The sequence below is a fragment of the Mesorhizobium sp. M8A.F.Ca.ET.181.01.1.1 genome, from assembly GCF_004792025.1.
Lineage (GTDB): Bacteria > Pseudomonadota > Alphaproteobacteria > Rhizobiales > Rhizobiaceae > Mesorhizobium.
In genome coordinates this window covers 389,084-616,506 of the sequence record NZ_SRTV01000003.1, presented here as the reverse complement: position 1 = coordinate 616,506, position 227,423 = coordinate 389,084, and the positions used below count along the sequence as shown (strand labels likewise).

Below are 227,423 nucleotides of genomic sequence, written 5' to 3'. Positions count from 1 at the left end.
TGGCCGAACAGCATCTGTTCGTTGATCAGCGACAACAAACGCATCACTTCCAGCGTGCGGGTTTCCGGCACCTTGATGTCGAAGGCGCAGGCCAGATGCAGCGCCTCGAAATCTTCCATCCACGAGAAGGAGACGTGATAGTCGGTCCAGCTGCCGGCAACCGAGATCGAGATTTCGTCGTCGCCGGCCCGTTCGAAGGACCAGTCATTGTTGTGGGCCACCTGCTCGATCACATCCACGGGATGGATTTCGCGGGAAAATTCGAGTTCGAGAAGGTCCATGGAATGCTTCCTGTGTTCAGGGGAGCGCCACACGCTCCGCGGGGCACACACGACGAACAATCTTGTCTAGAACTCGGACGGCCGGGACTTCTCAACGCAAAGACCCCAGACCGGACCCCACCGCCCGGCGGCATGACCCTGCTCCGAATCATGCAACAAATTCAGTCTATTGATCGGGAGTCGCGTGAACAGCCCAATTTTTCGCACTGCGTCATTCGCATGTGGAAAGGTGCCTGTCACAAAGAGTCACGCAATGCCGGTAAGCGATTCACGGCAAAGCGATTTTCAGGCTGGTGCTTTGTGGAAAAGTTTAACGAATTATTTTTTCGGCTTGGGCTTCGCCGGAGCCGCAGGTGTGGCCTGACCGGTCAGTTCGGCGATCCTGGCCTCGAGCGCCTCGATGCGCTCGGCAAGCCTGCCGTTCTCTTCTCTCGCCTTGGCGGCCATCTCGCGCGCGGCCTCGAACTCCTCGCGCTGCACGACATCCATGGAGTTGAGGATGCGCTCCGCCTGGCCCTTGAAGGCCGTTTCCACCTCGCGCCGCACACCTTGAGCGGCACCGGCGGCATCGGTCATCAGCTTGGCGAATTCATCGAGAATGCGGTTCGGTCCGGTCGACATGGCAAATCCTCGCTTGCTTGATTTGAGTTAGTGGTGCAGCGCGCCGAATGCAAGAACGTTGAGGCCGGTGCGGCATCACGTCGGCGCCAACCTCCCAAACGACTGGTAAGTCGCGCCAATAACTATTATTGTTTTGGAGGGAATATGCAGGAGCACCACCATGGCCATTAGCGCGGATTTGGGCACCCGGCTCGAAGACATCGTCAACCAGCTTGTCAACACAGGGCGCTACAACTCGAAGAGCGAAGTGCTGCGCGAAGGTGTTCGCCTCGTCGAAGAGCGCGAGAAACGCCTTGCGGCTCTCGATGCGGCTCTCGCCAAAGGCCTTTCAGACGCTGATGCTGGGCGCGTAAAGGCGGTTGACGAAGTGTTTGACCGCTTGGAGGCCAAGTACAAGGCAATGGCAGCCAAAAAGTGAAGCGGCTGGTCTTAACCGATCAGGCGGAGGCGGACCTTGAAGCCATTGGCGATTATATCGCGATGGACAACCCATTTCATGCCGTGACATTCGTGCAGGAATTGCGCCACGATTGTATGGAATTGCGCACCATGCCGGAGCGATATCCACTCTTTGAACACCATCGATCTTCCGGCATTCGGCGGCGTCCTCACGGCAACTATCTGATTTTCTATCGCGTTGGCGTAGAAACCGTTGAGATATTGCACATCCTGCACGGCTCAATGGACCTTAGAGCAATTCCGTTCCCGGATAACTGACGGATCGATACCCGAGCATGGACCGGCTTTCGAACGGCTCCTTCTGTACGGCATGGCGTCAATTCGCGTAGTGTGCTGTTTTTCTCACGACCTGCATCGAGCATGAGTCGCTTCCAATCAGGGTCACCCAATGGCAACGCCCCCGCGCCGACCGACAAATGCGATGGAAGCCGCCGAAGCTGTCTTCAAGCCGGTCAAGAAGCCGGCCGCGGCCCCGCCTCGCGAACCCTTCACCGCTCCCAATGTCCGCGAGCTTGTCTCGATCAGGATCGACCGGGCCGTGCTCGATCATTTCCAGGAAGATGGTCCCGGCTGGCAGGATAGGATCAACGACGCCTTGCGTGAACTGGTGTCCGCCAAGCCCAGGGGTTGAGCACGCCCACCCGGCGACGGAGCTGGGAGCGATCCTGTTCACGGACCATGGACGGCCGTGACCTTGCCTTGACCCTGCCAAAACCCTGCCGCATGGTCCGCGCCGATCGCAACCGAGAGCTCCCCGTTGAACGAATATTTCCTGCTGCCGCTGGCGTCGCTGCCTTTCCCGAACATCAACCCGATCCTCGTCCAGATCGGGCCGCTGGCGGTGCACTGGTACGGCATCGGTTACATCGTCGGCATCCTGTTTGCCTGGTGGTATGCCAAGCGGCTCGCGGCAAATCCGAAACTCTGGCCCGACGGCGTCCTGCCGATGAAGCCGGAGGATCTCGACGATTTCATCGTCTGGGCGGCCATCGGCGTGGTTCTGGGCGGCCGCACCGGCTATGTCCTGTTCTATGACCTGGCGCGCTATATCGCCCATCCGCTCGATATCTTCGCCGTCTGGCAAGGCGGCATGTCCTTCCATGGCGGCCTGCTCGGCGTCATCCTCGCCATGACGCTGTTTTCCATGAAGCGCGGCATCCGCACATGGTCGCTGTTCGATGTCGTGGCAGCCGGCGTGCCGGTCGGCCTCGGCCTCGTGCGTGTCGCCAACTTCATCAACTCCGAACTCTGGGGGCGGCCCACCGATGTGCCCTGGGCGATCGAATTCCCCAATGGCGGTCCGTTCACCCGCCATCCGAGCCAGCTCTACGAGGCCCTGCTCGAAGGTCTGGTGCTGTTTGTCGTGCTGCGCATCCTCACCCATTCGCGTCTCAAGCTGAAGACGCCGCGCTTTGTCGGCGGCGCCTTCATCTGCGGCTACGGCCTGTCGCGCATCTTTGTCGAGTTCTTCCGCGAACCCGACCAGCAGCTCGGCTATCTCCTCGCCACCAACTGGCTGACCATGGGCATGATCCTGTCGACGCCGATGGTGCTGGCCGGCATTTGGGCGATGGCGACAGCCAAGCCGGTGACCCAAGCACAACCGCAGGTGACATGACGCGACTGAAATCCCGCATCGTCGACCTGATCGAGGCGGTGGGCCCGATGCCCGTCAACCAATACATGGCGCTGTGCCTGTTCGATCCGCGCGACGGTTACTACACGACCCGCGAACCGTTCGGCGCGGCCGGCGACTTCATCACCGCGCCGGAGATCAGCCAGATGTTCGGCGAGCTCGTCGCCGTCTGGCTTTACCAGGCCTGGACAGCAATCGGCCGGCCGATGCCGGTCACCATCGCCGAGATCGGCCCCGGCCGCGGCACGCTGATGAAGGACATGCTGCGCACCTTGTCGCGGCTCGATCCGGCCTTGGCCGATGGCGCCGCGTTCGCCATGGTCGAGACCAGCCCGCGCCTGACGGAAGTCCAGAAACAGACGCTCGGCGAGACACCATTCGATGTTTCCTGGCACGAGATCATCGACACGCTGCCGCGGCAGCCGCTGCTGATCGTCGGCAACGAAGTGTTCGATGCCGTGCCCATCCGCCAGTTCCTCCGCGCCGGCGCCGAATGGCGCGAGCGCATGGTCGGCCTGGACGAGGCCGGCAATCTCTGCTTCTTCGCCGGCGCCGGCTCGGTCGACCCGACGCTGCTGCCCAGGGATGCGGGCGACGCGCCGCAAGGCGCGATCGTCGAAGTCGCGCCCGCCCGCACCGCACTGATGGCGGCCATCGCCGAGCGCATGGCCAGCGACGGCGGCGCCGGACTATTCCCCGACTACGGCCATCTGCGGCCTGGTATCGGCGACACGCTGCAGGCCTTGCGCCGGCACAATCATGAAGATGTGCTGGCCAATCCCGGCGAGGCCGACCTCACCTCGCATGTCGATTTCGCCGCTCTTGCGGCAGTCGTGCGCGCGCATGGTCTCGACGCCCATCTGTCGACGCAGGGCGATTTCCTGCTCGGGATGGGCATTCTGGAGCGCGCCGGCCAGCTGGGCGCCGATGCCGGCCAGGCGGCACGCGACAGGATATCCAATGCCGTCGAGCGCCTCGCCGGCCCGCAAGCGATGGGCGAGTTGTTCAAGGTGCTTGCCATCATGCCGCGTGGTATCTCCGTCAGGCCCTTCGCCACGGCGGATTGACTTTTTGCCGCTGCCCCTCCCAATCTCCCGTCCGGTAAGAGAGCGGCCGGACCGCCGGCTGCTTTTCCTTGACGAAACCGCCCACACGGACAACAACGCCCACATGCTCAATCAGACCAAACCGGATCCCGTTCGGTCGCCGCTGCTGGACAAGGCGCAGGCACAAGGCATCCGCCACGGCTATTTCACCCGCAATGGCGGCGTCTCCACCGGCATCTACCAGGGCCTCAACATCGGCACCGGGTCGGATGACGACCAGGCGCTGGTGGCCGAGAACCGGGCCCGTGTCGCCGCCTGGATGGGCGTGCCCGCAAGCCATCTCCTGACCGCCTGGCAGATCCATTCGCCCGACGTCGTCATCGCCAGGGAACCATTCGCGGGCGAGCGGCCCAAGGCCGATGCCATCGTCACCGACCGGCCCGGCATCGCCATCGGCGCCTCGACCGCCGATTGCGGCCCGGTTCTGTTCGCGGATGCCGGCGCGCGCATCATCGGCGCGGCGCATGCCGGCTGGAAAGGCGCTTTCACCGGCGTGCTCGAAAACACCATTGCCGCCATGGAGAGCCTCGGCGCCCGTCGCGAAAACATCATCGCCGTGCTCGGCCCTTCGATCGGCCCCGACAATTACGAAGTGGGGCCGGAATTCGTCGCCCGCTTCGTCGAGGCCGACAGCGAAAATGCCCGGTATTTCGTGCCTTCGGCACATGCCGGCCATTCGATGTTCGACCTCGCCAGTTACACGGTCGACCGGCTGGCCAGGGCCGGCGTGACGGCCGAGGGTCTCGGCCGCTGCACCTATGCCGAGGAAGATCTGTTTTACTCCTACCGGCGCACCACGCACCGCAAGGAGCCCGATTATGGCCGGCAGGTTTCGGCAATCGTTTTGGAGAAGATATAATGGCGCTGCATTTTGAACGATCGGAATTCGACGCGCGGCGCGACCGGCTGATGATCGAGATGGCCGAGAAGAAGCTCGACGCCATGCTGCTGTTCGCGCAGGAAAGCATGTACTGGCTGACGGGTTACGACACGTTCGGCTTCTGCTTCTTCCAGTGCCTGGTGGTGAAGGCCGACGGCTCCATGGTGCTTCTGACCCGCTCGGCGGACCTTCGCCAGGCGCGCAACACCTCGATCATCGACAACATCGTGCTGTGGACCGACCGCGACGGCGCCAATCCGGCGGTCGACCTGCGCAACCTGCTCAACGAACTCGACCTGCTCGGCGCCCGCATCGGCGTCGAATACGACACCCACGGCCTGACCGCCTATAATGGCCGCCGCCTGGACGAGCAGTTGCAGACCTTCGGCCAGATCGCCGATGCCTCGGGCATCGTCGGCCGGCTGCGCTTGTTCAAGAGCCCGGCCGAGGTCGCCAAGGCGGAAAAGGCCGCCAATCTCTCCGACGACGCGCTGGACGCGGCCCTGCCGCTGATCAAGCAGGGCGGCGACGAGGCCCTGATCCTGGCCGCCATGCAGGGCGCGGTCTTCGCCGGCGGCGGCGACTACCCGGCCAACGAGTTCATCATCGGCTCCGGCGTCGATGCGCTGCTGTGCCGTTACAAGGCCGGCCGCCGCAAGCTCACCAAGAACGACCAGCTGACGCTCGAATGGGCCGGCGTCTTCCATCACTACCATGCGCCGATGATGCGTACCGTGCTGACCGGCAAGGTGTCCAAGCGCCATCAGGAGCTGTTCGACGCCGCACGCGCCGCGCTTCTGGCCGTCGAAAAGGCGATGACACCCGCAAACACCTTCGGCGACGTGTTCGACGCCCACGCCCGCACCATGGAATCGCACGGCCTGACCAAGCATCGGCTGAACGCCTGCGGCTATTCGGTCGGCGCCCGCTTCACGCCGTCCTGGATGGACATGCCGATGTTCTATCAGGGCAATCCCGAGCCGATCGCGCCGAACATGACGCTGTTTGCCCACATGATCATCATGGATTCCGAGACCGAGACCGCGATGACGCTTGGCCGCACCTACCTGACCACCGAATCCCAGCCGAAGCCGCTGTCCCGCCATGATCTCGACTTGATCGTGCAGTGAATCCATAATGGGAGGCGTTCTTCGCCAAGGAGTTAGAAGGCAAATGAGACGATCGCACGTGACGACCGTGTCATTGCTTGTGGCATTGGCTTTGACTGCCTGCACCAACGCAAAGGACGTTCTCGAACCCTCCGCCATCACCCCGCCGGCAGCCTCGGCACAGCCAGCACCCGCCACGCAAGGCAGCGCCGCCGCGACCGTTCCCGCCCCCCCGCCATCGACGGCCGCGCAGGCCTCCACGACCGCGGGCGCACCCGCCGCCTCGCCCGTCACCTCCGCCCAGGCCGCCGCGATCCTGTCGAAGACCCGGCTGCAGATCGCGCCGATCGTCGGCGCTTCGGTGGACGCCGCCACGCCGCTGACGGCGGAACTGCAGACACGCGCCAAGCAGCGCGGCATCACTCTGGCCGGCAGCCAGGACCAGACCGCGACCCATGTGCTCAAGGGTTACTTCTCGACGATGACGGAGGGCAAGGACACCACCGTCATCTATGTCTGGGACGTCTACGACCCCTCCGGCAACCGGCTGCACCGCATCAACGGCCAGATGAAGGCGCCTTCGACCGGTTCCGGCGGCAGCGCGGCCGACAGCTGGAAGTCGGTCTCGCCAGCCACCATGCAGGCGATCGCCGACCAGACCATCGATCAGTTTACGGCCTTTCTCAGCGGCAAGGCGAGTTGAGGTGTTGCCAGCCGGTGATGCCGAACAGCTTTCTTAGGCTTAGCCGGCGGATTCGCGATCACGGCGCTTGCAATAGCCGCGCGGGCCGCTAAAAGCCCGGTTAAAAGGCGCAGGAGAGTCTGTTGGGGCTCTCCTTCCTCCACCAGGAACGGTGCATGAAACTCTTCGCAGGCAATTCCAACAGGGTGCTGGCCGAAGCGGTCGCTCGCTATCTCAACATCCCGCTGGGCAAGGCCAGTGTCAGGCGCTTCGCCGACCAGGAAATCTTCGTCGAAATCCAGGAGAATGTGCGCGGCGAGGATGTCTTCATCCTGCAGTCGACCTCGTTCCCGACCAACGATCACCTGATGGAACTGCTCATCATGATCGACGCCTTCATGCGCTCCTCGGCCAAGCGCATCACGGCGGTTATCCCCTATTTCGGCTATGCCAGGCAGGACCGCCGCGCTTCCGGGCGCACGCCGATCTCGGCCAAGCTGGTCGCCAACATGATCACACGCGCCGGTGTCGACCGGGTTTTGACGCTGGATCTCCATGCCGGCCAGATCCAGGGTTTCTTCGACATTCCGACCGACAATCTGTTCTCGGTGCCGGTCATGGCCCGCGACGTGAAGGCGAAATACAAGCAGCTCGGCAATGTCGTGGTGGTGTCGCCCGATATTGGCGGCGTGGTACGCGCCCGCGCGCTGGCCAAGCGCTTCGACGCACAGCTCGCCATCGTCGACAAGCGCCGCGAGCGTCCGGGCGAATCGGAAGTCATGAACATCATCGGCGCGGTCGCCGGCAAGGATTGCCTTTTGATCGACGATATCGTCGATTCCGGCGGCACGCTGTGCAATGCCGCCGATGCGCTGCTCGCCAACGGCGCCACCAGCGTCACCGCCTATATCACCCATGGCGTGCTGTCGGGCGGCGCGGTCGCGCGCATCAGCGGCTCGAAGCTGCAGGAACTGGTGATCACCGATTCCATCCAGCCGACGCAAGGCGTGCTCGACGCGCCCAACATCCGCGTCATCTCGATCGCCGACCTGATGGGCGAGGCGATCTCGCGCACGGCGACCGAGGAATCGGTGTCGAGCCTGTTCGACTGAAAGCCAGTTAGCCCTGCGGCCAGTTACCCCTGAGGCAAGGCCGATGGCGTCGGCGCCTCCAGCCGGGCCGGGGCTCGCCGCATGCCTTCGCCGGCATCGCGCGCGCCGCGCATATAGCCGCGCGGCGAGGAGCCGAGCATGCGCTTGAACATAGTGATGAAGGCCGGCACGCTGTCATAGCCGAGATCGAGCGCCACCCTAGTGATCGGCTCGCCATCGGCGAGCCTCGGCAAGGCCGCGAACAGGCAGGCCTGCTGGCGCCACGTCGACAGCGACAGGCCGGTCTGGCGCTGGAAGGCGCGCGTGAAGGAGCGCCGGCTCATGCCGACAGTATCGGCCCATTCGTCGATCGTCGCGTGCGGCGAGGGTGCGGCGACGAAACGCCTGCAGAGCGCCGCCAGCTTGGGATCGGACGGGAACGGCAGGCCGAGCGGCCGCTCCGGCAATTGCGGGATCTCGTGCAGGAGCAGGTTCATGATCAGGCCGCCGCGTCCCTCCAGTTCGCCGCCTTGCGGCAGCTTCTCGGATTCCACGATCAGGCTGTGCATCAGGTCGGTGATGCCGACGACGCGCATGCCCTCCGGCAGGCCCGGGATCGCCTGCGGCATGACATAGACCGAGCGCATCGACACATCGCCCAGCATCTCGACGGAATGTTCGATACCGGCCGGAATCCACATCGCATGGTCGGGCGGCACCATCCAGCGCCCATGCCGCGTCGTTACCAGCACGACGCCGACCAGCGCATGCAGCAACTGGCTGCGGCTGTGGTGGTGGTGCGGCACGTGGTAGCCGTCCGGATATTCCGTCGGCAACACCACCGCCGGCCCGACCGCCTGCTCGAGCCACTGCCAACGCAGCCCGTGCAATTGCCCGAGATCGGTGTGGCCGGCGCCGAAAATCTCCCTGGCTTTTGGCATTCGGTATGGCCCACTTGCGAAACTATTGGACCAAACCACGAAAGAAGTCGCTTGGCAACCGGACTATAAGGCTGCCTGCGGGAAGCGCCCGCCACGTCGCCTGCGGGAACAACCCGCCAAAAAGACTACGGAGCCTATCTTGACCGATACGACAGCCACCAGCGTCGCGCCGCCTGCGACCGCCAGTCACGCTTCAGCCCAGGCGACGGCCTTCACCGTCATCCTGGCGGTGAGCCTGTGCCACTGCATCAACGACATCATGCAGTCGCTGCTATCGGCCATTTATCCGCTTCTGAAAGACAATTACGGCCTCGACTTCTGGCAGATCGGCCTGTTGACCTTCACCTTCCAGGTGACGGCATCGCTACTGCAGCCGATCATCGGCGCGGTCACCGACAAGCGGCCGATGCCTTATTCGCTGCCCTGGGGCATGGCGTCCTCGCTGATCGGCCTGGTCGTGCTGGCCTATGCCGGGCACTACTACCTGCTGCTGATCGGCGCCTCGCTGATCGGCATCGGTTCGGCGATCTTCCATCCCGAATCCTCGCGCATCGCCCGCTTCGCTTCCGGCGGCCGGTTCGGCCTGGCGCAGTCGCTGTTCCAGGTCGGCGGCAATTTCGGCCAATCCATGGGCCCGTTGCTCGCCGCCTTCATCGTCGTGCCCTTCGGCCAGACCAGCATTGCCTGGTTCGCCGTCGGCTCGCTGATCGGCATCGTCATCCTGTGGCAGGTCGGCGGCTGGTACAGCCGCCTGCGCGCCGCGCAAGGCAATCGCAGGACGGCAAGCTTCGTCTCGCCCTTCCCGCGCCGCAAGGTGATGTGGGCCTTGGGGGTACTGACCTTGCTGGTGCTGACCAAGAACGCCTACATCGCCAGCCTCGCCAGCTACTACACCTTCTACTCCATCCATAAGTTCGGCGTTTCGGTGCAGATGTCGCAGGTCATGCTGTTCCTCTTCCTCGGCTCCTCGGCGCTGGGCATCCTGCTCGGCGGTCCGTTCGGCGACCGCTATGGACAAAAGGCGATGATCTGGTTCTCGATCGTCGGCGTGCTGCCCTTCACGCTGGCGCTCCCCTACGCCAACATGGAATGGACGATGGTGCTGACCGTGCTGATCGGCCTCATCCTGTCGTCGGCCTTCTCCAACATCGTCGTCTTCGCACAGGAACTGGTGCCGGGCCGCGTCGGCACGATCGCCGGCATCTTCTTCGGCTTCGCCTTCGGCGTCGGCGGCATCGCGGCCGCGGTGCTTGGCGTCGTCGCCGACATGAAGGGCATCGATTTCGTCTTCCAGATCTGCTCCTACCTGCCGTTCCTGGGGCTGCTGACGGTGTTCCTGCCCAACATGAAGCAAGCTCGCAAGGCGCAAGCGGCCGCTTAAATCATCCGGGCTGTGTCCAGGCAAAGGCACCCGCCATATCGCGGGTGCCTTTTTCGTTCAGGCGGGAAGGTTTCAGGCCTTGAAGAAGGCCAGCAGGTCGGCGTTGATGACTGCGGCGTGGGTCGTGGCCATGCCGTGCGGGAAACCCTTGTAGACCTTGAGCTCGCCCTTCTTGAGCAGCTTGATGGTCAACAGCGCCGAGTCGGCGATCGGAACGATCTGGTCGTCATCGCCATGCATGACCAGCACCGGCACGTCGATCTTCTTGAGGTCCTCGGTGAAGTCGGTCTCCGAGAAGGCCTTGATGCAATCATAGTGCGCCTTGGTGCCGCCCATCATGCCCTGGCGGTACCAGTTGTCGATGACACCTTGCGAAACCTCGGCGCCTGGACGGTTGAAACCGTAGAACGGCCCAGTGGGAACGTCCACGTAAAGCTGGGCGCGGTTGGCGGCGACGCCGGAGCGGAAGCCGTCGAACACCTCGATGGGAAGGCCGCCGGGATTGGCCGGCGTCTTGAGCATGATCGGCGGCACCGCGCCGAGCAACGCTGCCTTGGCGACGCGTCCGCCCGCTCCATACTGGGCGACATAGCGCGCCACTTCGCCGCCGCCGGTCGAATGGCCGACATGGATGGCATCCTTGAGGTCGAGATGCGCGGCAAGTTCAGCCACGTCGGCGGCGTAGGTGTCCATCTCGTTGCCGACATCTGTTTGGGTCGAGCGGCCGTGGCCGCGGCGGTCATGGGCGATGACGCGGTAGCCCTGTGCCAGGAAGAAGAGCATCTGGGCGTCCCAGTCGTCGCTGCTCAACGGCCAGCCGTGATGGAAGACGATAGGCTGACCGGTTCCCCAGTCCTTGTAATAGATCTGCGTGCCGTCCTTGGTGGTGATCGTGCCGCTGCCTGAGCCTGATTTGGTCTGCGAGGTCATCTCAATCTCCGTTAAATTTGGTGTCGCGATAAACAATATCGCGATATCAATATTGCTAACGCAGCTTGATCCCCGTGTCCACAAAAAATATATATCGCGATATCATTTCTCGTGGTACATACTTGAGGCGCTTAATCGGCAAAGGACTGCGTCGTGCCTCTCCCGTTGGACAATCAGCTCTGTTTCACGCTCTACGCCACCAGCATGGCGATCAACCGCACCTACAAGCCGATGCTGGACGAGATGGGCATCACCTATCCGCAATATCTCGTACTCAACGCGTTGGGCGAGGCCGACGGCATGTCGGTCGGCGCGATCGCGCACAGGCTCGCTCTGGAATCGAGCACCGTCACGCCGCTGGTCAAGCGTATGGAACAGGCTGGCGTGGTGACCCGCCAGCGCAATCAGGCCGACGAGCGCCAGGTACAGGTCGACCTGACATCCGCCGGCCGCAAGCTGCTCGTCCAGTGCAATTGCCTGAACGAGACCCTGATCGAGCGCTCGGGCATGACGCTGGCCGAACTCGACGCCCTGAACCGGCAGGTCCAGGCACTGCGCGATGCGTTGAGCGGCGACCGGTAGCGACGGCTCTTCGGCCGCCGCTTGCACCTGGGACCACCTTCCGCTATAGAGCCGCCACCCGCGTAGACACCCTTGGAGGCAACGCGGCGGAAGGCTGCCTTCCCCTTGTGATCCCGAACAAAGATCCGCTCGCTGCGGTTTCCGGCATTCGGACATCGAGGTCCGGCGGCTTTCGACGTTTACGGCCTGGCACATCGCCAACCGTAGGCGCTCCATAACACGCGAAAGGAAAAGCCATGAGCCACGATACTTACGAGCTCAAGGCCGAAGCGCGCGAACAGGTCGGTAAGGGGTCCGCCCGAGCAGTTCGCCGCAACGGTAAAGTGCCTGCAGTAATTTACGGTGACAAGCAGCCTCCCCTGGCGATCGCGCTCACCTACAAGGACATCTTCTACAAGATCCATGGCGGCGGGTTCCTGACCACGGTCGCCACGATCGATGTCGACGGCAAGAAGATCCAGGTCCTGCCGAAGGACTTCCAGCTCGACCCGGTCAAGGACTTCCCGATGCATGTGGATTTCCTGCGCATCGGCAAGGACACGGAAGTCAATGTCGACGTGCCTGTCCACTTCATCAATGAAGACAAGTCGCCCGGCATCAAGCGCGGCGGCGTGCTCAACATCGTGCGTCACGAGGTCGAGTTCCACTGCCCGGCCAATGCGATCCCGGAATTCATCACCGTCGATCTCACCGGCGCCGACATCGGCGATTCGATCCATATCTCGGCGGTCAAGCTGCCGGCTGGCGTCAAGCCGGTCATCTCCGATCGCGACTTCACCATCGCGACCATTGCCGGTTCGGCGGCGATGAAGCCGGAGACTGAAGAGACGGCTGAGGTTGCGGCCCCCGAAGCGGCTCCTGCCGCCGAAGAGAAGTAACTCTTTCACGCCCGGAGCGGACGATGCCAGGGAAGACGGCGCTTGTCTTTGCAGGCCTCGGCAATCCGGGCGCGAAATATGCTGAAAACCGGCACAATGTCGGCTTCATGGCGGCGGACGCTATCGCCCGCCGCCATTCCTTTTCGCCCTGGTCGAAGAAGTTCCAGGGCCTGATCGCCGAGGGCACGCTCGGCGGTGAAAAGATCATCCTGATCAAGCCGCAGACCTTCATGAACCTGTCCGGCCAGTCGGTCGGCGAAGCGCTGCGCTTCTACAAGCTCGACCTTTCCGCCCTCACCGTCTTCTATGACGAGATCGATCTTGCCGAAGGCAAGCTGCGCATCAAGACCGGCGGCGGTGCCGGCGGCCACAACGGCATCCGCTCGATCGATGGCCATGTCGGCAACGCCTATCGCCGCGTGCGCATCGGCGTCGGCCATCCCGGCGTCAAGGAAATGGTCCAGCATCATGTGCTCGGCGATTTCGCCAAGGCCGACCGCGACTGGCTCGACCCGTTGCTCGACGCGATCGCCGACAACGCTGCCATGATCGTCAAGGGCGACGAATCCGGCTTCATGAACAAGGCCGCCCTTGCCGTACAGGGCAAGGCGGGCGCCGAACCGGAAAAGCCGGCGCAAAAACAGGCTCCGAAACAGCAAAGCCATGTCCGCCAGGCCCGCCCCCAGCAGGCGCCCGCCAAGTTGCCCGAGACCGGCCCGATGGCGGCGATGCTGAAGAAACTGTTCGGCAACAAGGACTGAGCCGCGGGACCATCGGCGTTACAGGGCTTGACGTTCCCAACCCCTATCGCCCATAGCCCTCATCAAATTTCGCTTTTCCCGATAGGACCGGACAAAATGGGTTTCAAATGCGGCATCGTTGGCTTGCCCAATGTCGGCAAGTCGACGCTCTTCAACGCGCTGACGAGGACGGCCGCCGCGCAGGCCGCCAACTATCCGTTCTGCACCATCGAACCGAACACCGGCGAGGTGGCGGTGCCGGACCCGCGCCTGCAGAAGATCGCCGCGATCGGCAAGTCGAAGGAGATCATCCCGACCCGCATCTCCTTCGTCGATATTGCCGGCCTGGTGCGCGGCGCCTCTAAGGGCGAAGGGCTGGGGAACCAGTTCCTCGCCAACATCCGCGAGGTCGACGCCATCGTCCACGTGCTGCGCTGCTTCGAGGATGACGACATCACCCATGTCGAGGGCCGCATCGACCCCGTCGCCGACGCCGAGACGGTCGAGACCGAGCTGATGCTTGCCGACCTCGACAGCCTCGAGCGCCGCATCGTGCAATTCCGCAAGCGCGCCGGCAGCAAGGACAAGGAAGCCACCGCCGTGCTGCCGATGATGGAGGCAGCGCTCGAGTTGCTGCAGGCCGGCAAGCCGACCCGCATCCTGCTCAAGGGTATTTCGGCCGAAGATTTGCGCATCCTGCAGGGGCTGAACCTGCTCACCTCGCATCCCGTGCTCTATGTCTGCAACGTCGCCGAGGCCGATGCCGCGACCGGCAACGAGCACACAAAGGCTGTGGAGAAAATGGCCGCCGCGCAGGGCGCCGGCACCGTAGTGATCTCGGCGGCGATCGAGGCGGAAGTCGCCCAGCTTTCCGACGAGGAGGAAATGGAATTCCTATCCTCGCTCGGCCTCGACGAGCCCGGCCTGAACAAGGTGATCCGCGCCGGCTACGACCTGTTGCACCTCATCACCTATTTTACCGTTGGGCCGAAGGAGACGCGCGCCTGGACCGTGCACAAGGGCGACAAGGCCCCTCAGGCGGCTGGCGTCATCCACACCGATTTCGAGCGCGGCTTCATCCGCGCCCAGACCATCGCCTACAACGACTTTGTCACGCTGGGCGGGGAAGTGGCGGCCAAGGAAGCCGGCAAGGCGCGCGATGAAGGCAAGGAATATGTCGTCCAGGACGGCGACATCATGCTGTTCAAGTTCAACACGTGACCCTCCTGCCCAGTCGACAATGTCTGGGCGGAAGTAGAGCCGACGAAGCTTTCGTACCACCGGCTCCTCGACGAATTTTTCTGAGTGGCCGATGCCAGCCGGCCCTGCTCGGCTTGTCTTGATTTTGTCATGCCGCGGGTCTAAGCGGCAGCCACACGGTCGGCGTGCGACGAAAAACCGTGCAATCCGACACGATGCGTAACCTCAACGCGGCTCTGGCAGGGAGATTCGGCGATGATCAAGGCCTTCGTCGTCGACAATGATCGCCTGCGCCTCACCGACGACCTGCTGGTCAATGGCGACAAGGTCGTCTGGGCCGATCTCGTCAATCCGACCAAGGAGGAAGAGGCCACCATCGAAAGCTGGCTCGGCATCGCCATCCCGACCCGCGAGGAGATGGAGGAGATCGAGATTTCAAGCCGCCTCTATATCGAGGACGGCGCCTACTTCATGACCGCCACCTTGCCCGCGCAGACCGAGGTCGACGATCCCCTGATGTCGCCGGTCACCTTCGTGCTCGCCGGCGCCAGGCTGATCACCGTACGCTATCACGAACCGAAGGCGTTCAAGACCTTCCCGCTGCGCGCCGAGAAGGTGGCGACCGGCTGCAGCAGCGGCGACACCATCCTGATCGGCCTGCTGGAGGCGATCGTCGACCGCCTCGCCGACATCCTCGAGCGCGCCGGCCGCGATGTCGAAGTGATTTCGCGCGACATCTTCGAGGCGCGCTCGACCAAGGTGTCGAAGCGCAACCGCGACTTCCAGGAACTGCTGAAGGCCATCGGCCGCAAGGAGGACATCGCCTCCTCCATCCGCGACAGCCTGATCTCGCTGCAGCGGCTGGCGGGTTTCCTCGCCCATGTCGCGACTCTGACCAAGATGAGCAAGGACGTCCGCGCCCGCATCAAGACCCTGTCGCGCGACGTGCTGTCGCTTGCCGACCACGCCACCTTCCTGTCGCAGAAGATCTCCTTCCTGCTCGACGCCACGCTCGGCATGATCTCGATCGAGCAGAACGCCATCATCAAGATCTTCTCCGTCGCCGCCGTCATCTTCCTGCCGCCGACACTCGTCGCCTCGATCTACGGCATGAATTTCGATGTCATTCCCGAGCTGAAGTGGGAGTTCGGCTATCCCTTCGCCATTGCCATGATGGTGCTGTCGGCGATCCTGCCTTTCTGGTATTTCCGCCGCCGCGGCTGGCTCTGAACACCCGCTGCCTGGGCCTGGCTCACCAGAAAGGGCTTGACCAAACCGCCCGCGGCCTGCATCCGGGTTTTCCGATCCAAAGGGATCGCGCATTCTACAACCGGATTTGCTGACCATGACCGGAAAGACATGGGCGTATGAGGACTTCGTCGAGGGGGCCTCGTTCGACCTCGGCGCGAAAAAAGTAAGCGCGGCCGAGATCATCGAGTTCGCCAGCGAGTTCGACGCTCAGCCGATGCATCTCGACGAGGAGGCCGGCAAGGCCAGCATCCTCGGTGGCCTCTCGGCCTCGGGCTGGCACACCTGCGCCATGTTCATGCGCATGCTGTGCGATGCCTTCCTGCTGGATTCCACCTGCCAGGGCGCGCCCGGCGTCGATCAGGTCAAATGGAAGAAGCCGGTGCTCGCCGGCGATACGCTGCGGGGCAACCTGGTGGTTCTCGCCAGGCGCCTGTCGAAATCGAAGCCGCAACTCGGCTTCGTGACCATGCGCAGCGAACTGGTCAACCAGCGCGGCGAAAGTGTCTTCGAGCTCGAGAACTCCATCATGTTCCTGACGCGCGATGCCGCTGGGAGCCTGTCATGACATTGGACGAATTCTTCCGCATCGGCACCACGGTGACGCTGGGCTCGCACACATTCGAGCCCGAGGCGATCAAGGCGTTCGCCCGCAAATACGACCCTCAGATCTTCCATATCGACGAGGAGGCGGCGAGGAAGAGCGTGCTTGGCGGGCTCTGCGCCTCCGGCTGGCACACCGCGGCCACCTGGATGAAGCTTAATCTGGAAACCCGCCTGGACGCCGAAGGCTGGGACGGCCCGGTGCCCGAATTCGGCCCCTCGCCCGGATTCAAGAACCTGAAATGGCTAAAGCCCGTCCATGCCGGGCAAACCATCACCTTCGCACGCACGGCGCTTTCCCACCGCCCCATAGCGTCCCGTCCCGGCTGGCGGTTGCTGGCGCTGCTCTGCGAGGCCTCCGATTCGACCGGCGCCAAGGTGCTGGAATTCGAGAGCGCCGTGCTGGTGAAGGTGGAATGAGGTGTCTTTCCCTTCTCCCACAAGGGGAGAAGGGAAAAATGCTCAATGCCCCTCGAACCCGATCAGCGTCCTCACCGGCACGCCGAGCGCTTCGAGCTTGGCGCGTCCGCCCAGATCCGGCAGGTCGATGACGAAGCAGGCGGCGAGGATGTCGGCGCCGATCTGGCGCAGCAGCTTGACCGCCGCTTCCGCCGTGCCGCCGGTGGCGATCAGGTCGTCGACCAGGATGACCTTCTCGCCGGGCGCGACGCCGTCCTTGTGCATCTCCATCTCATCCAGCCCGTATTCCAGGCTGTAGGCGACGCGCACGGTCTCGTAAGGCAGCTTGCCCTTCTTGCGGATCGGCACGAAGCCGGCCGAGAGCTGGTGGGCGACGGCGCCGCCGAGGATGAAGCCGCGCGCCTCGATACCGGCGATCTTGTCGATCTTCTGCCCGGCATAGGGATGCACCAGCTCGTCGATGGCGCGGCGGAAGGCGCGTGCGTTGCCGAGCAGCGTGGTGATGTCGCGAAACAGGATGCCGGGCCTGGGATAGTCCGGGATGGTTCGGATCGACGCCAGCAGCGTGTCTTCGAGAGAGGATTTCATGAAGCGGCTCCGGGTGATCCAGCTGACAGAAGCGAAACGGCGCGGGGCCGATCGTAGCCCGGCGCGGCCGACAACGGCTAGCGCGATGTGACGGTCGACACAAGCACGTCCGGCAAAGGATATGGCGGCAAACGCGAGGCGATTTCCTTGCAGTGGGCGCAGGCCGCGGCCGACACGAAAAGGGGCGCCCGAAGGCGCCCCGCTCGGAAAGATGGCTACCGGCCAGTCCTACATGCCGAGGTCGGAACGAAGCTCCGCCCTGGCCACTTCGTACTCGGCCTTGAAATCCTCGCGGTTGAGCAGGACCGCGGCGATGACGCTGCCGGAAATCTTGCCCATCTCGACGTCGGACGGATAATGGATGCCGCCGACGATGCGGTTGTGGGCGAACTCGGCCGCGCGCGCCATGATCTGGGCCCGCTTTTCCGGAACCATGTCAGCCAGGATGATGCCCATCATCGTGCCGACGGTCGCATGGCCGGACGGCCAGGAACCGGAGCTCGAGAGCTTGACCACCGGCTTGACGAGATCGCTGAGCTGGTGCGGACGCGGACGCTTCCAGACGTCCTTGGCCGGATCGACGACGGCGCCTTCGGTCTCCACCACGCGATCGAAGAAGGCGCTGAATTTCGGCAGCTTGTCCTTGTTGAAATCCGGCCCCATGACATCGGCGAAACGCCAGACGTTTTCCTCGGCATCGGCGATGGCGCGGGCTTCCATTTCGGGTGTGCGCGTGACTTGCATGGTCAGCACCTCGCCAAGCTCGGCCTTGGTCTCGGCCGAATCATTGGCCGGAGGCGGCGGCAGGATCATCGTCAGGTCGACATCCTTGTTGGTAATGAAGGGTTTCGCGTCTTCGGCGCGGGCCGCGGAACCAACGACGAGCAGCAGCAGGCCTGCCGCAAGCGATGCGTATCTTTTCATGGGCGTGATCCTTTGATGAGAGCACCGCAGGATCGCGATGTGCGATGACGGCCATGTGACACCGCCGACGCGTGGCCTGAGCTATCCACCCCAAAAGCAGAAAAGGGCACCTCGCGGCGCCCCTTTTGAATTCCAGACTATGGCATCGCTTAGTGAGCGACGGCTTCCCATACCTTACGCTTGGTCAGGTAGACCAGGGCGCCAAACAGAAGCAGGAACACCAGCACGCGGAAGCCCATCTTCTTGCGGTCTTCCATGTGCGGCTCGGCCGCCCAGGTCAGGAAGGCAGCCACGTCGCGGGAATACTGGTCGATGGTCTGCGGCGAGCCGTCGTCATAGGTCACCTGGCCGTCGGAGAGCGGCTTGGGCATCTTCAGCGACACGCCGGACATGAAGTACGGATTGTAGTGGGTGCCTTCCGGGATGACCATGCCGGCGGGCGGCGTCTCGTCGTAGCCTGTCAGCAGCGAATGGATGTAGTCAGGACCACCCGCATCATACTGGGTGAAGATGTCGAAGACGAACTGCGGGAAGCCGCGCTCGACGCCGCGCGCCTTGGCCAGCAGCGACATGTCGGGCGGCGCCGCGCCGCCATTGGACGCAGCGGCGGCTTCCTCATTGGCGAAGGGCGCCGGGAAATGGTCGGACGGCTTGCCGGGACGGTCGAACATGTCACCGGCATCGTTGGGGCCGTCGTGGATGGTGTATTCTGCTGACAGCGTCTTGATCTGCGCGTCGCTATAGCCGAGGTCCGACAGCGTGCGGAACGCCACCAGGTTCATCGAATGACAGGCCGAGCAGACTTCCTTGTAGACCTTCAGGCCGCGCTGCAGCTGCGCCTTGTCATAGGTGCCGAACGGGCCGGTGAAGCTCCAGCTCATTTCCTTCGGCTCGTTGATCGGGAAATGCGTGGGTGCCGCCGCGTTGTGCGCTTCTTCGGCCGCGAACGCCCAAGTGCCTGCAACCCCAGTGCCGGCGGCCACAAGGCCGACCAGCGCCAGCGAGGTGAGAATCTTCTTCATGCCAAATCCCCTTAGATTCTCTACCGCTCAGCCCTTGGTCTCGGGTGCTGCCGTGGCGCCCGCCGGATGTCCGCCGCCACCCTTGTTCTTTTCGAGCACCGCCTCGGTGATCGAGTTCGGCAGCCTGCGCGGAGTCTCGATCAAGCCGAGCACGGGCAGCGCGACCAGGAAGAAGGCGAAGTAGAACAGCGTCGCCATCTGCGCCATGAACACATAGCTACCTTCCGCCGGCTGCGAGCCCAGCCAGCCCAGCAGGATGGCATCGGCCACGAACAGCCAGAAGAACAGCTTGTACCAGGGCCGGTAGACCGCCGAGCGCACCTTGGAAGTGTCGAGCCACGGCACCAGGAACAGCATGACGATGGCGCCGAACATACACAGCACGCCGCCGAGCTTGGAATTGATCGGGCCGATGTTGAAGGTGATGGCGCGCAGGATCGCGTAGAACGGCAGGAAGTACCATTCCGGAACGATATGGGCCGGCGTCTTCAGCGGGTTGGCGACCGTGTAGTTGTCCGGATGGCCGAGATAGTTCGGCAGGTAGAAGACGAAGTAGGCGAAGACGAACAGGAACACGATCATGCCGAACGCGTCCTTGATGGTCGCGTAGGGCGTGAAGGCGACGGTATCGGTCTTCGACTTGACCTCGATGCCAGTCGGGTTCGACTGGCCGACGACATGCAGCGCCCAGACGTGCAGCACGACGACGCCGGCAATCATGAACGGCAGCAGGTAATGCAGCGCGAAGAAGCGGTTGAGCGTCGGATTGTCGACGGCGAAGCCGCCGAGCAGCAGTTGCTGGATCCAGTCGCCGACCAGCGGGATGGCGCTGAAGAAGCCGGTGATGACGGTGGCGCCCCAGAAGCTCATCTGCCCCCATGGCAGCACATAGCCCATGAAGCCGGTCGCCATCATCAGGAGGTAGATGATGCAACCCAGGATCCACAGCAGTTCGCGCGGCGCCTTGTAGGAGCCGTAGTAGAGACCGCGGAAGATGTGCAGGTAGACGGCGATGAAGAAGAACGAGGCGCCGTTGGCGTGCATGTAACGCAGAAGCCATCCGGAATTCACGTCGCGCATGATCTTCTCGACCGAACCGAAGGCGAGATTGGTGTCGGCCGTATAGTGCATGGCCAGGACGATGCCGGTCAGGATCTGCGCCACCAGCATGATCGCCAGTATGCCGCCGAAGGTCCACATATAGTTCAGGTTGCGCGGCACCGGATAGGCGATGAAGCTGTCATAGACCATCCTGGGCAGCGGCATGCGGGCGTCGAACCAGCGTTCGATACCGGTCTTCGGCGTATAGGTCGAGTGTCCCTCGCTCATCGAAATATCCCCTGCCTCAACCGATAAGGAGTTTGGTATCGGAAATGAACTTGAATACCGGAATCGCCATGTTCTCAGGTGCCGGGCCTTTGCGGATGCGGCCGGCAGTGTCGTATTGCGAGCCATGGCACGGGCAGAACCAGCCGCCGAAATCGCCTTCCTGGCCGAGCGGAATGCAGCCCAGATGGGTGCAGACCTGAACCATAACCATCCAGGCTTCCTTGCCGGGCGTGGTGCGGTTGGCGTCGGTCGCCGGCGCATCGGACGGCAAATTGGCGTTGCGGGCGATCGGATCCTTGAGATCGGAGAGGCTGACGGCCTCGCCGTCCTTCATTTCCTTCTCGGTGCGGTTGCGTACCACGACCGGCTTGCCGCGCCACTTGACGATCAGCGAGCTGCCGGGCGTCAGCGAGGAGACATCGACCTCGACCGAAGCGAGCGCCAGCGTCGAGGCGTCGGGGCGCATCTGGTCGATGAACGGCCAGGCGACGGCACCGGCGCCGACCACAGCGGCCATGCCGGTGGCGACGTAGAGAAAATCTCGACGGTTGGGATCGTGGATGTCGGTTGCGCTCACGGGTGCCTGATCCTTTCGCCTCTTCCGCGCCGGTGGCTGAGCCTTGTTCCCCGCTCAATCACGCCAACCCGACAGCGCATGGCGAACAGGCTAGCGAATTCCTCCGGCATTTGGACTTCGGTTTATGCGTGAAGCCCGTTTTTGTCCAGACGGGTCAAGGCACAAGGGCAGATTGTCGCGGGGACAAAATCCGCTGTCGCGCGGCAAGGCGGCGAATGGCCGCAAAAGGCGGCTAAACAACCGGGAAACAACCGGAAATCCGGCATCGTTGTTTGCCTCGACATAGGCTGCCCGAGTGATCTATTTTCCCTACCATGGTGCATGTCATCGATCGCGAGGAATGGTCTGTTCGTTCCAACCACTGGAAGGGCGAACTGCAAGGCGGCGTCTACGGCTCCAACTCCTGCCTGATCTTCAATTACTTGCCCGATGTCGGGGGCGGCCCGCGGCTGCACGCTCATCCCTATGCGGAGATCTTTATCATTCGCGAGGGAACCGGCCTGTTCACGGTCGGCGACCAGGAGATCGAGGCCTCGGCGGGGCAGATCGTTATCGTGCCGCCGCACACGCCGCACAAATTCACCAATCTCGGTCCAGGTCCGCTGGAAACGACCGACATCCACGAAAACGGTAGCTTCATCACGGAATGGCTGGAGTAATTCCTGCATAGCCCTGGCGGCTTCCCGGTTGGCGCCTAGATCTACGGCATAGGCGCCAACCAGAGAGTCGCCAGAGCCAGGATATGCAAACCTCGACCATCGAAATCGAAGGGCTGAGCATTGCGACCCGCGAGGCAGGCCCCGCTGGTGCGCCGGCTTTCCTTCTGCTGCACGGATGGCCGCAAAGCTCCTACGCCTTCGAGCGGGTGATCGGCCGGTTGGCGGCCGACTACCGGGTCGTCGCCCCTGACCTGCCCTGCATCGGCGGCTCGCAAGGCGTAGCCGAGGCTGGTGACAAGAGAACCTTGGCGAGGCTGATGAGAGGCGTCGCAGAGACTTGCGGGCTGCGCCAGCTCGTGGCCGCCGGCCACGATGTCGGCGGCCAGATCGTATTTGCCTTGTTGAGCGACCATCCTGAGATTCTTTCCGGCGCGGCGATCATGGATGTCGTCATTCCGGGCGTCGCTCCGTGGGAGAAGGTCATTCGCAATCCGCAAATCTGGCATTTCGCCTTTCACGCTATTCCAGCCTTGCCGGAAACGCTGGTCAGCGGCCATCAGAGCGCTTATTTCGACTTCTTCTTCAATGTGCTTTCGAAGGATCGAGCCTCGATCCCTGACGACGCCAGGGAAATCTACGCCAAGGCCTATTCCCGGCCGGAAAGCCTCCAGGCGGGGTTCGACTGGTATCGTGCCTTTCCCGAGGATGCCAAGGCCAATGCCGCGCGGCCCGCGAAGCCGATTGCGGTTCCGGTGCTGTATCTGAGGGGTGCGGCCGAGTCCGGCGACATCGGCGACTATGTCGATGGCCTGCGCGCGGCCGGGCTCTCAAATGTCGAGGGCGACATCATAGCCGACAGCGGACACTTCGTTGCCGATGAAAATCCCGAAGCGCTTGCCGCCCGCCTGGCGCGCTTCCACAGGGAAATCAGCGCGGCAGGTTCCAACTCTACATGGCGCCAAGCCTGACCAGCACGGCTTTGGGGATGTTGTATTCGCGGATGACGGCGTCATGCTTGCGAAGGCCGCACAATTCGCGCTGGATGAAATAGCCGTGAACGGCCATGGCGGCCTCCTTGAGAAGCAAGGGACGCATGTCCTCGTCGGCATTGCTGGTCAGCCGGGCCAGCGTTTCCTCGACCTTTTGACCGGCGCGGCCAAGTGCGGCCGCCTTCTCGGCGAGGATCTCATGACCAAGCGCGTCGAAGGCCGCTTCGGCGGCCGACGCGCCGGCAAGATGAGATGGCGGACGCAAGGACATTTCAGTTCCCTTTCCCGAACACTATGCGGTGGGTGACGAATTCTTCGCCTTCCACGCGCTGAAAGCCAAGCCGTTCATAAAAACCGAAGGCTTCCGGCGGCGCGCGGGTGTTCAACACGGAGAAATATTGGCCGGCCCGATCGATCACGGTCTCGACCAGCATGCGGCCGAGGCCGTTGCGGCGGTGGCGTGCGCTGACGAACAGGTGCCGGACCCGGCCCTGGTCCCTGCCCTCGAAATAGGGATCGATGTTCAGCCCGCACACGCCGGCGAGTTCCCGGCCATGCCATATCCCAAACAGTCCCTCCCCTCGCTTCAGGAACTTGTTGCGGCCGCTTGCCCAGCCATCGCCCAGGCGCACCAGCATCCAGTAGCCTTCCAGCCGGCTCTCGTCCTTCAACGCGTCGAAGGCCGCCACGGTTGGTCGCAAACGCTTGAGCGCATAGTCGATCTCCGGGCCAACCTCTCGGCCGATCTCCGGACTGACCTCTGGCGATCCAGCCATGCGCCTACTCCGCCGGCCGCGTCTCTTCGAGCACGCTTTCCTCGTGATAGAGGAAGCCGCCGGACTGGCGCTTCCACAGCCGGGCATAGAGCCCGTCGCGCGCCACCAGTTCGTCATGCGTCCCTTGCTCGACGATGCGGCCGCCGTCGAGCACCACCAGGCGATCAAGTGCCGCGATCGTCGACAGCCGGTGCGCGATGGCGATCACGGTCTTGTTCTCCATCAGCCGCGTCAGATTCTCCTGGATCGCCGCCTCGATGTCGGAATCGAGCGCCGACGTCGCCTCGTCGAGGATCAGGATCGGCGCGTCCTTGAGGAAGACGCGGGCGATCGCCACGCGCTGGCGCTGGCCGCCCGACAGCTTGACGCCGCGTTCGCCGACAAAGGCTTCGTAGCCCTGGCGATCCCTGTTGTCGCGCAAGCTCAGGATGAATTCGTGGGCCTCGGCCTTCTTGGCCGCCGCGATCACCTCCGCGTCGGTCGCATCGGGCATGCCGAGCTTGATGTTGTCGCGCAGCGAGCGATGGAACAGGGCGGTGTCCTGGCTGACGACGCCGATATTGGCGCGCAGCGAATTCTGCGTCACACCGGAGACGTCCTGGCCGTCGATGGTGATCCGGCCGCTTTCGAGGTCGTAGAGGCGCAGGATCAGGTTGGCCAACGTCGTCTTGCCGGCGCCCGATGGCCCGACCAGCCCGACCTTCTCGCCCGGCTTGACGACAAGGTCGACGCCGTTGAGCACGCCAAACCCCTTGCCGTAATGGAACTCGACATTCTTCACGTCGATGCGTCCGCCCGTGACGACCAGCTCTTTCGCGTCCAGTGCGTCGGTCAGTCCCAGCGGCTGCGAGATCAGCGCCTTGGAGTTCTCCAGCACGCCGAGGTTTCGCAAGATACTGTTCATCTGCATCATCAGCCGGCCGAGCAGCATGTTGAGGCGCAGCACCAGCGACAGCGTGAAGGCGACGGCGCCGACGGTGATCGAGCCCTCGACCCAGAGATAGACGGCAAAGCAGCCGATCGCCGTGATCATGATGCCCGACAGCGTCGTCAGCGCCATGCGCACGCCGGTCAACCGGCGGGTGAAGGGGCGCAATGCGTCGAGATAGATGTCGAAGCCGTTCCTGATGTAGCGGTCGTCGCCGTCCGCCGCGAAAAGTTTCAGCGTCTGCACGTTGGAGTAGGAATCGACGATGCGGCCATTGATCATCGAGCCCGCCTCGGCCGTCGCTTCGGCGTGCTTGCGGATTGCCGGCAGATAGCGCCTGGCCAGAAAGCCGAAAGCGGTGATCCAGATCACCACCAATGCCGCCAGCCTGAGATCGAGTCCTGCGACCAGTGCCAGCGTCGTCACCGTATAGACGATCATGAACCAGACGACCTCGATGAAGCTTTCCATCAGGTCGCCGGTCGCCTGCCCCGCCTGCCAGACTTTCGTCGCGATCCGGCCGGCGAAGTCGTTCTGGAAGAAGGCGTAGGACTGGCGCGAGACGTGCCGGTGCGCCTGCCAGCGCACCAGATTGTAGAAGCCGGGCGTGATCGTCTGCTCGTCGACCAGCGCCGAGAGGGCCACGACCATTGTGCGGAGGACCAGCACCACTGCGACCATGAACATCAGTTCGGGGCCGGCGGCGGTCCATAATGCATGCCAGCTCCGCTCGCCGGGCAATTGATCGAGAATATCGACCAGCCGCCCGACGAAATAGAACAGCCCGGCCTCGACCAGCGGCGCGATGCCGCCGACGACCAGCATGGCGAAGAAGGCGAACTTCGCCTGGCCGACATAGTGCCAGAGGAAGCCGGCGACGCTGGCCGGTGGCCGAAGATGCGCCGGCTCCCTGAACGGATAGACCCAGGTCTCGAACCAGCGGTAGACGGCTGTCATCATGCGGCGGCCATCATTCTGCGGCTTGCCCCTTCGCGCCAATGTCGCTGGCGACACTGTCGTTGGCGGCGCCGACCGGACTGTCCTCGAGCAGGAATCCACCCGACTGGCGCTGCCAGAGCTGCGCGTAGAGCCCGCCGCCGGCGACCAGTTCCTCGTGCGAACCCTCCTCGATGACGCGGCCCTGGTCCATCACGACGAGCCTGTCCATCGCCGCGATGGTCGACAGCCGGTGCGCGATGGCGATGACGGTCTTGCCCTGCATGAGCTTGTAAAGATTCTCCTGGATGGCGGCTTCCGCCTCGGAATCGAGCGCCGACGTCGCTTCGTCAAGGATAAGAATAGGCGCGTCCTTCAACATAACGCGAGCAATGGCGATGCGTTGCCGCTGCCCACCGGACAGTTTGACGCCGCGGTCGCCGACATAGGCGTCGAAACCCTTGCGGCCGCTATGGTCCGAAAGCGCCGATATGAAATCCAGCGCCTCGGCCCGCCGTGCCGCCTCGACCAACATCTCATCGCTCGCATCGGGCCGGCCATAAAGGATGTTCTCGCGCACCGAACGATGCAGCAGCGAGGTGTCCTGTGTGACCATGCCGATCTGGGCGCGCAGTGAATCCTGCTTCACGCCGGCGATCTCCTGGCCGTCGATCAGGATCCGGCCGGATTCCAGGTCGTAGAAGCGCAAGAGGAGATTGACCAGCGTCGACTTGCCGGCGCCCGAGCGTCCGACAATGCCGACCTTCTCGCCCGGTTTCACCGCCAGCGACAGGTTTTCGATGACGCCCTTCTGCTTGCCGTAGTGGAAGCGGATGTCCTCGAAGCGGATATCGCCTTTGGAAACGTTGATCTCCCTGGCATCCGGCCTGTCCTCGACGAGGCGTGGCAGCGAGATCGAGGCAATGCCGTCCTGCACCGTGCCGATATTCTCGAACAGGCCCGACATTTCCCACATGATCCACTGCGACATGCCCCACATCCGGAGCACCAGGCCGATGACCACGGCGACCGCGCCGATCGTCACAGCTTGCCCCATCCACAGCCACAGCGAGATGGCGGTGACCGAGAACAGCAGAAGCGCGTTCAATATGTAGAGCGAGCCGAACAGCACCGTCACCAGCCGCATCGACCGGTAGACCGTGTCGAGGAAGCCCATCATGCCTTCCCTGGCGAAGGCGGCCTCGCGGCGCGAATGACTGAACAGCTTGACCGTCTGGATGTTGGTGTAGCTGTCGACGACGCGGCCGGTCATGGTCGAGCGCGCATTGGCCTGCTCCTCGCCGACCTTGCCCAGGCGCGGGATGAAAAAGCGCAGCAACAGGATGTAGCCGACCAGCCAGACCCCGAGCGGCGCGGCCAGCCGCCAGTCGGCCGAACCGACGATCAGCAGCATGCCGAGGAAATAGACGATGACATAGTTCAGGACGTCGATCACCTTGATGACGCATTCGCGCACGGCGAGCGCCGTCTGCATCAGCTTGGTGGCGATGCGGCCGGCGAATTCGTCCTGGTAGAAGCTCATCGATTGCTTGAGCAGGTAGCGATGCACCTGCCAGCGGATGCGCATGGGATAGTTGCCCATCAGTGTCTGCTGGTTGAGCAGAGAATGCAGCCAAACCGTGCCGGGCAGCGCGAACAGCACGATGAACGCCATGCCGGCGAGCTTCCAGCCCTCCGTCTGCAGGAAGGTCTCGCGGTTCTGCCCCGACAACCAGTCGACGATGCGGCCGAGGAAGCCGAACATCCACACTTCCGCGATGGCGATGGCCGCCACCAGCACCGCATCGACCAGGATGTAGGGCCACGCGCCGCGCGTATAATGCAGGCAGAAGGCAACCAGCGTCTTGGGCGGCTCGACCGGTTCCGCGGCCGGGAACGGATCGAGCCTTCTTTCAAACCAGCTAAACAACAACATTGGGGCATGCCTGTAAAAATCTGTTTTCCGCTCACGCGGCTTGGCGACGTACAAAGTCCTCGGACCGCATGGCGTCGAGGGCCGACGCTCCGGAATCATCCGGAGCGTCGGCCCTGCTTCGCGCAATATAGGGGCTCGCCGGCTTTTCGCCGACAGCCACCTTTGTCGATGCTGACGACACGGTGCCACCAGTGCGGTTTTTCGCGCCCGGCCGCATCAGCCGGATGATGCGGCGCACCAGCGACGGTCGGCTCGGGTCGGGAACCGCGTGCGAGAAATCGACATCCGGCAGCATGCCGCGATGCGGACGCCGGCGCACTTCGGCATGAACCGCCGACGAATAGGTTTCGCCGATCAGCAGCGCCCAGGTCGGCAGCCGGTGGATATGCAAGCTCCTCGAGCCCGGTATTCTGTATGGATCGAACATCGGTCCGTCCTCCGTGTTGAAATAGAGATAAAAAGGATGATCGACATCGTGCCGCGGGATCGGCGGCTGATCAGTCGGGACGCGTTGGGACGGGGCCATCGGCCCCTTCGGCAGCTTGAAAAACATCGCAGGATTCCTTCGAAGACCAGGGTATGGTTTCGGCGGAGATCGGTGCGGAAGTGCCTAAAAGATCAGGAGAAACGTCGTACCGAAACCGCCAGGGCGCAAGTAAGCCCACGGGTGGGGCGCTGGATGTGCATGGTCATCATGAATTACCCCTCCATCGGTTCGGGTTGACAATGCTGGTCGTATACCCGACTTCGAAAAAAATGGCCACCCGCAGGTCCAGGAATTTCCAAAACCAGGAAGCTGCTGTGGCCGATCTGCCACTTATTAGAAGGACGCGAAAGTGAACCGTGGTCTCCGCATCGCGCTCTACCAGCCTGACATAGCCGGCAATACCGGGACAATCCTGCGCTTCGCCGCTTGCCTCGGCCTTGGCGTCGACATCATCGAGCCGGCCGGCTTCCCGCTTTCCGACAGAGCGCTCAAGCGCGCCGGTATGGACTATCTCGAAATGGCCGCCCTGACCCGGCATGTCGACTGGAATGCCTTCGAGGAGTGGCGCAAGGCCCGCGCGGACCGGCTGGTGTTGCTGTCGACCAGGGCCACGGCCCCCTACACCGACTTCAGCTTCACCGACCGCGACATCCTCCTGTTTGGCCGCGAATCCGCGGGCGTGCCGGATCCAGTCCATCAGGCGGCGGATGTTCGGCTGACGATCCCGATGCAGCCCACCGCGCGCAGCCTCAACGTCGCCCTTTCCGTGGCCATGGTGGCGGGCGAAGCCATCCGGCAACTCGGCTAGGGGATCGCCGGCAGCGCGGTCCGCGGTGATTTTTGCCCAGGCGCACATCCGCCTTCTCCTTCGTTTGCACATCCAGGCTTTCTTGGCTACAAGCTCAACTTAACTTGAGGTCAAGGGGAAAGTGCGAAGATGGCGCCGGTAACGGAATTGACGGTCGGCCAGGTGGCCGCGCGCAGCGGCGTGGCGGTGTCGGCGCTGCATTTCTATGAAGCCCGCGGGCTGATTCGCAGCCACCGCACCTCCGGCAACCAGCGCCGCTACGGCCGCGATGTCCTGCGACGCGTGGCCATAATCCGGATTGCCCAGGAGGTCGGCATCACGCTCGCGGAGATCGGTGTCGCACTTGAATCATTACCTGAAGGCCGCACCCCGACGCGCGAGGATTGGAATCTGCTTTCAACGGCTTGGCGCGATAGCCTCGATCAGAAAATCAGCCAGCTGAAGAAGCTGCGTGATGGCCTGACCGACTGCATCGGCTGCGGCTGCATGTCGATCGACAAATGCCCGCTGAGGAACAAGGGGGATCGGCTTGCCGGGGAGGGAACTGGCGCGAGAAGGCTGTTGGTCGAGCGTTAATCCGCTGCCGGCAGGCGCCTGATCGTGAACTCGATCAGATCGCCCGGGCGCTCGAACCAGCTTTCGATCTCGGTCCAGTAGGCCTGCTTGGGAAAGCGCTCGAACCATTCCTTGGCCTTGAGCCGGGCATCGGAGCGCGGCAGGACGAACGTCTCGCGCAAAAAGCCGTCGCGTGGCATACGCGCGCGCTCGGCCCGGCTTTGGTCGAGCCTTTTCTTCAGGCCATCCAGCGGCGGTCTTGCCGGGGTGCGCACGAAGCAACTCCTTACACCCTAAATCAGACGGGACTTGACCCTGACCCTCAAGAGATTAGGGATCGCGCCGGCAAAAGACGAGTCATTTATCGGGAATCCCCACAACGGGTGGCCCACAACCGGAGACGGCACTTGGAACGACCCGAAATACCGGCAGGGCTGCCCGCCGACATCGAAGAGAAGAAGATGAAGGCCCGGCTTTGGTTCGAGGCGCTGCGCGAGCGCATCTGCGCCGCTTTCGAGCAGATCGAGCAGGACCTCGGGGGTCCGCTCGCCTCGTGGTCGGCCGGCCGCTTCGAAAAGACGCCGTGGGAACGCGATCAGGGCAAGGGCGGCGGCGGCACCATGTCGATGATGCATGGCCGCGTCTTCGAGAAGGTCGGCGTCCACACGTCGACCGTTTATGGCGAGTTCTCGCCCGAGTTCAGGAAGCAGATGCCCGGCGCCGAGGAAGACCCGCGCTTCTGGGCATCGGGCATCTCACTGATCGCGCACCCGTGGAACCCCAACGTTCCGGCCGTGCACATGAACACGCGTATGGTCGTCACATCCAGGCAATGGTTCGGCGGCGGCGCCGACCTGACGCCGGTGCTCGACCGCCGCCGCACCCAGGATGATCCCGACACGGCAGCCTTCCACCGCGCCATGCAGTTCGCTTGCGAGAAGAACGCCGACGTCGCCGACTATCCGAAATTCAAGGCCTGGTGCGACGAGTATTTCTTCCTGCCGCACCGCAACGAGCCGCGCGGCACCGGCGGCATCTTCTTCGACTGGCTGCATTCGGGCGAGGAGAAGGGCGGCTGGAACGCCGATTTCAACTTCGTCCAGGATGTCGGGCGTTCGTTCCTCGTCGTCTACGGCCACCTCGTGCGCGCCAACTTCAACGAGAACTGGACCGATGGCGACCGCGACGAACAGCTCATCCGCCGCGGCCGCTACGTCGAATTCAACCTGCTTCACGATCGCGGCACCATCTTCGGCCTGAAGACCGGCGGCAATGTCGCCTCGATCCTGTCCAGCCTGCCACCGGAGGTGCGCTGGCCATGACCTCGGCGGGCGGGGTGCACGATGCTTTGATGCAACCATGCCGCCCCTCCCGTGTTATAGCTTTCGCCCCGCTTACGTCTGACCATTCGACCGTAAGCCAAAAGTGGCGGAGCCTCGACCGGCTCCATGGAGCAAGAGGAGAAATCCCATGAAGCAATTTCACTGCGGGTCGCTCGTTCCCGGCTGCGAATGGCACACACGGGCCGACGAGGAGGCCGAGGTGATGCGCCGCGCCGTCGAGCATATGCGCGAGACGCATGGCGAGACGACCATCCGCGAGACGATGATCGAGGCGATCCGCTCGCGCATCGAGAAGGTCCGCGACGCCGCGTAGGTGCGGCGGGGGGGTTTCAGGTAATAACAAAAGAACCGCGGTGCGCTTGGGTAACGCGTGCCGCGTTGATTTATTTGCGAGACACTGCCTGCATCTCAAAAAAAAATATTTGCTCCAGCTAAAATAAACCGTGCGGTAACCGAACCCGTGCGATCGTCGGACTGATTTCCAGACTACAGGGGGCCGCCAGAGAAGCCCGTCGCCGTCAGGCACTGGTCCGGAATCGGTGGGCGAGGTGTTCGCGCATGCGCGAAAAGTCCGGCAATCGTGCCAGTTTGTGCGCAACGGCGCTCCTGCCGTGGGCGCTCCTTGGCGCGTCGCCGGCGATTGCCCAGGACATGACGACATCGCTCATCGACATCCATCAGGGCTCGCCGGTCAGCGACAAGGCGAGAGGCCTGGGTGACGGCGGGTATGAGTTGCAGACCGGAAGCCGGGTATCGTTCAACCAGTGGTACCAGACAAACTGGGTCGACACGCATGTGGACCTGATGACGCAGATCACGCAGGACACCGGTATCCTTTGGGGATTTGGCACTGGGGAACAAGGCGAGAAGTATCGCATCGCGCCCAGCCTCAAGCTCGGATTCCTCACACAGCTGCATCCGAGCGCGAACAGCATCCTGTCCCTGTCGTTCACCACGACCTTCGGCGGCAAGCTCAGCGAAAAGCCCTGCCAGGCCGATTATGGCGATCTGGGCACCTTCAGCGTCAATTGCCGGCTCGCCGCCGGGGAGATGGCACCCGAGGAAACCTTGAAATATCTGGCTAACGCTAAACCGGAGAGCCAGCATCTGTGGCTGAATTACCGTGTTACTTTCTGATCGCGAGGGGCCGGGCACGAGATGTCGCGTAGCCGCGGAAGATCCGCGATCCTCCGTCCTAGCTTCTGTTTGAACCGGGGTAAAAACATGTCAAATACGCATTGGAAATTCGCTATTGCCACGGCCCTCGCCCTCCTGCCGGCATCGATTGCCGTGGCTCAGGAAGCTGTCGGTCCAGATCCGCTGTCCGCGCTCTGCGGCGGCGGTCAATCCAACGCATCCATATGCCTGAGCGCAACCCTGCCGGCGGCCACGTCGCAGACCTTGCAAAACTGGATGAGCCCGGATGTCGGGGCCGCATGGCGTGCCGGTTACAAAGGCAAAGGCGTCACCATCACGATCGTCGACGACTTCTCCAGCACCTCGAAGTTCAGCGGCAATTTCGGCATCGGCACCCAGACCCAGCGCCATGGCGAATGGACCCGCGAAGAAGCCAGCATGATCGCGCCGCTGGCGACGATACGGTCGAAAGACTTCTCCACCAGTTCCTCGGTCGCGCTGGCGCCGGGCCTGAACGTGCTCAATCTGAGCTATGGCATGTACGCCAAGGCAGGCTACAGCCCAAGCCAGATCGGATGGAGCGCCGAGGAGGCCTCCATCATCTCCTATGCCACCAAGGGAACGGCCGTGGTTTCGAAGGCCGCGGGCAACGACGCGGTTGCCGTGGGCGGCGTCACCAGCGGCCAGCAGGATTATCTCGACCTCGCCTTGGTCGGAAAGGCATCCGCGATTTTCGTCGGCGCGCTCAACAGCAACGGCACGACGTCGAACAAGGCCACCATGGCCTGGTATTCCAACACCGCCGGCACCAACACGGCTGTGCAGAGCCATTTCCTGGTCGTGGGTGTCACCGGGGACAAGACCGGCCTTTACGGCACCTCTTTCGCCGCGCCGATCGTTGCCGGCTACGCCGCCATCGTGGGCAGCAAGTTCACCAAGGCAACGTCGACCCAGATCACCAACCAGTTGCTGAATACGGCCCGGACCGACACGTTGGCCAACTACAGCGCCTCCGTCTATGGCAAGGGCGAGGCAAGCCTTTCGCGTGCCCTGGCTCCGCTGTCGATCAAGTAGCAGGACGGAACAGCAGGGCAACACCGGCGGAGATCCGGCGTTTCCGACCTACGTGTCAAGCGCTTGCGCGGCGCGTTCGAGCAACGTGTCGCGATCAGGCGCAAATCCCGCCTCGACCCATTCGGCTTCGAGGTTCTTGAGGATTTCGCCAAGCTTCGGTCCCGGCTTTGCGCCGAGCGCCGTCAGATCGGCCCCTCTGAGCGGAAACTCGGGCCGTTCCCATTTGAGCGCAAAGCCAAGCAGGCGCGAAAAGCCGCCCGCTTGAAGCAATGCGTCATTGTCCTCGACGGCGCGCACCCGCGCCGCGGCAAGCGACAGACGCAGGCGGTCGACAAACCCTTGCCGGTTGCCGCGATAGAGCCGTTTCGCCAGTTCGCCTTCGGTCGTCTTCGGCTCGACGGCCGTGGTGAGGGCCCAATGGAGCATGCGGTCGGCTTCGGCGGTCGAGAACCTGAGCCTCTCGGCCAACGTCTTCATGCGCGCCGCATCCGGCGGCACGATTGCCTCCAGCCGCAGCATCGGATCCACCGCCCAGCCCAGGTCTTTCTCGGCCTTGGTCAACCCGTGGATCGCATCGATACCCCATTTCTCGCTTTCCGACAGCGCGGCGGTCAGGACACCAGCCTGGCGCATCCACAACAGGGCGCGTGAGGGATCGGGGGCCGACAAAAGCTTCTTCAGTTCGGACCAGACGCGTTCGGCCGAGAGTTGGCCAAGGCCGTCCTTCAGCCGGGCGCAGGCCTTCAACCCCTCGGCATCCGGCCGGCCGTCGCCATACCAGGCAAAGAAACGGAAGAAGCGCAGGATGCGCAGATAATCCTCGCGGATGCGCGCCTCCGGGTCGCCGATGAAGCGCAGCCGGCGCGCCTCGATGTCGGAAATGCCGCCGACAAGGTCGACAACACTGCCGTCGGCCTCGGCGTAGAGCGCGTTGATGGTGAAGTCGCGCCGCTCGGCGTCGAGCTTCCAGTCGCGTCCGAACGACACCTTGGCGCGGCGGCCATCGGTCTCGACGTCGGCGCGCAAGGTGGTGACCTCGTAGGGTTTGCCGCCCGCGACCACCGTGATCGTGCCATGTTCGATGCCGGTCGGCACCGCCTTGAAGCCTTCCGCTTCGGCACGGCGGATGGTCTCCTGCGGCAGGCAAGAGGTGGCGATGTCGACGTCGGCGACAGGCTGGCCCATCAGCGCGTTGCGCACGGCGCCGCCGGCGATACGCGCCTCTTCACCGCCTTCGGTGAGCGCGCCAAGCAGGCGCTGCAGATGCTTGTCGGAGAGCCAGTCGGCCCTGCCCGCGATCGAAACACTCACGCATAGAGCCTTTCATAGAGCGTACGGATGATACCGGCGGTGACGCCCCAGATGCGCCGGTCACCATAGGGCATGTCGTAGAAGAACCATTCGAGATCGTTCCACATGCGGCTGTCGCGCTTGTGATTGGCGGCGTCCATCAGGAAGCGCAGCGGCACCTCGAAGGCGGCATCGACTTCGTCGGCGTTCAAAGCCAATTGGAAACCCGGCCGCACGATGCCGAGCACCGGCGCGATGCGGTAGCCGCTGCCGGCAACGTAATCCGGCATGCGGCCGATGATTTCGATACGATCCTGGCCAAGGCCGATCTCCTCGAAGGTCTCGCGCAGCGCCGCCGCCTCCGGGCTCGCGTCGGTCGCATCGATCGTGCCGCCCGGGAAAGCCACTTGCCCGGAATGATTGCGCAGTCTCTCGGCCCGTTTGGTCAGGAGAACCGTCGCCTCGCCGTCATGGTCGACCACCGGGATCAGCACCGCCGCATTGCGCAGCGGCTTGCCCGGGTTGAGGCGTGGGTGGCCGGGATTGAAGCGGTGATCGCCATAGTCGTCGCCGGCATGCGCGTCCGGCTGCGCGGCGAAGCGCGCGCGAAAATCCGCCGATGAGAACGGCGCCGGCGATATCTGGTCCATCACGCGCTCAACCGCTTCAACTGATCCGCAGGCATGATCGGAAACACGGCATTCTTCGAGCGCACCGAAAACATCGTCCGGCCGTCGATCTCGATCTCCTCGCCATGCCCCACCAACTCATACATGACCGGCCGCGCCACCAGCGCCTCCAGCCTGCCGCGCACCAGCAGATATGGCTTCAAACCGCCGGTCTCGTTCTCGTCGACGAAGCGCAGCGGCCGCTCCGGCCCGGCCTCGACCACGTCGCCGACATTGGTGCGGAAGGTGATGACCTGATCCTCGCCTTCGCCCGAAACATCCATCTCGACGGCGATGAACGGCGCATCGGCGACGCGGATGCCGACCTTTTCCACCGGCGTCACCAGATAGGTCCTGCCGTCGGCGTCCTTGCGCAGCACGGACGAGAAAAGTTGCACCAGCGGCATGCGGCCGATCGGCGTGCCCAGGTAGAACCAGGTGCCGTCGGCCTTGATCTCCATGTCGAGATCGCCGCAAAAGTCGGGATTCCAGCGCTCGACCGGCGCCGCGCCCTTGCCGGCACGGGCCGCGCGCGAGATCAGCGCCTCGAGGCCTCGGGCCTCGGTGGCCTGCGTAAGGCTTTGTTGGCGATGTTCGTGGTGTTCGCTCATCGTCACGAAATAGTCACTGTTGTTCCGCTTGTCAGCCTAAGTCTGTGATTTAAGTTCCAGCATAGGCGCTCCGCGAGGCCGAATCGCGGCAACCTATGGTATGGTGCGGGCCAGTATTTCCAAACCATGGCATTTCCAACCAAAGGGATCGATGCGGCATGAGCGTGATGGTCAAGGAAAGCCCGATTAGCGAAACGGACATGGTCGCCGAGGCCGAGAAGGCGCTTGCAGACATCTCCAGGATCCGCGACGGGGTTGGCCGGGTGATCTTCGGCCAGGAGCACGTCGTCGAGCGCACCCTGGTGGCGCTGCTTGCCGGCGGCCACGCGCTGCTGGTCGGCGTGCCGGGCCTGGCCAAGACCAAGCTGGTCGAGACGCTGGGCATCGTGCTCGGGCTCGATTCACGCCGCATCCAGTTCACGCCCGACCTGATGCCGTCCGACATCCTCGGTTCCGAGGTCATGGAGCAGGACGAGACCGGCAAGCGCTCGTTCCGCTTCATCTCCGGCCCGATTTTCGCCCAGCTGCTGATGGCCGACGAGATCAACCGCGCCTCGCCGCGCACGCAATCGGCGCTGCTGCAGGCGATGCAGGAATATCACGTCACCATCGCCGGCGCGCGCTACGATCTGCCCTCGCCCTTCCATGTGCTGGCGACGCAGAACCCGCTGGAGCAGGAAGGCACCTACCCGTTGCCCGAAGCCCAGCTCGATCGCTTCCTGATGCAGGTCGACATCCTCTATCCAGAAATCGAGGCCGAGCGCCGCATCCTTCTGGAAACCACCGGCGTCGAGGACGCCAAGGCCACCAACGTGCTGCAGCCGGCGCGGCTGAAGGAGATCCAGACACTGATCCGCCGCATGCCGGTGCCCGAAAGCGTGGTCGAGGCGATCCTCACCCTGGTGCGCTCGGCGCGTCCCGGCCAAGGCAATGCCGACACCGACAAGCATGTCGCCTGGGGCCCAGGCCCGCGCGCCAGCCAGGCGCTGATGCTGTGCACCAGGGCCCGCGCGCTCTACGACGGACGGCTGGCACCCTCGGTCGACGATGTCAGGGCGCTGGCCGAGCCGGTGCTGCAGCACCGCATGGCGCTGACCTTCGCCGCCCGTGCCGAAGGCACCAGCGTACGCGATGTGGTGGCGAAACTCGTGAAAGGTATTTGATGGCGCGTATCGGCGAGGTCCAGGCTCCGGCAGCGACGCGCGACGCGCTCGCCCGCGGCCGGTTGCGGGCTTCGCTCGTGCCTGACCTGCTGGTCGAGGCGCGCCGCATCGTCAACACCGTGATCGCCGGCTGGCATGGCCGCCGCAAGCGCGGCATCGGCGAGAATTTCTGGCAGTTCCGGCCCTACGTCGAAGGCGATTCCTCGCGCATCGACTGGCGCCGCTCGGCCCGCGACGACCACACCTATGTGCGCGACCGTGAATGGGAAGCCGCCCACACGGTCTGGCTGTGGGCCGATCCCTCGCCGTCCATGCTCTACAAGTCGACCGGCGCCGGCGTTTCCAAGCAATCGCGCGCGCTGGTGCTGACGCTGGCCATGGCCGAGCTTCTGTCGCGCAGCGGCGAGCGCATCGCCTGGCCAGATCTGACCGATCCGTTCACCGCCCGCAACGGCGCCGAACGCATCGCGGCCCAGCTCATGCATGCCGGCGAGCTGCCGGCAAAACCCGATCTCTCCGACATCAGGCGCTTCTGCGACATCGTCATCGCCAGCGATTTCCTCGATCCGGTCGAGGAGACCATGGCCTGGCTCGACGTGCTCGCCCGCCACGGCGTGCGCGCGCATCTGATCGAGGTCGCCGACCCGGCCGAGGAAACCTTCCCTTATGCCGGCCGCACCGAGTTCACCGATCCCGAGACCGGCGACAAGCTGACCGCGGGGCGCGCCGAAATGCTGGCCGACGAATACCGCCTGCTCTACACCGCCCGCCGCCAGGAACTGGCCAGTTGGTGCAAGCGGCTCGGCTGGAGCTTTACCGTCAACCACACCGACCGGCTGGCGTCCGACGCGCTGGTGCGCCTGCACATGGCGATGACCGCCGATGGCGGTAAGCCTGGCATTTCCGCCGATGGCGGTAAGCCTGGCATTTCCGCCGATGGCGGTAAGCCTGGGAAGGCTGTCGCATGAGCTGGCTGCCGCTCTCCTTCGGCGCCCCCATGGTGCTGTGGGGCCTGTTGGCGCTGCCGGTGATCTGGTGGCTGCTGCGGCTCACCCCGCCTAAGCCGCAGACCGAGGTGTTTCCGCCGCTGAAGATCCTGGCCCGTGTGCTGAGGCGTGAGGAAACCCCGCAGCGCAGCCCCTGGTGGCTGACGCTGCTCAGGCTGCTGATGGCGGCCCTCGTCGTCGCGGCATTGGCCGAACCGGTCTTCAATCCGCGCGAAAAGCTGCCGGCCGAGGGTGCCGCGCTTGCCCTGGTCATCGACAATGACTGGGCCAGCGCCGCCGACTGGAACAAGCGCGTCGCCACCGCCGAACGGCTGATCAACGACGCCGGCTCGAACGGCGTGCCGGTCGTTATCGCCTTCACCGCCGAAAAGCCCAATGCGGAGATCGGCCCCTTCGATGCCGCCGCCGCACTCGACCGTTTGCGCGCCGCCAAGCCGCGGCCGATCCCGACCGACCGGCCCGCCGTCTATGCCCGCGTCGCCGGCGTGCTGGGGGGCTTGCCCGGCGCCAGCGTCGCCGTGCTCGCCGATGGCCTGGCGGCAAAGGGCGACGAGGCCGCCTTCAACACGCTGTTGTCGAAAAATGCCGCCCGCGTCGTCTGGGCGGTGGCCGACCGGCTTTCCCTGACCGGCCTGACGTCTGCCGAAAACCAGGTCGATGGCTTTGCCCTGACCGCCGTCCGCGCGCCCGGCGATCCCGCCCCGGCTCAGGTCACCGCCGGCGCCTTCGACGACAAGGGCCGCCGCATCGCCGATGCGACCCTGACCTTCGCGCCGGGCGAGGCCGCGGCCACCGGCACCATGGCGGTGCCGTTCGAATTGCGCAACGACTTCGCCTCGATCGCGCTCGATGGCGAGCGGCATGCGGGTGCCGTGCGCGTGCTCGACGAAAGCTCCAAGCGCCGCCGCGTCGGGCTGTTGTCGCAAGCCGAGGCCGACCAGGCGCAGCCGCTTCTGTCGCCGCTCTACTACATCAGGCGCGCGCTGCAGCCCTTCGCCGATCTGGTCGAGCCCTCCAGCGCCGATCTCGCCGACGCCATCCCGCAGATCCTCGACCAGAAGCCGGCGATGATCGTTATGGCCGATATCGGCACCATTCCCGCCCAGGTTCGGCAAAGGCTGGTCGACTGGGTCGACAATGGCGGCACGCTGGTGCGCTTCGCCGGCTCGCGGCTGGCCGCCGCCGGCAATGATGACGATTTGCTGCCGGTCCGCCTGCGCACCGGCGAACGTTCGCTCGGCGGCGCGCTGTCATGGACCTCGCCGCAGCCGGTCACCGAATTTCCCAAGGCCGGCCCGTTCGCCGACCTGGCGCCGCCGACCGAGGTCACGGTGACCAGGCAGGTGCTGGCCGAACCGACACCCGACATCGTCGAGCGCACCTGGGCCGCCCTTGCCGACGGCACGCCGCTGGTCACCGGGCTGAAGAAGGGCAAGGGCACGCTGGTGCTGTTCCACGTCACGCCCGAGGCGACATGGTCGAACCTGCCGATCTCGGGCAGTTTCGTCGAGATGCTGCGCCGCATCGTGCAGCTGTCGCGCAACCAGGGTGCGGCGGTCGCCAATGCCGAAGCCGCCGCCACGTCGCTGGCACCCTATCGCATGATCGCGGCCGACGGCTCGCTGGTGCCGCCGACACCCGATGCACGGCCGCTTGTGCCGGGCGCGGGCACGCTGCCGGTCACCTTCGAGAACCCGCCAGGCCTATATGGTTCGGAGACCGGCGTCTTCGCCCACAATCTGCTCGATGTCGCAAGCACGTTCGAGCCACTGGCGCGCCCGCAAGTGACGGTGCCGGTCACCACCATCCAGTATGCCTTTGACGAATCGCGCAACCTGAAGGGCGCGTTGGTCGCCGCGGCTCTGTTGCTGATGCTGCTCGACACGTTGGTGGTGTTGTGGATGGGCGGCCTGTTTTGGCGCCGGCCGCGCCGCGCCGGTGCCGCTGCAACCACCGCCGCCGTGCTGATCGCGCTTGGCGCGCTGTTCGGCCACGCCGACCTTGCCCGTGCCGACGATGCCAAGCCGAGTGACCAGGGCGCTATCGAGGCAATTTCGAAAACCCGCATCGCCTATGTGCTGACCGGCGTGCCGGGTGTCGATTCGATCAGCCGCGCCGGGCTCGAGGGCCTGACCCGCTTCCTGATCGAGAAGACGGCGCTCGAACCAGGGGCGCCGGCCGGCGTCGACATTTCGAAGGACGAGCTGTCCTTCTATCCCCTGATCTACTGGCCGATCGACCCGGCGGCACCGATGCCGAGCCAGGCGGCCATCGCCCGCATCGACGCCTATATGCAGCAAGGCGGCACGGTGCTGTTCGACACGCGCGACCAGTTCGCCAACGGCATCGGCGCCGATTCCACCAGCCCGGCGACCGAGCGGCTGCGCGACATTCTCGGCAACCTCAACGTGCCGCCGCTGGAGCCGGTGCCGTCGGACCATGTGCTGACCAAGTCCTTCTTCATCCTGCCCGAATTTCCAGGCCGCTTCGCCGGCAGCCCGCTCTGGGTCGAGGCATCGCTCGATGCCAGCAATGCCGACAACCGGCCGGTACGCACCGGCGACGGCGTGTCGCCGATCATGATCACCGCCAATGATTTCGCCGGCGCCTGGGCAGTCGACGAGAATGGCGACCCGCTCTTGCCGACCGTGCCCGCCGACCCGATGCAGCGGGTCTACGCGCTGCGCGCCGGCGTCAACATCATGATGTACATGCTGACCGGCAATTACAAATCCGACCAGGTGCATGTTCCCATCCTGCTCGAACGTCTGGGGCAGTAGGATGATGCGTTTTCTTGCGCCCCTCACGATGATCGATCCTCCCCCGACGCGGGAGGATAGGGCATGAACTGGTCGATCTCCTTCGAACCGCTTCTATCCTGGCCGCTTTTGGCCCTGGTGCTGGTGCCGTTGGCGCTGCTGGCGCTCGTCGGCCTGTGGTTCCGCCAGCGCGGCGCGGTCCTGCGCTTCGTCGCCCTGTTGGCGCTCGCCGCCGCCCTCTTCAATCCGGTGTTCCTCAATGAGGAACGCGAGCCGCTGAAAAGCGTCGTCGCGCTGATCGTCGACCGCAGCCAGAGCCAGGATATTGGCGACCGCACCAAACAGACCGACGAGGCAGTGGCCGGGTTGCAGCAGCGTCTTGGCCGCTTCAAGCAGTTCGACGTCCGCGTCGTCGAGGCCGGCAAGTCCGACGCCGCCGAGGAGCGCACCGAAACACGGCTGTTCGGCGCGCTGGAAGGCGCCTTCCGCGACGTGCCGCCCTCGCGCATCGGCGGCGCCATCATGATCACCGATGGCGAGGTGCATGACACGCCGTCGGGCACGCCCGATTTCAACGCCCCGCTGCACGCCTTGATCACCGGCAACGATCACGAAAAAGATCGCCGCATCCGCTTCGAGAACGCGCCGCGTTTCGGCCTTGTCGGCAAGCCGCTCGACATGACTTACCGCGTCATTTCGACCGAAAACGAGACCGGACCGGTCGACGTCCGGGTCTCGGTCAATGGCGAGCAGGTTTCGGTCGAGCATGCCACTGTCGGCCAGGCCATGCCGCTGCAGGTGACCATCCCGGGTGCCGGCCGCAACATCATCGAACTGGCCATCGACCGCGAGCCGGGCGAACTGACCGACACCAACAACCGCGCCATCGCGCTGGTCGACGGCATCCGCGAGAACCTGCGCGTTCTGCTCGTTTCGGGCGAACCGCATGCTGGCGAGCGCACCTGGCGCAACCTGCTGAAATCCGACGCCTCGGTCGATCTCGTCCATTTCACCATCCTGCGGCCGCCGGAGAAGCAGGACGGCACGCCGATCAATGAATTGTCGCTGATCGCCTTCCCGACCCGCGAGCTGTTCGTCGAGAAGATCAAGGATTTCGACCTCATCATCTTCGACCGCTACCAGCACCGCGACGTGCTGCCGATCCTCTACTACGACTACATCTCCGAATATGTCGAAAAGGGCGGCGCGCTGCTGATCGCTGCCGGTCCCGAATATGCCGGCGAGGCGTCGATCGCGCGCACGCCGCTGATGTCGGCCCTGCCGGCAATGCCGACCGGCGAGGTCGTCGACAAGGCCTTTTATCCCCGCCTCACCGAACTCGGCCAGCGTCATCCGGTGACGCGCGGCCTCGATGGTTCGGCCACCGAGCCGCCGCACTGGAGCCGCTGGTTCCGCACCATCGGCGTGCAGAACCCGCAAGGCGAAGTGGTAATGAAGGGTGCCGACAACCGGCCGCTGCTGCTGCTCGACCGCAAGGGCGAAGGCCGCGTCGGCATGCTTCTGTCCGATCAGGGCTGGCTCTGGGCGCGCGGCTTCGAGGGCGGCGGCCCGCATGTCCAGCTCTACCGGCGCATCGCCCACTGGCTGATGAAGGAGCCCGAGCTCGAGGAAGAACGGCTGACCGCCGAGGGACGCGGCATGGTGCTGGAGATCCGTCGCCAGACCATGGCCGACGATCCCGGCCCCGCGCAGATCATCACCCCCTCCGGCAAGACGCTCACCGTCAAGCTCGACAAATCCGAACCCGGCGTCTTTCTCGGCAGCGTTCAGACCAGCGAGATCGGCCTCTTCCAGGTCGCCAATGGCGATCTCACCGCGCTCGCCCATGTCGGCCCGGTCAACGCACCCGAATTCGCCGACGTCGTCTCCACGCAGGAGCGGCTGAAGGCGCCGGCGGAAGCCACCGGCGGCAGCGTGCGCCGGCTGGCCTCGTCCACGGGCAGCGACGTGACGCTGCCATCCATCGTGCCGGTGCGTTCGGCCGGCGAAGCGTCGGGCAGCGACTGGATCGGCCTGCGCACCACCGACGACAGCGTGTTGAAGGCCGTGTCGCGCGTACCGCTGTTCGGCGGCTTCCTCGGCCTCGGCCTGCTGCTTCTGGCGATGGGGTCGATGTGGTACCGCGAGGGAAGGTAGCTTCCTTCTCCCCGTTCACGGGGAGAAGGTGCCCGAAGGGCGGATGAGGGGCAGCGCTGAGTCGCCGTGATTGGCGATCCCCTACGATGTGCTCATCTGAACTATTGTCACCCTCCGGCACCGCCCCTCATTGTCCTGCCGGACATTTCTCCCCGTATAGTGACGGGGAGAAAGATGCCGCCGCGGATGGTTTCGCCAATTGCCAGCGTTTCAGCACTGACCAAGCCCCTGCCCTACTCTTCCGGTTCCGTCGTGAACAACAGCGGATAACCCTTCGCCTTGCCAGCGTCGGTCGCCCGCGTCGCCTTGGTCTCGGCGACATCCCTGGTGAAGACCGCGACCACGCAGACGCCGTGCCGGTGCGCGGTGATCATGACCCGGTGCGCCTGGTCCTCACTGAGCTTGAACTCGCCCTTCAGCACCGTCACCACGAATTCGCGCGGCGTGAAATCGTCGTTGACGAGGATGACCTTGTAGAGCTTCGGCCGCTCTGTCTGCGGCTTGACCTTTACGCGCGGTTTTGTGGCGATTTCAGGCATTCGAACCGACTGTTTCGCGATCGAGCTTAAGTCCGCATTTTGCCACGGGCGGCAGCGATCGTCCATTTGCGGACCGTCGGCGGGCACGCCCGGTCCTTCACGATCATGTGGGAAATGGTCTGTCGCGGTTCAACGGCCCTGACGGCCGAAGATGCGGCGACTAGCATCGGCATCCGCCCGGCGTTCCAGCCATGCCGCGATCGGCCATCCGGCAACGCAGATCAGTGTCGCGCCGGCGAGCACGATCAAGAGCCAGGCCTGCACGGGCGTGATGTAATCCCAATTGCTGGAAATCGCCGGCGCGAACAGCGAGGGCTCGGTGCGCCCACTTGCCGGATCCGGCACGGGGCTGGCGGTGAGCAGAATCAGCACCCTGGCGGCGCCGGTGGCAACCAGGCCGCCGATCACCATGGAGCGAAAAATGGACGAGGGCCGCTTCTTCATGCGGATTGTCCTACAGGGCCGGCATTGCAAACGGGTTAAGCACGATCGAGATGCGTGGCTGGAAGCCGCCGGTGTTCAGCTCATCGATCATGCACTTGGCAGAAGGCCGCCCCAGCCGGTTTGCGGCTGGAGCGGCCTTGCTAGAACTGACCTCGAAGCTGATCAGGGCTTCTTGGGAGCAGCCTTCGCGGGGGCCGCCGTCGCGGGAGCCATCTTCGCGGGGGCCGCCTTCGCGGGGGCCTTCTTGACCGGGCACTTGTGCTTCTTGGTCTCCTTGCAGACGGTCTTCTTGGCGACCTTCTTCGGAGCAGCCTTGGCCGGAGCGGTGGTCGTCGCGGCAGCAGCCGGAGCGGTGGTCGTGGTGGCGGCAGCCGGGGCAGCGGTCGTGGTGGCGGCTGCATAGCCGAGAACCGGCATCGAGAAGGCGAGAGCGACGGAGAGACCAAGGGCGGACAGGATGGACTTGTTCATGGCTTCATTTCCTTTTGTATGCGGGTCTTTTTGAGTGTCACTGGACCGGGTCGTTCGGTGTCACTCCAAGCAGCTTCAGAGCATTGGCGAGCATCCGGATGCCCTGCGCCTGTTTCTTGGCGGCACAGTACCGGTTGCCCTTCCTCTGAAGTGCCTTTGCCGCGGTGACCTGCGTTGCCGTGGCATGGGTTTCGAGGGCTTCATCAAATTGGTGGCTGAGATTGGCGCACCGTTCGCTCCGGGTGAGCGGCGCCTTTGCATCCGATTGGCCGACAGCGGCAGTGAGCAGGCCAAGGCCCAGCAAAACTCCCAACAAACTGATCGACAATCTTGGCATTGGTTTATCCGTGAACCCGGAGACTAGCGTCGCAGCCGATGACCTGACCGCCACGGCACCTTTATGCCGACCTACCTTTTCAGGAGTTTTTCCCGATTGTAGAATTTTGTTTCTGGATTGTGTCTGGCCAGGCCGGGGCCAGGCCGGCCGTCGCTTTCCATGTGGAGAAGGCGGAATTCATTCTCCCTTGAAAAGCAAGGCACTGGCCAACATATGGCCCGAATTCTATCGTGTGGCTCACCAGCCAAGAATGGCTTGGCCGGCAAACCAGACAGGGCAGCTGTGAAATCCGATGCGCACATACTGATCGTCGACGACGACAAGGGCATCCGCGACCTGCTTCAGGAGTTCTTCCAGAAGCGGGGCCTGCACACCTCGGTTGCCGCCGACGGCAACGAGATGGAAGCCATCCTGCGCCGCTCGCAGGTGGACCTCATCGTGCTCGACGTGATGCTGCCCGGCAGGAGCGGGCTGGAACTGTGCCGCGACCTGCGCGCCCAGTATACGACGCCTATCATCATGCTGACCGCCGTCACCGAGACAACGGACCGTGTCGTCGGCCTCGAGATGGGCGCCGACGACTATGTGCCCAAACCCTTCGACCCGCGCGAGTTGCTGGCCCGCATCCGCGCCGTGCTGCGGCGCAATGGCGCCACAGAGCCCAAGCGCGCCACCAGCAAGCAGATTTACCATTTCGCCGGCTGGACGATGGACTGCTCGCGGCGCCGGTTGACCGCGCCCGACGATGTCAGGGTCGAACTGACCATGGCCGAGTTCAACCTCCTGCACACCTTCGTCAAGAGTGCCCAGCGCGTGCTGACCCGCGACCAGCTCATCGAACTGTCCGGCGGCGACAGCGACTATTCCTTCGACCGCAGTATCGACATCCTGGTCAGCCGGTTGCGGCGCAAGATGGAAGATGATCCCAAGACGCCCAAACTGATCCTCACCGTGCGCAGCGGCGGCTACCAGTTCCTGCCCGAGACGACCTCCGAATGAGACGTTTCCTGCCGCAGACCTTGCCTGTCTGGGTGCTGCTGATCGTCATTGCCGGCCTGCTGATCAGCCAGGTCGCGACGCTCTACATCGTGTCGCGCGACCGCGCTGCTGCCAATGACGTGGTCGACCTCTACCGCCTCAACGACCGCGCCTTCTCGCTCGTGCAGCTGATGAGTGGCGCCACGCCGGAGGAGCGCAAGGCGACCGCCGCGGGCCTGTTCAACTCAACATACGCGCTCACCGTCTCGGACACGCCCGCCGTCACCTCCTCGATCGCCGGCGATGACGAACTGGCCGAGCTCGAGGACATTCTTGTCGGCCGGCTGTCGAAGTTCGGCATCACCGACGCGCGCGTGCGCCGCGATCCGGCGACGCGCGAAGCCGACGATGCCGGCGGCGCCGCGCCGGGCCCCGATATCGGCCAGGTCGAGCGGGACCTCCTGGTGCTGGCCGCCGATTTCGCCCAGAGCGACAAGCTGACGGCCTCGCTGCGCTTCGCCGACGGCCAGTGGCTGAACTTCACCGAACCGATCACGCCCGTCGGCCCGATCCTGAGCATCGACAGCCTGCCGCTCTATGCGCTGATCGCCGGGCTGGTGGTGATCATGTCGATCTGGTCGCTGCGCCGGCTGACCGCGCCCTACCGGATGATGGAAACCGCCGTCAACCGGATCGGCAATGATCTCAAGAGCCCGCCGGTCACCGAGAGCGGCAGCCGTGAGGTGCGCGCCGCCGCCAGGGCGATCAACGCCATGCAGAAGAGGCTGCGCGAATATGTCGAGGACCGCGAGCACCTCGCGGCGGCCCTTGCGCACGACCTGCGCACGCCGATGACAAGGATGCGGCTGCGTCTGGAACTGTTGCGCAGATCACCGGCGCGCGAAGCGCTCGCCCACGATCTCGCCGACATCGAAGGCATCGCGAGCTCGGTGATAGACTTCGCCAAATTCGAGGTCACGGAAGAGAAGGCCGAGAGGATCGATTTCTGGTCGCTCGTGGAATCGATCGCCGACAGCTACGAGACCGTTTCCTTCGACAATGACGACACCCGCTCACGCGGCCTGATCTGCATGGCGCGGCCGGTGGCGCTCAAGCGCTGCGTTACCAATCTTGTGCAGAACGCCGTCACCTACGGCAAGCATGCGCATCTCAGCCTCAGTCGCTCGGACGGCACGATCACGCTCGCCATCCGCGACGAAGGGCCGGGCATACCCCAAGCCCAGATCGACGCCGTGTTCGGCTCCTTCGTGCGCCTCGAACACTCCCGCAACCGCCAGACCGGCGGGCTCGGGCTTGGGCTGACCATCGCCCGCAACATCGCGCGGGCGGCGGGTGGTGAAGTGCGCCTGTCCAACCACCCGCAAGGTGGGTTGCTGACGGAGCTGAGGCTGCCGCTGGCGGCTTGAGCCTTGTCGCTTGGGGCCTCTACCGCCGCAGCACCGCGCTCAGCACATCCCTGATGCCGATGGCGCCGACGAAGCGGGACTGGTCGTCGAACAACGCCACCGGCGCCGTCTGCGAGCGGTGCATGGCCAGCATCACGGTTTTCAGCGACGTGCCCGGATTGGCCCAGAACACCTGACCTGCTTCTTCGGGCTGGCCCTCTATCCCGGTGCACGACGTCCACACCGCCGGCTTGCCGTCGCGTTCGGCCGCCGCCACCAGCCCGTGCTCGTCGATCTTGAAACGGGTCGTCTTGCGTCGGTCGAGCCACACCCAGCCGTCCGTGCCCTGTTCGAGATCGCGGCGGTCGCGCATCACGTTCCATGCGGTCAACACCGAGAGCGGGTTCACATTGGCGATGAAGTCGCGGACATAGTCGTTGGCGGGGCGCAGCACGATGTCTTCCGGCGCGCCCGTCTGGACGATACGGCCGCCCTCCATGATGGTGATGTGGCTGCCGATCTTCAGGGCCTCCTCGAGGTCGTGGCTGACGAAGATGATGGTCTTCTTCAGCTCCGCCTGCAGCTGCAGAAGCTCGTCCTGCAGCTTGGTGCGGATCAGCGGGTCGAGAGCCGAGAACGGCTCGTCCATCAACAGGATAGGCGCCTCGGTGGCGAAGGCGCGCGCCAGACCGACGCGCTGCTGCATGCCGCCCGAAAGCTCATGGGCGTATTTGTTCGACCATTGATCGAGGTTGACCAGCTTGAGCTGGCGATGCACCCGCTCCTTGCGCTCGGCATCCGGCACGCCGGCGAGTTCGAGACCCAGGCCGACATTCTCTTCCACCGTGCGCCATGGCAGGAGGCCGAACTGCTGGAACACCATCGCCACCTGTTTCTGTCGCAGCCGCCGCAAGGTTGGCTCGTCGCAGGTGACGACGTCGACCGTACGGTCGCCGTCCTTGACCAGCACTTGTCCGCGCGACACCACGTTGAGCCGGTTGACCGCGCGAAGCAGCGTCGACTTGCCGGAGCCCGACAGGCCCATCAGCACCGAGATTTCGCCTTCATGCACGGTGAGGCTGGCGCCTGCGCAGCCGAGCACATTGCCGGTCTTCTCGAGGATCTCGGCCCGGGTAGCGCCCTTGTCGATCATCGCCAGCGAGCCGGCCTGGTCGGCGCCGAAGACGATATCGACATTCCTGAAATCGACGGCGACGGTCATTTCTTGCCTCCAACGCCAATGCGGGTCATCCGGTCGAGCACGATGGCGAGCACGACGATGGCGAGACCGGCCTCAAGGCCAAGGTCGATGCGGCGCGAACCGAGCGCCCGGTTGATTTCCGTGCCCAGACCACCGGCGCCGATCAGGGCCGCGAACACCACCATCGACAGCGACAGCATGATCGACTGCGTCAGGCCCGCCATGATGGTGGGCAGTGCGGAAGGCAGCTCGACCTTCCACAACAGCTGGCTCTTGGTGGCGCCGAAGGCCTCGCCGGCCTCGATGATCGACTTCGGCACCGAGACGACGCCGAGATGAGTGAGCCTGACCGCGGTCGGGATGACGAAAATGATGGTGACGATGAGGCCGGGCGCGTTGCCAAGGCCGAACAGCGTCAGCACCGGGATCAGGTAGACGAAGGTCGGCAGTGTCTGCATCAGGTCGAGCACCGGCAGCATGACGCGGTAGACCTTCGGCTTGTGCGCCGCCCAGATGCCGAGCGGCACGCCGATGGCCATCGCCATGGCGGCGGCGGCCACGACCAGCACCAGCGTCTGCACCGTCTGTTTCCAGAGATTCTGGTTGATGATGAAGATCAGGCCGAGGAAAACGCCGATGGCGAGCGGCCGTGAGCGCTGCAGCAGCCAGGCGACGATGGCGATTACCAAAGCGAGCAGCACCGGCGGCACCATCAGCAGGATGTTGACCAGCCCGTCGAGGATGAAATTCAGGCCATTCGAGAACGCCCTGAACACAGTGTCGAAATGGTCGGTGAGGAACCCGAAGAAAGCCTTGCCCCAGGGCCCGATGGGAATCTTGTAATCGATCAGGAATTTGGAAATCGGATCCATCTTGCCCCTCTTTGGCCTGCGCCGTCCTTGCCGGACGGTCATCTTCTCACAGCATATGAAAAAGGGCAGCCTTTTCCAGTGGCTGCCCTGTTTTTGAGGTCATGGCGAAATCAAAGCCGGCTTAGCCTCCCAGCGCGGTCTTGACCGCCGCCGCCGCGTCGCCGCCGTCGAAGGTGGTCACGCCGGCGATCCAGGGCTTGACCGCATCCGGGTTTTTCTTCAGCCAGTCGGTTGCCACCTTGTTGGCATCGCTGCCCTTCAGGATGGCGTCCATCATCTGGCCTTCCATATCCAGATTGAACTTCAGGTTGGTGATGAACTTGCCGACGTTCGGGCACTCGGTCGTGTAGCCCTTGCGCACGTTGGTCGAGACGGTGGCGGCGCCGAAACCGCTGTCGCCCATGCCGTCGAGATAGGTGATCTTCATGGCGCCCATCACCGGATGCGGCGTCCAGCCGAGGAAGGCGATCCACTCATTGTTCTTCATCGACTGCTCGGCCTGCGTCAGCATGCCGGCCTCCGAGGATTCGACCAGTTCGAACCCGTCGAGATTGTCCTTCGGGTTCTTGATCATGTCGAGGATGATGCGATTACCGTCATTGCCGGCCTCGATGCCGTAGATCTTGCCGTTGAACTTGTCCTTGAACTTGCCGAGATCGGTCAGCGTCTTGACACCGGCATCCGCGACATAGGTCGGCACGACGATGCCGTAACCGGCGCCGGCCAGGTTCTGGCTGACGGTCTCGACCGAACCGTCGGCCGTGTAGTCCTTGATGTCGTTGGTCATCGACGGCATCCAGTTGCCGAGGAAGACGTCGAGGTCCTTGTTCTTCAGCGACGCATAGGTCACCGGAACCGAGAGCTGGATCACCTGCGGCTCGTAGCCGAGCGCGGTGAGCAGTACCGAGGCCAGCCCGGTGGTGGCCTGGATGTCGGTCCAGCCGACATCGGAGAGGCGAACCGCCTTGCAGCTCGCCGGATCGCCGGCGAAGGCGGCACTCGTGGACACGAAGGCCGCCAAGCCGAGGCCGGCGACGAAGGAATTCATACGCGACATCTGTATTCTCCCATTGCGATTCTTTGGCGGGGCGAAGTTACGGTTTTTGTGTCCGCCTTGTTTCGTCAGCCAAACACCATTCTGGAGTGGTTTCAAGCGCTAAGACAATCACGATCAACGGCGCTGGCTGGCCAATCAGCGACACCGCTGACGCTTTCCGTGCCAAGCCTAAGCGCAATCTGCCTCGGCAACGGCGGCTTTTTCAGGGGAATGCGGCGGCGGCCCCTCCCCGCGCGGCGGCAAGTCGGCTTAAGGTCTGTTTGGATTCAGGTCAGGCCGCGCCGAAAATGGTGGGCTCCGAGAACCGGAGCGGAGCGTACTTTGAGTACGCGAGCACCGGAAGCGGAGGAACCGCCTTTTGCAGGCCGGCCTCACCTGAATATGAACAGACCTTAAAGGGCGGCATGGCCAAGCTGTATTTCCATTACGCGACGATGAACGCCGGCAAGACGACCATGCTGTTGCAGGCATCGTACAATTACCGCGAGCGCGGCATGACGACGATGCTGTTCGTCGCCGGCCATTACCGCAAGGGCGATACCGGCCTGATCTCGTCGCGCATCGGGCTGGAGACGGAAGCCGAGATGTTCCGCGACGGCGACGACCTGTTCGCCCGCGTGGCCGAGCATCACCAGCACACGGCGGTGCATTGCATCTTCGTCGATGAGGCGCAGTTCCTGGAGGAGGAGCAGGTCTGGCAGCTTGCCCGCATCGCCGACCGGCTCAACATCCCGGTCATGTGCTATGGCCTGCGCACCGATTTCCAGGGCAAGTTGTTTCCCGGCTCGCGCGCGCTGCTGGCGATCGCCGACGATCTGCGCGAAGTGCGCACCATCTGCCGCTGCGGCCGCAAGGCGACCATGGTCGTGCGCCTCGGTCCCGACGGCAAGGTGGCCCGGCAGGGCGACCAGGTGGCGATCGGCAAGGATGTCTATGTCTCGCTCTGCCGCCGCCACTGGGAAGAGGAAATGGGCCGCGCCGCACCCGACGACTTCATCGGCTTTGTCAACGGTTGAAACGAAGGCCCGCTGGACGTCGGCCTCGGGTAGCCGGCTGCCACCTCTTGCAGCCACGCCATTCTATGGTGCCTTTGTTAAGGTCAGCGCCGTATTTTCACGCGCTCAGCCAGAACTCTCCGGGGTCAGCCATGCTTCGAGCCGTCTTGTCCGCCAGCCTTCTTTTGCTTGCCACTTCCCTTGCCGCCCGGGCCGGAGGCGATCCCATCCTGGGCAAACATGTCTTCAATCGGTGCATGGCCTGTCATGAGGCGGCGACCGATCACGACAAGGTCGGCCCGCATCTGATGGGCGTCGTCGGCCGCAAGGCGGGGACCGCCGAAAGCTTCCTCGGCCATTATTCGGATGCCATGAAGAACGCGGGGGCTGCCGGTCTCGTGTGGGACGAGGCAAATCTTGCCGAATACCTCAAATCGCCCAAGCTGAAGGTGCCCGGCAACAGGATGGCCTTTGGCGGCCTGGGCAATGACGACGACATCGCCAACGTCATCGCTTATCTGAAAGCCGATCCCAAGCCCTGAGCAGCCGTTCGTTGTCGGACGGGGCGACTTGTGCGCGCCGGGTCGGGGCTGCAAAGCGCCAGTTGTTGTCGAGTTTCAGAACGATCCGCTTCGGCGTCGACTGATTGCTTTGCCGGCATGAAAGTTCAAAATCAGCTGAACCAGGCTTGGCCGGCCAGTTGATCCCGCCATGACCACGGCTCCATTACCATTCAAGGGTTCGGCCGAATATTTGTTTTCGCGCCGCGCACTCTCTTCACGTCTTTCAATCCCCTGATACCCCACATATATTCGCCGCTGTTCGCAACCAGCGAGCGGAAGCCGAAGCGGGAGGCCCCTATGGCGACATTGCAGAATTTCGATGCCGAAATTGCCAAGACCAAGCAGGTCGTCCAGGATATGCGCACCAAGATCGAGCAATCCGGCACCGTGCTCGACACGCTCGCAACCGCCGACAAGAAGATTGGCGACGCCAATTTCGACATCGAGAACGCCCGCATCGAGGATGTGCTGAAGCAGCAGAAGGTGATGGAAGGCAACATCGCCGACCTGATCATCGGGCTCGAGGACGCCACCAATGTCTTCGGCGCCGAGTTCGAGAGCATGAAGAACTATACCGGCTGGGAAAACTTCGTCGGCGTTTTTTCGGCGCAGCGCAAGCAGCGCATGCGCACCGACCGCGTGCGCAACATGTCGCTCGCCGGCAATTTGCAGGAACTGCTGGCCAAGTCCGACACCATCGTCGGCATATTGAAGGCGCAGAAGGAAGTTCTCGACCAGCGCTACAAGACCTCCGAGGCCAGCCTGTCGCAGGTTATCGAACGCCGCAAGACCACCATGACCAACCTCGAAGCCGTGCAGAAGCGCATCGAGGAGCTCAATCCGATGTTGCTCGACATTGAGAACAAGATCGCCGCCTCGACCAGCCAGAAGGACCGCACGCAGCTCGAGGGCGAGCGCTCCAAGCTCGCCACCGAATACAATGAAAAGCAGGCCAAGGAGCAGGAGCTGCTGGCCGAAAGCCAGACGCTGGAGCGCTACACCTCGATGTTCCAGACCTTCGTCGATTCGCTCAACAACCAGATCGCCGCGCAGTCGACCCTGATCAACAAGCTGACCATCGATACCGAGCAGCGCATCGTGCTGTACAAGGCTTTGGAAGATTCCTTGAAGACCGCCGCCCAGCAGGACGTCGCCCACAAGATCAACACGCTGGGCAGCCAGGTCGACAACACCGCCGAGGAAACCATGGCCGGCATCGGCGCCGCCTCGCAGAAGCACATTGGTGACCTGCTGGAGATGCACGAGAAGAACATGGTGGCCAGCGCCGACATCCAGCGCCGCAAGAAGCTGGCCGACGATGCCTTCGCCCGCCGCTTCGACGAGGTGCTGAAGAAGCACAATTCGGCCAACTACGTGCAGTCATAATTGCCGCGCGCACCGGTGCGACAATCCCAGGGCTGACAGCATGACCCCCGAAAACGACGCTGCGGCGCGGTATTTCTCGGCAATCACGGCCGCGCTCAGCGGCCTTGAAGTGTTCATGCGCGACGACCGCTCGCCGCTCTACCGGCACGGCATCGTCGCCAGGATCGTTGCCGAATACATCGCCCGGCTCGACAAGTCCTTCTCCTGCTGGCGCAATCGGCTGGGCTTCATGGACACGTTCCGCATTTCGCGCGCCGAAAGCGGTTTCCCGGTGTTCCAGAACCTGCTCGAACTGGAGAACGACCGCCGGCAGGCTGATGCACGCCTTGCCAACATCCCGCTGGCCGGCGAACTGCGCGAGGAGATGGCCGACTTCATCCTGCGCCACAAGACGTTCCCCGAGGCGCTGCAGAAATCGATGGCCGAGCGGCTCTATCTCGAGGACGTCAAGAGCGAACAGACCTTCGGTCCGTTCACGCTGGCGCAGACAGCCAAGGTGTCGGTCAATCCGAAGACGGCGCGGCCTTATTATCTGGTCCACTGGGCGACCTTCGACGGCAGCGCCAACTTGCCCTTGATCTACATGGTGACGGTGGAGGATTCCTCGGAAAGCATGGTCAGCCAGCTTGTCGACCGGAGCGGCAAGCTCAACGACAAGGTCGACATTCCGCTGCCGGTCGACGGCTTGCTCAACCCCGAGCTTGCCCACCGCTTCGACGATTTCACCGAGAAGAATTCGGCCTATACGCTGTCGCCGGCGACCATCGCGGTCAACCTCGACAAGGATTTCGAGCCACTGCACCCCAAGCAGCTGAGGCGCGTGGTGCTCGGTCCCTTCTATTCGGCGGGCATTACCGACAACAATTCGACGGTGACGGAAGTGCTGGCCAAGGTGCGCAAGCCGGAAAACGCCTGGCTTTTGACCTGGACCATCCAGGAGGTCTACTCCAAGGGCGAGAAGCCCGGCCGCAGGGGCCTATTCTCCAGCGAGAAGACGACGCAGGAATTCTTCATCAACACCGACGACCTGGAGGCCGCGCGCCAAGGCGTATCGAGCTACGAAAACCACGCGCTGATCCCGCACGAGGCCTACCAGGCGCTCTACGCCGCCGGCGAAGCACAGAAGATTTTTGCCGGCTACAAGGTTCACATCCTGTCGAATGGACAGGTGATATCGGATGTCTAGGAACCTGCTTTGCGTCATTGAAAACCACACAGCACCGAGGCGCCAGCAATGACCGCCGCAGCTAAAATATCCGGCAAGAAGCGGCAGCTCGATGCGCTCAAGAGGAGAGTTCGGCCCGGCGCCCTGGAAGGCTTGGAACACAGCCAGCGTATCGACATAACGTACACGTCGAACGCGATCGAGGGAAATACACTGACGGCGGGCGAGACAGCCCTCGTTCTGGAAAAAGGCATCACGATCAGTGGCAAGCCGCTCAAGGATCACCTCGAGGCAATCGACCACGCGCGCGCATTGAGTTGGGTACTCGAAATCGCTTCAAAGGACGACCATCCGATCATGGAGGCGGACATCCGCAATCTTCATCATCTGGTCGTGGCGAATTCCAAGCCGGAGATAGCCGGCCAATACGCCGACAGCGCTCGTTACGTGAATACGAATGTCGGCGTATTCAATTTTCCCGCCCCCGTGGAGATTCCAGCGCTGATGGAGGTTTTTTGCCGGTGGTTGAGCGCAGCGCCAAGCACGCCACGAACTGCCTTCGAGGCTCATCGGCGCTTTGTCGCCATTCACCCGTTCAACGACGGCAACGGACGTACAGCGCGCCTTTTGATGAATCTGGTGTTGGCACGCGGTGGATACCCGCCGGTAGCGATCCGCCCGGAAGATCGCCCCGATTACATTGCAGCGCTTGAGATCGACCAGAGCGGCGGCGGGCACATTGCTTTCGACAAGCTGCTTTTCGAAAGGCTGGATCAGACTTTGGACATCTATCTGGACGCAGCGCGTCAGGCGCAGGATCGTTCTGCGGAAGCCGGGAAAGTAATCCCGATAAGGAGCTGACCATGGACACCGGCCTGACCACCATTCCGGAAGCGGCGATCGAAAAGCACCGCGCCACCGCGCAGAGCTTCATCACCCGCATCGTGGTGCTGGAGGATCCCTCGCGCGAATCCGGCACCGCACTCGCCGGCACCAACCGGCGCTTCGTCTCCACCGTTTCGGTCGGCTCGGTGCGCCGCACGCGCGAGGTCGAGCTGTCGAAGACCGTCGGCGCCGTCCATCCCGACGACCAGTTGCTGACCATCCCGCAGCACACGCTGCTCTATCGCGCCCGGCGCGGCACGGCGATCGCACTGGCGGTATCGGACGTGTTCGCCGAAGGCTCCGATCTCGAGAGCCTGCAGGCCAGGAACACCCGCGCCCCGCTCGAAGGCGACGAGGCGTCCGCCTTCAAGAAACTGCTGTCGGCTTCGGCCTATATCTCGGCCTTCAGCCTGTCGTCCTATCTGTTCCAGCTGATCGACAGCGACGGCGAGGCGCCAAACGACATTCCGGAACCCGACTTCCTGTTCGACACGCCGCAGGATGCGGTGAAGTCGATCCTGGCAGGCCTCGACAAGGCAATAGCGGGCTCGTCCGACGACACCGACCTGATGACCAGGGCGCGTGCCTTTGCCCGCGTCGCCATCGACGGGCTTTTGGCGCGCAAGGGCCGCTTCGACGGCATCGGCCCGTTCGAGAACGCCCATATCCGCATCGACGCCGACGACTTCACCCTCGACGGCTTCGATGTCGCGCCGGGCAAACGCTCGAAGCCGCTGGTGATGACCTTCAAGACGCCGGAAGAGGTCGTCGGCAACCACATCGCCAAATACCAGTCGGTCAAGCTCGCCAAGATGCTGATGGCCTATGATTTCGAGCGCGAGCTGAACCCTTTCGTGGAACTCGGCGGCTTCCTGTTCACCTTCATCGGCGACGGCGCGCCCGGCACCGGCAAGACGACGCTGATCCAGATGATCGCCGGCCTCGTCAACGGCTATTGCCAGGTTGCCGGCTATCCCTTCGCCTATGAGAATTTCGGCGTCGACCAGATTTCGTCCTACCAGGGCAAGTCGGGCCAGAACTGCCGCCAGTTCATCAACAATGTCTTGAACCCGCGCGTCATCGGCTTCGGCACCATCGACGACATCGACCAGGTGGCCGCCAGACGCTCCGACGACCGCGCCTCGGCCGGCCAGCAGGAGATCACCGGCGTGCTGATGGATGCCTTCGCCGGTGCCGCCACCGTGGTGCGCGGCAATTGCTCGTTCGGCATGTTCTCCAACTACCCGGAAAACGTCGACGACGCGCTGCGCCAGCGCGCCGGCGCCCGCTGGCTGGTCGACGGGCCGCAGACGCGGGACGACTATATCGACATCTTCGTGCTACTCGCCGGCAAGAACCACGAGATCCCTCTGGGCAAGCACGAGCTATTCGCGGCGCAGGAAATCCAGCGCGCCGTGACCGAGGCCTATGAGGAGCATGAAAAGCCGCAGGAGGAAGGGCTGATGCGGGTCTATGAGCGCTACATGAAGGAAAACGGCGCGCCCAGGACCATGGCCGACATCGGCACCTACCTGCATCTGATCAAGGATGCCGAACCGCGCTTCACCGGCCGCGCCATCAAGAACGTCACCGACGCCATCAAGATGCGCGCCATGGACATCGAGCTTCCCGACGACTGGTTCGAGAAGCCGGAAGCCTTCATGCACAAGAGCTACGACGACAAGAAAGCGATGATCGAGGACCTGCGCGGTCCGTTCTCGATGGACATGGTCATGCAGGAGATCAACCGCTACGCCGACAGCGAGTTCCGGTATTCCGACAAATCCGACGATGCCGCGGTGGAAAAGCTGCTGCGTGACGCAAGGCTGCGCGAACGCGCCGCGCGTGAGATGGAGGAGATGAAGAAGAAGGGTCTGTGGAATGCGTAATGTTCGGTCGTCACGCCAATGGACAGTCCTTCGCGCCGTTGAAGGACAAGGAGCCAGCGCTGACGCCCCCCTCTCCCCGTTCTTCACGGGGAGAGGGTAAGGGTGAGGGGCAGCGCATGCGTGGACCAGAAATCGAAACAACAGGGCGGGCGAGACGTCTACGCCAGTCGGACAACGACGCCGAGAACGCGCTTTGGATGGAGTTGCGCGGACGCAGGCTGAACGGCCACAAATTTGTGCGACAGTTTCCGATAGGCAACTACTTTGCTGATTTTGCTTGCAGGGACAGCCAGTTGGTCGTCGAGGTCGACGGCAGACAGCATGTCGACAGCAAGTACGATCAGACGAGAGATCGCTTCATGGTTTCAAATGATTGGTCTGTACTCCGCTTTTGGAACGTCGACGTATTAAAGGAGCGAGACGCGGTGCTTGAGACGATATTGGCAGCTATCGAACAGCGCCTCGATCGTCATATCGAGACGAGTGAGCTTCGATTCATCGCTGCAAGAAGCTATGGGGAGACATATCCTTGACTGTCGGCGCCGCCCCTCACCCTTACCCTCTCCCCGTGAAGAACGGGGAGAGGGGGACGTCGGCGTTGGCGCTTCATCTTGTGAGGCAAAATTTCTCGGACTTCTCGAGATGACCACCAAAAAACCCGACCTCCTTCGCGACAACGAGCTCATCTACGGGCGTCTGCTCCCCGTCGACGAAGCCCATCTCATCCAGCGCTACAACAAGGCGCTGGCCGCTTTCGGCCTCAAGCCCACCAAGCTGAAGAGCTTCCAGATCGACCGCACCGGCTTTTCTCCCGAAGTGGCCGAGGAGTGTGGCGACTACGACTATCTCGATCCCAACGAGGTCAACCGCCGCTTCATCATCCTGACGCCGTCGCAGATCGACCTGCCGGTGGTGCACACCGCCTTCTCCAACACCTCGCAGCTGATGTTCGAGTTCATGTCCAGGAACCAGCGCGCCATCGACGCGCTGACCATCAAGGACGTCATCTACGGCGAGATCGAGGATTCCGTTCCCAAGGTCAACGACATCGAGGATCTGCTGTCGATCAACCAGGTCGAGTTCAAGGTGCTGTCGGCGGAAGACGTGCTGGGCAAGGCCGCGGAACTCGGCAAGCTCGTCGACCGGCTGAAGCAGGAGCCCGACGCATGGCGCGACAATGCCATGCTGACCCGCATGGTCGAACTCGCCAAGGTCTGCGGCGACATCCGCGAGAACGCGCTGGTGCCGGACCAGGTGATCTTCCGCCACAACGCCTACTGGACCAGCCATTTCGGCGGGCTCTACGTGTTCGTCGATCCCGACATGACCACGGTGATCAGCGATCCGGCCGCTCCTGGCTTCCGCCGCTCGCGGCCCTGGCAGGTGAGCTATCTCTCGATCAAGGATGCCGACAAGGTGTTCAAATTCCTGGCAGCCACCGGCCGTATCGAACTGCCGCGCGCCTCCTGGATCGAGGCCTCGGGCTACCTCGAGCATCGCGCCGAAATGGTGGTGCGCGCGCTGATCCGCGACGCCGAGCCGGAACGCAATTTGACCGATGTCGACAAGGTCTGGCTGCAGACCTGGATCCAGAGCCACGCCGACCTGATCACCAAGGACGGCAATTTTCCCTTTCTCAACGCCGCCAAGCGCGAGATCGCGCAGCTCGGCCACCTCAAGATCGAGGATGTCTTCCCCCAGCAGCGCTTCCTGGTGGTCCGCGCCAAACCGGACCACCCCGACGCCTGGCTGACCAACCGGCTGATCTCGGATTTCGTGCCGTCGGACTTCGTCTCGCGCTACATCTTCAACAAGGACGGCTTCTACAAGGACTATGACGGCTTCAGCGACGCCTGGCGATCGCATGTTGTGGACGTTCTGAAAACCACATATTTGAAGGACAAGGTGGCGTTTCGCACACGCCTCTACGGCCTGACCGACTAGAACGAAATGAACCGTCATTCCGTTCTAACTTGTTGTTTTGGTGCATGATGTTATCCAAAAAGTCTGCAACTTTTTGGCATCATGTTGAGGGGGTGACATCGCCATGCTCGATCCGATCGTGAACTTCTTCACCGGGATTTTCCAGTGGATCGGCCGCGGCATCGGCCTTTTGATCGGCGTGATCCTGTGGCCGCTTATGTGGGCCGGGCGCTGGTACGGTCAGCGCGGCTGGATCCTGAAGGCGATAGTCGGCCTGGCCCTTTTGGTGCTGATCGGCCTCTACGCCAACTTCTTCTACGCCACCCAGTGGTGGAACAATTTCAACCCGAACTACCCGGACACCTATACGTTCGAGAAGCGCAATGTTTCGGCCGGTGAGCAGGTGGCCGCCGGGACCGGCACGGACACGGCCAAGACTTGCGGCAACTCCGGCATCGCCCAAGTAGCGGCGGACCTGACGGACTTCAACGTCAACCAGAATGCCTGGATTTCGTCGATGATCCTCTACAAGCTCGGCCTGTTCGGCATCGACTGGGACAACACCCCGTGGATGGACAACAAGGCCTCTTTCCAGCGCGGCATCAACCAGGCGGTGCGGCGCACGGCGACCGAGCTTGCCGACAATCTCGGCCGCGTCCGCACCACCTCGCAGATCGACGCCGACCTGCAGGACGCGCGCGGCAATCTGCAGTTCGACGAATACACCTGGTATTTCGGCGTGAGCCCGTTCGGGCCGAAGACGCCGACACCGAGCTACTATCGCGACGCGGTGCGCAAGCTGCGTTCGTTCAATGCCCGGCTCGCCACCTGTCAGGCCACTTTCGATGCCCGCGCCGACAATCTGAAGCAGTATATCGACCGCATCGCCAGTGACATCGGTTCGACTTCCGCCATCCTCAAGGAGCGCGCCGAGAACCACAACAATGGCTGGTTCGACACCCGCGCCGACGACCGCTACTGGTTCGCCTATGGCCAGCTCTATGCCTATTACGGCCTTATGAAGGGCGCCCAGGCCGATTTCGAGGACGTCCTCAAGGAAAAGCACCTGCAGAGCCTCTGGGATACGATGGACGCGCAGTTCGTGTCGGCCCTGCGTATCCAGCCCTTCATCATCGCCAACGGTCGCGAGGACGGCTGGCTGCTGCCGACGCATCTGACGACGATGGGCTTCTACATCCTGCGGGTGCGCTCCAACATGGTCGAAATCAGCAACGTACTGACGCAGTAACGGCATTGGCGGGCAGCGACGGCCCAATGCATGTCGCCCAAAAGTGATCCCGGTTTTGGGAGAACGACATGCATCAGAGATGGCGAATTTGCGCCGTCGCGTCTGTCGCATTCCGTGCATTGCGCGGCTGTTTTGAGACGGCGGAAGCGTCCCTGCTCTGGCTTCTATACGGCGCGGCAAGCGGAGCCATAAAGAACCGGGGATAGGTCGGCCCGCCGCAGAGGAATTTTCTCTATAGGAAACATAGTTGCATGAAAGTTGACGCAACCGCAGCGACAGGGTTAGATGCCCGCGCGTCCGGTTCCAGCCTTCTTGCAAGAGACATCAACCCCGTCCCCTCCACCGTCCAATCCAGAGGAAAGCCGTCATGGCCGAAGTGAAGTCCGACATCGAGATCGCGCGTGGCGCCAAGAAAAAGCAGATCCAGGAGATCGGCCAGAAGATCGGCATCCCGACCGAGCATCTGCTGCCCTACGGCCACGACAAGGCCAAGATCTCAGCCGAATTCATCAAGTCGGTAAAGGGCAACAAGGACGGCAAGCTGATCCTCGTCACCGCCATCAACCCGACGCCTGCCGGCGAAGGCAAGACCACCACCACCGTGGGCCTCGGCGACGGCCTGAACCGCATCGGCAAGAAGGCGATCGTCTGCATTCGCGAAGCCTCGCTCGGCCCGAATTTCGGCGTCAAGGGCGGTGCCGCCGGCGGCGGCTACGCTCAGGTGGTCCCGATGGAGGACATGAACCTCCACTTCACCGGCGACTTCCACGCCATCACCACGGCGCACAACCTTCTGTCGGCGCTGATCGACAACCACATCTACTGGGGCAATGAACTCGGCATCGACACCCGCCGTGTTGTCTGGCGCCGCGTCATGGACATGAACGACCGCGCGCTGCGCGAGATCATCGCCTCGCTCGGCGGCGTCGCCAACGGTTTCCCGCGCGAAGCCGGCTTCGACATCACCGTCGCCTCCGAAGTCATGGCGATCCTGTGCCTCGCTACCGACCTGAAGGATCTGGAAAAGCGCCTCGGCGACATCATCGTCGCCTATCGCCGCGACAAGACGCCGGTTTTCGCCCGCGACCTCAAGGCCGACGGCGCCATGGCCGTGCTGCTCAAGGACGCCATGCAGCCGAACCTGGTACAGACGCTGGAGAACAACCCGGCTTTCGTCCATGGCGGCCCGTTCGCCAATATCGCGCATGGCTGCAACTCGGTCGTCGCCACCACCACGGCGCTGAAGCTCGCCGACTACGTCGTCACCGAAGCCGGCTTCGGCGCCGATCTTGGCGCCGAGAAATTCTTCGACATCAAGTGCCGCAAGGCGGGCCTGAAGCCAGCGGCCGCCGTCATCGTCGCCACCGTGCGCGCCATGAAGATGAATGGCGGCGTCAAGAAGGAAGACCTCGGCAAGGAAAACATCGAGGCGGTGAAGAAGGGCTGCGCCAATCTCGGCCGCCACATCGAGAACATCCGCCAGTTCGGCGTGCCGGCGGTGGTTGCCATCAACCACTTCTATTCCGACACCGACGCCGAAATCCAGGCGATGAAGGACTATGTCGCCTCGATGGGCGAAGAGGCGATCCTGTGCAAGCACTGGGCCAAGGGCTCGGCCGGTATCGAGGACCTCGCCAACAAGGTGGTGGCATTGGCCGAATCCGGCGCCTCGCAATTCGCGCCGCTCTATCCCGATGCCATGCCGCTGTTCGAGAAGATCAACACCATCGTCCAGCGCATCTATCGAGGCTCGGAAGCGATCGCCGACAAGTCGGTGCGCGACCAGCTCAGGGCCTGGGAAGACGCCGGCTACGGCAATCTGCCGGTCTGCATGGCCAAGACCCAGTATTCCTTCTCGACCGACCCGAACCTGCGCGGCGCGCCGACCGGCCACACCGTGCCGGTGCGCGAGGTCAGGCTTTCGGCCGGCGCGGGCTTCGTCGTCATCATCTGCGGCGAGGTCATGACCATGCCTGGCCTGCCAAGCAAGCCGTCGTCGGAGAAGATCTTCCTCAACGAGGCCGGCCAGATCGAAGGCCTGTTCTGATCCTTTGTCCCGACAATTGAAAAGGGCGCCGCATCGCCGCGGCGCCCTTTTTGTTTGCGGATCGTGCTACGCGGCGCTGCGCGCCAGTGCCCGCTGGTTGGACACGTAGATGGTGTCGCGTTCTGGCAGCGTGCCGGTCTTCAGGCAGTCGATCCATTCGGCGGTCTTGAGCACGGCAGCGAAACGGGACTGCAGGATGATGCTCACCACGCGATGGATTTCCTCGGCCGAGGCATAGCCGGCGCTGTTGGCGTAGGGCACCGAACCGGTTGCGTCGGACAGGAACTCGACCGCGAAGCCCATATGCACGGCGTGGATGATGGTCGACAGGTCGCAATTGTGCGTCATGTAACCGATGACCGCGATCGTATCGACGGCGTTGGCGCGCAGCCAGGCCTCGAGATCGGTGCCGGTAAAGGCGCTCGGCAAATTCTTCTCGACATAGTGGTCGCGACGACGCTTGGCGATCTCGGGATGCAGTTCGCCGCCATGGCTGCCCTTGGCGAAGATCGGCGACGTCTCGGGCGCCATCTGCTTGACGACCACCACCTTGATGCCGGCAGCGGCGGCGGCATCCATGGCGCGTGTCACGTTGACGACGCTGTCGCGGAACGGCGGATGCTGGATGGCCAGCTTGCCGCCGTCATAGTCGTTCTGGACGTCGATGACGACGAGCGCCCGGCGCGGCGCGGTGTTGGCTAGGTCAGACATGGTGTTTTCCTTCCGGCTTGAATGCGACGGACCGAAAATAGGATGGTTGGCGGGCAGTCAAAAGTGGCCCGATTGACATCATTCGAAAGAATTGGGACAATCCGCATTCACACTGGAAAATCGCCTCATGACCGCTCCCATCATCGCCGTCCTCGCCTTCGACGGCATCAGCCCGTTCCATCTCTCCGTGCCTTGCCTGGTGTTTGGCGCGGACCGCACCGGCCTTGGCCTGCCGCGCTTCGACTTCCGTGTCTGCGGGATCGAGGAAGGGCTGATCCGGACCGATGCCGGGCTGAGCATCATGGTCCCGCACGGGCTTGCCGCGCTCGAGGACGCCGATATGGTCATCATCCCGAGCTGGAAGGATCTCGAGGCGCCCCTGGCCAAACCGCTCGAGGACGCGCTCGGCCGCGCCCACCGGCGCGGCGCGCTGATCGTGGGCCTGTGTCTCGGCACCTTTGCCATCGCCGCCGCCGGCCTGCTTTCGGGCCGAAAAGCCACCACCCACTGGGCCTATACGGAGCAGTTGCGGGCTCTCCATCCCGACATTTCAGTCGATGCCGACGTGCTCTATGTCGATGATGGCGACATCGTCACCTCCGCCGGCGTCGCCGCCGGGCTCGACTGCTGCCTGCACATCGTGCGCGCCCGCTACGGCGCGGAGGCGGCGCTGCGGCTCGCCCGGCACGTCGTGCTTTCGCCGCACCGGCAGGGTGGACAGGCGCAGTTCATCGAGCGTCCCGTGGCAAAAAGCGCCAAGGCCGACCGCTTCACCGGGGCGCTGGACGCGGTTCGCGCGACGCTTGGCGAAACGCACAGCCTCGACAGCGTCGCCGAAGCCGCCGGCCTGACGCGGCGCACCTTCACCCGGCGCTTCCAGAAATCGATCGGCACCAGTTTTGGCGACTGGCTGACCAGCCAGCGGGTCGAACTGGCGCAGCGCTTGCTGGAAGCGACGGAGAAATCGATGGACATCGTCGCCTTCGAGGCCGGCTTCGGCAGTGCCACATCGCTGCGCCAGCACTTTTCCGCGCGGCTCAGGACGTCACCGGCGCAGTACCGGCGTGAATTTTCCAGGCGGAGCGAGCGGGACGAGGCGCGCGCCCTGTCGCATTGATTGCCGACGAAAGCACCCTCAACCGCGTTTGATCACCCGCGCCGGATTGCCGACCACGGTCGTGTTCGCCGCCACGTCGCGCGTCACCACCGCCCCGGCTCCCACTATGGCGCCCTCGCCGATGCTGACGCCGCCAAGGATGACGGCGCTGCCGCCGATCCAGGCATTGTCGCCGATCGTGACCGGCCTGGCGATCTCCAGTCCCGCCTGCCGACCTGCCGGCTCCTTGTGGTGCTCGGCACAATAGATCTGCACATTGGGGCCAAGCAGCGTCCCTTTGCCGATGCGCACCGAAGCGGTATCGAGGATGGTACAGCCGGCATTGAGGAAGGCGCCGTCGCCGAGACAGATGTTGAAGCCGTAGGCGCAATGGAAAGGCGCCTCGATGCGGGCGCCCTCGCCCACGCCGCCCAGCAGTGTCCGCAGGGCTGGCCCGAGGTTCCCGCGCTGACGGGGCGGCAGCGTATTGTGTGCGAACACGGCATCCGCGGCCACGGCGCGCAACGCGCCAAGATCGTCATCCAGGCACGTATACCATTCGCCGGCCGCCATTTTCGCACGTTCGCTCACAGCCATGGCAGTGCCTCCGTTTGAGATCACTGCCAAAGCACAGTTGACCCGAACAGAAAAGCGCCGAGGCAAGGACCAAGCCGTAAGCCTATAATCCGGATTGGCCGAAATTTGCGCGCCTTGCGGTCACCGTAAGATCATGACCTTTGATCGCAAGCGGCCATTCGCGGCCTGTTCCGGCGATGAAAATAGTTCAAGACCGCTGTCGATTTCCGGGTACCTCATTCGTCCTTCGATAGGAAGCCGAGGAAATTCGCCCAAGCAAGGAAACGGATGCGATGACGATCACGATCACGGCGTTTGAACGATCGCCCGATGGCGGCAAGGGACTGGCGCGCGATACGCGCGTTCGCTGGGCGCTGGAAGAAGTGGGGCAGCCCTATGAGGTTCGTTTTGTTTCCTTCGCGGGGATGAAGGCGCCCGAGCACCTGGCCATCCACCCCTTCGGCCAGATCCCCACCTATGAGGACGGTTCTCTCTCGCTGTTCGAGACCGGCTCGATCGTCTTTCATCTTGCCGAGCAGCATGCGGGGCTGCTGCCGAAGGAGCGCGATGCCCGCGCGCGTGCGATCACGTGGATGTTTGCCGCATTGAACACCATCGAGCCGCCGGTCCTCGAATTGACCACGGCAAGGATTTTCGAAGCTGACAAGCCCTGGAGCGAGGAGCGCCTGCCGCTGGTAAAGGACCGTGTTCGCGCCCCGCTGGACAGGCTCTCGGCTCATCTGGGCGTCGCCGACTGGCTCGATGATGCGTTCAGCGCCGGCGATCTGTTGATGGTATCGGTGCTGCTGCGACTGAGAATGTCAGGCATTCTGGACGAGTATCAAAACCTGGCTGCCTATGTCGCGCGCGGGGAAGCACGACCCGCTTATATCAGGGCTTTCGCCGCGCAATTTGCGGTCAACGCACCATCAGTCAACTGAAACATTGACTCATGGAGCCGAGCATGTTCGCTCGGCGCTTCCAGCCCGGCTACGTTTGCACGCTTGTGAGTCTACGGCCTAGTCAAATATCCGGCCTATGGTAGCCTGCCGTCTCAGGGCCGTCCCGGCCCGGGATCGAGGGGGATCGACCATGCTCTACATTCTTGCACTTCTGATCGGCGTCATTGCCGGCCTGCGCGCCATGACGGCACCTGCCGCCGTCGCCTGGGGCGCCTATCTCGGCTGGCTGCCGGTTGCCGGCACCTGGGCGAGCTTCATGAGCCATTGGGCGGCTGTCGGGATCTTCACCATCCTGGCCATCGTCGAACTGGTCACCGACCAGCTGCCGTCGACGCCAAGCCGCAAGGTGCCGCAGCAGTTCGGCGCCCGCATCCTGCTCGGCGCCTTCTCTGGCGCGGTGATCGGCGCGGCCGGCGGCGCCACCATCGTGTGCCTGATCGCCGGCGCCATCGGCGCGGTCATCGGCACGCTCGGTGGCGCCGAAGCGCGCGGCCGGCTGGCGGCCGCCTTCGGCAAGGACCCGCCCGCCGCCTTCATCGAGGACGCTGTGGCGATCATCGGCGGGCTGCTGATCGTGGCGGCGGTTGCATGACGACGAAAACCTTCGACGCCATCATCATCGGCGCCGGCCAGGCGGGGTCGCCATTGGCGGGCCGGCTGACGGCCGCCGGCATGAGCGTGGCGCTGGTCGAGCGCAAGCTGGTCGGCGGCACCTGTGTCAACACCGGCTGCTTGCCGACCAAGACCATGGTCGCCAGCGCCTATGCCGCGCATCTGGCACGGCGCGCCGCCGACTATGGCGTGACCCTTCCCGGTCCGGTCGGGGTCGACTTTCAAAGGATCAAGGCGCGCAAGGACAAGGTGACGAACGACGCCCGCGGCAATCTGGAGACCTGGATCGCCGGCATGAAGGGCTGCACGCTCTATCGCGGCCACGCGCGCTTCGAATCCGCCAACACGGTGCGCGTCGGCGAAGACCTTTTGACCGCGCCGAAAATCTTCCTCAACACCGGCGGCCGTGCCTCGGTTCCGGACCTGCCCGGCATCCACGACATCGACTACCTGACCAATTCCTCGATGATGGATCTCGACGTGCTGCCGCGCCACCTCATCATCGTCGGCGGCAGCTATATCTCGCTCGAATTCGCGCAGATGTTCCGCCGCTTCGGCTCGGACGTCACCGTCATCGAAAAGAGCCCGCGCCTGACCGGCCGCGAGGACGAGGACGTCTCGGCCGTCATCCTGTCGATCCTCGAAAACGAAGGCATCGCCGTTCATGTCGGCGCCGACGACATCGGCTTCGCCAGACAGGGCGAGGACATTGCCGTGACTTTCTCCGCCGGCCAGCCGCCCGCGATAGGGTCGCATGTGCTGCTGGCGCTGGGACGCACTCCCAACACCGATGACCTCGGCCTCGACAGGGCCGGTGTCGAGGTCGACAAGCGCGGCTTCGTCATTGTCGACGACCAGCTGCGCACCAGCGTGCCCGGCATCTGGGCTATGGGCGATTGCAACGGCAAAGGCGCCTTCACCCACACCTCCTACAACGACTACGAGATCGTCGCCGCCAATCTGCTCGACAATGACCCACGGAGGATCAGCGACCGCATCGAGGCCTATGCGCTCTACATCGATCCGCCGCTCGGCCGCTGCGGCATGACCGAGACGGCGGTGAGGAAATCCGGACGCCGCGTGCTTGTTGGCCAGCGGCCGATGACGCGCGTCGGCCGCGCCGTCGAGAAGGGCGAGACGCAAGGCTTCATGAAGATCCTGGTCGACGCCGACACCAGGGAGATCCTCGGCTGCTCGGTGCTCGGCCCGGGCGGCGACGAGGCGGTGCATTGCGTGCTCGACCTGATGTACGCCAAGGCGCCGGTCGACACGCTGGCGCGCGCGATGCACATTCACCCGAATGTCTCGGAACTGCTGCCCACCATCGCCCAGGAGCTGAAGCCGCTGGCCTGAGCCACTCTCGTCAAGCTCCCGACTTTCTGCATTGCTGCATTGCGGCAATAGACGTTGTGCCCGGCAGGGATCCTCGCGCAGTCTGAAATTGAACCGATTCAGTCTGGACCTCCCATGCCTTTGCCGATCCTTGCGCTTGCCATTGCGTCCTTCTGCATCGGCACCACCGAATTCGTCATCATGGGCCTGCTGCCGGAGGTCGCCGCCGATCTCGGCGTGACGATCCCGGCCGCCGGACTGCTGGTCACGGGCTATGCGCTGGGCGTCGTCTTCGGCGCGCCCGTTGTGGCCATGGCCACCGCGCATCTGCCGCGCAAGCCCGTGCTGGTGGGGCTCGCCGCTTTGTTCGTCGTCGGCAACCTCTTCTGCGCCATCGCGCCCAATTACTGGCTGCTGATGGCGGCGCGCGTCTTCACCGCTTTCGGCCACGGCGCCTTCTTCGGCATCGGCTCGGTCGTCGCCGCAAGCCTGGTGCCGCGCAACAAGCGCGCCAGCGCCATCGCGCTGATGTTCGCCGGCCTGACGCTCGCCAACATCCTCGGCGTTCCGGCCGGCACCGCGCTCGGCGAAGCCTTTGGCTGGCGGGCCACGTTCCTGGCCGTGGTCGGCATCGGCCTGATCTCGGTCGCGGCCATCGCCTGGCTGGTGCCGTCGGACGTCACGGAACCGAGCGGCGGCGGTCTGCGTGCCGAAGTCCGCGTGCTTGGCAAGCTGCAGGTGTGGCTGGCGATGCTGATCGCGGCACTGACCTCGGCCAGCCTGTTCGCCGTCTTCACCTATATCAAACCCTATCTCACCGACGTGTCGGGCCTGTCGACAGCGGCGGTCACCTGGGTGCTTCTGCTGTTCGGCGCCGGCATGACCATCGGCAACATCATCGGCGGCAGGCTGGCCGACTGGAAACTGATGCCGACGGTGATCGGCACACTGCTGCTGATGGCCCTGCTGTTCCTCGGCTTCATCCAGTTCGGCGCCATCGCCAGCGTCGCCATCGGCATCGTCTTCCTGTGGGGCGTGCTCATCTTCGTCGTCGTGCCGCCGCTGCAGATCCGTGTCGTCGAGGCGGCGTCGGAAGGACCGAACCTTGCCGCCACGCTGAACCAGGGCGCCTTCAATGTCGGCAATGCCGGCGGCGCCTGGATCGGCGGCGTGGCGCTGTCGGCGGGCGTTTCCTATGCCGATTTGCCGCTGGTCGGCGCGGTGCTCGCCCTGCTGGCGGTTGGCGTGGCGGTGCTATCGCAGGCGCTGGACAGGCGCGCGCCGGTCGCCGCCCTCCAGCCTGCCGCCGAATAACTGCCTGTCCTCCCAAAAGTGCGCAGCGGTTTTGGGTCAACGACATGCGGCAAGGCAAAAGACTACTCTTGCGCCCATAGCGCGGCGGGCTGGACCAATCGACATCGGCACCTTCAAATGGGCATGTCTTCTCGCTCTTGATGGAGAACGTCATGCAGAAATCGATCGAACGCATCGCCGGTGACAGCGACGGGGTTTCCTACGAATTCCCCGTGTTCCGCTTCGACGGCGCCGACAAGGCGGCCCCGTCGACCTACCTGCAGGCCGCACTCCATGCCGGCGAATTGCCGGGCGTCGTCGCCATCGATGCGTTGATACCGATGTTGAGCAAGGCCGAGGCCGAAGGTCGTATCAAGGGCAACATCACCATCGTGCCCTGGGCCAACCCGATCGGCCGCGCGCAATATCATTTCGGCGAGCACCAGGGCCGCTTTCATCTGGGCACCCGCACCAACTTCAACCGCGGCTTTCCGCTGCTGGCCGCGCCCGACGCCAGGCTCTTGCCAGACGCCACCTTTGGCGGCGCCGACCAGCGGCTGAAGTCGCGCCTAGTGCAGCTTTCGCTCGGCCACGACATCGTGCTCGACCTGCACTGCGACGACGAGGGCCTTGCCTATCTCTATGTCCACTCCAGCCTCTGGCCAGCCATGGCCGATTGCGCCGCCGCCATGGGCGTCGATGCCGTCGTGCTGTGGAGCGAGGACACCGACGGCACTTTCGAGGGCGCCTCGATCATGCCCTACCAGAACGCATCAGCCGATGTGGCGAAGCTTGACAGGCGCGTCGCCACCACCGTCGAATATCGGGGCATCCTCGATGTCGATGGCGCGCTCGCCTCGGCCGACGCGGCAGGCCTCTACCGGCTGCTGGCGATGCGCGGCGTGATATCCGACACCACCCTCCCCGCACCCGGCCCGTTCACGGGTGTCGCGGCGCCGCTGGAAAACATCGACATGATGCCCGCACCCCGTGCCGGTGCCGTCCTCTATGACGTGAAGCCCGGCGACCGCGTCGCCAAGGGCGCGCGCCTCGCCACCATCGTCCACGCACCGGGCGAAGCCGATGGCCGCACCGAAGTGTTCGCGCCGCAGGACGGCATCATCCTGACGCGGCGCTCGCGCCGCATCATCCGCGCCGGCGAGGACCTGTTGAAACTGGTCGGCGACAGGAAGAGCGGCGACGCCAGGTCGGGCACGCTGGAAGACTGAGCCTCCGTCGAATCCAGTTGCGCCGCCGCCCAATCGCCGCTAAGGGAATCGCCATGAACATGCGTTCGACCAAGACCATTTGGTGGTGGGCCTGCTGACAGCGGCCTGTTTTAACGCGTGCGCGTGAAAAGAGAGGTGGCCGCAACGGAATGTCCGGGCGGCCATTTGTTTTTTTCAAGCCATTCCCGGGTCCGTTGCCCAAGTAGCTGATGGAGACGGCAATGACGTTGAAGGTTCTGGAAAACGGCGCTGAAAGCTTCGTGACGGCGGGTGGCATCACCATCACCCGCGTGCGCCACGACCGGCCCTATGAAGGGGCGATCGACACTTATGTCGATGGGCTGAATTCCCGTCGGGGCGCGGTGTTTTCCTCCAATTACGAATATCCCGGCCGCTATACGCGCTGGGATACGGCCATCATCGATCCGCCGCTGGTCATCTCCGCGCGCGGCCGTGCCATGCGCATCGAGGCGTTGAACGGCCGTGGCGAGGCACTGTTGCCGGTCATCGGCAGGACGCTCGGCGGTCTCTCCGAGGTCACGATCGCCGAGACTTCGAAAAAGCTGATCCGCCTCGACGTCGCCAAGCCCGGCCGTGTCTTCACCGAAGAGGAACGCAGCCGCGTTCCCTCGGTCTTCACCGTGCTGCGCGCCATCACCGCTCTGTTCAAGACGGCCGAAGATGCCAATCTCGGCCTCTACGGCGCCTTCGGCTACGACCTCGCCTTCCAGTTCGACCCGGTCGACCACACGCTGGTTCGCAAGGAAAGCCAGCGCGACCTGGTGCTGTTCCTGCCCGACGAGATCCTGGTCGTCGACCACTATTCGGCCAAGGCCTGGACCGACCGCTACGACTATGCGGGCGAGGGTTTTTCGACCGAAGGCCTGCCGCGCGACCAGATCGCCGAGCCGTTCAAGACCGCCGATCGCATCCCGCCGCGCGGCGATCATGAGCCCGGCGAATACGCCAATCTGGTGCGCCGGGCGATGGACTCTTTCAAGCGCGGCGACCTGTTCGAGGTCGTCCCCGGCCAGATGTTCTACGAGCGCTGCGAGACGCAGCCATCCGAGATTTCGCGCAAGCTGAAGTCCATCAACCCGTCGCCCTATTGCTTCTTCATCAATCTGGGCGAGAACGAATACCTGATCGGCGCGTCGCCTGAGATGTTCGTGCGCGTCAACGGCCGCCGCGTCGAGACCTGCCCGATCTCCGGCACCATCAAGCGCGGCGACGACGCCATTTCGGACTCCGAGCAGATCATCAAGCTGCTCAACTCCAAGAAGGACGAATCCGAGCTCACCATGTGCTCGGACGTCGACCGCAACGACAAGTCGCGGGTCTGCGATCCAGGCTCGGTGCGCGTCATCGGCCGCCGCCAGATCGAGATGTATTCGCGCCTGATCCATACGGTCGATCATATCGAGGGGCGGCTGCGCGAGGGCATGGACGCTTTCGATGCGTTTCTCTCGCACGCCTGGGCGGTCACCGTCACCGGCGCGCCGAAACTGTGGGCCATGCGCTTCATCGAGCAGAACGAGAAGAGCCCGCGCGCCTGGTATGGCGGCGCCATCGGCATGGTCAACTTCAACGGCGACATGAACACCGGCCTGACCTTGCGCACCATCCGCATCAAGGACGGCATCGCCGAGGTGCGCGCGGGCGCTACATTGCTCTTCGACAGCATTCCCGAGGAAGAAGAAGCCGAAACCGAACTGAAAGCATCCGCCATGCTCTCCGCCATCCGTGACGCCAAGACGGGCAATTCGACCAGCACCGAGCGCGCATCCGCGCGCGTCGGCGACGGTGTCAACATCCTTTTGGTCGACCACGAGGACTCCTTCGTCCACACGCTGGCCAACTACTTCCGCCAGACCGGCGCCAATGTCTCGACCGTGCGCACGCCGGTGCCGGAGGAAGTCTTCGACCGGCTGAAGCCCGATCTCGTCGTGCTGTCGCCCGGACCCGGTACGCCCAAGGATTTCGACTGCGCGGCGACCATCAGACGAGCGCGCGCCCGCGACCTGCCGATCTTCGGCGTCTGCCTTGGCCTGCAGGCGCTGGCCGAGGCCTATGGTGGCGAACTCAGGCAGTTGCACATTCCCATGCACGGCAAGCCGTCGCGCATCCGCGTCTCGAAGCCGGGTATCATCTTCTCAGGCCTGCCGAAGGAAGTCACCGTCGGCCGTTACCACTCGATCTTCGCCGATCCGGTGCGCCTGCCGGATGATTTCATGGTGACAGCCGAGACCGAGGACGGCGTCATCATGGCCTTCGAGCACCGCAAGGAGCCGATCGCAGCGGTGCAGTTCCATCCGGAATCGATCATGACGCTCGGCCACAATGCCGGCATGCGCATCATCGAGAACATCGTTGCGCATTTGCCGCGCAAGGCCAAGGAAAAGGCAGCCTGACGGTAATGGCCGAAGCCGAGAACACCATGGCGATCACGGCGAGGGCCGCCGCGAAGCGCAAGGTCGCCACCCTTGCCTTCTGGTCGATCGTGATCGCCTTTGTCGTGCTCGCGCTGAAAGCCGCCGCCTGGTACATAACCGGATCCGTGGCGCTCTATTCGGACGCGCTGGAATCGATCGTCAACGTCATCGCCTCGGTCGCCGCCTTCTGGGCGATCCAGGTCAGCTACAAGCCGGCCGACCAGGATCACCCCTTCGGCCACCACAAGGCCGAGTATTTCTCGGCCGTGCTCGAAGGCGTACTGATCGTGCTCGCGGCGCTTTTGATCCTGAACGAAGTCTGGCGCTCCTGGCAGGCGCCGGCTCCGCTCGAACAGCCTTGGAAAGGCCTTGCCGTCAACGGCGTCGCCACCGTCATCAATGCCTTCTGGGCCTGGGCGCTGATCCGCGTGGGCCGAGCCGAAAAGTCACCGGCGCTGGTCGCCGACGGCAATCACATCATGACCGATGTGGTAACCTCGATCGGCGTCTTCGGCGGCTTGGTCGGAGCAATCCTGACTGGCTGGCAAATCCTCGACCCGGCACTGGCCGTCATCGTCGCGCTCAACATCCTGTGGCAGGGCTGGCATGTCATCGGCTCGTCGATGAACGGCCTGATGGACCGGGCCGTCGGCACGGCGGAGCACATGCGCATCCGCGACATCATCTCGGCCAATTGCAAAGGCGCGATGGAGGTGCACGACCTCAAGACCCGCATCGCCGGCCGCGCCACCTTCATCGAATTCCATCTGGTCGTCGACGCCGACATGTCGGTCGGTGCCAGCCACGTCATCTGCGATCGCATCGAGGACGCGCTGAAGGCCGAACTCCCTTCGGTGCGGGTGACCATCCATGTCGAGCCGGATGATGAGGCAAAACTGCCCAAGGGTACGACGGCGGTGCCGTTCGCCTGAGGCGGTTCACCAAGTCTCGATTGAGAGGCCGTTGATGCGCTCGAATTCCCGGACGTTGCGGGTGATCAGAATGAGGCTTCTAGCGCGCGCCTGCCCGCCAATGAGCGCATCATAGGGGCCAATTGGCGTCCCCAACGCTGCAAGCGTTGCCCGAATCTCTCCGGCATGCCTCGCGTCCTCTCGATCGAATTCAAGCACCGGGAATTGCAAAGCTTCGATGCGCGCCAGATTTTCAGCTCTTCTCTGGCTCCTTTCGGCACCATAGTACAGTTCATGTGCCACGATCGCCGAAAGCGAAAAATCCTGCGGCGTGTGCTGTTTCAGAAGCGCGAGTAGACTCGCGTCACCTTTGATGACGGCAATAACGGCGTTGGTATCAAGCAGATAGATCACTTGAAGATGTCGTCCAAGGCAGGTCTATCCTGCCCCTCCTGCCGTTCCAGCGCCGCTTCGACAAAATCCTCGTCGACTGGTCCGATCACCTGGTCAAGCCACGCCCAATCCTGCACGAGTGGCTCAAGTATGACAGTATGCCCATGGCGACGGATCGAAACCTCGTCCGTTTCGAAACGAAACTCTTTGGGCAGACGCACAGCTTGTGACCGGCCCGACCAGAACACCTTTGCCTTGTCCATCATGCCATCCTCAAATGAGATATAGCAAAGATATATCCCTTCGCGGCATTGTAGACAAGCCCGTGCTCACGGCGCACAAGCCGATTGTGGCATCGCCTGCAGCCGATAGACCTTGTCATCCGACTTCGTCTTGCCGTCGGCGGCTTTCGAGCACAGGTCGACGATTGCAATGCTGCTGTTGGGATTGGCCAGCATGATGGTTCCGTTGGCGCCGCGCTTGAGGAAGATTTCCTTTTGCGCGATGTCGCAGGAGAAATCGCTCATCTTGGCGCTCGCCGCGCAGCGCCACTGGTCGGCCTCGCCCTGGCAGGAATAGGTCTGCGTGACCTTGGCCCCCTTCTGCCGCGTGGTGACCGAGATGGCGATGTCGGCGCCGTCGGGCCAGTTCGCGATATCGCCGCCGGAAGCGAAGGATGCCAGTTCAACCGGTCCGCGGAACACCCGGATCGACTGCGTCAACTGGTCGGGATGCGAACTCATATGCGCGGCGTCATAGTCGTGCCCGTAGCAGAAGGCCTGATCGGGTTTGAACCGCTCGCGCAGTGGCGGCCCAAGCGCCGGGTCGATCGGATCGATGCGTGCGAACTCGGCCTTGCAGGTCGCCGCCGGCATCGGGTCGAGGCGAAAATTGTCGTCCTCCGAACCGAGCGCCTGCCTGACATATTCCGCCTTGCCGAGCTGCTCCTCCGAATCCGGATCGAGGTAGATATCGGAAGACAGGTCCGACAGGATCAGCCGGCCCTTGTCGTCGACCTTCAGCGACGCCAGCGTACGGTCGCAATCCATGCCGCAGCGGATCGGGCCCGATTTGTCGTCCTCGGACTCGTGATTGCACCAGCCGCCGGCCCATTCCGGCGCCTTGGCGCCACGCACCGTGGTGGTGAGGAAACCATTGTAGGACGTATCGGAATTCGCGCTCGGTTCCTCATTCGGACGGCTGACCGGATCATGGCCGTAGTAGAAGAAGATCCGCGCCACTTTCTGCTTCGGATGCGCCTTGAGGTGCGCCGCGTCATAGACCCGGCCGAAACAGGCGTCCGCCCCGTTGGGGCTGAGTTCGGTGAGCTTGAGCGTATCATCGGCAAAAGCAGAACCCACAAGTCCGCCAAGCAGTGCGGCGCCAAGTCCGGCGCCGGCGAACGTCTTCCATTCCCAGAACGCCATGTGCCCCCCTCCTCCGCCTCGACAGGACGTAAGGTCAATTTATGCTAGTATTGCGGCAGCGGCCACGCAAATTGCGCTGCGCCGGCAAGCCAGGGAGGGGACGCCATGCGCCGACGTGACATGTTCCGGGCGGTTCTCGCCGGAGCCGGAACGCTTCTCGGCCTGCGGGCGGTCCGGGCGGCAACCACCGAGCCTGCCAGGCTGAAGGTCGTCTATCACCTCAGCGACCTCGACAAGGTCAATTTCGTGCTTGGCAACATCAAGAACCACTATGAGGGCACCGGCGGCAACGTCGAGATCGCGCTGGTCGTGCATGGTCCAGCCCTTGCCGGCTTCAAGTCGAAGGGCATATCGGCGGCGATTTCGGGTCGCTTTGCCGGTCTTGTCCAGCAAGGGCTCGACCCGCATGCCTGCGGCAACACCATGCGCGGCATGGATATTACGCTCGCCGACCTGCTCGACGGCTTCCATGCCGCCGACCAAGGCGGCGTCGTCAAGCTCGCCGAATTGCAAAGCCAGGGCTATGTCTATCTCAGGCCTTGAAGCGGCACCGCCTCGAATGCAAGGGTGGCAAGACCCGCCAACAATATCGGAATCCCCGGAGGAACAGCAGTGCCAGAGACAGCCCTTGGTCTTGTCATCCCCGATCTCGCCGGCAAGGCGGTGCTGGTCACAGGCGCCTCGACCGGCATCGGCGCGGCGCTCGCGCTCGCCTATGCCGAGCAGAAATGCAGGGTGGCGCTGCACTACAATTCCAGCCGCGACGCCGCCGAGAAACTCGGCCAGACCATTCGCGACCGCGGCGGCGAGGTCTTCCTCGTCCAGGGCGATTTTTCTCTTCCCGCCGATGTCGAGCGCGTCGTCGAGGACAGCGCGCGACATTTCGGCCGCCTCGACGGGCTGGTCAACAATGCCGGCGGCATGCTTGGCCGCATCCCCTATGCCGAGCAGACCGAGGCGCATTACGACGCGGTGATGGATCTCAACGCCCGCTCGGTGCTGACCGCCTCGCGCAAGGCGATGCCATGGCTGAAGAAACAGGGCGGCTTCATCGTCAACACCTCGTCGATCGCCGCGCGCAATGGCGCCGGCGGCGGCGCCGGCCTTTACGGCTCGGCCAAGGCCTTCGTCTCCAACGTCACGCGCGGCATGGCCAAGGAACTGATCGGCTTCGGCATTCGCGTCAACGCCGTGGCGCCGGGCACCATCCTCACTCCCTTCCACGAACGCTATTCGACCGACGAGCAGATGAAGGGCATGGTCGCCACCATTCCGCAGGGCCGCGCCGGCACGGCGCAAGATTGCGTCGGCGCCTATCTGTTCCTCTCATCGGACCTGTTGAGCGGCTACATCACGGGCCAGGTGATCGAGGTCAATGGCGGCCAGTTGATGCCTTGACCAGCGACCGGCATACTGGACACACTCCTTTCGCGCCAACCCTGGGGGAGACGACGACATGTACGGACTGATCGGCAAGATGCGGGCGGCGCGCGGCCAACGCGACGCTGTCATGACTGTGCTGCGCGAGAGCACCGGCGCCCTGCCCGGCTGCCTGAGCTATATCATCGCCACCGACCCGGCCGACGCCGACGCGATCTGGGTGACCGAAGTGTGGACCGATCAGGCAAGCCACAAGGCCTCGCTGCAGCTTCCGGAAGTCCAGGCGGCCATCGCCAAGGCGCGGCCCTTCATCGGCGGCTTCGAGTTCCAGGTGGAGACGCATCCCGTCGGCGGCTTTGGGTTGGCTGAGGCCAAAACCGGCTGAGGCGCCGGGACCTGCTTTTCCGGTACGCCGGGGTTCGCATTTTTCGCATCCCGGTCTAAGACCAGAGCATGGATTCCGCGGCCGAGCAGCCACCTCCCGACCAGCCCGCCGTCGAGCGCATGACGCGGCTGGGCAAGCCTTGGCAATGGCTGATCCTGCTGGTTATCTCCGCGCTGTTTGCCGGTGCGCTGGAACTCGCCGCCTTGCCGGCGGCGCTGCTGATCGGACCGATGCTGGCGGCCATCGTCGCCGGCACCAATGGCGCCACGGTGCGTGTGCCGCGCCTTCTGTTCGGCTCCGCCCAGGCTATCGTCGGCTGCCTCGTCGCGGCTTCGATCTCGGCCGATATCTTTCCGGTCTTCTACAAGGAATGGCCGCTGTTCCTCGGCGTGGTGATCGCCACGGTCGCGGCCTCCAGCCTGCTTGGCTGGCTGATCAGCCGCTGGCGCATCCTGCCCGGCACCACCGCCGTCTGGGGCTCTTCGCCGGGGGCGGCTACCGCCATGGTGCTGATGGCCGGCGCCTTTGGCGCCGACCAGCGCCTTGTCGCCTTCATGCAGTATCTGCGCGTCATCTTCGTGTCGATGACGGCGGCCCTCGTCGCCAAGATGTGGGTCGACACCTCGGGCATCGAGGTCCCGGCCATCGTCTGGTTCCCCGAGATCGATCCGCAACCATTCGCCGCCACGATCGGCATGGCAATCATCGGCGGCCTGGCCGGCAGGCTTTGCCGGCTGCCCTCGCCCTTCTTCCTCGGCAGCTTCATTTTCGGCACCATCATCCATCTCGGTCTCGGGGTGCCGATGCAATTGCCGCAATGGCTGCTGGCGCTCAGTTACGCGATGGTCGGCTGGTCGATTGGCCTGAACTTCACCAGGCCGATCCTGCGCCATGCGGCGCGCGCGCTGCCGCAGATCATCGCTTCGATCGTCGCGCTGATCGCCTTTTGCGGCGGCCTTGCCTTTCTCATCAGCCGTCTCGCCGGCGTCGACCCGCTGACCGCCTACCTGGCGACCAGCCCCGGCGGCATGGACAGCGTCGCCATCATCGCCGCCGCCGCGCACAACGTCGACATCTCCTTCGTCATGGCGCTGCAGTCGGCGCGCTTCCTGATCGTGCTGCTAGTAGGCCCGAGCATCGCGCGGCTGGTGGCCAGGAGCATCAGGACGTGAAAGCCCGGCACCGGCGAGTTACCGCGCCGCCGCGAGCCGTTCGGGAAGGAAATCGACGAAGACGCGCACCTTTGGCGACAAATGGCGGTTGGATGGCCACAGCATTCGGAACTGGCCACGGCCATCGACCTGGTCGTCGAGCACGGTACGCAATTTTCCTTCGCTCAGCGCCTCGCGCACCAGGAAATCCGGCATGCAGGCGATGCCCAGACCGGCGATCGTGGCGCCCTTCAAGGCTTCCATATTGTTGCAGGTCAACATCGAGCGGATCTCCGGCTCGGCACTCCCGGTGGCGAACGGCCACTCCAGCAGCCTGCCGCTGTTGAGATAGCGAAAATTTATGCCGAAATGCCTGATGAGGTCGGCCGGCGTGCCGGGCATGCCGTGACGGTCGAGATAGGACGGCGCCGCGCACAGCATCATGCGGAAGGGGGCAATGGGCCTCGACACCAATCGTGAATCGGGCAGCTCGCCGCTGCGGATGGCAACGTCGATGCCTTCCTCGATGACGTCGACGATGCGGTCGTTGAAGTCGATATCGAGCTCGATCTCGGGATAGCGCGCCATGAACTCCGACAGCACCGGCAGCAAGAGGTGGTAGGTGACGATCGGGGTCGAGACGCGAAGCCGCCCGCGCGGCGTCTCCCGTGTCCGCGACAGCATCGCCTCGGCATCGTCGATGTCGTCCAGGATGCGCCGCACGCGCTCATTGAACAGCTTGCCCTCTTCGGTCAGGCCGATCCGCCGCGTGGAGCGCTGCAGCAGCCGCACGCCGAGCTCCTGTTCGAGCCGCGCGACACTTTTGCCTACCGCTGAAGCGGAGATGCCGAGTGCCCGGCCGGCGGCGACGAAGCTGCCGAATTCGGCCGTGCGGGCGAAGGCCAGAAGGCCGCTGAGGCGATCCATCGGGTTGCTCCATTCGAGCGTTTCAGTCCGTTATGTCGAGATATTTAACACTATTTTTCCGGAACTGTCGCTGACCTATCTTGGTCGTCATAGCGGCGCCGCGATTGCGCGGGCCGCCGGTGCAGACTGCTTCAGATAGGAAAATCCATGACCTCGAAGACCACCAGCGGCCCAGCCGAGAGATGGCTCGTGCTTTTGTCGGTATGCCTTGCCGCCATGACGATGCCCCTGACCTTCACCGGCCCGGCCGTCGCGCTCTCCCGCATCGGGGCCGACCTCGGCGGCAGCCCGATCGCGCTCAACTGGGTGACCAACGCCTTCATGCTGACCTTCGCCGCCAGCCTGATGGCGGCGGGCGCGCTTGCCGACAATCACGGCCGCAAGCGGATCTTCCTCGCCGGTCTCGGCCTCTACGTCCTGGCATCGCTCGGCGCGATGCTGGCGCCCGACATCGCCTGGTTCGACATTTTCAGGGCAGCGCAGGGCTTGGGGAGTGCCCTGGCTTTCGCCGGCGGTGCCTCCGCGCTTGCCCAGGAATTCGAGGGAGCGCCGCGGCTGCGCGCCTTCAGCTTCCTCGGCACCAGTTTCGGCATCGGCCTCGCCTTCGGTCCGATCGCGTCGGGCCTGCTCATCGCCGCGTTCGGCTGGCGGTCGATCTTCCTCCTGGTCACCGCGCTTGCAATTGCAGCCGCCCTGCTGGGCCTGCGCAACATCAGGGAATCGCGTGATCCGGATGCGACAGGACTGGACTGGGCGGGCGCCGGCACGTTCACCGTCGCGCTGGCCTCGCTGACCTATGGCGTGCTGCAGGCGCCGCAGAGCGGCTGGGCCGATCCTCTCGTGATAACGCTTCTGGGCGTGGCCGTCCTTTGCTTTGTGCTGTTTGTCGTCGTCGAGCGGCGCGTGCGCCGGCCGATGCTGGATCTCACCCTGTTTCGTTATCCGCGCTTCGTCGGCGTGCAGTTCCTGGCGGCGGCGCCCGCCTATGGCTTCGTCGTCCTGCTCGTGCTTTTGCCGATCCGCTTCATCGGCATCGAAGGCATGGGCGAGATCAGGGCCGGACAATTGATGATCTGCCTCTCCGGGCCGTTGCTGGTCCTGCCCTTGCTTGCCGGCCAGCTGGCGCGCTGGATCGCTCCGGCCACCATCTGCGGCGCCGGCCTGCTCGTCGCCGCGGCCGGCCTGGTCTGGCTGAGCCTGACGCCATCGGTCGGCGCCGCCCTGGTCGCGCCGCTGATCCTGATCGGCGTCGGCATCGCTCTGCCCTGGGGGTTGATGGACGGGCTCGCCGTCAGCGTCGTGCCGACCGAGCGCGCCGGCATGGCCGTCGGCATCTTCAACACCACGCGCGTCGCTTGCGAGGGCGTGGCGCTGGCCATCGTCATGGCGACCCTGTCGGGCTTCACCGCCGCTCAGCTCACCGCCCGGGGCGCGGCGTCTTCCAGCGATGCGTCCGCGGCGGCGCAATTGCTGGTGACCGGCAATGTCGGTGAAACGGCACGGCATCTGCCCATGGCCGGCGCCACAGTTCTGGTCGAGGCCTACGAGACGGCGTTCGACAGGCTGCTGATCGTGCTGGCCGTAATCACCATCGTCACCGCCCTTGTCGTCTTTCTCGGCCTGCGGCGCGCATCGGCGGCGGAACACGAGGCGGTCCCGTTGCCGGCATGCCAGGAAGCGTGATCATCGGCTAGGACATCAGGTGATGACGAGGCTCGCTATGTGGTCACCATCCAGGGTGAAAGTCATGTCGCCCTCGCCATTGAAGCCCTTGCCCTTGACGGCGATGCGGACGCGATAAGTGCCGTCCGCCGGCGTGATGCTGACGATGCCCAGACGTGACTTCACGCCGATATTGTCCGACTGGTTCCATCGCGCGATCTGCTCGCGACCCTGGAACGATCGACCCCAGTCGCTCAGGAACGCGTTGTCGGCAAAGGTATCGAGAAAGGCGTCCGTGTCGCCACTGTTGGTGGCCTCGACAAAGCGGCGGATGGGATCCGGTGTGGTCATCAGTCCAGCCTGTGCATCAGGTCGTCATCCAGCCAGCGGCCGAAGAAATAGACCAGTTGCTTGTGCCACCACGGCCAGTCATGGCTGACGTCGCCGCCCCAATAGTCGACCCAGGCGGGAATGGACTTGTCGCGCAGGATCTGTTCCAGCTGGCGCGTCTCGACCAGCATGCGCTCTTCCCAGGCGCCCTGCCCGCAGCAGAAGATAAGCCTCAGCGCCTTCAGCCGCGCCAGCAATTTCGGGTCGACGATGCCGGGCAGATAATCGAGCGGCGAGTTGTAGAAGATGTCGCCGTCGAGCGCCTTGCCGAAGAAATCGCGGGCCGAATAGACACCCGACAGCGAGATGACGCCGCTGGCGAGTTCGGGAAATCGGAAGACGAAGTTCGAGGAATGGTAGCCGCCCATCGAACAGCCTGAGAACAAGGGCTTCAGCCGCCGTCCGCCATTGGCCTGCGCGGCGGTTTCCAGGAATTCCGGCAGCGCCTCCTCTCGCACATAGCGGAAATAGGCCTCGTGGCGGGCGATGCGGTGCGCGGGGTCGGCACGCTTGTCGAAGAAGGATTCCGAATCGATGCCGTCCACCGTGAACAACTGGATGCGGCCGGTGTCGATGAATTCGGCGAGCGCGCCCACCCCGCCGGAATCCTCGAACTGGTAGAACCGGCCCTGCGAGGTCGGGAACACCACGACGGGCCGGCCGGCATGGCCATAGCGCTTGTACTCCATGTCGCGGCCGAGATTGCGGGCGAAAGCCTTGTGATAGGAAATGTCCATGTCCTCAAGCCTTTTCCGCGTGGATATAGGCAACCGCCTCGCGCAGCTCCGCCTGATCCTTCGAGCGCATCTGGTAGGCGTAATCTCCCATGGCGCGGCTGAAAACCTTCTCGATGGCCTGATGGTGGACGATCTTGTCGCGGTGCGCGGCTAGCACGTCCGCATGGCTGTGCAAATAGTCGAGGTGGCGCTTGCGGCTGGCATAGGCGGTGAAATACTTGCCTTCATAGGGGCCGCCGGCTGCGTCCCTCACGACCATGTCTGCCCAGGCCGCATAGACGTCGATGTCGAACGTGTAGTTGATCGCGTCGGTCATCCAGGCGCCGGGCGGGCGCATGTTGACCTCCAGAGCGATGATGCGGTCGTCCCTGGTCTCGAACAGTTCGATGTGGAAAAAGCGTTCGCGCACGTCGAATGCTTTCAGGATCTTGCCGCCGGCCTCCTCTACGACAGGCCTGATCCGGGGAAAGCAGGTGTAACTCATGTGGCGGTCCTTGTTGACCACCTCCATGACGCTCTGGTCGTAGCGATGGCTGGCCGCCAGCACCACCTCGCCGTCGCGGTTGACCAGCCCGTCATACGTCACCACCAGCCCCTCGATGAACTGCTCCATGACGAAGGTCACATCCTCCGGCTTGTCCCGGAAGAACTGGTCGAGCTCTTTCGCATTCGAGATCTTGAACGTGTTCGAAGCGCCGGAGCCAGAATCCGGTTTTACCACCACGGGATAGCCGACGCGGCGGATGAAGGTCATGGCGCCGGCCCGGTCGGAGCATTTGCGCTGCGCGATGGTCTCGACGCCGCTCTTGCGGAAGAAGGCGCGCATGCGGCTCTTGCGCTTCAGATTCTTCACGAAATCGAGCTTGGTGCCGTAGATGTTGAAGTCGGTGCGGATGTTGGCTTCCAGTTCCAGCCAATGCTCGTTGAGCGATTCGAACCGGTCGATGCGGCCCCATTTGTGGATGAAATGTCCGATCGCCCGGAACACCGCATCGTAGTCTTCCATGTCGGCGATACGGTAATATTCCGAAAGCGCTGCCTTCAGCTTGCCGTCCAGAGCGTCAAAGGGTGCGTCGCCAATCCCGAGCACGGTCGCGCCGGCCTTCTTCAGCCGGTCGCAGAAATCGGCGCCGTTGGCGGGAAAATGCGGCGAGAAGAACACGAAATTCATGGATGACCCCTGCCGGCGGCACCCCGCCACCGTTCAAGTCTGGCGCATTTGCAGCGCGCGGGGAAGAGCATCCGCGTTAGGGATAAAATTCGACCGGGCCGGCCCCGCTTGCCTCCAACAGGCCGCTCCTGTATGAGAGCGGCCATGAACACGCGCGCCACCACCGCTTCCCGTCAGACCGGCTTTGCCGGCGAGACCGTTCGCGCGCTTGCCTCGACCCTGCTTCTTCTCGGCCTTATCGGCGATCGCCGGGTTCGCTGAAGGAGCGCCCGGCGGTCGAACCGCCGCGCAAGCGCATGCTCCTTGGCAAATCATATCAAGCGAACGAAAATCTGGTAAAGGCGCCGCTTGGCACCACATCCGCCTGAAAGGTGGACCGCCAGCCGCCGGGAGAAACGACGATGAACGCACGAGAAGACATCCGCGCCAGCGAGGCCGCGACCGGCAAGCAGGTCGGCCGGGGCATGCCGGACGCAGCCCGAAAATACCAACCTTATCCTACGGTCGGTCTCACCGACCGGACCTGGCCCTCGAAGGTGATCGACAAGGCCCCGATCTGGTGCTCGGTCGACCTGCGCGACGGCAACCAGGCACTGATCGATCCGATGGGCCACGAGCGCAAGGCGCGCATGTTCGCGCTGCTGCTCGACATGGGTTTCGAGGAGATCGAGATCGGCTTCCCGTCGGCTTCGCAAACTGACTTCGACTTCGCCCGCTGGTGCATCGAGGAAGGCAATGTGCCGGCCGATGTGTCATTGCAGGTGCTGGTCCAGTGCCGGCCCGAACTGATCAGCCGCACCTTCGAGGCGCTCAACGGCGCCACCAACCCGATCGTGCATTTCTACAACTCGACCAGCGAATTGCAGCGCCGCGTCGTCTTCGAGAAGGATGTCGGCGGCATCAAGCGCATCGCCACCGACGCCGCCAAGATGATCACCGACATGGCGGCCAAGGCGGGCGGCGGCTACCGTTTCGAATATTCGCCGGAGAGCTTCACCGGCACCGAACTCGAGGTCGCGCTGGAGATTTGCAACGCCGTCACCGAGATCGTCAGGCCGACGCCTGACAACAAGCTGATCATCAACCTGCCGTCGACCGTCGAGATGTCGACGCCCAACATCTATGCCGACCGCATCGAGTGGATGTGCCGCAACCTCGACGCCAGGGAAAACCTGATCATCTCCCTGCATCCGCACAATGACCGCGGCACCGGCATCGCCACCACCGAACTCGGTCTGATGGCTGGTGCCGACCGCGTCGAAGGCACGCTGTTCGGCAATGGCGAGCGCACCGGCAATGTCGACATCGTCACCCTGGCGCTCAACATGTACACGCAAGGCGTCGATCCGGGCATCGACTGCTCCGACATCAACCGGATGAAGGACGTCTATGAATATTCGAATCAGCTGAAGATTCCCGAGCGCCATCCCTATGTCGGCGAACTCGTCTACACGGCCTTTTCCGGCTCGCACCAGGACGCCATCAACAAGGGCATGAAGGCGCTGAAGAAGGCCAACACGCCGCACTGGGAAGTGCCCTATCTGCCGATCGACCCGGCCGATGTCGGCCGCAGCTACGAGGCGATCATCCGCATCAACTCGCAATCGGGCAAGGGCGGCATCGCCTATGTGCTGCAGGCCGATTACGGCCTCAATCTGCCGCGCAACCTGCAGATCGAGTTCAGCCAGGCGATCCAGGCGATCACCGATGCCGAAGGCAAGGAGGTTCCGGCCAAGCGCATTTACGAGCGCTTCCTGGAGACCTATGTCGACCAGCCGGGCGCGCGGCTGAAATTCCTCGACCACCACACCTATCCCGATACCGAGGTCAAGGGCCGGCGGGTGATCGAGGCGGTCATCCTCGACAATGGCAAGGAAGTGACGATATCAGGCACCGGCACGGGCCCGATCGACGGCTTCGTCGATGCGCTGTCGCGCCATGTCGGCGTCGACATGTCGGTGCTCGATTATTCCGAGCACTCGTTGCAGCGCGGCTCGAACGCGTCGGCCATCTCCTATGTCGAGATGGAATATCCCGGGGGCAAGCTGTTCGGCGCCGGCATCAACACCAACATCGTCGCCGCCTCGCTGGAAGCGGTGACGTCGGCGGCCAATCGTATCGTCGGTCGCAAGGCGCGGTAGCATCGGCCGGTCGGCGGCGCCGGAGGCAGGAACAGCTCTCCGCGCCGCCACTTTTTCAAGCCCGCAAAAGGCTCTGGCCTCGACTGGCCGATGCCGACTCTCACGACCATGCCGTGGCTTATACCGGCAGGGCCGTTAACCACCAGAGTATTCTCCGGTGAGGTACGCGATCGCATAATGGGTGCATACTTGTGTGCCGGTGCGGGAACTATATGATCGCGCCTCAACCTGTGCCGACTTCGAGAGGATCGACACTTGCAGCATGCCACGCCTGCCGCCCCCGCAGTGCGCGAGACACTAGAGCGACTGCTTGCCAGCGAAACGTTCGGACGATCCGAGCGTGCACGCAAGCTGTTGCGTTATCTTGTCGAGCGCGAACAGGCAGGCGAAGCCGACCGGCTCAAGGGCTTTTCCATCGCCATGGATGTCTTCGGCAAGGATGGCGATTTCGATCCTTCGACCGACGCGGTGGTACGCGTGCAGGCGGGCAGGCTACGCGAGCTGCTGCAGCAATATTTCGCCAATGAAGGCGTCGCGGAGCCGTTTCGCATAGCGATACCGCGCGGCAGCTATGTCCCGGCCTATGAGCTCAACGCGATCCGCTTGCCGGAACCTGCGAAACCCGCCGAGCAGATCGAAGCCGTAGCGGCACCATCCGAGCCCCCCGGTGATGCCATTGCCGCCGCTGCATTGCTGGCACCGGCGGCGGCGCCGGAGCCCTCGGTGGCACGCCATCTCCGGTTCTTCTGGATGGCGATCGCCGTGGTCATAGCCATGCTCGGCGTTCTGATATTGCGTCAGGGCAGCGGTGCGCTGCTGGCAGGCGGCGACCCTGCGGCAACGCTCGAGACCGCGACCCTGACCGGCAGCATCGCGCCGTCCGCCGCCAGCGAGGCTTTGCCGCTGGTCTACATCGCCGTCAAGGCCAGTGGCACGGATGCCAGCCGTGTCGCCGCAACGCTGCGTGCCGGACTGAGCGGCTTCGATACGATCGACTTCATCGGTCGCGACATCGTCAACAAGGCCGATCCGGTCGCTAGCGCGACGAGCTTCATCTTCGATATCCTGCCTGGACCGGATACGGGTGACATCACGATCGAACTGCAGAGCGTGGCCACCGGACGGGTGCTTTTGTCGCGCAACCTGACCGCCGCCGACAGCGCGCCGACCACCGTCGAGAGCCGTATAGCCGGCATCTTGACGTCCGCTCTTCCCGCTTCCGGCACGATCTACGGCTATCTCGAACAGAGCGGCATACAAACCGCCCTCACGCAATGCCTGACGCTCAACGACAAATATTATCTCGACCAGAACGCCAGGACCCACGAGGCCGCCTATCGCTGCCTCGAAACCCTCGCCGAAAACGGCGCCAAATCACCGTTGGTCTATTCGGAAATCGCCTCGCTCCACCTGGAGGCCGTGAACGACCACTACGCCTATCCGCCGGATGCCACGATCGAGAAGGCGATGACATTCGCCCATCGCGCCGTGCAGATGGGGCCGACCAGTCCCTACGCGCATCGTTCCTACGGCTACATCAATTCCCGTCTTGGCAACGCCGACGAGGCGCTGCGCTGGATGCGCAAGGCCTATGACCTCAATCCCTACGATCTCGCCATGGCCGCCGCTTATGGCTACGGGCTGATTTTCGCCGGCCGCTATGCCGAGGGGACGCCGATCCTGGCCCAGGCGGTGGACGCCTCCAGCGGTCATCCGACATGGTGGGATTTTGGACTTTTCGCCGGCGAACTCATGCTTGGCGACACCAACAAGGCCGCGATCGCCAGTTCCTCTCTGAGAACAACCGCAACGAAGTCGCACTATCTTGCCGCCCGGCTGATCGGTGCCAAGATCGCCGGTCAGGACAATCTGGCGCGCAAGCTGGTCGACGAGTTGACCGCCAAATTTCCGAAATTCGCCGCCGACCCGCGCGCGACCTTCATCGACCGGAAATATCCGCCCGACCTGACCGAGCGGCTGGTTGGGGCCCTGCGCGCGGCAGGCCTCGGCAACGCGAGCTGACGTCCCGCGGACAGGACTGTTTGGACCAACCGAATTGTTGGCCGCCGAAGCAGGTGGCAAAGCCCCGATATGACTGGTTTGCCGGCTTTGTCGCGCGAACCCGCGAGATCGAGAGGTCGCAAGCGCCAGTCGTCGTGAAGATTTTACTGGCCATCGTTCTGGACAAGGAGCAAACCACCCGCATTTCCCACCTTGCCGTTCCGCAATAAAGCTTTCAGATTTCATGATCGCATCGCTTCACGCCGCCGAAAAGGGTGTTGGCTCGAAGGCCATCGTCTTGCTGCATGGCTTCGGCGGCTGCCACGATATTTGGCACGAAGTGATCCCGGCGCTGTCGCCTGCGGTGCGCACACTCGCTTATGATTTGCCGGGGCACGGGCTGTCGCTCGATTTCCCCGGTGCCGGCCCGGCCAAGCTGGCGGCAAGGGCCGTCCTGGCCGATCTCACCGCGCGATCGGTAAAGCGCTTTCATCTGGTCGGCCACTCGATGGGCGGCGCGGTTGCGGCGCTGATGGCGCTGGCCGAGCCCGACAAGGTGGCGTCGCTGACACTTCTGGCGCCTGGCGGCTTCGGCGCCGAGATCAACGGTCCGCTGTTGCGCCGCTTTGCCGCCGCAAGGGACCCATCCGACATCCAGGCGTGCCTCTTGGCGATGTCGGGACCACTGACGCGGCCTATCGATCACACCTTGGACGCCCTTGGGGACATGCGCGGGCGACCCGGCCAAGTCGAGAGACTCATAGAGATCGCTGCCGCCATGACCAGCCAAGACCGGCAGGGCGTCATCCCGCGCGACCGCTTGGAAACACTGACCATGCCGGTGATGGTGGTATGGGGAAGCGATGACCCGATGCTACCCGTTGCCCACACCGACAATCTGCCCGTGCAATTTCATGTGCACCACGTCCCGGGGGCTGGCCATATGCTGATCGAGGAGGCGCCAGAGCTGATCGCCACGATCATCCGGCGCAACATGAACCGCCGTGCCAGGCCCTTGCGCCCGAATTAGCCGCGACCGGCTGGGCCAGCGCGACACCACCCGGGCGCCTCGCCGTCTTGATCGCGCCAGTGCATTTTGCCGGCGGCTGTGTTAACTGCGTGTTAACCAACCCCGCGAGGCAGACGCCGATGAAGGACGCAGGCGAGAAGATCGATCCGTCAAGCAAACTGTCCGATGCCATCCGTGACGTGAAGAACGCCTTCGCTGACCGCGACGATGTCGTCGTCGACATGCGCGAGGCGCACCGCATGCGCCTCGACCTCCTGGCCGCGGACCTCGCGCCCGTCTTTGCCGATGTTCCGGCCGACATGGATAATTTCGACTTTGTCGTCTCCTCGGGCCTACAGCCGCGCCTGTGGATCGACGCCGTCAGCCATGTCGCGATGGGGCGCGACCGCCGCACCTACCGCTTCCTCAAGGACACTCGCATTGGCCGTGTCGTGCTTGCCGAATCGACCGAGATGAAGCCGGTCGCCGATTCCGTGACGCGTTATGTCGCCGAGCGCATCGTCGAACGCCGGAGAATGATGGAGGGTGGCGTCGAGCCGGCGGTCGCCGGCATGAGACGCGCCGAGGTCGCGGAAGCCGAGCCGCCGCTGCGAGCCTCGACGCAAGGCAAGGGCTGGTCGGCCTTCCTGTCGGGCCTTGGGCTGGTCGCCGCCGGCGGACTTGTTGGTCTCGCGGTGTCGGCGGCGCTGTTGTGGGACCGCGTCTCGGCGATGGTTCTCAACTGGCGACCATAGCCGCGTCTGGCTCGACACCGAGTTCCACGGTCTGCAGATCGGAAGGCGGTATGGACGGTCCGGTCAGGCCGCGTCGCGTCAGGCGGATGCGCCAGTTTCCCTTTTCGCCGTCGATGTCGAACAGATTGTACTGTGCTGCCGGGTGATTGCCGCCCGGCGCCTGGCCGGCGGCGGCGACCCCGACGACCGGGACCTTTGCATCGCGAGGCCCGATCTGGAACAGCGACGGCAGGTGCGAATGGCCGTGCAGCACGAGCTCCGCGCCATGGCGGCGGATGATCTTGTGGAAGCGGGCGATGCCGAACAGCCGCTTGTGCTGGGAGACGGCGCCCCGCACCGGCGGGTGGTGGATCATGATCGCACGGAACAGCCCTTGCTTGGCCGTGGTCTCGAGGATCTTGCCGAGGCGAGCCGCCTGCCCCTCCATGAAGAAACCATTGGCCATGAAGGGCGCCGTGGCGCGCGCCGTCGAGACGCCGATCAGCGCGACATTGCCGCGCACGCGCAGATAGGGAAATGCATTGCGATCGACCGGCGTGTTGACACCGTCGCCGCTCATCCACGCCGCCCATGACCGGCAGATCTTGTCGAAGGCACCGGGCACATAGGCGTCATGGTTTCCCGGCACGACCGAAACGTCATGCGGCGACCCCAGCGTCTCGAGCCAGTGTTTGGCCATCTCGATCTCGCCGTCGAGCGCCAGGTTGACGAGGTCGCCGGTGACAGCGAGATGGTCCGGGCTTTGCGCCTTGATGTCGGCGACGATGGCGTCGATGACGGCATCGTGCATGTGGCGGCGGCGGTTGCGCTGCCAGTTGACGTAGCCGAGCACGCGCTTGGAGGCGAGATCGCGATAGGATACATCGGGGAGCGGCCCCAGATGGACATCGGAAATATGCGCGAGCCTGAACATTCCTCCTTCATAGGCGACGTGCACGCCGCTTTCCACCCACGGTTTCGCTACTGATGCCGACCGACGACGAAGCCGCGTTCCGCCAGACCGGCTGGGCGGGGTTGAGGGCCCGGCTGTTCCATCTCTATTTCGTGCTGCGGCGGCCGATGACGCTCGGTGTGCGCGGCCTGATCCACGATGCCGCCACCAATTCCGTCTTCCTCATTCGCCACACCTATGTGCCCGGCTGGCAGCTTCCCGGCGGTGGCGTCGAGGTTGGCGAGACGCTGGCCGAGGCGCTGGCCCGCGAACTCGCCGAAGAGGGCAACATCGCGATGGCCGCCACGCCGGTGCTGAAGTCGATGCACTTCAACCGCCGCGCCAGCCGGCGCGATCATGTCGGCTTCTATCTCGTCGAAAATTTCAGCCAGACCGCGCCGAAACGGCCCGACCATGAAATCGCCGAGGCCGGCTTTTTTCCACTCGATCGCCTGCCGGAAGGCACCACACCGGCGACGCTGCGGCGGATCGCCGAGGTTTTCCGCGGCGTGCCAGCATCGCCCTATTGGTAGATCAGGCCGCCGCCCTCGCGAACTTCGCCCGATCATGCGGCGCGCCATAGTCAAGCTCCGGTCCCGCCGGCACGATCCGCGTCGGATTGATCGTTTCGTGGCTGCCGTAATAATGCGCCTTGATGTGATGCAGGTTCACCGTCCCCGCCACACCGGGCACCTGATAGAGGTCGCGCAGATAGTTCGACAGGTTCGGATAATCGGCGATGCGGCGCAGGTTGCACTTGAAATGGCCGACATAGACCGGGTCGAAGCGCACCAGAGTGGTAAACAGCCGCCAGTCGGCCTCGGTGATGCGGTCACCCACCAGATAGCGTTGCCTGGACAGGCGGTCCTCCAGCCCATCGAGCGTCGAAAACAGCTCGCCGAACGCTTCTTCATAGGCCGCCTGCGTGGTGGCAAAGCCGGCGCGGTAGACGCCGTTGTTGACGGAGGGATAGACCAGCGCGTTGATCGCGTCGATCTCGCCGCGCAGCGCCTGGGGATAGAAATCGAGGCCGGCATCGCCCCATTGATCGAAGGCTGAGTTGAGCATCCGGATGATTTCGGAGGATTCGTTGGAGACGATGGTCTGTTCCTTTTTGTCCCACAGCACCGGCACCGTCACCCGGCCCGAATAGGCGGAATCCGCCCTGGTGTAGATTTGGTGCAGGAAGTCGAGGCCATAGAGCGTGTCGCCGGTGGCGCCGTCCTCGGCGACAAACGTCCAGCCGTTGGCGCCCAGGAAATGATGCACGATCGAGATGGAGATGATGCCTTCGAGCCTCTTCAACGCGCGAAAGATCAGCGTCCGCTGAGCCCAGGGACAAGCGAGCGAAACATAAAGGTGATAGCGGCCGGGCTCCGCCTTGAAGCCTCGGCGCCGGCCTTCCGCCGGTGCACCGTCGCGCGTGATCCAATCTCGCCACTGCGATTGCGGCCGCACGAACCTGCCACCGCTGTCCTTGGTGTCATACCAGCGGTCTTGCCATTTACCGTCGACCAACAATCCCATGGAATATCCTTTCGCGTTTCCACCTCATGTAGAGCGCGATCCGGCAAGACGGAATTAGTCAGGACTGAACAGATCGTCAATCGATAGGGCCAGCGGACGGGCCGATTGCGGCGGCGCAAAATTGATGCTAGCGGACACTTTGCATGTTCGATTTTGCTTTGATCCGGTTTGACCGACGACGAAAGGGCGCCCGCGCTTGATGAAGCGCTGACTGGCGAATGCTGCCGTTTGCAGCAACCTTTCCTCCTCTACCGGAACGCAAAGACCATGAGCCTTGCCGACGTGAAGTACCTGCCGGAAACCCCGGCGCACGATCCTGAAATCGAAGCAATCAATGACGAGGCCTTCGGGCCCGGCCGTTTCGTGCTGGCCGCCTACAAGATCCGCGAGGCCGGTGGGCATGAGCGTGCTCTGTCCTTTGTCGCGGTCGACGGCGACCTCGTCGTCGCCTCGGTGCGCATGACGCGCATAGCGGCCGGTGCCGGCCGGGCGCTGATGCTTGGGCCGCTCGCGGTACGGCCCGCCTTCAAGAATCTCGGCATCGGCCGCCGGCTGGTGGCGATCGCACTGGAGGCCGCCGCCAAGGCCGGTGCACCCGCCGTGATCCTGGTCGGCGACGAGCCTTATTACGGGCCGCTCGGCTTCAAGCGCATACCGCGCGGCCAGATTTCGATGCCGCGGCCTGTCGACCTCGACCGGCTGCTGTCGCATGAGATTGCGCCAGGCGCGGTGGCCAGGCTTTCGGGCGAGGTCGGCCACGCCAGCCAGGCCAGGATCGTCGAGCACGCCTAGGGCGGCTCCTGGAAAGTGTGGACGGGTTTTCCGTGGTTCGCCGTTTCTGCAAGACGGCGGCCCTCTCCATCTTGACCTTGTCGGTCGATCCGGGCCTGATCCGTCCCGTTCTCACGCAAAAGCCCGTTCACACGCATAAGGATGACGCCATGAATCCCAACGGCCAGATCGCGATCGTCACCGGCGGCGGCTCCGGCCTTGGCGAGGCGACAGCGCGCGCGTTTGCCGCCAAGGGCGCCCGCGTCGCCATCCTCGATGTCGGCATCGAGCGCGCCGCCAAGGTCGCGGCCGAGATCGGCGGCATCGCCGTCCGGTGCGACGTCGCGAGTGCCGACAGCGGCAGCGCCGCCCTCGCCGATGTCGCCGCCAAGCTGGGCGAGCCGCGCATCCTGGTCAATTGCGCGGGCATCGCCATTGGCGTGAAGACGATCGGCAAGGACGGCCCGCATCCGCTCGACCAGTACCGCAAGGTGATCGAGGTCAATCTGATCGGCACCTTCAACATGATCCGCCTGGTTGCCGACCGTGCCGCGAAACTGGAGCCGCTGCAGGGCGGCGAGCGCGGCGTCATCGTCAACACCGCCTCGGTCGCCGCCTATGACGGCCAGATCGGCCAGGCGGCCTATTCCGCCTCCAAGGGCGGCGTGGTCGGCATGACGTTGCCGGTGGCGCGTGATCTCGCCCGTTCCGGCATCAGGGTCTGCACCATCGCGCCCGGCATCTTCAAGACGCCGATGATGGCCGGCATGCCGCAGGACGTGCAGGATTCGCTGGGCGCCGCGGTGCCCTTCCCCTCACGCCTCGGCGAACCTTCCGAATATGCCGCACTTGCCCTGCACATCATCGAAAATCAGATGCTGAACGGCGAAACCATCCGCCTCGACGGCGCCATCCGCATGGCGCCGAAATAGTGCGAGCCGAAGTTGGCGGAAGACCGAATCCGGCCGGCAACACCGACAAGCGAGACAAATTGTGGCGAGCGCTTCGATGCAGCGAAATCAAGATAGGGATGTGATCCGAGAGACCGACGCCGAGGCGATCCGGTTGGCGAAAACGCTTCTGCGCAGTGCCCGCTTCGGCGCCCTGGCGGTGCTGGAACCACGGACCGGGGCGCCGCTGGCGAGCCGGGCCGGCGTCGCGACCGACATCGACGGCGCGCCGCTTATTCTGGTGTCGATGCTCGCGGCGCACACGTCGGCGCTGCTTGCCGATCCGCGTTGCTCCCTGCTGCTTGGCGAACCCGGCAAAGGTGATCCGCTGGCGCATCCGCGGCTGACGCTGGTCTGTCAGGCATCGCGGCTGGAGCGCGGCTCGCAGGCGCATGCCCGCGCCGAGCGCCGCTATCTCAACCGCAATCCCAAGGCGAGCCTCTATGCCGGGCTCGGCGACTTTTCGATCTTTCGCCTGGAGCCGCAACGCGCCAGCCTCAACGGCGGGTTCGGCAAGGCCTATCTGCTCGAACGGGCCGACCTCCTCACCAATGGGCCCATCATCGAGGAACTTGCCGGAAGCGAACAATCGGCCGTCGAGCACATGAATGCCGACCATCTCGACGCGATCGCCATCTATGCCCGTCATTTCGCCAAGGCACCTGGTGATGGCTGGACGATCGCCGGTTTGGACGCCGATGGCATGGATCTGGTGTCGGGGGACAATGTCTGCCGGGTATTCTTCCCGCAACCGCTGGTAAAGGCTTCGGAATTACGTCCCGCCCTGGTCGAAATGGCCAGGATCGGCAGGGCCGCATCGGAGGCATAAGACGAAACTAAATTGCATTTGATCAAAAGCAACCCTTGAGATTTGAAAGAAATGTTCTAGGCTTAGCTGTGGTGCTGACTCGTCGGCACCTTCACAAGTGAATTTATGGATTCAGGCACCATTGCCCCCATGGCGCCTCGATGAGCAAACAGCATGGGGCATCAATGGTCTCGACAAAGCTAATCGCGAACGCCGAATCGGCTGCCGAATTTCTGATGCTGATGGGCAACGAAAAACGGCTGTTGATCATGAGCTATCTGATCGACGGTGAAATGTCGGTCGGCGCCATCGCCGAAAAGGTGATGCTCAGCCAATCCGCCCTCTCGCAGCACCTGGCCAAGTTGCGGGCGCTCGACCTCGTGGACACCCGCCGCGATCGTCAGATGATCTACTATTCCTGCAAATCCGATGCGGTGCGCGAACTGCTCGCCGTGCTGGACGGCATCTTCGGCAGCAAAAAGGAAGATCTGTCCCAGATGGCGCAGAGATTGCGCCGCGCCGGGACTTGACCGGACGCTGCCGCGGCCGTTTACCTCGCTGACGATTTCCGAAGCGTGGCTCATGTGTCTTTCGCGGCACACGAGCCACGCTCTTTATTGTTGAGCGGGACATGGACCCAATTCGCATCGACGATCCACGCGACCCACGTGTCGCGGCCTATCTTGATATCCGCGAGCGCGACCTGGCCGGCCGGCAAGGCCGCTTCGTCGCAGAAGGCAAGGTGGTGCTCGACCTGCTTTTGTCGTCGAGCCGCTTCAGCGCCGAATCCATCCTGGTCTTGGAAAACCGGCTTGGCGGCCTGGAGGACATACTGCGCAAGACACGAACGGACCTGCCGGTCTATGTCGTCGCCGGCGCGGTGATGGACGCGATCGCCGGATTCCACATGCATCGCGGCATCCTGGCCATCGGCCGCAAGGAGACACCCCTGCCGTCTGGGTCATTGCTGGATGCCTTGCCCGCTCAAGCCCTGGTCGTGGTGCTTGTCGGCATCGCCAACCATGACAATATGGGCTCGATCTTCCGCAACGCCGCCGCTTTCGGCGCCGATGCGGTGTTGATGGACGCGACATGCTGCGATCCGCTGTACCGCAAGGCGATCCGGGTTTCGGTCGGCGCCGCGCTCAAGATCCCTTTCGCGTCCTTCGCCGACACGGCGGACTTCACGGCGGACCTCGATCGGCGGGGTTACGACCAGTTCGCGCTGTCGCCGCGCGGCCGGATCGACATACGCGATGCACGGCGCGGCGAGCGCCTGGCGCTCTATCTCGGCACCGAGGGCGAAGGCCTGCCCGAAAGACTGCTTGCCCGCTTGCAAACCGTGCGGATCACCATGTCGAATGGCTTCGACAGCTTGAACGTCGCTGCCGCCTCGGCCATCGCCCTGCATCATTTCTCGCGCTGACGGGCGCCGTCTGAGGCCAAGACGCCGGCAGGCCGCCAGCCCGCACCGCGTCAGTTGGCTTCCGCCTTCTGCAAGGCGCGCACGCGGTCGGCGAGACTGCGGTCGTGGCCGGCGGAGCGGTTGTCCTGCGGTGCCGCCAACGCCTTGGCGATCGGTGAATCCGGTCCTTCGAGCTTGGCTGTCAGGTGGACGACCTCCGCCGCCAGTTCGTTCATCTGCTCACGCAGCGCGGCGCCATTGCCATTCGTCAAACCCGACGATGCCACAGCGCCGAGATCCGCCTTAAGCCGCTTGTTCTCCCGCGCCAGCGCCGTCAGCCTGGCCTCCAGCCGCTCGCGGTCGCTGTCGAGCTTGGCGATCGCGCGGTCCATGTCGTCGCGCTTGCCTGCCTCGTCATGCCGGTCCGACTCATCGGGCTTGCCAACCAGCCGCAAGGCTGGGGCGCCGTCCTCGGCTTTCGTTTTTTCCCGCAACCGCGCCAACTCCTTTTCGCGCCGATCAAGCTTGTCCTCACGGTCGGCGAGCGTTGCCAGCAGCCGCTCGACCTTCTTGTCGAGTTCGGCGGCCCTTTTCTTTTCGGCCTTCAAGGCATCGCGCGCGGCCTTGCTTTCGGCCGCGATCTCCTGGCCGCGCCGATCCGCTTCCTTGCGCTGGCCACGCAGCAGCGAGATGTCGCTGGCGAGCTTCTGCAATTCGGATTCGCGGGCCACGAGTTCGATCTGGCGGCTGCTGGAGGCAAAACTGGCGTCGTCATACATGCGCTCCAGCTTCTCGAGCTCGAGCGCCCGCCTTTCCAGCTTTCGTTCGGTTTCCTTGAGCCGCTCCGAAAGCTGATGCAGTTCCTCTTCGCGCCGCCGCAACGCTTCGCCCTTGGCGCCGAGTTCGGCGAGCGCGTGGTCCTTTTCCGCGCGCTCGACCGCGAGCCCCTTCAGCGCCTCGCGGCCCCGGTTGATCTCGACGAGCTGTTCGGCCACCTTTTCGCGCAGCGTCTTGACGTTGATTTCGAGCCGCCGCGTCGTCATGGCGTACTCGGCCCGGACCCGGTCCTTGTCGGCCTGGATCTCGGCTTGCGTCAGCGGGATGGAGGCCTCGATGCGCCTGCGGGTCAGGGCGACGGCGCGCCGCCAGACGGCCGGAGCCACCATCAGCGCCAGAAAGCCGGCACAGAGAAAGCCGAGGGCAAAGAACAGGACCGACTGAACCAAAGGACTACCCGTTATCGACGACAACTTGGAAGGCTGGACTGTGCCATCTTGGCATGGCGGAAATCCGGCACCGCGGCAAGGGCTTGCCGCGGCTCATTCGGGGCGTGGGCTCGGGAATCCGGTCAAACTGTCCGCGATTCGATCATGTTGGACAGATCAGAACGGGTTCCAGGTCGCCCGCTCGGTCAGTTTCAGATAGCCGAGATTGACGCCGAGCCGGGCGCCGACGCCGGTACGGATCGGCACCAGCAGCACATTGTTGTTCTTCAGCACGTTGAAGCCGACACCCGCCACCACATAGGCCGAACCGGCGACGCCGCCATAGCGATTGTAGAGGTTGCCGACATCGTCGAGATTGTAGACCAGCATCATCACGCGTGACCCCTCGCCGCCGAAATCCCAGCCCAGCGACGGGCCTTGCCAGAACACTTTGTGATCGCCGGCATTCTTGGTGTAGAGCGTGCCTTCGCCATAGGTCAGGCCGCCGATCAGCGCACCGGATCCCTCCTCGCCGAGCAGATAGCCATTGGGCAGACCGTAGGAGGCGAAAATCTTCTCCACGACGGTGGCCAACCCGCCCGACGTCGCGCCGAAGAACTTGTGGCCGGAATCGATAATTTCCTGAGCGGTGTACTCCTGGGCCCGCAAGGGCGATGTCGTGAAGACGAGAACGCCCATGAGCGTGATCGCCATTGAGAGGACGCGGAGAAAACTCCGGTCATAGAATCGGGAAAACATGCTTCCAATCTCCGTCATGAAGCACTTTCGCCGACGCCTCGCATCCGTACGGCTCTTTTTAGGCGGCCGTTAAGGATGACTGTTAGGGGCAAACTATGCCGTAATCCTTTTTCAACCATTAAATTCCCACATGAAGATGGCGGTTCGAAGGCTGTTTGGGGAGCGCGCGGGGCCGGCAGCCTGGGCGAACACGCCATTTGCCCCGACGACAATCTTGGATTTGTTGCTGTACGAACGAGTGCTGTGTATTCAGAGAGCCTCGGGTTGGAACGTGATTCGTGTGGGTAGCGCGATAGCAGGTCGCCCGGTCACGACTAGTGGAATTTGCAGGGATTTTCACCGATGGCCGATCTGTTCACCCTCACCGCCCCCGATCTGGCGGCGCTCTTGTGCAGCCGCGTCTGCCACGACATCATCTCGCCGGTCGGCGCGATCAACAACGGGCTTGAACTGCTCGACGAAGGTGGTGCCGACGAAGACGCCATGCGGCTGATCCGCCAGAGCGCAAAGAACGCCTCCGCCCGTTTGCAGTTCGCCCGGATCGCCTTCGGCGCCGCCGGCTCGGCCGGCATGATGATTGACACCGGAGATGCCGAGGCCGTCGCCATCGCCTTCCTCAAGAACGAAAAGCCGGAATTGGTCTGGAACGGCATCCGCGCGCTGCTGCCCAAGAACAAGGTCAAGCTGCTGCTCAACCTGCTCCTGGTTGCCAATGCCGCCATTCCGCGCGGCGGCAAGCTGGTGGTGACGCTCGAAAATCTCGAAACCGAGCCGCGTTTTTCGCTTTCGGCAAGCGGGCCGATGCTGCGTGTGCCGCCGAAATTCCTCGAACTGCATTCCGGTCACAAGCCTGAGGAGCCGATCGACGCGCATTCGGTGCAGCCCTATTACACGCTGCTGCTGGCCCGCGAGGCCAACATGACGATTTCGATCCATGCGACGGCTGAAGAAATCGTCCTTTCGGCGGCCTGAAATCGACGCTGGCAGCGCGATCGAACAAAGTATTTCAATCTGAAATATTTCATTGACGCCCCAATCGGGGTGCGATGAACTTTGCCTGCGCGGCAACGCCGAAGCATCCGCAAGGAAAAGCGCGTCGAACGGTATCTTTGCAAAAATTTTACCTAACGGCTTTTCGGCTTCTTTACCAGATCGGTCTAGGCTACGCCGCAGATGCCCCGCACGACCGGATTGCCAAAGGGCAAAGAGGACCCGGAGAATGAAACGCTGCATGTTCGTCGACGATTCAAGCGTCATCAGGAAGGTCGCAAAACGCATCCTGGGCGGTTCCGACATGATGGTCATCGAGGCAGCCAGCGGGCTTGACGCACTGGAGATGTGCGCGGCCGACATGCCCGACATCATCGTCGTCGACGGCGCCCTGCCGGACATGCAGGCGATCGACCTCATCCGGCGCGTGCGCGCCTTGGAAAGCCCGATCAAGCCGCAGATCCTGATCTCGCTGGTCGAACTCGATATTGCGTCGATCATGCGCGCCAAGCGCGCCGGCGCCCAGGGCTATCTGTTGAAGCCCTTCAATCGCCCGCAACTGCTCGAGCGCTTTCGCGCCTTGAAGATCGCTGCCTGAACGCTGTTCCAGGAGAACCGCGGCGGCCTGCCGTCTGTCCGGCAGTGCGCAAAAACAAATGATTGTCGGCCTACAATGCAAAAACCCGGCCATGGCCGGGTTTTTAGAAAAGCTCTGCCGGCTGCGCTCAGGCGCTGACGCGGATGTCTTCCGGTTCGCGCAGCACATAGCCGCGACCCCAGACGGTCTCGATGTAGTTCTGGCCACCGGAAGCGGCGTCGAGCTTCTTGCGCAGCTTGCAGATGAAGACGTCGATGATCTTCAGTTCCGGCTCGTCCATGCCGCCATAGAGGTGGTTGAGGAACATTTCCTTGGTGAGCGTGGTGCCCTTGCGCAGCGAGAGCAGCTCCAGCATCTGGTATTCCTTGCCGGTCAGGTGCACGCGCTGGCCACCGACCTCGACGGTCTTGGCGTCAAGGTTGACCACCAGATCGCCCGTGGTGATGACCGACTGGGCGTGCCCCTTGGAGCGGCGCACGATGGCATGAATGCGCGCCACCAGCTCGTCCTTGTGGAACGGCTTGGTCATGTAGTCGTCCGCGCCGAAGCCGAGGCCGCGTACCTTGTCCTCGATGCCAGCCATGCCGGAGAGGATGAGGATGGGCGTCTTTACCTTGGAGAGGCGAAGCGTTCTCAAGACCTCGTAGCCGGACATGTCGGGCAGGTTGAGGTCGAGAAGGATGATGTCGTAGTCGTAGAGCTTGCCCAGATCGACACCCTCTTCGCCGAGGTCCGTCGTATAGACATTGAAACTTTCCGATTTCAGCATCAGCTCGATGCTTTGTGCGGTTGCACTGTCATCTTCTATCAGCAGAACACGCATTTCATTCCCCTTTTCTGCCGCCGGACCATTTCACGACCCGTCCTGCCCCGGAGCAGTGGTTGCCTTGTAGAGAGGCTGCCATCGAATGGTTAACAAAACCTAATTTCCCGTTCATTACGGTATCAGATTTTTTAACCCCTTTCTACACCCTCTTGAATCTAATAACGAATCACAGACCAAAATTCCTAATGCGACACATTAATAACCTGGACCAAGTGACTCCAGGGACTCATCGACGCGGCTTCGCTTCGGCGGCCGGAATTTTTACCCGGCCTTAAGCCCTGACCCGTATGATTAACAATGCCCGTAAACGAATGGTTACCGCCGGCAAAAAACTTTAGGGTTTTGTTTCCCATAGTGCGGGGAAAGCCGGTGGATACGGGCAGTGCTTGGGCCTTTCCAAGTGGTTTGGACGATATGTGCGGGTGTGCGTTTCCGGGAGTACCGAATCATGAAGTCACGTGAAAACCTCGTCCGGCTGAAGCAGTTTCAGGTGAATGAGAAGCGGCGGCAGATGCTGCAGCTCGACATGATGATCGCCGAGTTCGAGCGCATGGCCGTCGAACTGGAGCTTCAGATCACCGCCGAGGAAAAGAAAGCCGGCATCACCGATATCAACCATTTCGCCTATCCGACCTTCGCCAAGGCGGCGCGTCTGCGCCGCGACAATCTCAGGAACTCGCAAGGCGACCTCGCCCAGCAGCGAAGCGCCGCCGAATCATTACTCGGCGAAGCTGAAGCGGAGCTTTCCAAGGCTGAGATGCTGGAATCGCGCGATACCAAGATTCGCGAGGCCGAAACCGGCGGCCGCAGCGCCATGATCGGCTGAACCGGCCGACATCGGCGCTATTCGGCACGCGCACAAGCGCGCCCGCTGTCGGGACGGCAACCTGAACCAGCGCCGGCTGGCGCCGCGAAGTGCTGCTGGCGCACAAGACCTAGGCCGCCCAGTCCGCCTCATTTCCGTTGGTCGCCCTTGCCCGGGCATCCTTGATATCGGGCGCATGCTGCTCTGCCCACGATCTGATCTGGGTAAGCAGTTCCGCCAGGTTCTGGCCGAGCTCCGTCAGTTCATATTCCACGTGTGGCGGAATGACCGGATAGACCTCTCGCCGCACCAGGCCGTCACGTTCCAGCACACGCAAGGTCTGGGTCAGCATCTTGGGCGTGATGCCTTCGAGCTTGCGGGCAAGCGCACCATTGCGCAGCCGGCCTTTGCGCAGCGCGCAGACAACCAGATAGACCCATTTGCTGGCCAGCATTTCCAAAACGGTGTGCGACGGACATGTCCGCCGGAACGCGTCATAGCCTAAGGGGGAGTCGCAATCACTATCCATGAGGTACCTATGTATCAATAAGGTGCATACTAGACAATAGCTCCTTACTCTCCAAATGATAGTGGCATCGATCAGCAGGAGAGATTCATGCGTGCCGTTACCCAGAATGCCGTCGGCGGACCCGACGTTCTTGTCATCGCCGAATTGCCCGATCCCACGCCGAAGGCCGGCGAGGTGCTGGTCCGCGTCAAGGCGGCCGGCATCAATCCCGTCGATGGCGCGGTGCGCGCCGGCTACTATCCGCTGCTCGGCGAGCCGCCTTTCATCCTTGGCTGGGATATTTCGGGGACGGTCGAGGCCCTGGGCGCCGGCGTCACCAGCTTCAAGGTCGGCGACGACGTGTTCGGCATGCCGCGCTTTCCCAAGCAGGCCGCGGCCTACGCCGAACTGGCGGTGGTGCCGGCCGATGAGATCGCGCCGAAGCCGAAGAGGGCGGACCACACCTGGGCCGGCGCATTGCCGCTGGCCGGTCTCACCGCCTGGCAAGGCCTTGTCCGCCATGGCGCACTGCAATCAGGCCAACGCGTGCTGGTGCACGCCGGAGCTGGCGGCGTTGGCCATCTGGCCGTGCAGATCGCCAAGGCGCGTGGTGCTTACGTCGTTGCCACGACCAGCCCGGGCAAGCTCGACTTCGTGCGCAAGCTGGGCGCCGATGAGGTGATCGACTACACCAAGGGTGATTTCACCAGCCAGATCAGCGACATCGACCTGGTGCTGGAGCCGCTGGGCGGCGACCATGCCGATCGCTCCCTGAAGGTGCTGAAGCCCGGCGGCGTGCTGGTGTCATTGCTCAATGTCAACGACGCCACGCGCGCCGACGCCAGTTCGCGCGATATCAGGGTCGAGCGCATGTCGGTGGTGCCCGACCGCGAGGGCCTGCTCGAGCTCGCTGGGTTGATCGACGCGCAAAAGCTTGCCGTCCACGTGGCCAGGACTTTTCCCCTCGACCAGGCGGGAGCCGCCCACGCCTTTCTCGCCACCAGGCCGATCGGCAAGGTGGCACTGACGATCTGAGCGGCGACACCGTCGCTCCGAAAGAAAAAGGGCGCGGCTTGCCGCGCCCTTTGATCGTGGTGAGGCCGGCCTAGTGCCGGTATTGCTGGATACGCGTGGTGCGCAGCCCGGCAAGGCCGTATTCGTCGATCGACGCTTGCCAGGACAGGAATTCCTCCGTGGTCAGCTTGTAGCGCTGGCATGCCTCTTCAAGGCTCAAAAGTCCGCCGCGCACCGCTGCAACCACTTCCGCCTTGCGCCGGATGACCCAGCGACGCGTGTTCGTCGGCGGCAGATCGGCAATCGTAAGCGGGCTGCCGTCAGGCCCGATAACATATTTGACTCTAGGTCTAACCAGATCGGTCATCGTACTCTCTACAAAAAACTCAAAGACCCAATCCCCGCCACGTTACCGCCACAGCTTTAAAAATTGCCTAAGCAGACCCTAATGACTAGGTAAGGATCGTGAACGCCGCGTTAGTCTTTTAGCGGGCATTTGAAATATGCGGCTGGAAGCCCTGTTTTGGCCGGGAGAAATGTATCCATTCGCAGCGTTCGCGACGCGCCGCCGGTCGCCCTGCAAGCTGGCGCAGCAGGAAAGCTTGACCTATATTCTCGACATTGGCATTCAGACGCCGCGTTAGAATGAAAGCACCATGAACAGCCTCGACCTTCCCGGACGCCCAGAAAACACCCGCATCGTCGTCGCCATGTCGGGCGGCGTCGATTCATCCGTGGTCGCCGGCCTGCTGAAGCGCGAGGGCTACGATGTCGTCGGCGTCACCTTGCAGCTCTATGATCATGGTGCGGCAACGCATCGGGCCGGATCATGCTGCGCCGGCCAGGACATCGACGATGCCCGCCGCGTCTCCGAGACGCTGGGCATTCCCCACTATGTGCTCGATTATGAGGAGCGGTTCCGCAAGGCGGTCATCGACCCCTTCGCCGAGAGCTATGTCGCCGGCGAAACGCCCATTCCTTGCGTTTCCTGCAACCAGACGGTCAAGTTCGCCGATCTGCTGGCCACGGCCAAGGATCTCGGCGCCGATGCGCTCGCCACCGGCCACTACATCCGCTCCGGCGCCAATGGTGGCCACCGCGCCCTCTACCGGCCGGTCGACGCCGACCGCGACCAGAGCTATTTCCTGTTCGCCACCACGCAGGCGCAGATCGACTATCTGCGCTTTCCGCTTGGCGGCCTGTCAAAGCCGCAGGTTCGCGGCATCGCCGAGGAGATGGGGCTGACGGTCGCCGCCAAGCAGGACAGTCAGGACATCTGCTTCGTGCCGCAGGGCAAATATTCCGACATCATCGCCAAGCTGAAGCCGGCCGCCGCCAATCCGGGCGACATCGTCCATATCGACGGCCGCGTGCTTGGCCGCCACGAGGGCATATTGCGCTACACGATCGGCCAGCGCCGTGGCATCGGCATCGCATCGGGCGAGCCGCTCTATGTCGTCCATCTCGATGCCGAGCGCGCCCGCGTCGTCGTCGGCCCGCGCGAGGCGCTGGAGACGCACAAGATCTATCTGCGCAACATGAACTGGCTGGGAGACGGCGCCCTCGCCGATGTTCCCGCCGGCGGCATCGAGTTGTTCGCCAAGGTGCGCTCGACCAGGCCGCCACGGCCGGCGGTGCTGCGCCACGAGGCAGGCGTGACCTCGGTCGAACTGGCCGATGGTGAATCGGGCATCGCGCCCGGACAGGCCTGCGTGCTCTATTCCGACGACGGCAACGAGGCCCGCGTCTTCGGCGGCGGCTTCATCGAGCGTTCCGAGCGCGGCGCCGAGGCCGAGGCGATGCTGAACCGGCTCGCCGCCAAGCCGGCGCGGGTGCCCGCCGAATAACACCCTCTCAAAGACCGTTTCGAAATCCACTTTAGGCAGCCATCAGATGGCCGCCCCAGTAGAATTTCCAAACAGTAGAATTTCCGAACAGTCTCAGGATTTGGTGTGAGTGACGGTGCCAGCGGTCAGGATGCGCAGCACCCTGATCGCTTCCTCGCCGCTGGTGCGCGGTTCGGCGCGCGTCTCGATGCACTGGATGAAATGCTCCAGCTCGCGGGTCAGCGGCATGCCCTGGGCAACCGCGACATAGGACGGCTCGTTGGTGGTGAACGCCCACTGGCCGCTGTCCTGCCACACCGCGTGGCGGTAGACCGCAAGCTTACGCTCCCATGGCTCGACATCGTCGAACACAGCCATCGCCTTGGTGCCGACCACGGTCAGCCGGCGCTCGCGATAGGGGTTGAGCCGCGACGTGAAGAGATGGCTGCGCAGCCCGTTGGGAAAGCGCATATGCAGGTGCGCGAAATCGCTGAGATTGTCGAGGAGGGCCGCCCCCTCGCCGCGCACCTCGATCGGCTCGGTGCCGGTGATGGCCAGGATCATCGACAGATCGTGCGGCGCCAGGTCCCATAGCGCATCGTTCTCGGTATGGAACTTGCCGAGCCCCAGCCGGTGCGAATGGATGTAACGGACCTCGCCGAGCTCGCCCTTGTCGATCAGCCCTTTCAGCGTCTCGAAGGCGGGATGGAAGCGCAGGACATGGCCGACCATGAACACACGCTTATTGTCCCTGGCCGCCTGCACCGAGCGCTCGGCATCGGCCACCGTCAGCGCGATCGGCTTTTCCACCAGCACGTCCTTGCCGTTCTCGACGGCGCGCACGGCGAGGTCGGCATGGAACTGCGGCGGCAAGGCCATGATGATGGCGTCGATGTCATCGCGGACGAACAGCTGGTCCGGCTCGATCGCCAGGCAGTCCTGTTCGCTGGCAAAACCTTCGGCGCGGGCACGATTGGTGTCGGAAACCGCGTGCAACGCGCCGAGCGCCTTGAGGGTGCGGATGTGGTTTGAGCCCCAGTATCCGCAACCGAGGACTGCAATGCGCGGCTTCATCTGTTTCAAACTCTAAAAACTCGTGGCCGAGACATAGCGACGTGCCCCGTCGAACTCAACCCCGGCGGCCGCATCCAGGTGTTCGCGCGGCAAAGCTTTTCGCCATCGAGAATATGCGGCCCTATCGAATGCATCGAAGCTTGACAGGCTCGCCCTCCCAACCTTATATCCGCCCGACCTTGGCGAACGCCTCGAAATGCCTTGCGATTTAAGGCGGATTTCGGGCCTTTCGCCGCCCTGGCGGGGTAGCTCAGTTGGTTAGAGCACGGGAATCATAATCCTGGGGTCGGGGGTTCAAGTCCCTCTCCCGCTACCACTTCAAACCCACTATCGCACGCAATGTTTGTATTGCGGCGGCCGATTGATGCGGCCCGCTTTTCGGCATGCGGGTTCGCTGGGTGGAGAGCCACGGTCGAGGGCGGCCCAAGATTGCAGGCGCCGCCCCCATCCCGGCATGTTTCGGCAGAGCGCAAAATGGGCCGGTCCAACCGGCCCATCCTCGATCACTCCTCCTCAACGGGTGCCGGGACCTCATCCGGTAGGATTTGCGGTCCAACCCGGTCGGCAACGAGCATCGAAAGCATCATCTCGACAAGGCCGTTGGCGGCCCCCTTCTCGCCACCGGTAGCGCCGATCTGGATCTGCGGCACGAGCGGTAGCCTGCCATTTTCGATCGCCTCGGCGAAGCGCATGAGAACCTGCGAGTTGAGCTGATAGTCCGGGCCGCCGAAGGCCGCGACCTTCTTCTCGGTGGCTTCGGCCTCCGCCAGGCCGACGGCGCGAACCCTCTCGGCATCCGCAAAACCGGTCGCCTTGATGCGTTCGGCATCGGCAAGCGCGATAGCCTTGATCATGTCGGCCTCGCCCTGGCCGCCGAGGCGCACCTTCTCGGCCTCTGCCTTGGCAGTGACCTGAATGGTTTCCGCCTGCTGGCGGGTGCGGGCGAGTTGCGCCTTGCCCTCGTTCTCGCTGATCTCGATGGTAAGTGCCGAAGTCGTGATCTTGGCTTGCTGTTCGGCGAGCGCCTCCTTCTCACGCAACGTGCGTTCCTGGATGGCCGCCTTCTCCTGCAATTTATAAGTCTCGACCTTTTCGACCGCAATCTGGCGCTCGCGCAGCTGAATCAGGATTTGCTCTATGCTGTTCTGGCCATTGCCGGCACGTGGCGTACCAATCAACACTTCCTGCAGCTCGAGGCTGTAGGAATTGAATTTCTCCCGCATCTCCTCGCCCGATTTACGCTGGATATCGCTACGCTCCTGCAAAAGCTGGATCAGCGTCTTGGTCTGGGCGATATTCTTGAAATAAGCAGAAACCATCGGATCGAGCGTTTGTTCGACCAGTCGCTTGATGTCACCGAAACGCTGCACCACGAGTGGCGCCTTCATATAGTCGATATGCACGACGACGGACAGCGGCAGCACAGGCTCGAACGCATCCTTGGTGATCAACGACACCTCGGACAGGTTCTCGTCCAGCCTGTGTTCGCCAAACTGCTCCTTCGTCCATTTGAGCACGAAGTTGGTGGTCGGCACGGTGATGATATTGCCGGCATAGGTATTGAACGCATACTTACCTGGCAGCAGCGGCGTCGACCAGACACCGCGTGCGCCGATTTCGACCAGCTCGCCGTGACGGTATGCCTGCCCGGAAATATCCGTGCCGTGGCGGCCGTTATAGGAGACGACGACACCCACCGTGCCGACGTCAATGATCGTCTTCTCGACCAGTTCGACAGTCGCGAAAATGCGATTGAGGAAGTAGCTGCCGTCGGCCAGCACCTGCAACTGGCGGCCACGGTAACCACCGGCATCGAGAAACTTCTCCGGGTCCTGGAAATTGTTGTGGAAGTTCGGGTCGTTCGGATCGTTGGCGACGGTCGGTGCGATGATCTCGCCGTCCGGCAAGGCCGGACCGTCATGGATGGTGACGATACCGATCATGTCCTCGGCATTGTGGATGACGACTGGCTCAAAGCCGCCCCGCTCCGCGATCATGCTGGACATATTGGCAAAAAGGTTTTGTTCCGACGAGCTCAGATTAACGGAATGGATTGACTGGGCGGTGAGCACGATGAACTGTGCGAGATTGATGGCATAGGTGCCTTCACGCAAGATCTTGCGTTGCGGTCCCTTCTGTCCACCTTTTTCGAGAAAGCCGCGCACATCCTGGAAATCATCGGCATCGGTGTTGGAAGCAAGTGTCTGCGTCGGAGGCAGCGGCTTGCCATCACGGGCAAAGACGTAGCCGATCTGACCCTGCGGGATGGTGACAAGATTGGCGCGATGCATCGAATATTGGAACGGCATGAAGAAATGCAGGCCGCCGCGCACGACTTCCGGCTGATAGCCTGCCTCACGGTTGAGCGCGATGAAGCCATTGCTGACCGAGCCGCGAAAACTCCATAGTTTTTCCAAGATGCCGAGCCTGTCGTTCGGGATGTAGCGGACCACGCCGCTCCACCAGAACAGGATCGCCAGCACGATGACGAGCACGGCCACCTCGATAGCCACCCATTCCATCGGGCCGAGATATTGTAGGGCTTCCATCTTTTCTCTCCTATGGGGCGCGCGAGTTCGTTCACCCGACGGTCACCCGGTTGGTGTTGATCTATGACGCGGGGAGACTGCGCGCCGACACGCTCGACGCGCTAAGGGCGTGTCGAACGTTTGGGCTGCTCATTGTATGGGAAAATGACCGCGCATCCCGAGTCCCCAGTGAGGGCAGGCGTGGCCGTGAGCGATGTTACATCGGTGTTGCCTTGATAGACATAACAGAGAATGACGAAGGGATCGCGCCTACAGGTTTAAAGATATTCCGCGCGAAAATCGTATAAATCGCTGAAACAGCATCTCGCTTACACTACTACGGACTAACTCTAGATGAATATCGCTAGAAGTGGGGTTTGAAGCCGGATTACGCGATGGTTGCGCCGAACTGCGCGGCTCAAATGTCCACGCTCGCGAAGGGCGGCGGTACTCGAACGCAAACCGCGGTTGCCCCCCCGCCAAAAAAGCTTCTCCCAAGCGGCCGTTGGTATCTTGTCGCTTGGAGTGTGCCTCCTTTGCTGGCGACATGATATTTCTCGCGCGCTGAGGGGCTACTGCCGGGCGTTTCAGCAATGGCTAAAGGAACCGAACGGCGATCGCCGAATTTTGCTTCAAGCGGATCTCGAAGGATCCGCGTTTCTGGAGCACCTGCATGAGCAACACGAGCGTCGAAGTCTCTGGGAAACAGAGCAACATTCGGGCAAAAGGGCCAGTCCAGCGATTCCTGCGCACAATCGGACCTGGCTTCATCACAGGCGCTTCGGACGACGACCCTTCGGGCATCGGCACGTACAGCCAAGCGGGCGCCCAGCTGGGGTTCAATGTCGGTTGGACCATGGTATTCACTTTTCCGCTCATGGTCGCGATCCAGGAGATAGCCGCGCGGATAGGGCGGACGACAGGTCGAGGTATTTCCGGCAATCTCTCCCGATACTACCCGCCTGCCCTGATGTATTTTGTAGCCTTGCTTTTGTTCGCCGCCAACGTGATCAACATCGGGGCGGACCTGAGCGCGATGGCTGATGCGCTGCGACTGCTGGTGGGCGGCCCAAGCTCGCTTTACGTCCTTGCGTTCGGCGTGGCATGCGTTCTGGCGATCGTCTTTCTCGACTACAGCCGATACGTCACGGTCCTGAAATGGACAACGCTGAGCCTCTTTGCCTATGTGGTGGCTGCGTTTCTGGCTGATATCCCATGGGGCGAGGCCCTCAAGGGGGTCGTTCTTCCGCACATGGAATGGAACCGAGCGTTTTTCACGACACTTCTGGCCATACTCGGCACCACGATTTCTCCCTACCTGTTCTTCTGGCAGGCGTCGCAAGAGGTCGAAGAGGAGAAGATCGACCCGAAGGCCAAGCCGCTGAGATGGGCACCGTGGCAGGCGTCGGGCGCCTTCCAGCGCATTCGCGCCGACACCTTGGTGGGCATGGCTTTTTCGAACCTGATAGCCATTGCAATCATCGTCACGACCGCCGCCACCTTGCACAAGGCCGGAGTGACCGACATCAATTCCTCCACCGATGCGGCCAAGGCGCTGGAGCCGGTCGCAGGCAAATTCGCATTTGCGATCTTTGCAATGGGGATTATCGGCACCGGCCTTCTCGCGGTTCCGGTTCTGGCGGGCTCGGCCGCCTTCGCCGTGGGTGAGGCGCGCCGTTGGCCAGTGGGACTGGAGCGCAAGCCGAAGGAAGCGATGGCATTTTATGCAACCTTGGCCGCTGCTGTGGCGCTGGGCATGGGGATCATGTTCACGCCGATCGATCCCATAAAGGCGCTTTACTGGAGCGCTGTCATCAACGGCATATGCGCCGTCCCTGTAATGGTCGTCATGATGCTTATGACCGGGCGTTCCGACATCATGGGCGAATTCCCCGTTGAGGGTTGGCTTCGCTTTCTCGGATGGCTTGCGACAGTCACAATGGGACTGTCCGTGGTCGGCCTCGCGCTGCAGTGGGTCTTTTGAATGCCGCGACCCCGATCGGGTTGGGGAAGCCTACCGCAACACCGTCATCAGGGCGTGTGTGAGGCCGTTCGGCCGATCTAGCCCCACTTGGCCTGCGAACAAGGACGGAAAGCCCGGCTTTCGTCGAGTCGATCCACATAGCCTCAGGCGGGTCCCTGTCGCCCGCAACCTGCCGGCCGTGGCCGTCGATGTGTCGATGGCCTCTAATGCCGGATCATGCCCGCATCGACGTTGAGCGTCTGGCCGGTGATCCAGCGCGCGTCATCGGATGCGAGAAATGCCACGACATCGGCGATGTGTTCGGGCTGGCCCTTGCCCTTCATCGCCTGCAGCATCTCGACGAAGCCGAACGCCTCGTTATGCGGGCTGGCCCTGACGCCATCGCTCTCGATCAGACCGGGCGTCACCGCATTTGCGGTGATGTTGTACTTGCCAAGCTCGGTAGCGAGCGCCCGGGTGAAACCGATGACGCCGCCCTTGGCCGCGACATAGGCCGCCATGTTGGGTGTGCCAGCGAAGAAGGTATTGGAGGCGATGCTGATCACGCGTCCGGCCTTGCCCGCCGCCCGCATCTGGTCGGTCGCCGCCCGGGTGACGATGAACGTCCCTGTCAGGTTGACGTCGATGATCTTGCGCCAATGGTCGAGGTCGACATCGTCCCAGGCGACGAACGGCACGATGCTGGCATTGTTGACCAGGATGTCGACGCCGCCGGTCAGCGCGTGGATCTCGCCGAACAGCGCCTTGACCGAGGCCGGATCGGCAATGTCGGCGGCGACAGCCTTCGCCTTGCCGCCGATCGCGGTGGCCGCGGCCTTCGCACCCTCGGCATTGATGTCGCTGACGATGACGGTCGCGCCGTCGGCCGCCAGCCGCGCCGCTATCGCCTTGCCGATGCCCTGTGCGGCGCCCGTCACCAGCGCCGTCTTTCCCGCAAGCCGTTCAGTCATGAAATTTCTCCTCAATGCGCAATCTGGTGATGTCTGTTCAGGCGTCGGCGTCGATCACGGCCAGCGCCGCGTCGATGCCCTTGCCGACCGCAAGCTTCCGGCCTTCCGCATTCATGGCGCCGCCAAGCGCCGTCAGTGCCGCGACGGCGTAGATCGGCTGCGCCGTCGGGCCCATATGGCCAATGCGCGTCAGCTTGCCCAATGTCTCGCCGCGGCCCGACGAAAACACCACGCCGTAGCGGGCGCGCGCTGCCTGGCGAAGTGCTTTCTCGTCGACACCATCCGGCGTGCGGACAGCGGTCGTCGTCGGCGAGGCGATCGTGTCGCTGGCGGCCCAGATCGACAGGCCCATCGCGGTGGCGCCCGCACGCATGGCCTTGGCGGTCAGGGCATGGCGCGCCCACACCGCTTCCGGCCCCTCGTTGAGATAGAGGTCGAGCGCGACATCGAGCCCGTTGATTTCCGAGACCGATGGCGTGAACGGAAACGGCTTTTCCCTCGACCAGGCATTTTCCCAATCGACGATGCTCAGCATCGATGCGCGCGGCGCCAGCGGATTGGCCTTCATCTTGGCCCAGGCCCGCTCGCTGACGCCCATCATGGTCAGGCCGGGAGGTGCGCCGAGGCACTTGTTCGGCCCGGTGACGTAGATGTCGGCCTTGCAGTCCTCCGGATGCGTCTTCATGCCCCCGAACGACGAGACGGCATCGACGATCAGGTAGCCGCCATGCGCCGATACCAGCGCGCCGATAGCATCGATCGGATTGATCGTGCCCGACGGGGTGTCGTGATGGCAGACGGAGACGACCGTGATTTCCGGATGCGCCTTCAGCATGTCGGCAACCGCCTGCGGGTCGATCGCCTCATTGTAGGGCACCTCGATCTCGAGCAGATGCGGCGAATAGCGTTTCGCCCAGTAGCCGAACCCCTTGCCGTAGACACCCGAGGCAAGGTTGAGCACCACGTCGTCGGGCGTGATCAGCGACGCTGCCGCCGCTTCCAGGCCCAGCACCGGCTCGCCATGCAGGATGACAGGCTTGTTGGAAAGCCGCATCGCCTTCTGCGCCTTGTCGACGACCTTCTCGTAGAAGAGCTGGAAGGCCGGGTCGTAATCGTAAAGCACGGTGCGGCCGAGGCCCCGCAGCACCTCGGCATAAGCGTTCACCGGTCCAGCGGTCAGGGTGATGACCGGATCGGCGTGTTCGAGATAGCGCATGGTCTTGGTCTCCGGATTGGCGGCGGTCAGCCGTAGAACTGCGTGCCGGTTTTGTAGGTCTTGAAGTTGTCCATGTCGTGCGAGTACATCAGCTCGGCGCCGTGATCCTCGGCGAGCTTCTTCACCTTGCGCATCGAATTGACGCCCGCGACCGGGTCGATATGGAAGGCTGCCTGGCAAAGCGTTTCAAGGCTCTTCTGCGTATAGGCGGCGTCGATCGTGAACATGATCGGCTTGCGCTTGGGAAACTCGACCAGGAGGCTATAATGACCGATCGAGTGCCCGGGGGTCGAGATCAGCTTGACGCTCTTGGCGAGGTCGACGTCACCGTCAATGCCCTCGAAGGTCGAGTTGGCGCGCGTCGTGCCCTCCAGCAACTGGGCGGTCGCGCCACGCGCTTCGGCCGCCTCGGCCGAGAAGCTCAAGTCGGAATAGCCGAGATGTTCGAAGGGCTGCGGATTGCAGGCCTGCGGGACCTCCGTGCGATGGCAGATCTTCTTGGCGTGCGGAAAATACTTGTTGCCGCCGCAATGGTCGAAATGGAAATGCGAGTTGACGACGACGTCGATGTCCTTCGGCTCCAGCCCGAGCAGCGCCAGCGCGCCGGGAATGGTCTGGTGCTTTTCCTGGATCGGCTTCTCGAAAGGCAGCACCTTCATGACGTGGTCATAGTCGTAGCCGGTGTCGATGAGGAAGCGGCCCTCGGCATGCTCGATCAGGATCGAGTAGACGGGGAAGCGCACTTCGCCGCCCGGGCCGCGATTCCAGAAGACATGATAGCCGTCGAGGACGAGCGAGCCGCCGTCGAGCAGGTAGACCTTGGTATCCGACATTGTTGCCTCCGTTTCCGGCGCGGGTCCCATCCGCGCATCTGGTTTCTGTCAGCGCGCGCCGCGCTCGTATGGAATGCCGAGCGCCGCCGGCAGGCTGGCCCGCCGCCCGAACAGCACCAGCATGATCATCACCGCCAGGAAAGGCAGCATCTGGATGACGTCGGTCGGGATGTTGATGCCCGCCACCTGCATGGCCGTGGTCAGCGACAGGCAGACGCCGAACAAAAGCGCCCCGAAGAGCACCCAGATCGGACGTCCGCGCGCCAGCATGGCCAGCACGATGCCGAGAAAGCCGGCGCCATTGGTGATGAACGGAATGAACAGGCCCGCCCCGACATTGGCGAGATAGGCGCCGCCGAGCCCGGCCAGCGCGCCGGTCGTCAGCACGGCGATGGTTCGGGTCCTGATGACGTCGATGCCGGCAACGTCGAGCGCGGCCGGCTTGTCGCCGGCGGCCTGCAGATTGAGGCCGAGCTGCGTGCGCCGGTAGAGGTAGCCCATGCCGAACACAAGGGCGACCGCCAGATAGACGATCAGATGATGCTTGAAGAAGGCCGGGCCGATGATCGGAGTGTCCGACAGCAGCGGAATGACGGTTGCGTCCGCCGCCGGCAGGCGGGGATAACTGCGCGAGAACTGGAAATGGTGAAGCAGCGCCGTCAGACCTTCGAGACCAAGCGTCAGCGCGATGCCGATGACGATCTGGTTCAGCCCGATGCGCACGCAAAGCAGCGCCATGGTCAGCGCCACCGCAATGCCGCCGGCCGCACCCGTGAGGAAGCCCAGCCACAGCGATCCCGAATAGAAGGCGCCGACGAAGCCGAGATAGGCGCCGGCCAGCATCATGCCTTCGATGCCGATGTTGAGCACGCCGGCCTTTTCCGACATCTGTTCGCCGAGGCCGGCAAGCAACAACGGGATGGCCGCCGTGACGGCGCCAAACAGCAACGCGCTGAGAAAGACTTCGCTGAACAGCCCGGTCATGTCAGGCCTTTCTCGACTGGTGATAGCGGTGGTCGACATACTCGGCGAGAGCGAGCACGATCAGCACGATGGAGACCAGCACCAGCGTGAAATGATTGGGCACGCCAAGTCGCCGCGCCGCGCTCTCGCCGCCGATCGACAGCACCGAAAGCAGGAACACGAAGCCTATCGCGGCAAAGCCGTTCATGCGGGCGAGAAACACGGCCGGAATGACCGCCAGCCCATAGGCGGGGTTCCAGTCGGCGCGGACATTGCCCTGCACGCCGATGATGTCGACAGCGCCGGCAAGACCCGCGAGTCCGGCCGAAATGGCAAAGACCGCGATGGTCAGCCCGGGCACGCCCAGCCCCGCATGAACCGCGGCGCGCGGATTGGCGCCGACGATCCGCAATTTCAGCCCGAATGCCGTGCGCGTCATCACCAGATGCACGATGATGATTGCCGCCAGGCCGAGCAGCAGGCCACTGGTGATCGTGGTTTCAAACAGGCGCGGCAGCCGGTCTTCCACCGGCAGCGTGCGGGTCTGTGGCACGGTCGTGCCTGGATCGCGAAACACCAGCTTGACCAGCACATTGGCGAGCGACGTGCCGAGGAACGTCATCATCAGCGTGGTGATGATCTCGTTGACGCCCTGATAGGCGCGCAGCAGCGCCGGCACCAGCGACCAGATCATGGCCACCAGCATGGCGATCAGGAACGAACAGAAGAGCGCCAGCCAGGCGGGCAATATCTGCACCAGCACCGGAGCGCTTGCGGCCGCGGTGACCGCGCCGAGCAGGAACTGGCCGTCGCCGCCCAGATTCCACATGCCGGCGCGAAAGGCCACGATCAGGCCGGCGGCGAGAAACAGCAGCGGCGCCATGCGCGTCAGCGTCTGCTGGATGCCCAGCGGCGAGAACAGGCCCTTCTCCAGCACATAGCCATAATAGGCGAGCGGGTCGACGCCCACGGCAAGCAGGATGCAGCCGGCGATGACGAGAGCGGCAAGGATCGGCCCAATCGTCATCAGCAGCCGATGCAGAATGTCACGGCGCGTGGCCGCCCCGCTCGTGGCATCGAGCGCGGTGGCGCTGGCGGCGGGTGCGGTTTCGATGCTCATGCGGCAAGTCCGATCATCAGGCGGCCGACCCTGGTGCGGGCGTCGTCGGCATTGGCGACGGTGCCGACCAGCGCGCCATTGGCGATCACCGCGATACGGTCGCACATGCTGAGCAGTTCCTCGAGGTCGGTGGAGATCAGGAGCACGGCGAGGCCGCGTGCCGCCGTGTCGCGGATGCGCTGGCGCGAGGCCAGCGTGTTGGCGAGATCGAGCCCGTAGGTCGGCTTGTTGAAGATCACCACCTTCGCGCCTTCGGCCAGCTCGCGCGCCAGCAGCACCTTCTGGATGTTGCCCCCCGAAAGCCGCGCCACCGGCGTCTTCAGGCTTGGCGTGCGCACATCGTATTCGCGCACGAGCTCGGCGGCGCGCCTGTCGATCTCGGCGCGCTGCTCGACGCCGCCGCGCCAGAAGGGCGCCGCGCCGACCTGCTTGAGGAAGAAATTGATGGAGACCGGGAACGTGCCGACGGTGCCCTCGCCCAGCCGGTCGTCGGTCAGGTAGCGAAGGCCGCGCTGGCGGCGTTCGCCGACACTCAGGCCCTCGATGGCGGTGCCCTCCAGCCGGACCGAACCACCGGTCGCCACGCGTTGGCCGGCCAAGGCCTCCGCCAGTTGCTTCTGGCCGTTGCCGTCGATGCCGGCGATGCCGAGTATCTCGCCCGGACGGATGTCGAAGGAGATCGACGACAGGCCGGGCGCGTTGTCGGTCGGCGCGACCGTGAGATCCGCGACCTGAAGCAGCGGCGCGGCTTGCGCATCGACCGCGCGGGCCGGACGTTCGACCGCTTCGGGATCGTCCTTCTGCTTGCCAAACATCAACTCCACGATCTCGGAAATGATCTCCTGTTCGCCGAGCGCGCGAAACCGCTCGGGCGGAATCTCGCCGACCTTGCGGCCGAGCTTCAGCACCGAGATGCGGTCGCCGAAGGCCGCCGCCTCCTTGAGCTTGTGTGTGATGAAGACGATCGCCAATCCTTGCTCGACGAGGCGGCGCATCAGTGCGCCAAGTTCCTCGATGCCCTTCGGTGTCAGCATCGAGGTGGATTCGTCGAGGATCAGCAGGCGGCTGTTGCGCACCATGGCGCGCAGGATCTCGACCTGCTGCTGCTCGCCGAGCGAGAGTTCCGAAACCCTGGCATGCAATTTCACCGTAATGCCGAGGCTGCGGGTGATCTCGGCCACGCGGGCCTCGAGCTCCTCGGTCCTGGGACGCTGCCACCACGGCCCGCCAAGAAGCAGGTTCTCGGCGACCGTCAGGGTGGGTACCAGCATCATGTGCTGGAACACCGTTCCGATGCCGAGCGCCAGCGCATGGCGCGGCGATGTGATCGGCGTCGGTTTGCCGTCGACAAGGATGCGCCCCTCGTCCGGCTGCTGCAGGCCCGACAGCATGCCGATTAAGGTGGATTTTCCCGCGCCGTTCTCGCCGAGCAGCACATGCACCTCGCCAGGGCGGATCGACAGGTCGATGCCGTCATTGGCGACAATGCCGGGAAAGCGTTTGGTCACGCCTTCAAGCGCGACGATGTCGCTGATATCGACGGGCGATGAAGAAAGACTGCTCATGAAAGCCCAGCACCAGAAAACGGGAATGGTCCGGAGGAGCGAACCGATCGCCCCTCCGGCAGCCGACTTTGATCGCCTTACTGGGCGACGCTTGTCATCAGCGCCCTGACGGCGGCCGCGTCATAGACCGGCTCGACCTTGATCTTGCCGGAAATGACGTCCTCGCGCAGCGCCTGGATTTCGCCCCAGACCTTGTCCGGGATGGCGGCGGTCTTCAGCAACTGCACGGAATCGTCCTTGAGGCCGATCGAATAGTGCTTGGTACCGAACGTGTCGGCCTTCAGGTCGGCGATCATCGCCGCGTAGACCGGTTCGATGTTCCACACCACCGACGACAGCAGGAAGCCCTTGTCGATCGGCGACTTGTCGCCGATGACGTCGATGAAATAGACCTTGCCGCCATCGGCGGCCTTGGTCGTCTCGACCGCCTGCAGCATGCCGAAGCTGGAGCCGTTGCCCTGGCCGAAGATGATGTCGGCGCCCGAGGCGATAACGCTTTCGGTGACGCGCTTGCCGCCTGCGGCGTCACTGTAGGCGGCCGGCCCGATCACCGCATAGGTGATCTTGACGTCCGGGTTCTCCGCCTTCACGCCCTGCGCGAACGCCGCCGACTGCGAGTTCCACGATGGCGGTTCGCCGGAGACGACGATGCCGACCGACTTCGAGCGCGACATCTTGGCGGCGAGACGGCCGGCCAGATAAGCGCCCTGGTGACCGCTCAGCGTGTAGTCGGCGACGAGGCCCTTCTCCAGGCCGTTCGGCGTGTCGACGATCGCCACCGGAACCTTCAGTTCCTTGGCGATCTCGGGCGCCGAGGTGTTGTAGCCGCTGGCATGCGCGATCAGCAGGCTGGCGCCGTCGGACGCGAGCTCGCGCAGCGTCGGACGGACATCTCCATAGCCGAGGCCTTGGGCCACGACCACCTCGACGCCGGCGGCCTTGCCGGCTGCCTTGGCGGCGTCGATGCCCTGCTGGTTCCAGCCATAATCCGTGCCCTCTTCGGGCGTCAGGATGGCGATCGACTTGACTTCGCCGGCAAGCGCGCCGCCCATCAAGACACCGCACAATATAAATGCACTTACACTGCTCTTAAGGATCTTAAACATATTACCCTCTCTGTTTGATTTTCCAATCAATATTCTTGTTGTTATTGCGCCGAAGCGAGATAGACTGCCTGAGAAAACTACCCCATGGAGCTCAGGCAAAGTGAAAATCCGTTATGCCCTTCCCGTGATTTTGGCGTTCACATCGCTCGCCAACGCGGTTGAGTTGCACCATGTGATTGTCCGCAAGGGCACCGACGGGCTCGACATGGTGCCGTTGACGATTTCGAATGCGGGCACGGAAGGCGTGTCCTGCAACGCCGACTTTGCCCACTGGTATTCGGAAGGGATCGCCACGATCGAGCCGGGCAAGAGCGCTCGCATCGAACTCTGGTTCGACCCCAAGACCGGCACCTTCACCATTCTCAACGACAAGCGCGAGAACCTGCCGGTCGAGCGGCTGTGGTGCGGCCTGTCTGGCCGCGCATACGCCACCCGCGCGCAGATCACGCTCGACCGGACCGACGCCGCCAAGGGCGCGCGCGCGGTGTCCTGCAGCATGCTGCAGGACGGCCTGGCGTGCCGGTAGGCGCTCATTGATGCGTCCGCCCGGGGACATCGTGTCCTATTCCTTCGACAGGAACTTGTCGGTGAAGACGTCGTCGGCCGACAGGGCCGTCTTGAGCACGCCCTGGTCGGTGAGCGTCTTCAGGGTTTCCTCCCACTGCGTCTTCGTCATCCAGCCGAGGCCATGGTCCTTGGTGTCGGGGCTGTTGAAGGTCGAGGCGATGTCGGCGTTGATTTGCGCCAGCAACACATCCTTCTTGTCCGCATAGCCCGGAGCAGCCTTTGCCGTGATCTCGGCAGCTTCTTCCGGATGGGCGACGACATAGTCGAAGGCTTCCCTGTAAGCCTTGACGAAGCGGGCGGCGACGTCGGGCTTGTCCTTGATCATCGCCTCCGAGGTGAACAGGCCGGAGCCATAAGCCTTCCAGCCATGGTCGGCGCCCATCATGATGCTGAGCGAACCCGGACCGCCTGCCTTGGCCTCCAGTTCGGGCACCTCGGCGTCGACATAGCCGACCACGGTCTGGACCCGGCCCAGAAGCAGATAGCTCTCATAGGGCGGCGAGACGCTGTTCAGCGTCATGTCCTTCTCGGTCAGGCCATTGGCCGCCAGGAAGCCCTTGAAGAATATGTAGGTCGAGCCGGCTGGATGGATGCCGATGGTCAGGCCCTTGAGATCGGCCGGCTTGGTGAGCTTCACCGTCTTGGCGAGCGACATGATCGCCAGCGGCGAGTGCTGGTTGACCGCAGCCACCGCCACCACCGGAACGTTCTGCGAGCGCGCGACGGCAAGCGTGGGAAGATCGCCGAAACCGAAATCCGCGTTCCCGTTGCCCACCAGCCGCATGGCATCCGGCGAACCCGAACCCTTGCGGATTTCGGCGACGTCGATGTCGTTCTTGGCGAAGAAGCCTTTTTCCTTGCCGACGAAGAACATGGCGTGGTTGCCACGAACGACCCAGTCGAGCTGGACAGTGACCTTGTCCGCCGCCAGCGCCGCGTTCGAGAAGCCAAGCGCCCCGGCAAATGCCGCAAGCGTGGCTACCTTGATAAGTGAGCGTCTCAGCATTTTTGTTCCCTTTTATTGTCGGTGGTTGATCGAGAGGCCTAGGCCTGGCTGAATTTGGGTGCCCAGGGCACCACGATGCGTTCGAGGATTTCGGCCGCGTAGTAGAAGGCGATGCCGAGCACGGAGACGAGCAGCAGCGCCGCGAAGACCAGCGCGGTGTCGAGCTGGGTCGAGGCGAACTGGATGACGTAGCCCAACCCGTCCGAGGCGCCGGCGAATTCGCCGACGATGGCGCCGATCACGCTCAGCGTGGCCGCGATCTTGGTTCCCGCCATCAGGCTCGGCAGCGAATGCGGGACGCGGATCCTGAACAGGATCTGCGTCGGGCTGGCGCCGACCGAATTCATCAGCGACAGCAGCGAGCGATCGACCGATTGCATGCCGGCCAGCATCGACAATGTCACCGGGAAGAAGGCGATGACCAGGATCAGCCCGATCTTGGGCGCCAGCCCATAGCCGAACCAGAGAATGAAGATCGGCGCCAGCGCCACCTTGGGCACGTTCTGGAACAGCACCACCAGCGGATAGAGCGCTCGCCCCAGCCAGTCGAAGCGCACGATGACCAGCGCAATGGCGACGCCGACCACGACGGAGACAAGGAACCCGAACAGGATCTCGCCCGCGGTCACCAGGGTCGCCTGCATCAGCGTTGCCCATTGCGCGACCAGCGACTGCGCGATCTCGGACGGGGCGGGAACGATGTAGGCGGAGATGGCGAAGATCCGCACCACGGCTTCCCATACGACGATCGTCGCCAGCAGAAGTATGACCGCCGGGAGCCAGCTGCCCGTAGCCGCACTCCAGCTGGAAGCAGGCCGCGTCTCGGAGAGGTTGGTGATGGGTTGATCGCTCATGACGCGCCTCCCGGTTGATGGCTGGCGCGCAGCATCGTGCGCAGTTGAACCACCAGCCTGACGAACTCCGGATCTTCCGTCACCGACAGATCGCGTGGATAGGGCAGGCCAATGTCGAGGCTCTCGGTGATCCGGCCGGGCTTGATCCCCAGCACGTGCACATGGCGCGACAAATGAATGGCCTCGTCGATCGAATGCGTGACGAGAACGATGGTCTTGCCCGTGCGTTGCCAGATCTCCAGCAGCGACTGGCCCATCGAATCGCGGGTAATGGCGTCGAGCGCGCCGAACGGCTCGTCCATCAGCAGCACCGCCGGATCGAGCGCCAGGGCCCGCGCGATGGCGACGCGCTGGCGCATGCCACCCGACAATTCGTTTGGACGCTTGTGGGCGGAATCGCCCAAGCCAACCAGCTCAAGCATCTCCTGTCCGCGTGCCCGCAGCTCCGCGCGCGACAGCGACTTGTCGGCGATGCCGAGCAGCATGGATGCGTTGTCGACGGCATTCTTCCACGGCAGCAGGTTGGCGTCCTGGAAGACGAGGCCGATCATGCGCTTGCGCGCCGCCTCGACTGGCGAAAGCCCGGCGATCGAAACGCTGCCGCTTGTCGGATTTACCAGCCCGGCCAGAACCTTGAGCAAGGTGCTCTTGCCGCAACCGGAAGGACCGATGAGAGAAACAAACGATCCCTTCGGCACCGAAAGATCGATGTTCTGCAGAACCAGTTGCCTGGCCATGACCACCGAAACGCCCTTGGCGGAGATCAGGTCGTCGTGGCGGATATGGGCCGGCCGGCCGCCGGCTGCCCGAATGGTTTCAACGCGCATGGTTTGGTCCTCCATGCGGCGCCCCAATCCGACCGGCCTTGTGAGCATGATGTGTCATTGGCTACTCCCGGCCCTCCAGGATGCGCCGCACCGCGACGAGTTTGCGCGCCCGCTCACCTTGCAGCGCCTTTATCTGCTCGGGCGTATAGGAGAACATGCCCTCCCCCGACTTGATGCCGAGCTTCGACGCATTCGTCTTTTCCAGCACCATCGGCGCGACGTCGTCGCGATTGGAGAGATCGGCGTTGAGGAAGGACGAGACGGACTTGTAGATATCGAGGCCCGCCATATCGAGCAGCGCCATCGGCCCGATCACGGCGATCTTGTAACCGATGCCCCAGGACACGCAGGTGTCGAGATCTTCCGGCTCGATGACACCGCGCTCGACGAGATCGACCGCCTCGCGCAGCAGCGCATAGAGCACGCGGTTCTCGACGAAGCCCGGAACGTCCTTCTTCACCACCACCGGCAAGAGGCCGATCGAGCGGATCAGGTCGCGGATAACAGTCACGATCCGCGGCGCGGTCTTCTCGCCTGCGATCACCTCGATCATCGGAATGATGTGCGGCGGGTTCGACCAGTGCATGCCCACCATCCGCTCCGGATGCGAGATATGCGCCTGCAGCTTGGTGATCGGGATGCCCGACGTGTCGGACGCGACGATCGTGTCCGACGCGATCAGGCTGTCGATCGTGCGATAGACATCGGCCTTGATCGAGATATTTTCAGGAACGTTCTCGATGACGAGGTCGGCGCCCGATACCGCGTCCGCGATATCATCCGTGAAGCGGACCGTTCCGGCGCCGGCCGGAGGCACCGCGATACCCAGGGAATCCAGAACGGTCTCGGCGACGCCCAGCATGGCCCCCGCGCGCTCGATCGCCGCCGGGGCAACATCGTAGGCGACGACCTGCAGGCCGCCCCTGGCAAGCCGGGCGGCCATGCCTGGCCCCATCGTACCCAGACCGATGATGGCGATACGTTGGATCATCACGCTGCCCTGCTTTCCGTTGCTGCTTTTGATGCCGCGATGAGGTCGGCGGCTTTCTCGGCAATCATGATCACCGCCGCATTGATGTTTCCGCAGACCAGGTCGGGCATGACGGACGCGTCCACCACCCTAAGGCCGTCGACGCCGCGAAGGCGCAATTGCGGGTCGACGACCGAGGCCGTATCGGCCCCCATGCGGCATGTCCCGGCCGGATGATGCACGGTGATGGAGGTCTTGCGGATATGCTCGTCGATCTCCTCGTCGCTCTGGCATTTGGGACCGGGAAAGAACTCCGCCTCGATGAAGGGCTGCATGGAGGGCTGCGCCGCGAGATCCCTCGCCACCCGGAAACCGGCCCGAAGGGACTCCCAGTCTTTCGGCGAAGCGAGGAAATTCTGATGGATCAGCGGTGCCGCGAGAGGATCGGCCGAGGCCAGTTTCACCGCCCCCCGGCTTTCAGGCTGCGTCGCCACGATGCGCGTGGCGAAACCGTCCGGAAATGGCGCCTTGAACGGCTTGAGGTACGGCCATGCGGCGAGCGGAGCCGCCGTGAACAGCAATTGCACATCCGGCAACGGCCGTTCCGGACCGCTTTTCAGGAAGGCGACAACGCCGCCGGGCACGTCGCCCGAGAAACCCCGACCCGTGAAGTAGGTCTTGGCGAAATCGAGCCCGATCCGATCGGCACGCATGTTGCGAAGGAAAGGACCGCCCGGAGCCCGGCGTCGGTACATGAGGATGACCGAGACGTGATCCTGCAGGTTCTTGCCGACCGCCGGCAGATCGACCCGCGTCTGGATACCGTGCGCCGCGAGTTCCTCGGGCGCCCCGATACCGGACAGCATCAGGAGTTGCGGCGTGTTGATGACGCCGCCCGAGAGCAGCACTTCCTTGCGGGCGACGACCGTCCGTTCGCCGCCACCATGGTTTATCACCACCCCGGTGGCGCGCGTGCCCTCCAAGGTGATCTTCGTCGCCGTCGCTCCGGTCAGGACGGTCAGATTGGGCCGCTTCAGGGCCGGCCGCAGATAGGCGGACGCGGTCGAGCTGCGCCGGCCTTTCGAAATCGTCATCTGCAGGCGGCCGAACCCTTCCTGCCGCTCGCCATTATAGTCGTCCGTCTGCGGATAACCGGCCTCCACGCTGGCCTGAGCAAAGGCGTCGATCAGCGGGTCCTTGTAGCGGCAGAACTGCGTGCTGACCGGACCATTGCCACCACGAAAACGGTTGCCGCCCCCTTCCCAGCTTTCCTGCTTCTGGAAATACGGCAGCACCTTATCGTACGACCAGTCACCGAGCCCGCTGGCCGCCCAACGGTCGTAGTCGCCGCGATTGCCCCGCACATAGGCCATGGCGTTGGTCGACGACGACCCGCCGATCACCTTGCCGCGCGCGCACTCGACCCTGCGGCCGCCGACATTGTCTTCCGGCTCGCAGAAATACATCCAGTCATGGCGGCGCTCGGTCAGGATCTTACCCCAGCCAAGCGGTATGTGGATCATGGGGTCGCGATCCCAGCCGCCGGCCTCCAGCAACAGCACCGAACATCCGGGGTCGGCGCTCAGCCGGTTGGCGAGCACGCAACCGGCCGATCCGGCCCCAACGATAACGTAGTCGTAACTTTCCGCGTGCGGCATGGTTTTGTTGCTTTCGCCTGACGCTCGGGCGCCAGAGAATTATCGAGATCGAGACCGGAGAGCTTGGCTCGGACCAAGCTCTTCCAGGCCATGTTCAAGGATCAGGCAAGGCCCACTTGCCTGAGACGCTGCGACCAGTGATTCCATCCTCGATCGATCTGGGCACCGACGAGTTTTCCTGCGGTCTTTATCTCGCCCGGCGACAGATATTTGACATTGCCGATCCGCAGGCCGGCCGTGAGCGCTGCCGCTTCCTGTTCGAGATAGAAGGCGCGGAAGACGACCTCCCGCACTGAGTTGCCGACATTGACGACGCCATGCCGCGCCATGAGGACCACGGTCTGGTTGCCGAGACTTTCGGCGATATCCGCGCAGACCCCGGGGCTGCCGCCGAAGAGATCCGTCTCGTCGCCATTCTTGTCGCGAATCTCGTAGACCGGGACTGACTCGCCGATGAATGCTCCCATGTGGGTGACCGGCCGAAGCGGCGTATCGACGAAGCAGTACGGCAGGACAGCCGGAGAATGGGTGTGGAGCACACACTGAACGTCGGGCCGCGCCTTATAGATCTCGCTGTGGATGTAGCGCTCAAGATAGGAGGGTCTGTTATCCGACGTCTCGCCGTCGAGATTGAAACGCTGGATGTCGTCGACGGTAATCAGGCTCGGAGCAAGCTTCTGGGCCAGGAAGAAGCTTTCGGGATCCTCCGGGTCACGGGCGCTGATGTGCCCGAACGTATCCATGATGCCTTCGTTCAGAAGGATCTTCGTCGCTGTGACCAGCTCTTCGAAGACCTTCTGGTGCACGGGGCTGCTGTCTCTCATTTCCAATTCTCCCATTGCGGTGACAGCGACCATTCTTGTTGTTGTTATCGGTCGCCGGCGCCGCGGATTTCACATGTTTTCGTAGATGCCGACGATCCGATTCTGCTCGATGATGTTGCCGGCATATTTCTGGAGGAACTCCTCCCTGGTGGGTGTCCCTTCGACGTGGGTGTCCAAGGCATAGACCCAGAAGTAGTAGTGATGTTCGCCATGGCCAGCGGGCGGCTGAGGCCCGTAATACTGCTTGCCGCCGGCGCCGTTGGGGCCGACGCGGAATTTTTCCTGCGCGTCCGAAAGATCGGTGGTCGACGGATCGATGCCGTAGACGACCCAGTGCGTGAAGCCGTTGGGCAACGGCGCGTCGGGATCATGGCAGATGACCGCGAGTTCCTTCGCGCCTGCCGGGACGCCGCTGACCGTAAGCCTGGGCAACACGTTGCCCTTATCGCCGGCATGCTCGTCGCGCAATTTTCCGAGCGGCTTGAAATCAGCCGATGTGATCTTGAGGTCCTTGATGTTCAGGGGCATGGAATTCGTCCTTCGCCAATTTCGATCGAACTAGACGCCGACCTTGAGGTCGGCGACGGTTTTGCCTCCGACGCGCTGATGCACGCGCGGACCCGATGCGACGGCGACGCAGATCAAAAGCTCATCGGGGCGCGGGCCATCCGGCACCGAAAAGGTGACCGCATCATAGTGGGAACGGATGTAGAGCTCGTCCTTGTGGGCAAGCGGAATATCGATGGATGTGCCGGCGACGGCGACCTTGCTGACCGACGAAATCCAGGCCTTGCCGCCCCCGACCTGTTGCCGCAGCGGATCTCCGAACACCGTGGTGATGCAGGCGACGACATGCTCCTGTTCGCCTGATGTGCCCGCGATACCGCCCTTGCCATAGCTTTCGACCGGCCTGTTGCCGAGCAGCGCCACGGCCCGCTCACCGAGCGCATGACCGATGGCAGAGCTCGGATTCGTCAGCTCGGACAGTTCGGCGACGAACTTTCCGGCGTACGGATTGCGTATGACGACGCCAGTCGCGACTTTGACGAGGGTCTCGCCAGGCTGGCCGCCGTCATGCCGGCTTTCCTGGACCGAGGCGTACCAACCCCTGACATCGTAGTCCCGTTCGACTTCACTGGAATAGTTCATCTTTATCTCCTGAAGGGTGCGCACGGTTTCCGCACGCGCCGATTAATTCGTTGACCGCCGGTCCGAGCTTACTGCGGCCATGAGAAGACGCGGCGCAGCGGGTCGTAGCGGGCCGCTTCCAGAGCTGCCGGCGTGAACATGTTTCCCTTCGAGAGCGAGCGGTTCGCCGCGTAGTCGCCGGACAGCGCCTGGCAGCGATCGGTGATCGGGCGAATGCGCTTCTCCCACGCGACGAGCGCGTCCTCGACCGAAGAGCCCGCCTCCAGGTCCTGCGACAGGCTGAAGGCATTGACCATCGCGCAACCGGCGCCCTGGGCAAGAGCCGGGCACATCGCATGCGCGGCATCGCCCACAAGGGCGACCTTGCCTCTTGTCCAGCTGTCCAGCTTGGTCGTCTCGTACTTGTCGTACCTGGCGGTTTTCAGCTTCGCCGCCTCGATCAGGCAGGGCTCCAGGAAAGGAAACATCTCGACCCAGACTTCAAGGTCGATCGGAACCTGCGAACCCCGCGGATCGGCGGCCGGAGCCATGAGGCCCAGATAGAGCTCGTTTTCGTTGCAGGGCGAATAGAGGATGCGCTGAACCCGTGGCCAGAAGTTCCACATGTCGATGGTGTTGTCCCACTCGCCGTGGCCGAGTTCCTTCTTCTTGCGAGGAACGATCAGCCGGATGAGGCCATCTTTGGAAACCCATCGGTCCTGCTTGAAGCCGATGGAATCCCTGACCTTGGAGCCAACGCCGTCGGCGCCGACGATCAGGTCGGCCTCGAGAACCTCTCCGGTCTGAAGCGTCAGGCGGCCTTCCGGATCTGCGGCGACCGCTTCGGAGTTGACTGATATGTCGACACCCAGCGCACGGGCGCGGTTGACCAAGGCATCGTGCAGGTGGCTGCGGGTCATGATGCGCCAGGGAAGACCGTTGAACGTCTCCTTGGAAACCGACTTGTTGTGCATCCAGGTCTCGTAGGTCGGAGGCGTGTGCGAACCTTGGAGAACATCATCCAAGGCGCCAAGTCCCTCGAGGACACGCAGGCCATTGTGCCAGAGATAGATACCTGCGCCGAAGGCCCGCAGATCCGAGCTCTTTTCGTGCAGCCTGACGTCCCAACCGTTTTGCCTCAGAGCGATGGCCGCTGTCAGGCCGGCGAAGCCGCCGCCAGCGACCTCGGCACGGCGCGCCTTACCCTGGGTTTTGTTTACATTGGCCATTTTCTATCCTGATGCTGCGTGCAAGAAGACGGCGTGCTGGGCCGTCAGGCGTCGATGAAATTCGTGATGGCTTTCAGCGTGATCTCGGGAGAAACCTCGTTGACGTAATGGTCGGCGCCCGGAACGACGACCACGGGCAGATCCGGCCGCAACCGGCTTGTTTTTGCAAGCGCCGCCGCCGAAACCAATTTGCTCGCCTCGCCCCGAACGATGAGGACGGGCTTCGTCACGTCCCGATAGGCGGGCGCCAGGTCTGATCGCAGGCCCTTGGCTGTCCGGGCCATGGCCTCGGGCGACGCCAATGGCCGCAGCCCGCCGTCGACCCGATGATAGCCGCTCTCGGCTCGGATCTTGATGGCAGCGGCGGGAATGTTGGTATAGCGGCCGGCAAGATAGGCTTCGACGGCATCGATATCCTGGAAAAGCTGGCTTCCCGCGTTCACGCGGGCTTCCAGCGCATCCAGCGCCTCGGTTTCGATGTATGGCGTGAAATCGATTGCGACGACCGACCGTACCAGATCCGGATATCTCACGGCGGCGGTGACGGAGTTTCTCGCGCCAAGCGAATGTCCGACGAGGATGGCAGGCCCCCGGTCGAGCGTGCGGATCAGGCCGGCAATGTCGTCAGCATAGTCATTCGCCTCGTAGCCGCTTTCCGGCTTGTCGCTGAGGCCATGCCCCCTCTGGTCGACAGCTACGGTCGTGAAACGATCCGAGAGCCGAGCCATCAACGGCGTGAAGACCGCCGAGTTGGAGGTTATGCCGTGGAAAAACAGCATCAACGGGCCGTTGCCCGTCTCGCGCACGTTCAAGGCGATGCTGCCGGTGTCGATGCGTCGCGAGCCAAATGGGTCGCAAGCTATCTCTGCCGCCATGTTCATGATCCTCACCATCACTGCCCGTCTCATTCAAAAGGATCATACAGCCGGGAGCGCGTCAAGCAGATTGTCTGACATTCTTGCAATCTTCAGATTTGACAATCTGGCTATTTTCCACCGCGTCGCGTATGGTGCCGCGGAGATTGCGACTCAAACCTATGAGACGTTGCCCATGCCTCCAGATTTGAATTTGCGGATTTCGCCACGGACGGTGCAGCGGGAGACCGTCGACAAGTTACGGCTCGCCATCTTCTCCGGAGTGTTCCAGCCGGGAAGCCGCCTCATCGAAAGTCAGCTGTGCACACAGCTCGGCATCAGTCGCCCGTCGCTGAGGGAAGCTTTGCGCAGTCTCGAGGCCGAGCGCCTGATCGAGATTGTACCCAACCGCGGGCCATCAATACCCTCACTTTCGTGGGAGGTGGCAACCGCCATCTACGAGGTTCGAGAGCTGCTGGAAGTCGAGGCGGCGGGACGATGCGCGTCGAGAATTTCCCCGGAGCAGTTGCTTGAACTCGAGAAGTCTCTTTCCGCGTTCGAAGAGGCGGCATCCAGCAATGACAGCCTGGCGCAGGTCATGACCGCCGCGGACTTCTATTCGATCATACTCTCGAATTGCGGGAATCCCATTCTTGAGGAAGTCCATCGCGGCCTGGTGGCCAGGATCAGCTTCTTTCGAGGACGATCGATGTCATTGGAAGGCCGGGCACAAAGCAGCCTGGCGGAGATGAAGGAGATATTCGAATCCATCGCCGCCGGCGATGAGAAGGGCGCGCGCAAAGCCTCGAAGAATCACCTGTTGAAGGCGAAAGCGGCAGCGAAGATGTCCATGGACAGCGCGATTTGAGTTTTTTCGGAAGACAGTTGCTCCGTCTGAAAACTCGAAATCCTTCATGACGTTGCGGATCGACGGTCCGCCGAACGCGAATCCGGCGGGGCTCACCCCGTCGGGGTTAGACATGCCGGCCGTCGAAGCCGGCAGATGGAGTGATGATGACCAGTGCCAATGTCGAGCGCAGAGCGGATGCCGATATCGTCATCGTCGGCGGCGGGTCGGCTGGCGCGTTGCTTGCAGCACGACTGAGTGAAGAGCCGGACAGTCGCGTTCTGCTGATCGAGGCGGGCGAAGAGGCGGCGGACCCCGACATCTGGAACCCCGCCGCCTGGCCGGCGCTTCAGGGGCGCGGCTACGATTGGGACTATCGCACGGAGCCGCAAACCGGGACTGCGGGCCGGGTGCATCACTGGGCGCGCGGGCGGTTGGTGGGCGGCTCGAGCTGCCTGCATGCGATGGGCTACATGCGCGGCCATCCCCTCGACTTCCAGGCATGGGTCGACGCGACCGGCGATGACAGGTGGAGCTGGAATGGATTGCTGCCCGCGTTTCAAGCCATCGAGGATCACCCGCTCGGTGGCAACGGCCTTTACGGCAAGGGCGGGCCGATGCCCGTCCATTTGCCAACGGACGAGGTAAGTCCGGTCGCACGCGCGTTCATCGAAGCCGGCGCTTCGCTCGGCCTGCCGCGTCTTGAAGGTCACAACAGCGGACAGATGATCGGCGTCACCCCGAACTCCTTGAACATTCGAGACGGTCGGCGGGTCACGGTGGCCGACGCCTGGCTCACGCCGGCGGTTCGAAGCCGCAAGAACCTGACCATCCTTACGGGATCGCGGGTGCGGCGGCTCAAGTTGGAGGGCAATCAGGTCCGCGGCCTCGAGGTCGTGGGGCGGCAGGGTCGGGTCGAAATCCTTGCGGATCAAATCGTGCTTTGCGCCGGCGCGCTGGAAAGTCCGGCCTTGCTGATGCGCTCGGGCATCGGTCCGCACGATATACTCGACGCCGCGGGCGTCAGCTGCGTGATCGATATGCCGGAGATCGGTCGAAACCTTCAGGACCACCTGCTTGGTGCCGGCAACCTCTATGCGGCCCGCAAACCCGTTCCCCCCTCGCGCCTTCAGCACTCGGAGTCGATGGCCTATATGCGGGCCGACGGGTTTACCGGTACCGGCCAGCCCGAAATTGTCGTCGGTTGCGGCGTCGCGCCGATCGTGTCCGAGCGCTTTCAGGCGCCTGCCGCTGGCACTGCATATTCGCTGCTGTTCGGGATCACCCATCCGACGAGCCGCGGCAGCGTGCGCATAAGCGGGCCGGAACTCGATGGTCGATTGATCATTGACCCCGCATACTTGCAAAGCGGTCGGGACCGCGCGCTGTTTCGCGGGGCGCTCGAGGCAGCCCGGACAATCGGACATCGAGATGAACTCGCCGGCTGGCGAGAGCGCGAGCTCCTGCCAGGCACCCTGAACAGTACGGCTGAAATGGACGACTTCATCGCGCGGTCGGTCATTACACACCACCATCCCTGTGGCACTTGCAGGATGGGCAAGGACCCGGACGCCGTCGTCGATGCGAATCTCAAGCTCAAGGCGCTCGACAATCTTTTTGTCGTTGACGCGTCGGTCATGCCCAGTCTCACCGCGGGGCCGATACACGCCGCGGTTCTCGCTATCGCCGAGACCTTCGCTCGCCGGAAAATCCTGCTGTCTTGATCCGAGGGCTGCGCGTCCGTTCCTTCGCTACAAGGCTCGGGCCGCTGTCGCCATGCTCCTCAACGCGCGCTGAGCGCGACCATGCGGTCAAGGGCAGCGCCAAGGCCTTTCAGCGACACCGGAAAACTAAGCGTGGTCTCGGCCGCGGTGGTGACGTCGAGCTTGAGCTCGGTACCTGCCTTGAGCCTCTGCATCAGCGCCCGGTCGATCGGAAACAGCGCCACGCAGCCATTCGGCAGGCAGGTCCTGAACTTCAACGGCCCGACGGGCGGCTGGTCGTCGATCTGGGCCGCCACGCCGGGATCGAACAGGATGCCGAAGGGCAGCAGCAAGGTTCCGATCAATCCGCCCTTCTGCGCCGCGCGCAACTCCACGGCCAGAAGCCTCTGGCCGTTTTTCTGCGTCTGGTCCTGCGTGACGGTGCAGACCCGGGCATTGTCCTGTATGACGCAGGCCAGCTGCCAGTCCTGATAGGTTTCCTGGAGCGACGACGCGCCATTCGGAAGCGACCCAGCCTGCTGCTGTTGGGCGAAAGCAGCCGGTAGCGAAGCGGAGAAGGTCGCCGCGCAGATGGCGGCTGCCTTCAGCGAAAAATGTCTACGAACCAATGAATGCGGCCTTCTCTTCGGTGCCGGGCAAATGCCCAAAGTGTCGGCTTCGAGGCCCCGTGGCAACGGTCACGTACAGACCCATTCGCGGATCTTGCATTGGATCCCCCCTGCCTCGCAGGCCTGCAAGGCGAGATCTTCGGCTTCGCGGCGCGTTTCGGCGGAGTTCACGCCCCAGGGGGTGAACCGATGCTCCACCTTGTCGGCCACCGCCAGCGCGCCGCAATGCTTGTAGGGAAATCCGGTCTCGTCGTCGTCCGTCCAATGGCGGTGATTGCGGAACACGGCAACGACATTGCAGGCTTTTCCACCGGCATTCTCGCAATATTTCTGCGCAATGTCCTTCGCTTCCTGCCGCTTGTCGGCGCCCCAGAAGAAGCCATACTTGGTGTCGGTCTGGGAATAGGCGATTGCCGCCCAGATGCCTTTCTCCTCCTGTGGCGGCTCGGACGGCTCCACCAGATCGGCCGAGACGACCTGCCCGCTCCACAGCAAGGCCATGCACAAGACTGTCAAACGTCGCGATTTCATGGTCCGCAATCCTTTCCAGGGCGTCTCGCCCATTCGCCTGACATCCTCACTTGGCCGCCGATGCGATGGAAATCACCACGCATGTGTTGCCCGTCGGCAGCAGAAGCGCTTCGCCCGTGTTGCCGCCAAGCTCGTACACTTCGACCTGTCCGAGATGATCCGTGATCTTGCTGCCTTGCGGAAGAACGGACGGAATGTCGGCGCACGGACTTGCGAACGGCGCCACCCGCACCATGGCGCCCTCGCAACCCGAAGCGGTGGGTGACGCGAAGACCACGCCGGCGGCCGGCCCGCTGTAACGGTCGGTGGCATAGTCCATGCCGACAAAGGCCTGGACGGCGTGCTTGTCGGCGGCCTGGTCGTTCCACAGGGATTTGACGCTGTACTTCGCGCCGGTCGTCAAAAGCTGTCCGAGCACCGGAAAGATGGTCGAGCAGGCCTGCACGCCGGCCTGCTTGACGTGCTGGAGGAAGGGCGAGTCCGGCAGTGCGGGAGCGGCGGCCGCCTCGGCCTGAGCGGCCGTCGGGCTGCCGACCAGACCGGCGATCGCGGCATAGTTCGCGCCGGCGAAGCCAATGCCCATCATGGCCAGCCCCAGCAGCGAAAACCCAATGACGCGCGGCCACCGCCGCGGCGGCTCGACGGTTCTCTTGCGGTCCGGCTCGACGACCCGTCGCCGATCCGGCTCGACGGTCGGATTGCTGCGCGTCGCGGAGATGAACGGGTCTTGCTGGCTCACGGTGCTGCCTCGGCTATTTGATTGGCGCAAGGGCCTCGGACAGCCCCTTGAGCGTTGCGGTGACGGTAATGGTCTGGCCATCGACGGTCGGATAGGAAATCGCCGGCGTCGCCTTCTGCGCTATCTCCTGTCGCATCAGGGGTCCCACCGGCAGCATGCCGACGCAGACCATTTCGTTGCAGCCGTTCAGATGCACGTCGATCGGCTCGGCGCGCCCATCGAACTTCAGCGACACAAGCCCATCGCTCCTGGCGTTCGGCGCGGTGCGCAGGATCATGTAGGGCTTGCCGTCCTGGGTGGCGGCGAGCGACCAGCTGAACGCCATCTTGCCGGCGCCGTCCTCGATCACCTGCGAGACATTGCAGACTTTCTTGCGCGCCTTGAGGTTCTCGTCGCAGATCAGCGTCCAGTTCTCGAAGGGACGGATGGTGCGCTGGTATTGTCCGAGCTTCACGTCGGGAGGCACGACCACCTCGGAGGGCTTGATCCTGTAGGGCGAAGCCACCTGCCCGGCAGCCGGCGCCAGCCCGCCGGCAAGCGCCAGACCGGTCAGGAATGCCACGGCGGATCCGGAAAGACCAAACGGTCTCCCCGGATCCGCGTGTAGCCTGTCATGGCCGGTCCGCCTGTTCATCGCCGCCAGTTGCCCGCCTCAGTTCAAGGTGAAGCTCAGGCCGGCGCCGACACCGACATTTCCACCCGCCGCCGTGCCCGACAAATTGCCGCGGATGCGGCCGTCCTCGCTGGTGTAGCCGGCGCCGAAGGCAAAGGCGCTCGAATCCCGCCAGAAGCCGCCGCCCGCCGCCACGCTCAGCTTGCCGGGACGGTCGTCATAGCGCAGCGAGGCTGCCGCCAGTCCGATTGCCGCCGCCTGCCGTGCTTCGTCCCTGATGCCGCTGATGTCGGAATTCAGCTGGCTGAGCTTCTGGTCGGTATAATTGTTGGCCTGCTGCAACGTCGTGACCGCCACCTGGTCGGTATAGGTCTTGCTCTGAGCCAGGTTCAGGTTCAGCTGGTTGACGTTGACCGCGTCGGTGCCGGTAACGCCGGGGCCGACATTGGAGATGACGACAGGCGCATTCGGGTCACCGCCCTGCAGCGTTATCTTGTTGGTCTTGGTCGTCGATCCGTCCGGATTGTTGACGGTGTCGTATTGCACGGTGTTCTGGACGGTGCCGCCGATGCCGCCGATCGTCTTGGTCAGGTCCTCGATCGCCGTGTTGGTGGCGTAGAGCTGCGACCCGTTGATCGCATCGGTGCTGCCGGAGGAAACGCGCCCGGCGGCGACATTGGTGATCGTCCGCTCGGTTCCGGCATCGCCGACGCTGACGGTCCCGGTCGGGGTCGTGCCGGCGAAGGCGTAGGTCTTGCCGTTGATGACCGTGCTGGACGTGCCGACGGCGGTCTGCGACACCGAACCCGAACCGAGCGCCACATCGCTGGCGTTGTTGGCCTTGGCGCCTTGGCCGAGCGCGACGGCGCCCTGCCCCGTGGCTGTCGAGCCATTGCCGGCGGCAAGGCTGTTGGTGCCGCTGGCCACGCTGGCCGGCCCGATCGCGACGCTGTCGGTGCCGCTGGCGGTGGAGTCGGCCAGCGTCGAATTGGCGTGGAAATACTTGATGCCACCGCCATTGTTGATGTTGGTCAGCGCATTGTCGACAGCAGTGAAACCATCAAAGACGGTCGAATAATTGTTGCCCTGGATGGTGTAGGTCGGGCCGGTGATCGAGCCGTCGGGATTGACCGTGGTGCCGCCGCCGAACAGGTTGGAAACGTTTTGCGAGACGCCGCGCAGCTGCGAGACGTTGACGGCATCGGTCCCGGCCGAGCCCGCCGCGACATTGGTGAGCTTGCGCTCGGCGCCCGCGGCGCCGATCGACACTTCGCCGGCCGAGGTCTGCGGAGCGGTCAGGCCAAAGGCGGCGTAGCCGGCCTGCGCGCCAACCGTGGTGGTTGACGACGCACCCAGTGCGACGCTGTTGGCGAAGGTGCTCTGGGCGCCGGCGCCGAGCGCCACCGACTGGATGCCCGATGCGGTCGAGTCGGTGCCGAGCGCGATGCCGTCGGCCAGCATCACATGAGCGTTCTGGCCGATGGCGGTGCCGCCAGGCGCCGTCTGGTCGACGATGGCGCCATTGCCGATACCGACGCCATTGTCGCCGTTGACGACCGTGGTCGGACCGACCGCGACCGATTCCGCTCCTACCGCCAGCGAATCGCCAGCGGTCGAATTGGCATGGAAATATTTCGTCGAGGTGGCAGAGACCGCCGCGATCGCCCCCGCCAGCTGGCGCACCGTCACGGCGTCCTGGTCCTGCGTGCCGTCGGCGACGTTGGTGATCTGCCGGTAGGAGGTGGCGGTACCCACCGAAACGGCGCCGAGCAGCACTTTGTCGGTGGTGTTGTACTGGATGAAGTTCGACGGACCGGCGGCGATCTGCCCGGAAGCGGGAGCGATCGCGCGATCGGACACCGAGCCCGAACCGAGTGCCACGCTGCCGTCGATGTTGGCCGCGCTGTCGCGGCCGAGCGCCAGCCCGCTGACGCCGGTCGCGGTCGCCTGGTAGCCGACGGCCGTGGAGCCGACGCCCTGTGCGAAGGAGTCCGTTTGCGCCAGTCCGGCCTCGTTGGTGCGGGCATAGCGGATGCCCACGCCATTGGCGTCGGTATAGGCGGTCGAGGTGTCACCGGCGATGTTGTTGATCGTGTTGCCGAGATTGGTCACGCCGCTGCCGATGGTGCTGAGCGTGGTGCCGATGGCGTCGACTGCCTGGTTGGTGGCGGCGAGCTGCGAACCGTTGATGGCATCGGTCGACGTCGAGCTGATCCGCCCCGCGGCGACATTGGTGATAGTGCGTTCCGCGCCGGGCGCGCCGATGCTGACCGTCGAGGTCGGGTTGGTGCCCTGGAAGGCGTAGGTGGTGCCGTTGATCACCGCGTTGGGCGTGCCGACCGCTACGGCGGTCACCGAACCCGAGTCGAGCGCCACGTCGCCGGAGCTTGCCGCCGCCGCCGCACCGTTGCCGAGCGCGACATTGCCGGCGAGGCCGGCGGCACCCGCAGTGGAGCCGTTGCCCAGCGCGACGGAGCCTTGCCCGATCGCCTTGTTGCTGTTGCCGATGGCGACAGCACCGTTGGCCGTATTGGCCGCGGTGGCGGTTGCCGTGCCGTCGCTGTTGGCGATGTTGTTGGCGCCGCCGGTAAAGGCGCCGGTGCCGCTGGCGAAGCTAGGATCGCCGATGGCCACCGCGCCGTCGCCGTAAGCAACGTTGTCTGCGCCGATTGCGACAGCCTTCCCCCCGGTCGCGATCGCCCTGGTGCCGATGGCGACGGAGTCGGCGGTATCAGCGGAAGACTGGAGACCGACCGCGATGGCGTTGGTTGCAGTCGCCGCGCTTTCACGCCCCATCGCAAGGGCGTCGTCCCCGGATGACGTCACGTCCGTGCCGACGGCGATGGCGCTCTGTCCGCTGGCGCTCGTCGCAAAACTGGTCTGGCCGATATAGACGGAGTTTATCCCGGACGCGCTCGTCCCAGCGCCGACAGCGACGGCATTCACGGCGGTGGTTCGGGCACCACTGCCGAGAGCGGTACTGCCGGCTCCGCTGGCACCGGCGTTGACGCCGGCGGCGAGGGTATTATTTGCCGTCGCGCTGGCCAGGACGCCGAATGAGGAGGCGTTTGCGCCGCTGGCAACGGCCCCATTGCCGACTGCCGTGCTAAAGTCGGCAGTGGCCTGAGTGGCCTGGCCGAGCGCGACGCCGAAGCCGCCGGAAGCAAGCGAATTGGTGCCGATCGCGATGCTGTTGGGCAGGGCCGTGTTGGCCTGAACGCCTGCCTGCGCGTTCACGCCGAATGCGATGGACTGGTTGCCCCAGGCCTTGGCTGCATCACCCATCGCCGTGGCGCTTGTGCCGATCGCGGCGGCCTGACGTCCTACGGCAGTGGAATTGGCACCGCTGGCGACAGATCCCCAGCCTCCGGCGAACGAATTGGCGCCGCTGGCGGTGGAACTGGTGCCGACCGCCGTGGAGTTACCTCCCGAAGCGACTGAGAAGGTACCCAAAGCATTGGCGCCGGCCAAGGTGGCACTGGCCTGAACGCCGATCGCTACCGAATTGGTGCCACTCGAGATCGTGCCCTGGCCCAGCGCCATCGCGCCGCCGGCGCCGGTGGCTTTTGCGCTCAGGCCGAGAGCCACCGAATATTGAGCCGACGCAACGGATGAACGTCCGACCGCGATGGCGTCGACCTGGGATGCTGTAACATCCGTGCCGATGCCGATGGCGCTCTGTGCCAGCGCTCCTGTTCCAGCAACGGTGCGCGAACCGAGATAGACCGAATTTAGCTGCGTGGCTTGTGCCTGGAAGCCGAGAGCCACTGCGTTCTGGGCGCCAGCGGCGGCGAAGCTGCCTTGGGCGAGAGAATCCAATCCGGACGCAACGGTGTTTGTGCCGAAAGCGCTCGCGCGCAGCCCGCTCGCAGCAGCGAAGTTGCCTACGGCAGTCGAATTCTGCGCGGTCGCCGCGGATCCTTGACCCATGGCGACAGCCCCGCCGCCTTGGGTTTGCGCATCGACTCCGATCGCAACTGAATTATTCCCGTTGGAAATCGCTCGGCAGCCGATGGCCATGCCTCCCGTCGGCGCTCCGACGGTGGCCGTATATCCTGTGCAACCGATCGCGATGCCGTTGGCACCACTCGCCGTTCCGGCGCCCGCTGTATAGTTACCGCCTGGAATAACTTGGCCAAATGCCTGAGGCGCAATAACCAGCCCCAAGACGCCGAAAACAGCCCCAATCGCACCGATACCCCGATCTTTACGACGCATGCCTAGAACGCGGGACGCCATGCGCAGTACAGCCATCAGGCGGCGCCGGGCCGAGCGGGAGCGAGGATCGGCATTCGCGATCCAGTGACTGGCGAAAAGCGCGGCGCGATGCTGGACAAACGAGTGACGTGAGATGCAATTGTCGGTCATGGTCCCTCTCAGCGCGCCAGTCGGCATGAAAATGTCAGACAATTCCCCCAAGCGGCAGAAAGACATGATTCTTGTGCGCGGTATTTCACGATCTTGCTGTGTCGTAAGAAAAAATCGCGGAACAACTCGGCAGAGGTTAACGGCTTATTACTTTAGCCGGAACTTTAATAGGTATCACCTATATTTCCAAGATATGCCGCAGCCTATCCGTCACCTGGTCTTCGAGATAAGCTTGTTCGAGCGCGACCGCAGTGGCGTTACATGCCGGTATTTCTTCATCATGGTGGTGAAATGGCTCTGGCTCGAGAAACCGCTGAGATGGGCAATGTCGGCGATCGCCAGGCTGCTCTCGGCAAGCAGTCTCTCCGCAAAATCCAGCCGCAGATCGAGAATATACTGATGCGGCGGCATCCCGAACGTCCGCGAGAAGGCCCGCACGAAGTGATAGGATGAAAGCCCGCAGACCGCGGCCATCTCGGAAATCGCCAGCTTGCGCGAGAAGTTCTCATCCAGGAAGTCCCGCACCTTGCCCGCACTGCTGGCGGAAAGCCCGCCTTTTACATTCGCCAGCGGCTGTCTCACCACATCCGCAATCCATCTTGGGGGGGCATCATCGCGCCGCACCGTTTCGGCCTCCTGAGGGGTCCCTGCGCAAGCCAAACCTTGGCGGCGTCCACGCGGTTCCCGGAAAAATAAATCGTGATGGACCAGTCTGGACCGCCATTACCGGGGGAATTGTCCGGGCCGGTGGAATTGTTCGAACAAGCCGGACGGACGGTGGTGAGGGCGAGCCGGCAAGAGATATCCCACTCCCCTCGACATCCATGCCGGTGGCAATCCTCGAAGCATCCGGGCGCATCGATCAATTTCTCGCCTCGACCATGGGCGCATTCGCGATGGACGTATTTTGCAGAACACCGATTTCCTTGCAGGAAATCCCGGTCTCCGAGCCCCGGGCACCTGATGGGGCGGCTTTGCCATACCGCGCGGCGCGGCTCTCCCGGCGAAGCCGTCCGGTTTTCTCTTGGACTCCTGGCCGTAATCGTTTCCGGTTGCAGGCGCAGAAGCGCCTCAGTTTCTGGCGGAAGCATAACCGGTTGGTGTCCTTCCCCTGTGTTTCTTCATGGCGGCGGCTAAATGACTTTGATCCGAAAACCCGGCGAGGATCGCCGATGTCGAACTCATGAGCAGCCAAAGCCGACGGTGCTTCGGAAGAGATGGAGACCAGGGCATTTTCCCTGGTCACGGACCAGGCAAGATTGCTGTCCACGCCGGCGGGATTGATGACGAGACACCCGACCGGCGCATCGTATTGCTGGAGCTTGTCGCTGCCGAGCGAGGCCCTCAACTTGCGTATGGGCGCAAGCACGATGCCTACGGAGTGTTCCTTGGCCGGGAATGCCTGCGAGCCTGGCCCGCGAACGGAATAGATCACGCTTCCTTGCGCGGTGGCCCTTCGCGGACCGGCACTTTCAGGAATGATGTCCAGGACGTATCGAGCTGTCCGCTCCCGATCGATGCCTCGGGAAACGCCGCTTTCCCGAGCCTCGTCCGCATTGTTCATTCGCGCTGCCTCAGCCGTATCGACGCTACTTCGAATACCCTTTTCCCGACCCGAACGCAGCGTAACGCACACACCTTGGCTTGGGAAGAACTCCCACGCGCAAAGAAAAATCTTTATTCGAGAAAGAAAAAAATGGCCAGCGAATAGGAGTTGACGAGCGTTCATTTTCGTCTGGCGCGAGGCCTCGTCATCCGGAGTTTCGCCGATCGGTCCTGACACGACCGGTCATGCGATTCTGTATTCTGGTCAACGACTGATTGAGGCCGTTGGCGCAGCCTGCGCGGATCATAACCTGTCCGCGAGATCGACGCCTGCGGTGTGGATCCGGTTATCGGCGGCCGCTGCTACAGATCACCGCGCCGTTTCTCGTACAGATCCCAGGCGAGTTCCACGAAAGCCAGAAGAACGTCGTCCCGATTCCAGCCGGCCGCCACCGCCGCCTGGACGATCTCATTGATGAGAGGCAGCAACTGCTCCTGGCATTCGGCCGACATATCGCCGTCGCCCGCGGGTGGCCCCCGGAAGTTGAAAGTCATCATTCGGCGCCCCCCTCGCCTTCAATCGAAGTGTTACATCGGTAATTTCATTCCCTCTGATATACAATAGATGTAGCACCAAAGAACAGGAAACCCCGGAGGACCAAAGCAGCACAGGACGATGCCGGATCACACCGGCTCTAAGCTTTCCTCTGGGTCAGGGTGGGCTTTCCCAAAGGGGACTCCATCGAAGCGTGATCGAGCAACTGCTCAGCGCTCGAACGACCGCCCGCCGCCAACAGGGCAGCAATGCTTCGCGGCGGAGGCTCTCGCGGTCGACGGCGCGCTTGCTGCCGCGCGTCGCCTCGTGACGGTTGACGACGCCACGCCGTCCCGGGAAAGCGCGGCAGCGGGCCGCGTCAGAAGGCGACCTGGTCGCCGCCCTTCAATGACAGGATTTCGCGCGCCTCGTCCGGTGTCGCCACTTCCATGCCAAGCCCTTCGATGATCTTGCGCGCCAGCACGACCTGCTCGGCATTCGATTTGGCGAGTTTGCCCTTGCCGGCCCACAGGCTGTCCTCCAGCCCGACGCGGATGTTGCCGCCAAGCGCCGCCGACTGCGCGGCGATGCGCAACTGGCTGGCGCCGGCGCCGAGCACCGACCAGCGAAACTGGTCGCCAAACAAGCGGTCGGCGGTGCGCTTCATATGGGCGACATCCTCCGGATGCGTGCCGATGCCCCCAAGCAGGCCGAACACCGACTGCACGAAGAAGGGCGGCTTCACCAGCCCGCGATCGGCGAAATGGGAAAGGTTGTAGAGATGCGCGATGTCGTAGCACTCGAACTCGAAGCGCGTGCCGTTGTCGTAGCAAGTCGCCAGAATGTATTCGATGTCCTTGAACGAATTGCGGAAGACGAGATCGCGCGTCGCTTCCAGATGCGGCTTTTCCCAGTCGAATTTGAAGGTCTCGTATTTGTCGGCGAGATGGTAGAGCCCGAAATTGATCGAACCCATGTTGAGCGAGGCCACTTCCGGTTTGAACTGAGCGGCCGGCTTCACCCGCTCCTCGACCTTCATGTAGGGACTGCCGCCGGTGGTGATGTTGATGGCGGCATTGGTGCCTTGCTTGACGCGCGGCAGGAAGCGGGCAAACGCCTCCGGCGTCTGGTCGGGCCTGCCGGTCTCGGGATCGCGGGCATGCAGGTGCAGGATTGCCGCTCCCGCCTCGGCCGCCGCGATCGCTTCCGACGCGATCTGGTCCGGCGTGATCGGCAGATAGGGCGACATGGTCGGCGTGTGGATCGCTCCGGTCACCGCGCAGGTGATGATGACCTTGCCCCTGGCCACCGTGGCGCCGGGCTTGCGGCTGGTTTCTTTCATTGTCCGAACTCCTGATCCGATTTCTTCTTGTGCGCCGCCAGCGCCATCAGCCGGCGATCGCGCCACACTTGCCGCTCGCCTAGTTTTTCCCTCGGCAGGCGTTTGCCGCGCTCGGCCTCGACCGTCTCCATCACCTCGCCCGCCCAGTCGATCCGGCGCAACATCTGCGGGAAGATGTTGGAATAGATGCCCTGGTAACGCTCGACATAGTCGCGCACGCCGCCGGGCGCGTTGAGGTCGATGGTCTCGAACGGTCCCATGAAGGACCAGCGCAGCGCCAGCCCGTCGCGGATGCCGATATCGACGTCCTCGACGCTGGCATAGCCGTCGGCGACGAGCCGGAACGCTTCCTCCAGCAACGCGCCCTGCAGGCGGTTCATGATGAACCCGTCGAGTTCGCGCTTCATCACCAGCGGCGCATGGCCGGCCTCGATGAGGAAGGCGCGTGTTCTTTCGAGCGTCTCGGCCGATGTCCACGGCGCTGGCACGACCTCGGCGGCGGGAATGAGGTAGGGCGGATTGATCGGATGCACGACAAGGCAGCGATGCCGCCCTTGCAAATGGTCGGTGAATTTCGACGGCAACAGCGCCGAGCTGGAACTGGCGATCACCGCTCGCGGATCGGCAGCAGAGTCGATCAGCGAAAACACCTCACGCTTGACCTCGAGATTTTCCGGCGTGTTCTCCTGGACATGGATCGCGCCGGCCAGCGCCTCGCCGAGTTCGGCGGCAACAGTGATGCGATCGAGCACGGTGGCGGCGGACTGTCCCCGCAGCAGGTCGTTGGCAGCGAGATCGCCGAGCACACCGGCTATGTAGTCGCGCGCGCCGCCGGTCGCGGCGCGGGACTGGTCCCACATGCGGACGTCATGACCGGCGCGCGCGAAACTGATCGCCCAGGCCCGCCCGATGAATCCGCTGCCGACGATCGCAACCTGTGCCATGGATCTTGCCCTCAAAGTGTTTCGACATTGCCGTCGACGCCGAGCGACTGGCCGGAAATGTTTATCCCCGCATCCGAAAGCAGGAAGGCGACCATCGAGGCGACATCATAAGGGCTGGTCATGCGGCGCAGCGAGATGTTCTGCAGATAGCGCCCGGTCATTTCTTCGTGGCTGATGCCGATCTGCCTGGCGCGCGCCGAGATGACGCCCTCGATGCGGGGACCCTCGATGATGCCGGGCAGGATGGCATTGACCCTGATGCCGTGCGGCCCGAGCTCCTTGGCAAGGCTCTGTGTGAAGCCGATCACGCCGAACTTGGCGGCCGAGTAAGGCGTGCGGAAAGCATAGCCGTGGCGGCCGGCGGCCGACGACATCGAGACGATCGAGCCGCCTCCCGCCGCCTTGATCATCGGCACGGCGCGCCGCGCGCACAGGAACTGGCCGGTCAGGCAGACATCGAGACAGCGCCGCCAGTCGTTCGGCTCGATCTCGTCGACGCCGCCGGTCGGGCCGGCAATGCCGGCATTGTTGATCAGGGCATCGAGCCCGCCGAGCTTTTCGGCGACCGTCTCGAACAGCCGGTCGACGTCGTCTTCGTGTGAGACGTCGGCCTTGACCGCGGCCACCAGATCGATCTTGCCGGGAGCGGCAGCCAGCGCCTCGTCGGACACGTCGCAGACGACGATGCGCGCCCCGAGCCGCGACAGCGTGTCGGCGATGGCGAAACCAATGCCGCCGGCGCCTGCTGTCACCAGCACGCGCTGTCCATTGAGGCCGGCCAGAAATTCCGCCGCCGTTTCAGGTGCCTTTGTGCTCATCGTCCGTCCTTCCCATCGAGAACCTGTGGCTGCAGATCAGCCCCTATTTCAACATGCTGCACGATTCGGGAAACTATTCGACCGCCAACGAACATCATCAGGAGATGTTCGCGGCCCTGTGTGATCACGACGGCGACGCCGTCAAGGCCGCGGTGCGCGCCGATATCGACGCCGCTTTCAATGTCCTGGTTGGCTTGCTCAAATAACCGTGCGCCGGCCGTTCTCTCACCGGCGGAGCCCAATGGGTGAGTGTGGAAATCGCCGGCTGCATTGCCTTCCGCGGGCGCTCGCTGGATAGTCCTGGCAATGTTCGAGACCCTGGCGATTCACTGGCCCCAAATACTGGCGATCATCTCGGTGGTGATGGCGACCATCGGCATTGCCCATGCCGTCATGACCAAGGAGGACGTCCGCGCCGCCACCGGCTGGGTCGGCATCATGGTGCTGTCGCCGATTCTCGGCGTGCTGATCTATGCCGTGGCCGGCATCAACCGCATCCGCCGCGCCACGATCAGCGCGCAGCGCCCGCTTGCCGAGGGCCTGGTGTCGGCCAAGCATGAGCGCGACGTCGCCGCCGAAGAGGCGCTGATCATCGAGCGCTATGGACAGCGGTTCACCGGCCTCAGAACGCTGGGCGACAGGGTGGCGCGGCGCGCGCTCAACCCGGGAAATGCAATCGACGTGCTGGAAAGCGGCGACGAGGCCTACCCCGCCATGTGCGCGGCGATCGACGGGGCCGAGCGCAGCGTCCTGCTCGAGACCTATATTTTCGACAATGACGCGGTCGGCCTGCTTTTCGTCGAAGCGCTGGCCGGCGCTGTCCAGCGCGGCGTCACCGTGCGTGTGCTGATCGATGCCGTCGGCGCCCGCTACTCCGTCCCCAGCATCCTGGGGCATCTGCGTCGCGCCAACATCACGGCGGATGTTTTCAACGGCAACATCGTCATGGGCCTGCGCTTGCCCTATGCCAATCTGCGGACCCACCGCAAGATCCTGGTGGTCGACGGCACGGTTGCCTTTACCGGCGGCATGAACATCCGCAAGGGTTTTTCAGCGGAGTTCGCCGGGTCGAACAGCGCCCAGGACACGCATTTCCAGGTCACCGGACCCGTTGTCGCCGATCTCTTCTCGGTCGCCGCGGAAGACTGGCGCTTCGCCACCAAGGAGGCGCTGAAGGGCGATGCCTGGCGGATCACACCGGTTTCACCGCCCGCTGGCCAGCCGATGCTGGTGCGTGCGGTTGCATCCGGGCCGGACGCCAGCAACGAAACCAACCACAAACTGATGATCGGCGCCTTCTCGGTCGCGCGCAAGTCGATACGCCTGATGTCGCCCTATTTCCTGCCGGACCGGGAACTGATCAGCGCCCTGGTTACCGCGGCCAGGCGCGGCGTCGAGATCGATGTCGTGGTGCCGGCGGTGAACAACCTCTTCCTCGTCGACCGCGCCATGACCGCCCAATTCGACCAGATCCTGAAGAATTATTGCCGCATATGGCGCACGGAAGGCCCCTTCGATCATTCCAAGCTGCTTTCGATCGACGGCGTATGGGCTTATGTCGGGTCCTCCAACCTCGATGCACGTTCGCTGCGGCTCAACTTCGAGATCGATCTGGAGGTCCTCGACGCGGGTTTTGCCACCGAGATCGAGACCCGGATCGGATCGGCGATCGAAACGGCCGTTCCAGTGACGCTGGCCTCCTTGCGCGCGCGGCCCTTCATCATCCGCCTGTTTGACCGCATCCTCTGGCTGGGATCGCCCTATCTCTGAGAAATCCTGTCTTTAACAAAATGACGTGTTTGCCCGATAGCGTGTCGCCAACCATGGAACATCGGCCGAATGACTCTATTTCTAGGTGCATGATGAGAACGGCAGGGATGATGGGCACGCTATGCGAATGAATGGGCGCAGCCTGCCGGCCAGCATGCTCCTGTCCATTCGCGACAGGCGGATGCGCAAGGCCAACGCCTTGTCGCCGAAGAAGGACGGCGTCACCGGGACGCTGGTCGCCTCCTACAACGTCCACAAATGCATCGGCGTCGACCGCAAGTTCGATCCCGACCGCACCAGCCGCGTCATCCGCGAGATCGCCCCCGACGTCATCGCCCTGCAGGAGGCCGACAATCGCTTCGGCGATCGCGACGGGCTCCTCGACCTGCACCGTCTTGAACTGGAAACCGGCCTCGTGCCTGTGCCCATTTCCGCAACGGGCAAAGGCCATGGCTGGCACGGCAATGTCCTGCTGTTCAAAAGGGGCGTCGTTCGCGACGTGCATCAGATCAGGCTTCCAGGTCTCGAACCCCGCGGTGCCGTGGTGGCCGAGATCGATCTCGACGGGAACCAGTCCTTGCGCATCATCGCGGCCCATCTGGGGTTGCTGCGCCGCTCCCGCTCGCAGCAGGCCCAGGTCGTGCTTGATATCATGAACAGCCCCGACGAGAAGCCGACGCTCCTGCTCGGCGATCTGAACGAATGGCGGCTCGGAAACCGCTCCGCGCTGAACACGCTGCACGCAACCTTCGGCCCGCAGCCGCCAGCAGTCCCCACCTTCCCGTCCAACCTGCCGCTGCTGGCACTCGACCGGATCATGGCCAACCGGCACGGCATGATCGCGACCGTCGAAGCGCATGACACGCCGCTGTCGCGCGTGGCCTCCGACCATCTGCCGCTGACCGCCTTCGTTCGCCTGTAGCATGTGGCCGATAACACCTTGATGTCGCCGGCGTCGCAAAGCGTGTGGATTCGAGCGGAACACCCGGTTCTTCAGCGAGTTTATGTGTTGAATATACAGGAGGATGGAATGAAAAAGTTGATTTTGGCCTCGGTGCTGGCATTCGCCGCGACAGCGGCAGCGATGGCGCCAACCCAAGCCGCCAGCCTGACTATCCAGTCCGACGACGGCGGCCAATATTCCTCGGATGACGATTCCGGAATCGTCGTTCGCCGTCATCATATGCGCCACTATGACAACGAGTATGACGGCGACCAGAACGCTCAGTACGATGACTACGACAATGGCGGCTACCGCTGGCGCCACCACCATCACCGCTGCCACACGGAAACGATTGTGCATTGGCGCCACCACCACAGAGTGTTCGAGGACGTTCGCGTCTGCGGCTGAGGTCGCTCCGTCTCCTGATCCAACCGTCTCCTGATCCAACCCTTGGCGGGTTGCCGCCAAGGATAGCCGTTGACAGCCGTCGCCTCCCGCCGACGCCGCCATTGCCGCATTGCACAAATTTCCGAGCGTGCCCACAATGCGGGCATGATCCGAACTTCACTCGCCGTCTTGGTGATCGACGAAAACCGCATCCGTGCCTCGATAATCGAGGCTGGCTTGCGCGAGGCGGGCCATCAGCGGGTCACCGTCATCCATGACGTCAGTGGCATTGCGCGCCGCATCGCCGAGATCGAGCCCGACGTCATCGTCATCGATCTGGAAAACCCCAACCGCGACATGCTGGAAAACATGTTCCAGCTGTCACGTGCGGTAAAGCGGCCGATCGCCATGTTCGTCGACCGCTCCGACCAGGCCTCGATCGAGGCCGCGGTCGATGCCGGCGTTTCGGCCTATGTCGTCGACGGGTTGAGGCAGGAGCGCGTCAAGCCGATCCTCGACATGGCGGTGAGCCGCTTCAACGCTTTCTCGCGCATGGCGCGCGAACTGGACGAGGCGCGCAGCGAGCTCGAGAGCCGCAAGGTGATCGACCGCGCCAAGGGCATCCTGATGAAATCGCGCGGCCTGAGCGAAGAGGCCGCCTATATGCTGCTGCGCAAGACGGCGATGAACCAGAACCGCAAGATCAGCGATATCGCCCAGAGCCTGGTGACTGCCGCCGGGCTTCTCGGACCGGGGGACGAATAGACATGGGCGCCGAGCATCAGATCACCGCCGGCTTCATGCCGCTTTTCGATAGCGCCGTCCTGGTGGCAGCCGGCGAACTGGGCTTTGCCGCGCGCGAAGGCATCGATCTGGCGCTGCACCGCGAGACCTCCTGGGCCAACATCCGCGACCGCATCGCCATCGGCCATTTCGACCTTGCGCACATGCTGGGACCGATGCCGCTTGCCTGCAATCTTGGCCTCACCCCCCTCGCCTCCGAGACCATCGTGCCCTTTTCGCTGGGGCTCGGTGGCAACTGCGTCACCATCTCCAACGCCGTCTGGGCCGGCATGGCGGCGCACGGCGCCGTACCCGATCTCGATCCGGCTCGCGCCGGCGCGGCCCTCGGTGCGTTCATCCGCGAGCGGGCGGCCGCCGGCCGCGAGGCGCTGCGCTTTGCCGTCGTGCACCCGCATTCCGGGCACAATTACGAACTGCGCTACTGGCTTGCCGCCTGCGGCATCGATCCAGAGCGGCAGATCGAGATCGTGATTGTGCCGCCGCCCTTCATGGCCGACGCGCTGGCCACTGGGCGCATCGACGGCTATTGCGTCGGCGAACCCTGGAACAGCGCCGCGGTGGCGGCCGGCACCGGCCATATCGTCACCGTGAAGGCGCTGCTCTGGCGCAACAGCCCGGAAAAGGTCATCGGCGCGCGCAAGGCCTGGGCCGAGCAAAATCCCGAGGCCCTGGCTGCACTGCTGCGCGCATTGCATCACTCGGCGTGCTGGTGCCAGGACCCTGCAAATCGCGCCGAACTGGCGGCGCTGATGGCGCAGCCCGGCTTCCTTGGCCAGGAGGCGGCCGTTCAGATGCCGATCCTGACCGGGCATCTGCAGCTCGGCGGCGGCGCACAGCGGGCCGTCGAGGACTTCTTCGTGCCTTTCGACAAGGCCGCCAATTTCCCCTGGAAGAGCCATGCGCTGTGGTTCTACACCCAGATGGTGCGCTGGGGTCATGTCGCGCACACGCCGGAGAATCTCGCCATCGCCCGCGACTGCTACCGGCCCGACCTTTACCGGTCGGCGCTGAAGCCGCTCGGCGTCGCGCTGCCGGGCGCCAATGCCAAGGTCGAGGGTGCGCTGAAGGTGGCGACGCCGGTGGGCTCGGCGGGCGCCAGCCTGGTGCTCGGCCCGGACGGCTTCTTCAACGGCCAGATCTTCGATCCGGACGAGATCGACGCCTATGTCGACAGCCAAAAAACGACCCTCGGAGAAGCCTGATCATTTCTGCGCCATCCTTGTGCATTGCACAAAAATTATGCGCCCCTGTAGGCAAGGTGATCAATGTTTGACCCCAATCGCGGTGGATCGAGTTGCCGCGTGATGCTCCGATCCCACTGAATTCATTTGATGTTTTCTTCCAGAAGGAAACTGGCACGGTTCCTGCATTGAAATGAGCGAGCCCTTCTCGGGCAACGGAACAGGCGTCCAATGGCGGGCGCCACAGGCAAAGCTGCCGCTCAGGCCACTGCGCAATCCCCAGGGATGCGCGAAGGCCTGGACGGCGGCTTTTTTGTTTTTGGCCGAACACGCAATCGACGGCGCTTCCAAGGCGCTCAACCGGAGACGACGATGACGAAACGGATCGGAACTGGCACATCCCTCAAGGATTTCACCCGCCGTGATTTTCTGGCCAGCAGCGCGCTGACGGCGGGACTGTTTATTGCCGCAAGGTCATTGTTTCCTGCGGGCGCCCATGCCGAAGGCAAAGGTCCCGAAGTGACCGGCGCCAAGCTCGGCTTCATCGCGCTGACCGATGCCGCGCCTCTGATCATCGCCAGGGAGAAGGGCCTGTTCGCGAAATTCGGCATGCCTGATGTCGAGGTGCTCAAGCAGGCCTCCTGGGGGGCGACGCGAGACAATCTGATGCTCGGCGGCGAAGCCAACGGCATCGACGGCGCCCACATCCTGACGCCGATGCCTTATCTCATGCACACCGGCAAGGTGACGCAGAACAACCAGCCGCTGCCGATGGCAGTCGTCGCTCGCCTCAACTACGATTGCCAGGGCATTTCAGTAGCCCAGGAGTATGCCGCCACCGGCGTCGGCCTCGATGCCTCCAAGCTGAAGGACGCCTTCGCCGCCAAGAAGGCGGCAGGCAAGGAGGTCAAGGCCGCCATGACCTTCCCGGGCGGCACACATGATCTGTGGCTGCGCTACTGGCTGGCCGCCGGCGGCATCAACCCCGACAAGGACGTCTCGACCATCGTCGTGCCGCCGCCGCAGATGGTGGCCAACATGAAGGTCGGCAACATGGACGTGTTCTGCGTCGGCGAACCGTGGAACGAACAGCTCGTCCACCAGGGCGTCGGCTTCACCGCCGCCACGACCGGCGAGATCTGGAAGGGTCATCCGGAAAAGGCGCTCGGCCTGCGCGCCGCCTTCATCGAGAAATACCCGAACGCCACCAAGGCGATCGTCATGGCGGTGATGGCGGCACAGCAATGGTGCGACGCCAAGGAGAACAAGGACGAGATGGCCGCCATCATCGGCAAGCGGCAATGGATGAACGTGCCTGTCGCCGACATCGTCGGCCGCCTCAAGGGCGACATCAACTACGGCAACGGCCGGGTCGCCACCGCCACCGACCTCTACATGAAATTCTGGAAGGGCGGCGTCTCCTACCCATTCAAGAGCCACGACAGCTGGTTCCTCGCCGAGAACATCCGCTGGGGCAAGTTCGCGCCGACCACCGACATCAAGGCGCTGGTCGACCAGGTCAACCGCGAGGATATCTGGCGCGAGGCGGCCAAGGAACTCGGTGTCGCGGCAAGCGACATCCCGGCCTCGTCTTCGCGCGGCGTCGAGACTTTCTTCGACGGCAAGACTTTCGATCCGGCCAACCCCTCGGCTTATCTCGACAGCCTGACGATCAAGGCATCGGCCTAGTCAGGCCAAACGGCATTTCGCCGTCTCTCGTTCAGTTCGACCAGACGCCACGGAGTTTTCCCAGGACATGTCCATCCAAGCCATCGAGGACACCAAGGTAAAAGCATTCCCGGCCAAGCCGGCCGAGGTGGTCGCCTTCACCGCCAAGACGCGGCGGCGCATTGATCTGGTATCGATCGCAGGCAAGGTCGCCAGCGCCCTCGTCCCGCCCGCCATCGTCATCGCCCTTCTGCTCGTCGTCTGGCAGGTCGCCTGCTCGTCGCCGACGGCAAGCCTGCCGCCGCCGAGCCAGGTATGGAACGAAGCCTATGACCTGATCGCGCATCCGTTCTTCGACAACGGCCCCCAGGACATCGGTCTTGCCTGGCGGGTGCTGATCTCGCTGCAGCGCGTCGCCATCGGCTTCGGCATGGCGGCGGTGGTCGGCGTCGCGCTCGGCGCGCTGGTCGGTCAGTCGGTCTGGGCGATGCGCGGCCTCGATCCGGTGTTCCAGATCCTGCGCACCGTGCCGCCGCTCGCCTGGCTGCCACTGTCGCTCGCCGCCTTCCGCGACTCCAATCCATCGGCGCTGTTCGTGATCTTCATCACCTCGATCTGGCCGGTCATCATCAACACCGCCGTCGGCGTGCGCAACATCCCGCAGGACTACCGCAACGTCGCCCGCATCCTGCGGCTGAACCAGCTCGAATTCTTCGTCAAGATCATGGTGCCGGCCGCGGCGCCTTACATCTTCACCGGCTTGAGGATCGGCATCGGCCTATCCTGGCTTGCCATCGTCGCAGCCGAAATGCTGACCGGCGGCGTCGGCATCGGCTTCTTCATCTGGGACGCGTGGAACTCGTCACGGCTGCCCGACATCATCGTCGCGCTCGCCTATATCGGCGTCACCGGCTTCTGCCTCGACCGCCTGGTCGCGGCGGTCGGCGCCTTTGTCACCCGCGGCACGACGGCAAAGTGAGGACAGCGCCATGACCGCCTATCTCAAACTCGACCACATCGACAAATCCTTCGCGCGTGGCGGCCAGGTCAGCGAGGTGCTGAGGGACATCAGGCTGACCATCCACAAGGGTGAATTCGTCTCCATCATAGGTCATTCGGGTTGCGGCAAGTCGACCTTGCTCAACCTGATCGCCGGCTTGACCAAGATTTCCGCCGGCGCCGTGCTTTTGGAAGACAAGGAAGTCGACAGCCCCGGCCCCGAACGTGCCGTAGTGTTCCAGAACCATTCGCTGTTGCCGTGGCTGACCGTCTACGAAAACATCAACCTGGCGGTGTCGAAAGTCTTCGGCCGTTCGAAGAGCAAGGCCGAGCGGCATGACTGGATCATGCGCAATCTCGACCTCGTGCAGATGGCGCATGCAAGCGACAAGCGCCCGGCCGAAATCTCCGGCGGCATGAAGCAGCGCGTCGGCATCGCACGGGCGTTGGCCATGGAGCCCAAGATCCTGCTGCTCGACGAGCCGTTCGGAGCTCTCGACGCGCTGACGCGCGCCCATCTGCAGGACGCCGTGATGGATATCCATTCCAGACTCGGCTCGACGACGATCATGATCACCCATGACGTCGACGAGGCGGTGCTGCTGTCCGACCGCATCGTCATGATGACCAACGGTCCGGCCGCGACCATCGGCGAAGTGCTTCCCGTGCCGCTGGCGCGGCCACGCCGGCGCATCGAACTTGCTTCCGACCGCACCTTCCTGCGCTGCCGCGAGGCGGTGCTGAAATTCCTCTACGAACGCCACCGCTTCGTCGAAGCCGCGGAGTAACGCCATGACCGAAAAACTCGTCATCATCGGCAACGGCATGGCCCCCGGGCGCATGCTGGAGCATCTGCTGGAGCAGGCGCCGGGCCGCTACGCCGTCACCATCTTCAACGCCGAGCCGCGCGTGAACTACGACCGCATCATGCTGTCGCCGGTTCTCTCAGGCGAGAAGGCCTATGAGGAAATCATCATCCATGGCGACGGCTGGTACATCAAGCACGGCATCACCCTCTACAAGGGCCACAAGATCGTGGCCATCGACCGCACGGCGAAGACGATCACCTCCGACCATGGCGTCACCGAGCCCTACGACAAGCTCGTCATCGCCACCGGCTCGGTGCCGTTCATCATCCCGGTGCCGGGCCACAATCTGCCGGGCGTACTGACCTATCGCGACCTGGACGACGTCCAGGCAATGATGCTCGCCGCCCAGTCGCGGGCCAAGGCCGTGGTCATCGGCGGCGGCCTGCTCGGATTGGAGGCGGCGGCCGGCCTCAACGCGCAAGGCATGGACGTCACCGTGCTGCATGTCATGCCGACGCTGATGGAGCGCCAACTCGATCCGGCCGCCGGCTATCTCCTGCAGCGCGCGGTGGAGGAGCGCGGCATCAAGGTCATCACCAAGGCCAACACCCAGGCGATTACGGGCAATGGCAAGGTCGAGCAGGTGGAACTCGCCGACGGCACCATCATCCCGGCGACGCTGGTGGTGATGGCGGTCGGCATCAGGCCCAACGCCGCGCTGGCCAAGGATGCAGGCGTTGCCGTCAACAGAGGCATCGTTGTCGATGCCGGCATGCGCAGCAACGACCCCGACATCTTCGCGCTCGGCGAATGCGCCGAGGTGGGCGGCATGGTTTATGGGCTGGTGGCGCCGCTCTACGAGATGGCGCGTGTTGCCGCTCATCAGCTTGCCGGCGACGAGACAGCTGCCTTCGTCCACATGGACACGCCGACCAAGCTCAAGGTCACCGGCATCGACCTCTTTTCGCTCGGCGACTTCGCCGACGGCGACGACCGCCAGGAGATCGTGCTGCGCGATGCTTCCGCCGGCGTCTACAAACGCCTGGTGCTCAAGGACGACCGCATCATCGGCACGGTGCTTTATGGCGAGACATCGGACGGCGCCTGGTTCAACGACCTGAAGAAGAAACAAACCGACATATCGCAAATGCGCGATACGTTGATCTTCGGCCAGTCCTACCAGGGGGGTACCCCGCTGGACCCTATGGCGGCCGTTGCAGCCTTGCCGGATGATGCGGAAATCTGCGGCTGCAACGGCGTTTGCAAGGGCAAGATCACGGGCGCGATCACGGGCAAGGGCCTGACTTCGCTCGACGACGTGCGCGCCCACACCAAGGCGTCGGCCTCCTGCGGCTCCTGCACCGGGCTGGTCGAAAAGCTGATGGTGTTGACCCTCGGCGACACCTACAACCCGGCCGCCGTACAGCCCATGTGCTCCTGCACCACGTTCGGCCATGACGAGGTGCGCCGGCTGATCAAGGCCAAGGCGCTGAAGACCATTCCGGCGGTCATGCAGGAACTGGAGTGGAAGACCTCCTGCGGCTGCGCCAAATGCCGGCCGGCGCTCAACTACTACCTCGTCTGCGACTGGCCTGACGACTACGCCGACGACTACCAGTCGCGCTTCATCAACGAGCGCGTCCACGCCAACATCCAGAAGGACGGCACCTATTCGGTGGTGCCGCGCATGTGGGGCGGCGTGACCAACGCCGCCGAACTGCGCGCCATCGCCGACGTCGTCGACAAGTTCGAGATCCCGATGGTCAAGGTCACTGGCGGCCAGCGCATCGACATGCTCGGCATCCGCAAGGAGGATTTGCCGGCGGTGTGGGCCGATCTCGGCCAGGCCGGCTTCGTTTCCGGCCATGCTTACGCCAAGGGGCTGCGCACGGTGAAGACCTGCGTCGGCTCGGACTGGTGCCGCTTCGGCACGCAGGATTCGACCGGTCTCGGCATTCGCATCGAGAAATTCATGTGGGGCTCGTGGACCCCCGCCAAGGTCAAGATGGCGGTGTCGGGTTGTCCGCGCAACTGCGCCGAGGCGACGTGCAAGGATGTCGGCGTGATCTGCGTCGACAGCGGCTACGAGATCCACTTCGCCGGTGCCGCCGGTCTCGATATCAAGGGCACGGAAGTGCTCGGCCTGGTCAGGACCGAGGACGAGGCGCTGGAGCACATCGTGGCGCTGACGCAGATGTATCGCGAGCAAGGCCGATACCTCGAGCGCATCTACAAATGGGCCAAGCGCATCGGCATAGCCGAGGTCAAGCGCCAGATCATGGACGATGGCGAGAAGCGTCGAGCCTATTACGAGCGCTTCGTCTTTTCGCAGAAGTTTGCCCAGGTCGATCCGTGGTCCGAGCGCGTCTCCGGCAAGGACAAGCACGAGTTCCGGCCGATGGCTTCGGTCGGGTTTGCGCAGGCGGCGGAGTGATGGAGATGTCAGCGCGAGCCACCCCCCTCTGGCCTGCCGGCCATCTCCCCCTCAAGGGGGGAGATCGATCACCATGGCGGCCTTCGCCAATTGTCGACGTTGCAGAATGGGCGGTGAGCCTGAAGCTGCCAATCTCCCCCCTTGAGGGGGAGATGTCCGGCAGGACAGAGGGGGGCGCCTGGGCGCGATCCTATCAAGCAAAGGCAGTGCTATGAACTGGATCGCCATCGGCACCCTCTCCGACATTCCCCGGCGGGGCGCGCGTTGCGTCGCCACACCACAAGGCAAGATCGCCGTCTTCCGCACAGCGGACGACGCGGTCTTCGCCATCGAGGACCACTGCCCTCACAAGGGCGGACCGCTGAGCCAGGGCATCATCCATGGCGCGGCCGTGACGTGCCCTCTGCACAATTGGGTCATCTCGCTGGAGACGGGCAAGGCGCTTGGCGCCGACGAAGGCGCCGTGCGCACCATTCCCGTGAAGCGGGAAGGCGAGCGCCTGTTCATTGCGCTGGAAGCGCTGGCCAGCCGCGCCGCCTGACATGGAGATCGTTGACGCGCGAGAGGTGAGGACCACCTGCCCCTATTGCGGGGTGGGCTGCGGCGTGCTGGCAAAGGTCGCCACGGACGGGCAGGTGTCCGTCCGTGGCGACCCCGATCATCCGGCGAATTTCGGCCGGCTCTGCTCGAAGGGCTCCGCGCTCGCCGAGACCATCGGCCTCGACGGCCGGTTGCTCCGTCCGCAAATCCACGGCCGGGGCTCCTCTTGGGACGAGGCGCTCGACCTCGTCGCCTCGACCTTCTCGCAAGTCGTTACCGACCATGGTCCCGACGCGGTCGCCTTCTACGTCTCCGGCCAGTTGCTGACCGAGGATTACTACCTCGCCAACAAGCTGATGAAGGGCTTTGTCGGCTCGGCCAACATCGACACCAATTCGCGGCTCTGCATGGCTTCGTCCGTCGCCGGCCACCGCCGCGCCTTCGGCTCCGACACGGTGCCGGGAAGCTACGAGGATCTGGAACTGGCTGATCTGGTCGTGCTGGTCGGATCCAACCTCGCCTGGTGCCATCCGGTGCTTTATCAGCGCATCGCGGCTGCCCGCGAAAAACGGCCCGAGATGAAGGTGGTGCTGGTCGACCCGCGCCGCACCATGACATCTGATATCGCCGACATGCACCTGGCGATCGCGCCGGATGGCGACGTCGCCCTGTTCACCGGCCTGCTGGCATGGCTCGGTCAGCACAATGCGCTCGACCGTGCCTATATCACGGCGCATACGTCCGGCTTTGGACAGGCACTGTTCGCCGCCTCGGCGCTCGACCTTGCCGGCGTCGCTGCCGCCACGGGGCTCAGCGAAGACGAGCTCGGCCGTTTCTACAGCCTGTTTGCCAGGACCGAAAAGACCGTCACCGTCTATAGCCAGGGCGTCAACCAGTCGTCCCAGGGCACCGACAAGGTCAACGCCATCATCAACTGCCATCTTGCCACTGGCCGTATCGGAAAGCCCGGCGCCGGACCGTTCTCGGTCACCGGCCAGCCCAATGCCATGGGCGGCCGCGAGGTCGGCGGCATGGCCAACATGCTCGCCGCCCACATGGAGATCGAAAATCTCGAGCATCGCGAACGCGTGCGTCGCTTCTGGAAGACACCGGAGATTGCAGGCAAGCCCGGCCTCAAGGCGGTCGAGATGTTCAAGGCGGTTGCCGACGGGCGCGTGAAAGCACTGTGGATCATGGCCACCAACCCGGTCGATTCGATGCCGGATGCAGGCGCCGTCGAAGCGGCGATCAAGGCCTGCCCCTTCGTCGTGGTGTCGGACGTGCTGGCCGAGACCGACACGGTCCGCCATGCCCATGTCCGGCTGCCGGCGACGGCCTGGGGCGAGAAGGACGGCACCGTCACCAATTCCGAGCGCCGCATCTCGCGCCAGCGCGCGTTCTTGCCGACCCCTGGCGAGGCGCGGCCTGACTGGTGGATCATTGCCGAGGTGGCGCGGCGCATGGGCTTTGACGAGGCGTTCGCGCATGAGACGCCAGCGGAGATTTTTGCCGAGCACGCCGCGTTGTCAGGATTCGAGAATGACGGCGCGCGGGATTTTGACATTGGCAGTTATGCTGATGTTGACGCCGAAGACTACGAGGCGTTGGCGCCATTCCAATGGCCAGCACTTCAGCCAGGCGGAAGTACTCAAGCTGAACCTCTGCCCGACTCGGTCAACTCGAACGGGCACCAGCCCACCCGCTTCTTCGCCAACGGCAACTTCTACACCCCCGACCGCAAGGCGCGCTTCATCGCCATCCGCCCAATCGTCGAAACCCGCATCACCCCCGACTTCCCGCTCATCCTCAACACCGGCCGCATCCGCGACCACTGGCATACCATGACGCGCACCGGCAAAAGCCCGCGCCTGTCCCAGCACATCGCCGAGCCCTTCGTCGAAATCCACCCGGTGGATGCGCAACGCCACTGCCTTGGCGATGCCGACATCGCACGCCTCTCGACTCCGCGCGGCGAAGTGCTGGTCCGCGCGCTGGTGACCACGCGCCAGCGTCAGGGCAGCCTGTTCGCGCCGATGCACTGGACCGATCAATTCGCCGCCAGGGGTCGGCTCGACACGCTCACCACATCGCTTACCGATCCGGTGTCGGGCCAGCCGGCGCTGAAGCATGTCGCGGCCCGCATCCAGAAATTCACCGCTCGGGCATTCGGCTTTGCCGTGACACGCAAAAGGCCCGTGGCGATGGCCGACTATTGGGCGGTAGCCAGATGCCGGGGCGGCTGGCGGGTCGAGCTCGCCTTTGCCCGCGACGATGTCGACTGGACGGCCTTCGCCGGTTCGCTCTTCGATGCTGCGGATGGCGAAATGCTTGCCTATCACGACCGCGAGGCCGGCCAGCACCGCATCGCCGCCTTCGACGGCGAGCATCTGGCGGGTGCCTTGTTCATCGCGCCCGGTCCGGTCGCGGTGTCGCGCGGCTGGGCGGCCGAGCAACTCGATGAGGTCCACGCCAGCCAGCGGCAGCGTTTCAGGATCGTCGCCGGCCGCGCCGGTGCCGAGCGGCCAGATGCCGGCGCGACCGTCTGCTCCTGTTTCAACGTTGGGGTCAACCAGATCACGGCTGCCGTGGCGGCTGGCTGCACCAGCGTCGACGCCATCGGCGCCACGCTGAAGGCGGGCACCAATTGCGGCTCCTGCCGGTCCGAGATCCGGGCGATCATCGCGGCCAATCGGGTCCAGGCCGCCGAGTGAAGCGACTTGACCCCGCCGGGCCGGCCTGACCTCCAGCCGGAAGGTGGGATCGAACCTGTCCAACCGTTAATTCGACTTCGCCGGGGGTGATGGGGGTGAAAGATGCCTCCATGGACCAGCAAAAGGAAATGCCCCTGCGGACAACCGTCGCACCACGCCGCTCGCTTGGCTGGATTCCACCGTTCGGCTGACCATAGTTGGGAGGCGTTTTCCAAGCCATGGCAAGCGGTTGGCGGAATGCGCATGTAACCGTGCCGTGGATCTGTGGCTCGGCTGGCCCTGTCCTTCGCAATTGGTACGTCTGGACACGCGTGGTGAAGACTGGAAAATGGGGAACGCAACCTCGCCATCCGAGGTGATTCAAAGCATCGGGAGATCAGCGCTGAATCTGGAAGACATAGCCGGCCATCCGGCCTTGCACCGCTACGTTCAGGAACAGTCGCAGTCCCTGATCCGTATCTACGAGGAAAGCCCGCGGCTGGCTTCCATCTTTGCCACCCAGCAGCGTTGGCTGTTGGGTCATGTCGGCCTTGCCATGCACTTCAGGCGCGACCCGAATGACCGCCGCAAGGAACTGACCGTATCGCGTTTCATCGAGGTCGTGCACAAGAATGCGGTGGCCAGCCGCAATACCGCGGACGCCTTCATCAAGGAGATGCTGCACTACAACATCGCCGAGTATGTGGCGGGTGGGGACGGTCGCACGCATCCCCTGCAGCCGACAGCGGCGACCATCGAGCGATTCACCGGCTGGGTAACAGCCCATCTGCGCACGCTTGACCATATCGACGGCGGCGACCGGCTGGCCAGATATTTGGAGCGTCCCGAGATGCTTGCCACGCTGCAGCCCCTGGTGGCTGACGGACTGCTTGCGTCCAAGCCGGTGCGCGAACCCAACCAGACCTTTTCCCTGTTCATCTGGCTCAACAATGGCGGCATCGTCATGGACTGGCTGATGTCGGGCATCGACCCCGCCCACGCCGGCCTGGAGCGGATTCCGACCAGCGTGGTTTCGATCGGTGACTTCGCCAAATGGCTCAAGCTGTCGCGGACCCATCTCGGCCGCAAACTGCGCACGGCAGAGGAGCTCGGCAGCATTGGCTGGCTTGGTCAGCGCGGCCATTCGGTGATGTGGGTGTCGCACCGATTTTACGAGGAATACATGACCGTCCAGGCGGCCAAGCTGGCCGTCGTCGACACGGCCTTCAAGGCCTGCTTCCCGCCATCGCAAGGCGACGGCTGAGCAGCGGCACACGAGAGCCATTTCAGCCGTGATACGTTTCCGTCCGGAATTGTGCCAGAACAGGTGGATTGACCGGTTCCGCGTTTGCGTGGCTGCGCGACGCCGACGACCTCGGCAGCGTCGGCAGGCTCTGCCAGCGCCCAGTTACGAAAAAGCCGACGCTGGACAAGTGTCGGAAGCTGTCCAGCGTTACAGCCGCGTGTACACCCTCCACCTGTGTCGATTGATGCTCGCGCAGCTGATCGACCTGACGGGGGCACCCCTGGCATTCTCAATCGATGTCGAACGAGACGCCTTGGGCGAGCGGCAGCGCCTTGGAATAGTTCACCGTGTTGGTGGCGCGGCGCATATAGGCCTTCCACGCATCGGAGCCGCTCTCGCGGCCGCCCCCAGTTTCCTTTTCACCACCGAACGCGCCGCCGATTTCGGCCCCGGAGGTGCCGATGTTGACGTTGGCGATGCCGCAATCCGAGCCGTCCACACCGAGGAAGCGCTCGGATTCCTGCAGGTCACGGGTGAAGATCGACGACGACAGGCCGGCGCCGACAGCATTGTGCTCGTCGAGGACGGCATCGAAGTCGGAATACTTCATCACATAGAGGATCGGCGCGAAGGTCTCTTCCGTCACCGGTGCAACCTGTTTCGGCATTTCGACCAGCGCCGGATGGACATAATAGGCATCGGGATGGCCGTTCTCGACACGCGTCCCGCCGGTCACCTTGCCGCCATGGTCGGTCGCTTCGCTCAGGGCCTTCTGCATGGCATCGAACGCGGCCTTGTCGATCAACGGCCCAACCAGCGAGGAGGTCTCCAGCGGATTGCCGACCGAAACGCTCTGATAGGCCTTCTTTAGGCGCGGCACCAAGGCATCGTAGACGCTGTCATGGACGAACAGGCGGCGCAGCGTCGTGCAGCGCTGGCCGGCCGTGCCCATGGCGCCGAAGGCGATGGCGCGCAGCGCCATGTCGAGATCGGCCGTCGGGCACACGATGCCGGCATTGTTGCCGCCCAGTTCCAGCACTGCGCGTGCAAAACGCTTGGCCAGGCGAGGACCGACATCCCGGCCCATGCGGGTCGAGCCGGTGGCCGAAACCAGCGGCACCTTGGGATGATCGACCAGGATCTCGCCGACCGCGCGGTCGCCGATCAGCACCGGCGCCAGGCCTTGCGGTGCGTCGGGGCCGAAACGCTTGACGGCACGCTTGAAGATCGCTTCGCAGGCAAGCGCCGTCAGCGGCGTCTTCTCGGAAGGTTTCCATACCACGGCATCGCCGCAGACCAGGGCAAGCGCCGCGTTCCACGACCACACCGCGACCGGGAAGTTGAAAGCCGAGATGACACCGACGACGCCCAGCGGATGCCAGGTTTCCATCATACGGTGGCCGGGACGCTCGGTGGCGATGGTCAGCCCGTACAATTGACGGGACAGACCGACGGCGAAATCGCAGATGTCGATCATTTCCTGCACTTCGCCGAGCCCTTCGGAGGGGATCTTGCCGACCTCGATCGACACCAGCCGGCCAAGCTCAGCCTTGTGCGCGCGCAGTTCCTCGCCCAGCAGCCGCACCAGTTCGCCGCGCTTGGGACCTGGCACCAGCCGCCAGGACTGGAATGCCTTGTGCGCTCCGTCGATGGTCTTTGCCGCATCGGCCGGCGAGATCGTCTTCAGCGCCGCGATCTGCTCACCCGTCACCGGGCTGCGCACGATCAGGTCGCCGCCGTCAAGCGCCTCCTTGGCCACGCCCAGTTTCGCCAGAAGCTCGGCCGTTTCCTTCGCTATCGTCATTTTTGTTCCTTTCAGATCCCGCCGCTCATATGGCTGGGGTCAACGCCTTGCGCCATGCCTTCCCGGCGCCGTCGCGGCTGGAAGGGGCTGTCATGGCGTGCCATTACCTGTTTCAGGGGAAAATCGCCACCCCGGCATGGTCCAAGTCCAAGCCCCACGATTGAGCCAGACGATCCTTGGGATGAACGGGCAGAGGGTGCTCAGTTTGCCTTTTTCGTCGGCGCGCGCACGGCGCCGTCCTTGATCAGGCGGTCGATATGCATGCGGATATGGGCCGCTTCCGCCGCCGTGTTGGCCAGCGCGATGGCGCGGTCGAAGGCAATGCGTGCCTCCTCGCCCCGGTCGAGCTGCATCAGAAGCCCGCCCTTGAGGCCGAAGAAATGGAAATAGCCGGAAAGCCTCGGCTCGAGCGGCTCGATCATCGCCAGCGCCGCTTCCGGTCCACGCACCTTGGCGACCGCGACCGCACGGTTGAGGGTGATGACCGGCGACGGCTGCATCTGTTCGAGCAGGCCGTAAAGCAGGTCGATCTCCACCCAATCCGTGTCCTCGGCTTTCGCCGCCCGCGCATGGAGTGCGGCGATCGCCGCTTGCACCTGATAAGGACCGGGCTTGCGGTGGCGCAGGGCCTTGTCGACCAGCGCCAGCCCTTCCTCGATCATCTTGCGGCTCCACAGGCGCCGATCCTGGTCCTCGAGCAGCACGATCTCGCCGTCGCCGTCGAAACGGGCCGGTGCGCGCGCGTGCTGCAGCAGAAGCAATGCCGTCAGCCCCATGATCTCCGGCTCGGTCTGGAATAGCCTCAGCAGCAGCCGGGCCAGGCGGATCGCCTCCTCGCACAGCGGCGCGCGGGCCGGCGCTTCGCCGCTGTTGGTCGAGTACCCCTCGTTGAAGATCAGGTAGACCATCGCGGCGACCGCAGCGAGCCGTTCGGAGCGCTCGACCGCGCCTGGCGTCTCGAACGGTACGCCGGCATCGGCAATGCGCGCCTTGGCGCGGGTGATGCGCTGTTCCATGGCGCTCTCGCCGACCAGGAAGGCACGCGCGATCTGCTTGACGGTGAGGCCGGAGACGATGCGCAGCGCGACCGCGATCTGCTGCGTCGCGGGCAAATCAGGGTGACAGCAGATGAACAGCAGCCGCAATATGTCGTCGCGGTAATGCGCGCCATCGAGCCGCTCGGCGATGTCGCTCTCGGCGTCTTCCAGATCGGAAATCTGGTCTTCCTCCGGCATCGGCGCCTGCTTGGCGCGCTTGCGCACCGCGTCGATGCCGCTGTTGCGGCCGACAAAGATCAGCCAGGCCGCTGGATCGCGTGGCGGTCCATTCTGCGGCCAGTTCTTGAGCGCCCTGAGGCAGGCATCCTGGAAAGCTTCTTCCGCGGTGTCCAGGTCGCGGAAATAGCGCAGCAGCGCGCCCATCGCCTGCGGACGGGCGGCACTGATGGCCGAGCTTATCCAGGCAAGTTCGGTCATACGGCAACCCCGGTGGGATTGAAGACGGACACCGGCCTGATCTCATACGAGCCGCCGCTGGGGTTGACCTCGGAGAGTTCGCGGGCGAATTCCACGGCCTCGTCGAGATCGGCGCATTCGAGCGTGTAGAAGCCAAGGAATTGTTCCTTGGTCTCGGCGAACGGCCCGTCGATGACAACGGATTCGCCCTTGACCTTCCGCAGCGTCGTCGCCGCTGTCGTCGGCAAAAGCCGCGCCACCGGGCCAAGCCGGCCGGCCTTGGCATACTTGTCCTGGACGTTGAGGAGATTGGCCATCACTTCGTCGTCCTGCGCCTTGCTCCAGGAGCTGACGACGTCTTCGGAAGCATAGCACAGGATGGCGTAGAGCATGATCGGTCCTTTCTGTATCAAAGGACGAAACAGTAGGACCGATCCCGACACGGCGTCGATAAAAAAATCCGGCAGCTGCGGATTCGGTGTTCGTCAGTCGCGCCGGGTTAGCTTTCGTGTGTTTCCAGCCATCTCAGCACAAGCGCCTCCTCCTCATCGAGACCGTCTATGGACCGCTTGCGCTTGTTGGCTTCCGCCATTTCGGCAAGCAGCCGTCCCTGCGACCAGGCCTCGAAAACCTGCGGATGGATATAGCATTTGCGGCAGACCGCACGAGTGTTGCCCAGCCGCTCGGCCACCTTGTCGATGACGCTGTTCATCACCCGCTTTTGCTGCGCCTGGCTTTCGGGCAGTTCCGTCTGCGCAAACAGCGACGCGGCGTGGATGGTGCCGCCCCAAGTGCGGAAATGCTTCGAACTGAACGCGTCGCCGACCGCTTCGCGTATATAGTGGTTGACGTCGTCGGAGCGCACAGGGCGCCTGTTGCCGTCCTCGTCGAGATATTGGAACAGCTTCTGCCCCGGCAGGTCCTGCGCGCCCCGAACGATCCCGGCGATGCGGCGGTCGACCAGCTTCAATCTCCATTCCTTGCCGGACTTGCCCTTGAAGGCAAAGCGCAGGCTCGATCCCTTGATGTCGACATGCCGGTCCCGCAATGTCGTCAGGCCGAAGCTCTTGTTGTCGCGTGCATAGGCGGCATTGCCGACGCGGATCATCGTGTTGTCGAGCAGCCAGACCACCGCGGCGACCACGCGTTCGAGCGGCAGGCCGCGACGGCGCAGGTCGCTGTCGATCCTGCGCCGAAGGTCCGGCAGGCTTTGGGCGAAAGCGACGAGGCTCGAATATTTGGCGCCGTCGCGCTCCTCGGCCCATTGCGGATGATAGCGATACTGCTTGCGCCCCCGCTGATCCCTCCCGGTCGCCTGGATATGCCCGTTCGGATCGGGCGAAATCCAGACATCGGTCCAGGCCGGCGGAATGACGATCGCCGCGATGCGCGCCCTGGCGGCATCGGACACCGCTTTCCCCTCCGGTCCTCTGTAAGTAAATCCCTTGCCAGCCTTCAGCCGGCGGATACCGGGCTCGGCATCGCTGACATAGGTCAGCGCGGCATGCTCGGCTGAGCTTTGCGCCCCGTTCCGCGGCAATGCATCTGTCTCCGCCGACGGGCTGAGCGACAGTCCTGATCTCTGCAGCATGTAAGCTCCACGCAAATACGCGTAGATAAGCTGCTGGTTGACTGCTGGTTCCACACGCCGTCTGCAAAGCAGGCGATCCTGCTGGCGTCGGCGCCTGGCGCGGCGCGAGGCCTACAACGCGCCCTGCATCTGGGTCAGCGGAAAGGACAGCCGGCGCCGCACCTTGAGCTTGAGCGTGTAGCGCAGGCAGCGCCAGGCTTCCGAACGCCGCTTCGGTGCGGCCGCGGCCACTGCCAGGAAGCGCGACGCGGTCTCCAGGTCGCCCCGCGCATAGTGGACGCGGGCGATCTTGAGCGCGACAAGGCCCTCCCTGGCTTTCAGTGCCGAAATCGGGATGCCGCAATCGGTGAGCTTCCGCAACTCCCGGCGCCAATCCAGGAAGCGGCGCGCCGGGTTGACCGTGAAGCGATCATCGGAGCGCTCCGCTGAAACTTCGTAAATCATGACGGGACGCTGAACCATGGCCAGCGACGCCTTGCTCATCAGCCGCGCCCAGAACAGCGTGTCCTCATCGAAGGCGAGCCCGACCGGGAACCGGGTCTCGCCGATGAGACGCCGGGAAGCCAGCACACTGCCCACCGCCACCGAGCGTATATCCCCCTTCACATAGGCGGAGGCATTGGTGAGGCAGGCCGCGGTATATCCGTTTGGCACCTTGATCTGCCGGTCCTCGCCGTTCACCCTGCGCCGGAAGGCGCCGACGATCATGTCGGCCTTGGGCTGGCTTTCCGCTTGCGACAGCAAGGAGCGCAAGCCACCCTGAAGATGCAGGTCGTCGGCATCGATCAGGTAGACCCATGGATGGATCGCCTCATCGAGCGCCAGGTTGCGGGCGCCGCCGGCGTCGCGGCAATTGGCCGGCAGCACACGGAGCGGCAGGGAGGATCGCGCGGCCGCCTGCCGCGCAGCATCGGCCGTGCCATCGGTCGATTGATCGTCGACCAGCAGAATCTCGCCGATAAACCCGGCCTCTCCGCCAAGCGACGCCAGCGTTTTGGCAATCGTTGCCGCCGCATTGTGCGCGGGTATGACGACGCTGACAGTTTTCAATGACAAACCCGCACCTGTACGCAGCCGCTTTAGACTATTCTCCCTCGGAACGAATACAGACTAAAGCAATTCCAGGTAAAGTGCGAAACGGTTTTTCCGTTCGGAATTGCGCCAAATCAAGGAGTTAGAGCGGCTCGCCGTTTCCGTGAAACGGTGAACTGCTCCAATGGCCTCATCGATGTTTGAGAAGTCTACTCCATCTATCGCGGGCACTCGCGGCGCCGGGCAAGTCGGCGCGCCCGTTTTCACGCCTTTTCGAGCACCACCGGGATGACGTCCACGGCCTGCTCCCCGACCTGTCCGCCGGTCGTCTTCAGCACACCGACGATGGGCGCCACATCCGAATAGTCGCGCCCGTAACCGACAGTGATATGGTCGTTGGAAGCCCGCATGCCGTTGGTCGGGTCGAATTCCTGCCAGCCGGCATCACGCCCGCACCAGACCTTGACCCAGGCATGCATGGCATCCGCACCTTCCAGCCGGGGCTTGCCCTTGGGCGGAATGGTACGCAGGAAGCCGCTGACATAGCCGGCCGGAATGCCGAGACCGCGCAGCCCGGCGATCATGATGTGGGAGAAATCCTGGCAGACCCCGCGCTTCAGCCGGAAGGCATCGCTGGCCCGGGTCCGCACCGTGGTCGCTTCGCCATCATAGGTGAAATCATGGTGGATGCGCTTGCAGAGGCTCATCGCCGTGCCGGCGGTCGAGCCGCCGACGCTGCCTTGCGCATAGGCGGTGATCGCCGCGTCCATTCCGGCGTGACCGCTTGCCGCCAAGAAGTGATGCGGCGAGGCGGGCGCCAGCGACCGCACGGCGGCGAGTTCCCGCCTCAGCCGGACGATATCGGGCGACACGTCGAGCCCGGGCTCGGGCCGCGACACCGCCACGCGCGCGCTCATCCTTATGTCGAGCGCTTCATGCGCGTCGCGAAACGCGATCGAGGTGACGTTGTTGCCGAAAAAATCGGTGAAGTCGGATCGTTCATTGGGCGCCGGCTCGAAGGACAGCGAAGCGGCGATGACCCGTTGCACGCCGCTGATGGTCGGCGGCAGCACCCGCACCTGATGCCGGCCGCCGCCGGCAGCGGCGGCGTAGTCGTAATGGAGCAGAAGCCGGATGTCGTACAGCATGGCCATTGCTTTCTAGCCGAAATAGGCTCTGGCGAGGCTGTTGTAGAGGCCGCCGATTTCGCTGGCGAGTTCGTTCAGCGCCTTCGTCGTCATGTCAGCCGGTTCCTTGATGGCGATGGCCGTGTTGAGCTGCAGGATCTCCTTGGCCGCTGCCGACATATGCCCCTCGCCGCCTGTCGTCGGCAACAGCCCGATCTCGGCCTTCAGCCTTTCCAACTGGAACAGGATGGAGCGTGGATTGAGCGGATCGAGCGCCAGGAGATCGATCACCGTGCGCCGGCCGGCCTGCACCGGATATTGCCGGCGATGGGTCATGACGCTGTCGCCGATCTCCAGCATCATATCCAGCGCGCCATCCGGCGCCTTGCTGCCGGTCAGTCGGGCCAGCGTGCCGGCGATCTGGATGCCGCGCTCCAGCCGCCGGCCGATCTCGAGGAAGCGCCAGCCCGCGAACCGGTACATGTTCTCATGCAAAAGGCCTGAGAATCCGGCAAGCTTGCGCAGGATGACGGTCATGGCCCGCGTCGCGTCGTCGCCGGGCGCCACGGTGGTAGCGAACTGATGGATGGTCTTCGACAAATCCTTGAGCGCCAGCCAGCCATCCGGCGAGAAACGATCGCGGATCTGGCCGGCGCTGTAGACGGCGCTGTCGAGCGTACCGATCAATCCTGACGGGATCGCCGTCTCGACATCGATGCCGAACGGTTCGAGATAGTCCCTGATGTCGGCCAGCAGCGGCATGTCGGGATCGGATGTTTCGGCGAGCCGCACATGATAGGCGCGCAGGATGCGCACGGTGTCTTCCGAACGTTCGATGTAGCGGCCGAGCCAGGTCAGGTTTTCCGCCGCGCGGCTGGGCAGGCTGCCCGGCTTGGTGCGGTTGAAGCTGTCACCCTCTTGCGGCAGCAGCGTCTCGCGCTCGACCGGTTTGTCACTGACCACCCAGACATCGGCCGCCTGGCCGCCGCGCTGCATGGCGATCGCCGTCGGGTCGAGCGACAGGCCGACACGGGCGAAACCGCCCGGCATAACCGTCCAGCCCTCGGGCGTGCGCGCCAGATAGACGCGCAGGCTCGCCGGCCGGGGCTCCAGCCAGCCGCCGACATAGACGGGCGTCGTCGAAAGCGTCACCGCTTCCTGGCCAACGAAGGCCTCGCCATCGCGTTCGATGCGCGCCACCAGCTCCGCCCGTTCCCCGACCGACAGCGCCGAGCCGAGCTTTGTCTGTCCGTCATCCTCAAAGGCAAGTCTTGTCGACAGCGCCGGGCCGACCACCATGCGATCGATATTGGCGAGCACATGGGCGCGCTCCGTCTCCTGCCCGCACCACCATGTCGCCACACTGGGCAAAAGCAGCTCCTCGCCCCACAATTCGCGCGCGATCTTGGGCAGGAAGGCAAGCAGCGCACGCGTCTCCATCAGGCCAGAGCCAAGCGCATTGACGGTGGACACCGTGCCTTGCCGGATCGCTTCGACCAGGCCCGGCGTGCCGATCTGCGAATCCGGGCGCAGTTCGAGCGGATCGGCGAAGGCGGCGTCGAGCCGCCTCCACAGCACGCTGATCGGCATCAGGCCGGACACGGTGCGCACCATCAGCCTGCCGCCGGAAACGGTCAGATCCTCGCCTTCGAGCAGCATGATGCCGAGGTAGCGGGCGATATAGGCGTGTTCGTAGTAGGTTTCGTTGAGGGGGCCCGGCGTCAGGATGGCGACGCGGCCGTCGCTCTCCTTTGCCATGCCGATCAGCGCATCGCGGAAACGACGGAAGAAGCCGGCGAGCCGGTGCACATGCATCTCGCCATAGATGTCGGACAAGGCGCGCGTGGTGGCGACGCGGTTCTCCAGCGCGAAACCGGCGCCTGAAGGCGCCTGGGTGCGGTCGCCCAGCACCCACCAGCGGCCGTCAGGGCCCCGGCCGAGTTCGAAGGCGCAGAAGTGCAGGAAATGCCCCCCCGCCGGCGTGGTGCCAACCACGGGTCGCAAATATTCGGGGCTTGCCGCGATCAGCCCTGCCGGCAGGATGCCTTTGTCGATCAGCCGGTTCTGCCCATGGATATCGGCGACAATTTCCTCGAACAGGTCGGCGCGCTGCACCAGGCCGGCGCTGATCGCCTGCCACTCGCTGTCCTCGATGAGCACGGGAATATGCGCCAGCGGCCATTCGCGCTCGTTGGCGCCCGCCTTGTCATAGACGCGGTAGTAAACACCGGCATCACGCAGATACTGGTCGGCGCGGGCGAAGCGCTGACCGAGCTTTTCGGCCCCGAGTTCGTCCAGCGCCTCGACAAAATGCTTCCAGACCGGACGGGGATTGCCCGAAGCGTCAACCATCTCGTCGACGACGCCATCGATCGGCTGGTAGTGCTCCAGCAGGCTGTGGGCCTGCGGCTTGCCGCGTACCCTTTTGTGATTCCCCTTTGCCATGTCAGATCACAGTCTTGGTGGACGCCTGAGGTCAAGGGTCATCGGGAAATCTTCCGCCGGCTGTTCCTCGCGCAACACATAGCCGGACGGCGTATGGCCGCGCGGTTCGAAGCGGGCGAGCCGCCGTGCCTCCGCCTCGTTGCCGTTGACCGGGAAAGTGTCGTAGTTGCGCCCACCGGGATGCGCGACATGGTAGACGCAGCCGCCTACCGCCCTGCCGGACCAGCGATCATAGATGTCGAATACCAGCGGCGTGTTGACCGGCAGCGCGGGATGCAGCCCCGAGGCCGGCTGCCAGGCCTTGAAGCGCACGCCCGCCACCGCGACCTCCCTGTCGTCGGTAACCCTCATCGGCACGATGCGGCCGTTGCAGACGATCGCGTGGCGCTCCGGATTGAGACCTTCGGCCTTGACCTGCAGCCGTTCGACCGAGGAATCGACGAAACGCACCGTGCCGCCGATCGCGCCCTGCTCGCCCATCACATGCCACGGCTCCAGCGCCTGCCTGAGCTCCAGCTTGATGCCGGCATGCTGGACTTCGCCGCAGAAGGGAAAGCGGAATTCGAGCTGGGCGTCGAACCATTCGGGCCGAAACTCGAAGCCGTTGAGCTTGAGGTCGTCGAGCACCTCGAGAAAATCCGCCCAGACATAGTGCGGCAGCATGAAGCGGTCATGCAGCGAGGTGCCCCAGCGCACGAAGCGCCCGTCGAGCGGGTTCTTCCAGGCGCGTGCGATGATTGCCCTGACCAGCAACTGCTGCGCCAGAGACATGCGCGCATTGGGTGGCATCTCGAATCCACGGAATTCGACAAGGCCAAGCCGGCCAGTTGGGCCATCGGGGGAAAACAGCTTGTCGATACAGATTTCCGAGCGGTGCGTATTGCCGGTGACGTCGGTCAACAGATTGCGGAACAGGCGGTCGACCAGCCATGGCAGAGGTGGATTACCCTGGTCGGGATGCGGCACCTGCGCCATCGCGATCTCGAGCTCATAGAGCGAATCGTGTCGGGCCTCGTCGAAGCGCGGCGCCTGGCTGGTCGGGCCGATGAACAGGCCGGAGAAGAGATAGGACAGCGAGGGACGCCGCTGCCATTGCAGCACCAGGCTTTTCAACAGATCGGGCCGGCGCAGGAACGGGCTGTCGTTGGGCGTGGCGCCGCCGACCACGACATGGTTGCCGCCGCCGGTACCGGTGTGGCGGCCGTCGATCATGAACTTGTCGGCGCCCAGCCGCGTCTGCCGCGCCTCCTCGTAGATCGCCGTCGTGGTCGCCACGCAATCCTGCCAGTTCGAGGCGGGATGGATGTTGACCTCGATGACGCCGGGATCGGGTGCCACGCGGATGACGTTGAGGCGCGGATCGTGCGGCGGGCCGTAGCCCTCGATATGCACGGGAAGGCCTATCGCCTTTGCAGCGTTCTCGGCAGCGGCCACGAGTTCGAGATAGTCTTCCAGCGCCTCGACCGGCGGCATGAAAACGCACAGCCTTCCGTCACGCGGTTCGACCGAAAGTGCCGTGCGCACCGCCCCGCCGATTTCGGTGATCTCCTGCTCGACGCGGTCCTGCTGGCCACTGACAGCGGTGAAGGATACCGCCTGCTGGCGGCGGGCCATTTCGTCGGCGCCTTCCAGTTCGGCCGGAGCGGCCGTCGGCAAGATCGCTTCCCGCACGGGGAGCGGCCCACGCGGCAGCGACGGATCGACAGGCACGATGTAGGGAAATTGCGCCGGCGGCACATAGGGCAGCGTTCCCAACGGCAGACGATAGCCGACCGGCGAATCGCCGGGCACCAGGAACAACCGGCCGCGCCGCGTCGTCCATTTTTCCGACCGCCAGCGCTGGCCGGACGCCTGGCTGTTCCAGCGCTGAACCGGCAGCACATAGCCGGACGGCTTGGTCAGCCCGCGCTCGAACACCTTCGCCATGCGGCTGCGCTCTTCCGGGTCTTCCAGCTTGGAGTTGGACGGGTCGACATTGTCGGGCAGCTTGCCTTCCTTGAGCAGCCATTCGGCTGGGTCCTCATAGGCTTCGCTGACCATGGAGGTGTCGATGCCGAGCTCGCCGGCGATCGCCGTCAGCAGGCTTTCGGCCTGTTTCGGCCCGATATCGGCCGAGCTTTTCTCCCGCGCGATCAGCGACGGGTCGCTCCATACCGGCTCGCCGTCGGCGCGCCAGTAGAGCGAAAACGTCCAGCGCGGCAGGCTTTCGCCGGGATACCATTTGCCCTGGCCGTAGTGCAGAAAGCCTCCCGGCGCGAAGCGCTCGCGCAGCCGGCGGATCAGCGCGTCGGCCTTTTCGCGCTTGGTCGGCCCGACGGCGGCCGTGTTCCACTCGGCGGATTCGAAATCGTCGATCGACACGAAGGTCGGCTCGCCGCCCATCGTCAGCCGCACATCCCCGGCCGCGAGCGCGGCATCGACCTTGTTGCCGAGCGCGTCCAGCGCCTGCCAGCTTTCATCCGAGAACGGCTTGGTGATGCGCGGATGTTCGGCGATGCGATCGACCCGCATGTCGAAGCCGAACTCGACATTGGCAAAGCTCGCCATGCCCGAAATCGGTGCCGCATTGCGGAAATGCGGTGTCGCGGCCAGCGGCACATGGCTCTCGCCGGTGAGCAGGCCGGAGGTCGGGTCGAAGCCGATCCAGCCGGCGCCGGGAAGATAGACCTCGCACCAGGCATGCAGGTCGGTGAAATCGACCGATGTACCTGCGGGCCCATCCAGCGCGACAAGGTCGGGCTTGAGTTGGATCAGGTAGCCCGAGACGAAGCGCGCGGCGATGCCGAGATTGCGCAGGATCTGCACCAGCAGCCAGCTTGAATCGCGGCACGAACCCTTGCCCGCGGCCAGCGTTTCCTCCGGTGAGAAGACGCCGGTCTCCATGCGCACGATATAGGCGATCTCGCGCTGCAGCCTTGCATTGAGGTCGACGAGGAAATTGACCGTGTTGGGCGCGCTGCGGTCGACGGATTCCAGGAAAGCCGAGAGAAGCGGCCCCGCCGGCTCCGGTGTCCGGTAGATGGCCAGATCCTCCCTGATTTCCTCGGGATAATCGAACGGGAACGCCTCCGCCGACGGTTCGACGAAGAAGTCGAACGGATTGTAGACGGTCATGTCGGCGACGAGGTCGACCTCGATCTTCAGCTCCGTCACCGGCTCGGGAAAGACGAACCGGGCGAGGAAATTGCCGTAGGGATCCTGTTGCAGATTGACGAAATGGTTCGCCGGTTCGACCTTCAGCGAATGGCTCAACACCTTGGTGCGGGAATGCGGTGCAGGCTGAAGCCTGATGATTTGAGGGCCGAGCACCACCGGCCGGTCATATTTGTAGTGGGTCAGGTGATAGACGGCTGCCAGAATTGCCATGGGGCCCCGGGATCGGCGTTTAGCTGGCCGAACCCTGCCACATCTGGCCGCCATTCTCCAAGCGGATGTTGCGGCGCACCTAAACTAAAGAACCCGTTGCCGGCTTAAAGTCGCTCAAAAGAACGCCTGTATCCCCGTCTGCGCCCGTCCAAGGATCAGCGCATGCACGTCATGCGTGCCCTCATAGGTGTTGACGGTCTCGAGGTTCTGCGCGTGGCGCATCACGTGGTAGCCGATCTGGATGCCGTTGCCGCCATGCATGTCGCGGGCCTGGCGGGCGATATCGAGCGCCTTGCCGCAATTGTTGCGCTTGACGATCGAGATCATCTCCGGCGCCATCTTGCCCTCGTCGAGCAGCCGCCCGACGCGCAAGGATGCCTGCAGCCCAAGCGCGATCTCGGTTTGCATGTCGGCGAGCTTCTTCTGGTAAAGCTGGGTGCCGGCCAGCGGCTTGCCGAACTGCTTGCGGTCCAGGCCATACTGGCGAGCGCGATGCCAGCAATCTTCCGCCGCTCCCATCGAGCCCCAGGAAATGCCGAAGCGGGCCCGGTTGAGGCAACCGAACGGTCCGCCGAGGCCCTTGGCATTGGGCAGCAGCGCGTCCTCGCCGACCTCGACGCCTTCCATCACCACTTCGCCGGTGATCGAAGCGCGCAGCGAGAGCTTGCCGCCGATCTTGGGGGCCGAAAGCCCCTTCATGCCCTTTTCCAGCACGAAACCGCGGATCTCGTCCTTGCCGTTCTCGCCCTTCACCTTCGCCCAGACGACGAACACGTCGGCGACCGGCGCATTGGAAATCCACATCTTGGAGCCGGTCAGCTTGTAACCGTTGGCGGTCTTTTCGGCGCGGGTCTTCATGCCGCCGGGGTCGGAGCCGGCATCCGGCTCGGTCAGGCCAAAACAGCCGATCCATTCGCCACTGGCGAGCTTCGGCAGGTACTTCTTGCGCTGTTCATCCGAGCCATAGGCGTAAATTGGATACATCACCAGCGACGACTGCACCGACATCATCGAGCGGTAGCCGGAATCGACACGTTCGACTTCCCGCGCCACCAGCCCATAGGTGACATAGTTTGCGCCGAGGCCACCGAACTCCTCCGGGATGTTGATGCCGAGCAGGCCGGCCTCGCCCATCTCGCGGAAGATCGCCGTGTCGAAAGTCTCGTTGAGATACGCTTCCTCGATGCGCGGCGCGAGCTTGTCGGCGGCAAAGGCGGCAGCGCCGTCGCGCACCATACGCTCATCTTCCGAAAGCTGGCCCTCGATCAGGAACGGGTCTTCCCAGACGAATGCATTCTTGTCAGCGGCCATGGCTTTTCGATCCTTCGAAGGGTGAAGCCCGGCTTATCGGCCTGTGCCTTGAAAAAATCAAACGAAATTGCTTCACCGATCAATGAGCGTTAGGAATGGATCATGAGTGTCCAGCGTCGCCTTTTGCCCAACATCAGTGCCCTCGCCGCCTTCGAGGCGGTGGCCCGGCTCGGCTCCTTCACCGCCGCTGCCCAGGAGCTGGATTTGACCCAGGGTGCGGTCAGCCGGCAGATCCGGCTGTTGGAAGATCAGTTCGGCCGCCGATTGTTCGAGCGCGACAGCCGCAACGTCCGCCTGTCCACGGCAGGCGAAATCTATGCCGAGACGGTGCGTTCGGCCCTTGGCCAATTGCGCGACGCGGCGCTCGGATTGATGAGCAATCAGCATAGCGGCATCCTGAACCTCGCCATTCTGCCGACCTTCGGCACGCGCTGGCTGATGCCGATGATCCCCGATTTCGTCGAAAGCAACCCCGACATAACCATCAACTTCGTCACCCGTGTCGGCCGCTTCGACTTCGCCCGGGAGAGGCTGGATGCGGCCATCCACTTCGGCCTGCCGGACTGGCCGGAAGCCGACTCGACGCTTCTGGTGCGCGAAACGGTGGCGCCGGTGGTGTCGCCCGAATTCCTCGCCGGCCGCGCCATCGCCACGCCGGCCGACATCGGCCGTTTGCCGCTGCTGCACATGACGACGCGCCCAGGCGCCTGGACGGAATGGTTCGAGCATCAGGCTCTGAGCGCTCCGACCGGACCCGGAATGCAGTTCGAACAGTTCGGCACCGCCGCCCAGGCCTGCATGGCGGGGCTCGGCGTGGCGCTGTTGCCGCTGCTCCTCATCGAGGGTGAATTACAGCGCGGCCAGCTTGTGCCAGCGCCCGGCCAGCCGATGCAAAGCCGCAGCGCCTATTACCTCGTCGTTCCCCGCGACAAGCGCGGCTATCCACCGGTTGCCAGTTTTCGAGACTGGCTGCTGGGCCGGCTCGAGAAGGAGCCGGCTGTTCTGGCGTGGTAGCTACTTCCGCTTCAGCGCGTCCGCCAGCGCCGCGCCAAACGCACCTTGCTCTGCCGGCCGCTCCGGCTGGCGCTGCGGCGCCGGCGAGCGTGGCGCCGGCCTGCCGCCGCCATTGTCGCGCGGTCCGCCCTTCGATGCGCCGCCCTCGCCGCCATCCCTGCGCATGGACAGCGCGATGCGCTTGCGCTTGATGTCGACATCGACGACGCGCACCTTGACCACGTCGCCGGCCTTGACCACCTCATGCGCGTCCTTGATGAAACGGTCGGCAAGCTGCGAGACATGCACCAGCCCGTCCTGGTGGACGCCGATATCGACGAAGGCGCCAAACGCCGCCACGTTGGTCACCGTCCCTTCCAGCAGCATGCCGGGCTTCAGGTCCTTGATGTCGTCGATGCCGTCGGCGAAGGTCGCGGTCTTGAAGCCGGGGCGCGGGTCGCGGCCGGGCTTCTCCAACTCCGCCAGAATATCGCGCACCGTCGGCAGGCCGAAACGCTCGTCGACGAAGACACGGGGATCGAGCGCCTTGAGCGCCGCGCTGTCGCCCATCAGCGAACGCACGTCGCGCCCACAGGCCGCCACGATCTTCTTGGCCACGCCATAAGCTTCCGGATGCACCGACGAGGCATCGAGCGGCTCGCTGCCATTGGCAATGCGCAGGAAGCCGGCGGACTGTTCAAAGGCGCGCGGTCCAAGCCGCGCCACCTTGAGCAGTTCCTTGCGGCTGGCGAATGGTCCGGTCGCATCGCGATGTGCGACAATGGCGTCGGCGAGCGACGCGCCGAGGCCCGAGACGCGCGCCAGCAACGGCGCCGAGGCGGTGTTGAGATCAACGCCGACCGCGTTGACGGCGTCCTCCACGACAGCTTCCAGCGAGCGGCCGAGCCGGTACTGGTCGACATCGTGCTGATACTGGCCGACACCGATGGATTTCGGCTCGATCTTGACCAGCTCGGCCAGCGGGTCCTGCAGGCGCCGAGCGATCGACACCGCGCCGCGCAGCGACACGTCGAGGCCGGGAAACTCGGCCGCCGCCGCCGCCGAGGCCGAATAGACCGAGGCACCCGCCTCGCTGACGATCACCTTGAGCGGCTTCGGACCTGCCCCCGCGGGCATGTCGGACAGCATGTCGGCCACCAGCTTTTCCGTTTCTCTGCTGCCGGTGCCGTTGCCGATCGAGATCAGTTCCACCTTGTGCTGGCGGATCAGCGCGGCAAGCTCGGCCTGCGTGCCACGCACATCGTTCCTCGGCGGGAACGGATAGACCGTTGTCGTCGCCACCAGCTTGCCGGTGCCATCCACCACCGCCACCTTGACGCCGGTGCGGATGCCGGGATCGAGCCCCATCGTCGGCCGCGAGCCGGCGGGTGCCGCCAGCAGCAGATCCTTCAGGTTGCGGGCAAAGACGTGGATCGCCTCTTCCTCGGCCCGTTCGCGCAGGTCGCGCATCAGATCGAGCGTCAGGTGCAGCGACAGTTTTATCCGCCAGGTCCAGCCGGCGACCTCCATCAGCCAGCGGTCGCCCGGCAGGCTGCCGCCGATGGCATAGGCGTTGGCGATCATCCGCTCGACCGGCTTCACCGGCGAGGTGTCATCCGCGTCGACCTCGATGTCCAGCGACAGCACTTCCTCGTTGCGGCCGCGCAGCATGGCCAGCGCGCGGTGGCTTGGCGCCGTGGACCATCGCTCGACATGGTCGAAATAGTCCGAGAATTTCGCGCCGGCTTCCTGCTTGCCATCGACCACCCTGGCGCGCAGGAAGGCGCGCTCCTTCATGTAGGTCCGCAGCTTGCCGACCAGATCGGCATTTTCCGCGAACTGCTCCGACAGGATGTCGCGCGCGCCCTCGAGCGCCGCCTTGGCGTCGGCCACCTCCTCGGTCACATACGCCAGCGCCACCTCAGCGGGCACCAGCGAGCGGTCTGCGAGGATTGCCTCCGCCAAAGCCCCCAGGCCTCGCTCGCGGGCGATCTCGGCCTTGGTGCGGCGCTTCGGCTTGTAGGGGAGATAGATGTCTTCCAGCTCCGCCTTGGTGACCGCCGCCGCGATCTTGGTTTCAAGCTCTTCGGTCAGCTTGCCCTGTTCGCGGATCGAGCCAAGGATGGTGGCGCGGCGCGCATCGAGCTCGCGCAGATAGGCGAGCCGCTCGGCAAGGTCGCGCAGCTGCGTGTCGTCCAGCCCGCCGGTCACTTCCTTGCGGTAGCGCGCCACGAACGGCACCGTCGCACCCTCATCGAGCAGTCCGATCGCTGCGGCCGCCTGTTCGGGCCGCGCCTTGATTTCGGCCGCGATGATGGCTGCGATGCGCTTGATGTCGGATGCCATGTTATTCCCACTCTTTTCGAAAAGAGCGGCGACCATAGGCGCCGACGTTCACATCGCCAACTGCTGAGCGCTTCGCCGGTGCGCGAGGTCCACAGGAAAGCATGTCTGCTATCGAACGTCAGCGTTGCCCCTCACCTGCCTGCCGGCATCCTCTCCCCGTATAGTGACGGGGAGAGGGGCTGTCTCACTGGCTTCGCCAATCACCAACGTCGCAAGAAGTGAGCCGACATTGCTGCCAGCTCCTTCTCCCCGTCCCTATACGGGGAGAAGTGCCCGGCAGGGCGATGAGGGGCGGCGCTACCGTTTGATAAACCGGCTCACCACCCCCAACTCAAATCATCCGGCTCAGCGCCTCGAAGAACGCGACGATCTCGACATCCAGAGGATCGTCGACCGGCTCCGGCTGCGACGACATCTTGGCGATCACCACTTCGGTCCTGGGATCGACGTAAAGCCACTGGCCATGGATGCCGATGCCGCAATAGGCGCCATTTTCGAAGCCGGTCTGATACCATTTGTTGCGGTAGCGGCCCTTCGGGAACAACGGCAGCATCGCACCGCGCTGCCAGGCTTCCGAGCTGCCGCCGGTGACCGTGGTGTCGCGCACCCAGGCCTCGGGCACGATGCGGCGGCCATTGGCCGTGCCGCCCTGCCGCATCATCTCGCCGATGCGCGCCAGGTCACGCGGCGTCACCGAAATGCCGCCGGCGGTGCGTGCCGTGCCTTCCATGTCGACGCCGATCGAGGCTTCGCTGACGGCGCCGAGCGGCAGCCACAGTTTCTCTCGCATCAGATCGGGGAAGCGCTGTCCCGACGCCCGCTCCAACAGCAGGCCGAGCAGGTCGGAATTGGGCGAGCGGTAGCGGAAGGTCTGGCCATGCGGCTCGGCAAGCCGCTGCAAGGTCAGGATGAATTCGCGCAGGCTTTCGGTGCCGCCGCCGGGATTCCACAGCGTGGCGCGGCGATAGCGGGCGAAGGCGCTTTCCGGATCGAGATAGGCCTCCTCGAAATCGAGGCTGACGCTCATGTCGAGCACATGCCGCGCGCTCGCATCGCCATAGGCCGAACCGACGGCTTCGGGGATATAGTGCGTCACCGGCGCCTTGGGGTCGAACACCCCCTCGCCTTCCAATATGCCGGCGATGATGGCGGTCACCGATTTGCTGATCGAGAAGATGATGTGGCGGGCGCCGAAATCCATATACGGGGCGAACCAGTCACCTATGATCTTGCCGCCTTTCATCACCGTCAGCGCGTCGGTGCTGGAGCGCAAGAGAAACTCGGCCACCGTCTCTGGCGCACCGGCAACCGAAACCTTTTCGCCGAGCAAGCCGGCCAAGTCCCGCACAGGAGCTTCGACGACGCCCGGTGCCGCGGCCACACGTGCCGTCGGCACCAGTTCGCCGAGATTCTGGAATGTCCAGCGGTTGAACGGGTTCTCGCGCCAGTTGCCGAGCAGCACCTCGTTGCGGCGGAAGCCGTAGCGGGTCTCGAACGCGGTCTTGCCGGTCATGGCGTTTCCTCCCAGTCTTTTCTTTCTTGAGGTTCAGGCGAGCGCCGCGGCGATGGCGTGCACGGCCTTCAGCGTCGCCACGGAATAGGCCATGTTGCTGAAATCCGGGTACGTCGACAGCTTCACAACCACCATTCCGGTGTTCCAGTCGATGTGGATCAACTGCCCGAACACACCCCGGCACATCAGTGCCCGCGACCTGGAATTCTCGATCCAGAACTGGTTGCGGTAGCTGCCATCGGGCAGGCTGGCGGAGAAATCCGGACCATGCGTGCCAGTGCGCGTCGCCTCGATCCAGTCGGCAGGCACGATGCCGCCGCCATTGTCGAGGATCAGCTGGCCAAAGCGGGCGTAGTCGCGCAGCGTCGCGTTGAAGCCGCCATCGGCCAGCGCATAGCCGGCGCTGTCGACGGTGAAGCAGGCGCTTTCGTCGGCGCCGAGCTTTTGCCAGAGTTCCTCGGAGACCAGCTGCGCCAGCCGCTTGCCGGTGACTCGCTCCATGATGAAGGCGAGCAGATCCGTCTCGATCGAACGGTACTCGAATTTTGCCCCATGCGGACGGACCGTGTCCTTCAAGCCGAGGATCAGCTCGAACATGTGCGAGGGCCAGCGGAAGTCCGGATCGCTGCCCGGCGGAACCGGCTTCCAGCCGGTGGCGACATCGACCTGGCCGATGTCGGAGTAGCGGTCGGTGTATTCCTCGGAAAAGCGCACGCCCGTCGTCATGTCCAGCACGTGCTGGACGCTGGCCCCGGCCCAGCCGGTAGCGCCGAGCTCCGGCAGATAATCGGTGACCGGCCTGGCCGGGTCGATCAGGCCGCGTCCGGCCAGTATGCCGAACACCGAGCCGGTGACCGATTTGGCCATCGATTGCGACAGATGCAGCGTACGCTCGTCCATGCCGTTGAAATAGCGCTCATAGGCAATCCTGCCGTGCTTGAGCACCAGGAACCCGTCCGTATAGGTCTCGTCTAGCAAGCCGGCGAGCGTCGAAGGCCTGCCCCCGCTGTCCTCGACCGCCAATCTGTCGAGATCGACCTCGGCGCGTTCGAGACGGTGACGGTGACCAGTGCCGCGCCAGACTTCGGCGGTCGGCAGAATTTCCCTGATGTGCTGGAAAGCCCAGCGGTTCCAGGGCGGCCTGTCCCAGTCGAGCCTGGGCGGCACCATGGCGGGCGGCGAGCCCTGCATGATCGGCGGCCGCGGATCGCTGTTGCGGTAGGAGTCCATGAAAGGCCATTCCCGGAAAAGAAAAGGCCCGGCGGCATATGCCGCCGGGCCCCCTGGGGTCTGTGACTACTTCTGCAGTTCGGTCCAGATCTTGGTGTAGAGTTCCTGCGTCTCCGGGGCACACATCTGCTGCAGTTCGCCAAGCGGCTTGGCGTCGGCCGGAATGACGACTTCCGGAGCGTCCTTCATGTCGGCAGGCATGTACTTGTCCGAACCGGCGATGGCATTGGCGTAACGATGGAAGGCCGAGAGGCCCGCCGCGTTTTCCGGATCCATGATGAAGTTCTGGAACAGCTTGGCGTTCTCGACGTTCTTGGCTTCCTTGAGAACGACGACGTTGTCGCTCCACAGGCCGTAGCCTTCCTTCGGATAGTTGAAGTGGATGGCCGGATTGGCCAGGCGCTGGCGCAGCGCCGAGCCGTTCCAGTCGCTGGTTGCCTTGAAGTCGCCGGCGCCCATCTTCTCGATGGTGTTGTATTCCATGGCGATCCAGTTCGGCTTGGCCGCCACCAGGAGATCACGCACCTTCTTCAGCACCGCCTTGTCGTTGGTGCACTGCTGGCCGCCGACATACTTGATCGCGGCGAACATCACGTCGCCCATCTCCGGCACGACGTTGGTCTTGCCCTTCAGTTCGTCGGGCGTGTTGAAGATGATGCCCCAGGTGTTGGCCGGGCCCTTGTAGGCATCGGTATTGACGACGACGCCGATCGTGCCCCAGGCCCACGGAACAGTGTATTTACGGCCGGGGTCGAAGTCGGGATTGGCCCATTCGGGCGCGATGTTCTTGGCGTTCTCCATCTGGCCCGGGTCGGTCTCCTGCACGAGGCCTTCCTTGATCCAGATCGGCACGTAGGTCTGCGAAGGCACAGCTATGTCGAAGCCGGTGCCGCCCTGGCGAACCTTGGCCAGCGCCGTGTCGTTGGAATCGTAGTCGGTGATCGTCACCTTGATGTTGTATTTGGCTTCGAACTTCTTGATCACGTCGGGGCTGGTGTAGTTGCCCCAATTGTAGATGTTGAGCACGCCATCGGCGCGGGCGAGGCCCGTCGAAGCGAGCAGCGCCAACCCCATGGCGGTCGCTGTGGTTTTCCAGTTCATCGTTCTAACTCCCATTATCGGTTTCAGTCTCGTTTCCTGCTGACGAAGAAAAACAACGTGACGATCGCGACCGAAAGCAGCAGGAAGGCGGTCGATATCGCGTTGATCTCGGGTGTGATGCCGCGGCGGATCTGGCCGAGCATGTAGGTGGGCAGCGTATCCTGGCCGCCCGATTTGACGAATTCGGTGATGACGACGTCGTCGAGCGAGATGACGAAGGCCAGCATCAGCCCGGCCAGGATACCGGGCCACAAAAGCGGCAGCGTGATGCGGCGGAAGGTCTTCCACGGCGTGGCGTAGAGATCTGCCGCGGCGCGTTCCAGCGTCAGGTCCATGTTCTCCAGCCGCGCCCGGATCGGCAGATAGGCAAAGGGAATGCAGAACGCCGTATGCGCGGCGACCAGATAGCCGATGCCGGAATAGCCGGTGAAGATCTTGATGCGCGAGAAGAAGATCAGCAGCGCCACGCCGGTGACGATCTCGGGCACCATCAGCGGCTGGTTGATCGCCGCGTATTTGAAGGTGAGACCGGGATAGGACGCCGTGCGCGTGGTGGCGAGCGCGGCCATGGTGGCGAAGATGGTCGACAGCACCGCCGCGATGGCGCCGATCTGGAACGAGCGCAGCGTCGCATCGATGACTTGCGTGTTCTGGTATGCCGACTGGAACCATTTCAGCGAAAAGCCGCCCCACTCCGAAGTCGAGCTTGCCGCATTGAAGGCATAGACCACCAGCACGAAAATCGGCAGGTAGAGCACGATGAAGCATGTCGCCGCGATCGCGGTGAAGCCCGGCTGGTGCTTGATGGAGAAGTTGCTAGCCATGCCGCACCCCTGACTTGCCGGCATTGCGCACATAGGCAAGCAGCGCCGCCATGACGATGATCATCACCGTGATCGACAGGGCCGAGCCGAGCGGCCAGTTGCGGCCCTGTCCGAACTGCAATTCGATCAGGTTGGACAGCATCATGTTCTTGCCGCCGCCGAGGACGCTCGGCGTCACATAGGCGCCGAGCGCCGGAATGAAGACCAGGATCGAGCCGGCGATGACGCCGGGTTTGACCAGCGGAAAAATGATCTTGCGCAGCACCTTGAAGCGCGTCGCGTAGAGATCGTAACCCGCCTCGACCAGCCGGAAGTCGAGCTTCTCCATGCTGGCGTAGATCGGCAGCACCATCAGCGGCAGATAGACATAGGCCATGCCGATCAGGATCGCCGTGTCGGTATAGAGGATCTGGATCGGCGCCGAGACGATGCCGAGCTTCAGAAGGATGGTGTTGACGATGCCTTCGTTGCGGATGATCTGCAGCACGGCGAAGGTCCGGATCAACAGGTTCGTCCAGAACGGGATGGTGATCAGGAACAGCCAGAGGTCGCGTGTTTTCTCACTACGCGTGGCCATGAAATAGGCGGTCGGGAAACCGAGCGCCAAGGTGGCGAGCGTCGTCACCACCGCCAGCTTGATCGAGCGCCAGAAGATGGTGACATGCGCCGCCGCGAGCGACAGCGTATCGTCGAAAATATCGCGTTCCAGGAATACCGACGTCCAGGCATCGCCCGAGAACAGCCATTTCACGTCGCCATAAGCGCCGGGCGTCAGGAACGAATAGACCAGCACGATCAGCAGCGGGCCGGTGGCGGCAAACAGGATGACCAGCAGCGCCGGCGCTGACAAAAGCCAGCGGTCACGGACATCGCGCCGTTCCGCTGCCTTGGCGACTTCTTCCGCGGTCGCCATCAGTCCCTCAGCACTTGCGCGGCGTCGTTGCCGACGATGATGCCGACCTTGTCGCCGCGCTCGAAACCGCAGCCGGCGCTGCGCGTGTTCTGCTGGCGCACGGTGAAGGCCTCGCCGCTGTCGAGATGGACATGAATATGCGTGTCGGTGCCGAAATAGACGATGTTCTCGACCGTGCCCGACAGGTCGCCCTTGTCCTTGGTCAGCTTGGCATGCTCGGGCCTCACCACCACGGTGGCGTTGTCCTTCGGCTGAAAGCCTTCGGCAACGGTTGCCTCGATGGTGGTACCGGATTTGAGCGTCGCGCGCGCCTTGCCACTGCCGACGCCCGAGATGGCGGCGGTGAGGAAATTGGTTTCGCCGATGAAGTCGGCCACGAAGCGTTCCGCCGGCTTGTCGTAGATGTCCCAAGGCGAGCCGACCTGCAGGATCTTGCCCGACGACATCACCGCGATGCGGTCCGACATGGTCAACGCTTCTTCCTGGTCGTGGGTGACGAAGATGAAGGTGATGCCGGTCTCGTGCTGTAGCCGCTTCAGCTCGATCTGCATCTCCTTGCGCAGCTTGTAGTCGAGCGCCGAGAGCGGTTCGTCGAGCAACAGCACCTTCGGCTGCGGCGCCAGCGCCCGGGCCAGCGCCACGCGCTGCTGCTGGCCGCCGGAAATTTGGCCGGTGCGACGACCGGCCAGAGCTTCCATCTTGACCAGCTTCAACATCTCGGCGACGCGCGCCTTGATCTCGGCCCTCGGCTTGCCCAGCATTTCAAGGCCAAAGCCGATATTGTCGGCGACCGTCATGTGCGGGAACAGCGCGTAGGACTGGAAGACGGTGTTGACCGGCCGCTTGAAGGGCGGCAATGGCGCGATGTCCTGGCCGTAGAGCAGGATCTCGCCGGCTGTTGGAAAGTCGAAGCCGGCGATCAATCGCAGCAAGGTGGTCTTGCCGCAGCCGGACGGTCCCAGCAGCGTGAAGAACTCGTTTTCGCGGATGGACACCGAGACCTTGTCGAGGGCAGCGACCTGCCCTTCACCCGATCCGAAAATTTTGCTGACGTTTACTACTTCAATCGCATTCCGATCCGGTTTGTCCGGCACGATTACGCCTCACTGTTGACCCCGCTCTTGCTGGCGGAGTTTGTCCCCTGTTGGATGTGACCACATGGCCGGTAGGATGGCAAGCCCGGCATTGAATCACAGTTCAGTCAGTCCTTAGACAGCAAGCCTCATGCCATTGTCAGGCCTGATAGGTGATCTTGCCGCCGCAGATCGTCGTCACCGGCCGCAGCTTGTGCAGATCGGCCGGCGCCGTCTTCTCGATATCGGCCGACAGCACCACCAGATCCGCCATGTAGCCTGATTTCAGCATGCCCTTGCGATGCTCGGCGAATTCCGCGTAGGCGCCCTCGACCGTGTAGGCGGCGATCGATTCATGCAGCGAGAAGCTCTGGTCGGGATCGTTTTCTGCCCACGGTTTGCGCAGCACTGCCGCCTTGATGCCCAGGATAGGATCGATCGGCGATACCGGCCAGTCCGACGCGAACACGACGTGGGCGCCGGCATCCTTCAACGTCCGCCAGGCATAGCTGAGCGGCCAGCGGGCCGGCCCGATGCGCGACACTGTCGGCTCCAGCGGAAAATCCATGGCGCCGGGCGGATGCGGCGGCTGCATGGAAGCGATGACGCCGAGTTCGGCAAAACGTGGTACGTCCGCGGTGGTGGTAACCTCGATATGTTCGACGCGATGCCGGCTGTCACGCTTGCCATTGGCCTTCTGCGCCGCCTCGTAGCCGTCGAGCACTGCGCGCACCGCGCCGTCACCGATCGAGTGCACCGCGATCTGCAGCCCGCGCCTGTCGATGGCGACTGCCAGATCGATGAACTGCTGCGGCGTGAACAAAGGCTCACCGACCCAGTCGGGCCGATCGGCATAAGGCTCGATCATGACCGCCGTCCAGGAATCGAGCACCCCGTCGTAGAACACCTTGACCATGCCCGATGACAGCCACTCGCTGTCGTAGCGCTCGGCCATGACGGACGCCTTGTTGAGCATGTCGAGCGTCATGAAATTCTTGTAGTGGAAAGGCATCCGCACGCGGCATGGCAGGCCTTCCTCGGCCTCGATCTCGGCCAGCAGTTCGAGCTGGTAGAGGTTGCCGTCCATGTTCTGGATCGAGGTGATGCCGTGGCGCGCGCACCAGGCAAGCCCGCGCCGCATGATGTCGCGGTCGAAAGCCCGTTCTTCCGCCGACGGCATCGGGTCGGGCTCGCCGCCAGTCGCCAGGCCCAGCCGCACGCGGCCTTCGCCGGCAAGGTCGAGAACCGGGCCGAAGGCCTCGCCTTCGCGCAATTCGCCCGCTGCCAGGCCATCGTCGCCCATGACGATCTCATTGCCCGGCCCAAGCGTGCGCCCATTGAGGATGCCGGCCAGTTCAAGCGCCTTGGTGTTGGCCCACATCGTATGGTGGTCGGGGGCGGCCATGACGAAAGGCCGGTCCGGCAGGATCGCGTCGAGATGGTGACGCGTCACCCGCTCGTCGTCGAGCACGGTGTAGTCGACGCTCTGGCCAACCAGCATCCGCGCGTCGGGGTGCGTCGCTGCATAGTCGCGGATCGCCTTCTGCAGCGCCTCGAACCCATGCACGCCAGCCAGTTGCAGATGGGCGAGCTCGGCGGCGCCGGAAAACAGATGCATGTGGGCTTCGATGAAGCCGGGCAGGACTGATCCGCCAAGCGCATCGATGACCTTGGTAGCCGGTCCCTTGAACTCTTCGATGGAGGTGCTGCTGCCGATGGCGATGATGGCGCCGTCCTTGACGGCAACGGCTTCGGCGGCGGGATTGTCATTGTCCATGGTCAGCACACGACCGTTGACGACAATCAGATCCGCACTATGACCCGCACCCGTGACCGACATCGCGACTCCGCGCTTTTGACGACTGACTGAGACCGGCAAAGCTCGTGCCCAACGACCCGCCACACCACGGAGCGTGGGCTATCGGACAACGAATGATGCCGGCGCGCTGTCTTCGAGATTCCCCTTGTTATCCCGAGAGACAGTGTGGATAAAAGAATGCGACTGATTATTCGCGTTTGTCAACATGCCGGATTTAGAATGTATTGTGGACAGCACGCTCCGCCTGTGTTGGGACCAGGCTGGGAACGAGGGCATCAAGCAGTGAAGCGCAGTCTCGACCGCAAAACCAGGATAGCGCTTGAACCGCGCAAGCAGCCGCGGCAACAACGGTCCAGCAAGGTGGTCGACAGGATTCTCGACGCCGCGCTGATCCTGACGCGGGAGCAAGGAACCAAGACGCCGACGACGCTCGCCATCGCGCAGCGCGCCGGCCTGTCGGTCGGTTCGGTCTACCAGTACTTTCCCAACAAGGAAGCCATTCTTCTGGACCTCGCCAGGCGCTGGCTGTCATCCTTTCCCGAAGTGATCGCGCGGCGCATCAAGGTCGCCCCGCCGACCAACCGGGAAGAGTTTCGGCGTGAAGTGCGCAAGCTCTTCATCGACACCTCGAAGCTCTACCTCGAAAACGCCACCCTGATGCCGGTGATCGAGGCCATTTCGGGCAATGCCGACCTGCGGCCGATCCAGAACGAATATGACGACCAGATCATCGCCCTCTATGCCGCATGGCTCCAGCATGTGAATCCGGCGCTCGAAGGCAAGATTGCCAGCCGGCTCGGCGTTGTGATGATGGAGGTCGGGCATGCCTGCCGGCTCGTGGGGCTGAAGAAGGACCGCAGGACATTCGACCTCATCGAGGACGATGTCGAAACCATGTGGCTCGCTCTGCTGAGCCCCTATCTCAATCTTGGCTGATTTTGTACTTCGAGAGGAATTTCATGAAGACTGTCTATTCGCCGCTTCACGCCGGCCATGCCGGCCAGATGGAACTGGTTACTTCAGCCATCGTGCCCGGCTTCGAGAAGCCCTCGCGGGCGGAGTTCATCAAGGCGCGGGTCGAAAGCGAGAAGCTCGGCGCGATCATCGCACCGGTCGAGCACGACCTTGCCGCGGCCAAGCGCGTCCACAGGTCAGACTATATCGACTTCCTGCCGACCGTCTGGCCGCAATGGATCGCCGAGGGCCACACGGGTACGGCGATGCCCTTCACCTGGCCGACGCGCGGCCTGCGTGGCGACGTGCCGCCCAAGCGCATCGACGCCCTGCTCGGCTATTATTCCTTCGACGGCGGCGCCACCTTCGTCGAGGGCACCTGGGCCGCGATCAAATCATCCTATGACGTGGCGCGGACCGCCGCCGGCCTGGTCAAGGACGGCGAGAGAGCGGCCTTTGCGCTCTGCCGACCGCCCGGCCACCATGCCGGGGCCGGCTTCATGGGCGGCTACTGCTACATCAACAACGCGGCGGTCGCCGCGCAATGGTTCCGCGACCAGGGCGCCAAACGCGTCTCGATCCTCGACGTCGACTATCACCACGGCAACGGGACGCAGGAGATCTTCTATGACCGCGCCGACGTGCAGGTGATCAACCTGCACGGCGATCCGATGGTCGAGTACCCGTTCTTCCTCGGCCATGCCGACGAGCGTGGCGCCGGCGCCGGCGAAGGCTTCAATATCAACTATCCCATGCCGTTCGGCACCGGCTGGGACGCCTGGAACGCCTCACTGGAAGACGCCTGCGCCAGGCTCGCCGCCTACGCGCCCGACATCGTCGTCGTCTCGCTCGGCGTCGACACTTTCGAGAAGGACCCGATCAGCCAGTTCAAGCTGAAGACATCAGACTATCCCAAGATCGGCCGGCGCATCGCCAAGCTCGGCCTGCCGACGCTGTTCGTCCAGGAAGGCGGCTATGCCGTCGAGGAGATCGGCATCAATGCCGTCGGCGTGCTGACCGGCTTCGAGGACCGGTAGATCGTCGTCCAGGGAACGCAGCCGGCTGCGCGGAAGACGGACAAAGGAAGGGTGGCGTCAGCCGCCCTTTTTTGCATCCACCGGCACCCCATGAGGCCATCGCAAACGCCATGGCCGGCCCGTGCGGCTCGACGTTCCCGCCATGGAAAGGCACGGAAACCGGCCGCTGAGTCGCAGGCAGAGTCCCCCAGATTCGATTTTGTCAAATCGCGTTTGATGTCAGATTCATCTGCGGGTAGATTAGACCCGAATCAGCCGGTCCTCGGGGGGCGCGGCGACCACCCAAAGTCTCACGTTCCGGATTTTTCCGGCGCCAGACGCGGACGTCTTCGCGTTCCCTGAATGGATTCCGTCTGGTTGGGCGCGGCCCCGCGCCTCGTGTGTGTCTCGTAAAAGTAACGCGTTTTCGAGTTCGGCGGCTGGCTCTCCAGCAACCGGACATCAGAACCGATTCCGGCCAAAAGCAGCAGATGAGCAGTCCCGCCGCGCCTCTTCAATCCGACACATTAGGCTCGCGCCTGACGTCGCGCGGTGATCTCACCAGCTTCTTCATGGAACTGACCGCCGAGATCGGCGCCGACAGCTACATGCTGGTCGCCATCGTCCATGACCAGGACCGCAACGATGCGCGTATCGTCTCCTCGAACTGGATCTTCGACGTCATCGAGCTGATCGGCAAGCGGCTGATCGCCGGCCTTGCCCAGGGACCGCTCACCGCGGCACCCGGTATCCGTCCGACACCGCTGGTGGCGGCCCAGGCGCCGGAGGCCGACGGGCTGGTCTCGGGCGAAGAAGCCCGGCTCCTCGACGTGCTCGGCCATGCCGAGATCTATTCACTGCGGCTGAATGTCGGCCGTCAGCGCCTGTTCGCCTTGTTCTCGGCGGCGGCCGCCGGCCGGATCGACCAGCCGGCGCTGATGAGGGCGCAGCTGAAATGCTGCTACGCGCTCTCGCATATTCCGCAGTTGATCGCCGCCGCCGCCATGCAGGATCCGCTGTCGGACCGCGAGCGCGAATGCCTGTTCTGGGTTTCGGAAGGCAAGACCACCGACGAGGTGGCGGTCATCCTTGGCGTCTCCTCCAACACTGTCAACAGCTACATCACCCACGCCATCCAGAAATTCGCGGCCTCGAACCGTGCGATGGCCATCGCCACGGCGATCAGGAGTGGCATCATTTGAAACACGCCGACATCAAGGACACCGCGGAAGCCCTTTTCAACGAGCAGCGCAGCCCTTTCGGCGCCTTTTCGCTTGGCTCCGAAACGCATCACGCCGTCACCATTCCCGATGCGGTGCGCCGCTGCCGCTGGATATCAGTCGACATCAACGCCTCGGCCTTCGGCCTGTTCTTCGTCAGCCCGTCGCCCGAGCGCGCCCGGCTGGTCCCGTGCTTTGATTCCGATTATCCCGGCACCGCGGTGGCGACGAAGTTCATTTCGGGCGCCAATGGCGAGGAGATCGTGCGCCATAGCCGGATTTCGACCGAGCCGCGCTGGTGGACGGATGATGGCGTGGCGGCCATGGCCGGCATGTTCGGCAGTCTCGCCTGGACCGGACAGATGGCGCCGCTGACACCCGGATCGAGCGGCATTGCCTTTCCCGTCCATGCCGATCGCGGCCAATGCGGGCTCGTCGTCTTCCTGGGATCGGAGATCGCGCTGCCGCAGGATGCGCTCTACGAAATCCACGCTCGCTGCTTCTCGCTGTTCGCCGCCGTCGCGCGCATGCGTCCGGGCGATGCCGGCAGAATGCGCTCGATCTCCAAGCGCGAGCTCGAATGCCTGAAGCTGACCGCCAACGGCAACACCAGCGAGGAGATCGCGCGGCTGCTGAAACTATCGGTGCATACCGCCAACCAATACCTCACCCAGTCGACCCAGAAGCTCAATGCCGTCAACCGCAACCAGGCGGTCGCCAAGGCGCTGCGGCTGGGGCTTATCGAGTAAGAGCTTCGACCTTGCGGATGCGGGCCTGTTCAATCACAGCCTCCAGCAGCGCCGTATTATGCTGGGGGTCTTCGCCCGGTTTTTCAAACGACACGTAGTTGACCACGACCGTGTTGCCGGTCTCGCTCAGCGTCAGCTGGAAATAGACGGTCACGCCGGGTGGCCTGAGCTCCAGGTCCAGCACGATGCGCGGGCTGCCGCTCCAGTCGACATGCGCTTCGCCGCCATGGCCGAGCCTCAGCGTACCCGGCATGAAGAACAGCTCCGCCGCTGAATCGACCAGATCCGACAGGCAGGCGAAATGCTCCAGCCGGATGAAGGCGATATAGTCGGCGACGTCGATCAGCCTCAGTTCCACCACCACCTGTTCGATGGCGCTGGCGACGATGATCTCGCGGGATTTTGCGTGCGGTTGGCGGTTCATGAAATCTGTCTGCGCTCAGCCTTTTTCGAGTAGACGATCCGCACCAGTTCGGCGACGGCCTGGTAGAATTGCGACGGGATCACATTATCGACCGAAACTTGCTTGTACATGGAGCGGGCGAGCGCCACGTCCTCGAAAATCGGGATGTTATGTTCCTTGGCGATTTCGCGAATTTTGAGCGCCACGAGGTCCTGCCCCTTCGCCACCACCAGCGGCGCCGAATCCTCGTCGCGCACATATTTCAGCGCGATCGAGAAGTGGGTCGGGTTGGCGATGACAAGCGTCGCGCGCGGCACCGCCGTCATCATCCGCTTGCGCGCCCGGTCGCGGGCCAATGAACGCAGCCGCGACTTGACGATCGGGTCGCCCTCTGACTGCTTGAACTCGTCCTTGACCTCCTGCTTGCTCATGCGCAGGTCCTGCCTCCAGTGGAAGCGCGACCAGACGATGTCGACCGCTGCGATCAGTCCCATGACGAAGACGATCGCCACCAGTATGTCGACGGCGATGCCGCGGATGACGAGGCCGAAAGCGACCGGATTGGTGATCATCCCGGCAAGCAGCTTGCGGTGGTCCTCCGACAGCGTGAAGGCGAGCACGGCGATGGCAAAACCGACTTTTGCAAGGGACTTCAGGAATTCGACCCAGCCCTGGGCGCCGAACATCCGGTTCCAGCCCTTGACGATCGAGATGCGTGACATCTGCGGCCTGATCCGCTCGCCGACGAATTGCGGCATGTTCTGCAGCACCGAGGCGCCGATCCCGGCAACGGTCAGCAGCACCAGCAGGCTGAGCACGGCGCGGCCCACTTCCAGCATCACGATCTTGTAGAGGTCGATGACATCGGTCTCGGTGTCCATCGGCCAGGCCTCGGGCTTCTCGAGAAACATCGACAGGAACATGCCGAGCTCGACGATGGCGTCCTTGGCATAGAAGACGGTAAACACCAGTATGGCGACAAAGGAGGCCAGGATCGCGGTTTCCCTCGAATGGGGCAACTTGCCCTGTTCGATGGTGTCGCGGATCTTCTTTTCCGTCGCCTCTTCGGTTTTCGAATCCTTGTCGACGGCGTCGGACATGCCTTAGGCGGCGTTCTGCGTCGAGGGAAGTTCGAATGCGCCTTCGCGCGACAGCCGGATGGTGGTGGTCACGATCGTCTTGCGTGCCGCCATGATGTCGGCGGCGGGGACACCCTCCGACCCTTGCCCGAGTTCGGCCTCGATCATGCGCCGGGAGCGGGCGCCGATCGCCGACAGCACCGCTTCGGCCAGTGCCGCCGACGTGCCGCGCAGCGCCAGCGTGACAAGCTCGGTCGACAGCCCGTCGAACAAAAGCACGCGCGCCTTCTGGGTGAGCAGCGGCAGGTCGTCGAAAGCGAACAGCCGGGCCCGAACACCGTCGAGGTCGGGCGTGCCGGCGGCTTCGAGATCCTGCATGACCTCGTCGAGCAGGGGCTTTTCCAGCTCGTTGAGCACGCTGGCGACGCGCGCCTGCCCGGCCGACGTGTCCTTGGTCGAGGTGTCCGACAGCACGCTGGCGCGCAGCCTGTTCTCGACGATCCTGGTGGCGGCGGCCGGGACGTTGGCCATCGTCACCATGCGCTTGATGATTTCGCCGCGCATTGGCTTCGTCAGCGTCAAAAGCACGCTTGCCGCCGCCTGCGGCGCCAGTTTCGACAGCACCATGGCCGCCGTCTGCGGATGTTCGCCCGCGAGGAAGTCGCCGAGCCGCGCGGGTTCGAGCTTTTCGAGATCGGGCCAGATCGGCGGCGGCCCTTCGGGCGCAGCCTCCGGTTTCTTGTTGCCCATGATGGCGCTCATCTCTTCGGGCGAGAGCGACTCGTTGAGGATGGTGTCCATCCTGTCGGCGGAATCGAGCAGGCCCGCGCCTTCGGTGAATTCGGCCTCGAATTCGGCGACGATACGCTCGAGATCGCTCTGTGGAATGGTCCTGAGCAGCCGGGCGCCCTCGATCAGCGCCTTCAGCTCTTCCTGCTTGAAGAATTTCAGCAGGCGGCTGGCGGACGGTTTGCCCATCGCCACCAGTATGGCGGCCGCCTTCTGTGCGCGTGTCAGGGTCGTCAGCGGCGTTGTCATGCCTTTCGCCTCCGCTGCCATCGGCAAGCCCTGCCAGCCATGTCTAGGCGCCCTTCGTGCCGGCGATGATTTCGGTCAGCCTGATGCCGAAGCGCGAAGGGTCGCTTTCGAGCACGGTGATCTCGCCGCGCGCTATCTTGCGGCCATTCACCACGACATCGACCGGTTCGCCGATGCGGCGGTTGAGCGCGACCGTCGAACCCTTCTGCAGCGCCATCAGATCGGCAACCGCCATCTCGGTGCTGCCGAGGATGATCTGGACATCGACGGGGATATTCATGATGACGCTGGAATTGGCCGATGCCGCGGCCCTGGCTGCCATCTCGGGGCGCTGCTCTTCCTCATGCAGGACCCCGCGCAATTCCTCGATGGCGCGATCGAGCTGCTCGTCCGGCTGGTCGAGCTCTGGTTCTACCTTGGTCTTGGCCATGCGTCGTCTCCAAAAGCTCAGGCGCGCCCGGCACCGGCCGGCATGAGCCCATCGATGAAGTCCTGCCCGGCATCGAAAGGATGCCTGATTCGGACGGTGTAATTCTGCCCCAGTTTGCCGAACTCGCATACGAACAGCGTCTGGCCGCGCGCGCCGAGGCGAGCCCGTGATTGCGCCGTCTCATCGAAATCGATGACCTGGCCCACTTCGAGATTGGCGAGGTCCCCAAGCGTCAGCCGCGTCAGCGGCATGGTGGCTTCGAGCGCCACGGTCGAGCGCATCACCTCTTCCGAAAAGCGAGCCCGCCAGCTGGTGACGTGATCGTCCTCGCTGACGCCGGCCGTACCGTCGCGGCCGGCCAGCACGATACGCTGCGGCATCATCACCGTGATCGAGCCGCTGTCGACCGGCGTCGAGATGCCGAGGACGATGCGGATCGCGGCGCCGTCGCGCAACACGTGCCGCCTGGCCTCGAGGCCCGACATTGCGCGCGGCGCGGGCAGCCGCAGTTCGAGCGAGCGCTGCCCCGATCCGTTCAGCGCCTGCGCAACCTCCTGGAACACCATGGACGAGACATCGGCTTCGATCTGCGACAGGTCGCGCTCGATCGGCGACACCGGCATGTCCGGGTCGCCGCCGAACAGCGTCGAGACGATGATCGCGATCGCGGCAGCGTCGATGACGAGGGTCATCGCATCGGAGGATGCCGGTGAGCCGACAACGGTCATGGCGAACGTCTCGCCGGCGCGCGAACGCGCCTCGGGGACACGGCTGATTTCCACGGTCCTGAGGTCGACGCTCACGGGAGTTCCAAGCTCGCTCGAGAGCGCCTTCTGCAGCAGCGGTACGGCCCGTTCGGCCATGGCGCGGCCGGCGTCGATGACCTGGTCGGCCTCGCCGCTGTCGCCGACCAGGCGCTCGATGATCAGCGAACGCGCTTGCGAGGGGCTGCCCGGACTCGTCATGACAGTTTTGGCACCGGTCTGTCGCGCATCGCTCAGGCGGCCTTCTTCTCGGCGCTGCCGGTGTTCATCGTGCTCTGCTCGACGGCGTCGATGGTCGGCCGCTCATAGGAGGAGATGGTCTTGCGGCCGAACTCGATCGCCACCTGCGGCAGCGCGCCGTTCATGTAGGCGAGCAGCGTCTGCTTGACGATGATGTAGAGGCGGTTCTTCTTCTCGCGCACCGTCTTGATCTTGGTGGCGACAGGTCCAACCACCGCATAGGATAGGAAGATGCCGAGGAAGGTGCCGACCAGCGCGGCGCCGATCAGGCCGCCGAGGATTTCCGGCGACTGGTCGAGCGCACCCATCGCCTTGACCACGCCGAGCACGGCGGCGACGATGCCGAGTGCCGGCAGGCCGTCGCCGACCGCGACCAGCGCGTGATAGGCCTTCATCTTGTCGGACTTGATGGTCTGGATTTCCTCGTCCATCAGCGCCTCGATCTCGTGCGAGCGGGCATTGCCGATGATGATGATGCGGCAGTAGTCGCAGATGAAATTCATCAGGTCGTGATTCTTGAGCACGGTTGGAAAGGCCTGGAAGATCGCCGACTCCTCCGGATTGTCGATATGCGCCTCGACCTCGCTGCGCGACTTGGAGCGCAGCTCGCGCATCAGGCTGTGCAGCACGCCAAGCGTTTCCAGATAGTCCTGCTCCTTCGGCACAGCCTGCTTGAAAGCTTCGAGAATGCCCTTGCCGGTATCCTTGACCGTCTTCATCGGATTGGCGACCAGGAAGGTGCCGAGCGCGGCCCCGCATATGACCACGGCTTCCCATGGCTGCACCAGCACGTGCAGATGCCCGCCCATGGCCATGAAGCCGCCAAGGACGCAGCCGAGCGTCACCACAAGTCCAATCAGAATGCCCACGACCGGTCCTTCCGCATTTCACGTCGGACATGGGATAGCCCCCGTGCCTTGTGTGAGGCTTGAATCGGAGCCGTCATGGGGTCGAATGTTGGCGATTCAGTTTCGCGCAAGGAAGTGAGCTTATTGTGCTGGCATAGCTTCGGCCGGAGGCGCGTCCTTGCTCAGTACCTACACCAGCTACCAGTTGATCACCAAAGACATCAACAAGTCGATCGACCGTATCGAGCAACAGCCGACGGTCGATCGCGATACCAAATATTATCTCGCCAACATCACCAAGGTGAAATCGATCGACGATTTCGTCAACAACGACCGCTTGTTCAAATATGCCATGAAGGCCTACGGGCTGGAGGACATGGACTACGCCAAGGCCTTCATGGTCAAGGCGCTCAAGGAAGGCGTTTCCAACCCCAACAGTTTCGCCAACAAGCTCACCGACAAGCGCTACGCCGCATTCGTCACCGCCTTCAACTTCGCCGCCAACGGTGCCGATGCGACCATCTACAACAAGGCGCAGCAGCTGGTGGCGAAGAACTACGCCACGCAGGCGCAAATCGCCGGCCTCGATCCGAATTCCGCCTATGTGAAGGGCGAGACGACCTACTATCTTGCCAACATCACCAAGGTGAAGTCGGTCGACGATCTGATGTCGAACAGCCGGCTCTACACCTACGCGCTGGCGGCGTACGGCCTCGATTCGGCGACGGAGAACAAGGACCTTATCAAGCAGGTCCTGCAGGGTGGCGTGCGCGACCCCAACAGTGTCGCCAACAAGCAGACGAACCCGGCTTACGCGGGACTGGCCACGGCCCTCAACTTCGAACAATACGGCGAAAATGCCACCACCATCAATCCGGCGCAGCAGCCGACCGTCGACAAATACATGCGCCAGACGCTGGAAGAGGATGCCGGCCAAACCAATGAGGGCGTGCGGCTGGCGCTCTATTTCAACCGCAAGGCGCCCGACATCACCAGTTGGTACGACGTGTTGGCCGACACCGCGCTGGCCAGCGTGGTGCGCACCGCGCTGGGGCTGCCTGATTCCTTCGCCACCGCCGACATCGAAAAGCAGGCGCAACTGTTCGAGCAGAAGCTCGACATCTCGGATTTCACGGATCCCGTGAAACTGAACAAGTTCCTGACCCGCTTCACCAGCATGTACGAGATCAACAACCCGACCTCGACGGCCGTGACATCGATCAGCGTGCTCTTCGCCAAACCGGTCACATCGGGCATCTCCACCGACCTGATGATGGCCATGCAGAAACTGAAGTTCTGATCATGCGAGACAGTCTTTACGTCGCCCTCTCCGCGCAGATGGCCCTCGAGCGGCGGCTCGATACGATCGCCGACAATGTCGCCAACGCCAGCACCGTCGGCTTTCGCGCCACCGGCGTGAAATTCGAGGATGTGGTGTCGGGTGCAGGGCAGAAGTCGGTATCGTTCGCTTCCTCCGGCAAGACCTATCTGTCGGGGGCTCACGGCGCCATGACAGAAACCGGCAACCCATTCGATTTCGCCATCCAGGGCGACGCCTGGTTCGCCATCGACACGCCGGCCGGCACCGTCATGACTCGCGACGGCCGCTTCTCCATGAACGAGAATGGCGAGCTGATGTCGGTCGAGGGCCACCCGGTGCTCGACGCCGGCGGCGCGCCGATCCAGCTCGATCCCCGCAACGGCCCGCCCAAGGCGGGCGCCGACGGCTCGCTGCGCCAGAACGAACAGCTCGTCGGCTCGATCGGCCTCTACAATTTCGACCCGGGCCAGAATTTCGTGCGCTACGGCAATTCCGGCATTGTGCCCGCACGCACGCCCGAACCGGTCACCGACCGTTCCGATGTCGGCATAGCGCAAGGTTTCGTCGAGGAATCCAACGTCAATCCGGTGCTGGAAATGACCCGGCTGATCATGGTCCAGCGCGCCTTCGAGAACACCGCCGCGCTGATGCGGCAGACCGATTCCTCCACCGATGAGGCGATAAAGACGCTCGGCTCGAAGTCGTAGCATGTCGTCAGAGCAGCCAACCATCCGCGCACCCGAAAGACAGCTCCAGCCGGCGCCGAAAGATCGGCTTGCCGCTTTGGAGCGGGTCATCAGACGCTTCGGCGATGGTGACGGGCTGGTCAAGCGCGGCGGCCTCGTCACCGAAGTCACGCCCACGCACTACAAGGTGCGCGGCCTTTCCGATTTCACCCGGCTGGGCGACATTGTCGAACAGCGCGGCCAGGCCGGCGCGCGTCGCGGCGAGATCGTCAAGATCAGCCGTGACGAGGTTGTGATCGCCCCCTTCGAACGCAGTGCCGACGCCGGCATCGGCGATGCCGTGTTCCGCAGGGGTCCGCTCGCGGTGGCGCCGCATGCCTCGTGGCGCGGCCGCGCCATCGACGCGCTCACCCGGGCGATCGATGGTGGTCCGCCCTTGATGAGGGGCGACGACATGGCGGCGATAGCCGCGACGCCCGGCGCCATGGCGCGGCAGCGTGTCGGCACAGCCTTCATGACCGGCGTCAAGGTCATCGACATCTTCACGCCACTCTGCTTTGGCCAGCGCATGGGCGTTTTCGCCGGCTCCGGCGTCGGCAAGTCGACGCTGTTAGCCATGCTCGCCGGCGCCGACGCGTTCGACACCGTCGTCGTGGCGCTGATCGGGGAACGTGGCCGCGAGGTCCGCGAATTCCTCGAGGACACGATCGGCGACAGCATGGCCAAGACCGTCGCCGTCGTCGCCACCAGCGACGAGAGCGCCATGATGCGCCGGCGCGCGCCCGACACCGCCATGCGTGTGGCCGAGCATTTTCGCGACCAGGGCCACCGTGTGCTTCTGGTGCTGGATTCGATCACCCGCTTCGCTCACGCGCTGCGCGAGGTGGCGACGGGAACCGGCGAGCCGCCGGTCGCGCGCGGCTATCCCGCCTCGGTCTTCACCGAACTGCCCAAGCTGCTCGAGCGCGCCGGCCCCGGGGCCGAAGGTAAAGGCTCTATAACCGCCATCATTTCCGTGCTGGTCGACGGCGACGACCACAATGATCCGGTCGCCGATTCCGTCCGCGGCATTCTCGACGGCCATGTCGTGCTCGACCGCGCGATCGCCGAACAGGGCCGCTATCCGCCCGTCAATCCGCTGTCATCCATATCGCGGCTGGCAGGCAAGGCCTGGAACATCGAGCAGCGAGCCCTGGTGACGCGGCTGAAGTCGATGATCTCCCGCTTCGAGGACACCCGCGACATCCGCCTGCTCGGCGCCTATCAGGGCGGCGTCGACGCCGAACTCGACATGGCGGTGCGCCAGGTGCCCCTGATCTATGAGGCGCTGACGCAATCACCCAGGGACCGTCCGTCCGCCGATCCGTTCTCCGACCTTGCCCGCCATCTCAAGGGAAAGCAGAATGTCGAACCAGGAGACTGAACGCCAGTACACGGAGCGCCTCCTGAACGAGATGATCGCCGAGGCGAACGCCGCGGAACAGGCTCGAGCGGAGGAGGCCAGGGTCGCCAAAGCAAACGCCGCCGGCGCCATTGCTGCCAGGACCGCGGCTGTTCTGGCCAGGGCCGTCAAACCGGCTCTCCCCAGATCCGAACCTGTTCTGGGCCGGACCGCCCTTTCATCAACGCATGTGGCTCCCGGCGTCGATGCTCCGGAGATGATGCAGGCCAGCCGCGAATTGCTGATCGAAGACCTTTTTCCGGTCGCCGAATGGCCGCAACCGCCAAAGGCGCAATTTCCAAAATTGCGAAAGAAGGCGGACCGTCGCAGCGACGTCGTCATCGCCGCGCTCGGCATCACGCTCGGCCTGATCTGCGCTCTGTTTCCCTGGTACATTTTCTTCAACCAGGACCAGTTCGGCGTCCAGGCGATCAAGTTCGGCGGCACCGGCACCAATTCAGGACGCGTGGGCGGCGGCGTGGTCGCGGCACGCAGCGCGCCGCTGACCGCCAAGGACGTTCCCAACGCAGGTGTCGACCTGCTCGCCACCGGCGCGGTGCAGGACGATGCCAAAACGGAGCCGCCCGGCGACCAGCCCTTCCCCGCCGATATCGCGAAGTTCCGCATGGTCCATGTCGCCAACGGCCGCGCCATGATCGAGGACGACACCGGCCTGTGGATGGTCCAACGCGGTTCGACGCTGCCGGATTCCAGCAAGGTCTCGGCGATCGAACAGCGCAACGGCAAATGGGTCATGCTCACCAGCGCCAACCAGGTGATCGAGCTTTCCAGGTAATGCCGTCTCGGCCTTGCCCAGAGCCGGATCCAAGATAGAGCAGAATATCGTCCGAAAACCGCTTCATACTTTTCGGCATCCTGCTCTAGCGACCGTCCGCAAGGTCCACGCAAGACTGGCGGCCTAGTCTTTGGGCACATGCCCGGAGATTCCCATGGAGCCTGTTTCCCTTTTCGATCTCGCCGCCAAGCAAGCGCAGTGGCTGTCCGTGCGTCAGTCGGCCGTGGCCGGCAACATCGCCAATGCCAACACGCCGGGCTACACGGCAAACGATGTCGAGCCGTTCGAGAAGGTGCTCGACCGTACCGCGGTGTCGCTTGAGATCACCGAGCCCGGCCATCTCGGCAGCGCTGCCACCAATGCCGGCTTCGCCATCAAGCCGCAGGAAGACGACGGCGTGATCTTGCCGTCCAAGAACACGGTCGTGCTTGAAGACCAGCTTCTCAAGGCCGGCGAGGTGCGCCGCTCCTTCGAGCTCAACACGGCCATCGTCAAGGCATTCCATTCAATGATGATGATGGCGGTGAAGAGCTGACCATGGACGCGCTGACCGCAGCCCTCAAAGTCGCAGCATCAGGCCTCGGCGCCCAGTCCGAGCGCTTGCGCGTGGTTTCGGAAAACCTCGCCAACGCCCAGTCGACGGGAACCACGCCGGGCGCCGACCCGTATCGCCGCAAGACCATCAGCTTCGTCTCCGAACTCGACCGGGCCTCCGGCAGTTCGACCGTTGAGGTGAACTCGATCGACCGCGACCCGAGCGACTTTCCCGTCGAATTCCAGCCCGGCAACGAGGCCGCCGACGACAAGGGCTATGTCAAGATGCCCAATGTGAACGTGCTGATCGAAATGGCCGACATGACCGAGGCCAACCGCTCCTACGAGGCCAACCTGCAAGTCGTGAAGCAGGCGCGCGACCTCATTTCAATGACCATCGACCTGATGAGGAACCAATGATCGTCAACGGCATCGGCGCGCTTAACCTGAAGCCTGGGCTGGGCGACACGGCCACCGACCTGCTGCAGGGTGGCGTTGCGCCGGCGGCATCGGGAAACCTCGGCACCTCCTTTGCCGAGGCGGTGAGCCAGGCAGCCTCCAAGACCGTCAGCACCATGCAGAATGCCGAGCAGGTGTCGCTGCAGGCGCTCAAGGGCGACGCCGACACCCGCCAGGTGGTCGATGCCGTGATGAGCGCCCAGCAGGCGCTGCAGACCGCCGTTGCTATCCGCGACAAGGTCGTTTCGGCCTATCTCGAAGTCAGTCGTATGGGCATCTGAGGAGCAGGCCATGAAAGCACTCGCCATCGCCGCCACCGGCATGAATGCCCAGCAGACCAATCTGGAAGTCATCGCCAACAACATCGCCAACATCAACACCACCGGCTACAAACGCGCGCGCGCCGAATTCTCCGACCTGCTCTACCAGGTCGATCGCACGCAAGGTGTGCCGAACCGTTCCAACGCCTCGCTGGTGCCGGAAGGCGTTTCGATCGGTCTCGGCGTCAAGACGACCGCCGTGCGCAACGTCCACACACAGGGCGAACTGACCAGCACCGGCAACAGTTTCGACATGGCGCTCACCGGCAGGGGCTGGTTCCAGATCGAAGGTGCGGATGGCGGCACGCTCTATACGCGCGCCGGCGCCTTCAACACCAACGCCACCGGCCAGCTGGTGACGGTCGACGGCGCCAACGTCATTCCGGCCATCACCGTGCCGGTCGACGCGGTCGAGGTCATCGTCAACAAGACCGGCCAGGTCTTTGCCCGCATCGACGGTCAGACCGACCTGCAGAATCTCGGCCAGCTCCAGATCGTCAACTTCGCCAACGAGGCAGGCCTGGCACCGCTCGGCGACAATCTGTTCCAGGAAACGACAGCCTCCGGTCCCGCCAATGTCGGCGTGCCCGGCGATCCAGGCTTCGCCACCATCCAGCAAGGCTATCTCGAGGCTTCCAACGTCGATCCGGTCAAGGAAATCACCGAACTGATCTCGGCGCAGCGCGCCTATGAGATGAATTCCAAGGTCATCCAGGCCGCCGACGACATGGCCTCCGTTGTGTCCAAGAACATCAGGTAACGGATGGCCATGCCGATCTCCCGCTCCGCATTCCGCCGCGCCGCGCTGACCCTTGCGCTGGTGGCCGGCGGCATGCCGGCTTTCGCCCAGGAATCGACGAGTCAATCGGCAAGCCAATCGACGGGCCAGTCGGCCAACCAGATTGCCACCAATCAGCCCGCCGGCGAGGTCGTGCTGATTCCCAACCGCGTCATCTATCCCGGTGAGACCATCGAACTCGCCGCGCTGAAACAGGTCACCCTCATCACGGGCAAGCACAAGCCCGATGCGGTAGCGACCCGTTCCGAGGAACTCCAGGGCAAGATCGCCAAGCGCACGCTGCTGCCGGGCCGCTACATTCCTTCCGCCGCCATCCGCGAGGCCTGGCTGGTCGAACAGGGTGCGGCCGTGCAGGTCTTCTTCGTCGCCGGCGGGCTGACGATCACGGCCACCGCCGTGACCTTGCAACCGGGCTCGGCCGGCGACTTCATCAAGGTTCGCAACAGCGACAGCGGCAAGATCCTCTCCGGCACGGTGATGGCCGACGGCACCATCCAGGTCGGCGCTTCATGATGCGGCCGTTTGCCCTTCTGCTCGCGGCGGCACTTGGCCTGCAGCCGGCGCTGGCCGATGGCTTAACGCCCAAGGCCAAGCGCGAGCTCGCCGCCAAGAATGGCGGTGTCTACGACGATCCGGAATATGATCCGGCCACCACCACGCGCATGTTCCGCGTTTCGCCCGGGCCGAGTTCGCTGCCGCCAGGCCAGGTCGCCTCGCGCATCAAGGACATCGCGCAGCTGCAGAGCTCGCGCGACAACCAGCTCGTCGGCTACGGCCTCGTCATCGGGCTCGCCGGATCCGGCGACAGCCTGCGCAACTCGCCGTTCACCGAACAGTCGATCCGCGCCATGCTCGAAAATCTCGGCATCGCCACCGAAGGCGGCAGCGCGCGCGCCAAGAACGTCGCCGCCGTCATCGTCACCGCCAACATGCCACCCTATGTGCAGTCGGGCGCACGCATCGACATCGACGTCTCCTCGATGGGCGACGCCACCTCGCTTGCCGGCGGCACGCTGATCATGACGCCGCTCAAGGCGGCGGACGGCGAGATTTACGCCGTCGGCCAGGGCGCGGTCATCGTTTCCGGTTTCACCGCGCAGGGCCAGGCCGAGCAGTTGACGCAAGGCGTGCCGACCGCCGGCCGCGTGCCGAACGGCGCCATCGTCGAGCGGCAGGTGAAGGCCGAATTCGACGACCAGTCGACGCTGACGCTGCAATTGCGCAATCCAGATTTTTCGACCGCCATCCGCATCGCCGATGCGATCAACGACTACACCGCCCAGCGCTTCGGCATGCGCGTGGCGGCCGAGCGCGATTCCCGCACCGTGCAGATCAGGCGGCCGAAGAGCGTGTCGGCGGCCCGCTTCTATGCCGAGATCGAGAATCTGGTGGTCGAGTCCGACACGCCGGCTCGCGTCGTCATCGACGAGCGCACCGGCACCATCGTCATCGGCAACGACGTCAAGATCTCGCGTGTCGCCATCAGCCACGGCACGCTGACGGTGCGCATCACGGAAGCGCCGCGCGTCGTGCAGCCGGAACCCTTCTCCAAGGGTGAAACCGCCGTCGAGCCGTTCACCGCCATCGATGCCAGCCGGCCCGACGCCCGCGTTGCCGTGCTCGATGGACCCGACCTGCAAACCCTCGTTTCCGGCCTCAATCGTCTCGGCGTCAAGCCGGACGGCATCATTGCCATCCTGCAAGGCATCAAGTCGGCCGGCGCCCTGCAAGCCGATCTGGTTCTCCAATAGCGATGCCGATGATCTCCTCCCTCTCGTCTCGTGAAAGACGCCGCTCCCGCATATTCCTGTTGGCGGCCGCGCTGGCGGCCATGCCTGTCCTTGGCGGCGCACACGCGGACGATGCCGTGCGGCAGGTTCTGCCCGGTGGGCAGCCCACGGTCGCGCCGCAGCAATTGACGCGGGAGAAAGCACCGGACCAAAGCGAGATAGAGCGCTTCTGTTCCAACATCGCCGACGCCGCCCGCGACCGCCGCTATGCCTTGCAGGCGGAGGAGTTGAAGCAGCTGCAGGCCGGCATTGACGAGCGCATGAAGGCGCTGGACGCAAAGAAAGCCGAATACGAGACCTGGCTGAAGCGGCGCGAAGTGTTCCTGGCCAGGGCCGAGGACGGCGTCGTCAAGATCTATGCCGGCATGAAGCCCGATGCGGCTGCCGAACGCCTGGCAATCGTCAATGCGGACCTCGCCGCGGCCATCCTGATGAAGCTCGATTCACGCAAGGCCGGCGTCATCCTCAACGAAATGGACCAGAAGGCGGCGGCGACGCTCACCGGCATCATGGCCAGCGCAGCCCGAAGGGTAGATCCGTCATGATCCGCAAAATGCTCATCCTGTGCGCGGCCGCAGCGCTGTCGGGCTGCGGAACCAACTTCAAGGAGATCGGCAGGGAACCGACCATGTCGCCGGTCGGGTCGGGCATCGGCAGCGACGGGGCAGCGCCCTACAGCTATCCTCAGCCGCCCGCCACGCCGGTCAAGAAGTTCTCTCTGTGGGACGATCGTCAGAGCCGGCTGTTCACCGATCCCAGGGCGCTGCGCGAAGGCGACATCCTGACCGTCAGGATCAAGCTCAACGACAAGGCCAACTTCAAGAACCAGAACGACAGGAGCCGGACTGCCGCGCGCAAGCTGGGCTATGACGTCACGCTGGGATGGGAAGGCAACAGCACGAGCGGCAAGGGCGACGCCGGCTTGAGCTCCAGCACCGAGACCAACGCCGACGGCGAAATCAAGCGCTCGGAGAACCTTGAGCTCAACGTCGCCGCCGTCGTCACCGAGGTCCTGCCCAACGGCAATTTGATGATCAGGGGTTCGCAGGAAGTGCGCGTCAACTACGAACTCAGGGTGCTCACCATCGCCGGCATGGTGCGTCCGTCGGACATCGGCGCGGAGAACACCATCTCCTATGAACGTATCGCCGAGGCGCGGATCTCCTATGGCGGCCGCGGTCGCGTCAGTGAGGTCCAGCAGCCGGCCTACGGCCAGCAGGTCCTCGACCAGGTTCTTCCGTTCTAGGTCTTGGCCTTCTGGGGATTGGAGAGCAAAGCACCGTGGCCAATGTCGAACAGGTTCAGCCTCGCAAGGGTCCTTCCCTTGCCATCCAGGGCGCCATGCTGCTCGTGGTGACGGCCGCCGCCATCGGCATGGGCTGGATGTCAGGCGGCTATCTCAAAGGCGTCGGCGCACCATCATCGGTGCCTGTTGCGCCCGAAAATGAAAGCAAGGTCGCCCAGCCCGCCGCCACCCAACAGCCAGGCACGGGTCCAACGCTTGTCACACTGGCGCCGATCACCACCAATATCGCCTCGCCTGCCGATACATGGATCAGGATGGAAGTATCCGTGGTCTACGACGCGCCGCAGCCGCCGGCCATGGCGGAGGATATTCAACAGGATCTTCTGGCTTTCGTGCGCACCCTGAAAATGCACCAGATCGAAGGCGCCAGCGGCTACCAGCACCTGAAGGCCGATCTCGACGAACGCGCCTCGATCCGCAGTCAGGGGCACGTCAAACAGGTTCTTATCAGGACATTGCTGCTCGAATGAGAAAATTCCTTCTTGCCGCGGTACTGATCGGTGCCGCCACCTCCGTCGCGGCGGCCCAGCAGCTTGACCTCGGCGGCATCGGCAAGGCCGATGGCACCACCGTCGGCTACATCATTCAGATGTTCGGCCTGCTTACCGTCTTGTCGGTGGCGCCGGGGCTGCTGATCATGGTGACGAGCTTCACCCGCTTCGTCATCGCCTTCTCGATCCTGCGTGCCGGCATCGGCCTGCAATCGACGCCGGCGAACCTCATCCTCATTTCGCTGTCGCTGTTCATGACCTTCTATGTCATGGCGCCGACCTTCGACCAGGCGTGGAACACCGGCGTCAAGCCGTTGATGGACAATCAGATCAGCCAGACCGAGGCCTTCGAGAAGATTTCCGATCCCTTCCGCACCTTCATGCTGCACAATGTGCGCGACAAGGACTTCGACCTTTTCGCCGACCTCGCCCGCGAGCGCGGCCAGGTCGTTGCCAAGGAGACGGTCGACCTGCGCATCCTGGTGCCTGCCTTCATGATCTCCGAAATTCGCCGCGGCTTCGAGATCGGCTTCCTGATCGTGCTGCCATTCCTGGTCATCGACCTGATCGTGGCCACCATCACCATGGCGATGGGCATGATGATGCTGCCGCCAACAGTGGTGTCGCTGCCGTTCAAGATCCTGTTCTTCGTCCTGATCGACGGCTGGAACCTGCTCGTCGGCAGCCTGGTGCGCTCTTTCACCTGATCGTCCGCGCTCGACATCAGGCATCGCGCGCCCGAGGAACCGGGCGGCGCGAGCATCATCGAATTTTCTCCGAATTATTTTCGATTAACCGTCCGATTTAGTCCTTTGGTAGGGACTCGCCGCCATAGTCGCTCGCAGATGGCGGGTGACCCAAACGCAACGGTCATTGGCATGATGCCGCTCCGTCATACCGGACAAACCGGTATGCAAAAAACACCTGTAAAAACAAGGTACGAGTAGCCATGGCCAGTATCATGACCAACGCCGCAGCGTTGACCGCGCTGCAGAGCTTGAACGCCACCCAGAAGAGCCTCGACACCACCCAGTCCCGCATCTCGACGGGCTATCGCGTCTCCCAGGCTTCGGACAATGCCGCCTACTGGTCGATCGCCACCACGATGCGCTCCGACAACCAGGCCATGTCCACCGTTTCGGACTCGCTCGGCCTCGGCGCTTCGAAGGTCGACACCGCCTACACCGGCATGAACAGCGCGATCACCACCATCAACTCGATCCAGCAGAAGCTGACCGCGTCCTACGGTCAGACCGACGCCGCCAAGGAAAAGACCCAGGTCGAAATCGCCGCCCTTCAGGCTCAGCTGAAGGGTTACGCCGACTCCGCCACCTTCTCCGGCACCAACATGCTGTCGGTGTCCACCGCCTCGGGCACGGCAGCCGACGTCAAGGTCGTTTCGGCTTTCAACCGCACCTCCGCCGGCGCGGTTTCGATCTCGACGATCGACGTCAAAGTCGAAAGCATCAAGCTCTATGACTCCGGCGCCGCGCCGACCGCCAAGGGCATCCTCGACACAGCCCGCCTTGGCACCACTGGCGCTGCAACCACCACAGCACAGGCCCCGACCCTTGGTGGCGCTATCGTTGCCGGCGATACCTATTCGGTCGCCAGCCTGGCCATCTTCTCAGGCACCACGGCCGCCAGCGACGCTCAGATCTCGCAGATGATGACCGTCGTCGACGCCGCGCTCAAGGACATGACGACCGCCGCTACCAAGCTCGGCGCCGCCAAGAGCTCCATCGACCTGCAGAAGACCTTCACGCAGAGCCTGATGGACTCCATCGATCGCGGCGTCGGCCAGCTCGTCGATGCCGACATGAACAAGGAATCGACCCGCCTCCAGGCTCTGCAGGTTCAGCAGCAGCTCGGCGTCCAGGCGCTGTCGATCGCCAACGGCTCCTCGCAGTCGATCCTGTCGCTCTTCCGCGGCTGATCCCTCTCGACCGACCAAACCAGGCAAACGGGCCGCGCCAAAAGCGCGGCCCGTTTTGCGTTTGCTCCAGCCCCGCGCAACGCTCGTTCCTTAACCCTCTGAAGCTGGCTTTTAACAGGCCGTTAACCATAACGAGCTAGTCATGGTTAACCAATGACTACAACGGATTGCCGAATCGGCCCGATCGGGGTGGCGGCAATCCAGGGGCGGGTCGAGCGGCTCGCGAGGGCAACGCCGGTCTTTGAGAAAGACCGGTCTGAAAAAAGGAGCGAGTTTCTTGGCGAGCATCATGACAAACGCCGCGGCGTTGACCGCACTTCAAAGCCTTAACGCCACCAACAAGTCGCTCGAGCAGACCCAGGCCAGGATCTCGACCGGTTACAGGGTCTCCGAAGCATCCGACAACGCCGCCTACTGGTCGATCGCCACGACGATGCGCTCCGACAACCAGGCGCTGTCGACAGTGCAGGACGCGCTCGGCCTCGGCGCCTCGAAAGTGGACATTGCCTATACTGGCATGAACAATGCGCTGGATACGATCGGCAAGATCAAGACCAAGTTGCTTTCGACCATTGGCCAGACGGCAGCCGCCAAGGCAAAGACGCAGACCGAGATCACGACGCTTCAGGCGCAGATGAAGTCCTTCGCCGACGCCGCCACTTTTTCTGGTTCGAATTATCTTTCGGTGACGTCCAACGCCGCCAATGGTGGCGTCCAATCTGACGCCAAGATCGTCTCGTCCTTCAATCGCTCCTCCTCGGGCGCCATCTCGCTCGGAACGATCGACATCAATTTGGAGAGCACCAAGCTGTTCGATTCCGGCCTTCCTGCCGTCGTCAAGAACCAGGGCACACTCGACCGCCAGACCTCGGTCTACTCCACCGCCGCCGCCCAGGCCTTGTACGACGCCGCCTATGCGACAGCACTCGCTGGCGGCGGCACGGACGCCGCCGCCAACACCGCTGGCCAGACTGCGGCCGCGGCGAGCACGGCCACGAAGATCGACAACGTCTCCGCGTTCAATCTCGACATCACCGCGGCCGGCGTGACCGACGACATCATCACCCAGATGATCGGCAAGATCGACAACGTCATGGCTCAGTTGACCGACCAGGCCACCATCCTCGGTTCGGCCAAGAGCAGCATCGATCTGCAGAAGACCTTCACGCAGAGCCTGATGGACTCCATCGACCGCGGCGTCGGCCAGCTCGTCGATGCCGACATGAACAAGGAATCGACCCGCCTCCAGGCGCTGCAGGTGCAGCAGCAGCTCGGCATCCAGTCGCTGTCTATCGCCAACAGCTCCTCGCAGTCGATCCTGTCGCTGTTCAAGAACGGCTAGTTCAGCCTTAGCCGACGGATACTTCGACTTCCAATTCACGGGCCGCGCCGCAAGCGCGGCCCGATTTCATTTTCGCACAAGCTTCGAGGCTTAGTGTTCCGGCGGACAGTCATGCTGGGAGTCGCTCAACCGTGCCGCAACAGATCCAGAGCATCATCTCGAATCTCCGCGGCTTTGGCGTCAGGCGCCTCGCCATGCTGGCGGGCATCGCTGTCCTGGTGATGGGCGTCATCGGCATTGCCTCGGTCTACCTCAACCGCCCGGCCTATGACACGCTCTATGTCGGGCTCGACCGCTCCGACGTGAACCAGATCGGCCTCGTGCTGGGCGAGGCTGGCATCGGCTTCGACGTCGGCTCCGACGGAACCTCCGTGCTGGTGCCGGCCGGCACCACGGCGCAGGCCCGCATGCTGCTTGCCGAGAAGGGCCTGCCGACCAGCGCCAATGCCGGCTACGAGCTGTTCGACAATGTCGGCGCGATGGGCCTCACCTCCTTCATGCAGCAGATCACCCGCGTGCGTGCGCTCGAAGGCGAGATCGCCCGCACCATCCAGTCCATCGCCGGCATCAAGGCGGCACGCGTCCACATCGTCATGTCCGAGCGCGCCAATTTCCGCCGCGATGAACAGCAGCCATCCGCCTCGGTCGTCATTCGCTACTCCGGCATCGACGCGGAGAAGAGCGCCATGTCGATCCGCCACCTCGTCGCCGCCGCCGTCCCTGGCCTGTCGGCCGACAAGGTGACGGTGCTCGATTCCAACGGCAATCTGCTGGCCGCGGGCGATGATCCCTCCAACACCAGCGCCGCCCGCACACTCGGCGTCGAGCAGACCGTGGAGGCGCAGATCGGCGACAACATCCGCCGCGCGCTGACGCCGTATCTCGGGCCTGACAATTTCCGCGCCAGCGTCAAGGCCGACGTCAACACCGACACCCGCCAGACCGAAGAGACGATCTTCGATCCGGAGTCCCGCGTCGAACGCTCGGTGCAGTCGGTGCGCGCCAACGAGAACAGCAATCAGAAACAGGCCTCCACCCCGGCCAGCGTCGAGCAGAACCTGCCCGAGACCCAGGCGACCAGCACCGAGGGTCCGCAGACCTCCTCGGCGAACGACCGCAAGGAGGAAATCACCAATTACGAGATCAACTCCAAGAAGATCGCCACCGTCTCCAATGGCTACAGCGTCACCAAGATGTCGATCGCAGTCGTCGTCAACCAGGACCGGCTGAAGGCGATCCTGGGCAAGGACGCGACGCCCGACCAGATCGCCAAGCGCGTCGCCGAGATCCAGAAGATGGTGAGTTCCGCCACCGGCTTCGACGACAAGCGTGGCGACGTCATCGACGTCTCGGCGGTCGAGTTCATCGACGGGCTGGACGGCGAGGCGATCCCGCAGGGGGGAATGCTCGATTCCATCGGCCAGCATGCCGGCACGTTGATCAATGCCAGCGCCTTCATCGTCGTGGTGTTCCTGGTCGCCTTCTTCGGCTTGCGGCCGATGGCGGCCGCGCTGACGGCCAAGGCGACGCCCGCCATAGCAGGCCCCAATTTCGATGAAGTCCAACGCTCGCTGCCGACCCCGGAGGCAGCCGCTTCCGCCGATGCGGGTGCCGCCGTCGGCGCCTTGCCCGGCACGCGTGCCGGCGCCACCCCGCTCGACGATTTGCGCCAAAAGATCAGGCCGGCCCCGCAGGAGCGGCTTGCCCGCATGGTCGACATCAACGAGGAACGCACCGCGCAGATCCTGCGCAAATGGGCGGCCCAGGAAGTCGCGGCGTAGACCATGCCCTCCGCAGCCCTCTTCGATCTTCTTCCGGACTTCGGCGCGCGCGCGCAACGCGCCAGCCAGCCCCAGCCCGCCGCCGAGCACAAGCCCGAGGCGGCGGCACCGCCGGCCGATATCGGCACGCTGATCGCCGAGGCGGTTGCCCAGGCGGAGGCAGCGCTCGGCGAGCGGCTTGCCGCGACCCATCAAGCAGCGCTGGAAGCGGAACGCCAGGCAAATGCCGAGGAAGCGAGGGCGTTTCTCGACAGCTTCGGTGGCGATGTCGGTAAGGCGGTTTCGTCGCGGCTCGACGCCATGGAGGCGCGCGTGACGGATCTTGTCGGCGCCACGGTCGCCCGCGTCATCGGCGGCGTTGTCAGCGACGATCTGCGCAAGCGCTCGCTTGAAGCGCTCGCCGGCGCGATCCGCGAAGCCGTTCGCGATGGCGAAGCCGTGCGCATCGCCGTCCGCGGGCCGCTCTCGCTGTTCGAAACGCTGAAGGCATCGCTTGGGCCGCGCGCCGAAAATCTCGACTTCATCGAGGCGCCCGGCTTCGACCTGACGGTCACCATCGACGAGGTCGTGTTCGAGACGCGCATGGCCGAATGGTCGGCAACCCTTTCCGAGGTCCTGTCATGAGCGTCGCCGATGCCGATCACGGCAGGCACGAGATCATCATCGTGCGGCGCGGGCATGACGACCACGACGAAGGTCATCATGGCGGCGTCTGGAAGATCGCCTTCGCCGACTTCATGACCGCGATGATGTGCTTCTTCCTGGTCATGTGGCTGATCAATGCCGCCAACGAACAAACCAAGGCGGCCGTCGCCAGCTACTTCAATCCCGTCAAGCTGGTCGACCGTGAGTCGAGCCGTAAGGGCCTCCAGGATCTCGGCAATGGGCCGCGCTCGGTCGGGCTGATGGCAGACGAACCGCAGGAAGCGACAACCAAGGCCGGGCAGGACGGCAGCGGCGCCGCGGGCTCATCCAACCGCAAGCAAGACAAGCAGGAACCGCAGCAGTCGCAACAGTCCGACGAGCATCTCTTCGCCGACCCCTATGCGGTGCTCTCGGAGATCGCCACGGAGACCGGCGTCATGCAGAATGTCAGCCAGAAAGGCGACGGCGGCGCGCAGAATTCTGGTCCGGCGACGGGCGCCTCGGGCGGCGCGTCCTACCGCGATCCCTTCGAGCCTGACTTCTGGTCGCAGCAGGTCGCCGCACCTGGCGCCGAGGCGAGTGCCCAGCGCCCCAGGGTCGAGGGCGATCCGCTCAAGCCCGGCGACAAGGCTGCCGAGACGCAGATCGCCAAGGTCAAGGCCGTGCCGCCGGCACCCCCGGTCAAGGACGCACCGCTGGAGCCCTTGGCCGGGGATGGCAAGGATGCCGCCGCGGCAACGGCCAAGGCCGGCGATGTGAAAGCTGGGGATGCCAAGGCCGGGGATGCCAAGGCGGGCAACGCCAAGGCTGGAGACAGCAAGGCTGCGGATACGCCCAAGGCCGTCGCGCAGCAGGAGGCCGCAAAGCCCGAGGCGGCGGACAAGGCTCCGACCGCCGCCGCGGTGAAAGCGGCCGCCGAGGTCAAGCAGCAGCTTGCCGATGCCTTCAAGCCCGGCGACAAGCTGCATGACGGTGTCTCGGTCGAAGCCACTGACAAGGGTGTCGTCATCTCCATCACCGATCAGCTCGACTTCGGCATGTTCGAGGTCGGATCGGCGGTGCCGAGCCGTGAACTGGTGCTGGCGATGGAAAAGATCGGTCGCATCGTCAACAGCCAGAAGGGCACCATCAGCATCAACGGCCACACCGATGCGCGCCCTTTCCGCAGCGACAGCTACGACAATTGGCGGCTGTCGACGGCGCGCGCGCATTCGGCCTATTACATGCTCGTGCGTGGTGGCGTCGATGAACGCCGTATCACCGAGGTTGCCGGCTTCGCGGATCGCCAGCCCAAGGATCCGGCAGACCCAATGTCGGCGGCCAACCGCCGCATCGAGATCCTGATGGCGACCGGCGGATGAAGAGGGGGGCGCTGACCAGCCGCCTGACAGGCCTGTTGCTGCTGGCCGCGGCGTGTCCGTCCACGGGCCTCGCCCAGGATACGCTGCAGCCCTATCAGCTGGTGCGCTCGTTGCAGCTCGTCCAGGACCGTATCGCGGCCGGCGATCATGCCGCGATGCCGATGCAGGCCAAATTGCTCGAGATGACCGATGCCCGGTTGCGCGCCGCGGATGCCGAGGATTTCAAGGACCCCAAGAATTTTCGCGCGCTGCTGGTCTACGGCATGAGCGGCGGCAATCCGGTGACCGTCGACGCGGCCGTATCGCGCGCCGCCTCCGATCCGCGGAACCTTGCCATCGCCAAAGGCGTGATCGGCTATCTGAACGGCCGGCCCGGCGAGGCGATCGAAGCCTTGAGGCCGATCGACCCGATGACCCAGCCAAGCGATCTCGGCGCGTTCCTCGCTTTGGTCAAAGGGTCACTGCTCGCCACGGACCAGCCGGCCGCCGCGCTGATGCTGCTCGATGAGGCCAAGCTGCTCAGCCCCGGCACTCTGGTCGAGGAAGCGGCTTTGCGGCGCTCGGTCGGCATTGCGGTGACGCAAGGCGACGCGGCACGGTTCGCGCTTGCCTCGACCCAATATGTCGAGCGCTATCTCTATTCGCCTTACGCCAGCCAGTTCGCCGACTCCTTCGTCTCCGGCGTCATCGCACTGCACATGTCGATCAGCCAGGACAAGCTTGCCGACATCACCTCGATGATGGATCCCGAGCGCGAGAAGGTGATCTATCTGCGCATCGCCCGCCGCGCCGCGATCGACGGCATGAGCGACTTGTCGGCCTTCGCCTCGGCACGGGCCGAACAGGGTCGCGACGGCAACACCAATCAGGGCGATCCGCGCGCCCTGCTCTATTCCAGCCTGTCCACGGTGACCTCCGATACCATCGAGGACGTGCGCGCCAAACTGGGCAAGATCGACCGCGGCAAATTGTCGGACAGCGACCGCGCCTTGCTCGACGCGGCCCAGGCCATCGCCGGCGAAGTGGTGGCGCCGCCTGCCTCACTTGCGGCCGCAAACCCGGCGCCCGCACCAGTGGTGCCGGCACCCGAACCGGAGGCTGCGGCGGTGCCGACCACTGATGCCGCCGGATTGCCCCCCGTCGAGGGCGCCGTCTCCGAACGGCCGGCCGTGGCGCCATCCCTGGCCGCCGCGCCTGCTGCGCCGAACGCATCCGCGCCGGCAACCGACGCGGCAACCGCCCTGCCGGCATCGGCGCCGGCGACTTCGGCCAGCGCCGACACGACAGACCCGACCGACGCCGCCATGACAAAAACCCGTCGACAGCTCGACCTGATCGACCAGATGCTTGGAGCCGCCCCAAAATGACCCCCAGCCTCGGCCCGGCCCTGCCAGGATTTACCGCCGCGCGCACGGCCGAGCAGCCGGCCGCGCCTGGAAAGAAGGACGACACCGGTTTCGGCAAGATGGTGCACGGCGGCGCGAGCCCTGCCAATTCGGAAAAGCAGCCACCGGCCGAGGCCGGCTCTCGCGATCCGCGCTGGAGCAGGCTTGCGGCAGACCTTGCGGCGAAGACTGGCGAGGATGAGCCGATGCCCGCAGGCAAGGCAAGGACCACGCCGAGTGGATCATCTGCCGCGAAATCCATGAAGGACGGCAAGGACACCGGGACGGACAAGGATGCCGATGCCGACGCGTCGGCCGTCGAACCGGGTGCAACCGCGCTCGACGAGCATCTGCCGCTGCTGATGGCGTTTCATGACCTGCGCCATTTCTCGACGTCAGCCAAGTCGGCCGACTCGAGCGCGGGCGAAACAGGACAGGACGCCGCTGTCGTTGGACAGCTTCCCTCGAAGGGCTATCGGCAGAAATCCGCCGCCGCGAGTGACGGTCTCGACCCCATCTCCAAGCCTGAGCGGGTATCGCTCGCAGACGGGCCGTTGACCAAACTCGACGGTCAGCTCGTCCGCGATGCCGCCGGCGCGCCAAGACACGACGGCATGATCGAGGCCGGCCCCCTGCCCGAGACATCCGCGGAGGTGCCGGGCGTGGAGACGAAGCAGGCGGCGCCGCAGCTGAAATCCATCGCCGACCTTCAGTCTTCATTGCGGTCCGAACCAGGAAAACAGCAGTCGGCGGCGGCACGCATCGACGTCGTTTCCGAGCGCAGCTTCCCCGCGCCGCCGCAGGCCCCGATGAGCCAGGCGGCCCTCAACGTGATCGGCGCCATTTCAGCCGACGGCGGCCCGAACCAGGCGCTCGCCACGGCGTCCGCGACCGCTCAGCTGACGGGCTCTGTTGCCGTTCCGACACATGTCTTGAAGATCGAACTTCACCCGGCCGAACTGGGCATGGTCACGGCCCATCTTCGGCTCTCCGGAGAACAACTGTCGATTGAGTTGAAGCCCGAAACACACGATGCCTATCGCCGGCTTTCCAGCGACAGCGAAGCGATCGTCAAGTCGCTGCGCGGGCTCGGTTTCGAGGTTGACAAGGTGACCATCTTGCAACCATCGATTGCAGTCACCTCCACAATCCGGACGGATACAACCGCCTCCGTGAGCGCGGCACCCGGCCGCGATCCATCATCCTTCCAGCCCGGAAACTCCGGCGGCGGCAATAATGGGGCCGGTGGCCAGCAGTCGGGTCAGCATTCCGCAAGGGGTAGCCATGATGATGCGCAAACACACGGCCGCGTCGCTTCGCCTTCTCGCGAGCGCGCTGGCGGCGATATATTTATCTAGCCTCGCGAGCAGCGCCGGCGCCGCCACCAATCCCTGCGAACCCGAGATCCTGCGTGCCGCCGACCGCTATGGCGTGCCCGCCGGCATCCTCTATGCCGTCGGGTTGACGGAAACCGGCAATAAGGGCAGTCTTCAGCCCAACGCATTGAATATAGAAGGAAAAGCAGTCTTTCCGAGAAGCCGAACCGAAGCGCTTGCCGCCTTCGCCAACGCCCAGCGCGAGGGCAAGACGCTGATCGATCTCGGCTGCATGCAGATCAACCATCACTACCACGCCTCGCATTTCCGCAGCGTCGAGGACATGCTCGACCCACGCCAGAACGTCGACTACGCGGCGCGCTTCCTGGCCAGCCTCCATGCCCGCCACGAGACCTGGTCGATGGCCGTCGCCCGCTATCATGCCGGTCCCGACAACGACCCGGCGCAGAAGGTCTATGTCTGCAGGGTGATCGCCAACATGGTTGCCACCGGCTTTGGCAAATGGACCACGAACGCGCGCACCTTCTGCAACCCGTAAGCGCATTTTCTGCTTCTAATACATCAATCCCCGACTGCGGAGCGGTTCGGCACGACTTGGTCAAGACTTGCACCCGCAAGCATATCTGGCTGCACGCTAATGCAACCGATCCGATTCCAGACTCCCAAGAAACTAGTTATAAGAAATGACGGTTGTTCAGGATTCCCGGCAGCGGATACGCCTTTCCCCACGGGGCAAATGTGCTGATTCGGAGGCGGGGCCGATGATCGTTATCGTTGACGAGCGAGAGCTCGTGACAGAGGGCTACAATTCACTTTTCGACCGCGAGGGGATCGCCTGCGCCGGTTTCGCACCGGGCGAATTCGGCGAGTGGGTCAACTCGGCCGCCGACACCGATCTGCGCTCGGTCCGGGCCTTCCTGATCGGCGACTGCCGTGACGGCGCGATCTCGCCGCGCCAGATCCGCGACCGCACCGGGGCTCCGGTCATTGCGCTCAGCGAGCAGCATTCGCTGGAAAACACGCTGCGGTTGTTCGAGAGCGGCGTCGACGACGTCATCCGCAAGCCGGTGCACATCCGCGAAATCCTGGCCCGCATCACCGCCATCCGCCGACGCGCCAGCGAGGACGTCGCCTATACCGAGATCGGCGCCATGCGCATCTTCATGGACGGCCGCGATCCCGAGATCGACGGCCAGCCTTTGCCCTTGCCGCGCCGCGAGCGCCGTATCCTGGAATATCTGGCGAGCAACCGCGGCCGCCGCGTCACCAAGACCCAGGTGTTCAACGCCATCTACGGCATCTTCGACGAAGAGGTCGAGGAGAACGTGGTGGAGAGCCACATCAGCAAGTTGCGCAAGAAACTGCGCGAGAAGCTGGGCACCGACCCTATCGATTCCAAGCGCTTCCTCGGCTACCGGCTCGTGTTCTGATGCGGCGCCGCGCCAGCCTCGCGCAAGACAGGACGCGTAGCCTCGAAGCCAGTGGCATGGATATTGCGGAGACATCTCGATGAGCCTCTACGGAATGATGCGGACCGGCGTTTCCGGCATGAACGCACAGGCAAACCGCTTGTCGACGACAGCCGACAACATCGCCAACTCCGACACCACCGGCTACAAGCGGTCCTCGGCTGAATTTTCGACGCTGATCATGCCGTCGACAGGCGGCGCCTATAATTCCGGCGGCGTCACCACGACGATCCGCCAGGCGGTCAGCGATCCGGGCGTGCTTCAATACACGACATCGGTTTCCGACCTTGCCGTCAGCGGCGATGGCTTCTTCGTCGTCCAGGATCCCAGCGGCACGCCTTTCCTGACCCGCGCCGGCGCCTTCGTGCCCGACGCACAGGGCCGGCTGGTCAATGCCGCCGGCTTTCAGCTGATGGCCTACAGCTACGCCAATGGCACGCCGGCGGCGACAGTGAACGGCTTCGAAGGTCTCGAGCCGGTCGTCATCTCCGACCAGGGACTGACCGCGACACCGAGCACCGAGGGTAATTTCAGTGGCAATCTGCCGGCGGGCGCGACACCGGTCGCTGCCGCCAACCTGCCCAGCGCCAACGCCGCCACCGCACAGTACACTCAGAAAACGTCGATGGTCGCCTATGACAATCTCGGCAACAAGAAGCTGCTCGACGTCTATTTCACCAACACCGGCACCGGCACCTGGGAGGTAGCAGTCTTCGATCAGTCGAAGGCAACGCCTGGAACCGGTTTTCCCTACGCCGCCGGCGGCGCGCTCGGCTCAGCCAACCTGACCTTCGATACCACGACGGGCAAGCTGACCGGCACACCCACAGGCATTTCATTCACCGTGCCGGGTGGCGCCAGCCTCAATCTCGACTTGTCGAAGCTGACCCAGCTCGGGACCGGATTCACCGTTTCCGATGCCCAGGTCAACGGCAATGCGCCGAGCACCATCGACAAGATCCAGATCAGCAAGGATGGCACCATCTACGCTCAGTACAAGGATGGCACCTCCAAGCCGCTCTACAAGATTCCGCTGGCCGACGTGCAGAGCCCCGACCAGCTCAAGGCGCTGCCTGGCAACGTCTACGCGCAAGGCACTGAGTCCGGCGCGGTCCGTGTCGGCTTTGCCAATGAAGGCAAGGCCGGCTCGATCATCTCCGGCGCGCTCGAGAATTCCAACGTCGATATCGCCGAGGAATTGACCGACATGATCGCGGCCCAGCGCAGCTACACCGCCAATTCGAAAGTCTTCCAGACCGGTTCCGATCTGATGGACGTCCTTGTCAACCTGAAGAGATAACCGGGCTCCGCCCGTGAAAGACCAGCATGTCGCTTTCCACCGCACTGAGCATCGCCCAATCGGCGCTTCTGGCCACCTCGCGGCAGACAAGCGTCGTCACGCGCAATGTGGCAGACGCCGACAATCCGAACTATTCGCGCCGCATCGCGCTCGTCACCAGCACGAGCCCCGGCGCACGTTCGGTTGATGTCCAGCGTGCAGCCAACGACCTGCTGTTTCGCCAGAACCTCGGCGCCCTGTCCGCCTACGCCGGCCAGAGCGCGCTTTACAGCGGCATGGATCAGCTCGACGTTTCAGTGAATGGCGTCGACAACGCCTCCTCACCTTCGACTGCGATCGGCAACCTGCAGCAGGCGCTGCAACTATACGCGACCTCGCCGTCCAACCAGAATCTTGGCGCGAGCGTCATCGACGCGGCCAAACAGGTCGTGCGGTCCCTGAATGAAGGCTCCAAGGCCATTCAGGACTTTCGTACCCAAACCGACGGCCAGATCGATACCGCCGTCAAAGATCTCAACTCGCTGCTCAACCAGTTCCAGGATGCCAACACGGCGGTCATGTCCGGAACCCGTTCCGGCACCGACGTTTCCGATGTGCTAGACCAACGCGACGCATTGTTGAAGAAGATCGCCAATTACATTCCGGTATCGACCTTCACGCGTGGCGACAATGACATGGTCATCACCACGGGTGACGGCACGACATTGTTCGAGACGATCCCACGCACCGTCAGCTTCGCCCCATCTTCGGGCTATGCCGCGGGTGCGGCCGGCAACACCGTCTATATCGACAACGTACCGGTCTCGGCGGGCAGCGGCGGCAACACCACCGCCAGCGGCACGATTGCCGGCCTGCTGCAATTGCGTGACGGCGTCGCCTCGACAATGCAGGGCCAGCTCGACGAAACCGCGCGCGGCCTGATCACCGCCTTTGCCGAAACGGCACCGTCGATGCCCAACGCGGCAGGCCTGTTCACCTGGCCGGGCGCACCGGCGGTGCCAGCCGCAGGCACGCTCGTCGATGGCCTTGCTGGAACGATCAAGATCAATGCCGCGATGGACCCCAGCGCCGGCGGCAACCCAACATTGCTGCGCGATGGGGGCGCCAACGGCGCCGCCTACGTCGCCAACACCACTGGCGGGCCTTCATACTCCAATCTTCTGGTCGCCTATGGCGACCAGCTCGACAAGCCGATGACGTTCGATCCCTCGGCCGGGATTTCGGCAACCTCCAGCGTTGCCGACTACGCCGCCAATTCGATAGGCTGGTTGCAGGGCATTCGTCAGCAGGCTTCGACCGCCGCCGACGCCAAGGAAGCCCTGGCACAGCGCAGTGCCGATGCCTTGTCCAACGCAACCGGCGTCAATGTCGATCAGGAAATGTCGCTGATGCTCGATCTCGAGCACACCTATCAGGCATCCGCCCGGATGATGAAGACCGTCGACGACATGATGACGGCGCTGTTGAACGCGGTGGGATAAGCCATGACCTTCGTCTCCTCTGCTGCCCTTACGAATGCCATGCGCTATCAGCAGATGCGCATGCAAGCCGATCTCGTCAAAGCCACGAAGGAGTCCTCGACCGGCAAGGTCGCCGATGTCGGTCTGGCACTTGGTGGACGTACCGCCCAGTCCGTTACCTTTTCGCGCGACCTCGACCGGCTCAACGTCATTGTCGATTCCAACGGACTGGTGGCCGCCCGGCTCTCGTCGACCCAGACGTCGCTCGGCCAGCTCTCCAACGTCGCGCAGACTTTCCTGTCCAGCCTGACCACCGCATCGTCGGGCGACAACTCAGACAGCCTGACCCAATCGACCGGCCAGACAACTATCCAGCAGCTTACGTCGATCCTCAACACGAGCGTCAACGGCGAATATCTGTTCGCTGGCACCAACACCGACGTCAAGCCGATCAACGATTTCACCGCCGCCGGCTCTCCCGCCAAGGCTGCCTTCGACGCCTCCTTCGTCGCCAAATTCGGCTTCACGCCCGCTGACCCGCTCGCGGCCAACATCACCGCGGCCCAGATGGACGATTTCATCACCAACTATGTCACGCCGCAGTTCCTCGGCGCGGGCTGGCAGACCAACATGTCGAATGCCACCGACCAGCAGATCGTCAGCCGCATCGCGCTCAACGAAACAACCGAGACCTCGACCGGCGCCAACAACGACGGCATCAGGAAGCTCGCCATGGCGGCGGCCATGGTCTCCAGCCTGATGTCCACCAATATCAGCCAGGCGGCAAAAGACAGCATCATCGACCACTCGCAGAAACTGGTCGGCGAGGCGCTGAGCGGCATCGCGCAGGACCAATCCCAGACCGGTATCGTCCAGAAGCGCGTGTCCGACGCCAGCGACCGTATGAAAACGCAGATCGACCTGTTCGAACGGCACATTCTGGATCTCGAAGCAGTCGATCCGGCGGAAGCCGCGACCCGCGTCGCCGACCTGACGCAGCATATCGAGACGTCCTTTGCTCTGACGGCGCGCCTGCAGCAGCTCAGCCTGTTGAATTACCTGACCTGAAAGCACTCTGAACCGGAACGTTAGAGCCAACGATGTACCAATTCTCCTACGCCGACGTCCAAAGCACCTCCGTCACGGACGCCAAGGACCGCGAGCGCGAGCTGCTGACCCGCTCGATCGACATGCTGTCGGCCGCGGCGGCGGCCGGCCGGGATTCGATGGAGGCCGTGGAGGCACTGAATTTCACCAATCGCGTCTGGACCGTCTTCGTCGAAGACCTTGGCTCCAGCGACAATGCGCTCCCCAAGGAATTGCGCGCCAACCTGATTTCCATCGGCCTGTGGCTGCTGCGCGAGGCGGAGGACATCCGCCAGGGCCGCACCGACAATTTCGAGGGGCTGATCGAAGTATCCCAGATCATCCGCGACGGCATTCAATGACCAACACGCTGAAGATATCACTGAAGCCCAACGAGAAGATCTACATCAACGGTGCGGTCATCCGCGTCGACCGCAAGGTCACCGTCGAGCTGATGAACGACGTGCAGTTCCTGCTCGAGAGCCACGTGATCCAGGCCGACGAGGCGTCGACGCCTTTGCGGCAGCTCTATTTCATCGTGCAGGTCATGCTGATGAATCCCGCTGGTGCCGATGAAGCGCGCGAGATGTTCCGCCACTCGCTGCCGCTGCTCATTGCAAGCTTCGAAGACGCCGAGATCGGCAACGCGCTGAAACAGGTCGACCGCATGGTCGGCGAGGATCACATCTACGAGGCCTTGAAGGCGATCCGTTCGCTTTATCCTCTCGAACGCCGCGCGCTTGGCGGCAATGACGACGTTCCGGGCGCCGCGCGCCCGCTGGCCGTGGGAGCACGATACCAATGACCGTGGACATGACGACTTCGATACCGGTTGGCGCCAACCAGACCACCACGCAGACCGCCAAGACCGCTGTCGACTACAACTCGTTCCTGAAACTTCTGATCGCCGAGATGAAGAACCAGGATCCGACCAAGCCGATGGATTCGACGCAGTACGTCGCCCAGCTCGCCACCTTCTCGCAGGTCGAGCAGTCGGTGCAGACCAACACCAAGCTCGACCAGATCATGCAGTCGTCGGCGCTGTCGCAGGCCGACGCTCTCATAGGCCGCAACATCACCTCGGCCGATGGCAAGACCACGGGCACGGTGGCGTCGGTGACGCTTGGCAGCAACGGACTGATCGCGGTGCTGCAGGATGGCACCACGGTCCCCGTCGGCGCGGGCGTATCGATCAAGCCGGCGAGCTAGGCCAACCGCCACATGAATGAGGCCGACGCTCTCGACATCGTCCAGTATGCGGTGTGGACGGTGCTGACCGCCTCCGCGCCGGTGGTGCTGGTCGCAATGGCGGTCGGCATCGGCATCGCGCTCATCCAGGCGCTGACGCAGGTCCAGGAGATCACCTTGACCTTCGTGCCCAAGATCGTTGCCATCATGCTGGTGGTGGCGCTTACGGGCCCCTTCATCGGCGGCCAGATATCGGCCTTCACCAATGTCATCTTCGAGCGCATCCAGAACGGTTTCTGATCTAGAACCTTCCGGGACGGTGCGGCTTCCATTCGGAATGCCCTGAAAGCGGTGGCCCGCTTGCGGTTGACCCGGTTCCGGCTAGATTGCCGTGTTGGCCACTCCCGGCCAGGCGATCGTTTTGTCCCAATGGCTTCTCGCAGAACCCCGGACCAGCCCAGACCGGCCGGCACGCCATGTGCGGCATAGCCGGCGTCTGGCGCAAACGCGGTCCGATCAGCGGCTGCGACATCGCCGACGTCACACGCATGATGCAGGCGCTGGCCCATCGCGGGCCCGACGACCATGCCAGCTGGAACGACGGCCGGCTGGCGCTCGGTCACCGGCGGCTGTCGATCATCGATCTGTCCGCGCAGGCGCGCGAGCCCATGCTCACGGCCTGTGGCAAGGGCGTGCTGGTCTACAATGGCGAGGTCTACAATTATCGCTCGCTGCGGGACGCGCTGGAGGCTGATGGCAGGCGGTTCCGGACGGTCTCGGATACAGAGGTGGTTCTCGAAGCGCTGCATCACTGGGGGCCGGACAAGGCGATCCCGATGTTCGACGGCATGTTCGCCATCGCCTATTTCGACGCGCGTGCCGGCGCCCTGTGGCTCGCGCGCGATCGTCTCGGCATCAAGCCGATGTCGGTGGCCGAGACGGGCGAGCGAATCCTGTTCGCCTCCGAGGACAAGGCGATCCTGGCCTGCGATGGCGTTGCACGGAGCGTGGATGCGCGCGAGATCACCTTGCGCCTTGCCTGGCAGAGCCGTGACTCCTGTTCCAGCCTGTTCCAGGGCATAGAGCGGCTGCCGCCGGCAGGCCTGTGGAAGATCAGCGATGCCGGCATTGAGAAGCGCTGTTTCTGGCATGTCCTCGATGCGCTCGACCCCGCCCGCATCGTTGGCGATACGGCCAGCGACGCCGAGCACATGGCAACGCTGGAAGCGCTGATCAAGGACAGCATCGAGCTCCATTGCATCGCCGATACCAGCCTGGCCGCGGCCTGCAGCGGCGGTGTCGATTCTGGTCTCGTCACCACGCTGGCCAAACGGTTCAGGCCGGAGATGACGGCCTATGTCGTCGATCCCGGCATTGGCCACAGCGAAGCCGATGACGCCGAGCGCACCGCCAGCCAAGCCCATGTGCCGCTGAACAGGGTGCCGGTCGACAAGGACCGGTTCCTCGACCTATGGCCGAAGACCATCTGGCATCTGGAAAGCGACGGTTGGCATGCAAGCCATGTCTGCCTGCTCGCGCTCGCCGAGCAGTGCCGGGCCGATGGCATCAAGGTGCTGCTGACCGGTGAAGGCGCCGACGAACTCTTTGGCGGCTACGACTGGCAGGAAGCCAGCCTGAAATTGTGGCGGCCCTGGTCCTGGCCGAGGCGGCTGTTTCTTTCGAAGCGAAGTCTGACCCGCAAATTCGAGCGCCAGCGTCATGCCCCCTTCCGCACATCGATCGCGGGTGGCCATGCCTGGGATCGCAACGTCGTGCTCAGGGCGCTTTCGCCGGAATTGAATTTCCTTCAGGCGAAGATTTTCGACCGGCTCGAGCCGGTGACGCCGCTTGGCGACCGCGCCTTCCTCGGATGCTGCCTTCACGACATGTATTCGCATCTGCAGGATCTGCTGAACCGGCATGACCGGCTCAGCATGGCTGCCTCGGTTGAACTCAGGGTGCCGTTCCTCGAAAACCGGCTGATCGACTTCGCGATCCATCTGCCTCGGCGACACAAATACCGCCAGAAGCAAGGAAAATGGCTTTTGAAGAAAGTCGCGGAAAAACACATTCCGCTTCAGAACGTGAGGGCCAGGAAGAACGGTTTCCAGGTATCGGCGAACTTCACAGCCGGCACCGAGTCCCTGTTGCATGGCGGCTTTCTGCGCGATGCGATGAAGTGGCCGGCATCTTCGGTCGCGGACCTGAGCGACCTCGCCAGGCGCGATCAGGCCTCGAGGCTTCGGCTGGTGGGAATGGAGCTTTTCCTTCGTCTCCATGCCGGCGGCCAATCCACCGGCCACCTGACCGAGGCACTGCACGCGGCCGTCGCCGAGGCGCGCTGAAACGTCAGGTTGGAGGCGTGTGGCCCTTCGCTATCCCCTTGTTGGACCATGATCTTCCCCGCAAGGCATTCGCGCTTTGCGCCGCGATGCCATAGTTTCGGCAAATCATGCGGGGAAACGGATCACCGCAAGGATCAGCGCGCCGTGGCAGGAACCCACCGATGATTGACGAAAAGCCGGATAGCGAAAGCGTCTCGGCGCTGGCGCCGTTCCGGCACGGCATCTTCCGCGCCGTATGGGGCGCAAGTCTCGTCTCCAATTTCGGCGGCTTGATCCAGGGCGTCGGCGCCGCCTGGATGATGACCACCATCGCCACCTCGCCCTATCAGGTCGCCCTGGTCCAGGCCTCGACCACCTTGCCGATCATGCTGTTCGCGCTTGTCGCCGGCGCCATCGCCGACAGCTTCGACCGCCGCAAGGTGATGCTGGTCGCCCAGACCTTCATGCTGGTCGTTTCGGTGCTTCTGACCGCGTTCACCTATCTGGACCTGATCACGCCGTGGACGCTGCTGGCCTTTACCTTCCTGATCGACAGCGGCACGGCGCTCAACAGCCCGTCATGGCAGGCCTCCGTCGGCGACATCGTTCCGCGCAACAAGGTGCCTGCCGCCGTGGCGCTGAATTCCATGGGGTTCAACCTGACCCGCAGCGTCGGCCCGGCGATCGGCGGCATCATCGTCGCGGCCGCCGGCGCGGCCGCCGCCTTCGCGGCGAACGCGGTGAGCTATATCGGCCTCATCGTCGTGCTGGCACGCTGGAAACCTGATCTACCGGTCTCGACCTTGCCGCGCGAGTCATTGGGGGCCGCCATGGGCGCCGGCCTGCGTTACGTCGCCATGTCGCCCAACATCGGCAAGGTGCTGGTCAGGGGCGCGGCCTTTGGCTTCAGCGCCGGCGCGGTGCTGGCGCTGCTGCCGCTGGTGGCGCGCGACGTCGTCAAGGGCGACGCGCTGACCTACGGCATCATGCTGGGCGCCTTCGGCATCGGTGCCGTCTGCGGCGCGCTGATCAGCGTGCGGCTGCGGCAGTTGCTCTCCAGCGAGACGATGGTGCGCTGTGCCTTCGCCGGCTTCGCTGCCTGCGCCTTCAACGCCGCCATCAGCCAGCATGCCTGGCAGACCTCGCTCGGCCTGCTGGTCGGCGGTGCCTGCTGGGTGATCGCGCTGTCCCATTTCAACGTCACCGTGCAGATGGCGACACCGCGCTGGGTGGTCGGCCGGGTCCTGTCTGTCTACCAGACCGCCACCTTCGGCGGCATCGCGCTGGGCAGCTGGATCTGGGGTGTCGTTGCCGATGCGCATGGTGCCGAGACGGCGCTGATCGCCGCGGCCATCGCCATGCTGGCCGGCGGCGCCATCGGCCTCGTACTGCCGCTGCCGCAGCAGCAGGTGCTCAACCTCGACCCGCTCAACCGCTTCAAGGAACCGCACCTCGCGCTCGACCTCAAGCCGCGCAGCGGCCCGATCGCCATCATGATCGAATATGTGATCCGGCGCGAGGACGAGGCGGAATTCCTCGCCACCATGGCCGAGCGCGGCCGCATCCGCCGCCGTGACGGCGCCCGCAACTGGACGCTGGCGCGCGATCTCGAAAATCCGTCGATCTGGATCGAGCATTACCACACGCCGACCTGGCTCGAATATGTCAGGCATAACGGCCGCATCACCCATGCCGATGCCATGGTCGGCGAACGCTTGCGGGCGCTGCACTCGGGCGACGAGCCGCCGCGCGTGCGCCGCGTCATCGAGCGCCCGACGACAGCTGGCACGGCTCTGGTGCCGGCCAAGGGACCGATCGAGCACTGACGACTCGGAGAACGCGGGCGGCTTATCCCTCCCCCGACAGGTCCCGGCGCGCCTTTTCGAGTTCCTCGGCATAGCGCCGCATCAAATGGCCCTCGGTCAGCAGACCGAGCACGATGTGGTCGGCGAAATCCTCGACCACGGCCAGTTCCTCGGCGCCGGCGCGCTGGAAGGTCTCGGCGGCGGCCTGCACGTTCATGCTCGGCACCAGCACGGCATCCTTGTACCGGGCAAGATCGCGCACCGTCGCCTCGCCTCCGGAAGGATCGCTGTGCAGTTCGGCCACGATCAGCACGCCGACATACTCATCCCCCGGATCGACGGCGATTACGCGCTGGGCCGACCCCAGCGGGAATTCCTTGCGGAAGGCGGCCAGCGTCGTCGACGCATCGATGGTCTTGATATCCTTGCGCATCATCGAGCCGACGGTCAGGCTGCGCATCCAGCCGACATCGTGGGCGCTGCGGATCGTCTCGCCGCGCAGGTGGAAGCGCCAGGTGGAGAACGAATAGCCGAAGGTCTCGCGCACCAGGATCGCCGCCATGATCGAGGCGGCCAGCACCACGCCGGTGAGCGTCAGGTCGCGGGTCGATTCCAGCGCCAGAAAGGTCATGGTCAGCGGACCCCCGACGACACCGACGGCAAGCGACGTCATGCCGACGACGGCGGCGACGGAGGGGTCGATGCCAGTGGCCGGCGAGACGAGCGCCATGACACCGGCAAACGCCTTGCCGAGCAGCGCGCCGAGGAACAGCGAGGCGAAGAACAGGCCGCCGCGAAAGCCCGAGCCCAGCGAGATGGCCGACGCCGCCAGTTTCAGCACGAAGACGCTCGCCACCACCGCCAGCCCGTAATTCATGGCGAACTCGCGATGCAGCGCGCCGTGGCCGCTGGACAGGACCTGCGGCGTGATCAGCCCCAGGAGCCCGACCAGGACACCGCCGATGACGGGGCGCAGCGAGGCATCGACCGACAGCCTGTTGAAACCGCGTTCGATCAGCGTGACCAGTTGCATGATGGCGATCGAGGCCGCCCCGCCAAGCAGGCCGAGCAGCAGGAACGGCACATATTGGCTGGCGGTGAGTTGCGGCAACCCTGAGAGCTCGAGCGGAAACGGCACGCCGCCGAACACTTCCGCCGTCAGCGAGGCGGAGATCGCCGCGGTCATGACCGGTGCGACATTGGCGACCGAGTAGATGCCGATGACCAGTTCGAAACCGTAGAAGGCGCCGGTCAGCGGCGCATCGAAGGCGGCGGCTATGGCGCCGGCGGCGCCGCAGCCGACCAGGATGCGGACATCGTTGCGGCGCAACCGGAAGGCGCGCGCCAGCCGCGAGGCGACGCCGGAGCCGACCTGCGTATAGCCGGCCTCCAGGCCGACCGAAGCGCCGAAGCCGCTGGAAATCATCGTCTGGACGACGATGATGAAGGTATCGGTCAGTGACATGCGCCCGCCATAGAGCGCGTTGGCCTCGATCGGGTCGACCGGCGTGCGGAATTTCCGAAGCCTGAGCCAGACCACCGATATCCCGAGCAGGATGCCGCCGATCGCCGGGATCAGTGCCTGCATCGGATCGGCAAGTGAGAACATGCCGGACAGCCGGCCGCCGGGCTGGACACCGAACAGAAGCCCGTGCAGATCCTGCACGATCTGGCTCATCGCGGTGACCAGCATGCCTGCCATGACGCCGACAACGCCCGCCAGGATGACCACGGCAATGCCGCGCGCCTCCAGCAGAGGGATTGACCTCAGAAGCACCGCGCGCAGCCGGCGGGCGTAGACTTGGGGTTGGTTTCTGGAAAGCACGGGGCGGCTCGCCGATATCAAAGGCAAAGGAAGACCCGCCTGATACGCCGGGCGGCACGTCGTGACAACCACAATGCCGACATCGAAGGCGCCAATATGGCCGCGATGCCGCCAGCCTTTCCAGCCCTGGATCGGAAAGCCACCGGCGCGGTGGTCAATCCGGGATCGTCAGCGGGCCGCAATCGTCGTCGGCAATGAAGGTCGCCAGCAGTTCGGCCGGCTCCGTCGTGCTGGCATTCTCGGCGAAGAGATGGATCGCCCCGGGCGGCTCGAACCATGTTTGTCCCTGCGCATAGGTGCCGACGGGGCCGCCCGCCAGTTGTGAACGCAGCGTACCCTTCAGCACGAAGGCGCTGACCGAGCCCGGATGCCGATGGCGGGGCGTATAAGCATTTGGAGGAAATGCGACGACGACCGTGGTGATCGACTTGCCCGGTACGTTGGGTAGCCTTTCACAGGAGACAGGCGTGACGACCATCTTGGGCCGTGCGGCGGAGCTACCCTCGGCAGCGCCTTCCATGTTCATGTGCGTTTCCATGCCGACCGGCTCGACAGCCATCAAACCCGGACCGGTCCACTTGGCCGCCAGCGCGAACAGAACCGCGACGGCACTGACGGCGATCAGGGACTGGCCGGTCCGCAAACGAGCTTGATGGGTGATCATGTCGATGTCTCCGAGCGGATTGGTTCAGGCGGGCAAGCGGAAATCGGCGCGCCAGCCGAGTTCCTCGGCCGCCTTTCGCGTCGAGACGGCCTCATTGGATTCGGCAATGTTGAAGATGCCTGGCGCGCCCTTGTCCAGTGCAAGCAGCGCCGCATAGGCAGCCGCATCGACATGCAGCGGCGACGCGCCGGCGGGCGTGTCCGCTCCTGTTCCGGGGCCGTAGAGCTGGCCATAGCGCAGGACGATGCCGGCGAATGGTGCATTGAGCACGGCCGTTTCGAGCGCGATGACCCCGCCGACGCTGATTCCGCGATTGCCGCTCGCGCCGCTATCCAGCGGATCGGCCTCGGCATGCGGCTCGGAGCCTGGCGCGAAGGCCCAGGCGATGCTTTGCGCCACCATGCGCCTGACGCCGGATGCGACGGCCGCGGCGACCAGATTGCGTGTGCCCTCCTCGCGGATGCGGGCGTTGCCCACGACAGCTTCGGCCATGCGGCTCGGGTCCAGGCCTGCCGGCAGGTCGGTCAATTGGTGGACGACGATGTCGGGGCGGGCAGCACGCATCGCCCGCGACAGTGCGTCGGCATCGAACACGTCCACAACCGCTGGCTCGACGCCAAGGGTCCCTAATTTGGCGGCTCTGTCGGCATTGCGCGTAGTGCCCGTCACCTGATGGCCGGCGGCCAGGAGTTGCGGGATCAGCCGCTGCCCGATGGCGCCCGAAGCGCCGGCGAGAAAAATCCGATAGGCCATCGTCATCGTCCTTGCTCTGCTATAATCTCAGGGTTCGAACAACATATAAGAGCTCTTACATCATGCGCAAGCCAGATCAACATGCCTCGGTTCCGGCTCCGGGCGAAGGCAAACGCGGCGAGCAAGGCTATCTCGGCTATCTCCTGCGGCAGGCCGCCGGCGCGCATCGGCTGAGGGTCGACCGGGCGCTGGCCGACCTCGGCGTGACGCAGCCGCAATTCGTCACGCTGACCATGCTGGCGGCCTATCCCGGCCTCTCCAACGCCGATCTTGCCCGGCTGGCGCTGCTCACCCCGCAAACGCTCAGCGTCATCGTCACCAATCTGGAGCGCGCCGGCTCGCTGCTGCGCAAGCCCCACGCCGTACATGGGCGCATCCAGCATATCGAGCTCAGCCCCAGTGGACAGGCGCTGCTGCGGCGATGCCGGGACCGTGTGCATGCGATCGAGACCGAACTGGCCACCGGTCTGTCGGCGTCGGAGGAACGAGCCGTCAGGCGGTGGCTGGTCGGCGTTGCCACCGCCGATACCGCCGAAACCTGATTGCTTGCTGGCGGCTGGCGAGGCGCCGGACCGTTCAGGTCGGCATGGGTTCGCCGGCCTCGTAGAGCACCAGATTGCGCTCGCCGATGCCGAGCCCCGGCCAGCTCGCGCGCCAGTCGGCGATGTGCGGCGAGCGGAAATGCGCATCGAGTGCCGGCCGGTCGCGCCATACCTCGGTGACCCGGATCAAGCCGGGATCAAGCACATCCTGCGCGTAGGAATATTCAAGGCATCCGTCCTCGGCGCGGCTGGCGAGAATCATGCGCTCCATCACCGGCCTTGCCTCGTCGAGCCTGCCGGGCGGCAGGCGGATCGTACCGATGATCAGCAGCATGGATAGTCCTTCGCGAGAGAGTCGATCCGGCCACTCTCCCACCCTCGCGCAAGCTTGGCCAGCTACCCTCGCCGGGCTGTCGCATGCTCGGCAGCCCTATGGGTTCGAGGACGAGAATGGCGATCAGCGAAAGCATCCAGCCCGGCGCGGTGGCCAAGAACGGCCGCGACATCTTTTTCGCGCTCGGCATCGTCATCATCCTGGCCGTGCTGTTCCTGCCGATCCCGGCCTTTCTCATCGACATCGGGCTGGCCTTCTCGATCGCGCTTTCGGTGCTGATCCTGATGGTGGCGCTGTGGATCCAGCGGCCGCTCGATTTCTCCTCGTTCCCGACCGTGCTGCTCATCGCCACCATGCTGCGCCTGTCGCTCAACATCGCCACCACGCGCATGATCCTGTCGCATGGCAATGAGGGCACGCACGCCGCCGGCTATGTCATCGCCGGCTTCTCCAAGCTGGTCATGGCCAGCGACTTCGTCATCGGCCTCATCGTCTTCATGATCCTGATCGTGGTGAACTTCATCGTCATCACCAAGGGTGCCACCCGTATTGCCGAGGTGGGCGCCCGCTTCACCCTCGACGCCATCCCCGGCAAGCAGATGTCGATCGACGCCGATCTCTCCGCCGGCATGATCGACGACAAGACCGCGCAGCTGCGCCGCCGCGAACTGGAAGAGGAATCCTCCTTCTTCGGCTCGATGGACGGCGCCTCCAAATTCGTGCGCGGCGACGCCATCGCCGGCCTCATCATCACCGCCATCAACATCGTCGGCGGCATCGCCATCGGCTACATCAGGCACGGCATGGGCATGGGCGAGGCCGCCGACGTGTTCATCAAGCTGTCGGTCGGCGACGGTCTCGTCACCCAGATTCCGGCGCTGATCGTCTCGCTCGCCGCCGGCCTGCTGGTGTCCAAGGGCGGCACCCGCGGCTCGACCAACCAGGCCGTGTTCGGGCAGCTCGGCGCTCATCCGCGCGCGCTCTATGTGGCGGCCGCGCTGCTGGTTCTGCTCGGCCTGATGCCCGGCCTGCCGCTGTTCCCGTTCTTCGCGCTGGCCGCCGGCATGGCCGGCCTCGGCTATGTCATTCCGATGCGCCACAACCGGGCGGTCGCCGAGGCCGAGGCGCTGAAGAGCCAGGAGAAGGCGACAAAGGCCGAGGAAGAAAAGAACTCGGTCAAGGCCTCTCTCGCCACCGCCGAGATCGAACTCCTGATCGGCAAGCAGCTTTCGACCCGGCTCCTGGTCTCGCATCAGGAACTGGTCTTCCGCATGTCCAAGATGCGCAAGAAATTCGCGCAGCAATACGGCTTCGTCGTTCCGGAAGTCCGCGTCGCCGACGACTTCGCCATCCCGCCGAAAAGCTATCAGATCAAGGTGCATGGCACCGTGGTCG

223 protein-coding genes and 1 tRNA gene (2 of these 224 running past the window's edge) are annotated in these 227,423 nt (G+C 63.9%); 126 read left to right on the top strand and 98 right to left on the bottom strand.

Annotation, left to right across the window (positions count from 1 at the left end):
• Together EN824_RS15690 and EN824_RS15685 are read right to left on the bottom strand one after the other, a co-directional pair.
• Positions 1-281, bottom strand: the 5' portion of a protein-coding gene (locus EN824_RS15690) for a YbjN domain-containing protein (protein WP_127280605.1). 220 nt of this gene lie to the left of the window's left edge; the window shows 281 of its 501 coding nt (coding positions 1-281); its start codon is at positions 279-281; its stop codon lies off the left edge, out of view.
• Positions 282-599: 318 nt separating this feature from the next.
• Positions 600-902 (bottom strand): accessory factor UbiK family protein, encoded by a 303-nt coding sequence (locus EN824_RS15685; RefSeq protein WP_127280606.1) that lies wholly within the window; start codon positions 900-902, stop codon positions 600-602.
• Positions 903-1,062: 160 nt separating this feature from the next.
• On the opposite strand from EN824_RS15685, the gene EN824_RS15680 reads away from it, so the two are divergent.
• The 9 genes from EN824_RS15680 to EN824_RS15640 all read left to right on the top strand — a co-directional run bounded on the left by EN824_RS15680 (position 1,063) and on the right by EN824_RS15640 (position 7,886).
• Positions 1,063-1,320 carry a type II toxin-antitoxin system ParD family antitoxin gene (locus EN824_RS15680; RefSeq protein ID WP_127869755.1) on the top strand — a complete coding sequence of 86 codons (258 nt, stop codon included), beginning with the start codon at positions 1,063-1,065 and terminating at the stop codon, positions 1,318-1,320.
• The gene (locus EN824_RS15675) at positions 1,317-1,619 is read left to right on the top strand and encodes a type II toxin-antitoxin system RelE/ParE family toxin (protein ID WP_210212434.1); all 303 of its coding nucleotides are present in this window, start codon (positions 1,317-1,319) and stop codon (positions 1,617-1,619) included. The genes EN824_RS15680 and EN824_RS15675 overlap by 4 nt, the downstream gene beginning before the upstream one ends.
• 130 nt (positions 1,620-1,749) lie before the next feature.
• On the top strand, positions 1,750-1,992 hold the full coding sequence (locus EN824_RS15670) for a BrnA antitoxin family protein (protein WP_135867479.1): 243 nt from the start codon (positions 1,750-1,752) through the stop codon (positions 1,990-1,992).
• A gap of 126 nt (positions 1,993-2,118) precedes the next feature.
• Positions 2,119-2,979: a prolipoprotein diacylglyceryl transferase gene (lgt, locus tag EN824_RS15665; protein WP_127280609.1), complete on the top strand. Its 861-nt coding sequence runs from the start codon at positions 2,119-2,121 to the stop codon at positions 2,977-2,979.
• Complete coding sequence (locus EN824_RS15660) at positions 2,976-4,064, top strand: class I SAM-dependent methyltransferase (protein ID WP_135932462.1); 1,089 nt, start codon at positions 2,976-2,978, stop codon at positions 4,062-4,064. Before lgt ends, EN824_RS15660 begins: the two co-directional genes overlap by 4 nt.
• 103 nt (positions 4,065-4,167) lie before the next feature.
• Entirely contained in the window at positions 4,168-4,962 is a 795-nt protein-coding gene (gene pgeF / locus EN824_RS15655; RefSeq protein ID WP_127869759.1) for a peptidoglycan editing factor PgeF, read from the top strand.
• Positions 4,962-6,113, top strand: coding sequence for a Xaa-Pro peptidase family protein (locus tag EN824_RS15650; protein WP_127278812.1), 1,152 nt, complete (start codon positions 4,962-4,964; stop codon positions 6,111-6,113). The genes pgeF and EN824_RS15650 overlap by 1 nt, the downstream gene beginning before the upstream one ends.
• Before the next feature lie 43 nt (positions 6,114-6,156).
• On the top strand, positions 6,157-6,795 hold the full coding sequence (locus EN824_RS15645) for a hypothetical protein (RefSeq protein WP_135932461.1): 639 nt from the start codon (positions 6,157-6,159) through the stop codon (positions 6,793-6,795).
• Positions 6,796-6,950: 155 nt separating this feature from the next.
• The gene (locus EN824_RS15640; protein WP_019860650.1) at positions 6,951-7,886 is read left to right on the top strand and encodes a ribose-phosphate pyrophosphokinase; all 936 of its coding nucleotides are present in this window, start codon (positions 6,951-6,953) and stop codon (positions 7,884-7,886) included.
• 23 nt (positions 7,887-7,909) lie between these two features.
• Here the strand turns inward: EN824_RS15640 and EN824_RS15635 are convergent, their stop codons facing one another.
• Positions 7,910-8,806 carry a helix-turn-helix transcriptional regulator gene (locus tag EN824_RS15635; protein WP_127278810.1) on the bottom strand — a complete coding sequence of 299 codons (897 nt, stop codon included), beginning with the start codon at positions 8,804-8,806 and terminating at the stop codon, positions 7,910-7,912.
• A 139-nt stretch (positions 8,807-8,945) separates the two neighbouring features.
• Here EN824_RS15635 and EN824_RS15630 point away from each other — a divergent pair, with 139 nt between their 5' ends.
• Positions 8,946-10,187 (top strand): MFS transporter, encoded by a 1,242-nt coding sequence (locus EN824_RS15630; protein ID WP_167531308.1) that lies wholly within the window; start codon positions 8,946-8,948, stop codon positions 10,185-10,187.
• A 72-nt stretch (positions 10,188-10,259) separates the two neighbouring features.
• On the opposite strand, the gene EN824_RS15625 is transcribed toward EN824_RS15630, so the two are convergent.
• A complete protein-coding gene (locus tag EN824_RS15625) occupies positions 10,260-11,117 on the bottom strand; it encodes an alpha/beta hydrolase (protein ID WP_127278809.1) in 858 nt (285 codons plus the stop codon).
• Positions 11,118-11,270: 153 nt separating this feature from the next.
• Here EN824_RS15625 and EN824_RS15620 point away from each other — a divergent pair, with 153 nt between their 5' ends.
• From EN824_RS15620 to EN824_RS15590, 7 genes are all read left to right on the top strand, one after another.
• A complete protein-coding gene (locus tag EN824_RS15620; RefSeq protein ID WP_127278808.1) occupies positions 11,271-11,699 on the top strand; it encodes a MarR family transcriptional regulator in 429 nt (142 codons plus the stop codon).
• 236 nt (positions 11,700-11,935) lie between these two features.
• Entirely contained in the window at positions 11,936-12,577 is a 642-nt protein-coding gene (locus EN824_RS15615; protein ID WP_135867490.1) for a 50S ribosomal protein L25/general stress protein Ctc, read from the top strand.
• 23 nt (positions 12,578-12,600) lie between these two features.
• On the top strand, positions 12,601-13,338 hold the full coding sequence (gene pth / locus EN824_RS15610) for an aminoacyl-tRNA hydrolase (RefSeq protein WP_127869760.1): 738 nt from the start codon (positions 12,601-12,603) through the stop codon (positions 13,336-13,338).
• Positions 13,339-13,434: 96 nt separating this feature from the next.
• The gene (gene ychF / locus EN824_RS15605; protein ID WP_127276055.1) at positions 13,435-14,538 is read left to right on the top strand and encodes a redox-regulated ATPase YchF; all 1,104 of its coding nucleotides are present in this window, start codon (positions 13,435-13,437) and stop codon (positions 14,536-14,538) included.
• Positions 14,539-14,772: 234 nt separating this feature from the next.
• Positions 14,773-15,747 (top strand): magnesium/cobalt transporter CorA, encoded by a 975-nt coding sequence (gene corA, locus EN824_RS15600; RefSeq protein ID WP_127276056.1) that lies wholly within the window; start codon positions 14,773-14,775, stop codon positions 15,745-15,747.
• 115 nt (positions 15,748-15,862) lie between these two features.
• Positions 15,863-16,333 (top strand): MaoC family dehydratase, encoded by a 471-nt coding sequence (locus EN824_RS15595; RefSeq protein ID WP_167531307.1) that lies wholly within the window; start codon positions 15,863-15,865, stop codon positions 16,331-16,333.
• The gene (locus EN824_RS15590; protein WP_127276057.1) at positions 16,330-16,788 is read left to right on the top strand and encodes a MaoC family dehydratase; all 459 of its coding nucleotides are present in this window, start codon (positions 16,330-16,332) and stop codon (positions 16,786-16,788) included. Before EN824_RS15595 ends, EN824_RS15590 begins: the two co-directional genes overlap by 4 nt.
• Before the next feature lie 42 nt (positions 16,789-16,830).
• Here the strand turns inward: EN824_RS15590 and EN824_RS15585 are convergent, their stop codons facing one another.
• From EN824_RS15585 to petA, 5 genes are all read right to left on the bottom strand, one after another.
• A complete protein-coding gene (locus tag EN824_RS15585) occupies positions 16,831-17,376 on the bottom strand; it encodes an adenine phosphoribosyltransferase (RefSeq protein ID WP_027143364.1) in 546 nt (181 codons plus the stop codon).
• A 228-nt stretch (positions 17,377-17,604) separates the two neighbouring features.
• The gene (locus tag EN824_RS15580) at positions 17,605-18,300 is read right to left on the bottom strand and encodes a phosphatase PAP2 family protein (RefSeq protein ID WP_127276058.1); all 696 of its coding nucleotides are present in this window, start codon (positions 18,298-18,300) and stop codon (positions 17,605-17,607) included.
• A gap of 149 nt (positions 18,301-18,449) precedes the next feature.
• Positions 18,450-19,322, bottom strand: coding sequence for a cytochrome c1 (locus EN824_RS15575; protein WP_127276059.1), 873 nt, complete (start codon positions 19,320-19,322; stop codon positions 18,450-18,452).
• Positions 19,323-19,349: 27 nt separating this feature from the next.
• A complete protein-coding gene (locus EN824_RS15570) occupies positions 19,350-20,651 on the bottom strand; it encodes a cytochrome b N-terminal domain-containing protein (RefSeq protein ID WP_127276060.1) in 1,302 nt (433 codons plus the stop codon).
• A gap of 16 nt (positions 20,652-20,667) precedes the next feature.
• On the bottom strand, positions 20,668-21,228 hold the full coding sequence (petA, locus tag EN824_RS15565) for a ubiquinol-cytochrome c reductase iron-sulfur subunit (RefSeq protein ID WP_127276061.1): 561 nt from the start codon (positions 21,226-21,228) through the stop codon (positions 20,668-20,670).
• A 314-nt stretch (positions 21,229-21,542) separates the two neighbouring features.
• Here petA and EN824_RS15560 point away from each other — a divergent pair, with 314 nt between their 5' ends.
• Complete coding sequence (locus EN824_RS15560) at positions 21,543-21,887, top strand: cupin domain-containing protein (RefSeq protein WP_127276062.1); 345 nt, start codon at positions 21,543-21,545, stop codon at positions 21,885-21,887.
• Positions 21,888-21,970: 83 nt separating this feature from the next.
• Complete coding sequence (locus tag EN824_RS15555; RefSeq protein ID WP_127276063.1) at positions 21,971-22,855, top strand: alpha/beta hydrolase; 885 nt, start codon at positions 21,971-21,973, stop codon at positions 22,853-22,855.
• On the opposite strand, the gene EN824_RS15550 is transcribed toward EN824_RS15555, so the two are convergent.
• From EN824_RS15550 to EN824_RS15530, 5 genes are read right to left on the bottom strand one after another with little or no spacing between them, the layout of a single operon-like run.
• Positions 22,836-23,147 (bottom strand): DUF6665 family protein, encoded by a 312-nt coding sequence (locus tag EN824_RS15550; protein WP_127276064.1) that lies wholly within the window; start codon positions 23,145-23,147, stop codon positions 22,836-22,838. The two genes, EN824_RS15555 and EN824_RS15550, sit on opposite strands and share 20 nt — an antisense overlap.
• A 1-nt stretch (position 23,148) precedes the next feature.
• Positions 23,149-23,652, bottom strand: a complete 504-nt coding sequence (locus EN824_RS15545) for a GNAT family N-acetyltransferase (protein WP_127276065.1) — start codon at positions 23,650-23,652, stop codon at positions 23,149-23,151.
• Positions 23,653-23,656: 4 nt separating this feature from the next.
• Positions 23,657-25,540, bottom strand: coding sequence for an ABC transporter ATP-binding protein (locus EN824_RS15540; RefSeq protein WP_127276066.1), 1,884 nt, complete (start codon positions 25,538-25,540; stop codon positions 23,657-23,659).
• Between the two features lie 10 nt (positions 25,541-25,550).
• Positions 25,551-27,452: an ABC transporter ATP-binding protein gene (locus EN824_RS15535; RefSeq protein ID WP_135867493.1), complete on the bottom strand. Its 1,902-nt coding sequence runs from the start codon at positions 27,450-27,452 to the stop codon at positions 25,551-25,553.
• 31 nt (positions 27,453-27,483) lie between these two features.
• A complete protein-coding gene (locus EN824_RS15530; RefSeq protein WP_189343782.1) occupies positions 27,484-28,005 on the bottom strand; it encodes a hypothetical protein in 522 nt (173 codons plus the stop codon).
• Positions 28,006-28,288: 283 nt separating this feature from the next.
• Between EN824_RS15530 and EN824_RS15525 the strand changes: the two genes are divergently transcribed.
• Both EN824_RS15525 and soxR read left to right on the top strand, forming a co-directional pair.
• Positions 28,289-28,747, top strand: a complete 459-nt coding sequence (locus EN824_RS15525) for a tRNA (cytidine(34)-2'-O)-methyltransferase (RefSeq protein ID WP_127276068.1) — start codon at positions 28,289-28,291, stop codon at positions 28,745-28,747.
• A 129-nt stretch (positions 28,748-28,876) separates the two neighbouring features.
• Complete coding sequence (gene soxR / locus EN824_RS15520; protein ID WP_127276069.1) at positions 28,877-29,323, top strand: redox-sensitive transcriptional activator SoxR; 447 nt, start codon at positions 28,877-28,879, stop codon at positions 29,321-29,323.
• Here soxR and EN824_RS15515 read toward each other — a convergent pair.
• Positions 29,320-29,577, bottom strand: coding sequence for a hypothetical protein (locus EN824_RS15515; RefSeq protein ID WP_023770299.1), 258 nt, complete (start codon positions 29,575-29,577; stop codon positions 29,320-29,322). The two genes, soxR and EN824_RS15515, sit on opposite strands and share 4 nt — an antisense overlap.
• A gap of 132 nt (positions 29,578-29,709) precedes the next feature.
• Here EN824_RS15515 and hemF point away from each other — a divergent pair, with 132 nt between their 5' ends.
• From hemF to EN824_RS15495, 4 genes are all read left to right on the top strand, one after another.
• Positions 29,710-30,624: an oxygen-dependent coproporphyrinogen oxidase gene (gene hemF, locus EN824_RS15510; RefSeq protein WP_127276070.1), complete on the top strand. Its 915-nt coding sequence runs from the start codon at positions 29,710-29,712 to the stop codon at positions 30,622-30,624.
• A 148-nt stretch (positions 30,625-30,772) separates the two neighbouring features.
• Positions 30,773-30,958, top strand: coding sequence for a DUF1059 domain-containing protein (locus EN824_RS15505; protein WP_027047304.1), 186 nt, complete (start codon positions 30,773-30,775; stop codon positions 30,956-30,958).
• Positions 30,959-31,203: 245 nt separating this feature from the next.
• Entirely contained in the window at positions 31,204-31,782 is a 579-nt protein-coding gene (locus EN824_RS15500; RefSeq protein WP_127869771.1) for a hypothetical protein, read from the top strand.
• An 87-nt stretch (positions 31,783-31,869) separates the two neighbouring features.
• A complete protein-coding gene (locus EN824_RS15495) occupies positions 31,870-32,856 on the top strand; it encodes a S8 family serine peptidase (RefSeq protein ID WP_127280919.1) in 987 nt (328 codons plus the stop codon).
• Positions 32,857-32,904: 48 nt separating this feature from the next.
• Here the strand turns inward: EN824_RS15495 and EN824_RS15490 are convergent, their stop codons facing one another.
• Genes EN824_RS15490 through EN824_RS15480 form a run of 3 tightly spaced genes read right to left on the bottom strand, consistent with a single transcriptional unit; the run spans position 32,905 to position 35,425 of the window.
• Positions 32,905-34,167 (bottom strand): CCA tRNA nucleotidyltransferase, encoded by a 1,263-nt coding sequence (locus EN824_RS15490; RefSeq protein ID WP_127280918.1) that lies wholly within the window; start codon positions 34,165-34,167, stop codon positions 32,905-32,907.
• Positions 34,164-34,796, bottom strand: a complete 633-nt coding sequence (locus tag EN824_RS15485; RefSeq protein WP_127869773.1) for a CoA pyrophosphatase — start codon at positions 34,794-34,796, stop codon at positions 34,164-34,166. The genes EN824_RS15490 and EN824_RS15485 overlap by 4 nt, the downstream gene beginning before the upstream one ends.
• On the bottom strand, positions 34,796-35,425 hold the full coding sequence (locus tag EN824_RS15480; RefSeq protein ID WP_127280907.1) for a DUF1285 domain-containing protein: 630 nt from the start codon (positions 35,423-35,425) through the stop codon (positions 34,796-34,798). Before EN824_RS15480 ends, EN824_RS15485 begins: the two co-directional genes overlap by 1 nt.
• 158 nt (positions 35,426-35,583) lie before the next feature.
• On the opposite strand from EN824_RS15480, the gene EN824_RS15475 reads away from it, so the two are divergent.
• From EN824_RS15475 to EN824_RS15460, 4 genes are all read left to right on the top strand, one after another.
• Positions 35,584-36,588 carry a MoxR family ATPase gene (locus tag EN824_RS15475; RefSeq protein ID WP_127280906.1) on the top strand — a complete coding sequence of 335 codons (1,005 nt, stop codon included), beginning with the start codon at positions 35,584-35,586 and terminating at the stop codon, positions 36,586-36,588.
• Positions 36,588-37,556, top strand: a complete 969-nt coding sequence (locus EN824_RS15470) for a DUF58 domain-containing protein (RefSeq protein ID WP_135881221.1) — start codon at positions 36,588-36,590, stop codon at positions 37,554-37,556. Before EN824_RS15475 ends, EN824_RS15470 begins: the two co-directional genes overlap by 1 nt.
• On the top strand, positions 37,553-40,375 hold the full coding sequence (locus tag EN824_RS15465; protein ID WP_127280676.1) for a DUF4159 domain-containing protein: 2,823 nt from the start codon (positions 37,553-37,555) through the stop codon (positions 40,373-40,375). Before EN824_RS15470 ends, EN824_RS15465 begins: the two co-directional genes overlap by 4 nt.
• Before the next feature lie 63 nt (positions 40,376-40,438).
• A complete protein-coding gene (locus EN824_RS15460) occupies positions 40,439-42,511 on the top strand; it encodes a hypothetical protein (RefSeq protein WP_135932460.1) in 2,073 nt (690 codons plus the stop codon).
• A 233-nt stretch (positions 42,512-42,744) separates the two neighbouring features.
• Here EN824_RS15460 and clpS read toward each other — a convergent pair whose 3' ends face one another.
• From clpS to EN824_RS15440, 4 genes are all read right to left on the bottom strand, one after another.
• Positions 42,745-43,050, bottom strand: a complete 306-nt coding sequence (clpS, locus tag EN824_RS15455) for an ATP-dependent Clp protease adapter ClpS (protein WP_127278085.1) — start codon at positions 43,048-43,050, stop codon at positions 42,745-42,747.
• A 129-nt stretch (positions 43,051-43,179) separates the two neighbouring features.
• Positions 43,180-43,494 (bottom strand): hypothetical protein, encoded by a 315-nt coding sequence (locus EN824_RS15450; RefSeq protein ID WP_127278086.1) that lies wholly within the window; start codon positions 43,492-43,494, stop codon positions 43,180-43,182.
• A gap of 162 nt (positions 43,495-43,656) precedes the next feature.
• Entirely contained in the window at positions 43,657-43,965 is a 309-nt protein-coding gene (locus EN824_RS15445) for a hypothetical protein (RefSeq protein ID WP_127278087.1), read from the bottom strand.
• A 37-nt stretch (positions 43,966-44,002) separates the two neighbouring features.
• Positions 44,003-44,302: a hypothetical protein gene (locus EN824_RS15440; RefSeq protein ID WP_127278088.1), complete on the bottom strand. Its 300-nt coding sequence runs from the start codon at positions 44,300-44,302 to the stop codon at positions 44,003-44,005.
• A gap of 282 nt (positions 44,303-44,584) precedes the next feature.
• Here EN824_RS15440 and EN824_RS15435 point away from each other — a divergent pair, with 282 nt between their 5' ends.
• Together EN824_RS15435 and EN824_RS15430 are read left to right on the top strand one after the other, a co-directional pair.
• Positions 44,585-45,301 carry a response regulator transcription factor gene (locus tag EN824_RS15435; protein ID WP_127278089.1) on the top strand — a complete coding sequence of 239 codons (717 nt, stop codon included), beginning with the start codon at positions 44,585-44,587 and terminating at the stop codon, positions 45,299-45,301.
• The gene (locus EN824_RS15430) at positions 45,298-46,707 is read left to right on the top strand and encodes an ATP-binding protein (RefSeq protein WP_127278090.1); all 1,410 of its coding nucleotides are present in this window, start codon (positions 45,298-45,300) and stop codon (positions 46,705-46,707) included. Before EN824_RS15435 ends, EN824_RS15430 begins: the two co-directional genes overlap by 4 nt.
• A 19-nt stretch (positions 46,708-46,726) precedes the next feature.
• Here EN824_RS15430 and choV read toward each other — a convergent pair whose 3' ends face one another.
• From choV to EN824_RS15415, 3 genes are all read right to left on the bottom strand, one after another.
• Positions 46,727-47,908 (bottom strand): choline ABC transporter ATP-binding protein, encoded by a 1,182-nt coding sequence (choV, locus tag EN824_RS15425; protein WP_127869780.1) that lies wholly within the window; start codon positions 47,906-47,908, stop codon positions 46,727-46,729.
• Positions 47,905-48,759 carry a choline ABC transporter permease subunit gene (choW, locus tag EN824_RS15420; RefSeq protein ID WP_135881225.1) on the bottom strand — a complete coding sequence of 285 codons (855 nt, stop codon included), beginning with the start codon at positions 48,757-48,759 and terminating at the stop codon, positions 47,905-47,907. The genes choV and choW overlap by 4 nt, the downstream gene beginning before the upstream one ends.
• A gap of 121 nt (positions 48,760-48,880) precedes the next feature.
• Positions 48,881-49,816, bottom strand: a complete 936-nt coding sequence (locus EN824_RS15415) for a choline ABC transporter substrate-binding protein (protein ID WP_135932459.1) — start codon at positions 49,814-49,816, stop codon at positions 48,881-48,883.
• Positions 49,817-50,220: 404 nt separating this feature from the next.
• Here EN824_RS15415 and EN824_RS15410 point away from each other — a divergent pair, with 404 nt between their 5' ends.
• The 10 genes from EN824_RS15410 to EN824_RS15365 all read left to right on the top strand — a co-directional run bounded on the left by EN824_RS15410 (position 50,221) and on the right by EN824_RS15365 (position 61,918).
• Positions 50,221-50,832, top strand: a complete 612-nt coding sequence (locus EN824_RS15410) for a thymidine kinase (protein ID WP_135881227.1) — start codon at positions 50,221-50,223, stop codon at positions 50,830-50,832.
• A gap of 131 nt (positions 50,833-50,963) precedes the next feature.
• Positions 50,964-51,353 carry a cytochrome c family protein gene (locus EN824_RS15405; RefSeq protein ID WP_127869783.1) on the top strand — a complete coding sequence of 130 codons (390 nt, stop codon included), beginning with the start codon at positions 50,964-50,966 and terminating at the stop codon, positions 51,351-51,353.
• 318 nt (positions 51,354-51,671) lie between these two features.
• Positions 51,672-52,760, top strand: a complete 1,089-nt coding sequence (locus EN824_RS15400; RefSeq protein ID WP_027143401.1) for a hypothetical protein — start codon at positions 51,672-51,674, stop codon at positions 52,758-52,760.
• A gap of 40 nt (positions 52,761-52,800) precedes the next feature.
• Positions 52,801-53,946: a hypothetical protein gene (locus tag EN824_RS15395; RefSeq protein ID WP_127869784.1), complete on the top strand. Its 1,146-nt coding sequence runs from the start codon at positions 52,801-52,803 to the stop codon at positions 53,944-53,946.
• A 48-nt stretch (positions 53,947-53,994) separates the two neighbouring features.
• Entirely contained in the window at positions 53,995-54,786 is a 792-nt protein-coding gene (locus EN824_RS15390) for a Fic family protein (RefSeq protein ID WP_127281006.1), read from the top strand.
• A gap of 2 nt (positions 54,787-54,788) precedes the next feature.
• Positions 54,789-56,699, top strand: a complete 1,911-nt coding sequence (locus EN824_RS15385; RefSeq protein WP_135932458.1) for an ATP-binding protein — start codon at positions 54,789-54,791, stop codon at positions 56,697-56,699.
• Positions 56,700-56,815: 116 nt separating this feature from the next.
• Complete coding sequence (locus tag EN824_RS15380) at positions 56,816-57,232, top strand: DUF559 domain-containing protein (RefSeq protein WP_135881460.1); 417 nt, start codon at positions 56,816-56,818, stop codon at positions 57,230-57,232.
• Between the two features lie 109 nt (positions 57,233-57,341).
• Entirely contained in the window at positions 57,342-58,643 is a 1,302-nt protein-coding gene (locus tag EN824_RS15375; RefSeq protein WP_135932457.1) for a DUF6638 family protein, read from the top strand.
• A 103-nt stretch (positions 58,644-58,746) separates the two neighbouring features.
• Positions 58,747-59,871, top strand: coding sequence for a DUF2333 family protein (locus tag EN824_RS15370; RefSeq protein WP_135932456.1), 1,125 nt, complete (start codon positions 58,747-58,749; stop codon positions 59,869-59,871).
• Positions 59,872-60,238: 367 nt separating this feature from the next.
• On the top strand, positions 60,239-61,918 hold the full coding sequence (locus tag EN824_RS15365) for a formate--tetrahydrofolate ligase (RefSeq protein ID WP_135932455.1): 1,680 nt from the start codon (positions 60,239-60,241) through the stop codon (positions 61,916-61,918).
• 66 nt (positions 61,919-61,984) lie between these two features.
• Here EN824_RS15365 and EN824_RS15360 read toward each other — a convergent pair whose 3' ends face one another.
• Positions 61,985-62,629: a cysteine hydrolase family protein gene (locus EN824_RS15360; RefSeq protein ID WP_135932454.1), complete on the bottom strand. Its 645-nt coding sequence runs from the start codon at positions 62,627-62,629 to the stop codon at positions 61,985-61,987.
• Positions 62,630-62,756: 127 nt separating this feature from the next.
• On the opposite strand from EN824_RS15360, the gene EN824_RS15355 reads away from it, so the two are divergent.
• Positions 62,757-63,746, top strand: a complete 990-nt coding sequence (locus EN824_RS15355) for a helix-turn-helix domain-containing protein (protein ID WP_135932453.1) — start codon at positions 62,757-62,759, stop codon at positions 63,744-63,746.
• Between the two features lie 18 nt (positions 63,747-63,764).
• Here the strand turns inward: EN824_RS15355 and EN824_RS15350 are convergent, their stop codons facing one another.
• Entirely contained in the window at positions 63,765-64,322 is a 558-nt protein-coding gene (locus EN824_RS15350) for a sugar O-acetyltransferase (RefSeq protein WP_135929224.1), read from the bottom strand.
• Between the two features lie 272 nt (positions 64,323-64,594).
• Between EN824_RS15350 and EN824_RS15345 the strand changes: the two genes are divergently transcribed.
• The 7 genes from EN824_RS15345 to EN824_RS15315 all read left to right on the top strand — a co-directional run bounded on the left by EN824_RS15345 (position 64,595) and on the right by EN824_RS15315 (position 73,093).
• Positions 64,595-65,242 (top strand): glutathione S-transferase family protein, encoded by a 648-nt coding sequence (locus tag EN824_RS15345; RefSeq protein WP_135932452.1) that lies wholly within the window; start codon positions 64,595-64,597, stop codon positions 65,240-65,242.
• Positions 65,243-65,393: 151 nt separating this feature from the next.
• Positions 65,394-65,855: a DUF4126 domain-containing protein gene (locus tag EN824_RS15340; protein ID WP_135915173.1), complete on the top strand. Its 462-nt coding sequence runs from the start codon at positions 65,394-65,396 to the stop codon at positions 65,853-65,855.
• Positions 65,852-67,228 (top strand): FAD-containing oxidoreductase, encoded by a 1,377-nt coding sequence (locus tag EN824_RS15335; RefSeq protein WP_135932451.1) that lies wholly within the window; start codon positions 65,852-65,854, stop codon positions 67,226-67,228. The genes EN824_RS15340 and EN824_RS15335 overlap by 4 nt, the downstream gene beginning before the upstream one ends.
• Before the next feature lie 114 nt (positions 67,229-67,342).
• Complete coding sequence (locus EN824_RS15330; protein ID WP_135865443.1) at positions 67,343-68,521, top strand: MFS transporter; 1,179 nt, start codon at positions 67,343-67,345, stop codon at positions 68,519-68,521.
• Positions 68,522-68,673: 152 nt separating this feature from the next.
• Complete coding sequence (locus tag EN824_RS15325; protein WP_127869794.1) at positions 68,674-69,729, top strand: succinylglutamate desuccinylase/aspartoacylase family protein; 1,056 nt, start codon at positions 68,674-68,676, stop codon at positions 69,727-69,729.
• A gap of 221 nt (positions 69,730-69,950) precedes the next feature.
• On the top strand, positions 69,951-72,140 hold the full coding sequence (locus EN824_RS15320) for an anthranilate synthase (protein ID WP_135932450.1): 2,190 nt from the start codon (positions 69,951-69,953) through the stop codon (positions 72,138-72,140).
• A gap of 5 nt (positions 72,141-72,145) precedes the next feature.
• Positions 72,146-73,093 carry a cation diffusion facilitator family transporter gene (locus tag EN824_RS15315; protein ID WP_127278957.1) on the top strand — a complete coding sequence of 316 codons (948 nt, stop codon included), beginning with the start codon at positions 72,146-72,148 and terminating at the stop codon, positions 73,091-73,093.
• 6 nt (positions 73,094-73,099) lie between these two features.
• Here the strand turns inward: EN824_RS15315 and EN824_RS15310 are convergent, their stop codons facing one another.
• The 3 genes from EN824_RS15310 to EN824_RS15300 form a co-directional block, all read right to left on the bottom strand.
• Positions 73,100-73,486 carry a type II toxin-antitoxin system VapC family toxin gene (locus EN824_RS15310; protein WP_135932449.1) on the bottom strand — a complete coding sequence of 129 codons (387 nt, stop codon included), beginning with the start codon at positions 73,484-73,486 and terminating at the stop codon, positions 73,100-73,102.
• On the bottom strand, positions 73,483-73,728 hold the full coding sequence (gene vapB / locus EN824_RS15305) for a type II toxin-antitoxin system VapB family antitoxin (protein WP_127278955.1): 246 nt from the start codon (positions 73,726-73,728) through the stop codon (positions 73,483-73,485). Before vapB ends, EN824_RS15310 begins: the two co-directional genes overlap by 4 nt.
• Before the next feature lie 66 nt (positions 73,729-73,794).
• Positions 73,795-74,892, bottom strand: a complete 1,098-nt coding sequence (locus tag EN824_RS15300; protein WP_127278954.1) for a hypothetical protein — start codon at positions 74,890-74,892, stop codon at positions 73,795-73,797.
• A 105-nt stretch (positions 74,893-74,997) separates the two neighbouring features.
• Between EN824_RS15300 and EN824_RS15295 the strand changes: the two genes are divergently transcribed.
• The 4 genes from EN824_RS15295 to EN824_RS15280 all read left to right on the top strand — a co-directional run bounded on the left by EN824_RS15295 (position 74,998) and on the right by EN824_RS15280 (position 77,829).
• Positions 74,998-75,435, top strand: a complete 438-nt coding sequence (locus EN824_RS15295) for a DsrE family protein (protein WP_127278953.1) — start codon at positions 74,998-75,000, stop codon at positions 75,433-75,435.
• A 69-nt stretch (positions 75,436-75,504) separates the two neighbouring features.
• Entirely contained in the window at positions 75,505-76,290 is a 786-nt protein-coding gene (locus EN824_RS15290; RefSeq protein ID WP_127278952.1) for an SDR family oxidoreductase, read from the top strand.
• Between the two features lie 58 nt (positions 76,291-76,348).
• A complete protein-coding gene (locus EN824_RS15285) occupies positions 76,349-76,657 on the top strand; it encodes a putative quinol monooxygenase (RefSeq protein WP_023770344.1) in 309 nt (102 codons plus the stop codon).
• 68 nt (positions 76,658-76,725) lie between these two features.
• The gene (locus EN824_RS15280) at positions 76,726-77,829 is read left to right on the top strand and encodes an AbrB family transcriptional regulator (protein WP_135918829.1); all 1,104 of its coding nucleotides are present in this window, start codon (positions 76,726-76,728) and stop codon (positions 77,827-77,829) included.
• 18 nt (positions 77,830-77,847) lie between these two features.
• On the opposite strand, the gene EN824_RS15275 is transcribed toward EN824_RS15280, so the two are convergent.
• On the bottom strand, positions 77,848-78,735 hold the full coding sequence (locus tag EN824_RS15275) for a LysR family transcriptional regulator (protein ID WP_127278815.1): 888 nt from the start codon (positions 78,733-78,735) through the stop codon (positions 77,848-77,850).
• A gap of 147 nt (positions 78,736-78,882) precedes the next feature.
• Here EN824_RS15275 and EN824_RS15270 point away from each other — a divergent pair, with 147 nt between their 5' ends.
• A complete protein-coding gene (locus EN824_RS15270) occupies positions 78,883-80,418 on the top strand; it encodes an MFS transporter (RefSeq protein ID WP_135932448.1) in 1,536 nt (511 codons plus the stop codon).
• 15 nt (positions 80,419-80,433) lie between these two features.
• Here the strand turns inward: EN824_RS15270 and EN824_RS15265 are convergent, their stop codons facing one another.
• Genes EN824_RS15265 through EN824_RS15255 form a run of 3 tightly spaced genes read right to left on the bottom strand, consistent with a single transcriptional unit; the run spans position 80,434 to position 82,695 of the window.
• Positions 80,434-80,748 carry a nuclear transport factor 2 family protein gene (locus EN824_RS15265; RefSeq protein WP_127278817.1) on the bottom strand — a complete coding sequence of 105 codons (315 nt, stop codon included), beginning with the start codon at positions 80,746-80,748 and terminating at the stop codon, positions 80,434-80,436.
• Positions 80,748-81,524 carry an alpha/beta hydrolase-fold protein gene (locus EN824_RS15260; protein WP_127278818.1) on the bottom strand — a complete coding sequence of 259 codons (777 nt, stop codon included), beginning with the start codon at positions 81,522-81,524 and terminating at the stop codon, positions 80,748-80,750. The genes EN824_RS15265 and EN824_RS15260 overlap by 1 nt, the downstream gene beginning before the upstream one ends.
• 4 nt (positions 81,525-81,528) lie before the next feature.
• The gene (locus EN824_RS15255) at positions 81,529-82,695 is read right to left on the bottom strand and encodes an ATP-grasp domain-containing protein (protein ID WP_127869801.1); all 1,167 of its coding nucleotides are present in this window, start codon (positions 82,693-82,695) and stop codon (positions 81,529-81,531) included.
• Positions 82,696-83,096: 401 nt separating this feature from the next.
• Between EN824_RS15255 and leuA the strand changes: the two genes are divergently transcribed.
• The 4 genes from leuA (at position 83,097) to EN824_RS15230 (ending at position 88,601) form a co-directional block, all read left to right on the top strand.
• Positions 83,097-84,836, top strand: coding sequence for a 2-isopropylmalate synthase (gene leuA / locus EN824_RS15245; RefSeq protein ID WP_127869802.1), 1,740 nt, complete (start codon positions 83,097-83,099; stop codon positions 84,834-84,836).
• A gap of 255 nt (positions 84,837-85,091) precedes the next feature.
• The gene (locus EN824_RS15240) at positions 85,092-86,858 is read left to right on the top strand and encodes a hypothetical protein (RefSeq protein ID WP_135865451.1); all 1,767 of its coding nucleotides are present in this window, start codon (positions 85,092-85,094) and stop codon (positions 86,856-86,858) included.
• Between the two features lie 223 nt (positions 86,859-87,081).
• Positions 87,082-87,867 (top strand): alpha/beta fold hydrolase, encoded by a 786-nt coding sequence (locus EN824_RS15235; protein WP_135865453.1) that lies wholly within the window; start codon positions 87,082-87,084, stop codon positions 87,865-87,867.
• Positions 87,868-87,986: 119 nt separating this feature from the next.
• Positions 87,987-88,601 carry a hypothetical protein gene (locus EN824_RS15230; protein ID WP_135865455.1) on the top strand — a complete coding sequence of 205 codons (615 nt, stop codon included), beginning with the start codon at positions 87,987-87,989 and terminating at the stop codon, positions 88,599-88,601.
• On the opposite strand, the gene EN824_RS15225 is transcribed toward EN824_RS15230, so the two are convergent.
• The gene (locus tag EN824_RS15225) at positions 88,585-89,514 is read right to left on the bottom strand and encodes a metallophosphoesterase (protein WP_135865457.1); all 930 of its coding nucleotides are present in this window, start codon (positions 89,512-89,514) and stop codon (positions 88,585-88,587) included. The two genes, EN824_RS15230 and EN824_RS15225, sit on opposite strands and share 17 nt — an antisense overlap.
• 53 nt (positions 89,515-89,567) lie before the next feature.
• Between EN824_RS15225 and EN824_RS15220 the strand changes: the two genes are divergently transcribed.
• Positions 89,568-90,065: an NUDIX domain-containing protein gene (locus tag EN824_RS15220; RefSeq protein ID WP_135865459.1), complete on the top strand. Its 498-nt coding sequence runs from the start codon at positions 89,568-89,570 to the stop codon at positions 90,063-90,065.
• A gap of 1 nt (position 90,066) precedes the next feature.
• On the opposite strand, the gene EN824_RS15215 is transcribed toward EN824_RS15220, so the two are convergent.
• Positions 90,067-91,059 (bottom strand): glutathione S-transferase family protein, encoded by a 993-nt coding sequence (locus EN824_RS15215; protein WP_135865461.1) that lies wholly within the window; start codon positions 91,057-91,059, stop codon positions 90,067-90,069.
• A gap of 267 nt (positions 91,060-91,326) precedes the next feature.
• Between EN824_RS15215 and EN824_RS15210 the strand changes: the two genes are divergently transcribed.
• From EN824_RS15210 to EN824_RS15190, 5 genes are all read left to right on the top strand, one after another.
• Positions 91,327-91,851 carry an N-acetyltransferase gene (locus tag EN824_RS15210; protein ID WP_135865463.1) on the top strand — a complete coding sequence of 175 codons (525 nt, stop codon included), beginning with the start codon at positions 91,327-91,329 and terminating at the stop codon, positions 91,849-91,851.
• 149 nt (positions 91,852-92,000) lie between these two features.
• Positions 92,001-92,762, top strand: a complete 762-nt coding sequence (locus EN824_RS15205) for a 3-hydroxyacyl-CoA dehydrogenase (protein ID WP_135865465.1) — start codon at positions 92,001-92,003, stop codon at positions 92,760-92,762.
• Between the two features lie 76 nt (positions 92,763-92,838).
• Positions 92,839-93,609 (top strand): HugZ family protein, encoded by a 771-nt coding sequence (locus EN824_RS15200; RefSeq protein ID WP_135865467.1) that lies wholly within the window; start codon positions 92,839-92,841, stop codon positions 93,607-93,609.
• Positions 93,610-93,773: 164 nt separating this feature from the next.
• Positions 93,774-94,118, top strand: coding sequence for a metalloregulator ArsR/SmtB family transcription factor (locus EN824_RS15195; protein WP_135932481.1), 345 nt, complete (start codon positions 93,774-93,776; stop codon positions 94,116-94,118).
• Positions 94,119-94,219: 101 nt separating this feature from the next.
• Positions 94,220-95,014, top strand: a complete 795-nt coding sequence (locus EN824_RS15190; protein WP_135865469.1) for an RNA methyltransferase — start codon at positions 94,220-94,222, stop codon at positions 95,012-95,014.
• Positions 95,015-95,064: 50 nt separating this feature from the next.
• Here the strand turns inward: EN824_RS15190 and EN824_RS15185 are convergent, their stop codons facing one another.
• Positions 95,065-96,219, bottom strand: a complete 1,155-nt coding sequence (locus EN824_RS15185; protein WP_135865472.1) for a hypothetical protein — start codon at positions 96,217-96,219, stop codon at positions 95,065-95,067.
• A gap of 156 nt (positions 96,220-96,375) precedes the next feature.
• Positions 96,376-96,912 (bottom strand): EipA family protein, encoded by a 537-nt coding sequence (locus tag EN824_RS15180; protein ID WP_245458768.1) that lies wholly within the window; start codon positions 96,910-96,912, stop codon positions 96,376-96,378.
• A 387-nt stretch (positions 96,913-97,299) separates the two neighbouring features.
• Between EN824_RS15180 and EN824_RS15175 the strand changes: the two genes are divergently transcribed.
• Together EN824_RS15175 and EN824_RS15170 are read left to right on the top strand one after the other, a co-directional pair.
• A complete protein-coding gene (locus EN824_RS15175) occupies positions 97,300-97,929 on the top strand; it encodes a histidine phosphotransferase family protein (RefSeq protein WP_127279334.1) in 630 nt (209 codons plus the stop codon).
• A 247-nt stretch (positions 97,930-98,176) separates the two neighbouring features.
• Entirely contained in the window at positions 98,177-98,545 is a 369-nt protein-coding gene (locus tag EN824_RS15170; RefSeq protein WP_127279335.1) for a response regulator, read from the top strand.
• 127 nt (positions 98,546-98,672) lie between these two features.
• Here the strand turns inward: EN824_RS15170 and ctrA are convergent, their stop codons facing one another.
• Entirely contained in the window at positions 98,673-99,368 is a 696-nt protein-coding gene (gene ctrA / locus EN824_RS15165) for a cell cycle two-component system response regulator CtrA (RefSeq protein ID WP_006203583.1), read from the bottom strand.
• Between the two features lie 451 nt (positions 99,369-99,819).
• On the opposite strand from ctrA, the gene EN824_RS15160 reads away from it, so the two are divergent.
• The gene (locus EN824_RS15160) at positions 99,820-100,197 is read left to right on the top strand and encodes a flagellar export protein FliJ (protein ID WP_027146385.1); all 378 of its coding nucleotides are present in this window, start codon (positions 99,820-99,822) and stop codon (positions 100,195-100,197) included.
• Between the two features lie 109 nt (positions 100,198-100,306).
• On the opposite strand, the gene EN824_RS15155 is transcribed toward EN824_RS15160, so the two are convergent.
• A complete protein-coding gene (locus tag EN824_RS15155) occupies positions 100,307-100,705 on the bottom strand; it encodes a helix-turn-helix domain-containing protein (protein WP_127279336.1) in 399 nt (132 codons plus the stop codon).
• Between the two features lie 87 nt (positions 100,706-100,792).
• Between EN824_RS15155 and EN824_RS15150 the strand changes: the two genes are divergently transcribed.
• Positions 100,793-101,719, top strand: a complete 927-nt coding sequence (locus EN824_RS15150) for an NADP-dependent oxidoreductase (RefSeq protein ID WP_135865474.1) — start codon at positions 100,793-100,795, stop codon at positions 101,717-101,719.
• Between the two features lie 70 nt (positions 101,720-101,789).
• Here the strand turns inward: EN824_RS15150 and EN824_RS15145 are convergent, their stop codons facing one another.
• Positions 101,790-102,065 carry a DUF1153 domain-containing protein gene (locus tag EN824_RS15145; protein ID WP_006203587.1) on the bottom strand — a complete coding sequence of 92 codons (276 nt, stop codon included), beginning with the start codon at positions 102,063-102,065 and terminating at the stop codon, positions 101,790-101,792.
• 289 nt (positions 102,066-102,354) lie between these two features.
• Here EN824_RS15145 and mnmA point away from each other — a divergent pair, with 289 nt between their 5' ends.
• Positions 102,355-103,545: a tRNA 2-thiouridine(34) synthase MnmA gene (mnmA, locus tag EN824_RS15140; RefSeq protein WP_135865476.1), complete on the top strand. Its 1,191-nt coding sequence runs from the start codon at positions 102,355-102,357 to the stop codon at positions 103,543-103,545.
• Positions 103,546-103,638: 93 nt separating this feature from the next.
• Here the strand turns inward: mnmA and EN824_RS15135 are convergent, their stop codons facing one another.
• Positions 103,639-104,598, bottom strand: a complete 960-nt coding sequence (locus tag EN824_RS15135) for a Gfo/Idh/MocA family oxidoreductase (protein WP_127275674.1) — start codon at positions 104,596-104,598, stop codon at positions 103,639-103,641.
• 239 nt (positions 104,599-104,837) lie between these two features.
• Here EN824_RS15135 and EN824_RS15130 point away from each other — a divergent pair.
• Positions 104,838-104,914 (top strand) — tRNA-Met (locus tag EN824_RS15130).
• A 187-nt stretch (positions 104,915-105,101) separates the two neighbouring features.
• Here EN824_RS15130 and EN824_RS15125 read toward each other — a convergent pair.
• Complete coding sequence (locus EN824_RS15125; RefSeq protein WP_127275675.1) at positions 105,102-107,147, bottom strand: flotillin family protein; 2,046 nt, start codon at positions 107,145-107,147, stop codon at positions 105,102-105,104.
• A gap of 652 nt (positions 107,148-107,799) precedes the next feature.
• Here EN824_RS15125 and EN824_RS15115 point away from each other — a divergent pair.
• Positions 107,800-109,110, top strand: coding sequence for a divalent metal cation transporter (locus EN824_RS15115; RefSeq protein ID WP_127275676.1), 1,311 nt, complete (start codon positions 107,800-107,802; stop codon positions 109,108-109,110).
• Positions 109,111-109,313: 203 nt separating this feature from the next.
• Here EN824_RS15115 and EN824_RS15110 read toward each other — a convergent pair whose 3' ends face one another.
• The 7 genes from EN824_RS15110 to EN824_RS15080 all read right to left on the bottom strand — a co-directional run bounded on the left by EN824_RS15110 (position 109,314) and on the right by EN824_RS15080 (position 116,863).
• Complete coding sequence (locus EN824_RS15110) at positions 109,314-110,060, bottom strand: SDR family NAD(P)-dependent oxidoreductase (RefSeq protein ID WP_127275677.1); 747 nt, start codon at positions 110,058-110,060, stop codon at positions 109,314-109,316.
• A gap of 37 nt (positions 110,061-110,097) precedes the next feature.
• On the bottom strand, positions 110,098-111,276 hold the full coding sequence (locus EN824_RS15105) for an alanine--glyoxylate aminotransferase family protein (RefSeq protein ID WP_135865486.1): 1,179 nt from the start codon (positions 111,274-111,276) through the stop codon (positions 110,098-110,100).
• Positions 111,277-111,302: 26 nt separating this feature from the next.
• Positions 111,303-112,109, bottom strand: coding sequence for a 4-pyridoxolactonase (locus tag EN824_RS15100; RefSeq protein ID WP_135932447.1), 807 nt, complete (start codon positions 112,107-112,109; stop codon positions 111,303-111,305).
• A 48-nt stretch (positions 112,110-112,157) separates the two neighbouring features.
• On the bottom strand, positions 112,158-113,093 hold the full coding sequence (locus EN824_RS15095) for an ABC transporter permease (protein ID WP_135932446.1): 936 nt from the start codon (positions 113,091-113,093) through the stop codon (positions 112,158-112,160).
• A 1-nt stretch (position 113,094) separates the two neighbouring features.
• Positions 113,095-114,192, bottom strand: a complete 1,098-nt coding sequence (locus EN824_RS15090) for an ABC transporter permease (protein ID WP_135932445.1) — start codon at positions 114,190-114,192, stop codon at positions 113,095-113,097.
• A complete protein-coding gene (locus EN824_RS15085; RefSeq protein ID WP_135932444.1) occupies positions 114,189-115,757 on the bottom strand; it encodes an ABC transporter ATP-binding protein in 1,569 nt (522 codons plus the stop codon). The genes EN824_RS15090 and EN824_RS15085 overlap by 4 nt, the downstream gene beginning before the upstream one ends.
• Positions 115,758-115,834: 77 nt before the next feature.
• Positions 115,835-116,863, bottom strand: coding sequence for a BMP family protein (locus EN824_RS15080; RefSeq protein ID WP_127869825.1), 1,029 nt, complete (start codon positions 116,861-116,863; stop codon positions 115,835-115,837).
• A gap of 100 nt (positions 116,864-116,963) precedes the next feature.
• On the opposite strand from EN824_RS15080, the gene EN824_RS15075 reads away from it, so the two are divergent.
• A complete protein-coding gene (locus tag EN824_RS15075; RefSeq protein ID WP_135865494.1) occupies positions 116,964-117,389 on the top strand; it encodes a hypothetical protein in 426 nt (141 codons plus the stop codon).
• A 36-nt stretch (positions 117,390-117,425) separates the two neighbouring features.
• Here the strand turns inward: EN824_RS15075 and EN824_RS15070 are convergent, their stop codons facing one another.
• From EN824_RS15070 to EN824_RS15025, 10 genes are all read right to left on the bottom strand, one after another.
• Positions 117,426-118,436, bottom strand: a complete 1,011-nt coding sequence (locus EN824_RS15070; RefSeq protein WP_135932443.1) for an ABC transporter substrate-binding protein — start codon at positions 118,434-118,436, stop codon at positions 117,426-117,428.
• Positions 118,437-118,474: 38 nt separating this feature from the next.
• Complete coding sequence (locus tag EN824_RS15065) at positions 118,475-119,290, bottom strand: ABC transporter permease (RefSeq protein WP_135932442.1); 816 nt, start codon at positions 119,288-119,290, stop codon at positions 118,475-118,477.
• Positions 119,287-120,117, bottom strand: coding sequence for an ABC transporter ATP-binding protein (locus tag EN824_RS15060; RefSeq protein ID WP_135865500.1), 831 nt, complete (start codon positions 120,115-120,117; stop codon positions 119,287-119,289). The genes EN824_RS15065 and EN824_RS15060 overlap by 4 nt, the downstream gene beginning before the upstream one ends.
• Positions 120,118-120,178: 61 nt before the next feature.
• Positions 120,179-121,108: a 5-formyl-3-hydroxy-2-methylpyridine 4-carboxylate 5-dehydrogenase gene (gene fhmpcd1, locus EN824_RS15055; RefSeq protein ID WP_135932441.1), complete on the bottom strand. Its 930-nt coding sequence runs from the start codon at positions 121,106-121,108 to the stop codon at positions 120,179-120,181.
• Entirely contained in the window at positions 121,108-122,745 is a 1,638-nt protein-coding gene (locus EN824_RS15050; RefSeq protein ID WP_135932440.1) for a choline dehydrogenase, read from the bottom strand. Before EN824_RS15050 ends, fhmpcd1 begins: the two co-directional genes overlap by 1 nt.
• 101 nt (positions 122,746-122,846) lie before the next feature.
• Entirely contained in the window at positions 122,847-123,602 is a 756-nt protein-coding gene (locus EN824_RS15045; RefSeq protein ID WP_245520986.1) for a class II aldolase/adducin family protein, read from the bottom strand.
• A gap of 36 nt (positions 123,603-123,638) precedes the next feature.
• Complete coding sequence (locus EN824_RS15040; protein WP_135932439.1) at positions 123,639-124,097, bottom strand: YbhB/YbcL family Raf kinase inhibitor-like protein; 459 nt, start codon at positions 124,095-124,097, stop codon at positions 123,639-123,641.
• Positions 124,098-124,127: 30 nt separating this feature from the next.
• The gene (locus EN824_RS15035) at positions 124,128-124,718 is read right to left on the bottom strand and encodes an amino acid synthesis family protein (RefSeq protein ID WP_135932438.1); all 591 of its coding nucleotides are present in this window, start codon (positions 124,716-124,718) and stop codon (positions 124,128-124,130) included.
• 68 nt (positions 124,719-124,786) lie between these two features.
• On the bottom strand, positions 124,787-125,926 hold the full coding sequence (locus EN824_RS15030) for an NAD(P)/FAD-dependent oxidoreductase (RefSeq protein WP_135932437.1): 1,140 nt from the start codon (positions 125,924-125,926) through the stop codon (positions 124,787-124,789).
• A 44-nt stretch (positions 125,927-125,970) separates the two neighbouring features.
• Positions 125,971-126,807 (bottom strand): alpha/beta hydrolase, encoded by an 837-nt coding sequence (locus tag EN824_RS15025; protein ID WP_127870023.1) that lies wholly within the window; start codon positions 126,805-126,807, stop codon positions 125,971-125,973.
• On the opposite strand from EN824_RS15025, the gene EN824_RS15020 reads away from it, so the two are divergent.
• Together EN824_RS15020 and EN824_RS15015 are read left to right on the top strand one after the other, a co-directional pair.
• Entirely contained in the window at positions 126,806-127,648 is an 843-nt protein-coding gene (locus EN824_RS15020) for a GntR family transcriptional regulator (RefSeq protein ID WP_245520985.1), read from the top strand. The two genes, EN824_RS15025 and EN824_RS15020, sit on opposite strands and share 2 nt — an antisense overlap.
• A 146-nt stretch (positions 127,649-127,794) precedes the next feature.
• The gene (locus EN824_RS15015) at positions 127,795-129,351 is read left to right on the top strand and encodes a GMC family oxidoreductase (protein WP_135932436.1); all 1,557 of its coding nucleotides are present in this window, start codon (positions 127,795-127,797) and stop codon (positions 129,349-129,351) included.
• Positions 129,352-129,410: 59 nt separating this feature from the next.
• Here EN824_RS15015 and EN824_RS15010 read toward each other — a convergent pair whose 3' ends face one another.
• The 11 genes from EN824_RS15010 to EN824_RS14960 all read right to left on the bottom strand — a co-directional run bounded on the left by EN824_RS15010 (position 129,411) and on the right by EN824_RS14960 (position 141,394).
• Positions 129,411-129,959, bottom strand: a complete 549-nt coding sequence (locus tag EN824_RS15010) for an invasion associated locus B family protein (RefSeq protein WP_127280975.1) — start codon at positions 129,957-129,959, stop codon at positions 129,411-129,413.
• Positions 129,960-130,028: 69 nt separating this feature from the next.
• On the bottom strand, positions 130,029-130,490 hold the full coding sequence (locus EN824_RS15005) for a DUF4189 domain-containing protein (protein WP_027144313.1): 462 nt from the start codon (positions 130,488-130,490) through the stop codon (positions 130,029-130,031).
• A 46-nt stretch (positions 130,491-130,536) separates the two neighbouring features.
• A complete protein-coding gene (locus EN824_RS15000) occupies positions 130,537-131,229 on the bottom strand; it encodes a hypothetical protein (RefSeq protein ID WP_127279742.1) in 693 nt (230 codons plus the stop codon).
• 13 nt (positions 131,230-131,242) lie between these two features.
• Positions 131,243-131,791, bottom strand: a complete 549-nt coding sequence (locus EN824_RS14995) for an invasion associated locus B family protein (RefSeq protein ID WP_127279741.1) — start codon at positions 131,789-131,791, stop codon at positions 131,243-131,245.
• 90 nt (positions 131,792-131,881) lie between these two features.
• Positions 131,882-136,210, bottom strand: a complete 4,329-nt coding sequence (locus tag EN824_RS14990) for a YadA-like family protein (protein ID WP_135932435.1) — start codon at positions 136,208-136,210, stop codon at positions 131,882-131,884.
• A 210-nt stretch (positions 136,211-136,420) separates the two neighbouring features.
• Positions 136,421-136,834 (bottom strand): AraC family transcriptional regulator, encoded by a 414-nt coding sequence (locus tag EN824_RS14985; RefSeq protein WP_245511693.1) that lies wholly within the window; start codon positions 136,832-136,834, stop codon positions 136,421-136,423.
• A 238-nt stretch (positions 136,835-137,072) separates the two neighbouring features.
• The gene (locus tag EN824_RS35245) at positions 137,073-137,774 is read right to left on the bottom strand and encodes a hypothetical protein (protein WP_189522179.1); all 702 of its coding nucleotides are present in this window, start codon (positions 137,772-137,774) and stop codon (positions 137,073-137,075) included.
• 344 nt (positions 137,775-138,118) lie between these two features.
• A complete protein-coding gene (locus EN824_RS14975; protein WP_127280931.1) occupies positions 138,119-138,313 on the bottom strand; it encodes a hypothetical protein in 195 nt (64 codons plus the stop codon).
• Positions 138,314-138,669: 356 nt separating this feature from the next.
• Positions 138,670-139,632 carry a 3-keto-5-aminohexanoate cleavage protein gene (locus EN824_RS14970; RefSeq protein ID WP_127869839.1) on the bottom strand — a complete coding sequence of 321 codons (963 nt, stop codon included), beginning with the start codon at positions 139,630-139,632 and terminating at the stop codon, positions 138,670-138,672.
• Positions 139,629-140,576, bottom strand: coding sequence for a 3-hydroxyacyl-CoA dehydrogenase (locus EN824_RS14965; protein ID WP_127275586.1), 948 nt, complete (start codon positions 140,574-140,576; stop codon positions 139,629-139,631). The genes EN824_RS14970 and EN824_RS14965 overlap by 4 nt, the downstream gene beginning before the upstream one ends.
• Before the next feature lie 11 nt (positions 140,577-140,587).
• Positions 140,588-141,394, bottom strand: coding sequence for an SDR family oxidoreductase (locus tag EN824_RS14960; RefSeq protein WP_127275587.1), 807 nt, complete (start codon positions 141,392-141,394; stop codon positions 140,588-140,590).
• Here EN824_RS14960 and EN824_RS14955 point away from each other — a divergent pair.
• The 13 genes from EN824_RS14955 to EN824_RS14890 all read left to right on the top strand — a co-directional run bounded on the left by EN824_RS14955 (position 141,385) and on the right by EN824_RS14890 (position 156,883).
• Complete coding sequence (locus EN824_RS14955; RefSeq protein WP_245512082.1) at positions 141,385-141,600, top strand: FCD domain-containing protein; 216 nt, start codon at positions 141,385-141,387, stop codon at positions 141,598-141,600. The genes EN824_RS14960 and EN824_RS14955 overlap by 10 nt on opposite strands.
• Positions 141,601-141,700: 100 nt before the next feature.
• Entirely contained in the window at positions 141,701-143,164 is a 1,464-nt protein-coding gene (locus EN824_RS14950; protein ID WP_127275588.1) for a phosphatidylserine/phosphatidylglycerophosphate/cardiolipin synthase family protein, read from the top strand.
• A 121-nt stretch (positions 143,165-143,285) separates the two neighbouring features.
• A complete protein-coding gene (locus tag EN824_RS14945) occupies positions 143,286-144,086 on the top strand; it encodes an endonuclease/exonuclease/phosphatase family protein (RefSeq protein WP_127275589.1) in 801 nt (266 codons plus the stop codon).
• Positions 144,087-144,194: 108 nt separating this feature from the next.
• Positions 144,195-144,515, top strand: coding sequence for a hypothetical protein (locus tag EN824_RS14940; RefSeq protein WP_127275590.1), 321 nt, complete (start codon positions 144,195-144,197; stop codon positions 144,513-144,515).
• Positions 144,516-144,659: 144 nt separating this feature from the next.
• Entirely contained in the window at positions 144,660-145,259 is a 600-nt protein-coding gene (locus EN824_RS14935) for an ANTAR domain-containing response regulator (protein WP_127275591.1), read from the top strand.
• A gap of 2 nt (positions 145,260-145,261) precedes the next feature.
• Positions 145,262-146,500, top strand: a complete 1,239-nt coding sequence (locus EN824_RS14930; RefSeq protein ID WP_189522178.1) for a CmpA/NrtA family ABC transporter substrate-binding protein — start codon at positions 145,262-145,264, stop codon at positions 146,498-146,500.
• A gap of 351 nt (positions 146,501-146,851) precedes the next feature.
• Entirely contained in the window at positions 146,852-148,168 is a 1,317-nt protein-coding gene (locus tag EN824_RS14925) for a CmpA/NrtA family ABC transporter substrate-binding protein (RefSeq protein WP_127275593.1), read from the top strand.
• Between the two features lie 67 nt (positions 148,169-148,235).
• Positions 148,236-149,126, top strand: coding sequence for a nitrate ABC transporter permease (ntrB, locus tag EN824_RS14920; protein ID WP_127275594.1), 891 nt, complete (start codon positions 148,236-148,238; stop codon positions 149,124-149,126).
• A gap of 10 nt (positions 149,127-149,136) precedes the next feature.
• Positions 149,137-149,934, top strand: coding sequence for an ABC transporter ATP-binding protein (locus tag EN824_RS14915; RefSeq protein WP_127275595.1), 798 nt, complete (start codon positions 149,137-149,139; stop codon positions 149,932-149,934).
• A 4-nt stretch (positions 149,935-149,938) separates the two neighbouring features.
• On the top strand, positions 149,939-152,389 hold the full coding sequence (gene nirB / locus EN824_RS14910) for a nitrite reductase large subunit NirB (protein WP_127275596.1): 2,451 nt from the start codon (positions 149,939-149,941) through the stop codon (positions 152,387-152,389).
• 211 nt (positions 152,390-152,600) lie between these two features.
• On the top strand, positions 152,601-152,930 hold the full coding sequence (nirD, locus tag EN824_RS14900) for a nitrite reductase small subunit NirD (RefSeq protein WP_127275597.1): 330 nt from the start codon (positions 152,601-152,603) through the stop codon (positions 152,928-152,930).
• 1 nt (position 152,931) lies between these two features.
• Positions 152,932-155,640 (top strand): nitrate reductase, encoded by a 2,709-nt coding sequence (locus tag EN824_RS14895; protein ID WP_135932434.1) that lies wholly within the window; start codon positions 152,932-152,934, stop codon positions 155,638-155,640.
• Positions 155,641-155,968: 328 nt separating this feature from the next.
• On the top strand, positions 155,969-156,883 hold the full coding sequence (locus EN824_RS14890; RefSeq protein ID WP_127869850.1) for a hypothetical protein: 915 nt from the start codon (positions 155,969-155,971) through the stop codon (positions 156,881-156,883).
• 271 nt (positions 156,884-157,154) lie between these two features.
• On the opposite strand, the gene EN824_RS14885 is transcribed toward EN824_RS14890, so the two are convergent.
• The 9 genes from EN824_RS14885 to EN824_RS14845 form a co-directional block, all read right to left on the bottom strand.
• Positions 157,155-158,669 (bottom strand): aldehyde dehydrogenase family protein, encoded by a 1,515-nt coding sequence (locus EN824_RS14885; protein WP_135929266.1) that lies wholly within the window; start codon positions 158,667-158,669, stop codon positions 157,155-157,157.
• Between the two features lie 200 nt (positions 158,670-158,869).
• Positions 158,870-160,144 carry an RNA polymerase sigma factor gene (locus tag EN824_RS14880; protein ID WP_127869852.1) on the bottom strand — a complete coding sequence of 425 codons (1,275 nt, stop codon included), beginning with the start codon at positions 160,142-160,144 and terminating at the stop codon, positions 158,870-158,872.
• Entirely contained in the window at positions 160,141-160,515 is a 375-nt protein-coding gene (locus EN824_RS14875; RefSeq protein ID WP_127275602.1) for a YciI family protein, read from the bottom strand. The genes EN824_RS14880 and EN824_RS14875 overlap by 4 nt, the downstream gene beginning before the upstream one ends.
• A gap of 107 nt (positions 160,516-160,622) precedes the next feature.
• Positions 160,623-161,714, bottom strand: coding sequence for a DNA topoisomerase IB (locus tag EN824_RS14870; protein WP_135932433.1), 1,092 nt, complete (start codon positions 161,712-161,714; stop codon positions 160,623-160,625).
• A gap of 111 nt (positions 161,715-161,825) precedes the next feature.
• A complete protein-coding gene (locus EN824_RS14865; RefSeq protein WP_127275604.1) occupies positions 161,826-162,764 on the bottom strand; it encodes a glycosyltransferase family 2 protein in 939 nt (312 codons plus the stop codon).
• Between the two features lie 245 nt (positions 162,765-163,009).
• Positions 163,010-163,894, bottom strand: a complete 885-nt coding sequence (locus EN824_RS14860; RefSeq protein ID WP_135932432.1) for a transglutaminase family protein — start codon at positions 163,892-163,894, stop codon at positions 163,010-163,012.
• A gap of 12 nt (positions 163,895-163,906) precedes the next feature.
• A complete protein-coding gene (locus EN824_RS14855; protein ID WP_127869855.1) occupies positions 163,907-166,318 on the bottom strand; it encodes a circularly permuted type 2 ATP-grasp protein in 2,412 nt (803 codons plus the stop codon).
• 6 nt (positions 166,319-166,324) lie between these two features.
• A complete protein-coding gene (locus EN824_RS14850) occupies positions 166,325-169,684 on the bottom strand; it encodes a transglutaminase family protein (protein ID WP_135932431.1) in 3,360 nt (1,119 codons plus the stop codon).
• 114 nt (positions 169,685-169,798) lie between these two features.
• A complete protein-coding gene (locus tag EN824_RS14845) occupies positions 169,799-170,995 on the bottom strand; it encodes an acyl-CoA dehydrogenase (RefSeq protein WP_127279617.1) in 1,197 nt (398 codons plus the stop codon).
• A 102-nt stretch (positions 170,996-171,097) separates the two neighbouring features.
• Between EN824_RS14845 and EN824_RS14840 the strand changes: the two genes are divergently transcribed.
• Complete coding sequence (locus EN824_RS14840; RefSeq protein WP_135865527.1) at positions 171,098-172,009, top strand: LysR family transcriptional regulator; 912 nt, start codon at positions 171,098-171,100, stop codon at positions 172,007-172,009.
• Here the strand turns inward: EN824_RS14840 and EN824_RS14835 are convergent, their stop codons facing one another.
• The 8 genes from EN824_RS14835 to EN824_RS14795 form a co-directional block, all read right to left on the bottom strand.
• The gene (locus EN824_RS14835) at positions 172,010-174,334 is read right to left on the bottom strand and encodes a Tex family protein (RefSeq protein ID WP_127280465.1); all 2,325 of its coding nucleotides are present in this window, start codon (positions 174,332-174,334) and stop codon (positions 172,010-172,012) included.
• A 331-nt stretch (positions 174,335-174,665) separates the two neighbouring features.
• A complete protein-coding gene (locus EN824_RS14825; protein ID WP_135932430.1) occupies positions 174,666-175,847 on the bottom strand; it encodes a serine hydrolase in 1,182 nt (393 codons plus the stop codon).
• Positions 175,848-175,880: 33 nt separating this feature from the next.
• The gene (locus EN824_RS14820) at positions 175,881-177,077 is read right to left on the bottom strand and encodes a serine hydrolase (protein ID WP_135932429.1); all 1,197 of its coding nucleotides are present in this window, start codon (positions 177,075-177,077) and stop codon (positions 175,881-175,883) included.
• 66 nt (positions 177,078-177,143) lie between these two features.
• Positions 177,144-178,178, bottom strand: coding sequence for an extracellular solute-binding protein (locus EN824_RS14815; protein ID WP_135932428.1), 1,035 nt, complete (start codon positions 178,176-178,178; stop codon positions 177,144-177,146).
• Between the two features lie 23 nt (positions 178,179-178,201).
• Complete coding sequence (locus EN824_RS14810; protein ID WP_127275698.1) at positions 178,202-179,002, bottom strand: ABC transporter permease; 801 nt, start codon at positions 179,000-179,002, stop codon at positions 178,202-178,204.
• Positions 178,995-179,915 carry an ABC transporter permease gene (locus EN824_RS14805; RefSeq protein WP_127869861.1) on the bottom strand — a complete coding sequence of 307 codons (921 nt, stop codon included), beginning with the start codon at positions 179,913-179,915 and terminating at the stop codon, positions 178,995-178,997. Before EN824_RS14805 ends, EN824_RS14810 begins: the two co-directional genes overlap by 8 nt.
• A complete protein-coding gene (locus EN824_RS14800) occupies positions 179,915-181,009 on the bottom strand; it encodes an ABC transporter ATP-binding protein (RefSeq protein WP_127869862.1) in 1,095 nt (364 codons plus the stop codon). Before EN824_RS14800 ends, EN824_RS14805 begins: the two co-directional genes overlap by 1 nt.
• A 139-nt stretch (positions 181,010-181,148) precedes the next feature.
• Positions 181,149-182,828: an amidohydrolase gene (locus EN824_RS14795; RefSeq protein ID WP_135932427.1), complete on the bottom strand. Its 1,680-nt coding sequence runs from the start codon at positions 182,826-182,828 to the stop codon at positions 181,149-181,151.
• Positions 182,829-183,089: 261 nt separating this feature from the next.
• Between EN824_RS14795 and EN824_RS14790 the strand changes: the two genes are divergently transcribed.
• The 4 genes from EN824_RS14790 (at position 183,090) to EN824_RS14775 (ending at position 186,746) form a co-directional block, all read left to right on the top strand.
• The gene (locus EN824_RS14790) at positions 183,090-183,743 is read left to right on the top strand and encodes a TetR/AcrR family transcriptional regulator (protein ID WP_127869864.1); all 654 of its coding nucleotides are present in this window, start codon (positions 183,090-183,092) and stop codon (positions 183,741-183,743) included.
• 23 nt (positions 183,744-183,766) lie between these two features.
• Positions 183,767-184,798: a histone deacetylase family protein gene (locus EN824_RS14785; protein ID WP_135929274.1), complete on the top strand. Its 1,032-nt coding sequence runs from the start codon at positions 183,767-183,769 to the stop codon at positions 184,796-184,798.
• 470 nt (positions 184,799-185,268) lie between these two features.
• Positions 185,269-185,979: a helix-turn-helix transcriptional regulator gene (locus tag EN824_RS14780; protein ID WP_135865545.1), complete on the top strand. Its 711-nt coding sequence runs from the start codon at positions 185,269-185,271 to the stop codon at positions 185,977-185,979.
• Positions 185,976-186,746, top strand: coding sequence for a helix-turn-helix transcriptional regulator (locus tag EN824_RS14775; protein WP_135865547.1), 771 nt, complete (start codon positions 185,976-185,978; stop codon positions 186,744-186,746). The genes EN824_RS14780 and EN824_RS14775 overlap by 4 nt, the downstream gene beginning before the upstream one ends.
• Here the strand turns inward: EN824_RS14775 and EN824_RS14770 are convergent.
• Genes EN824_RS14770 through motA form a run of 6 tightly spaced genes read right to left on the bottom strand, consistent with a single transcriptional unit; the run spans position 186,736 to position 191,569 of the window.
• Positions 186,736-187,170 carry a hypothetical protein gene (locus tag EN824_RS14770; protein WP_127275706.1) on the bottom strand — a complete coding sequence of 145 codons (435 nt, stop codon included), beginning with the start codon at positions 187,168-187,170 and terminating at the stop codon, positions 186,736-186,738. The two genes, EN824_RS14775 and EN824_RS14770, sit on opposite strands and share 11 nt — an antisense overlap.
• Positions 187,167-188,249 (bottom strand): flagellar biosynthesis protein FlhB, encoded by a 1,083-nt coding sequence (gene flhB, locus EN824_RS14765; RefSeq protein ID WP_135865549.1) that lies wholly within the window; start codon positions 188,247-188,249, stop codon positions 187,167-187,169. The genes EN824_RS14770 and flhB overlap by 4 nt, the downstream gene beginning before the upstream one ends.
• 3 nt (positions 188,250-188,252) lie before the next feature.
• Positions 188,253-189,266: a flagellar motor switch protein FliG gene (locus EN824_RS14760; RefSeq protein WP_135932426.1), complete on the bottom strand. Its 1,014-nt coding sequence runs from the start codon at positions 189,264-189,266 to the stop codon at positions 188,253-188,255.
• A gap of 43 nt (positions 189,267-189,309) precedes the next feature.
• Complete coding sequence (gene fliN, locus EN824_RS14755) at positions 189,310-189,696, bottom strand: flagellar motor switch protein FliN (protein ID WP_127275709.1); 387 nt, start codon at positions 189,694-189,696, stop codon at positions 189,310-189,312.
• A gap of 17 nt (positions 189,697-189,713) precedes the next feature.
• On the bottom strand, positions 189,714-190,661 hold the full coding sequence (locus EN824_RS14750; protein ID WP_135865551.1) for a FliM/FliN family flagellar motor switch protein: 948 nt from the start codon (positions 190,659-190,661) through the stop codon (positions 189,714-189,716).
• A gap of 32 nt (positions 190,662-190,693) precedes the next feature.
• Positions 190,694-191,569 carry a flagellar motor stator protein MotA gene (gene motA, locus EN824_RS14745; RefSeq protein ID WP_015315920.1) on the bottom strand — a complete coding sequence of 292 codons (876 nt, stop codon included), beginning with the start codon at positions 191,567-191,569 and terminating at the stop codon, positions 190,694-190,696.
• Between the two features lie 157 nt (positions 191,570-191,726).
• On the opposite strand from motA, the gene EN824_RS14740 reads away from it, so the two are divergent.
• From EN824_RS14740 to EN824_RS14585, 32 genes are all read left to right on the top strand, one after another.
• Positions 191,727-192,848 (top strand): DUF1217 domain-containing protein, encoded by a 1,122-nt coding sequence (locus tag EN824_RS14740; RefSeq protein WP_135932425.1) that lies wholly within the window; start codon positions 191,727-191,729, stop codon positions 192,846-192,848.
• Positions 192,849-192,850: 2 nt separating this feature from the next.
• Positions 192,851-193,576 carry a flagellar basal-body rod protein FlgF gene (flgF, locus tag EN824_RS14735; RefSeq protein ID WP_027144745.1) on the top strand — a complete coding sequence of 242 codons (726 nt, stop codon included), beginning with the start codon at positions 192,851-192,853 and terminating at the stop codon, positions 193,574-193,576.
• A gap of 1 nt (position 193,577) precedes the next feature.
• Positions 193,578-194,978: a flagellar protein export ATPase FliI gene (gene fliI / locus EN824_RS14730; RefSeq protein ID WP_127275712.1), complete on the top strand. Its 1,401-nt coding sequence runs from the start codon at positions 193,578-193,580 to the stop codon at positions 194,976-194,978.
• Positions 194,959-195,792, top strand: coding sequence for a hypothetical protein (locus EN824_RS14725; RefSeq protein ID WP_127275713.1), 834 nt, complete (start codon positions 194,959-194,961; stop codon positions 195,790-195,792). Before fliI ends, EN824_RS14725 begins: the two co-directional genes overlap by 20 nt.
• Before the next feature lie 154 nt (positions 195,793-195,946).
• A complete protein-coding gene (flgB, locus tag EN824_RS14720; RefSeq protein WP_127275714.1) occupies positions 195,947-196,327 on the top strand; it encodes a flagellar basal body rod protein FlgB in 381 nt (126 codons plus the stop codon).
• A gap of 2 nt (positions 196,328-196,329) precedes the next feature.
• The gene (flgC, locus tag EN824_RS14715; RefSeq protein ID WP_127275715.1) at positions 196,330-196,746 is read left to right on the top strand and encodes a flagellar basal body rod protein FlgC; all 417 of its coding nucleotides are present in this window, start codon (positions 196,330-196,332) and stop codon (positions 196,744-196,746) included.
• The gene (locus EN824_RS14710) at positions 196,743-197,066 is read left to right on the top strand and encodes a flagellar hook-basal body complex protein FliE (protein ID WP_189343701.1); all 324 of its coding nucleotides are present in this window, start codon (positions 196,743-196,745) and stop codon (positions 197,064-197,066) included. The genes flgC and EN824_RS14710 overlap by 4 nt, the downstream gene beginning before the upstream one ends.
• A gap of 10 nt (positions 197,067-197,076) precedes the next feature.
• The gene (flgG, locus tag EN824_RS14705; protein ID WP_127275716.1) at positions 197,077-197,865 is read left to right on the top strand and encodes a flagellar basal-body rod protein FlgG; all 789 of its coding nucleotides are present in this window, start codon (positions 197,077-197,079) and stop codon (positions 197,863-197,865) included.
• 3 nt (positions 197,866-197,868) lie between these two features.
• A complete protein-coding gene (gene flgA / locus EN824_RS14700) occupies positions 197,869-198,417 on the top strand; it encodes a flagellar basal body P-ring formation chaperone FlgA (RefSeq protein WP_135865557.1) in 549 nt (182 codons plus the stop codon).
• Positions 198,414-199,655 (top strand): flagellar basal body P-ring protein FlgI, encoded by a 1,242-nt coding sequence (locus EN824_RS14695; protein WP_127275718.1) that lies wholly within the window; start codon positions 198,414-198,416, stop codon positions 199,653-199,655. Before flgA ends, EN824_RS14695 begins: the two co-directional genes overlap by 4 nt.
• Positions 199,656-199,657: 2 nt before the next feature.
• On the top strand, positions 199,658-200,239 hold the full coding sequence (locus EN824_RS14690; RefSeq protein ID WP_167531302.1) for a MotE family protein: 582 nt from the start codon (positions 199,658-199,660) through the stop codon (positions 200,237-200,239).
• On the top strand, positions 200,236-200,940 hold the full coding sequence (flgH, locus tag EN824_RS14685) for a flagellar basal body L-ring protein FlgH (protein ID WP_127281130.1): 705 nt from the start codon (positions 200,236-200,238) through the stop codon (positions 200,938-200,940). The genes EN824_RS14690 and flgH overlap by 4 nt, the downstream gene beginning before the upstream one ends.
• 35 nt (positions 200,941-200,975) lie before the next feature.
• Entirely contained in the window at positions 200,976-201,470 is a 495-nt protein-coding gene (locus EN824_RS14680) for a flagellar basal body-associated FliL family protein (protein WP_135932424.1), read from the top strand.
• Positions 201,467-202,198, top strand: a complete 732-nt coding sequence (fliP, locus tag EN824_RS14675; RefSeq protein WP_027144757.1) for a flagellar type III secretion system pore protein FliP — start codon at positions 201,467-201,469, stop codon at positions 202,196-202,198. Before EN824_RS14680 ends, fliP begins: the two co-directional genes overlap by 4 nt.
• A 242-nt stretch (positions 202,199-202,440) precedes the next feature.
• The gene (locus tag EN824_RS14670; protein WP_135932423.1) at positions 202,441-203,427 is read left to right on the top strand and encodes a flagellin; all 987 of its coding nucleotides are present in this window, start codon (positions 202,441-202,443) and stop codon (positions 203,425-203,427) included.
• 277 nt (positions 203,428-203,704) lie between these two features.
• A complete protein-coding gene (locus EN824_RS14665) occupies positions 203,705-204,769 on the top strand; it encodes a flagellin (protein ID WP_127277944.1) in 1,065 nt (354 codons plus the stop codon).
• Positions 204,770-204,900: 131 nt separating this feature from the next.
• Positions 204,901-206,550, top strand: a complete 1,650-nt coding sequence (fliF, locus tag EN824_RS14660) for a flagellar basal-body MS-ring/collar protein FliF (RefSeq protein ID WP_135932422.1) — start codon at positions 204,901-204,903, stop codon at positions 206,548-206,550.
• A gap of 3 nt (positions 206,551-206,553) precedes the next feature.
• Positions 206,554-207,174, top strand: a complete 621-nt coding sequence (locus EN824_RS14655; protein ID WP_135932421.1) for a hypothetical protein — start codon at positions 206,554-206,556, stop codon at positions 207,172-207,174.
• A complete protein-coding gene (locus tag EN824_RS14650) occupies positions 207,171-208,556 on the top strand; it encodes a MotB family protein (RefSeq protein ID WP_135932420.1) in 1,386 nt (461 codons plus the stop codon). Before EN824_RS14655 ends, EN824_RS14650 begins: the two co-directional genes overlap by 4 nt.
• Positions 208,553-209,923, top strand: coding sequence for a chemotaxis protein MotC (locus EN824_RS14645; protein WP_135932419.1), 1,371 nt, complete (start codon positions 208,553-208,555; stop codon positions 209,921-209,923). Before EN824_RS14650 ends, EN824_RS14645 begins: the two co-directional genes overlap by 4 nt.
• A 98-nt stretch (positions 209,924-210,021) precedes the next feature.
• A complete protein-coding gene (locus EN824_RS14640; protein WP_245520984.1) occupies positions 210,022-211,299 on the top strand; it encodes a flagellar hook-length control protein FliK in 1,278 nt (425 codons plus the stop codon).
• On the top strand, positions 211,229-211,816 hold the full coding sequence (locus EN824_RS14635) for a transglycosylase SLT domain-containing protein (RefSeq protein ID WP_167531313.1): 588 nt from the start codon (positions 211,229-211,231) through the stop codon (positions 211,814-211,816). The genes EN824_RS14640 and EN824_RS14635 overlap by 71 nt, the downstream gene beginning before the upstream one ends.
• Before the next feature lie 223 nt (positions 211,817-212,039).
• Positions 212,040-212,708 carry a response regulator transcription factor gene (locus EN824_RS14630; protein ID WP_015315897.1) on the top strand — a complete coding sequence of 223 codons (669 nt, stop codon included), beginning with the start codon at positions 212,040-212,042 and terminating at the stop codon, positions 212,706-212,708.
• Positions 212,709-212,787: 79 nt separating this feature from the next.
• A complete protein-coding gene (locus tag EN824_RS14625; protein WP_135881293.1) occupies positions 212,788-214,047 on the top strand; it encodes a flagellar hook protein FlgE in 1,260 nt (419 codons plus the stop codon).
• Positions 214,048-214,073: 26 nt separating this feature from the next.
• A complete protein-coding gene (flgK, locus tag EN824_RS14620) occupies positions 214,074-215,528 on the top strand; it encodes a flagellar hook-associated protein FlgK (protein WP_135932417.1) in 1,455 nt (484 codons plus the stop codon).
• Between the two features lie 3 nt (positions 215,529-215,531).
• Positions 215,532-216,575, top strand: a complete 1,044-nt coding sequence (locus EN824_RS14615; protein ID WP_135865567.1) for a flagellar hook-associated family protein — start codon at positions 215,532-215,534, stop codon at positions 216,573-216,575.
• A 32-nt stretch (positions 216,576-216,607) separates the two neighbouring features.
• Positions 216,608-216,955 carry a flagellar biosynthesis regulator FlaF gene (flaF, locus tag EN824_RS14610; protein WP_127280389.1) on the top strand — a complete coding sequence of 116 codons (348 nt, stop codon included), beginning with the start codon at positions 216,608-216,610 and terminating at the stop codon, positions 216,953-216,955.
• Positions 216,952-217,398 carry a flagellar biosynthesis repressor FlbT gene (gene flbT / locus EN824_RS14605; RefSeq protein ID WP_135865569.1) on the top strand — a complete coding sequence of 149 codons (447 nt, stop codon included), beginning with the start codon at positions 216,952-216,954 and terminating at the stop codon, positions 217,396-217,398. The genes flaF and flbT overlap by 4 nt, the downstream gene beginning before the upstream one ends.
• Positions 217,395-217,802: a flagellar hook assembly protein FlgD gene (gene flgD / locus EN824_RS14600; protein ID WP_127280391.1), complete on the top strand. Its 408-nt coding sequence runs from the start codon at positions 217,395-217,397 to the stop codon at positions 217,800-217,802. Before flbT ends, flgD begins: the two co-directional genes overlap by 4 nt.
• A gap of 12 nt (positions 217,803-217,814) precedes the next feature.
• Positions 217,815-218,081: a flagellar biosynthesis protein FliQ gene (fliQ, locus tag EN824_RS14595; RefSeq protein ID WP_013893193.1), complete on the top strand. Its 267-nt coding sequence runs from the start codon at positions 217,815-217,817 to the stop codon at positions 218,079-218,081.
• A 176-nt stretch (positions 218,082-218,257) separates the two neighbouring features.
• Positions 218,258-220,126, top strand: a complete 1,869-nt coding sequence (gene asnB / locus EN824_RS14590) for an asparagine synthase (glutamine-hydrolyzing) (RefSeq protein WP_135929282.1) — start codon at positions 218,258-218,260, stop codon at positions 220,124-220,126.
• 161 nt (positions 220,127-220,287) lie between these two features.
• Positions 220,288-221,931 (top strand): MFS transporter, encoded by a 1,644-nt coding sequence (locus EN824_RS14585; RefSeq protein WP_135929283.1) that lies wholly within the window; start codon positions 220,288-220,290, stop codon positions 221,929-221,931.
• Between the two features lie 22 nt (positions 221,932-221,953).
• On the opposite strand, the gene EN824_RS14580 is transcribed toward EN824_RS14585, so the two are convergent.
• The 3 genes from EN824_RS14580 to EN824_RS14570 all read right to left on the bottom strand — a co-directional run bounded on the left by EN824_RS14580 (position 221,954) and on the right by EN824_RS14570 (position 225,152).
• Positions 221,954-223,735, bottom strand: a complete 1,782-nt coding sequence (locus tag EN824_RS14580; protein ID WP_127869883.1) for a chloride channel protein — start codon at positions 223,733-223,735, stop codon at positions 221,954-221,956.
• A 154-nt stretch (positions 223,736-223,889) separates the two neighbouring features.
• A complete protein-coding gene (locus EN824_RS14575) occupies positions 223,890-224,399 on the bottom strand; it encodes a cupin domain-containing protein (RefSeq protein WP_135932416.1) in 510 nt (169 codons plus the stop codon).
• Positions 224,400-224,423: 24 nt separating this feature from the next.
• Positions 224,424-225,152: an NAD(P)-dependent oxidoreductase gene (locus tag EN824_RS14570; protein WP_135929285.1), complete on the bottom strand. Its 729-nt coding sequence runs from the start codon at positions 225,150-225,152 to the stop codon at positions 224,424-224,426.
• Between the two features lie 62 nt (positions 225,153-225,214).
• Here EN824_RS14570 and EN824_RS14565 point away from each other — a divergent pair, with 62 nt between their 5' ends.
• The gene (locus EN824_RS14565; protein WP_127281171.1) at positions 225,215-225,694 is read left to right on the top strand and encodes a MarR family transcriptional regulator; all 480 of its coding nucleotides are present in this window, start codon (positions 225,215-225,217) and stop codon (positions 225,692-225,694) included.
• Positions 225,695-225,728: 34 nt separating this feature from the next.
• On the opposite strand, the gene EN824_RS14560 is transcribed toward EN824_RS14565, so the two are convergent.
• Positions 225,729-226,028 carry a putative quinol monooxygenase gene (locus EN824_RS14560; RefSeq protein ID WP_127281170.1) on the bottom strand — a complete coding sequence of 100 codons (300 nt, stop codon included), beginning with the start codon at positions 226,026-226,028 and terminating at the stop codon, positions 225,729-225,731.
• 116 nt (positions 226,029-226,144) lie between these two features.
• Here EN824_RS14560 and flhA point away from each other — a divergent pair, with 116 nt between their 5' ends.
• On the top strand, positions 226,145-227,423 hold the 5' portion of the coding sequence (flhA, locus tag EN824_RS14555) for a flagellar biosynthesis protein FlhA (RefSeq protein WP_127869888.1). 809 nt of this gene lie beyond the right edge of the window; only the first 1,279 of its 2,088 coding nucleotides appear in the window; the start codon lies at positions 226,145-226,147; the stop codon falls past the right edge of the window.

Bases quoted from the DNA above. Each gene is read 5' to 3' on its own strand.
- EN824_RS14930 (WP_189522178.1), top strand. From the start codon at position 145,262: ATGGGCGCCGAGCATCAGATCACCGCCGGCTTCATGCCGCTTTTCGAT.
- EN824_RS15210 (WP_135865463.1), top strand. From the start codon at position 91,327: ATGAGCCTTGCCGACGTGAAGTACCTGCCGGAAACCCCGGCGCACGAT.
- EN824_RS15345 (WP_135932452.1), top strand. From the start codon at position 64,595: ATGACGATCACGATCACGGCGTTTGAACGATCGCCCGATGGCGGCAAG.
- flgH (WP_127281130.1), top strand. From the start codon at position 200,236: ATGATCCGCAAAATGCTCATCCTGTGCGCGGCCGCAGCGCTGTCGGGC.
- EN824_RS15585 (WP_027143364.1), bottom strand. From the start codon at position 17,376: ATGAAATCCTCTCTCGAAGACACGCTGCTGGCGTCGATCCGAACCATC.
- EN824_RS15575 (WP_127276059.1), bottom strand. From the start codon at position 19,322: ATGAAGAAGATTCTCACCTCGCTGGCGCTGGTCGGCCTTGTGGCCGCC.
- EN824_RS14655 (WP_135932421.1), top strand. From the start codon at position 206,554: ATGCCCTCCGCAGCCCTCTTCGATCTTCTTCCGGACTTCGGCGCGCGC.
- EN824_RS15110 (WP_127275677.1), bottom strand. From the start codon at position 110,060: ATGACTGAACGGCTTGCGGGAAAGACGGCGCTGGTGACGGGCGCCGCA.
- EN824_RS15115 (WP_127275676.1), top strand. From the start codon at position 107,800: ATGAGCAACACGAGCGTCGAAGTCTCTGGGAAACAGAGCAACATTCGG.
- EN824_RS15085 (WP_135932444.1), bottom strand. From the start codon at position 115,757: ATGAGCAGTCTTTCTTCATCGCCCGTCGATATCAGCGACATCGTCGCG.
- EN824_RS14840 (WP_135865527.1), top strand. From the start codon at position 171,098: ATGAGTGTCCAGCGTCGCCTTTTGCCCAACATCAGTGCCCTCGCCGCC.
- EN824_RS15595 (WP_167531307.1), top strand. From the start codon at position 15,863: ATGACCGGAAAGACATGGGCGTATGAGGACTTCGTCGAGGGGGCCTCG.
- corA (WP_127276056.1), top strand. From the start codon at position 14,773: ATGATCAAGGCCTTCGTCGTCGACAATGATCGCCTGCGCCTCACCGAC.
- ctrA (WP_006203583.1), bottom strand. From the start codon at position 99,368: ATGCGTGTTCTGCTGATAGAAGATGACAGTGCAACCGCACAAAGCATC.
- ntrB (WP_127275594.1), top strand. From the start codon at position 148,236: ATGTCCATCCAAGCCATCGAGGACACCAAGGTAAAAGCATTCCCGGCC.
- EN824_RS15465 (WP_127280676.1), top strand. From the start codon at position 37,553: ATGAGCTGGCTGCCGCTCTCCTTCGGCGCCCCCATGGTGCTGTGGGGC.
- EN824_RS15680 (WP_127869755.1), top strand. From the start codon at position 1,063: ATGGCCATTAGCGCGGATTTGGGCACCCGGCTCGAAGACATCGTCAAC.
- EN824_RS15090 (WP_135932445.1), bottom strand. From the start codon at position 114,192: ATGAGCATCGAAACCGCACCCGCCGCCAGCGCCACCGCGCTCGATGCC.
- EN824_RS15545 (WP_127276065.1), bottom strand. From the start codon at position 23,652: ATGGCTGGATCGCCAGAGGTCAGTCCGGAGATCGGCCGAGAGGTTGGC.
- EN824_RS15150 (WP_135865474.1), top strand. From the start codon at position 100,793: ATGCGTGCCGTTACCCAGAATGCCGTCGGCGGACCCGACGTTCTTGTC.
- EN824_RS15230 (WP_135865455.1), top strand. From the start codon at position 87,987: ATGAAGGACGCAGGCGAGAAGATCGATCCGTCAAGCAAACTGTCCGAT.
- EN824_RS14895 (WP_135932434.1), top strand. From the start codon at position 152,932: ATGGAGATCGTTGACGCGCGAGAGGTGAGGACCACCTGCCCCTATTGC.
- EN824_RS15355 (WP_135932453.1), top strand. From the start codon at position 62,757: ATGACCGCTCCCATCATCGCCGTCCTCGCCTTCGACGGCATCAGCCCG.
- EN824_RS14960 (WP_127275587.1), bottom strand. From the start codon at position 141,394: ATGAGCACAAAGGCACCTGAAACGGCGGCGGAATTTCTGGCCGGCCTC.
- EN824_RS14785 (WP_135929274.1), top strand. From the start codon at position 183,767: ATGAAGACTGTCTATTCGCCGCTTCACGCCGGCCATGCCGGCCAGATG.
- EN824_RS14585 (WP_135929283.1), top strand. From the start codon at position 220,288: ATGATTGACGAAAAGCCGGATAGCGAAAGCGTCTCGGCGCTGGCGCCG.
- EN824_RS15330 (WP_135865443.1), top strand. From the start codon at position 67,343: ATGCCTTTGCCGATCCTTGCGCTTGCCATTGCGTCCTTCTGCATCGGC.
- flgG (WP_127275716.1), top strand. From the start codon at position 197,077: ATGAAAGCACTCGCCATCGCCGCCACCGGCATGAATGCCCAGCAGACC.
- EN824_RS15050 (WP_135932440.1), bottom strand. From the start codon at position 122,745: ATGCCGCACGCGGAAAGTTACGACTACGTTATCGTTGGGGCCGGATCG.
- ychF (WP_127276055.1), top strand. From the start codon at position 13,435: ATGGGTTTCAAATGCGGCATCGTTGGCTTGCCCAATGTCGGCAAGTCG.
- EN824_RS15220 (WP_135865459.1), top strand. From the start codon at position 89,568: ATGCCGACCGACGACGAAGCCGCGTTCCGCCAGACCGGCTGGGCGGGG.
- EN824_RS14850 (WP_135932431.1), bottom strand. From the start codon at position 169,684: ATGGCAATTCTGGCAGCCGTCTATCACCTGACCCACTACAAATATGAC.
- EN824_RS15415 (WP_135932459.1), bottom strand. From the start codon at position 49,816: ATGTCGCGTATGAATTCCTTCGTCGCCGGCCTCGGCTTGGCGGCCTTC.
- EN824_RS14860 (WP_135932432.1), bottom strand. From the start codon at position 163,894: ATGCTGTACGACATCCGGCTTCTGCTCCATTACGACTACGCCGCCGCT.
- EN824_RS14935 (WP_127275591.1), top strand. From the start codon at position 144,660: ATGATCCGAACTTCACTCGCCGTCTTGGTGATCGACGAAAACCGCATC.
- EN824_RS14965 (WP_127275586.1), bottom strand. From the start codon at position 140,576: ATGGCACAGGTTGCGATCGTCGGCAGCGGATTCATCGGGCGGGCCTGG.
- EN824_RS15500 (WP_127869771.1), top strand. From the start codon at position 31,204: ATGCGCGAAAAGTCCGGCAATCGTGCCAGTTTGTGCGCAACGGCGCTC.
- fliQ (WP_013893193.1), top strand. From the start codon at position 217,815: ATGAATGAGGCCGACGCTCTCGACATCGTCCAGTATGCGGTGTGGACG.
- EN824_RS14690 (WP_167531302.1), top strand. From the start codon at position 199,658: ATGCCGATGATCTCCTCCCTCTCGTCTCGTGAAAGACGCCGCTCCCGC.
- EN824_RS15485 (WP_127869773.1), bottom strand. From the start codon at position 34,796: ATGGACCAGATATCGCCGGCGCCGTTCTCATCGGCGGATTTTCGCGCG.
- EN824_RS14635 (WP_167531313.1), top strand. From the start codon at position 211,229: ATGATGCGCAAACACACGGCCGCGTCGCTTCGCCTTCTCGCGAGCGCG.
- EN824_RS14880 (WP_127869852.1), bottom strand. From the start codon at position 160,144: ATGACCGAACTTGCCTGGATAAGCTCGGCCATCAGTGCCGCCCGTCCG.
- EN824_RS14770 (WP_127275706.1), bottom strand. From the start codon at position 187,170: ATGAACCGCCAACCGCACGCAAAATCCCGCGAGATCATCGTCGCCAGC.
- flgK (WP_135932417.1), top strand. From the start codon at position 214,074: ATGTCGCTTTCCACCGCACTGAGCATCGCCCAATCGGCGCTTCTGGCC.
- EN824_RS14565 (WP_127281171.1), top strand. From the start codon at position 225,215: ATGCGCAAGCCAGATCAACATGCCTCGGTTCCGGCTCCGGGCGAAGGC.
- EN824_RS15105 (WP_135865486.1), bottom strand. From the start codon at position 111,276: ATGCGCTATCTCGAACACGCCGATCCGGTCATCACCCTGACCGCTGGA.
- EN824_RS15295 (WP_127278953.1), top strand. From the start codon at position 74,998: ATGCGCCGACGTGACATGTTCCGGGCGGTTCTCGCCGGAGCCGGAACG.
- EN824_RS15395 (WP_127869784.1), top strand. From the start codon at position 52,801: ATGACCCCCGAAAACGACGCTGCGGCGCGGTATTTCTCGGCAATCACG.
- EN824_RS14650 (WP_135932420.1), top strand. From the start codon at position 207,171: ATGAGCGTCGCCGATGCCGATCACGGCAGGCACGAGATCATCATCGTG.
- EN824_RS15325 (WP_127869794.1), top strand. From the start codon at position 68,674: ATGCAGAAATCGATCGAACGCATCGCCGGTGACAGCGACGGGGTTTCC.
- EN824_RS15535 (WP_135867493.1), bottom strand. From the start codon at position 27,452: ATGTTGTTGTTTAGCTGGTTTGAAAGAAGGCTCGATCCGTTCCCGGCC.
- EN824_RS15580 (WP_127276058.1), bottom strand. From the start codon at position 18,300: ATGAAAAGATACGCATCGCTTGCGGCAGGCCTGCTGCTGCTCGTCGTT.
- EN824_RS15320 (WP_135932450.1), top strand. From the start codon at position 69,951: ATGACGTTGAAGGTTCTGGAAAACGGCGCTGAAAGCTTCGTGACGGCG.
- EN824_RS15155 (WP_127279336.1), bottom strand. From the start codon at position 100,705: ATGGATAGTGATTGCGACTCCCCCTTAGGCTATGACGCGTTCCGGCGG.
- EN824_RS14940 (WP_127275590.1), top strand. From the start codon at position 144,195: ATGAAAAAGTTGATTTTGGCCTCGGTGCTGGCATTCGCCGCGACAGCG.
- EN824_RS15380 (WP_135881460.1), top strand. From the start codon at position 56,816: ATGCGTGGACCAGAAATCGAAACAACAGGGCGGGCGAGACGTCTACGC.
- EN824_RS15560 (WP_127276062.1), top strand. From the start codon at position 21,543: ATGGTGCATGTCATCGATCGCGAGGAATGGTCTGTTCGTTCCAACCAC.
- EN824_RS14875 (WP_127275602.1), bottom strand. From the start codon at position 160,515: ATGCTCTACGCCATCCTGTGCTATGCTTCCGAAGACGTCGTCAGCTCC.
- EN824_RS14810 (WP_127275698.1), bottom strand. From the start codon at position 179,002: ATGGCTAGCAACTTCTCCATCAAGCACCAGCCGGGCTTCACCGCGATC.
- EN824_RS15540 (WP_127276066.1), bottom strand. From the start codon at position 25,540: ATGATGACAGCCGTCTACCGCTGGTTCGAGACCTGGGTCTATCCGTTC.
- EN824_RS15450 (WP_127278086.1), bottom strand. From the start codon at position 43,494: ATGAAGAAGCGGCCCTCGTCCATTTTTCGCTCCATGGTGATCGGCGGC.
- EN824_RS15315 (WP_127278957.1), top strand. From the start codon at position 72,146: ATGGCCGAAGCCGAGAACACCATGGCGATCACGGCGAGGGCCGCCGCG.
- EN824_RS15460 (WP_135932460.1), top strand. From the start codon at position 40,439: ATGAACTGGTCGATCTCCTTCGAACCGCTTCTATCCTGGCCGCTTTTG.
- EN824_RS14710 (WP_189343701.1), top strand. From the start codon at position 196,743: ATGATCGTCAACGGCATCGGCGCGCTTAACCTGAAGCCTGGGCTGGGC.
- EN824_RS15385 (WP_135932458.1), top strand. From the start codon at position 54,789: ATGGACACCGGCCTGACCACCATTCCGGAAGCGGCGATCGAAAAGCAC.
- EN824_RS15285 (WP_023770344.1), top strand. From the start codon at position 76,349: ATGTACGGACTGATCGGCAAGATGCGGGCGGCGCGCGGCCAACGCGAC.
- EN824_RS15265 (WP_127278817.1), bottom strand. From the start codon at position 80,748: ATGACCACACCGGATCCCATCCGCCGCTTTGTCGAGGCCACCAACAGT.
- EN824_RS15495 (WP_127280919.1), top strand. From the start codon at position 31,870: ATGTCAAATACGCATTGGAAATTCGCTATTGCCACGGCCCTCGCCCTC.
- EN824_RS14975 (WP_127280931.1), bottom strand. From the start codon at position 138,313: ATGATGACTTTCAACTTCCGGGGGCCACCCGCGGGCGACGGCGATATG.
- EN824_RS15335 (WP_135932451.1), top strand. From the start codon at position 65,852: ATGACGACGAAAACCTTCGACGCCATCATCATCGGCGCCGGCCAGGCG.
- EN824_RS15410 (WP_135881227.1), top strand. From the start codon at position 50,221: ATGGCCAAGCTGTATTTCCATTACGCGACGATGAACGCCGGCAAGACG.
- EN824_RS15670 (WP_135867479.1), top strand. From the start codon at position 1,750: ATGGCAACGCCCCCGCGCCGACCGACAAATGCGATGGAAGCCGCCGAA.
- mnmA (WP_135865476.1), top strand. From the start codon at position 102,355: ATGAACAGCCTCGACCTTCCCGGACGCCCAGAAAACACCCGCATCGTC.
- EN824_RS14925 (WP_127275593.1), top strand. From the start codon at position 146,852: ATGACGAAACGGATCGGAACTGGCACATCCCTCAAGGATTTCACCCGC.
- fhmpcd1 (WP_135932441.1), bottom strand. From the start codon at position 121,108: ATGATCCAACGTATCGCCATCATCGGTCTGGGTACGATGGGGCCAGGC.
- EN824_RS14950 (WP_127275588.1), top strand. From the start codon at position 141,701: ATGTTCGAGACCCTGGCGATTCACTGGCCCCAAATACTGGCGATCATC.
- EN824_RS15370 (WP_135932456.1), top strand. From the start codon at position 58,747: ATGCTCGATCCGATCGTGAACTTCTTCACCGGGATTTTCCAGTGGATC.
- EN824_RS15045 (WP_245520986.1), bottom strand. From the start codon at position 123,602: ATGGTCGCTGTCACCGCAATGGGAGAATTGGAAATGAGAGACAGCAGC.
- pgeF (WP_127869759.1), top strand. From the start codon at position 4,168: ATGCTCAATCAGACCAAACCGGATCCCGTTCGGTCGCCGCTGCTGGAC.
- EN824_RS15470 (WP_135881221.1), top strand. From the start codon at position 36,588: ATGGCGCGTATCGGCGAGGTCCAGGCTCCGGCAGCGACGCGCGACGCG.
- flgC (WP_127275715.1), top strand. From the start codon at position 196,330: ATGGACGCGCTGACCGCAGCCCTCAAAGTCGCAGCATCAGGCCTCGGC.
- EN824_RS35245 (WP_189522179.1), bottom strand. From the start codon at position 137,774: ATGAACAATGCGGACGAGGCTCGGGAAAGCGGCGTTTCCCGAGGCATC.
- fliI (WP_127275712.1), top strand. From the start codon at position 193,578: ATGTCGTCAGAGCAGCCAACCATCCGCGCACCCGAAAGACAGCTCCAG.
- EN824_RS14820 (WP_135932429.1), bottom strand. From the start codon at position 177,077: ATGGACTCCTACCGCAACAGCGATCCGCGGCCGCCGATCATGCAGGGC.
- EN824_RS15270 (WP_135932448.1), top strand. From the start codon at position 78,883: ATGACCTCGAAGACCACCAGCGGCCCAGCCGAGAGATGGCTCGTGCTT.
- EN824_RS15275 (WP_127278815.1), bottom strand. From the start codon at position 78,735: ATGGATCGCCTCAGCGGCCTTCTGGCCTTCGCCCGCACGGCCGAATTC.
- EN824_RS15280 (WP_135918829.1), top strand. From the start codon at position 76,726: ATGGATTCCGCGGCCGAGCAGCCACCTCCCGACCAGCCCGCCGTCGAG.
- EN824_RS15340 (WP_135915173.1), top strand. From the start codon at position 65,394: ATGCTCTACATTCTTGCACTTCTGATCGGCGTCATTGCCGGCCTGCGC.
- EN824_RS14835 (WP_127280465.1), bottom strand. From the start codon at position 174,334: ATGGCATCCGACATCAAGCGCATCGCAGCCATCATCGCGGCCGAAATC.
- EN824_RS15475 (WP_127280906.1), top strand. From the start codon at position 35,584: ATGAGCGTGATGGTCAAGGAAAGCCCGATTAGCGAAACGGACATGGTC.
- EN824_RS14615 (WP_135865567.1), top strand. From the start codon at position 215,532: ATGACCTTCGTCTCCTCTGCTGCCCTTACGAATGCCATGCGCTATCAG.
- EN824_RS14760 (WP_135932426.1), bottom strand. From the start codon at position 189,266: ATGACAACGCCGCTGACGACCCTGACACGCGCACAGAAGGCGGCCGCC.
- flbT (WP_135865569.1), top strand. From the start codon at position 216,952: ATGACCAACACGCTGAAGATATCACTGAAGCCCAACGAGAAGATCTAC.
- leuA (WP_127869802.1), top strand. From the start codon at position 83,097: ATGAACGCACGAGAAGACATCCGCGCCAGCGAGGCCGCGACCGGCAAG.
- nirD (WP_127275597.1), top strand. From the start codon at position 152,601: ATGAACTGGATCGCCATCGGCACCCTCTCCGACATTCCCCGGCGGGGC.
- EN824_RS15235 (WP_135865453.1), top strand. From the start codon at position 87,082: ATGATCGCATCGCTTCACGCCGCCGAAAAGGGTGTTGGCTCGAAGGCC.
- EN824_RS15645 (WP_135932461.1), top strand. From the start codon at position 6,157: ATGAGACGATCGCACGTGACGACCGTGTCATTGCTTGTGGCATTGGCT.
- EN824_RS15015 (WP_135932436.1), top strand. From the start codon at position 127,795: ATGACCAGTGCCAATGTCGAGCGCAGAGCGGATGCCGATATCGTCATC.
- EN824_RS15440 (WP_127278088.1), bottom strand. From the start codon at position 44,302: ATGCCAAGATTGTCGATCAGTTTGTTGGGAGTTTTGCTGGGCCTTGGC.
- EN824_RS14990 (WP_135932435.1), bottom strand. From the start codon at position 136,210: ATGACCGACAATTGCATCTCACGTCACTCGTTTGTCCAGCATCGCGCC.
- EN824_RS15125 (WP_127275675.1), bottom strand. From the start codon at position 107,147: ATGGAAGCCCTACAATATCTCGGCCCGATGGAATGGGTGGCTATCGAG.
- EN824_RS15430 (WP_127278090.1), top strand. From the start codon at position 45,298: ATGAGACGTTTCCTGCCGCAGACCTTGCCTGTCTGGGTGCTGCTGATC.
- EN824_RS14815 (WP_135932428.1), bottom strand. From the start codon at position 178,178: ATGAACTGGAAAACCACAGCGACCGCCATGGGGTTGGCGCTGCTCGCT.
- vapB (WP_127278955.1), bottom strand. From the start codon at position 73,728: ATGGACAAGGCAAAGGTGTTCTGGTCGGGCCGGTCACAAGCTGTGCGT.
- EN824_RS15040 (WP_135932439.1), bottom strand. From the start codon at position 124,097: ATGCCCCTGAACATCAAGGACCTCAAGATCACATCGGCTGATTTCAAG.
- fliN (WP_127275709.1), bottom strand. From the start codon at position 189,696: ATGGCCAAGACCAAGGTAGAACCAGAGCTCGACCAGCCGGACGAGCAG.
- EN824_RS15145 (WP_006203587.1), bottom strand. From the start codon at position 102,065: ATGACCGATCTGGTTAGACCTAGAGTCAAATATGTTATCGGGCCTGAC.
- EN824_RS15060 (WP_135865500.1), bottom strand. From the start codon at position 120,117: ATGCGCGTTGAAACCATTCGGGCAGCCGGCGGCCGGCCGGCCCATATC.
- EN824_RS15225 (WP_135865457.1), bottom strand. From the start codon at position 89,514: ATGTTCAGGCTCGCGCATATTTCCGATGTCCATCTGGGGCCGCTCCCC.
- EN824_RS15550 (WP_127276064.1), bottom strand. From the start codon at position 23,147: ATGTCCTTGCGTCCGCCATCTCATCTTGCCGGCGCGTCGGCCGCCGAA.
- EN824_RS15505 (WP_027047304.1), top strand. From the start codon at position 30,773: ATGAAGCAATTTCACTGCGGGTCGCTCGTTCCCGGCTGCGAATGGCAC.
- EN824_RS15615 (WP_135867490.1), top strand. From the start codon at position 11,936: ATGAGCCACGATACTTACGAGCTCAAGGCCGAAGCGCGCGAACAGGTC.
- EN824_RS14725 (WP_127275713.1), top strand. From the start codon at position 194,959: ATGTCGAACCAGGAGACTGAACGCCAGTACACGGAGCGCCTCCTGAAC.
- EN824_RS15200 (WP_135865467.1), top strand. From the start codon at position 92,839: ATGCAGCGAAATCAAGATAGGGATGTGATCCGAGAGACCGACGCCGAG.
- EN824_RS14890 (WP_127869850.1), top strand. From the start codon at position 155,969: ATGGGGAACGCAACCTCGCCATCCGAGGTGATTCAAAGCATCGGGAGA.
- EN824_RS15215 (WP_135865461.1), bottom strand. From the start codon at position 91,059: ATGGGATTGTTGGTCGACGGTAAATGGCAAGACCGCTGGTATGACACC.
- EN824_RS14780 (WP_135865545.1), top strand. From the start codon at position 185,269: ATGAGCAGTCCCGCCGCGCCTCTTCAATCCGACACATTAGGCTCGCGC.
- EN824_RS15160 (WP_027146385.1), top strand. From the start codon at position 99,820: ATGAAGTCACGTGAAAACCTCGTCCGGCTGAAGCAGTTTCAGGTGAAT.
- EN824_RS15650 (WP_127278812.1), top strand. From the start codon at position 4,962: ATGGCGCTGCATTTTGAACGATCGGAATTCGACGCGCGGCGCGACCGG.
- EN824_RS15555 (WP_127276063.1), top strand. From the start codon at position 21,971: ATGCAAACCTCGACCATCGAAATCGAAGGGCTGAGCATTGCGACCCGC.
- EN824_RS15175 (WP_127279334.1), top strand. From the start codon at position 97,300: ATGGCCGATCTGTTCACCCTCACCGCCCCCGATCTGGCGGCGCTCTTG.
- EN824_RS15625 (WP_127278809.1), bottom strand. From the start codon at position 11,117: ATGACCTCGCAGACCAAATCAGGCTCAGGCAGCGGCACGATCACCACC.
- nirB (WP_127275596.1), top strand. From the start codon at position 149,939: ATGACCGAAAAACTCGTCATCATCGGCAACGGCATGGCCCCCGGGCGC.
- EN824_RS14560 (WP_127281170.1), bottom strand. From the start codon at position 226,028: ATGCTGCTGATCATCGGTACGATCCGCCTGCCGCCCGGCAGGCTCGAC.
- EN824_RS14625 (WP_135881293.1), top strand. From the start codon at position 212,788: ATGAGCCTCTACGGAATGATGCGGACCGGCGTTTCCGGCATGAACGCA.
- EN824_RS15660 (WP_135932462.1), top strand. From the start codon at position 2,976: ATGACGCGACTGAAATCCCGCATCGTCGACCTGATCGAGGCGGTGGGC.
- EN824_RS14670 (WP_135932423.1), top strand. From the start codon at position 202,441: ATGGCCAGTATCATGACCAACGCCGCAGCGTTGACCGCGCTGCAGAGC.
- EN824_RS14630 (WP_015315897.1), top strand. From the start codon at position 212,040: ATGATCGTTATCGTTGACGAGCGAGAGCTCGTGACAGAGGGCTACAAT.
- EN824_RS15070 (WP_135932443.1), bottom strand. From the start codon at position 118,436: ATGCTGAGACGCTCACTTATCAAGGTAGCCACGCTTGCGGCATTTGCC.
- flgF (WP_027144745.1), top strand. From the start codon at position 192,851: ATGCGAGACAGTCTTTACGTCGCCCTCTCCGCGCAGATGGCCCTCGAG.
- EN824_RS15080 (WP_127869825.1), bottom strand. From the start codon at position 116,863: ATGTTTAAGATCCTTAAGAGCAGTGTAAGTGCATTTATATTGTGCGGT.
- EN824_RS15300 (WP_127278954.1), bottom strand. From the start codon at position 74,892: ATGGCGTTCTGGGAATGGAAGACGTTCGCCGGCGCCGGACTTGGCGCC.
- asnB (WP_135929282.1), top strand. From the start codon at position 218,258: ATGTGCGGCATAGCCGGCGTCTGGCGCAAACGCGGTCCGATCAGCGGC.
- soxR (WP_127276069.1), top strand. From the start codon at position 28,877: ATGGCGCCGGTAACGGAATTGACGGTCGGCCAGGTGGCCGCGCGCAGC.
- EN824_RS15030 (WP_135932437.1), bottom strand. From the start codon at position 125,926: ATGGCCAATGTAAACAAAACCCAGGGTAAGGCGCGCCGTGCCGAGGTC.
- choV (WP_127869780.1), bottom strand. From the start codon at position 47,908: ATGACCGTCGCCGTCGATTTCAGGAATGTCGATATCGTCTTCGGCGCC.
- EN824_RS15360 (WP_135932454.1), bottom strand. From the start codon at position 62,629: ATGTCTGACCTAGCCAACACCGCGCCGCGCCGGGCGCTCGTCGTCATC.
- EN824_RS14885 (WP_135929266.1), bottom strand. From the start codon at position 158,669: ATGACGATAGCGAAGGAAACGGCCGAGCTTCTGGCGAAACTGGGCGTG.
- EN824_RS15260 (WP_127278818.1), bottom strand. From the start codon at position 81,524: ATGGACATTTCCTATCACAAGGCTTTCGCCCGCAATCTCGGCCGCGAC.
- EN824_RS15035 (WP_135932438.1), bottom strand. From the start codon at position 124,718: ATGAACTATTCCAGTGAAGTCGAACGGGACTACGATGTCAGGGGTTGG.
- EN824_RS15170 (WP_127279335.1), top strand. From the start codon at position 98,177: ATGAAACGCTGCATGTTCGTCGACGATTCAAGCGTCATCAGGAAGGTC.
- EN824_RS14575 (WP_135932416.1), bottom strand. From the start codon at position 224,399: ATGATCACCCATCAAGCTCGTTTGCGGACCGGCCAGTCCCTGATCGCC.
- EN824_RS14945 (WP_127275589.1), top strand. From the start codon at position 143,286: ATGCGAATGAATGGGCGCAGCCTGCCGGCCAGCATGCTCCTGTCCATT.
- EN824_RS14915 (WP_127275595.1), top strand. From the start codon at position 149,137: ATGACCGCCTATCTCAAACTCGACCACATCGACAAATCCTTCGCGCGT.
- flgA (WP_135865557.1), top strand. From the start codon at position 197,869: ATGGCCATGCCGATCTCCCGCTCCGCATTCCGCCGCGCCGCGCTGACC.
- EN824_RS15590 (WP_127276057.1), top strand. From the start codon at position 16,330: ATGACATTGGACGAATTCTTCCGCATCGGCACCACGGTGACGCTGGGC.
- EN824_RS15405 (WP_127869783.1), top strand. From the start codon at position 50,964: ATGCTTCGAGCCGTCTTGTCCGCCAGCCTTCTTTTGCTTGCCACTTCC.
- flaF (WP_127280389.1), top strand. From the start codon at position 216,608: ATGTACCAATTCTCCTACGCCGACGTCCAAAGCACCTCCGTCACGGAC.
- pth (WP_127869760.1), top strand. From the start codon at position 12,601: ATGCCAGGGAAGACGGCGCTTGTCTTTGCAGGCCTCGGCAATCCGGGC.
- EN824_RS14645 (WP_135932419.1), top strand. From the start codon at position 208,553: ATGAAGAGGGGGGCGCTGACCAGCCGCCTGACAGGCCTGTTGCTGCTG.
- EN824_RS15390 (WP_127281006.1), top strand. From the start codon at position 53,995: ATGACCGCCGCAGCTAAAATATCCGGCAAGAAGCGGCAGCTCGATGCG.
- EN824_RS15375 (WP_135932457.1), top strand. From the start codon at position 57,342: ATGACCACCAAAAAACCCGACCTCCTTCGCGACAACGAGCTCATCTAC.
- EN824_RS14695 (WP_127275718.1), top strand. From the start codon at position 198,414: ATGATGCGGCCGTTTGCCCTTCTGCTCGCGGCGGCACTTGGCCTGCAG.
- EN824_RS15065 (WP_135932442.1), bottom strand. From the start codon at position 119,290: ATGAGCGATCAACCCATCACCAACCTCTCCGAGACGCGGCCTGCTTCC.
- EN824_RS15005 (WP_027144313.1), bottom strand. From the start codon at position 130,490: ATGAAATCGCGACGTTTGACAGTCTTGTGCATGGCCTTGCTGTGGAGC.
- flhB (WP_135865549.1), bottom strand. From the start codon at position 188,249: ATGTCCGACGCCGTCGACAAGGATTCGAAAACCGAAGAGGCGACGGAA.
- EN824_RS15365 (WP_135932455.1), top strand. From the start codon at position 60,239: ATGGCCGAAGTGAAGTCCGACATCGAGATCGCGCGTGGCGCCAAGAAA.
- flgD (WP_127280391.1), top strand. From the start codon at position 217,395: ATGACCGTGGACATGACGACTTCGATACCGGTTGGCGCCAACCAGACC.
- EN824_RS15205 (WP_135865465.1), top strand. From the start codon at position 92,001: ATGAATCCCAACGGCCAGATCGCGATCGTCACCGGCGGCGGCTCCGGC.
- EN824_RS15635 (WP_127278810.1), bottom strand. From the start codon at position 8,806: ATGCCAAAAGCCAGGGAGATTTTCGGCGCCGGCCACACCGATCTCGGG.
- fliP (WP_027144757.1), top strand. From the start codon at position 201,467: ATGAGAAAATTCCTTCTTGCCGCGGTACTGATCGGTGCCGCCACCTCC.
- EN824_RS15640 (WP_019860650.1), top strand. From the start codon at position 6,951: ATGAAACTCTTCGCAGGCAATTCCAACAGGGTGCTGGCCGAAGCGGTC.
- EN824_RS15100 (WP_135932447.1), bottom strand. From the start codon at position 112,109: ATGTCGGATACCAAGGTCTACCTGCTCGACGGCGGCTCGCTCGTCCTC.
- EN824_RS15095 (WP_135932446.1), bottom strand. From the start codon at position 113,093: ATGACCGGGCTGTTCAGCGAAGTCTTTCTCAGCGCGTTGCTGTTTGGC.
- EN824_RS15570 (WP_127276060.1), bottom strand. From the start codon at position 20,651: ATGAGCGAGGGACACTCGACCTATACGCCGAAGACCGGTATCGAACGC.
- EN824_RS14845 (WP_127279617.1), bottom strand. From the start codon at position 170,995: ATGGCCGCTGACAAGAATGCATTCGTCTGGGAAGACCCGTTCCTGATC.
- EN824_RS14570 (WP_135929285.1), bottom strand. From the start codon at position 225,152: ATGGCCTATCGGATTTTTCTCGCCGGCGCTTCGGGCGCCATCGGGCAG.
- EN824_RS15480 (WP_127280907.1), bottom strand. From the start codon at position 35,425: ATGAGCGAACACCACGAACATCGCCAACAAAGCCTTACGCAGGCCACC.
- EN824_RS15350 (WP_135929224.1), bottom strand. From the start codon at position 64,322: ATGGCTGTGAGCGAACGTGCGAAAATGGCGGCCGGCGAATGGTATACG.
- EN824_RS14640 (WP_245520984.1), top strand. From the start codon at position 210,022: ATGGTGCACGGCGGCGCGAGCCCTGCCAATTCGGAAAAGCAGCCACCG.
- EN824_RS15025 (WP_127870023.1), bottom strand. From the start codon at position 126,807: ATGAACATGGCGGCAGAGATAGCTTGCGACCCATTTGGCTCGCGACGC.
- EN824_RS14870 (WP_135932433.1), bottom strand. From the start codon at position 161,714: ATGCTGCAGAGATCAGGACTGTCGCTCAGCCCGTCGGCGGAGACAGAT.
- EN824_RS15685 (WP_127280606.1), bottom strand. From the start codon at position 902: ATGTCGACCGGACCGAACCGCATTCTCGATGAATTCGCCAAGCTGATG.
- EN824_RS14855 (WP_127869855.1), bottom strand. From the start codon at position 166,318: ATGGCAAAGGGGAATCACAAAAGGGTACGCGGCAAGCCGCAGGCCCAC.
- EN824_RS15195 (WP_135932481.1), top strand. From the start codon at position 93,774: ATGGTCTCGACAAAGCTAATCGCGAACGCCGAATCGGCTGCCGAATTT.
- EN824_RS15400 (WP_027143401.1), top strand. From the start codon at position 51,672: ATGGCGACATTGCAGAATTTCGATGCCGAAATTGCCAAGACCAAGCAG.
- EN824_RS15190 (WP_135865469.1), top strand. From the start codon at position 94,220: ATGGACCCAATTCGCATCGACGATCCACGCGACCCACGTGTCGCGGCC.
- EN824_RS14825 (WP_135932430.1), bottom strand. From the start codon at position 175,847: ATGACCGGCAAGACCGCGTTCGAGACCCGCTACGGCTTCCGCCGCAAC.
- EN824_RS14795 (WP_135932427.1), bottom strand. From the start codon at position 182,828: ATGTCGGTCACGGGTGCGGGTCATAGTGCGGATCTGATTGTCGTCAAC.
- EN824_RS14750 (WP_135865551.1), bottom strand. From the start codon at position 190,661: ATGACGAGTCCGGGCAGCCCCTCGCAAGCGCGTTCGCTGATCATCGAG.
- EN824_RS14970 (WP_127869839.1), bottom strand. From the start codon at position 139,632: ATGAAAGAAACCAGCCGCAAGCCCGGCGCCACGGTGGCCAGGGGCAAG.
- EN824_RS15445 (WP_127278087.1), bottom strand. From the start codon at position 43,965: ATGAACAAGTCCATCCTGTCCGCCCTTGGTCTCTCCGTCGCTCTCGCC.
- flgB (WP_127275714.1), top strand. From the start codon at position 195,947: ATGGAGCCTGTTTCCCTTTTCGATCTCGCCGCCAAGCAAGCGCAGTGG.
- EN824_RS15020 (WP_245520985.1), top strand. From the start codon at position 126,806: ATGATCCTCACCATCACTGCCCGTCTCATTCAAAAGGATCATACAGCC.
- clpS (WP_127278085.1), bottom strand. From the start codon at position 43,050: ATGCCTGAAATCGCCACAAAACCGCGCGTAAAGGTCAAGCCGCAGACA.
- EN824_RS14805 (WP_127869861.1), bottom strand. From the start codon at position 179,915: ATGGCGACCGCGGAAGAAGTCGCCAAGGCAGCGGAACGGCGCGATGTC.
- EN824_RS15530 (WP_189343782.1), bottom strand. From the start codon at position 28,005: ATGTTTTTCAAGCTGCCGAAGGGGCCGATGGCCCCGTCCCAACGCGTC.
- EN824_RS15135 (WP_127275674.1), bottom strand. From the start codon at position 104,598: ATGAAGCCGCGCATTGCAGTCCTCGGTTGCGGATACTGGGGCTCAAAC.
- EN824_RS15255 (WP_127869801.1), bottom strand. From the start codon at position 82,695: ATGAATTTCGTGTTCTTCTCGCCGCATTTTCCCGCCAACGGCGCCGAT.
- choW (WP_135881225.1), bottom strand. From the start codon at position 48,759: ATGGATCCGATTTCCAAATTCCTGATCGATTACAAGATTCCCATCGGG.
- EN824_RS15180 (WP_245458768.1), bottom strand. From the start codon at position 96,912: ATGGCGATCACGCTCATGGGCGTTCTCGTCTTCACGACATCGCCCTTG.